We start from the raw sequence: 227,988 nt of genomic DNA, 5'->3' as shown, positions 1-227,988 counted from the left end.
ATGATACGAGCAATCGTGTCATCAGCGGGAATGCCGTTTACGAATAGGTTGTTGTTTTTAAACCAATCATGATGCCCAAGAATGTATTCGCGAATATCAAACCAGCCTTTAGCGCCTGCGATAACGGCACATAGCGAACCAAACAGTACCTCAAAAAGGCAATAGGTCACTTTAGCCCCTTGACGCTGGTCTGTTATTGTTTGGAAATTCTCTTTGAAGTGGTCAATATGCATGGTGTGCTCCCGAAAAAAGGGAGTATAAGATCATAGCGAGATGTTAACGTCAAATAGTGCGTCAAATTGTTCAAAAAACATTCACGATCTCGCCCTGATCATTATCGATCGATATTTCAGCTGTGTAAGAGGCATCACCATTTTGTTTCAACGAAGAAATACTTAAATAAGCGACTTCGTTTCCATTGGGAATATAAGTAAAATGATATTTAAGCCCATTAACTGGCTTAATTTTATCTTCACGATATGTCTCAAGTTGAGAACCATTTTTATCAAACAAGTTTGCCGTTGGATAAAAATGATTGTTACTCGATATGATAGTGACACTTAACCTATCATCTGGTTGGATTTCCTCAGTTGGCAGCGTTATTTTAAATACATCTGTATCACCAGCATTAGGCAAAGCGCCAAAAATACGAAAAGGGAAATGTCCCGCTACGTCATCAGCGGTTTCAACAAGGTTATTTTGCTCACTTTCTTGCAGTGTGAAAAATTCACTTTTACTCGCATCGAACGGATAATCGTCCTGCTCATCTGGCACGCCATCGCCGTCTTCATCCTTGTTTTCCCAGGTACCAGCTTGCTGCCCTGTTGTTTTAGCTTCGGTTTTAGCTATGCTTTTAGCTGCTATGTCAGGGCTATAACTGGCAAGACTCATACTGGTAACCATGAAAACTACCAGCTTAAAAAGTGTTTGGTTCATTTCTTACATCCTTATAAAACATCGACCGTTGTCCATTATTTTCGTATATTCACTTATCAAAAAAATGATTCCACTAACAACAATAGCATATATCAGTAATCATGGATTGCGATGTTATTATGTACCCATTTTAGAGGAGCTTCTTTAGCGGCAAAAGCACTATGACACATGACAACGCCAAGGCTTGGAATAAGCACTATTGTCAATTTCAAGACTATGTTGTTCAATGTTTACATCCTTATAAAACCGTAAATTAATCCATTATTCTGTCGATACTTATTTGTGCAGAACCAAATAAGCTTATTACATAAAACCTTGCTATAAATTGAATGGTGACACCACTAACACCATCAGACTAGTTAATGCTAGATGTGCTAGCACAGGAAAAATTAATACTACAACATGTAACTGATACTTCATGGTCCAGCTTCGTTGAACCAATTTCACTGGGTAATTAAAATAAACCAACAAGTAAAAAATATTCTTTAATGGATAATGAAACACATCCAAATTTAATACCTTACCCGAGACTAAGTGAATATTAACTTGATACACGGTACGAATAGAATGGCCGCCATTGGTTTGAACGTTATAAATCACTTCAACCTGTTTTATTTCATTTTTGGATAATTCTAATTGTCCATCAGGCTCATTAACCAAAATGTTAACTGGTAATGACACTCTTGTGGCACTTATATGACAACATAAAGGAGCCTCTATTTTATATTGACGTTTAATTAAAAAATAACGTAATAGCAAACTTCCAGGCACCAAACACACATTAATAATGACAATAATTAATGGGATCTGCGGAAATGTTGGATATAGCGATATCGCGCTAGGTGTAACAAAAGGCAGTAACCCCATCAGCAGTAAGCCACTAGACAATACTAACTGTGTTCTCACTTTTAATGGATAAAAGAATGAGATCATTTTGAGCGTAATATTACTCGCTGAGTTAAGTTGTTTTATGCCTTTAAAGTAAGTTGAACCAAACCAAGTTTCATCATCGACTGTAAGCTTTTCTTGCATATAGAACCCTAAAAAGCAGCACCATAATTAGGTGCTGCTTTATCAATTTTGTGGTGATGATTACAAATAAAGACTTATTTATAATAAATTAAGCATATACCAATGTTCATCGACTTTAGCAAAACGGCAATAGCCAGCAGCTTCTGCGTCGGTATTACCCTCGGGGTGAGTAGAGTCGAAAGTATAGCCAATCCACACTTCTTCATCATAGCCCTTAGATTTAGCACTTGAACTAACATCGTGAACCTTTGAGTTTTTTGCATCCACATAGTAGCTATCAAAGGCATTGTTTAATCTAAAATTATTAATCCCCAAATATCTCTTTTTAAAATACTCGTCATGTCTCGCTTTCAGATGTTGTACTACTTGTGCATCAGTCGCTGGATTAGGGAAAAATAAAGCTTTAAACAACTCAACATCTTGATTAATAATCACTTCAGCAGCTTTTATGCAGTTTTCTTTAGGAATCGACACATCGACGGTATCGGGTAGAGGCGGGTACTTATCTAAGTCCCACGCTTGACAAGGTGTTGCAACGACCAAAGCGGCTAAAAACATTCTTCCTAACATAAACCTTCCTTTTTTTGCTACGCGCAAACAAATTTAACATTATTATATATTAAAGCCCCCCGAAGGGCGCCAGTTTGTTAATTAGAATAATTTTGGCCATGTTAATTAGTAAAAACTACAAAACCGAACAACATCCTTAACAACCAGTACTTTATACTTTTAATTTTAATTTTAATTTTAAAAATATATGAAAGCCCGCTATCTTGCTGATAATGCTATATAGCCTGTAGATTTGATTAAAGCGCTCGGTTAAGTGGCCATCAATATCAAGGTTGAGACTCTAAAAAGTCAACATGACCATCTTGATTATTATCGCTACTGCCTTCAATCAAATCTGCAATGCCGTCGCCGTCAGAGTCGAGATCAAGCCAATTGGGTTGATTATCATTATCTTGATCTACCGTTGAATTGAACATTCCAAAAATAAATTCGAGTCCATCAAGTATCTTGTCTTGATCCATATCGTTTTCAAGTAAATCGGAACCTAATGCACGCTCTTTCATGTCATCGAATGAATCAACGTCAGTGTCATTAAAAAATACTATTTCGTAGGAGAGATCTGCTGCACCAGCAAAATTTTCATCGATTAAACTCAGTTGATAAGTGCCTGCATCATAAATAGGAAAGTTAACAACATACACATTCGGTTTAGTGTATTTATATAAAAATATTGCATCAATCACTAATCCGTCGGCATTCGATACATAAACTTGGGGTTTAAATCTCGCAGATGAGGTTTTGAAAACCGCTGTGTATTGTTTAAGCTCAGTTGTCACAAACTTAAACAGATCACCTTTGTCTATTTCAGAGCTTATAACACCTTGTACTCTAACGCCTTGATCAATTTCTATTCGCGTAGCAATACCAGGGTAATCGTTCGGTTCCTGTTCGATGAATAGTGGATATCTACTCTTACTCGCGTCAAATGGATAATCATCCTGCTCATCTGGCACCCTATCGCCATCTTCATCCTTGTTTGCCCAGGTACCAATAAATTCACCTAGATCGGTTACAGCGACTTTATTCGGTGAAACAACTGCGGCTATAGAATCTGTTGCTGTTGTAGGAGTTTCCGCTTGCTGCATACCCGCAGCTAAATCACGATTACAACCACTCGTTCCTACGCTAGCAGTTAATAAAATGGCTAACCAAAGTGCATTATGTTTCATTACCTATATCCCTATATAAATCCATTTATGCGGGCAAAAGCATTAGCGTCACTTACCTGCTGAATATTAAAAACCTATCAATTTATATGTATGACTATGCTAATTTTATCTAGCACCAATATCGTCTAAGCTTACCGGATAATTAAACTTAATAAATAAGTAAAGCAAACTTGAATATGGGAAAACCCAGCTATTAAGGATGTAAACTTGGCCATCGGTTAACTTAATTTCAATAGAGTCGATCTGATTCTGTCGAAATGAGTAGTCATTTATCGCTGAGTAATATTGATACCATTTAACGTCTATTTGGCTTATTTGACTACTAGATAATGTAATTGGATTTAAAAATGGCGGTGTATCCCCCAATGTTTTTTGAACACTAAATTGACGAATGAATGGGGGTAATACTAACTGGTCAACAGATATCCCTATATGACTATTACGAAGACGTTCTGATGACCTAACCCCGTTGTTATTGAGTGAAAATTTAACTCTTAATTTATAATATATTCCGAGGCAGAACAATGTCACTAAAGGTACACTTAGGCTGTAAAATGGTTCACGATTCATTTTAAAAAAACGTGGAAAATTGTCCACCAAAGCACCATTAGTGGACACTAGCATAGCGAAAGAAATCAATAATAATATCAATAGCAGCGTAGCTAATCTAACCTCATCTTTTAATGGTAACCGCTTTAGCCCCCACGTTATTGGTAATTGCACAATTTTACTTTTACTAATACCATTATATTTCTTTCTAATATGACCCACAAACCAACGTTTATCTGTGAGCAAATAATATAAATCGTTCAAAATCACATTTTCCTATTTTAGTTTATGTCAATATAAATGTCGTTGCTATGTAATTGCAAATACTCAACATGAATAAACCCCGACGTAGAGTTTTCTGGAATTGTGATAATAGCTTCATTATCTACAACTGAATCAGGTGATATGATCACAGTCCCCAAATGCACAGTCATATTTTGTTGAAAACCACGTCCTTTTAACGTTATAACACCAGGGTCACCGCATGAGTGTTTGATTTTTAAACAGATCTTCGCAACAATTTCAATTTTACACGCTACCAACTCATTTTGGGGCAAATTTTTTTTAGTCATGCTAGCTTGAAAATGGATAAAATCTTATTATCAATAGCACTCTACTTCTTTAAAAAATAACCCTGAAATATTATTATTTTTAACTATAGAATATAAGCTGTTTTCTGCATCTGTAGTGTAATAAAAAACACCTGTTTCGCGCACTCTAAATAGGTTCGGATTAGTTATACCACTCTTGTTAAATACCATACGCTTAAACTTACGAATCCTATCAGGTCGACCATTACGCATATTTCTTTCACTAAGTTCTTCATTCAAAGCGTTATCAAACCCTAGCACATTAAATGCAAACCATTTTTCGCCGTCCTTATTACATTCTAGAAGCTCAATATTGTCTCCAAAATCATTTTGGAATAAATGCGAATACATTGGGGAAACAACAAAGGTAGAAGCACCTAAGCCAGCTATACCTGGTACTTTAAGTTTCTGTTTGTTCGAAGGATCCACTTGCCAAACCACATCGAGTAATCCCCAAGATTCTTTCATTGGAGTATTACCGTTGAATGAAAGCAATTTATTTTCAGTCAATTGTAAAACATGCTCAAATGCGGATTCACTCAGAAGCATAAATTCATCAGGGTCAAGATATACGCTAAACACCTTATTAAATTTTGAAGTCATTATCTATTATTACCCCAGGGCAAGATCAGTATTAGGGAAATTAAGAGGTAAAACAGCTAAACCGACCATCAAAATAAGCAGTAACAACGAAACACCTAAAGACAGAGGGTAACCTATATTAGCGACATATAAACTTACATCACTCTGCGCGCTAAAGTTGCGCATCCCTTTTATGTGCAAGTTATAAAACCAAGATTTATCATCTAACGCTATTGTTTTGGCCATACTTCCTACTAAGCATTTGTTTTTAAATTTATTTCTTGATTACTTTTACTACAACACTGCCATTTTTATAATGTATATTTTTATACCAAATAACGAATATACAGCGAGTACAAGCCAAAGCCGGTCATGCCTAGTAGTGCGACAACTATTGGTATGAGTATGTAAAATCGCCACACCGCAGCTATTTTCGGAATTTGCGTCAACGTTGCACGATACCCGAGTTGGCACAGTGCAATAACAAATTTATTACTATCAAATGTTTGCCCTGCTAACGTAATGCTTTCACCGTTACTCACATCGATGTTTACTCTAAATACAAAAGGTCGCCTATATTGCCTCCGGGTACTGTCACCATCGCCAGCTTTATACCAATTCCACTCAATATTGATTGATTTAATTGCTGACTTTTCTATCTGTCTAACTTGCTTGTCCTCAAAATACACTCTTGGAATAACAAGTGAATTTTCGCTGATAACAATCTCATTGGGAGATGATATACCCTGTGTATAATGCCTATCGCAAATGAGCTTTCGCCTTACAGCAGATACCACTACCCCAAATAGTGCAACCACGATGGCCGCTACGATATTTTGGCTGGAATAAAGAATAAACAGGGCAGCCATAAAACTGATATAACTTGAAGCCCAGACTTGATGAAAGTATTGCTTAGGTAAAGGCAGCATAAACAGTGTGACGGGGTATTGTAATTTTATCGGGTCGTTAAATAACTTAATCCCAATAAAGGCTTTTACGGTATCTTGGTCGAGCGGAACTGAACTAAAGGTTGGCCAATCTTTACGGCTAACGCTATCAAATTGACCTACAACATTAATCCCCTGCGACATTAACTCTTTTCGACATTGTTGCACCAATGCGGGCAACATATGTTGCTTCACTTTTAACGATATTGATATCGGTTCAGGTAATTGAGCTTGTTCACTCTCTTTAACATGCAAAATCACTTTATAAGTATTATGTACTTCTTTTAACTCAATATTTTTTATTATTGAGTAATCAACATCTTGTTGTTGAAGGGAATAAATGGATTTCCCGCCTAACTTGAAACCATGGAACTGTGTTAATACCTTACGTGAGGCATCAAAACACCATCGACATTGATAACTAAAAGCTATCAAAATCAAAAACATACTGAGCATTAAACGCCCGACAGTTTCAGCCGAAAAAGAAAAAACACTTACCGCTAACACCACATAAACTAGATTAAAGCATATAAAAATCCACTTTATTTTTTCAACGGCTGACACTATTGAAAATGATGACGCGGTAATCAATAACGTCCCTGTTAACTTGTTAAACATCCTATTCCTTAATCGACTTCACTTTTTCATTTTGCTGAAGAGCTTATTAATATTCTTAATGTTAACGAGCTCGTAGCTTCCAATGATTACCTTCTAAGCGGGTAAATGTACAACCTGAGTTGCCATGGCCTTTGCCATTATTGTATGAATATATGTAATCGACACCAGCAAAATTTTGGTCTTCTAAGTTCACTATGACAATGCTTTCCAATGTATAAGCCTCTTCACCGACTTCTCGCTCATACTTCTTTACGTAAGTAGAGAAACCTTTAGCTAAATGAGGGTGCTCATGCAATGACGGATCGATAAAGGTTTTGAACAACTCAATATCGTTGGTTTTTAGTATTTCCCTGTAAATCTTACATTTATCAAGAAAAATATTATCAGTATTACTATTCGCAACAAAATTATAATTACTATCGTCTGCATATGATTCATATGACAAGCTAACAAGCAAAGCCAATATTAGCGATTTAACTACAATGTTCATGATTATTCTTCCTTGATTAACAAGCACCTAATGACAAACCAAGAACATCACTTATCATTACTATTTAGACAGTAAGTAATCATGAGTAATGTGGATATGGTTACCATTTATTATACATTTACTATGATCTAACTGTTTAATCTTATTACGATCAGATAACATTGTTCAACCACTGGTCGGTGGATTATCTTTGGTTGTACCTCATTAATCTCAACAATTTACATATCATTTTATGTTCATATTAGCGATTTATTCTGTTCTACATCCATCCACATACACAACAGGGAGTTAAAATGTTAAAACCCGCACTTATATCATTGGCAATCATCATGGCGATGATGCCAGCAATGAATGCTTTTTCTGCGACAACACAAGAATTATTTTCTGAGCCCAAAGAGGTAAAAGATACAAAGAGTGAACTTAGACACTTCACACCGGTGCAATTGATCACGGCAATCGACGATCAAAATATTCAATCGAAAGAAGTGAAAGGTAAACTGATTAAAACCAACTATGAGCTACCGCCGTCTTATACGCCGGCTCATTTAATCAATAACTACAAAAAACAGCTTAACGCGCTCAATGCTGAGATTATTTTTGAATGTGAGCAAGCCACTTGCGGTCATGAACGTAAACTATCTTCATTTATATCGCCTTTGACAAATATTTCCAGTAGTTCTCCATCACTAATAACAGCACATATTACCCTGCCTAAAAAACAAGTTTACATATCGATATATGCGGCTGGCTGGCAGAATGCGACCAATGTAGAATTGGATATTATAGAAATCATCGATGAACCATTAGATTTGGTGACGACAAATCAAGATTATTTATCTCAGGCTGTGAGTGAAATAACGGTTAAAGACAATAGCGATAAAGATACTAAAAGCTCAGTTGATCACCCGATGCTAAGCAGAGTCCCAGGAGCTTACATACAGGAATATTTCACTCATGGCTTTAACCAAACCTTAGTACTTGCTGGAGATAACTACAAAACGTTGGAACTGGAAGGGAAAGTTACCGATATTGTATACATATTGCCACGTACTTACTCAGAATTTGAGATTGATGTAAACTACAATAACGCATTAACCAAACTTGGTTTTACTGAAGTTTATACCTGTTTAGGGAAAGCATGCGGAGACGAAGATACATTAGAAACTAAGATAGCATTACATTCAGCAATTGGTCGCGAAGAAAACCAATTTTATAGACTCTATAAGCTAGAAAGAGCTGAAGGTGACGTTTACGCTATGGTATACGTCATTGGGTTTTCAGGGCGATTATCTGCTGAAATCCGAATCATTGAAGAAACCACATTAAATAATAATCGAGTCGGAATTGATTTGCAGGGCTTAACCGACGAGATTGCTAAAAGCGGCCATGTGGCACTAGACGGTTTACTGTTTAAGTATGATAGCGATGAACTACTGCCTGAGGCTTATCCGATTGTAGAAGTGGTCGCTCAATACCTTCAAACGCACCCTAAACAGCTTTTTTATGTGGTAGGACATTCAGACGACCAAGGTTCGCAAGCTTATAACCAAACCTTGTCAGAAAAACGTGCGACTGCAATTAAAACCCGTTTGATTAAACAGTTCTCTATTTCTGCACAACAAGTTGAAGCCAAAGGGGTTGGTGAGTACTCGCCTATTGCCAATAACCTTGATGAAGCGGGCCAGAAACAAAACCGCCGGGTTGAACTGGTCATTCGTTCAGACAGTAAGTAATCATTCACAACATAAGCTATTTGGTGAGTCATTGGTTATACCATTTACGCTTATGATGCAAAAACAAAAGGTAGCCTAGGCTACCTTTTTATTTCTATTCCTATTTTAGGGCCTGGGCTTTTAGTGGGAGTAATGGCCATGAGGAGCACAATAAACTTATTGCGGAGTTAACAATACCCGCTACTTAAGCATCAGTTGAGTCAATAACTGTGCTTGAGAGAGTAGCTCAACGTTATCATGATGCTGCCCGTTTACCGTTAATTTAACTTGTGGATTATCTAAAAATTCACGTGCATCTTCGGCGCTGTAAATTGTCGGGGTGATGATTTCGTAGCGCTGGTTTTTAGCCACATTTAACGTGAGATAAAGTGGCTTTGAGCGAACCCAATAACCTGAGTCATCCGCATTGTCTTGAAACAAATCACGGTAATTTATCTCTACCAACTGTTGGCCGCGCTTAAGGCCGATGGTGCTGTCAAAGCTTACATTTTCGCCGTTAACGGTTTCTACAATGAGCGAGTCTGGCACGGTTAAACTTGATGCCTGTACCTGAAATCCAAATAATAAACTCAAGCTGATAATAGCGGGGGTGACGATAGACTTAACTGCGCTCGTCTTGGTTGATAATAATTTCATGGGGTTGTCCTTTTAAAGTATTGCTTGGCCATCAAGCAAGTTATATTGATTTAAAAGACCCCAGCGTTAGCGATTTTCTTACAGATTTTATCACCGCCTGTGTTTGTTGATTGTGAGTATTACGTTTATCTCACTGTATTAATTATTCAAACCGCCATAAAAAATAATATCAAAATAAAATACCTATGCGTTATCTCACATTAATCAAAACAATATCCGCCATTGTTTCGCCATCTATAATATTGCGTGCTAGCGTGTAGATTAACGACAAAGAATGCTGCCTTTATAACGATAAATTTAATGTCTTATTTCATGTTAAAAATCAATTTACGACTAAACTCAATAGATAGTGTTAAGTGTGCAAACAGCGATGTCGCCAATATGATGATAAAGGGCAACATATTGATACGATAACGATAACCCTGTTTGACCGCCCAAGTATTAGCGATGTAAAGCGAAATGGATGACACTCCCTTTTACTTGCGGGGTATAAATGGATAGTTTTTTTAGCTTATTGAATAACGCAGTCTTATTGTTAGCACTCGTCGTGATCTTCGACGCGGTTAGATTACAAAACATTGCTTCCATCCGCTACAAGTCAATATTGAGCGGTATTTTTATTGGCGTCATCGCCATAAGCGTTATGAGTAATCCTTGGGAGCTGCGCCCAGGGGTATTTTTTGATGCACGCTGGATACTGCTCAGTTTAAGCGGTTTGTTTTTTGGTTTTATTCCTACATTTGTCGCAGTATTGCTCGCTACAAGCTTCAGAGTTTACCTGGGTGGTGATGGCGTTTACATTGGTAGTTTGATCATTTTCACCAGTGCGCTAGTGGGGTTAAGTTGGCGATATTGGTTAAAAAAATCCCACAATCACCTTAACTGGAAAAATATTCTCGCGATGAGCTTCATCGTTGAACTTGTGGTGATTGCTTGTTTGCTATTGATGCCCATTGACGATAGATACAAGATTCTTTCGACCATTAGCCTAACATTGCTTTCGGTCTTTACCGCTCTCTCATTTTTATTAGGGTTGTTGCTTAAACATCGCATTGACAGCAAAAAACTCGCACAAGAGTTATTGCGCCATCAACAGTTACTCGAAACCGAAAAAAACCTCCTGCAAAATATTATTGATGGCATACCCGATCTCATTTTTTATAAATCGACTGACGGTAAATATTTAGGCTGTAATAAAGCCTTTGCCAACGAAATGACCCTGACATTAGATCAAATCAAGGGCCGCACCGACCATGAATTTTTTAGCGCGCAACAAGCCAACAAGTTTATTCACGATGACACTCAAGCATTAACTCAAAGAGCGACCATGGTTTGCGAAGACAAGATTGTCGCAGCCAATGGTATTGAACACATTTACCGCACTCAAAAGACACCATTTACCAATGTCGATGGTGATATTTTAGGGATTGTTGGAGTAAGCCAAGATGTAGCAGAAAAAAGACACATTGAGGAACAACTACAGCGCAGTGAGTCCACTTACCATAATATTATTAGCACCGCCCAGGATGGTTTTGTTATTGCGTCACTAGACGGCAGTATTATTGAAGTGAATCAAAGCTTTGCCAATATGACGGGTTACACTACGGATGAGTTAATTAGCCTGTCAGTTAATCAAATTGAAACCGATGATAAACGCCAATTTTCAACGCGTAACCTTGACCGGGCAAAACGCGAGCAGCGTTTTCATTACACGTCATTACACAAACATAAACAAGGTCACCTTTACCATGTAGAAGTGACGGTCAGTTATTGGGACGGTGATAACGGCATGTTTTTTTGCTTTGTTAAAGATATTTCAGAGCGCATTGAGGCAGAAAAGAAACTCTTGCTCAGTGAATCGAAGTTTAGACACATCTTTGAACGGATCCCTGCTATATCGGTTCAAGGATATAACAAAAATCGTGAGGTAATTTTCTGGAATCAAGCCAGTGAAAACCTTTACGGTTACAGCAAAGAACAAGCTCTGGGAAGTAAACTTGAAGACCTTATTATTCCTGCACCGTATCGCCAACATGTTATCGACAATGTAAATACCTGGATAACCGAGGGCTTACCCATTCCGGCAGAAGAGTTAGTACTCATGCGTTCTGACGGCAGTAATGTGCAGGTGTATTCGTCTCATGCATTAATTAACAACACAGAAAATGAAATTGAAATGTACTGTATCGACATCGATTTAAGTGCCCAGAAAAAAGCTGAAGCTCAAGCATTAACATTGTCACAAGCTATTGAGCAAAGTCCAATATCGATGGTGTTAACCGATACCAATAGCAAAATAGAATACGTAAACAGCGCTTTTGAAAAAATATCAGGATATTGTGCCGACGAAGTGATTGGTCAACAAACCAGTATCTTAAAGTCGGGGTTAACCCCAAGATCACAGTACAAAGAGTTATGGGAGGTTATTGTTACTGGAAAATCGTGGCAAGGCGAACTGCAAAATAGAAAGAAAAACGGGGAGATATTTTGGGAACAAGCTCATATTGCTCCAATTTTTGATATTAATGGTGTAATAAAACATTATTTAGCATTAAAACAAGATGTTACACATTATAAACAGCAAGAAGAAAAAATCCTTCATCAAGCGCATTACGATAGTTTAACTGGATTGCCTAATCGTTTACTGTCACTTGATAGGCTAGCACAAATGATTAAAGAAGCTCACCGAGCGAAAACACAAGTGGCAATACTCTTTTTAGATTTAGACGACTTTAAAAAAGTGAATGATACTTTAGGGCACTCTGTTGGCGACGATCTCTTGGTGTTAGCCGCAACTCGGCTGCAAGACACGATCCGAGAAAACGATGTAGTGGGCCGTTTAGGCGGTGATGAATTTATCATTATTTTAAATAACATTAATGATCAGCTTAATGTTGAAGTGACAGCCAATAAGTTACTACAACAATTTGACACGCCTTTTAAGCTTGAAAATCGTGAATTGGTATCAACGATTAGTATTGGTATTGCGCTTTACCCTAATGACAGCTTGGACGCTAAAGAGTTACTGAGGCAAGCCGACTCTGCGATGTATCATTCTAAAGATCTGGGCCGCAATACTTATACCTTTTTTACTCAACAAATGAATCAGGACATGCATCGCCGACTAAGGGTAGAAGAGCAACTTCGTGGCGCCTTAAAAAACCATGAGCTGTCGGTACACTTCCAACCCTTAGTGGAGATTAAAACCCGTAAAATCATTGGTGCTGAAGCGTTACTACGCTGGCATAACCCAGAGCTTGGCCATGTCACTCCCGATGAGTTTATTCCTATCGCGGAGCAAACAGGGTTAATTGTCCCTATTGGCCAATACGTTTTAGAAACCGCTTTTGCTGCGGCTTATCATTGGCAAACTTACTTTAATCGCCAATTTAAAATTGCCATTAATGTGTCACCAAAGCAATTTAGAGAACACAAATTTGTCGATTTGCTTAAAGCCTTATTAGCCCAATATGACATTCAACCTAACAGCGTTGAGTTAGAAATCACCGAAGGGGTATTACTCAGTGGCGATCAGATTATTGATAATAATTTATCTGCCATAAGCGATATTGGTGTCAGTATCTCTATGGATGATTTTGGTACAGGCTACTCATCATTAAGTTATTTACGCAGCTATCCATTTGATACATTAAAAGTGGATAAGAGCTTTATTAATGACATTACCGTCGATCCAGGTGATTTAGAATTGGTGGGTGCGGCAATCGCAATGGGCCATGGACTTAATTTATGTGTGGTGGCTGAAGGCATTGAAACTGAGGAGCAATATCAATTACTCAATGCATTGAAATGCGATTATGGTCAGGGCTATTTATTCAGTAAGCCTTTACCACAAGCTGAATTTGAAGCTCTACTCGAAACACAAGCAAGTATGCAATCCCTTTAAACTCTGTTTTGACGGCGATGTTAAACACAATAACATTGCCATAAAAAATGCCCGTGGTATTAAATGGATTACCATTAATACCACAGGCATTTTTATTTGCTTACTGCCAGATAGCTAAGCGTTTTTCACTTTCCAATTCACAGTTTGGCCAGCAAAAAATGGCACAATAGGGTTACCGTTTGGCAAAATAATTTCTTCAGGTACTGTCCACTCTTGTTTCACTAATGTCACAGTGCCTGTGTTGCGCGGTAAACCATAAAAGTCAGCCCCATGGAAACTGGCAAAGCCTTCGAGTTTATCGAGTGCATTCAAGTTATCAAACACTTGAGCATATAACTCTAACGCGCTCCAGGCACTGTAACAGCCAGCACACCCACACGCGGACTCTTTACGGTGTTTTTCATGCGGGGCAGAATCTGTGCCCAAAAAGAACTTACTTGAACCAGTCGCCACAACAGCTTGCAGTGCTTGTTGGTGGATATTGCGCTTTAATACTGGCAAACAAAAGTTATGTGGACGCACACCGCCGACTAATAAATCATTACGATTTAGCAATAAATGTTGCGGTGTAATGGTGGCGGCTACATTAGCTGATGCGCCCGCAACAAACTCGGCAGCTTCTTTGGTGGTGATATGTTCAAACACCACTTTAAGCTGAGGAATGGCTTCAACAATGCGTGATAAATAGCGGTCAATAAACAGCTTTTCGCGATCAAAAATATCGATATGTGACTCGGTCACTTCACCGTGCACTAACAACAACATACCTTGCTCTGCCATCACCTCAAATATTGGAAATAGCGCATCTAAGGCTTTTACCGCTGTATCAGAGTTAGTGGTCGCGCCTGCAGGGTATAACTTAGCTGCAACCACACCAGCAGCTTTAGCGTCGATAATATCTTGGGCGCTGGTGTTGTTGGTTAAAAATAGCGTCATCAGCGGCTCAAAGTCACTGCCTTGTGGGCGCGCAGCTAAAATACGTTCACGATAAGCCACAATCATGTCGGCATTAGTCACTGGCGGCACTAAGTTGGGCATTACAATCGCACGTTTAAATAATCTTGCTGTAGCGGGTACGGTTTCACGCAGCATGTCGCCATCACGAAAATGAAGGTGCCAATCGTCTGGCGTCGTTAGGGTTATTTGCGTCATGTGAGTTCCTTTGGGCTACAGCATTAAATGCGGCTATTGTGCCTTAAACCAACTATTTTTAATAGGTTAACCACGGTGTGATTCACCGAATAGTGAATCTGAAATCGCTAACAAAAACGAATAATAACCATCGTCAACATAGCGGCTTAGCACACAATAAACTGCAGTAACATCTCTATAATCCCAGCTCAATTCGCTAAAGCTCAGCACAATTAAGTATTGTCGTATTATTGCTAGAACATGTGTCATTGCTTTAGGCTATTGAGCCAAGTATCGCAGCACCAAACCTTGCTGGGCATTGAGCCATTCTACAGATAAAATACCCGCTTAGGATTACGCTTACGAGTGTTGCAATCCCCCTTATGTATCGCGGCAATATCGTATATAGACAAAATATGCCCTAGTTCAAAGTTCTGCTTGTGTATCGCTAATCGATACTCAACAACGCTTGCAAGTCTTCATCAAACCCAGTATAAATAGCATATGCCAATAACGAGGTGCATTATGGCAAGACCCAAAATACCCAGAACAATATGCGGCCAAGCTGCCAATATTTGTTTCAAGCCTAATGGTATTCCAATGACACAGTTGGAACAGGTACCTCTGGCTGAGGATGAAATGGAAGCATTACGCTTAGTTGATTTGCTCGGTATGCAGCAGCAAGAGGCGGCTAAATCAATGGCAGTCTCTCGCCAAACACTGGCCAATTTAGTGAAAGCAGCAAGGTTCAAGGTGGTTGATAGTTTAATTAATGGTAAAGCATTGATGACAAAAAACATCAGCTAAATCAGCAGTAAAGTAAACACGGTTCGGCGTGAATAGGTAGGGCTAATGCAAGCAGTATTAAAAGACTCAGGCCTCAAAGTAACCAGCCAAAGATGTAAACTACTCGAATTTATCAACCAGGTTGATGAGCAGCATTCATACCATACCGCATTAATAAGTGACCGCTCAGAATGCATCCAGCGGTTTTTGATTAAGGCGTCGCTATGTAGTAATGGTTGTTCCCTTTCAAATAGCGAGAACGCAGAGCAAAAGCGGCTGGGGCATTCCTTTCAGGCGAGTTTTAAAAGGGCTTACACTGCGTTGCATGACTTCGAAAGAGAACAACTATTCATTCAGTCATTCGCCTTGTTTAAGCCCTTTTAAATTCTCGCTGAGAGATCATTTACTAACGCGGTATGGTATTAACCGTTGAAAGCATCTTTCAACGCATTAATGCACAAGGCGAGAGCATTGGGTTAACCAGTGTTTACCGGATGATGTCTGATTTTGAGCAAGCAGGACTTGTGACTCGTCGTTTGCTTGAATCTGAAAAAACGATTTACGAGCTCAGCAATAAACCACGCCATGATCATTTAATTTGCCTCACTTGCGGCAAGGTCATTGATTTTGTCGACCCGTTAATTGAACTGCGTTTAAGCTTAGCGGCTGAGCATCATGGTATGAGCATTCATCACCACAGCCTCAATATGTATGGCCAGTGCTTCGAGTGTCAAAAAGCACATCAAAACGAATCGATTACCTAGAACCTATTCCGTAAACCTATTGCACATCTACAAATAGGTTTAATGACTTAACTTTATTGGAGATAAGCATGACTAAGATTGTCATAATTGGTGGTGTTGCCGGCGGCGCATCGGCAGCCGCAAGAGCAAGACGAGTATCTGAAACTGCTGAAATCATTATGTTAGAAAGAGGCGAGTTTGTGTCGTTTGCCAATTGCGGCCTGCCTTACCATATTAGTGGCGAGATAGAATCAAGAGATGCGTTATTACTGCAAACACCCGAAAGCTTTAAATCACGTTTTAATGTTGAGGTGCGAGTATTAAACGAAGTGATCGCGATCGATCGCCAGGCTAAACAACTGACCATACGCAATCTTGTAAACAATGAAACCTACCTAGAATCTTATGATAAATTATTACTAAGCCCTGGCGCTTCACCGATTAAACCGCCACTGCCAGGCATTGATAGCCACTTTGTGCATAGCCTGCGTAATATTCCCGATATGGATAAGGTTCTCGCCACCTTAATGTTACACAAGCCAAAACATGCCACGGTTGTGGGTGGTGGATTTATTGGTTTAGAAATGGTCGAAGCGTTGCGTCATTTAGGCTTAGAGGTCAGTTTGCTTGAGCTTGCCGACCAGGTTATGGGGCCTGTTGATCTTGAAATGGCCAATATGCTGCACCAAAAACTGGTTGATAATGATGTTGATTTACGTTTAAAAACCGGATTGGCCGCCGTAACTGAATGCCCTATTCCACTAGCAGACGCAGACAACACCGATGATTACGATAAACCTGCATCGCCACACTTTCATTTGCAATTAACGCTGAGTGATAACACAACATTAGCCACCGATTTAGTGATTTTGGCCATTGGTGTCAAACCAGAAACAAGTTTGGCATCGGCATGCGGCCTTTCGCTGGGTAAGCTTGGCGGTATTGAGGTTGATGATGAAATGCGCACCTCAGATGCTGATATTTATGCCGTAGGCGATGCCATAGAAACTGCTGATTTTGTCACTGGAAACCCAACATTAATCCCACTTGCTGGCCCCGCTAACCGACAAGGGCGTTTGGCGGCCGATAACATGTTAGGTGCAAATATAAAGTATCGCGCCACTCAAGGCACTGCGATTTGTAAGCTATTTGATATGGCCATTGCATCTACCGGTCTCAACGAAAAAAGCTTACGCAAACAAGCGATTCCATTTGAGAAAATTTATGTGCATACCGCCAGCCACGCAAGTTATTACCCAGGCGCACATCCTATTACGCTAAAGCTATTATTTAGCTCAGACAGTGGCGCTATTTTAGGCGCTCAAGCGGCAGGACTTGATGGTGTCGATAAGCGGATTGACGTATTAGCCGTGGCACAACGTGCTGGCATGACGGTATACGACCTGGCCGACCTTGAGCTCACCTACGCACCACCATTTGGCTCGGCGCGCGATGTGGTAAACCAAGCAGGTATGGTGGCCGCTAACGTATTATTAGGTGATGAGCAGATTTGCCACTCGCACGATATAAGCGAAGCTAACGCCGGGCAAGTCATTGTCGATGTGCGTAACCCAGGCGAGCTTACCACTGCGGGTGCTATTGATGGCGCGATTAATATGCCATTGCCACAGCTGCGTGACCGACTCAACGAGCTCCCTAAAGACAAAGAGTTACTGGTATTATGCCAGGTTGGTTTACGTGGACATGTTGCTTATCGCATGCTCACTCAACACGGCTTTAAGGTGCGTAACCTCACTGGCGGTTACAAAACCTTCCAAATGGTCAACGCCCGTTTTTAATTAAAGGGTTAGCGAGATCCACTAAAACAAAAAACCAGCCCGCAGGCTGGTTTTGTTTTTTTAATCGGCGATAAACTCAATTCATCAACGATTAGCGCTAACTCAACGAAGAGCCAACAAGGCGATTACGCTTGTGGGCGCATCGCTGGGAATAAAATCACGTCACGAATCGTATGAGTGTTAGTGAATAACATCACTAAACGGTCGATACCGATACCCTGGCCTGCTGTTGGCGGTAAGCCGTGCTCAAGTGCAGTAATGTAGTCTGCATCGTAGAACATCGCTTCGTCATCGCCAGCATCTTTAGCATCAACTTGTGCTTTGAAGCGGTTGTCTTGATCTTCTGCATCGTTAAGCTCGCTAAAGCCGTTAGCCACTTCACGACCACCGATAAAGAACTCAAAACGGTCGGTAATGAAATCATTGTTGTCGTTACGACGTGCTAGAGGCGAAATATCAGCTGGGTAACCGGTAATGAACGTAGGTTGCATTAACTTAGGTTCTGCTGTTTCACCAAAGATTTCTTCTAGTAGCTGACCACAAGTCCAGAATTTTTCTAACTTGATGCCCAGGCTCTTGGCTAAATCACGCATAAACTCTACGTCTTTAACTTGCTCGTAGGTCATTGCCTGAATTGTCGCGTTATCTGGATTGTACTTTTGAATCGCTTCTAACATGCTTAAACGAGCATAAGCGCCACCAAACTCAACGGTCTCTTCACCATAAGGCATGCTAGTGCTGCCCAATAATTCTTGAGCAATTGAGCCTAGCATTTCTTCGGTTAAGTCCATCAAGTCTTTGTAATCAGCATAAGCCATATAGAATTCCATCATGGTGAATTCTGGGTTATGACGTGGCGACAAACCTTCGTTACGGAAGTTACGGTTAATTTCGAACACACGCTCAAAACCACCGACAACTAAACGCTTAAGGTATAGCTCTGGCGCGATACGTAAGTACATTGCCATGTCTAATGCGTTGTGATGCGTGACAAATGGACGTGCAGACGCACCACCAGGAATAACGTGCATCATTGGGGTTTCAACTTCCATGAACTCTTTTTTGACCATAAAGTTACGGATGGCAGCAACCACTTTAGAGCGCATGATAAAGGCATTACGTGAGTCTTCGTTAACGATCAAATCAACGTAACGCTGACGATAACGGGTTTCTTGGTCGGTTAAACCGTGAAATTTTTCAGGCAATGGACGCAGCGCTTTAGTCAGTAACTGGTACTCTTCCATGTTGACGTACAAGTCGCCTTTGCCAGATAAGTGCAGCTGACCTTTAACACCAATGATGTCACCAATATCTAAACCTTGATAACGTTCTTTTAAGTCGCCTTGTACTGGCTTTCCAGCATACGCTTGAATACGACCAGACACGTCTTGAATCACTAAAAATGGACCACGCTTAGCCATAATACGACCAGCAATGCTAGTTTGAAAACCTAACGTTTCAAGGTCTTCTTTAGTTTGCTCACCATATTGCGCCTGTAATTCAGCCGCTTTATGGCTACGTTGCCATGTATTAGGATGAGCATTTGCGGGGCAGCTAGTACGGATGTGATCGAGTTTAGCGCGACGCTCTGCAATCAGTTTGTTTTCATCTTGTACGTGTTCGGTCATGTTATATTCTCGCGTTTGCTCGCCACACTTTGATACATGGCGAAAAAAGTTAATTTGATTAAACTAAAGTCCTGATTTTAGGCTGGCTTCAATAAACTTATCTAAATCACCATCCAACACAGATTGAGTATTGCGGTTCTCAACCCCTGTACGTAAATCTTTAATTCGTGCATCGTCTAATACGTATGAACGGATTTGACTGCCCCAGCCGATGTCTGATTTAGCATCTTCAGCAGCTTGCTTGTCGGCATTTTGTTTATGCATTTCTAACTCGTACAACTTCGCTTTTAATTGCTTATAGGCTGAGTCACGGTTTTTGTGTTGCGAACGATCGTTTTGACATTGCACAACGGTATTGGTTGGCAAGTGAGTAATACGTACCGCAGAATCCGTTTTGTTAACGTGCTGACCACCCGCACCAGAGGCTCGGTAAGTATCAATACGCAGTTCAGATGGATTAATCTCGATTTCAATGTCATCGTCAATTTCTGGGTAAACAAACACCGAGCAGAAAGACGTATGACGCTTGCCAGATGAGTCAAATGGCGACTTACGCACTAAACGATGCACGCCCGTTTCGGTGCGCATCCAACCAAAAGCATATTCGCCGTTAAATTTAATGGTTGCGCCTTTAATACCCGCAACATCACCGTCGGTGACTTCCATTAATTCTGGACTGTAGCCGTGGGCTTCGCCCCAACGCAAATACATGCGTAATACCATGTTGGCCCAATCTTGCGCCTCAGTACCGCCCGAACCAGATTGAATATCCAGGTAACAATTCGATGCGTCACTTTTACCCGAAAACATTCGGCGGAATTCTAAGTCGGCCAAACGGGTGTCTAAAATGTTAAGTTCAGCCGCGGCATCGTTAAACGTCTCTTCGTCATCTTCTTCGATGGCTAATTCAAGCAATCCTTCGATGTCTTCAAGACCTGCGTCCATATCATTAATGGTTTTAACAACCGCTTCTAATGCCGCGCGCTCTTTACCCAGCGCTTGCGCACGTTCAGGTACGTTCCACACTTCTGAACTTTCCAGTTCACGACTGACTTCTTCTAAACGCTCACTTTTAGCAGCGTAGTCAAAGATACCCCCGAAGTAACTCAGTACGTTCAGCGAGCTCTTTGATTTTGAATTTTACCGGATTAACTTCAAACATGAATATTCAACTTAAATTAGCAGTTAACAAAAGGTGCAACGGCGCATTTTACCCCATGACACGCGCTAAACCTAGACCGAAAGGTCGATTATTAACAAACTAATGGCGAATATATTTCACGACAACGGCCGTTCACTTCATAAGCGTTTAGCCATAAAAAAATGAACCCACTTCGGGTTCATTTTCTGTCGCGTTAATCGTGAAACTGTGCGGCGAGTTACACCTTAAATTGCCCCACTAACTTCGCAAGAGTTTGGCCCTCGTTGGCCACATCTTTACTCAAGCCAGATGCATCCTGGCTGGCAGCCAATAGTGAGTTAACAATTTCTTGCACCGAGTTAACATTGCGATGGATCTCTTCAGTCACAGAGCTTTGCTCAGTCGCAGCGGTCGCAATTTGGGTACTCATGTCACTAATACTGGTCACTGAGGATGTAACCGCGCCTAGGCTTTCTGAGATTGCCCGAGATGACTCTACCGAGCTTAAGCAACTCGTTTGGCTTTCTTGCATGGTGTTTACTGCTTTAGCCACTAACTTATGCAATTGCGATAGCATGTCGTTAATTTCTACAGTGCTACTTTGGGTTCGGCTGGCGAGATTTCTGACTTCATCGGCTACAACCGCAAAACCACGCCCTTGTTCACCGGCACGTGCTGCTTCAATGGCTGCGTTTAACGCCAGTAAGTTAGTCTGCTCTGCAATACCACCAATCACGCTCAATACAGAGTTAATTTTTTGCGATTGCTCACTTAACGATTTCACATCTGCTGCTGCGTTATCGATTTGCTTCATTAAATTAGACACTTCCGTTAACGAAGTATCGACACACTCTTGTGCTTTCGTCACGTTGCCAGATGCGGTATGCGTTGCGTCTGCAACCATGCTGGTATTGTGCGCCACATCATTTGCCGTTGCAGACATCTCAGTAATGGCCGTCACGATTTGATCTATTTCATTATTGTGGCTATAGAGCTGCTCGGTCATTGAAACCGTTTGACCACTAATGCTTTGCGCGCCATGTTTAACTCTGTCTGTCGCACTCGCTACATCACCGATAATCGTTTGCAGCTTATCGACAAATAAATTAAACGCACTGCCTAATTGGCCAATTTCATCTTCGCTCGTCACATCTAAACGTTTGGTTAAGTCACCGTCACCTTTGGCAATATCGTTTAGTGAGTTGGCCATATTCTGGATAGGAACAACCAGCTTATGAGCCATCCACACCACCACAAATGCCGTAATACCGGTTAATCCCAACGCCATTAACAAAAACATGACAGTTTTATTATTCATTCGCTCAGTTTTTTCATCACGAAATTTCGCAATAGCTTGATCAATATCATCAATATATGCACCAGTACCTAACATCCAGTTGGTATTAGGCACCATTACAGCGTAACCGAGCTTTTCAATTAATTGTTCCGTACCAGGCTTTTTATAAAAATAAGAAAAGATACCATCACCAGATTTAGCTGAATTTAATAACCCGACGATAACTTTGGTACCATTAGGGTCAGCCATATCGATTTTGTTTTGCCCTTCTAGCTCAGGCATCGTCGCATGGAAGATGTTTACCCCCGCTGTGTCATAGATGTAAAAATATCCTGCGCTGCCGAAGCGTAAATCACGTAAGGCCTGTTTTACATCACCGCTGCTGCCTAGCGATAGCTGATAGTCCACAACACCACGAGCAATCTCAGTGGCTTCAGCCAGTTGGTTTTTTCTCTCTGAAACTAACTCGCCCCTAAATTGGGCAATATCATTTTCTAACGAAGTCCCCTCGTTAACATAAAACAGACTCAATAAAACGGCTAAAATTAATGATAATGGAATTAGAGATAATCCCAAAAGCTTATTGCGGAGGGAGGATTTCAGCATAGTTGGCAGCCTTTTTGTTGTAATAATCTATTAAGTATAGATGTTTACAGCATGTAGCCAAACTTTGCACACAAATAAAGTGAAACATGTCGCAAAAATAAACAAGATGGAAGTTGAACTTAGATTAGCGTCAATAACGCGCCTATTGCAGCAAAGCCCACAACAAGCCAAACAATGCCAGGCTTGAATACTTTTAAAAGACTAAATCCAATGATGACCAATACCATATCGAGCGGCATGATCACAGCGCTGGTAAATACCGGTTGATACAGTGCCGCTAGCAGTAAACCGACAACCGCTGCATTAACACCTGCTAATGCGCCTGCAATATTGGGGCGCTGACTAATGCTATGCCAGCTTTTCAATCCGACTAACATCAGTAAAAAACCCGGTAAAAATATCGCTAAAGTGGCGACTATGGCGCCTAAAATAGGAGACTCTAACCATAAATCGGCCCCTAAAAAGGTGGCAAGGGTAAACATAGGCCCAGGGATGGCTTGCGCAAGTGCATAGCCGGTTAAAAAGCGGTCGGGAGTAATGTAGTCACCCACACTGGCCTCAAGTAATGGCAGCACCACATGGCCGCCACCAAACACTAAACTTCCGACTTGAAAAAACTGCGCAAAAACTTGCCCTAAACTGTCATCATTCCCCATAAAATACAGTGAGCTGGCTAAACACAAAATAAACAACGCTAGCCAACGATAATCAAGTTCGATAGGGGGATTTTCGGGGGTAATATTTTCACCACGAGTCAGTAATACCACGCCAAGAATGGCGGCAATCACTAACACCGCTATTTGCATTAACATTGATGGCATTAAAATAATGGCCGCCGCGGTGACGGCCATTAATACTTTGGCGGTTTTACGCTGACAAAATTGGCTAAACATGGACAATGTCGCATCGGCAACGACCACGACGGCTAACAGTTTTAATCCGTGGATCATGCCCTGCACTGCACTGATTTCTAGCCACTGCGCACTGGTTACCGCAAACAAAAACAACAATAGAAATGACGGTAACGTAAAGCCTAAAAATGCCGCGAGCCCACCAAGTAAACCCCCTTTGTGGTAACCAATGGCAAAACCAACCTGACTAGAACCCGGACCTGGCATAAATTGGCTTAAGGCAACAAAACTGGCGTATTGCTTACCATCAAGCCATTGTAAGTCATCAACAAATGCTTTTCTAAAATAACCAATATGAGCCGCTGGGCCGCCAAAACTGATTAAGCCTAATGCTAAAAAACGACTAAATATTTGCCACATCGCCCAGTTCCTCTTTGTGTGAAGTCATCATTTTATGACATAAAAATGACAATTTCATGACCACACTACTGTTAACTTACTGTTTTTCTAACATGACTAACACTTCAAAATGGTCAGTATGCGGAAACATATCAAACAACTGCACCTTGGTAATCTGGTAGCCCTCAATATTGGCTAAATCTGCCACTAAGGAGTTGGGATTACAGCTTGAGTACACTATCGCTTTAGGGGCAAAAAGACTTAATGAACGACACAATGCTTCGCCTAAACCACGTCTTGGAGGATTGACGATAATTAAATCAGGCTTGTCTTGAGTTGCTTGCCCTTGAGCAAACTGTGTTGAGTCAAGCGCACTGAAATCAACATTTGTTAACCCCAATTTTTCAGCAGACATTTTGGCGCACTCAATCGCTTCAGCTTCAATTTCAATACCCGTTAAACGAATATGTTTGTCGGCACAATGCAGGCCAAAGCCCCCTACGCCACAGAATAGATCCCAAATATAACTCGGGTTGAACTCTGCAACCCACTCGCGGGCAGTTTGATATAACTTGGCCGCCACATCTGGGTTGGTTTGAAAAAAGCTTTTAGGCCGAATAAACAACGGCACATGATTAAATTGCTCTTCTAAACGAGTGGCCTCGGTTAAAAAGATTTCTTGCTCGCCCTCTAATATCGCCATGTGCACAGGTTGAATATTCACTGACACTAACGCGATCGCTGGAAACTCGTGTAATAGTTGCGGTAACTCACGTTCAATTCGGGTAATGGCTTGCTCACTGCGCAGCACAAAGCGCAACATAAACTGGCCCTGTATTTGGCTACGAGTCAGTAAGATGTACTTCAGTTCACCTTTGGCTTTATCCACTCGGTAAGGCGGTAACCCTGCCTGTTGCACAAAACGTTGTAATCGATGCAGAAGAATTTGCATGTCTTGCGGATACAAGCTGCAATCACATAAACTAACCGCCTCACCTTGTGGGTTCACCAAGCCTAAAATAGGTTGATGCGCAGCGCCTAACACCACCATTTTAGCCTTGTTACGAAAACCAGACTCGGCGCTTAATACCGGAGCTAACCATTTTGCTACGCTGAGATCGCTAAATAATTCAATAAGCTGCTGTTGTTTTTTGTCTATTTGTTGTGGCATAGGCTGCAAAATGTTACGGCATGATAAACAATCACCGCGCTGAAAATAATCACATTTCACAGCTTGTTGCCTCACCTGAATTCAGCATGGCAAATGCCTGATCGCATAATTGTTTAAGTTGAGCGAGATCCTCAAGCGTTCCGCCCACTTTGCAGCGCATTTGTTCTGGAACCGATAACGCTTGTTGATGTAGCTGCCGCCCTGCTTCGGTGACATGCAAAACACGCACTCGTTCATCTAATTCACTGCGGCCACGGCTAACTAACTCCTTAGCCTCAAGGCGTTTAAGTAACGGTGTTAATGTACCAGAATCGAGATGCAGCTTTTCACCTAGAGTTTTCACGCTAATGCCTGGTTCTTTCCACAACACCATCATCACCAAATATTGCGGGTATGTTAGCGACAATCCGTCTAACAGTGGTCGGTATGCGCGGACCATCGCATTGGTAGCACTGTATAATGAAAAACACACTTGGTTTTCAAGTGCTAAAGGATTAACCGCTTGCTCGGGGGCATTTTTAATAGACATAGGCTTTACTCAGCTCACCAATAATATTCAAATCTGTATCCAGACAGATCCAACACGGAATTTCATCAAAATTTAATTATATCACACATTAATTGCGCGCAATGTATTAACACATCACGAGAAATAAAATGATTTATCGCTCAAGTTTTACACTGTTAAGCCGATAGCGATAAACACAAGTCAAAACTGAGGACAACGCATGCCAATCAGTGTGAATGCACCATCATCAATGCCTACAACGATTGATTCTGGTAACAGTTTGAAAGTCGCTGTAATGGCGAAAGATCAGCAAGAAGCAGAAGGCCAAATGGCACTGCAGTTGATTGAAGCCGCCGCGCCACCACAACCTGTGGGTAATAGCGGTCATAATATTAATACTACGGCATAGAGACATGATGCTTAAAAAACCTAGCAATTTACGCTAGGTTTTTCTTTTTCAAGGCCACTAATATTTAATAGCGTAACCATTTTAATGCGTCATGTTGGTCTTCAAAATACTTCATTTCACCTGACATAAACCAACTGCCCATTTTAGTGGCCCAGTCTAGCCAGGTCTTATTACCCCATATGGCAACGCGTTCAAATTCAGACTCATGCTTTAACCCCAGCTGTAAGTCATCCCAGGCAGCACGCAAATCCCAACCTTCAAGCTCTGTCGCATCGAGTAATAAGCTAATTTTAGGTTGATCAACCTGGCTTAACGCACCTTCAAGCATTGGCGTAATCACCAGATAATCTTCATGGGTTAACGTTCCGACGGCTTTTAACGTCACAAAGAAAACATTCTCAATACGATTAATACCAATCGATAAACCGTGTCTTTTAATACTCATACCCCACTCCTTAGTGATATAAAAAAACGAGACTCATGTTTATATTTTAACCAACCAAGTCAACTGGAGTGTGCCTTAGTGCACAAATTTGAGTTAAGTATTCTATCTTGTGCCCAAACAACCTGAAGATGCTCGATTTCAGCAAGAATTTACACGCGTTTAGTCAAGGCATTGATTGCGGGTAATGGTTGCTCCCTTTCCAAAATCAGCTAAATTAACAAATGCCGCAGTATCAACGCGTGTAAAACTTGCCCTGTGGGAGTTTCACCGTGTTCCCCTGATGATTAAATCAAGAGCGTTGTTGTGCTAATTTATAAGGTATCCGCATTAACGCGCCTAGCGTTGAAAACACGGTGAAACTCTGAATCACGTCTCTTCAAGTTGATTGGGTATAAACCTGCCGGCCAACCTCTTTAGGCAGCAGTGAAAAAATGGCCGCTGCAAACATCGTCATGATGCCTACGGTGACGAAGGTTAATTGAAATGCACTTAACACCTCTGCCTGACTGCCGCTATTGACACCCGCACTAAAGCCACCCAACAATGCACCTGCACAGGCCACGCCTAGACTTAATGCTAGCTGAGCAACCACAGACAATAGACTGTTACCGCTACTGGCACTCTCGTCATCTAAATCAATCAGCGTCACGGTATTCATGGCCGTAAATTGCAATGAATTAATTGCCCCTAGAACCGCCAACATGCACAACATAAACCAGTATGGTGTTTGTTCGCTGACTAATCCCATACTGGCCAACATCAACCCCAGAGCCAAAGTATTCCCGGTTAATACCATACGAAAACCAAAGCGTTCGATGATTGGACGAGCCAACCACTTAGCGAGCATTGCAGCTGCGGCCAACGGTAACATGCTCATCCCCGCTTGAGAGGGAGAATAGCCTAATGCGATTTGTAATAATAACGGCACTAAAAATGGCAAAGCACCGCTCCCCAAACGGGCAAAAAGGTTACCAAAAATACCAATGGAAAAAGTGTTAGTTTTGAATAATGAGGGTGAAAATAGTGGCTTTGCAATGCGGCCCGCTCGTAACCAATACGCTATCAAGCATGCCATGCCTGCAAATAACAGCAACATGACTCGTAAGTGGGGTAAATGCAGTTCGCCCAATCCTTCCATCGCAATGGTAATCAACAACATTGAACTACCAAACAACAAAAAACCTACGCTATCAAAGCGTGTTTTTTGTTTGCCACGTAAGTCGGGAATAAACTTGAGCGCGGCATAACAACCAATGAGCCCTACTGGTAGGTTAATTAAAAAAATCCAATGCCAGGTTAAATATTGCACCATCCAGCCGCCCATTGCTGGGCCTATTAATGGACCGAGTAATCCTGGGATAGTAATAAACCCCATAATCCGTACCAACTCTGATCGCGGATAAGCCCTCAGTATCACCAATCGCCCGACAGGAAACATCAATGCGCCACCGAGCCCTTGCACCACCCGCGCGCCTATCAACATATCAAGTGAATTTGATAAGGCACAAAGTAACGATCCGAAACTAAACAATACAATCGCGCTGAAAAAGATCTTTTTGGTGCCAAAGCGATCGGCTATCCAGCCTGATGCCGGGATCAATAACGCGACGGTAAGCATGTAGGCAATAATAACGCCTTGCATGCGCAGTGGATCTTCATTTAAGTCGTTGGCCATTCCAGGCAAGGCGGTGTTTAAAATGGTGCCATCTAACGATTGCATAAAAAATGCAATCGCCACCACCCAAGGCAAGGCTCGAGCGGTCTTATTATCAAGAATTTGGCTTTTGATCATCATCCCTCTTTATACCATTTCCCGTTAGTAAGTGATCTCTCAGCGAGAATTTAAAAGGGAACAACCATTACTACATAGCGACGCCTTAATCAAAAACCGCTGGACGCATTCTGAGTGGTCACTTATTAATGCGGAATGGTATTACCACATGAGCGTGGCCACACCAAGCAGTGCAAACAATACGGCACAACCTCGGTGGATAAGGGTCATGGGTAACTTGTTCGCACTAAAATGCCCCGCTAACACCACGGGCACATTGGCGATAAGCATGCCTAATGTGGTGCCGATAACTACCCAAGTTAATGATTGATATTTAGCGGCTAACACCACGGTAGCAATTTGTGTTTTATCACCTATTTCGGCAATAAAGAACAAAATAAACGTCGCGCCAAAAGCCCCGAGTTTATAAAAACGATTATCATCATCGTCGATTTTATCTGGAATGAATACCCATAATGCAATGGCAAAAAAGCTCGCGGCAATAAGATAACGTGACCATTGAGGATCAAGCCAGCCTATCGCCCATTGCCCTAAATACGCAGCTATAAAATGATTAATTAAGGTGGCGAATAAAATCGCACTGATGATCGCCGTTTTATTGCTAAAACGAATCGCTAATAACAAAGCCAATAATTGAGTTTTATCGCCGATTTCAGCAATTGCAACAGAAAAGGTTGAAGTGAGGAACGCGTCCAATGTGATTATCCTAGGGGTAAATGACAACTAAGCACAAGACTCCGCATACCCCTTGATGCAGTGATTGTGCTTAGGTCTCGCTGGGTAAACATCAGTGATTAACTGCATATTACTGTCTGCACCATGGCATGAGGCCAAATATGTTGATACAGACACCTTGCGTGCTTAACAGCATTGCAAGATTAGCTACTCCCCTAAAACTAGCCGCATTATAACGATTAATTTTATTTATTCAATCAACTGTTTTTACATTGTAAACGTGACTTAATATCATAGCGAACACACTGTAGCGCTGTAATGCTACACTATTGCAAAAATGACGTGTAAAGTAGTTTGGCTTAATGTTATGTAATTGTTTATAAACACGGCTGTTGGCCTTTAACTGCCGAAGATCCTTGCCTGCTCAGTCACCCTTCTGCTAATGTCCGACACAAATAAAATAATAATTAAACAGGACGTTTGCTGTGAATTTGAAAACCTTAGGTTCTATTTCTATCGTTGCCGGAACTGCGATTGGCGGTGGAATGCTCGCCTTACCATTAGCCACCGCGGCATTAGGCATTATCCCTGCGTTAATCTTATTGGTCATCATCTGGGCTATTTCAGCTTATACCTCTTTACTGATGCTAGAAATCAATTTGCGCAGTGGTGTCGGCGATAACGTCCATGCCATCACAGGTAAAACCCTTGGTAATGCAGGCCAACTTATTCAAGGCGGCTCATTTCTCAGTTTATTATTCGCCTTAACCATGGTGTATCTAATGGGAGGCTCATCACTATTAGAAACCCGCTTACAACCCATCGGCATTACCATGAGCAATCAAATTGCAGTAATATTATTCACCGTCTTTTTTGGCGGAATTATTGCCATCGGCGTAAAGTGGATTGATAAAATATCGCGGATATTATTTACTGCGATGGTGTTGTTATTAGTTGTCGTTGTGAGCTTCTTGCTACCCGACGTGAGCTTAATGAGTGCATTAAATAACTACTCCACAACCGTAGCCTCTGGCGATGCACTGCAGCAACTTTGGTTAGCCGCTATTCCAGTGGTGTTTACCTCTTTTGGTTTCCATGTGTGTATTGCGACGATTGTGCGCTACCTAGATGGTGATGCTGTATCGCTGAGAAAAGTGTTATTGATTGGCTCAACCATCCCCTTAGTTTGCTACATTTTATGGCTACTGGTCACACTAGGGTCGTTAGGTGGCGAAGCCGTACATAGCTTTGGCGGTTCACTGCCTAAACTGGTGTCTGCACTACAAGGCCTGGTTCAATCGAGCATCATTAGCCAGGCTATTGATCTGTTTGCCAACCTTGCATTAATTACCTCGTTTTTAGGGGTCACCATGAGCTTATTTGATTATGTTGCTGAACTGACGCGCGCTAAAAATGACGTTGCTGGGCGCGCTAAAACATGGCTAATCACTTTTGTCCCGCCACTGCTTTGTGCACTGTATTACCCTGACGGCTTTTTTCAAGTTCTTGGGTTTGCAGCAATACCATTGGTGGTGATGATCATCTTTTTACCGATTGCGATGGCATTAAAACAGCGCGCTCAACTGTTGGGTGGCTATCAGGTTGCTGGTGGTAACGTTGCATTATTATTAGCGGGATTAATCGGCTTACTTATTGTGTTTGCCCAGCTCATGGTTGCACTCGCTTAAGCAGGAGTGTTAATCATTTGTAAGCGAGTTTTTCAGACGCTATCATGAACGTGAATCTTTTGTTAAAGTCAGGCCTAGCCTGACTTTTTTGTTTTGTGGGCAACTAATTAAATTACCGAAAATGGAATAATTATAATGAAAAAATGGTTATTAACCGCCGCCATCGCCGCCAGTTTTGGCGCTGCAGCAGATGAAGGGATGTGGCAACCACATCAATTACCTGCAATGGCTGACGAACTGAAAGCAAAAGGCTTAGAGATAAGCGCTGATTCAATTTCAAAATTAACTGAGTTCCCAATGAACGCAGTGATCAGCCTAGGCGGTTGTACCGCATCATTTGTATCGCCAAAAGGCTTAGTTGTCACTAACCATCACTGCGCTTATGGTTCTATTCAGTACAACTCAACCCCAGAAAAGAACCTACTTAAAGACGGCTTTTTAGCCAAAACGTACGCCGAAGAATTGCCAGCTACACCTGGCTCACGCATTTTTGTTACCGAAGACGTCACCAATGTGACAGACAAAGTGACTGCGGGCCAAATGGATAAAATTGGCAATGAATTCTATAAAGGCATTGAGCTTCAACAAAAAACCTTAGTGGCTGAGTGTGAGCAACAAGACGGTTATCGCTGCCAGGTGTATAGCTTTCACGGCGGTTTAGAATATTATCTTGTTAAGCAGCTCGAAATTCGCGATGTACGCTTAGCTTATAACCCTGCTGCAAGCGTGGGTAAATACGGCGGCGATATCGACAACTGGATGTGGCCACGCCATACCGGTGACTTCTCATTTTACCGTGCTTATGTATCAAAAGATGGCAAGCCAGCTGACTTCAGTAAAGACAACGTTCCTTATGAGCCAAAAAGCTTTTTAAAAGTCTCCGCTAAAGGCGTGAGTGATGGCGACTTTGTCATGGTTGCCGGTTACCCTGGACGCACTAACCGTTACCGCACTGCCGATGAAGTCAGCAATCAATTTGGCTGGGCTTATCCTGAAGGGAAAGTCTTGCAAGAGCGCATGATTGATATCATTAAAGAAACGGCTCCAGAGGGCAGCGACGAGCGCATTAAATACGAAAGCTTAATCGCTGGTCTTGCCAACTATGCTAAAAACTTTACCTCGATGATTGAGTTTTATGGCAAATCAACCATGTTGGCCGAACGTGAAAAAGTAGAAACCGATTTAGCAAACTGGATTGGTAAAGATAAAAAGCGTCAACAGCAGTATGGCAAAACCTTAGCAAACCTAGAAAAACTGGTTGCTAAAAGCAAACAAAACCAAGAGCGTGACATATTACTGGGCTATATCGGTTACACCACTATGGTGACCACTGCACGCAGTTTATATCGTTTAGCAAATGAAAAAACCTTAGCGGATATGGCGCGTGAACCCGGTTATCAAGACCGCGACATGACCAACTTTACCTCAAGCATGGAGCGAATCGACCGTCGTTATGCTGCCAGTGTTGATAAAGCGTTACTCGCTGACTTACTGACACGCTATGCAACATTGCCTGCCAAGCAACGCATGGCATCATTAGACAAGGCATTTGGCATTACGAATAAGTTTGATGCTAACGCCTTAGCGAAAACCCTCGACAACATGTACTCAAAAACCACGCTAGATGATCAAGGCACCCGTTTAGCCTGGATGAATAAATCGGTTGCTGACTTTAAAGCGTCAAACGATCCTTTTATTCAATTTGCAGTACAAACCTATGACGCAGACATGGCACTAGAAAAAGCCAAAAAGCAATTAGAAGGCGAACTCATGAAAGTGCGCCCACAGTACATGGATGCCATCATTGCTTACAACCGCGAGTTAGGTAAACCAGTATATGCTGATGCAAACTCAAGCTTACGTGTCACTGTAGGTAATGTTAAAGGTTACTCGCCACAAGATGGCTTAATGGCCGAACCCTTTACTCGCCTAGAAGGACTTTTAGCCAAAGATACTGGGGTTGACCCATTTGATGCACCGGCTAAACAGCTTGAACTGATTAAGCAAAAGCAATACGGCGATTACTACGTTAAAGCCATTGATTCAGTACCGGTAAACTTTTTATCGACCTTAGACACCACCGGCGGCAACTCAGGTTCGCCAACGTTAAATGGTCGTGCTGAATTAGTCGGTTTATTGTTTGATGGCGTATATGAAAGCATTATTGGCGATTGGGGCTACGATGCTCAAAGCAATCGCTCAATTCAAGTGGATAGCCGCTATATGCTATGGGTGATGAAGTATTTAGACAATGCTGACAACCTACTAGCTGAAATGGATATCGCTAAATAGTCTCCGCTTTAACTCAGTGACGTTAACTCACTGAGTTGCGTTAAGCTTAATAACTCTGCGGCCGAAACTGGCCGCATTGTTTTTTCTGGCAGACAGCCTAACTCCACGTCCATCAACTTTGTTCTGAGTAAATCAATCACCTTATAACCCAGCGCCTGGCACATGCGGCGAATTTGGCGGTTTAAGCCTTGGGTTAACACAATCTCAAAAGTGTCACCCTCATCAAAACCACTCAATGAACGTATACAGCATGGCCGAGTTTGCGCACCTTGATAAGTCACACCTTGCGCCATTTGCGTTAAAAACGCAGGTGTTAGGGGTTTATCGACCTGCACAACATAAGTTTTGGTGTGGTAAAAATCAGGGTGCATTAGCGCTTGTGTTAACTCGCCGTCATTGGTGAGTAACAACAAACCGCGAGAGTCTTTATCTAAGCGGCCCGCAGGATATAATCTTGGGGTTTGCGGCAACAAATGAATCAAACTGCTTGGGTCGCTTATCAATAACCGACAATCGATACCAATGGGTTTATGGTATAGCCAATATTGCTTATCTTGCGGGGCCAAAACAGCAACACCATCAACACAGATATCGAGGTTTTGCAGGCTATCAACCCGCTCGGTATGGGTGGCTAATTGTTGGTTAATCGTGACTCTTCCGCTGTCAATTAATCGCGATGCTTGGCGGCGTGACGCGACACCACATAACGCTAAATAATGACTAATGCGAACCAAAGACATGATCTATAGCGACCTTTAAATTAAAAACTAATAGTTTTCGAGCCACTTATAGGCCACTTGTTGCTGCACTTTAATGGTTTTCATCATGCTGAAACTCAAGCAGACACACCATAAAATATTCGCTTGCGTCAATGACCACATCGCTAACGACACCACACAAAACTGCGGTAAATAGTTTGAGCAGGGAGGAAAATCTAGTTGATTAAAATCAAGTAACACGATCAATATGGTGCTACAGATTAAGGCGATAATTGTCAGTGATAACATGCGTTTATTCATGGTGCTACCGGGTTTAAAATAATCCAATACACACACGCAATGCAGCACAATTGAACTGACTAAATACAGGGTCGATACTTTACGGTGAGTGTCTAAAAAGTTTACTGGAAACACCCCCATCAAAATAATGCTGATGCCAACAACGCAACCCACCATGGCCAGGTAACGACTTAGCCCATCTTGGTAGGTATAAAACACAGCCACCATGGCTAACAAGAAGCAAGAACCGCCGGCCAATAAAGATAAATTGAACACCACGGCTAATGGCGAATTCATGTAGTCGCCTAAGGTGTCTGGGCGGATTAATAGCATATCGAGACTGACACTACCGACTTCGGCCAGCAATGCACTGCCAACACCGAATGAACAGATCATCGCAGTGGCCAAAGACATAAACACAATCACTAGGTGTAAGTCATAATTTCGAGTTTTAGATATCACCAGTGAATCTTTATGCTAAAAAAAGGGAGGCAAATATTAACCTGTTAGCGGCTAAATTTAAAGCAAATAACAACATGCCCAGCGGTTTAGGGCTGGGCATGTTGGTCATCATCGTACAATGGGTGTTCTTTGGCTTATTAAGCTCGCTTACGCAAAATAACAATAGCGACTGCCGTTACGGCTAATACCATGCAATACCAGGCATTTGATACTGCAGTTAATGGGCTAATAGTAAACACTGAGGCGATTAACAATGCTTGCGCGCCATGAGGGATTAACCCTTGAATGATACAGGCAAAGATATCGAGAATACTGGCGGCGCGTTTTGGGCTAACACCGTGTTTCTCAGCCAGCTCTTTAGCAATATCACCAGTAACCACAATCGATACCGTATTGTTAGCAACGCAGGTATTCGTTGCGGCAACAATAGCCGCCATGCCGAGCTCGGCAGCGCGGGTTGATGCCCCGCCGTTGGCTTTAGAAAATCGGCTGATTAGCTTTTCAACGAGCTGACTGACAAAAGTTAACCCACCTTGTTGCTGCATTAACGCCGCTAAACCACCCACCAACATAGACAGGATAAAAATCTCCTGCATATTCGTAAATCCAGTGTAAATATCATTACCCATTTGGATCACGGTATATTCCGAGGTAAATATCCCTGCTGCGCCCGCCAGTACAATACCTAAAGACAACACCACAAAGACGTTAAGTCCTACTACTGCTAGTACCAAAATGGTCAAGTATGGGATAACTTTTAAAATATCGATATCTTGTGTCGCAATATCGGCCTGGCCTTGGCCAGCGAGTGCAAATAGCACCAACGTGATGATTGACGCAGGTATCGAAAACACTAGGTTTTCACGAAACTTGTCTTTCATTTCACAACCTTGCGTGCGGGTAGCCGCAATGGTGGTATCTGAAATAATCGATAAATTGTCGCCAAATAATGCGCCAGACATCACTGCACCCGCCATTAATGCGTAATCAATTTGTGCCTGGTCTGCAACGCCTAACGCCACTGGCGCTACAGCTGCAATGGTGCCCATAGAAGTACCCATCGACGTGGCAATAAACGCCGCAATCACAAAGAAACCCGGCAACAGTAAATTAGACGGAATAAACGATAACCCTAACGCAACCGTCGCATCGACGCCGCCTGTCGCTTTAGCAACGGCAGCAAAGGCACCTGCAAGCAAATAAATTAAACACATGGCGATAATATTGCTGTGGCCAATACCTTCAATGAAGGTTTCAATGGCTTGGTTGATGTGTTGCTTGGATAAAATAACGGCCAACACTATCGCAGGTAAAATCGCAACAACGCTCGGTAATTGATAAAACGCATAATCAACACCTTGGCTTTGAAAATATAAGCCAGCGCCAATAAATAAACCCAAAAACACAAATAAGGGCAGTAAGGCCACAAACGACGCTGGGCTATTAAGTGCTGTCGTAGGTGATGGAGTTGGTTTGGTCAAAGTAGTCTCTCTTTATCTTAACGATTAGGGGTTGTCGGATGAGAAAAGCGAGTACGACACAATCTCGGTCATCGGTGATTATCTAGCATGCATAACTCAACACTAAATACTGCAGTCGCATCTTAACAAGTTGAGCCAAGAATAAGAGAACTAAACAACCATGTCAATCCGGACGTCTAGACTTCTTTGCTTCCGTAGTGGAATTTGTGCTAAAACCTGATAACTGCTACAAACATTTTACATAAACATAATCAATTTATCGATTTAGTGCTATTTTTCTACCAAAAAATTGATTTGTGTTACGACTAACCTAATGCCGATTTGCTAACCTGACAAGTGTTCATCACCATACTAATAAGGTGAAGTTATGGAACGTAAACCAGACAGAATGACAGCGATGAGGCTGATCATCACTCAAGTCAAAGTTAGCTTCCCGTTAGATCAAGCTGATATTTTCAGCTGTGGACCAAGCAATACTTGCGTAGGTTGCCCTAAAAAATTATTGGATTTAGTCGACGCTGAAATCAATTACTGGGAAGCCGCCATGGCCCAAGGCGTTATACCCTCATTGGGTGATATCAGCCGCTTTGCTAAAATGTGCACTAACGTTAGCCGTGGTTTAAAACGTAATAATACCATTCCGCATTAATAAAAAAGCCCACTTTGCAGTGGGCTAATAAGACAAACGCTTTTACTCACGATTGCCGTACAATCTCGTAATGCTTACTCGTCAGCATCACCTAACGACAATAACGTCGCATTACCACCAATAGCGGTAATGTTATTGGTGCGGGTCTTTTCGGTCACAAAACGGGTTAAGTAGTGTGGGCCACCGGCTTTAGGGCCTGTGCCAGACAAACCTTGACCGCCAAAGGGTTGCACGCCAACCACAGCGCCAATTTGGTTACGGTTAATGTACACGTTACCTACATTGACTTTATCTGCTAAAGACAGCGCATGGCCTTCATTACGACTGTGGATCCCAAACGTTAAACCAAAACCTGTACTGTTGATTTCATCAATCACTTTAGCAAGATCGGCTGCCTTGTAACGAATGACATGCAAAATGGGTCCAAAGTGTTCTTTTTCAAGTAACTTAATTGAGTTAATTTCAACTGCTGTAGGTGATACAAAGTGACCGTTTTCTGTCCCAGCTGGCAGCTCAAGTTTATTGATCAATTTGCCCACCTGGATAATATGATCAATGTGGGCATTCAAGTTCGCTTTAGCAGTAGCATCAATCACAGGGCCCACATCCGTTTTCACTGAACTTGGGTTACCAATCACTAACTGCTCCATGGCACCCTTCATCACTTCAATGACGCGGTCGGCAATATCTTCTTGTAAAAACAATACACGTAACGCCGAACAACGCTGGCCAGCACTGGTAAATGATGACGAAACCACATCATTTACCACTTGCTCAGGCTGTGAAGTTGAGTCAACCACCATGGCATTTTGGCCGCCAGTTTCAGCAATTAATGGAATAATTGCACCATCTCGGTTTGCCAATGTACGGTTAATTAATTTAGCTGTACCGGTAGAACCTGTAAAACACACACCGCCAATACGTTCATCAGCAGTAATTGCCGACCCCACCACAGCACCGGTACCCGGTAGGAACTGCAATACATCTGTTGGGATACCCGCTTGATGTGCTAACTGAACCGCACGGAAACCCACTAAACAAGTTTGTTCTGCAGGTTTAGCAATAACGGTATTACCCGCGGCTAGCGCTGCAGAAACTTGACCTAAGAAAATCGCTAATGGGAAGTTCCATGGGCTGATACAGACAAAAATGCCGCGTCCCTGTAGAAACAGTTCGTTTAACTCGCCTGTTGGACCCGGAAGCAATTCAGGCTTAGCCATCATCTTCTTCGCTTGTACGGCATAGTAACGACAAAAATCGACAGCTTCACGGACTTCATCAATACCGTCTTGAATGCTCTTACCTGCTTCACGGGTACACAGAGCAATCAATTCTTCGCGGTTTTCTTCCAATAAGTCAGCTAACTTTTGCAAAGCGTTAGCACGTGTTTCAACCGGTGTACGTGCCCAACCTGCAAAGGCTGCATCGGCACCCGCAACGGCTTGTTCAATGGCATTGGCATCAGCAAAGGCCACTGTACCCACGGTTAAAGAAGTATCATAAGGGCTAACAACGGTTTGAACTTCACCCGCTAAGGTTTTACCGTTTACCAATGGACCCGCAGTCCATTGAGTATCACTGTATTTATCCAGTGCAGCAAAAAATGGCTCTGACTCAGAAATAATGTTCATGTTTAATCCTTTAGAGTTCTTACGTTCTGCACCGAAAATATCAGCTGGTTGAACAATTTTATGGTTAGCGAGCGACTTATAGCCCAATAGTGTCACCAATGGATGAACAACTAAGGTGTCGATTGGCGTATTTGGGTCAACTAATTTGTGAACAAATGAGGTATTGGCACCGTTTTCAAGCAGGCGACGCACAAGGTACGGCAGCAAATCTTTATGAGCGCCAATGGGCGCATAAATACGTACCGCTTTAGCACCGCTTTCTGCAAGCATGGTGTCGTAAAGCTCTTGACCCATACCGTGTAAACGTTGGAATTCATATAAACGATCACCCGCCATGGCATCAATACAGGCTACAGTCTGCGCATTATGAGTCGCAAACTGTGGGTAAATAGCACCACGAGTGGCGTCTGATAATAAATAACGGGCGCAGGCTAAATACGAAACGTCGGTGCCAGCCTTACGGGTGTAAAGTGGATAGCCTGACTCACCTGCTTGTTGTGCCCATTTAAGCTCACTGTCCCAATATGCCCCTTTAACTAAACGCAGCGGAATTTCATCGCCTTGGTCTTTTGCAAGACGCGTTAACCAACAAAGCGTTGGCAAACAACGTTTAGAATAAGCCTGAACAACAATCCCTAATAAACCCCAGCCTTTAGCTGCTTCAGACTGATAGAGTTGTTTGAATAATGTTAATGATAATTCGAGGCGATCAACTTCTTCTGCATCGATAGATATACCAATGTTAAGTTCACGTGCTTGCACGATTAACGTGATAACAGTGTCGTATAATTCGCTTAATACGCGGTCTTCATTCGCAACTTCATAGCGCGGATGTAACGCTGACAATTTGATAGAAATTGTCGGTCGTGGTGAGTCAGATTCGTTGTATTGCTGAGCGCCTAAATCGCGAATTGCATTACTGTAATCGGTAAAGTATTTTTGTGCATCGTTGGCTGTGAGCGCCGCTTCACCGAGCATGTCGTAGCTGTGTGTGTAGCCTAATTTGCGTTTAGCTTCGCTGTTTTTAAGTGCTTCTTTAACATCACGGCCTAATACAAATTGCTTACCCATGATTTTCATCGCTGCAAGCATTGCTTGGCGGATCATTGGCTCACCGACACGGTTTACTAGGCGCTTTAACAAATGACTTGGCGAACCATCAATATTACGGTCTAACTTTACAATGCGACCCGTTAACATTAAGCCCCAAGTTGACGCGTTAACCAGCACAGAGCCACTTTTATTTAAGTGTTCATCCCATTTTGCACCAGACAATTTATCTTCAATTAATGCATCTGCAGTCGCGGCGTCAGGAATACGCAATAACGCTTCTGCTAAACACATTAAGATAATGCCTTCTTGAGTCTCTAGGCTGTATTGTTGCAAAAACGCATCAATACCAACCATGAGGCCTTTTTTCTCAAACTGACGCACTTTGCTCACGAGCTCATGGGCACGACGAGTTACTTGTTCAATGTCTTGTTCAGACGAAGGTACAAGTTTAATTAATTCAGACAGGTATTGCTCTTCATCGACTATGTAATTGTTGGTCACTGCAGTAAACAGTTCATCAAGGGTGGCATTGTCGTAGCGGCCGTCTAGTACTTCACTCGCTTTGAACATAGTATTCGCTTCCATCTAGTCAGGTTAAGGATGGTTATTATGGTTGTTGAATGGACACTGTATTCACGAATATTTTATTTTGTATACAATGTACGATCTGATTTTCGGCGATTATACATTCAAAATGTGAACTTGGACACTATAGTTGAAACCTTGATGTTGAATGTTTGATTAACACTATTGAATTAATCAAAAATTTAAGGGTGAACAACTCAACATGCGGAAATCAATAAATATAATTATCTGATTAATAACGCTTTTAACAGTAAATACTAAAATAGGGATAGATGAATTAATTTCATCAAAAAATGCCAAAAAAAAAGGCCAACGTTTTAATTGTTGGCCTTTAAAGTCGAGGTTATCGCAATAAACGGTTTACTCACCGTTATTTGAATTTACATCCAGCGGTTTTTCTGACGACGTTGTGGACGAGGTAAGTAAACCAAAATAATACCGATTAATGCGCCTAGGCCACCAATTAATCCGCCTTGCTGCCATAACTCATAGCGTTGATCATCAGCCACTTGTGCAATGTTAGATTGGGCTTCATCACGCTGCTTAATCGCCAATGCTAATGAGGCGGTCAACTCAGCAACTTTTTCATTGGCTAGATTCAAGTACTCTTCGGTATTGTCTGTGCTCAACGACTCTTTATTCAGTTGCTCGTTTGCTTGCCTTAATTGCGCTTCCATATCTGGAAAACGTACGCGATAGCTCGGCTTGTCGGTAACTAAACTGGCTAATACCCAACCTTCACGACCTTTATGATCGATAATTTGAGTAAAGTCGCCTTCGGTATTATCTAATAACGTGACAGGCTGACCGGCTTCTACGCTACCAATAATTCGGAACTCCTTTCCTGGCCCACCATGAAGATAGGTAAATACATCATCAGAGATATAATCTGGTTCAGCTGGCGCAGCAAAAACACCACTTGGCGCAAGCACTAAAATAAAGATTGAAAGCAGTCTTAACACGAGTAATTATCCAAACGTTGTAAACTTGTTGTCATGCTATTTATTAAATGCCCTGAATGCAAGAAGGAAGTCATATGACTTCCTTCTTAAATGCATTTAAACATTCATATTTTTACAAATATGCGCGGTTCGATAGTTAAATTAACTAAAGATACCTTTGATAATGTAAAAGAACACTATCGATAATGCTGCGCCAGCAGGTAAGGTTACCACCCAAGACACCACAATATTACGCACAACACCGATGTTAATCGCCGCGATACCACGGGCCATTCCCACACCTAATACCGCACCTACTAAGGTTTGAGTCGTAGAGATAGGTAAACCAGTGCCAGAAGCGAGTACCACGGTTGATGCAGCTGCAAGTTCAGCAGCAAAACCACGACTTGGCGTTAAGTGAGTAATGTTTTTACCGATGGTTTGCATTACGCGCTGACCAAAAATAGCCAAACCTAATACAATGCCCACAGCGCCTAATGGTAAAATCCACCAGTTTAAGACAGCTTTAGAGCCAATCACGCCACCGCTTTCAACAATAGACACAACCGCAGCTAATGGACCAATCGCGTTTGCAACGTCGTTTGAACCATGGGCAAACGCCATACAACACGCAGTAACAACCATTAAGATGGCAAATACTTTTTCTACGTTACCGTATTGGGTTTTAATATCCGCTTTTTCGCTCATCTTCAAACGGCCAATAGCCACTTTACCAATCAGTCCCACAACCACGGCTACCACTAACGCTAACAAATATGCTTCAACGGTAGAAAAATGCAAACCAACGTGTTTTAGGCCTTTGGTAATAGTCACAAGTGACATCACAAAACCAGCAATCGCCATGTAAAAAGGCACATAACGTTTAGCACTGCTTAATGGGTCGTCTGTGTTGAAAATCAGTTTTTGCACGCTTTGGAAAATGATAAATGCAATAAAGCCTGAAATTGCAGGCGTCACCACCCATGAACCAACGATCCCGCCTACTGCGCCCCATGAAACAGAATCAATGTTCACACCGACTGCAGCAAAACCAACAATAGCACCGATAATAGAGTGCGTTGTTGATACCGGCCAGCCTAATGCAGAAGCAACAACTAACCAGATGCCTGCTGCAAGTAATGAACCTATCATACCGTAGACTAACAACTCAGGCGTTTCAGTGAAGAAACTCGCGTCAATAATCCCTTTACGGATAGTACTGGTTACTTCTCCGCCTGCTAAGAAAGCACCGGCGAATTCGAAAATCATTGCAATAATGATGGCTTGTTTAATAGTAATGGCATTAGAACCTACAGAGGTTCCCATGGCATTGGCTACGTCGTTTGCGCCAATACCCCATGCCATCAAAAATCCAAATGTTGCCGCAAGCATAATAAGCATTGGGCCATTGGTGACTAATACATCAACCATGTTGTTTCCTTGATAACCTTGTGATTAATTACGAGCTAACATTAGCTCTAGGCGGGAACCGACACGCTCAGCAATATCTGCTAAACCTCCAACCCATTCGATAATTTTATACATGAACATCACATCAATTGGATTCAAACCATCTTCTAATGCGTATAACTGACGACGCACTTGAATTTGTAAATCATCAGAATCTTCTTCGATAATATCGAGTTCATTGATCATTTTGGCAACCAACTCAACTTCACGACCACGGAAACCGGTTTCGAGTAAATCGTCGAGCTCGTTAATAGCTTGCTTAGCTAAAGACACGGCATCTAAACAACGTTTAAGATAGGCACCGAAAGCAGCTTGGACAGGCTGAGGAAGGACTAATTGACGGCCGATTACACGACCAGAGATATCTTTTGCCGTATTTGCAATCTTGTCTTGTTGAGTTAATAACTCAAGCAAGTCAGTTCGCTCAACTGGCATAAACAATCCACCGGGTAAAGTCAGGCGGATCTCACGCTTAAGTGAATCAGCATCTTTTTCCAACAAACTAATCTGTTTGCGGATCTTTATCGCTTCATCCCAGTCGCCTGAAATGGTTGCATCAAAGAATGGAACAAGAAGTATTGCACACTCATTTACTTTGTCGATATGCAGTTCTAAAGGCTTAAGAGGTGATTTTGCAAACACACCTAAAATAGAGTTTACTGGCATTGCCGTTTACCTATTTAATTAATTCCAGTTTGGAAAAAGCGGGCGCATGTTAACCTAAGCGTCCGCATAATGAAACTGTGTTTTTTAATTTTGTAACACACAGGTTCTCAGTTATCGTTGCTCATTATATATGATGCGAGCATGGCTATCCTAAGATATTTTTATTACAGCAATATGACATTATGAACATATTATGACGCATTAATGAACATTTGATTACAGTTGGGGCAAAAAGTAAATGGACGCAGAAATAGAGTTGAAACTCTTCATTCAACAACAAGACCATGATTTATTAATAAAAATATTGAATGAGCTCCCTAATTCATCACCCCAAGGGACAAAAAAACTGTCTAATGGATATTTTGATACAACTGACTTACAACTGCGTCGTTGGGATATGGGGTTACGTGTAAGAGGCTTTGATGATCAACTCGAACAGACCATAAAAACAGCAGGCAGTGTTGTTGGTGGCATCCATTCACGTCCAGAATATAATGTCAGCATTGTTCAAAAAGTGCCGGACCTGTCACTTTTCCCGAATAAAATTTGGCCAGACAAACAAAATATAGCCGTTATCAATGCTGCGCTTGAATGTATCTTTGAAACCAACTTTAACCGCCAAACATGGCATATCAATGTTGATGACAGTATTGTTGAAGTGGCTTTAGATATCGGCGAGATTATTGCCAACGGTAAGATTGAACCCATTTGCGAACTTGAGTTTGAATTACTCTCAGGGCATGCTTCGGCGTTGTTACCTCTCGCCATTGCAGTTGCCCAATCAGTGCCGCTTCGTTTGGGCAAAGCCAGTAAAGCGCAGCGCGGTTATCAACTCGCCGGAAAATCTAAACCAGTCGCGACAACGCCTTTAGACGCTATGCAACCTTTCTCTCACGACAACGCACACTCAATCCAAACCCTGGCAATGGGATTAGAGCGCTGGCAATTAATTGAACAACGCTTAGCGGTCACCTCAACAGAACAACAAACACTATTGTGGGTACAGTTAACTGAATGTATTGAGCTTCTAAAACATACTGTGTCATTGGATACAGAGGAAACTCATCCGCTACACACATTATTTAATCATATCCTTGAGACACTACCACGGGTTACGCCACCAAATAATAGCCCCACCAATGCAGTGCCGAGCGAGCAACTTGCACGGTTGTGGCGTCTGCCGCAATACGGCCAATTACAGCTCGCATTAGTCAATCGGTTAATCAGTGCAGCAAAGTAAATAGTCTCCGCAATCGGGCACAAAAAAACAGGAAGGCAAACCTTCCTGTTTTTATTTAGTAGAATAACGCCGATAATAATGACGTTACATTGATTTAATTACTGAGCTAAAGCCTGTTTAACGCGTAATCCATAATCCACGTCGGCTTTGGTGAAATGCTCTACCATGGTTTGTTGAACCGCTAACGTTGTTTGACGTAAGGTACCTGCAATAGTGTCAACTAAACGCACTTTCTCTTCTTCGCTAAATAGTCGGTACAAGTTTCCCGCCTGGGTAAAATCGTCTTGGTTGTAACGGCTATAACGAGCCGCTTCCCCGTCTAAACGTAATGGTGGTTCCGCAAAATCAGTCACTTCAGTTAATGGTGCTTGAGTATTAGGACCATAATTCACACTCGCATCACCGCCAGTTTGACTGCCTTGATATGGACACTGTGTCCCTGCCATTGCGCCAGCACGTTGATGATGATTTGCCTTAGCTGCATGTGGGCAGTTAACCGGTAGCTGGTTGTAGTTAGTACCAATACGGTATCGCTGTGCGTCGGCATACGAAAACAGTCTCGCCTGCAACATTTTGTCTGGCGATGCACCAACACCCGGCACTAAATTGCTTGGTGCTAATGCCACTTGTTCTACTTCAGCAAAGTAGTTTTGTGGTAATCGGTTTAACTCAAGTACACCCACTTCGATTAACGGATAATCGCTGTGCGGCCATACTTTGGTTAAGTCGAATGGGTTAATGGCATAGGTGTTTGCATCTGCCTCGGGCATAATTTGCACATTCACCGTCCAACGTGGGAAGTTAGCATCATTAATGGCTACCATCATGTCGCGCTGTGAAGAGTCAGGATCAATGCCTTTTAATATATCGGCTTGTTCGCCTGTTAAATTCACTACACCTTGCTGCGACTTAAAGTGAAACTTAACCCAAAAACGTTCCCCTTTGGCATTCCAGAACGAAAATGTATGCGACCCATAACCGTGCATTTGACGATAGTTAGCCGGAATACCACGGTCTGACATCAAAATAGTCACTTGATGCATCGCCTCAGGATTAAGTGCCCAAAAGTCCCACATGGCTTGTGGATCTTTTAAATTAGTTTGTGGGTGGCGTTTTTGAGTATGAATAAAATCAGGAAACTTAATGCCATCACGAATAAAAAATGTTGGGGTGTTATTACCCACAATATCGTGATTACCACGTGCGGTATAAAAACGAAGACCAAACCCACGTGGGTCGCGTTCTGCATCAGCAGAGCCCATTTCGCCGCCAACAGTTGAGAAGCGCATAAAGGTTTCGGTCTGCTTACCGACACCGTTGAAATGATCGGCAATGGTAAATTCGCTTAAATCTTTAGTTAACGTAAATGTGCCGTAAACACCCGTACCTTTTGCATGCACAACACGCTCTGGAATACGTTCGCGGTTAAAGTGGGCAAGCTTTTCAATTAAATGCCAATCTTGTAAAAGTAGCGGCCCACGCTCACCTGCCGACAAAGAGTTTTGATCGTCTGCTACTGGAGCACCATTTTGGCTTGTTAAATAGTTACCTTGATTCATGTCTTGCTCCTATGCCTGGTCTGTTAACCATTGCTCAATTAAGTCGTAAACTGTTGCCATGATGATTTTCCTCACTCAACTCATCATTCGATGGAGTGATAATAGAACTTGTTCGCAATTAATTAAAACGATTAAAATAGATAACCACAATCGCCAAAGCAGTTTAGTGTTTTGTAATGATATTGGAAAAATCGATTAAGAAGTGACAATCCGTACATTGTGGGCAATAAAAAAAGCCAAAATCTGCATTTTGGCTTTATTGAACGAACGTGTTGTAAAAGGTGACTTATTTATCGCTCGTTGGGGCAGGTTCACGATATAACTTAACGAGGTAATAAATATCAATCAGTACAATAAAAAAATTGACCAGTGCCACGGGAATCGCGTCAATCGCTAAACCATAAGCGACAAACAAAACGGCACCAACCAAATTCCACCAGCGTAACTTTTTGATGTCAGACATCATCAGCGAAATAGCGACCACGACAGAAGCCAAGTAACCTACCCATTCCCAGATATTAATACTGTCCATGGATTCTCCTTATGAAAGAGGTGATTATCACGCTATCGCACCATTAACCCCAGTTAATAGCGCTATATTCGTGACGACTAATCAAGTAAAGCATCTTGTAGGAATATTATAATACCTATAAGGCTAAAACTTTGATCTACCGTTGATTTAGCTAAAATATAATGTCGTTTATCGCTCAACAACAGCTGCAGTCATCCGTGAAATACAACATAACTCGCCAGCACTGTTACGAATTAAGATTTCCCAAACTGAGCTGCGCTTGCCTAAATGAACCGGCTTAGCGGTGGCTGTCAGCTCGCCATTGCGTGAAGCTTTTAAATGGTTAGCATTAATTTCCTGGCCGACACAATAATAACGCGTAAAGTCGACCACAAAGTTTGCCGCATAACTGGCTACGGTTTCAGCTAATGCGACATTTGCGCCACCGTGCACAATCCCCAGCGGGTTATGCACCGATGGATTTGCCGGCATCGTCGCCACCATATAGTCATCACCAATTTCAGTGATTTTAATGCCTAATGTTTGCATTAATGTACCTTTACCCTGCATCCCAGCATCTAAGCGAGCGCAATCTTCAAGGGTAACGTTGCTAAACCAAATACTCATAATTACAGTCCATTTTTATTGTTATCGATTCAGTCGACTTCAAGAGTCTACTTTTTCATTTCAGTTTTATCATTGTGCTTTTCTCTGTTTACTCTGACACTTGAGTATAAATAATTCAAAGAAAAACACCCAAAATACAAAAAAGGAGCCGAAGCTCCTTATACCAATTCCATGCCAGTCAATGTGACAATATTATCTAACTCACTAATTAACTCACTAACTCACTCACTAACTCACTCACTAACTCACTAACTCACAATGACTTTGATAGGTTTGCGCCCATCGCAGTAATTCGACACGATTACGCGACTCTGTCTTCCTAAAAATAGATGACACATGCGCCTTTACCGTATGTTCGCTTATGCATAACCGCTGAGCGATTTCTTTATTACGCGCACCACTTGAAACCAGCTGGATGATCGTCCGCTCACGATTAGTGAGTCGTTGCATCATGGCTTCGGTTTCTTCTGGCAATTCGGTATTGGTGTCGAGTTGCTTTACAAGACGTCTGAATATTTTACTAATCAGTGGTCTGTCGTACCACAATTCATCAGACACCATTTTTCTGAGGCCAGTTAACATCAAGTCCATACGCTGATCGCTATACAATAACCCGCGTACGCCCAGTAATAATGCAGACTCTTGGTCTAATGACCCGCGTTCGACTTGGTATAATGCAACAGGAACATGATTAACTAAACGCGACGCAAGTAAAGGAATACCTTTTGCGTCTAGTGCTGCACCTTTTTGTGAAATGAGATAAAAGTTATTGGCATTTTTATCAAGTTCAAGCTCGGCCGCATGCTTGACAATACGGGTTTTCAAGCCGATTGATTCAGCTAAAATAGCCAAATGACATGGTGCTGCGATTTGATGTAAAAACACCAACTCATCGATATTAGAACTCATCACTCTTCTCCCTGAAAAGCTAATTTTGCTCATTGATACATGAGCACATCCTAAGCGCCATTCTATACGTAAAAGAAACGCATTGACTAGCATTAAGACTTAGGAAAGCAAACAATCTGTTTTACATTTAATACTTTAGAGCAATAGCACTAAAGTCATCATCACAACAGTTTAGTGACCTCTAGCAACTCTATACGCTTGGTTAGGTTGGCAATACAGGCAGAAGCTCAATGGCTAAGCCTCTTGTTTTATACACTAATAATAGCTAATTTTTGTTAGTACAAAGGACTATTATGTCAATCTAAAGTATTAATAGTTCGTTAGACTGACATTCGTTACCGTTTTACACTACCAAAAGCTAACAATAGCAGCGGTTATGTCGTAATAACATCAACCGCCTTGCGACAGTTCACTCAATTGACGGGCTGGCTTTGCGCCATAATGTGCCTTATTTGTTTATTGTGCACTGGCGTCAACACTAACAAAGCAACAATGCCACCGATTAAGGCTAAAAACATATCGGACTGGGTGTCCCACACATAACCTTGAGTACCTAAAAACGCCTCGGCATTTTCGCCTGTTGCCGCGGCAACCCACCATTCAATCAGTTCATAAAAAGCCGAAAATGCCAGTACGAAACACACCGCTAAAAATTGGCACCAGGCACCAATTTGCATCACTTGCTTACGAATAAATATCTCACGCGCCAAAATCACCGGAATAAAGCCTTGGGCAAAGTGCCCCACTTTATCGTAGTTGTTACGCTCGCTCCCCATGACCTGCGCTAGCCAGTCAAACCAAGGGACTTCTGCATAAGTGAACCTTGCGCCAACCAGTAATACGCAACAATGAACTAAAATAAGCCCATAAGCTAAAGACGTTAGCGGAAAACGTTTACGACTAAAAAAGAGTATAGGTAAGGCAATTAAGGCGGGGATGGCTTCTAGCCACCATGTAAACATATCTTTGGGGTCGCTCACCGACCACAACAATACCAACAGGTAAATCGCTATCCATATTACGCGCATTTTCATCCTAATTTCCTCATCTGCGATATTGTTCTAAATTTAAAATATTACTTTAGCCATCTAGCCCTCCACAAGCCATAAAAAAAGTGCTACTTTGGGATGGCGTTGGAAGTCCGCATTTATATCACAACTATAAGTACATGCATTAACACTAATAGTCTATGTATTAGCATAAGCACCATTTAATGATGAGAGGGTACCCATATCATGGCGAAACACTCGCTTGACAAGGATAAAATTAAAATCCTGCTGTTGGAAGGCGTCCACCAAACTGCGGTTGATGTACTGGAACGTGCAGGTTATACCAATATTGAATATCACAAAGCCTCACTCGGCGAAGAGGCGTTACTCGCCTCCATTAAAGATGCTCACTTTGTTGGATTACGTTCGCGCACTCAACTCACTGCAGAAGTGTTACACCATGCAGAAAAGCTAGTCGCTGTTGGCTGTTTTTGTATCGGCACTAACCAGGTTGACTTATCTACCGCTGAACAACTGGGTATCCCGGTTTTCAACGCACCGTTTTCCAATACGCGTAGCGTAGCCGAATTAGTCATTGGCGAAATTATTATGCTAATGCGTGGCATTCCACAACGTAATGCAATTTCACACCGTGGTGGTTGGTTAAAGAGCGCCAACGGCAGTGTTGAAGTACGCGGTAAAACCTTAGGTGTGATTGGTTACGGTCATATTGGTACGCAGCTGGGCATTTTGGCTGAAACCTTAGGCATGAGAGTGATTTTCTTTGATATCGAAGATAAATTGCCACTGGGTAACGCGTCACAAATTCATTCAATGGACGAATTACTCGCCCAAGCCGATGTTGTGAGCTTACACGTACCTGAAACGCCTCAAACCAAGAATATGTTTGCTAAAGCTGAGTTTGCCAAAATGCGTCAAGGCAGCTTCTTTATCAACGCCTCTCGCGGCACTGTGGTAGAAATTGACGATCTCGCGCAAGCGTTAACTTCAGAGTATTTAGCCGGTGCAGCGATTGACGTATTCCCTGTTGAACCAAAATCAAATGACGATGAATTTGTGTCGCCATTACGTGGTTTAGACAATGTGTTACTGACACCGCACATTGGTGGTAGTACTGCTGAAGCACAAGAAAACATTGGTATTGAAGTCGCGGGTAAGTTAGTTAAATACTCAGATAACGGTTCGACCTTGTCTGCAGTTAACTTCCCTGAAGTGTCTCTTGCACAGCACCGTGGTACCTCGCGCTTATTGCATATTCACCAAAACCGTCCTGGCGTGTTGATTAAAATCAACCAGGCGTTTTCTGAAAAAGGCATCAACATTGCTGCTCAGTACTTACAAACCACCGCTGAAATAGGTTACGTGGTTATGGAAGTCGACTCAGATCAAGCTGAAGAAGCCTTAGTTGAACTTAAATCAATTGAAGGCACGATTCGTGCTCGCGTATTGTTTTAATCAACTCATAACTCATTCGTGAATGGCTAACTGCTCATAAAAGCTACCTTGCCCACAAGGTAGCTTTTTTTTATTAGCTTTAAACCTCTGCCCTCTGTTGAGTATGATATTAATCCGTTACACTTCAACACATATCGTCTTATTCTTTCGTTAGGGATCGTTATGACCATTTCAGCAAGCCAACCCGATTGGGATTTCATTGCCACCTCTCCAGCATTAATGTTATCGCGTTTGTCTCACATGGGATTAATCGAAGTCACCGGAGAACAAGGTCGCAGCTTTATTCATGGCCAGGTGACAACCGACATTACTTCGTTAACCGCTGATCAATGGAAATGGGGCGCTCACTGCGATCCTAAAGGTAAAATGTTAGCCAGTTTCCGTACATTTGCCATTGCAGACAGCTTGTTTATGTTAATGCCGACATCGACTCTTGAACTTGATTTACCGCAACTCAAAAAATACGCGGTATTCAGTAAAGCTGAGCTCGCCGATGTCAGCAACCAATATCAAATGATTGGCGTGGCAGGCAGCGAAGCACAGGCATTTATAACGCAACAATTTGGCGATATCACAGCTGCTTTAACCATAGTAGACGGCGGTGCGGTACTGCGTGATGGCGAGCGTTTCATTGTGATTATTACTGATGAAAAAGCGCCTGCGTTAATCAATGCATCACAACAAACATTAGTGGATGCTAGCGCGTGGCAGGCATTAGAAATCAAAGCAGGTTACCCTAATATTGATGCAAGCCATTCAGGCCAATACGTTGCACAAATGTGTAACTTACAAGCCATTGATGGCATCAGCTTTAACAAAGGCTGTTACATGGGCCAAGAAACCATCGCCAGAATGAAATATCGCGGTGGCAACAAACGCGCTCTGTACATATTGTCAGGCACCACCAGCCAAACCATTAATACTGACACCCAATTAGAAATCGCCTTAGAAGATGGTTTCCGCCGTGGGGGCAATATTATTGAGTGTGTTCAACAAGGCGATAAAGTCCTTCTTACTGCCGTATTGCCCAACGATACCGAAAATAATGCGCAGCTGCGTATCGCTGACGATGAAAGCTCGCAATTGACCATTATTGAATTACCTTATTCATTAGTCGATGCTTAATTAAATCAGAGAGTTAATTATTAAAGCGAACCCTAGGTTCGCTTTTTTATTTTTGAACACTCACGCAATATTTGACGTATATTGTTGTTATTATGATTACGTTAACAAGCTGTCACTATGGCGATGTTAATGTGACAGTTTGATTTAACTCATTCGTTATGGAGCGACTATGACCAGCATTGTCACCTTAGACAACATCAGCAAAGGATTTCGCGATGGTGAGTCATTCCATTGTGTGTTGCAGCAGGTCAGCTTAACATTAGAGCAAGGGCAAACGATTGCCCTCACTGGCCCAAGTGGCAGTGGTAAAAGCACGTTATTGAACATTATTGGTGGCTTTGAAACTATCGATAGCGGCTACATGCTCATTAGTCAAAACAACAGTATGTGCTCGGTAAACCAATGGCAAGACAAGCAATGGAGCCAATACCGACGTCAATCTCTTGGGGTGATATTTCAGCAATTTAACTTACTTACGCCTCTTAATGTTCGCGACAACATTCAATTTTCATTAGCATTAAATCAATTAAGTTGGAGCCCATGGTGTGATGAATTATGTCATCAACTGGGACTCACACCACTGTTAGACCGTAGTGTAGAAAACCTCTCTGGTGGACAACAACAACGAGTCGCTATTGCACGTGCTTTAGCCCATAAACCGCAACTAATCTTAGCCGACGAACCCACCGGCAACCTTGACCAACACGCGGGCATGCAGGTTATGCAATTACTCACCGATCTCGCACAACAGGCTAATTGCTGTATTTTAATGGTCACTCACAGTGAAGAATGTGCACAATTTATGCAGCATCGCTGGCACGTTGAAAACCAGCAAATTGTCGTCAACCCTATCGATAATAAGCTGCAGGGGTAAGCCCATGACGTCCCAGTCGTCTGCCACCAGCCGTTTAATATTATGCCTACGCTTGTTTGCTAGCCATTATCGCCATGCGCCATTACAAGCCAGCGCGATTTTACTCGGCATTATGTTGGCAGTGACATTATTGATTGGAGTATACGCCACCAACGAAAATGCCAAGCAAAGTTATGGCAATGTGTCAGAACTGCTTAGCAAACAAGCCCGTTTATCCATTAGCCACCTCACAGAAGATAGCATTGATGAATCGATTTATTTTACGCTAGCCAATGCTGGCTTTGACACGATTGCAAGTATTGAAGGCATTGCAACAGATGAGCAAGGCAGATTATGGCGAGTCAATAGTAGCGATATTATTGCCGCAATAAGCAGCGGTATAGCCCAAGATGAGCAAGCAAACACATCAGTGGCCTCAGCTAATATTCCCCTTGCCGAATTATTGTCGGGCCAAGCTAAAGTGTTAATGTCTGCCAGCCAGCGCGATCGCATCAGCAAGGTGACCAATCAATCGCAAAGCATTACGCTAAATAATATGCCTTTAGACATCATTACGATTGATGATCAGTGGGGATTAGGCTCTGCCCTACTCGCCGATATTTCACTCGCGCAACCATTGCTCAATATGCAAGGAAAGCTGAGTTATATTGCCGTATTTAGCGCCGATAAAACAGAAACCGACAACCAGCTTATCGCCCGCCTCAATCAAACACTGACTCAAGCAGGATTCGACACCACTACACTGCACTTTTCAACCAAAACCAGCGAAGGTGAATCACTCAACGCTTTAACGGCAAGTTTTCATTTAAACCTTGATGCCATGAGCATGCTCGCGTTTGTTGTCGGTTTATTTATTGCCTATAACGGCGTGCGTTACAGTTTAATGAAACGTCAAAAATTGTTAGTGCAAATTATGCAACAAGGACTCGATCGCCGCAGCGTGATGCTAGCCCTAAGTATTGAAATTATTACCTTGGTTTTTATTGGCTGTGTATTAGGCTTTATTGTAGGTTTGCAACTGTCACAATGGTTGCAGCCTATGGTAGCGCTTACGTTAGAGCAGTTATACGGCGCAAAATTATTACCCGGTAATTGGCAGTGGCAGTGGTTTGCCCAAGCACTTATTCTGACGTTATCAGCTGCGTTTGCAGCCTGCGTTCCAATGCTCATCAGCTTGATAAATACACCGCTTGCGCAAGGAGCGCAAAAACAACCGCAAAATAAACAATTTAATATCATCCACCGACGCCAGTTTATCATCGCGGTTTTGTTGTTATTGCTGTGTACCGTGGCTTTCGCCTTTACTGAACAATATCGTCATAGTTTGGTGCTATTAGGTATGTTGGTGGTGGCCATTCCATTGCTGCTGCCGCAATGCCTACATTGGGTAGTGAATTTACTCACGCCAGCCATGCCTAAAGGTTTATGGCAATATGTGATTGCCGAAACCAAAGAGATTATCGCACCGCTTGCCCTCGCCATGATGGCCATTTTACTGGCGTTGTGTGCCAATATCGCCATGAATACTTTAGTGGGTAGCTTTGAAATCACCTTAAAAAAATGGCTCGATGCACGTCTGCATGCTGATTTGTATATTCGGCCTAATCCGAATCAAATCGATACATTGATTTTACTATTAGCTAACGATCCAAAGGTTGATGCGGTATATGAGCAATGGACCGTTGACAGCAATCTAAATCGTGCTGAAACACCGCAAACACTCATCCCTATTAACCTGGTGAGTCGCGACCATATATCGTTAACTGACACCACAGTATTCAAGACAACCGCTGATGACTTTTGGCCGACGTTTACTGCAGGTCATAGCATTATGATAAGTGAGCCCTTATCGATAAAATATCATCTCGACATTGGCGATAAGGTTCAACTATCGCAATTACAGCAACATACATTAACCATAGGCGCGATTTATTACGATTATGGTAATCCTAAAGGTGAGGTCATTATTAGCCAGCCATTATGGCAACAATCACCTTTGCCGGCTAAGCCCATCAGTTTGGCTGTCACTTACCAAGGTGAACTCACCACATTGCAAAATAGCATTAGCCAAAAACTTAACTTATCGTCTGCTTATATGTACAGCCAGCAACGAATTAAAACCGAAGCCATTACCATATTTAACAAAACCTTCTCGATTACTGTCGTGCTCAATAGTTTAACGTTACTGGTTGCCGCGATTGGTTTATTCAGTGCCTGCGTAATGCTCACCCAAGCCAGACAAGCACCGCTAGCACGCTTGTATGCACTCGGTGTTAGTCGTAACCAGTTGCGGATTATGGTAATAGTACAAATGCTGTTTATCGTATTGTTAACCTGTTTAGTTGCCTTGCCAACAGGCGCATTGTTGGGCTATCTGCTGATCCATAAAGTGACTTTACAAGCTTTTGGCTGGAGTATCGCAATGGTTTGGGACTGGGCAGCCTATGTGCAAGTTGTCGTCATTGCGGTAGTGAGCTGCTTATTGGCAGTAAGCTTACCTTTATACTGGCAAACCCGAAAACCTCTGATTTCAAGCTTGCAACAGGAAGCGCTATGATCTCTGTTACTGATAACAAAATACGCAGCTTAAGTTTGGCCGCGATAGGTTTGAGCACAATTGGCTTGTCGCTATTGTTATCAGCTTGCGCGCCTGAGCAAGACACAAACCACAAAGCCACCACTATTAGCACCATGTCAGCACAGTCATCTACGGGCTACAAAGAGGTTGTTCAAGGTAAAAGCTTACAGTTTCCGCAGGACCATTCTGCCCACAACGACTTTAAAATTGAATGGTGGTATTTAACAGCCAATTTAACGACAGCGAAAGGTGAAGATGTTGGGGTGCAATGGACTCAATTTCGGATTGGTATGACGCCATCATCAAATAAAGCAGAAAATAGTCACGACTGGAAGACGAATCAACTCTATATGGCGCATGCTGCGATAACCTCTAAAGATGAGCACCTTATTGCCGAAAAGTGGTCTCGGGGACATCCAAAATTAGCCAGTGTTAACCCGTCGCCCTTTGAAGTTCATCTGCAAAATTGGCAATGGTTAAGCCAATCTGATGATTTGTTCCCAGCTCAGCTAACGGTAAACAACGATACCTTTAACTATCAACTGCAACTGAGTAGTCAACAGCCATTACAATTACAGGGCGATAATGGCTATAGCAGTAAAAGTGCCGACCAAGCTGTAGCATCTTATTACTACAGCCAACCTTTTATTGACGTGACCGGTGAGATTACACGCCACGGTGTCACCGAAAAAGTTAGCGGTAAAGCATGGTTAGATCGTGAATGGAGCTCGCAATTTCTCACTAAAGCTCAACAAGGGTGGGACTGGTTTTCGTTGCGACTCAATGACGACTCAACCTTAATGGCATTTAGATTGCGCGGCGAAACAGAACAAGACCATTTCTTCAGCGCCAGGCGTATGTATGCCGATGGTAGCGGCCGAAATATTAATAGTCGCGACAACCCAAATGATATTGATATGCAACCAACACAGTGGCAACAAACAGCCCTGGGTAACCACCCTATTGCTTGGCGGATCCGAATTAACAGTGAGGCAATAGATGTAACCACTCAAGCCGTCAATCCCAATAGCGACATGCAGGTATCAACCTCTTATTGGGAAGGACCCATTAATATTCAAGGGAGTCATCAAGGCCAAGGCTACATGGAGCTTACAGGGTATCGTTAACTGCTTCACTAACAAGCCTACCTATAAAGAGCTCTTCACCTGCCATTCCAGGATACTTAAGTGTCCACATAACCCGCACTGAAAAGATAACCTGCATTTCAATCAAAGCTAAAACCTACATCTCAGATAACACAAGCTTTACAAGCAATTGCTAAAACAGGATCTGCCTAATTATTAAAATGAGATTTACATCACACGAAAAAATGTGACCTTGAACAACTATTAACCACTATACCCATTCAGAGGTATACCCATACCAATAGTAAGGTCTAGACTTATTTTCATCACGTCACCTCCAATGACTATCACGCACCAAGAACAACATTCTAAGAGTGAGGAACACCATGAGCATAAGCCGTCGCGAGTTTTTAAAAGCCAACGCCGCTGCCGCAGCAGCGTCGGCTGTGGGTATCGCTATTCCAATTAATATGGTTCACGCCGCAGAAGGCAAAACTGACATTACATGGGATAAAGCCCCGTGCCGTTTCTGTGGTGTTGGCTGTAGCGTATTGGTTGGAACTAAAAATGGCAAAGTGATTGCCACTAAAGGCGATCCAGAAAGCCCAGTCAATAAAGGCCTAAATTGTATTAAAGGCTACTTTTTATCAAAAATCATGTACGGCAAAGACCGCCTTACCTCGCCATTACTCAGAATGAAAGATGGCAAATATGATAAAGAAGGCGACTTTACCCCTGTCAGCTGGGATGTCGCATTCGACACCATGGCTGAAAAATGGAAAGCCAGTATTGCTAAAAAAGGCCCAACCTCTGTTGGGATGTTTGGTTCTGGTCAATGGACAATTTGGGAAGGTTACGCTGCGTCTAAACTTCACAAAGCAGGTTTCTTAACTAACAACATCGACCCTAATGCGCGTCACTGTATGGCATCTGCTGTAGGTGGCTTTATGCGTACTTTCGGTATCGATGAGCCTATGGGCTGTTATGACGATATTGAAGCTGGCGACAACTTTGTGCTTTGGGGCGCTAACATGGCAGAAATGCACCCTATTTTATGGGCTCGCTTAACTGACCGTCGCTTAAGCCATAAAGATGCAAAAGTGCATGTGTTATCGACCTACGAAAATCGCAGCTTCGATTTAGCCGACAACCCAATGATTTTTAAACCACAAACTGACCTTGTGATTTTAAACTTTATTGCTAATTACATTATTCAAAACAATGCAGTGAACAAAGACTTTGTGAGTAAACACACTAACTTTGCCCTTGGTGTCACCGACATTGGTTATGGTTTACGCCCTGAACACCCATTAGAAAAAAATGCGAAAAACCCAGGTGATGGTGGTGCAAAACCGATTAGTTTTGAAGAGTATGCCAAATTTGTCAGTACTTATACTGTTGAATATGCATCAGAAATGAGTGGTGTTCCGGTTGAAAACCTTATCACTATGGCCAAAGCCTATGCCGACCCGAAACAAAAAGTCATGAGTTTGTGGACCATGGGTATCAACCAACATACTCGTGGTGTATGGGCAAATAACATGCTGTACAACATCCACTTATTGACCGGAAAAATTGCCACGCCTGGCAACAGTCCATTCTCGCTTACTGGCCAACCATCTGCTTGTGGCACCGCGCGTGAAGTAGGAACATTCTCTCACCGTTTACCTGCCGATATGGTAGTTAATAACGACAAACACCGTGAAATCACTGAAAAGCTGTGGAAAGTACCTGCTGGCACTATTCCAGCAAAACCTGGGTATCACGCGGTATTGCAAAGCAGAATGTTGAAAGATGGCAAATTGAATTGTTACTGGAACATGTGTACCAACAACATGCAAGCCGGTCCTAATATCAACGATGAGATTTACCCAGGTTTCCGTAACCCAGAAAACTTTATTGTTGTGTCTGACCCATACCCAACCGTTACCGCAATGGCAGCTGATTTAATTTTACCTACCGCGATGTGGGTTGAAAAAGAAGGCGCATATGGTAATGCTGAACGCCGCACCCATTTTTGGCATCAACAAGTTAAGCCACCAGAAGGCGCGACTTCAGATTTATGGCAGTTAGTTGAATTCTCAAAACGCTTTAAAGTGTCAGAAGTATGGCCTGCAGAGTTAATAGCCAAGCAACCAGATGTGGCCGATAAAACCTTATTCGACATATTGTTTGCTAACGGTGAAATCAACAAATTCCCGAAAGAGCAATGCAAAGGTGCCTATAACGATGAAAGTGAGCACTTTGGCTTCTATCTACAAAAAGGGATTTTCGAAGAATACGCCCAGTTTGGTCGCGGCCATGCTCACGATTTAGACGCCTTTGACAACTACCATGAAAACCGTGGTAAGCGCTGGCCCGTCATTGATGGTAAAGAAACCTTACGTCGCTTTGTTGAAGGTAGCGATCCGTATGTTAAAGCAGGCGAAGGCTTCAACTTTTATGGTAAACCAGACGGAAGAGCGGTTATTTTTGCTCTGCCGTATGAGCCAGCAGCAGAAGAGCCAAACAAAGAATATGACCTATGGATGTCAACGGGTCGAGTACTTGAACATTGGCACACAGGCTCAATGACCGCTCGTGTACCTGAATTACAACGCGCATATTCTGATGCTCAAATCTTTATGCACCCAGAAGACGCTAAAGTACGTGGTTTGCAACGCGGTGACGAAGTTGTCGTGGCGTCACCTCGCGGCGAAGTCAAAACGCGTGTTGAAACCAAAGGCCGTAATAAACCACCTAGAGGCGTCGTCTTTATGCCGTTTTTCGATGCGCGCCAATTAGTTAACAAGCTATTACTTGATGCGACCGATCCGCTGTCAAAAGAGACAGATTTCAAGAAGTGTCCTGTAAAAGTCATGAAAGCTTAATCAATATTCTAGTGCATAAACGGAAAGTAATGTTATGAGCAAAGCCAATAGCAAATTAGCAAGCGTCAACGGTGTTAACCGCAGACAATTTCTTGCCACAACGGCAAAAGCCAGTTGTGTAATGGGCATGGTCGGTTTGGGATTAACTACGGTTGCTACCCAGTCCCGACAACTTGACCCATTTGCTATTCGCCCGCCAGGCGCATTGGCAGAAGACGACTTTCTATCAGCATGTGTCCGCTGCGGCCTGTGTGTAGAGGCTTGCCCCTACGACACCCTTAAACTGGCTCGCTGGTTTGAAGGCGCGGCAACGGGTACACCGTTCTTTACTGCGCGTGACATTGCCTGCGAAATGTGTGATGACATTCCATGTGTTAAAGCCTGCCCAAGTGGGTCGCTTGATCACAAGCTGGAAAATATCGACGACGCAAAAATGGGCATAGCAGTACTGATAGATGAGAAAAACTGTCTTAACTATAGAGGTTTACGCTGTGATGTTTGTTACCGGGTTTGCCCGCTAATCGATAAAGCCATCACATTAGAACTGCAACGTAATGAAAAAAGCGGCCACCATGCCATGTTTTTACCCACCATAAACCCAGATTTATGTACGGGATGTGGTAAATGCGAACATGCATGCGTGACAGAACTCGCAGTGATAAAAGTATTACCAAGCCATATCGCAATGGGCAAATCGGCAGCTCATGACACTTATCAACACACCGAAGAAACCACACTTGAGATGTTAAATAAGGGGTTGTCACTATGAGCAGCAAACATAGCTCAACCTCTAAATCAGCTACACGCTTTGCGAGTGCTGCGGTTGAAGAATTAGGATGGTGGCGATCACATCGTTTTCTTATTCTTCGCAGATTGTCGCAATTAAGCGTATTGAGCTTATTTGCCATTGGCCCTTTTTTGGGACTGTGGCTTTTTAAGGGAAACCTCTCAAGCAGTTTATTTCTGGACACTGTCCCATTAAGTGATCCCTTAGCCACATTGCAAGTGCTTATGAGTGGCCATTGGCCTGAATTAAGCTTATTACTAGGAGCCATCATCGTTGTTGGCATCTACGCTCTATTAGGCGGAAGAGTATTTTGTAGTTGGGTATGTCCAGTGAATATCATCACCGATTTGGCAAGTTGGGTTAGGCGAACATTATCATTGCCTCGCACCAGCGAAATACCGCAAAACCTGCGCTATTACATGCTAACACTTGTGTTGATATTGCCTATTTTCACCGGTTTTACTGTGTGGGAATGGTTAAACCCAGTACCTATTGTCTACCGCGCGCTATTATTTGGTGCAAGTAGTGGATTGTGGATATTGGTCGTGATTTTTTTGCTCGACACCTTTGTGGTTGAACGAGCTTGGTGTAGCCACTTGTGTCCCACTGGGGCGTTATTTTCACTAATAGGTAAAGTGAGTCCAGTAAAAATTGCCGCTGTGCGTGCCGAGGCATGCAACAACTGTATGGATTGTTTTACTGTTTGCCCTGAGCGTCAGGTATTAAAACCTGTCCTCAAAAAAGGCAGCACCCAAGCGCTTATACTCGACAGTGACTGTACCTTGTGTGGCCGTTGTATTGATGTTTGTGCACCGCGCGTATTCCAATATGAAAACCGATTTAATTCAAAATATTCGAACAGAATTCCTCTTAAGGTGGAGAGCCCGTTATGAAAAAATTAATCACTTTAGCTGCGATAATGCTAGCGATTAGCGCTTACTCAGGTCAACAAGCACATGCTAATCCTGAGCCAGTAAAATTGTCATCACTCGCAGGTGAGTCACAAATTACCGATGTACGTCCCGCAGATGATATGCCTGTTTATCCAAATCGTGGTAAGTCGATTGAACGTACTTTTGTGCATCAACCGCCGATTATTCCGCATAAAGCGACCTACTCAATCAGCACTGATAAAAATGGTTGTTTAAGCTGCCACAGTTGGGATAAAGCGAAGCGTATGAAGGCGACACCCGTTGATACATCGCACGTACTGGACGACAAAGGCACCGTAAAAGGCATGTACTATTTTTGCGATCAGTGCCATGTACCACAAGCTGAAAATAAACAACAACTGGTCGAAAACACCTTTAATTAGTCAACTTCCCTCCCCCCCCGATGATGACGTGTGCCGCTTGCATTGCAAGCGGCTTTTTTATTGTTATGATTTATTTAACAATACCCATAAAAAACCCAGCTTATGCTGGGTTAATGGTTTGCGGTGCTTGTTGTGCGGCTTGTGAATTGGGCTCTGCTGCCGTTTGTGATGCATTTGAAGATTGCACTTCATTCACTTCTGGCATTGCTGCTTGCCACAATGCGCCAACCCATAAACTCGAAATTGATTTCATGACTGTTACTCCGTTGTGTTAACAAGTTCAAAGTAATCGTTTACGGTTTATCAGTAAAATGAATAATCACCTTAACCTAGATTCCATTTAAGCATGAATATACCAATCAAGACCTTACGCTGTTTTCTCACGATAGTAGAAACCGAAAACTTCACCAGAGCAGCGCAACAATGTTTTATGACTCAACCCACATTGAGCAAAGTGGTGCAGCGCTTAGAAGATAGCCTCGGTGAACAATTGCTTATTCGTAATAATCAAAAGGTAGAGTTAACCCCCGCCGGGCGTCTATTTGCTCAAAGTGCACAAGAGATATTAGGCCATTGGCATCGCTTACAAGAGGATATGAGTAATTTACGCGGCCTTAAATCGGGACAATTGCGACTAGGGGTTTGCCCTATGATGAGCAGTCTAATTATTGGATTATTAACCCGTTATCGCCAACAATACCCTGGTATAGAATTACAGATGTACGAATATGGCGGTTTTGGCTGTGAGCAAGCCTTAATCAACAATAGCCTTGATATCGCCTTCACTGCACTTCCTACAACCCACAAAACTGAGTTGTCGAGCCAACTACTGACGAAGTACCCTTTACTTGCCTGCCTTCCGGTAGGGCATCCATTAGCCGATAAAGCAGAAATTAAGTGGCACGACTTTGCGTCATATCCATTTATTTTATACAACGAAGATTTCTCGTTAGCCAAATTAATTAATCGCCTCAGCCGCAAAGCTGGTGTGCAACTCAATATCGCTTTTAGGAGTGGTCAATGGGATTTTATCGCCGCAATGGTTGAGGCCAATATGGGTGTAGCGATATTACCCGAACCGATTTGTCAGCGCTTAACGGCCAGTCAATTAGTGTTCAAACCAATGCAACCTGCAATGACTTGGGATCTCGCCTTAATATGGCGTCAAAACCTTCCGCTTACACCACCTGCTCAAGCGTTACTATCGCTCAGTACACCAAATACAGCTAACCCTGAAAATCCTTTGCTATGAAGCGCTAAATCGCAGGCATAAAAAAACCGCTGCCTAAGCAACGGTTTTTATCAGCGAGAAGTTAAGAATTACTTCTTAGCTTCAGCAGCCTTACGCTCTTTAACTTGAGCAACTACTTTTTCAGATACGCTGTTAGGACATTGTGCGTAGTGAGCGAATTCCATAGAGAATTGGCCACGACCTGAAGTCATAGTACGTAGTGAACCGATGTAACCGAACATTTCTGATAACGGTACGTCAGCTTTAATACGAACACCAGTCATACCCGCGTTTTGATCTTTGATCATACCGCGACGACGGTTAAGGTCACCAATTACGTCACCAACGTTGTCATCTGGGCTGAACACGTCAACGTTCATGATAGGCTCAAGAAGTTGTGGTTTAGCTTTAGCGATAGATTGACGGAACGCGCCTTTAGCAGCGATTTCGAACGCGATTGCTGAAGAGTCAACTGCGTGGAATGCACCATCAGTTAATTCAAATTCAACGTCTAACACTGGGAAGCCAGCGATAGTACCGGTGTTCATCATGCTACCAAAACCTTTCTGAACCGCAGGCCAGAATTCTTTTGGAACGTTACCACCAACAACAGAAGACTTAAACACAAAACCTGTGTTTGCAGCACCTGGACGGATTTTATAGTCGATCTTACCGAACTGACCTGAACCACCAGACTGTTTCTTATGCGTGTAGCTATCTTCAACTTCTGCTGTGATAGTTTCACGGTAAGCAACTTGTGGCTCACCAACGATTAGTTCAACACCGTAAGTACGCTTAAGGATGTCTACTTTAATGTCTAAGTGAAGTTCACCCATACCTTTAAGGATGGTTTCACCAGAATCGATGTCTGTTTCAACACGGAAAGATGGATCTTCTGCAATCATTTTACCGATAGCGATACCCATTTTCTCACTGCCGCCTTTATCTTTTGGCGCTACAGAGATAGAAATTACTGGCTCAGGGAATACCATGGCTTCTAGAGTACATGGGTGCTTAGGATCACAAAGAGTGTGACCAGTTTGCACGTTCTTCATACCAACGATAGCGATAATATCACCAGCCTGAGCTGATTCAATTTCGATACGTTCGTTAGCATACATTTCAACCATACGGCCGATACGCTCTGTTTTACCAGTGAATGAGTTAAGGATGGTGTCACCCTTCTTCAAACGGCCTGAGTAAACACGTACGAATGTTAATGCACCAAAACGGTCATCCATAATCTTGAATGCTAATGCTTTAAACGGAGCATCTACATCAACGATTGCGAACTCGCCATTTTCGTTACCTTCTTCGTCAGTTAGCGGTTGTGGATCAACTTCAACTGGATCAGGTAAGTAATCAACAACGGCATCAAGCAATAACTGCATACCTTTGTTTTTGAATGCGCTACCACAATATGTTGGGAACACAGCCATTGTACGAGTACCAGCACGGATACAACGCTTAACATCTTCAATAGATGGTTGAACGCCTTCCATGTAAGCTTCTAATAGGTCATCGTCTTGCTCAAGAGCAGTTTCGATTAGCATTTCACGGTATTCTTCAACGATGTCAACCATGTCAGCTGGCACGTCTTTAATTTCGAAGTTTTCTGGTAAACCAGAATCATCCCAAATGTGCGCTTTACGAGTTAGTAGGTCAACAACACCACAGAACTCGTCTTCGATACCGATTGGTAGAACCATAACCAATGGGTTAGCCGCTAAAACGTCTTTAGTTTGCTTAACAACACGTAAGAAGTCAGCACCCATACGGTCTAACTTGTTTACGAAGATGATACGCGAAACTTCTGAATCGTTAGCATAACGCCAGTTGGTTTCAGATTGTGGCTCAACGCCGCCTGAACCACAGAATACGCCGATACCGCCGTCAAGCACTTTAAGCGAACGATATACTTCTACTGTGAAGTCAACGTGGCCTGGGGTGTCGATAACGTTAAAACGGTGATCTTTCCAGAAACAGCTTACTGCTGCAGACTGAATGGTAATACCGCGCTCAGCTTCCTGTTCCATGAAGTCTGTGGTTGATTCACCATCATGTACTTCACCGATCTTGTGGATCTTACCGGTTAGCTTAAGGATACGCTCGGTGGTCGTGGTTTTACCCGCGTCAACGTGAGCGAAGATACCAATGTTTCTGTATTTGGATAATTCGGTCATGATTCAACTTTAATGATTAGTTTAAGAAGTAGACGGAGCATGCGAAAAAGAACCGACACACCGCACATCAGGTTATTAAGGCGCATATTGTAAATTGGAACCTTGCTGGGCGCAAATGGCTGGTGCAATATTTATTTGTTTTTAGTTAAAAAAACCCTAAAAAATACAAGTTATTTTCTATAAAACAATAGATTAAAAAATAATAGATTATTTTTTAATCTATTGAAGATTTAACCTAAAAAAACCGAAATAAACCATTATCAATGAAAAATGACTTCAATAAGCTCATTTTACGTAAATGAGCACTCATATATGGTCTACAAAGAACAGTGATTCATATGCTCGATGCTAATGAATGACTTGCTGATATTGAGAATTTACCGGCTTAAATAATTGGCCATGTAATATCTAACTTTTATTGCGAGAATTAATCTGCATTCATCAATGTCAAAATGCGATGATATCGCTATTTGGCTTAATCGGCTTAGCACCGAATAACCCAGTAATAATTAACATAAAACCGAAATCCCCCCTTCACCAAGTCTCAACCAACACAACGGCGACTCAATATCGTGTCATGGTCGCGAAATGATATTAACGATGTGACAACGTTCGGCACTGTTATTTTATGCTGAAGTATCTCGTATTCATTGTTTGCCTTACTCAATAGATAACATTGCATTTTAAGTCACTATTTTATGTGCAACAATTTTTATGTACAACAATATCTTATGCACAACAATATTGATTGCGCCCAGATTGCTTAGCTTTGTACAGGGCCATATCGGCACGTTCGAAACAGGCTTGAATCGCCTCATGTTCATTTAATTGCGCCACACCAAAACTGCAAGTCACTTTGATTTTTTGATGAAATGAAAATTCACTTAACTCTTTGGTTATCCGTTGACAAAGTTCAGCCGCACCTTGCAAATCGATATGCTTGCATACAATCACAAACTCTTCGCCTCCCCAGCGTGCAACGACATCACCGTCGCGTACCGATACTTGCAACACTTGAGCAACCTGTACTAATACCTTATCGCCCATTGCATGGCCATGCATGTCATTAATCGCTTTAAAAAAATCGATATCGATTATAATAAGACTCACACCATCACTGCCATATTCACGCTCATCATTCAAAAAGGTTTGGTTGAAATAATGGCGGTTGTACAATTTAGTTAATGGATCGTGTTGCGCTAAAAAATCTAAATCGCTGTTTTTTCTTTCTAATTCATGCTGTAGCTTTTGTAACTCGTTGTTGTTTGCTGTGAGATGCAAGTTGTACTTAGTGACACTAATAGTGCGATAAAGTAAAAAGAGGATAAACAGCCCCAAGACACCCAACACTTGAAAAACCAAGCTGTAGTCGATGTCTTCCACCACGGTAATGTTATGCCATTTCTTATAAATTGAAATGTGGTCAGCATGAGTAATCTTGGCTAAGCCAGTGTTGATTTTATCAAGTAAAGCACGTTTAGAATGAATCACGCCTAAACGCAATTCATCTTTCGGGCCGCCCCAACCGGCTATTTTTAATGAGGAAAGCCCTTGTTGCTGGATATAGGCATTAACTGAAAACATCGAGCCAACAAACACATCCACTTCACCTTGAGCCACTTTATCTAAGCCTTCACGTTCATTGCTGGTTAACACTGTATTAATTTTGGGATAAAACTGTTGGATGTATTCAACAAGGCGGTAATCTTTTGGGATAGCGAGGGTACGTTGACCGATATGTTCAAAACCTTGCAGAAATGGCTGAGTTTTGAGTGACACTAGTACATTAGGGGATTTAAAAAAGATGTCGCTGAATAGCAGGTATTGGTCGCGTTTGGGAGTTTGATTCAACATAGGGGTGAGTTCACATTGCCCTTGCTGAAGTAACTCCAAGCTCTGTCGCCATGATGATGTCGGCACTAGTACAAAACTGAGTTCGGTATAGTCTGTCAATAATTGAAGGTAATCGGATGATATTCCGGTATGACGCCCATCGATAATGGCCTCGTAAGGTAACCAATCAGGGTCAACACAATAACGGACCACATAGTCATCTGTCGCGGTAGCCGAGTTAGCCGCTTCTGTATACGCCAAGGCGGGTGATGCCACACCAAGAGCAACAAACACGCTTGTTATTAACGCACCAAGTAATACCAGCCCCTTATGATTTAACACTACTCACATCCAATGACATTTCAACAATTAATTTATATTGTTAGAAGTGTAGTATAAACAAATAAAAGCATGACAAAAAAATACCCGCCAAGTGGCGGGTATGTTATTCAACGTTCAAACGTTTGATTTATGCCTCTACAGGCGATATCACAAACAATAAGTCACCTTGCGAGACTTGTTGACCGTTGCTATTGAGAATACGCTCAATACGATATTTTTGATCTTCAGGATACAGCACACCTGTTTGACGGTTAAAGCCGGCTAACGTGACCTGAGAGAACATCTTCATCGCTTCCATTAACGCTAAATTTTGCTCAACCGTGACAATGTCACCTTCTTTAACAAAGTCAGCTTCACCTGGCGCTGGAGAGGTATAGAAAATACCTGCACCTTGTGCCAAGACTTTAAGCTCATTACTTTCGCCAACACGTAAAGACTCAGTATCGACTGGCATGGCTTCAGCAGCGGCTTCCATTTCAGCAATCAATGCTGGAATGTCTAACTCAGCCATTAAACGTGGCAAGTAGTTAGTGTCATATACGCCTTCGTTGAAAGTAGGATCTTTAAGGATCAACTTCAACAACGGTATGTTAGTCGCAATACCTTTAATGACTACACTGTCTAAGTAAGCGTACATTTTAGTCACGACATCGGCGCGATCTTTACCACGAATAATGATTTGGGCAATTAAGCTGTCGTAATATGGCGACACCTCTTTACCGGCTTCAGCAATCGAGATAATTTCTACGTCGTCACGTTGTGGAATAACGCACTCAGTGATTTTACCTGGGTTAGGGATCAACTGCAGAATACCGTGGCTATCTAACGCCGCTTTTTCTGCTGTGACACGCACTTCCATAGCATAACCTTGATCAACAGGCTCTAGCTTCTCAATTGAACGACCGGCAGCGATATCAAACTGTGCACTCACAATGTCGATACCAGAGGTGGCTTCTGTTACTGGATGCTCAACCTGCAGACGTGTGTTCATTTCCATGAAGTACACTTCATTTGCATCAAGGTTATAAATAAACTCAACAGTACCCGCGCCCATGTAATCAGTCGCATCACCTAACGCACGAGTGTATTCCATCACGCGTTGTTTCAGCTCTTCAGGTAACATTGTAGAACCTGATTCTTCAATCACTTTCTGGTTGTTACGCTGTACTGAACAATCACGAATACCCAACACTTTGGTGTTACCAAACTTGTCACGCAATAACTGCACTTCAATGTGGCGCAATGAGGTAACGTATTTCTCTAAATACAAGTCGCCATTACCAAATGCTGCTGCTGCTTCGGTTGCGGTTTTTTGGAATAAGCCAATCATGTCTTCAGAGCGTTTAACAACCTGAATACCTTTACCGCCACCACCTTGTACCGCTTTAAGCAGCACAGGATAACCAATTTCAGACGCCACGTTTACCGCTTGCTCTGCATTGCTCAAAATACCGTGACTACCAGGAACAACCGGTACATTGTGTGCTTGCGATGTATGAATAGCATTAGACTTGTTACCCATTGTCGTCATTGAATGCACGCTAGGACCAACAAAGTTAACGCCGTTATTCACACATAAAGCAGCAAACTGCGGGCTTTCTGATAAGAAACCAATACCTGGGTGCAATGCGTCTACATCTTCATACTCAGCGACTTTTAATACTGAATAAGCATTAAGGTAACTTTCGTCTGATGTGTTACCACCAATACAAACCAGTTTATCGTTTTCTTTCAGCATATCTGCTGGTACGGAAGTCATGTCAGGATCTGACGCAACTAACACCACATTAATATTGTTATCATGTGCTTTACGGATTAGTTTCACCGCAGTACAACCACGCGCATGCACCAAGACTTTAGTGATAGGCTTCATTAAGGCACGCGGATCGTCTTGCACAATCTCTTCTTCTACTTCAGCCACTTCTGGCACTAGTGAAGATAAGGCTTTACTGATCACGTCTTCAATTTTAGCCGTTGGCAAAGGCATTAACGGATCAATACCTGATAACTGTGCATCTAATGTTTCGCAGAATGGGTTATGCACCAATCCAGTCATCGCACCGGGTACTTTAGACAAGTAGTTAGATAGCGTTGCTGTTGACGGTAAATAAGCCGGCACAACCATTTGACCTGCAAACGGCATGTTAGTACCAGACAGGTAATAGGTTTGCACTAATGGGTGAGTCACAAAACTCGCCTGTGCGCCACCGGTACAGTCGCCAAAACCAAACATTAATACTGGCAACTCATTATCACGAATAAAACGCGTAATACGGTCGTTAACCACAGCCATTGAGAATAGCGCCGCTGCACCTTCTTTAGTCTGCATACCGCCAGAACTGATAAAACAAATTACCGGTAATTTACGCTTAGCACATTCGATTAATAGCGCGCTGAACTTCTCAGCACTGGCCATATCAAATGCACCCGCTTGGAATGCCGTATTTGATACAGCAACACCTACACGTAATTTAGTGCCATTGTTATTAAAGTCAGCTAAACCGGTAATCAGACCGCAAGGGCGGATCTTTTTATCAATCGCATCTTCAATCGATAAACGGAAACCGGGGAAGTTAAGCAAGTTAGCTGACATTTTGTCGGCATCAACTTCATCAAACTTAGTAAAGAACTGTTTGATGACATTTTCCCAGGCCATCTTGCCTTGTTTTTTCTCTTCGCGAAGCACTTTTTGGATCAGTAAGTCTTGGTAACCCATGGTTAAGCGGTTCCAGAAATCCTTACGACGACCAATACGCACAGGGTTAATTGTGCCGGTGTATTTGTCGTGATCTTCTTCACTGTCGAAATACTCAGGTAATAAGCGTTCGAAAAAGTAAGTCAAAATAACGAATAATGAATCGTTTAACTGCGGGAAACCCACGCTCTTCCACTGCTCTACCCGCGTTAATAACTCAGCACGGTTAGATTGATCCATAAAGTATTTAAGCCACTTATAGAACTTGTTCTTATCATTGGCCTTGTCGTTAGTTGATAGCGCATTGTCGATAGACTTATGTAACAGCTTATCTACAGATTCGCGTGACAAACTTTTAGACATCATCGCTTCTTTAGAAATCGACGCTAAGCTACCCACTACGTTGTCATATAACGCGTTAAAAATAAGCACGTTATGACATTGCCAAATAAAGTCTTCACGCAGCTCATCGTTAACCACGATATCCAGTACCGTCAGTTGATTTAGCTCAGGCCATGGCGCTTGAGTAGCCGACTTTGGTAAAGACTCTAAATGCTTAATTAAACCATTAAAGTTATTGGCGGCATTGCTCTTCCAGCGGTGATATAAAGACCAACCGATGTTAAATAACAATGCTTTACGTGCTTTTTTGTAGTTCTCTTTTGGTTCACCCAAAATAAAGCGCGTAATCATGTTACGTTCAGTTGAGATCTCACCACGTTTGGTACTAAAAGTAGACCAAAGCTTATTAAGCTCTTCGTCGTAAACCAGTTTGTCTGGATTGGTTAACCAGGCTTGGAATACGCGCTCTTGTTCTTGCTTAATACGCGCTAACAAGTCACCTTCTGGCACGCTTACTTTCGATAAACGACCATACTGATCTTGAGAAATCGATTGAATACGACTGCGCAACGTCAGGTAACGCAAATAACGATATGCACTACCAAAAATGTTGTGGTACATGGTCGGGTCACTTGCAACCGACAAACCGGTATTATTTTCTAACGTCAGTAGATTTTTAGACGGCGTTAAGAAACGCTGTAAGCTACGGTCGTAATGCTCTTTTAAATCGGTAGAGTCGCGAACAAAATTGATTGCTGCACGTTCAACTGCTTCAATTGAGCTAATAATGGCACGGCGTAAATTATGCTGGCGCTCGTCTTTATCAGATGGAGAAAAGTCAACAATGCCGTCAATACAACCAGAGGTATATAACTCTTCTGGCGATACACCCACAGACTTGGCACACTCTTGCCACGACAAGTTGTATTTACGCGCAATGCTTTGTAAGCCTTGCGGCTGAATCGTGTTGAAAATACCATCGCGAACCGACAATAAGATGTTAGCGGCGGCTAATGGAATCGCACCACCAGAATAACCCGCACCAATCACAATACCGACAGTAGGGACATCAACATTAGTACTTTCGGCAATCGCTTTAGAAATCGAATGCGCCTGGTTTTGGCTGTTAGCGACTTCACCCGCATCCGCACCCGGTGTATCAATTAAGTACACGATAGGCATCGACAACTGGGCAAAGTGACGGATCGCTTTACACGCGGCTAGGTGATGTTCAGGCATCCACGCGCCATTGGCAGTTGTACGCTCTTGAGCGATAAAACCGATTCGGCGAGTACGAGTACCAAAATTAAGTTCCACTTCTGCACGGTAAAACGGACCTGCATGACTTTCAGCAATAATTTTGCCTTTTAAGTCAGCGATCATCCGCTTCGCGCCAGGGCGGTTTTTATCCAGTGTTGGTTGGATGACTTTCGTCACGTAACCATCAACATCTAAAGACGCTAAGCTTTTTAAATTAGCTTGAATCGCGTCTTCATTTAATAGTCCTTTCACTTCTTCAGATAAACTCTGCTTGTTATGAGCAGGAAATAATGAAAAATCTTTAGCCAAGTGTTCAGCTTGTAAGAAAAGTGGGTCAGCCGATAGTGCTTGAGTCTTGTTAGCGGGCTGCTTTTTGCTGGTCATCCTTAGATCCTCTGCTTATATAGCCTCTGAAATTTTTTATAGCTCGTAAATATAACTTTGTTAGTAGGTAAATTACCATATAAACTACCTTGGACGCTTTGTTCCATAAATGAGACAGTGAGAGTAAAATGCCCGATTTGAACGGTATGATGCTGTTTGCAGCGGTGGTAAGAGCCAAAGGCTTCTCCCAAGCAGCACGAGACATCGGACAACCTAAATCAACAATAAGTCGTAAAGTTGCCCAATTAGAGGAGCAACTTGGGGTGCGTTTATTACAACGCGACACCCGAAATTTAAGCCTGACTCAAGTTGGCGCACTATTTTTTCAGCATTGTGATTCCATTAGTCACGAGATTGAAGCTGCCAAAGCGATTATTGAGAATACTCATAATGATATTTCAGGGTCATTACGCATTGCTATTCCTGTGTCATTCTCACAAGATGTTATTGGCCATTTATGCTCAAGCTTTATGCGACTTTATCCCAACATTGAACTCGATATTCAGTTTACCGATAGCGATGTCGGTTTAGTGGGTGAAGGTTATGACATTGCAATTAAATATGGTCCATTGCAGTCATCCGATTTAGTTGCCAGATTATTGTTTGAACGCCAACCTATTCTTGTTGCCAGTCCTGGCTATATTAAAAAACATAACAGCCCGGCTACGCCGCAAGAACTTGCCCAACATAATGGCATATTACTTGGCACGACATTATCAGCTCCCATTTGGCCATTGGGCAAAGGCAACCGAAAAATGATGGCCACGTTTAAACGTAAAGTACGGGTAAACAGTGCCAGTATGGTAAAACGATTAGCACTTGATGATTATGGCATCGCGATGTTATCGAACACCAGCTGCAAGCAAGAATTAGCCTCTGGTAGCCTAGTGCCTATTTTGCAAGACTGGCCAATGGAGTCATTTAAAGTCTACGGGGTATATTCAAGTCGACGCCAGCTCGCCAGTAACATTAGTGCCTTTTTAGACTTTTTCACTAAACGTTACACCAGCCAGGAATCGTTACACTCTATGATGGGATAATGATGATGGGATAAGTAAGACATCAATAATCTATACCTTCATGCAGCTTGAATCATAACGATATCAAACTGCATCAGGGTATAAACTAGAAACGGTAAGGAAAGCGTAAACTAATTTGATAATCGGGTGAGTCTTCCGTTAGCCCTGCACCGATAGATGTCACCATCGACAAATTAGGCGATAACGCTAAGGTTGCTCCGATGCCTAAACTGGCCGTGTTAGTGTCAGTTCTCGGTATTTTCTCCCATTCACCACCTTCAGGTCTTTGCTTGGTTTTACTGTAAAAACGTTGATTAAAGCTCATGCTTAAACTCATTCTTTCAGATACTGCAAATGCTAACCCTAAGCTGTAATCAAGGTAATTGCCTAAATCAATTTCCCCAAGGCTTTTGCCTGCTGCACCAGATAAATCATCAAACTCCTCTTTGAAACTGGCACCATAATTTAAATTAAAAAATACAATAGCTGGATCAAAGGTTTTAGCTAGACTAAACCCTGTCGACACGCTCCATACACCAGAGCCCGATGCCATTTCGGTAGGATAAGTTAAATTACCAGAATCTGAGGTTTCCAACGCTATACCAAAAGGATCTTTTCCTGTCGGAGCGCGTACCCTAAAGTTCCATACCCAATCCGGCCAATCATAAGATTCTGTATTAAGACGATAATAAACAGCACCGCTAACATCACCAATTTGGCCACCACTAATTTTTGCAGTTTCATAGCGTTGACTAGAATTCCCTTCACCCACTGAATCATATTGACTCCAGCGATATAGGTACGGCAACCCTATCTCGAACTGCCATTCATCATTTAACGTATAACGCGTAGTAAGATCAAATTGAGTAGTATTAGTACGAATACGATCCAAATTTAAATTACCCAAAAATATTGCGTCAAGAGCTAAAAAACCTCTAAGAATGAGATCTTTTCGGCTGTAATAACTGTAGGTAAATGAAGGTTCAATAGTAAACTTACGGGTAAATACGTTATGCGCTTCTTGCAGTACGTCATCTGTACTTCTTGCCCTATCAGGTGCTTTTTTTCGATCAGAGACATGACTTGAAGTTTCGGCTTGCTGAGAGGATTCTGTTCGTGGTCTTTGTGCTACTTGCGACTCCGCTGGCGGAGTGGTTTGCGGAGTTGCAGATGCGACCTCTGTTGTGGTGGTTTGCCTTATTAATGCCTCTTGTTTGAGTACCTGCTGCGCCATCTGATTAATCGTTTGTTGCTGTAACTTAATTTGCTGGTTTAATTGAATCAACTTCTGTTTAAGTTCAGCAATATCTTGCTCAGATAAAGTCGATAAAGAGGCGGGTTGAGAATGAGTGTCTGCAGCATACGCAGGCATTGCCAGCAAACTTGGCAATATAACTGCGGCTGCTGAGGTCCATTTCTTATTCATAAACACATCCTTGGCTTGTACAGAATGAATTAAAAACCTAATGAGGTTAAATCACTGATTTGCCTACCAAGTATATTTGACTGTATTGGTCCAACAGGCATACCGTCATATCTTATTGTAGACTGGTTTATCACTCCTTGATTGAGTCCATCAATAAAAATACTCTGTACTAATTGACCATTGCCATCTTGATAGTTAATCCCTTGACTCACATTGCTAGTGCCCAGTGCAATTTGGTAACCCACAGTATTAGCATTCGCCGAAAAAGTAGTGTCACCACTTTGACTGACCAAGGTCGTACCAACAGCTATATTAATACCTTGCAATAATGGCGCTAATCGCCCCTGAGCCATATCGAGCTCATTTACAGCCAGGTTTTCACTTCCCGCTATTTGAATCCGTTGCTGTAAACCAGCAGATTGTCCTAACGAATCTAACTGGAATCCATTTTGACTATCAACGGCGTTGGGGTCACTAATCGTAATATTTATCGAAGGTTGATTATCGACTTGGCTGAGTTCTATTTGCATTCCCACTTGTTGCTGAACGCCATTATCTTGAATAAATTGAGTTTGCATTTGTAGGCCAAAGTAATAATCTTGACCATTATTGGTGTACTTACCCTTCATTGAGTCTAGTTCAAAGTCTGTTAACACTTGGCTGTGTGTAAATACTGACAGTGAAGGTTGGCTCGCTATTACGGGAGTCGCAATAGCCAGTAAAAGCATCATGCCTAATTTCATACCTTCCTCCTTAAAGCATGTCTGAATATGAAAAACCAAATTCGAGCAATTCGGCATCTGTCATCGGCGATAATGGATCAAGTGTGTTAAGCGTTAATTTAGCCCTTGGATGTAATAAAGGGTTATCGCGCTGATAATCTTGACCTATCACCACAAACACTACGCCATTCCATTTTTGATTAAACTCATCCATGCTCATAATCCTATTACCGAGCGCGGGATCGCCTAAATACACTTCACCTTCGTCATGACGACGAAAAACCACAAAGTGACTATAGCCACCATCATTAAGCAGGACGATAGCTGGAATTTTTAATAACGACATCTCCGCTTCACCTACTTTATAGCCTCGACCTCTTAACCCTTGAGATTTCAAGTAACGCTTCATATTTAGCAATGAAAACCCCTGCTCTTTAACCAAACCTAAGTCGGCGTGTTCTAACATGCCAATAAGCACTTTTTGCTCATTAATCTCATGGCGGTCATAGGCAAACTTTAACAAGCTGGCTAAACTCGCTGCACCACAAGAAAAGTCAGTTTTTTGCTCGATAACATGCTCAAACTTGCGTTCTCGAATACTTTGTATCGGTTTAGAATAGGTTCCCATTCCAGGCACAACCCCTGTAAGAGGAATATTGGCTGCAAAGCTGCTAGAAGGGATAATAAAATTGACCACGACCGATAAGATAATCATTATTGAAGTTGTGTTACTCATAATATGAATCAGGGGGTTGCCCCCCAGCCTTATTCATAACGTTTGATTAATAAGCTATTCACCAGAAATAAGATCAGGTGTTGCATTCATGGTCGCTAATGAAAGGTTATTTGACTGCAAATTACCCGTACCACTTGCCAAGTTAACACCAATGTTACCCGACGCCCCCTGGAAAGCAGTGCCTGCTAACATAGAGGAATTGTTGGTTTTTTGAGTCACGGTTTGCACAAAGTATGGTAATACACCACTCACAGTACCATTCAGACTTAAATCACCTTCTTCATTAAAGGTCATGACCTCAGCGCCAGAAGGATTCTGGGTATCAAAATCGATATGACCTCGAACCACACCATCGCCACTATTATGCTCGCCATCCCCCTCTAGGATAACCTCGGGATAATAAGCTTCAGCCAGATATGACGCACCGTCATATGTACCTTCAGCATTTAAAGCAAAGTTGACCTGGGCATATTCTATTGAGTCTTGCACCACACTGATATTATCTGAATAATTATGGCCGGTTTGCTGTAAATTCGACACACTCGCTTCACCTAATGCGCCACTGTAAGTCGATGCAGCCATGTTGTTGGCTTGTAGATTATTATTACCCGCAGCCACGTTAACGCCAATATTACCTGTCGCATTCATAAATGAAGCGCCGTCGATGGTCGATGTATTGGTTGAAGCGTCATTCCATACAGTATTAAACCCTCCCACCTGTGTGCTGAAAATTTCAGCATCACCAGAACCAAATGCAAAACCGGCATCAATTGCTGCGAGAGCGGCAGAATTTGATTGCGCATTAAACTCACCGGCAGCCTGGTTAACACCAATATTACCGCTTGAATTTTCAAACGCGTTACCCGTAATCTGAGCCTCATTATCATGGTAGGAATTCACAACCATGTTAGCACTGGACTCTTGAACATTTTCAACGACTGCCATACCAAGCCCGTCGGCAAAAATGTTTCCTTCTATGGTCACGGCACCTTCGTAGCTTAAGTTTTTGGTCACTTTTACTTTTTTATCTAATTCAACACTACTGTCTGTCTCTGTCATTCCATTTGCATATGCAGAACCACTCATTATTGCTGCAATACTTAGCACTAGAGTTAGTTTTTTCATCTTCCTTTCCTCCGATCGATGATAATTAATTCCCGCTTGGTAACTGCAACGAGAACTGGTTAATGGCAATATTTTTATCGCCAGAAATCTGATTAACTTGCATCACACCTTGGGCATCCAGAAAGCTGTCTGGAGCAATTTCGGCTTGATAATGTGATAATTGATAAGTTGAAGGGGCAAATTGGCTCGACACCTGGGTTAATGCTGAGTCACTTAATCCCTGGCCCATGATGGTTTCGAGTGTTGAATCCATCGCAACACTGCCGATATTGGCTTGCATGTTGAGCTCACCACTCACTTGATTAACACTGGCTAACCCCTGAAATAGCGCAAAGGCTTGGCTGTCTATTACCGTTGTAAATTGTTTATTCACATCAGATACCGATTCTGATTGCGGCAATATATGATAATTAATCGTTTTAATAGCAGTGCTGTATCCCACTGCATGGCTATTAGACTGAATATTAAAGTCGCCTGCGGCCTGATTAATACTCGCACGTCCTGCACCTTGCAATACATGTGAACCAATAACACTCGAATCATCAGCTTGAGATTGTGCAGCCAGCAATAACATGCTTAATTGCATTCCTCGCTTTAATGACAGTTGCAAATGCTTGCAATGTACTTTGCTAATGATATCCATAAGATGTTCCTTCCATACTTGATACAAGGATATAGCAACCCTTGTGCCAATATAAAAAAGGCATATATTTCAATTTGATAGGTTTTCAACGTTCAAAGGGAAGTCTTAACAATGAGATGATATAAATCTAGGTGATTGAATTAACTGTAGAATTTATTTTAAGCCTATTTCTCAACAATAAGACTCAAAAAGTAAAATAAGGAATAAGCAGCAAAATAGGCTTAAGTAAGTTGTAACCCGTGTTTATCCATTAATCGATAGAAAGTAGCTCGAGAAATATCCAAATAGCTTGCAGCTAACTCAACTTGGCCATCAGCAATCAAGATTGCCTGCTGCAATGCTTGCTTTTCAGCAGTGTCTTTTAAGGTTTTAAGTGACAAGGCAATATGCCGTTTTTTATCCATACTGGCTAATTCTAGGTTTTGCGCGCTTATTTGCTGCGTGTCGCTCAATACTACCGCTCGGCGCACACGATTAATTAATTCGCGGACATTCCCTGGCCATGGATAATTTAATAACGCATGGCTAGCTGATTGCGATAATGGCTTTGTTGCCAGGCCATATTCATTTGAATAAGCACGGACAAAACGGTTTGCAAGTCCAATAATATCATCGCGTCGATCTTTTAATCTTGGCGTCTCGATAGTAATCCCATTTAAACGATAATAAAGATCTAACCTAAATTGGCCTTGATCAATGGCATTTTCTAAATCGACGTGGGTTGCCGCTAAAATACGCACATCGCTAGACTGAGGAGTACCACCGCCAACCGTGTCGAAAAGTCCTTCTTGTAAAAAACGCAGTAAATTAACTTGCAACTCGGCAGGTAAATCACCAATCTCATCAAGAAACAATGTGCCACCATCCGCAAGCGCAATTTTACCTTTTCGGCTACTCGTTGCACCTGTAAACGCGCCTTTCTCGTGCCCAAATAATTCCGATTGAACCAAGCCTGCAGCCATAGCGCCACAATTTACGGTAATAAATGGCCCGTCTTTTCTCGTTGATTGTTGATGTAATGTCGTGGCGACCAATTCTTTACCGGTGCCAGACTCACCCCGGATCAGTACCGGGATATCAGTAGGCGCTACACGCTCGACCTGCCTAAATAATTGCTGCATCACAGCAGATTGAATAACGGGTTGCTCAGGATCGTTACACGGAAGATCGGGCTCAGCTGACTGGTGTTGCTGCTTTAATTTAGATAACCCAATACCGTGCCCCAAACACTTTGCTAATCTTTCTGGATCAATAGGGCTGGTACAAAAGTCCCATGCAAATTGGGCTATAAACGTAGTGATTTCGGAGTTATCAAGCTGAGGTTTATCAATGAGTACAATGATGTGAACTCTCGGGTCGAGTTCCCTCACCAAGTAGTTAACTTCATTGATGATACTGCCTTTACGAAGATCGATTAAGCAAAGCGCACAGTCGGTAGGTATTTGTTGTTTGTCGTATGAATTAATGTAGTGAAGCTTAAAATGCAGTCGAGAAAGTACGTCATTTAGCTCATTACACTGAAATCCTGCCAATAGTAATGGTTCCATGTTGATATCCTTTCGAAACAGTGAGCACACCAATAACTAATCGGAGATTAGTTTGTGCATCTTATATATAGATATAACCAACTATGTGACGTCCATATATGCAGAAAAGCGACGCTACACATCTATGCAAAGCGTCCCCCAAAAGAATACCTTTTCAATTGAGTATCATGACACATTTACGACTCTGTCATTAAGCTTGGCTTTCTCCCCAGAGCGACCAAACAATGAATATACGACTAAGCCTTTATTTCAGCTATATCTTGTTATTGCCTTAGTATGGTTCACTTACGCAATGTTTGTCGTAAATATCAGCCTTAAGAATAAAGTGTTTGTAAAATTTAACGGCCAAAAAACTTATGCAATTTAAGTCAGCAACTTAAAAGGTTCATATAATCAGCGTTTGTCTCTTGTGCACTATTAAATCAACATTATATCTGTGTTATAACTGTCAATTAGACCTCGTTTTTGACTTTATATCGTTAAACACAACCCAAATAAGGGCACGCTCGCCCTTAAGGAACCGTGATGATTAATCGCAACGCTTTGCTCATGTTAAGTTCAGTGGCATTTCTCACTTTATCTCATACCGCCATTGCTGGCCAACTGCCAAAAAACATTGAAGATATGCGGGTATCAAAAGCCGGTCAAACTTTGCCGCAAGTGGTAAACCGCTACCAAGCCATTAACGAGACCCTTGAGGTCAAATTACAGCAAGCAAACGACGAGCTATCTGTCACAGAAATGGCCGCTCAACAAGGCCATCGATTATGGCAGCAAGCTGTGCGCGACGTGCAATCAGGCCATAATGACGATCGCTCTTTATACTGGAGCCGCTTAGGTATGCGCAACACGCTTAAGCAAGATAGGGCTGGGTTTAATATTGCTGATTGGCAGCGCGAAATACTAGTCAACGCGGTTGAAAAGTCATCGCGTGGATTTAGTGATATAGAATTCGATCCTAACACTCACATTAATATTTTGGTTACAGGGTTCGATCCGTTTTTTCTAGACCGCAATATTGGTCAAAGTAATCCATCAGGATTAGCGGCACTGGCCTTAGACGGTTATCGTTTTAACGTTAATGGCAAAATGGCACAAATAGAAACAGTGATGATCCCCGTTAGATTCGGCGATTTTGACAACGGGATTATTGAGTCATTACTGACCCCGTTTTACCGTAACAATAGTTTAGATATGTTATTTACCATTAGTATGGGCCGCGACAATTTTGACATTGAACGTTTTCCTGGGCGTAACCGTAGTGCTGATGCCCCCGATAATCTAAACGTGTTAACTGGCGCCAGTCATCGTAACCCTAAAGCGCCACTTTTTAATGGCGGCACTTCAAACGATGGTAAATTAAATGGCCCAGAATTTGTGCAATTTTCATTGCCGGTTGAACTCATGCAAGCAGTTAAAGGCCGCTGGTCAGTAAACGATAATCACCAAATCAGAACGATGTCTCGAGGTCAATTTTCAGCAAAGTCATTAACAGAATTACAAAATGAAATTTCGGTAGAAGGTTCTGGCGGTGGATATTTGTCGAATGAAATCTCGTACCGCAGTATTTTATTGCGTGATCAATTTAACTTGAACTTACCTGTGGGTCACATTCATACTCCACGAGTTAAGGGCTATGATGCTCAAGTTGAAGCAGACATTGTTGAGCAAATCAAAGCAATGATCGCTGCAGCGGCAACGTCTTTATAACAATAACCGCTAATGGCTAATGGCTAATGGCTAATGAATGACAGCTTGGTAGCTGGAATCGAAAACAGCTCAAGCTTAGAAATGAGAACATGCTTAAAAATATATTTAATCTTGCTTTACGAGCTCGAACCACTCTGGATAAAGCAAGCGCATCGGCGAGCGCCAATATGGCCTCAAATCAGCGCAACGCAGACTTAACAGCTAGCCATGCTAAGTCTGCGTTACAGTTGCAAATATTAGCCAAGGTTGAAAGCGATTATCAACATGCTGAACATCACTTTAATCGAGTATTTCCACGCCCTATCGTGCAATTTACCTTACGCGGAAAAAGTGCGGGTACCGCCCACTTACAAACAAACCGATTACGCTTTAACCCAGTGTTATTGGCAGAAAATCCACAGGTTTTTTTAAGCGAAGTCGTGCCGCACGAAATAAGCCACTTATTGTGTTATCAACTTTTTGGCCGAGTAAAACCCCATGGCAAAGAATGGCAAAGCATAATGACGGCCACCTTTAGCGTGGCACCAAAAACCACCCATCAATTGAATGTCCAATCGGTGAATGGGCAGCAGTTTGACTATTTTTGTGGTTGTGGCAACACCACATTATCTATAAGACGCCATAATCGAGTGGTCCGTGGTCAAACACAGTATCGCTGTCGTCGCTGCAAGCAAACCCTTCAACCTATCTGACATAACTTAGCGTCATAACCCCATAAAATATTATCAATTGCGTCATGGCAGCCTATGCCTTACCATCTGCGCAAAATGACGGATTAACTCCGCAAATATTGTATTTTTAGTTTACTTTTTAGGGTTTATTTTGCGCTTATCTTATTATCACTCTTGGTTTTTCGGGGTGTCGCTTTTATGCGGCATTTTTTCAACAACTGTCAATGCCGCTGAACATCCTAGTAGCTTTAGACAAGCTAAAACAATTGCCAAAAAAATCTATCAACAACTGCCTCTCAGTACCTTTTATTGCGGTTGCGACATCGCCATTAGTGGCAAGCTTTGGCAAGCCGATCACCCTAGCTGTGGCTATCAAGTTCGCAAACAAATCATCCGCGCAAACCGAATTGAATGGGAACATGTGGTCCCAGCATGGGAATTTGGCCACCAGCTACAATGCTGGCAAGATGGTGGTCGTAAAAATTGCGGCAAAAACAATGAACAATTTAAAAAAATGGAAGCCGATTTACACAACCTTGTACCAGCCATTGGTGAAGTAAACGGTGACCGCAGTAATTATCGTTTCAGTGATTGGAATGGAAAACCGGATCAATATGGCCAATGTGCCATGATTGTCGACTTTAAAGGTCGTAAAGTACAACCACCAGCACGAGCACGCGGCCCAATTGCACGCACTTATCTTTACATGCAGCAAACCTATGGTTTGCAAATCAGTAGCAGTCAGAAAAAATTGTTTAACGCATGGGACAAAATGCAGCCAGTTTCGGCAACAGAATGCCAACGTGATAGCTTAATCGCTGCTCGCCAAGGTAATCATAATGATTTTGTATTCAAACAATGCCAAAATAACGGCTTGATCCGTTAATTGAATACCCAGCTATTATTTGAGTCACTAATTATATAAGGTCGCCACTGATGAGAGTTCCACGCATTTACCAGTCCATAGACAATCTACAGCAAGGGCAAACCGTTCAATTAGATGATGACGGTGTCGCTCATATTGGTCGTGTATTACGCATGGGAAATGGTGATAACATCAGTTTATTTAACGGCGACGGTAATGACTATTTAGCTGAAATTACTGATGTCAGTAAGAAATCGATTACTGTTACGGTCTTAAGTTGTGAGGCAAATAATAGTGAGTCGCCACTTGATTTACATTTAGGCCAAGTGATTTCTCGCGGCGATCGTATGGAATTTACCGTGCAAAAATCGGTAGAGCTTGGCGTGACCACGATTACACCTCTATTTTCAGATCGCTGTGGGGTCAAACTCAACGGTGAACGTTTAGATAAAAAGCTGCAACAGTGGCAAAAAATTGTCATCAGTGCCTGTGAACAATCTGGCCGAAGTGTGGTACCTATTGTGCGCCCGGCGATGACATTAGCTCAATGGTGTGAAGAACATACCAGTGCGGTAAAACTCAATTTACATCCTAGAGCATCTCACGGTATAAATGGCTTGCAATTAAATGCTGATAATCACAAAGTTAGACTGTTAATTGGCCCTGAAGGTGGGTTGTCAGATGAAGAAATCGCCATGACAGAAACTCATCATTTTACTGATATTTTGCTTGGCCCGAGAGTGCTTCGCACCGAAACGGCATCACTAACAGCAATTACCGCACTACAAGTTAAATTTGGCGATATTGGCTAGTACTCAGTCGATATTATCTCCCCATATAGTAAGGAAATATCCATGATTAAGCTCGGCATTGTAATGGACCCAATCAGCGACATTAACATCAAAAAAGACTCAAGTTTTGCGATGTTGTTAGCCGCACAGTCACGTGGTTATCAATTGTTTTATATGGAAATGCACGATTTGGCGATGGTCAATGGCAAAGCCATGGCAAACATGCGTCCATTATCGGTTAAGCAAGATGCAAATGACTGGTTTACATTAGGTGACGCGGTAGACACACCACTCGCTGACCTTGATGTGGTGTTAATGCGTAAAGACCCACCGTTTGATACCGAATTTATCTACGCCACTTATATGCTAGAGCGCGCAGAAGAAGAAGGCGTATTAATCGTTAACAAGCCACAAAGTTTACGCGACGCAAACGAAAAACTGTTCACGGCATGGTTTTCTGAATTCACCCCAGAAACCATCGTTACCCGCGATGCTAAACGTATCCGTGCGTTTCATCAGCTCAAGCAAGACATTATCCTTAAGCCATTAGACGGCATGGGTGGTACGTCTATTTTCCGCGTGAAAAAAGACGATCCTAACGTTGGGGTTATTATTGAAACCTTAACCAGCTATGGTCAGCAATACGCCATGGCGCAAGCCTTTATTCCAGAAATCACTCAAGGCGACAAACGCATTTTAGTGGTTGACGGCGAGCCAGTACCATTCGCGTTAGCCCGCATTCCGATGAAAGGCGAAACCCGTGGTAACTTAGCGGCTGGTGGCAGTGGTGTTGCACAACCGTTATCTGAAAGCGACTGGAAAATTGCCCGCGCAATTGGGCCTGAACTGAAAAAACGCGGCCTAATTTTTGTTGGTTTAGACGTCATTGGCGACAAACTCACAGAAATTAACGTGACCAGCCCAACGTGCATAAAAGAAATTGAAGCCGCCTTTGATGTCGATATTACTGGCATGTTAATGGATGCCATTGAAGCGCGTATTAACTCTTAACCCATTAGGACTCATCATGGATTTTTTAGCGACATGTAAACGCTCAATAAGCTGCTTATTGTTAATACCTTACCTTTGTGCGCCAAACGTAATGGCTAACGATGAAATGATAAGTCCTGTGGCGGTTTCGGGATCAGCAAATAGCAACGTACCAACAGCAGGACCCTCTAGACCTAAAAACATCATCATCATGATTGGTGATGGTATGGGCCCTGCTTACACCACAGCTTATCGTTATTATAACGATAACCCAGAAACAGAAGAGATCGAACAGACCGTGTTTGATCGCCTGCTCGTGGGCATGTCGAGCACCTACCCTGCCTCTGTCAGTGGTTACGTTACCGACTCAGCTGCCTCGGCAACTGCATTGGCAACCGGTTTTAAAAGCTACAATGGGGCGATTAGCGTCGATGTTGAAAAACGTCCACTTACGACGTTAATGGAAAAAGCCAAAACCCTTGGCTTAGCTACTGGCGTGGCGGTGACCTCACAAGTTAACCACGCAACGCCGGCTGCATTTTTGGCTCATAACGAAAGTCGCAGTAACTACATCGACATAGCACAAGCCTACCTGGACACAGACGCTGACGTGATTTTAGGCGGTGGCCAACAGTATTTTCCACCCTCATTATTAGCGCAATTCACTGCCAAAGGTTACCAACATCTGAACGAGTTTTCACAACTCGACGCTGTAACATCACCCAAAGTGTTAGGATTATTTGCAGATGTGCAATTACCTTGGGCGATTAACGACAAACAGGGCCATAAACTCAGTAAAATGACCCAAAAAGCCATCGACTTGTTATCACAAAACCAACAAGGGTTTGTGTTATTAGTTGAAGGCAGCTTAATTGATTGGGCTGGCCACAGTAACGACATTGCAACCGCAATGGGTGAAATGGACGAGTTTGCCGCGGCAATCGAAGTGGTTGAGCAGTTTGTGCGTGAAAATAAAGACACACTAGTGGTTATTACAGCCGACCATAATACCGGTGGCCTATCTGTCGGGGCAAATGACAAATACGAATGGAATCCAGCTGTGCTGCATAACGTTCAAGCTAGCCCAGATGATATTGCGACTCGTGCTATCGCCGATGAACAATGGCAAGCCGTTATTGCCACCTTGATTGGTTTTACACCTTCGGACACTGAATACACCGCCCTAGAAAATGCACGCATGCAAGGCAACGAACCTCTGACAATTGCATTGCGTAAGTTAATCGATGTGCGTTCAAACACAGGCTGGACAAGCGGCGGGCATACCGCCGTTGACGTACAAGTATTTTCGGCAGGCCCTGGCGCAAGACTTTTTGGTGGCCACCAAGACAATATCGACATTGCCAATAAAGTGTTTAGTTTGCTACCCGAGTCAGCAGCGAAACCATAATCGTTCGAAACGGCCTTTTGCGACACAAGCAAAGGGCTGTTAATCATTTAATCTTTACCATGAGTAATTCAAGTGCTAACAAATCCGTCTCAAGCATTAATCCGCAACAGTGAACTATTTCAGCAACATAAAGTATTAATACTCAATTATGAAGCTGATACTTTTGCGAGCCAATGCCTAGAGTCTGCAAGCCATGTCACCGCATTAGCATTCGATTTTAACCACCACCAAACACTGTTACCTTACGCCAACAGTACACTAGAATGTTATTTTGGCCATCAACTCCCTGATGCCCTAACAACAGAAAAGTACGATAGCGTTATTATCTATTTTCCTAAAGCCAAGCCATTAATGGGTTACTTGTTGCAACTCGCAGCTCAACACTTAGCCATAGACGGTTTATTGGTGATTGTGGGCGAAAACAAAGGGGGAATTAAATCTATCGCTAAATTAACCCCTGAATACTTCTCCACCCCAATAAAGCAAGATAATGCGCGTCATTGCTTGCTCTACACCTGTTATTTAACCCAAATGTCACCGCCACTCTCAATGACTGATTGGGTTAGCCAATACGCCCTTGATACGCCGCAAGGGCAACTGCAAATTTGCAATCTTGTGGGGGTATTTAGTGAAAAACGACTTGATCAAGGCACCGAGTTATTACTGTCGCATTTGCCCGACGCTCTACAAGGTAGAGTATTAGACTTTGGCTGTGGTGCCGGGGTGATAAGCGCGGCATTACTCAAAGTAAATCCACTGTTAAACATTGAATGTATTGATATCAATGCCATGGCACTCGAGTCTTGCCGGCTCACTCTTGCGGCAAACAATATGCAGGCGAATGTGTATCCGTCTGATGGATTTAATCAAATCAATGGCCAGTTTAATGGCATCATCTCTAACCCACCATTTCATGATGGGTTAACCAGCACGACTGACATCGCCACGCAATTTGTTAAACATAGCGCAAGCAGCTTAGCGCCTAAAGGTGTTTGGCAAATAGTGGCTAATCGACACTTGCCATATTCAGACACTATCGCTACCTATTTTGGCAGTGTGAATGTATTAGCAGAAAATAATAAGTACAAACTGTATTTTCATCAGCGTTAATGCAGGTTTACTGCTGGAAATGGACTTCAATATCAGCTAAATTGATTCAAAGGCAAAATGGCGCACACTTTTAGGTCATTTTCACTGTTAATCTATTGCCTTCGTTTTAAACCATAATAAAAATAAAAACAAAACAAAGGATGTTATGTTAGAGCCCTCAGTCATAGCGCTAAGCGCAGATAAATCAAAAGCAGAACTCCGCGTAGTTCCCAATACTCATGGCCCGTTGTCGGCAGAAGACATTCATACTTTACTCACCCAGCCCAGCTTTGCCATGTTGTTTCCTATTGAACCTGCAATTATTAAAGCCATAACCGAAGTCAACGCGTTATGTGGTCAAAAACCGGGTGATCATGAATTATTTTTTGCGATTGCCGAGCGTAAAGACGGGTCCGTCAACATCACCGTTAGTGACGATAAAATGCATGCCAGCATGAAAATCACCTCGGCATGGGGCGGTAAAGACATGACCCTGCCAGACATCCTCAATATGCTCAAAAGCCAAAAAATCAAAATGGGCTTAAGCAAGCCGAAAATCATGGCATTAATGCAGCGCTTATCGATTTTGCCTCCTGGCGAAAGTTGTGAAGGAGTCATTGCTTGTGGAAAAGCAGCCATAAATGGTGAAAATGCGGTTATCACCAGAAAGGTGGCGTTAGCGCGTGAGCGCTTGTTGCAACCACAAGAGCGTGAAGACGGCTCAGTCGATATGCGCAATTTAGGTGCATTAATCACCGTGAAACCCAATGACCTGTTAATGGTAAAAGTTCCTGCAACAATTGGCACGCCGGGTTTTAACGTTCACGGAGATATACTGCAGCAAATTCCTGGTAAAGATAAACCCATGGAACCTGGTACCGGCACCAGCTTGCACCCGAAAGATCCTAATAAGCTCATTGCAACCTTGTCAGGCCAACCCGTTGAAAACCGCAAAGGCATGCAAGTAGACGACATGCTGCAAATTAAAGATGTAGACGTACGCTATGGGCACGTCAATTTTAAAGGCAGTATTCTCATTACCGGCGATGTACATGAAGGCATGGAAGTCAAAGCCAGTGGCGATGTGACTGTTATGGGGTTTGTTGATTCAGCCAGTATTGAAGCTCACGGCGATGTGATTATCAGCAAAGGTGTCATAGGTCGTTTAATTAAAGACCAAGAGCTCAGCACTAGCATAAAAGCAAGCGGACAAATTTGCGCTCAATTTGTGCAATACTCGCGACTTGAAGCCCAAGGCAATATTTTAATTACCAAACAATTACTTCATAGCAATACTACCTCTGGCGATAGCATTACGGTGAGCGATGCCCAGTCAAGACGAGGTGACCTCATTGGAGGTATCGCAACTGCAGCAAAAGGCATTAGAGCCATTGCTTTTGGCGCAACGGCTGGCACCAAAACAGAAATCTATTGCGCTATGAACCAAGGTGAATTAAAACAACAACTTAAAGATTTAGATGATAGCATTAAAGGCATGGTAGTCGCGGGATTAGAACTCGAAGCTCGATTGCGTAAATTGCCTCCTAAAACTGAATGGCAAAGCGATGCTGGCATGATTGAACAAGTTAAAATGATGCTCGATCAAAAAAATCAGATGGCAGCTGAGCGAATTAAAGAAGAAGTGGAGTTCACTCAACATCAGAACGAAGTTGAGGGCTATTTTGATCATTACTTTATCAAAGCTGAAAAGCACATTTTTACTAACGTCGAAATCCACATCGGTAATGCATTTAATCGCACTCAACGCGAGCATGGCCCATGTATTGTCAAAAACGTGAATCAAGAAGTGTCCTACGATTACAGTAACCGCTAACCTGAACAACACTCAATAATGAGACCGCCACATTATGCAACAAATACATTGGCCAGCATTTTTAAAGTTTGATCAAGATGATGAGCTAATGTATCTAGCAAATCATCAAGATTGGTTAAGTTTTATTTGCGCCAATCAATATACTGTTTGCGTACAAGACACATTAATTGACAGTAGCGGTGACGTTTATCTTATCGCAAAGCCACAACCTGAACACACCTCAGTCGACACGAGTGTGGCACAACTGCCACACCTCGTAAAACAACCTCTCCCCATTAGCGTGTTACAAATGCTGCCTTTGGTGCGCCAATTCGGTCAGTTTCAAGGACACTGTTGCAGTGCAAAAATCGTTTTCACCACAATTGAACAAGGTATTGCCACTGTTGCTGAATTAGAACAGCTTTATTAGCCAATAAAATCACCTTGCCCATTGAGCATCAAACAGCGCTCTGGCAAAATGCCCGCATACTCACCGTCTATAAGCTCTGAGAATCCTTAATGGAATTACTTAATATTGAATGTCTTGGTAAACGCTTACGCCTAGAAGGCTCTATTGCAGGCTGGCAGCAGTTATATTGGGATAATCAACTGGTATCACAAAAGTCAGCGAGCGCGAGCGATCAAGCTTTTCACATTCACTCGTTTGAACTTGCTCAACAACATACTGTACCGCTTAATGAAGACGATATTATTGATGCGCCAACAAGCGTCACATCGCAAACAAAAGCAATTCAGGTTCGATTAGAGATTGATGTTAACTGGCAACCCTTTCAGCTCGACTATTGCTTACTGGTTGATGAAGAACAAATCACTCAAGGCAAGCGCAGCGTCAGTGACATTGAAAAACAAACGCCCGAAGTTCCGGTCGCTAAAACGCAAAAGCTCAGTGTAGTCGGCTTAGCATCTTTGGGATTCAAACTCCTCAAAAGTGCTAAAGTGATTAAAGTGTTGTTTGCTGGTGCCAGTGTGGCAGCTTACTCTTGGTTATTCTCACTAGAATTTGCATTGGCACTTATCGGCTGTTTAGTGTTTCATGAATATGGCCATATTAGGGCCATGAAACACTTTGGCATGAAAACAAAAGGCATTTACCTTATTCCGTTTGTCGGCGGATTGGCCTTAAGCGATGAGCGTATTAATACTCGTTGGCAAGATGTGTATATCTCGATTATGGGGCCGACTTTTGGACTGATTTTATCCGTCATTAGTTTAGGCCTGTACTGGATCACCGGTAATGTGTTTTTTGCCGGACTGGCCAGTTTTAACGCATTGCTGAACTTATTTAACTTATTGCCGATTTTGCCACTCGATGGCGGTCATATTTTAAAGAGTATTAGCTTTTCAATGAACAGCCTGGTTGGCCTAATAGCCTGTATTTTAGGCGCCGCTGTAGGGGTTTTTATCAGCTATAGCCTAGGCCTTGCTCTATTAGGTTTTTTACTGCTGATTGGTAGTGTTGAAATTGTATTTGAATGGCGTGGCAGGCATCAAAGCCATCTGCTGCCGCTCGACCGTTACGGACAAATATTCTCAACAGTGTGGTATCTGTTAACGGTAGCAAGCTTGGTTGGTATCATTTGGTATTTTGCAAGTTCTGGTGACGACATGCTGTCTATTCCACTGCAAATCCTTGGCAGTTAATCTCAAGGCCTCTCGTGCATCTTCATTCCGTCACAGACAAAAACGCCTGCAAAATGCAGGCGTTTTTATTATTTTCGTTTATAACCTAAACACATTGGTCATCACTTTATACAACTCAGTGCCTTGATGCACAGATGCAGAAGCAAAATGCAAAATGGGCACACAATCCATTGGCAAACTAATCACTTGATGCGCGTCATCGGTGCCATACAAATCCATACGCAATATATTCACTAATGGCTGTCCTGCATCGAGCGGTTGGCCTACCACAGCGCAATATTCAATTAATCCCGCTTTAGGCGCATGAAACTTTTTATAGTCTTTTAAGTAGCAGCCAAAGCGCGCCATTTGAGCTGGCTCGATTTTTTCACGGATCACCCCTCGATGACTTAAATACGCCAAAATACCTTTAGCGTCTTCCAATGCATCAGCTAAATCAATACGCTCCTGGCTAGCCAATTCTAGCGTAAACGCTGACACGGGTACCGTAAAGTCACGCCCTTGTTGAGCGGCAAAATCGGTTAACTGCCACCAAGGACAGAATGCCGCTTCATCCATCGCGCCACCAAAACTATTGGGAATAACCAAGGTGTAGGGAATAGAGAAAAAACGTGCAGCATCAATGTCATATTCAGGACAATATAAATGCTTACAAGACTTAGGCCCAGTATGTAAGTCCAGCACAATGTCAGCCTGATGTGCCATAGATTGTAAGCTTACGGCTAGCCTATGGCCTGTCGTTATGCCAAAAGGCTGGTTAAGCCTTGCTTGACACGACTCAACTAACATCACTCGATAGGCATCGAATAACGCGGCATTACTCAAGTGTTGATGCTTTGCATACCAGGTAGTTAAATCGACTTTATGGTCAAAATATTCCCGATTCCAATTAACCCCAGTAATGGGGTCGAACCGGCCTAAAGTAAACTCACCACTTTTTTGATTTATGCCCAGCGGATTAGCCAGAGGTGCCAGCTTGATATCCCCTAGTACGTCATAGTCTTCAAGTAAGGTCATCAGCTGATAAATCACTGCATTACCTTGCACTTCAGCGCCGTGAACATTGGCCTGAATGTAAACACTCGGCGCAGACGCTTTAGCACCCATAAAATCATAAAGCGGTATGGTGAGCGCTTGCCCTGTGGCAAGCTCCCCAACTTGTATATTCGACTGTATTACCTTACTCATCAATTACGACTCAAACAGATTTTGATGTAAAGCATTAACCACTTGCGCCGCTTCAGATTCAGATACCAATACACATAAATTATGTGGGCTCGCACCTTGGCAAATCATCCGCACATTGTGGTTTTCAAGCACTTTAAAGACGCGACTGCAAATACCTGCGGTAGAGGCAATGCGATTACCAATAATGGCAATAAGCGCTAAATTATCCTCAACACGGACACGACAATGCTGCGATAGCTCTTGCAGTAATGGCTCGCTCAATAAGCCTTGGCCACTCGAGTCTGAACCGGTTTTATCCAGCGTTAACGACACGTTCACTTCTGAGGTTGTAATTAAATCTACCGAGATTTTATGACGTGCAAGTGTTGCAAAGGTTTCCGCTAAAAACCCCTGTGCGTGGAGCATTTGCAGGCTATGAAGGTTTAATAGCGTTTGGTCGCGACGTAATGCCACCGCGCGAAAAACGGGCGTGTCTTCAACTTGATGACGGATCCATGTCCCGCCCATTTCAGGCGCTTTGCTGGAACCTACAAACACCTGAATCTTTTGTCTTACCGCGGGTAAAATGGTCGCTGGGTGCAATACTTTAGCGCCAAAAGTTGCCATTTCAGCCGCTTCATTAAAGCTGATCTCTGGAATGGGGCGTGCATTAGGTGCCAACCTTGGGTCGGTAGTATAAATACCGGCAACGTCAGTCCAAATCTCTACCGCTGTGGCACTTAATGCTTCAGCAAGTAACGCTGCAGAATAGTCACTACCACCACGGCCTAAAGTGGTTGTGCGCCCATCTTGATCTGCACCAATAAACCCTTGAGTGACTATCACATAATTCGCCAGCAACGGCTTTAACAAGTCACCAGATAACGAGGCTATGGCTTCAATATGAGGTTCTGCACGGCCAAAATGGCTGTCGGTGCGAAGCACCTGGCGCACATCAAAATAATCCGATGCGGTGCCCTTTTCACGAATTACCGCAGAAAACAAAATCGATGAACATTGCTCACCAGTAGAGAGCAATTCGTCCATAATCGCCTTACTGCGATCGAGTTCTAACGACTCACTTAATACCGACATGCGGCTCAGAATTTTATCGATGCTCGCGGCCACATCTTGCGGGCGCCCTAACTCATCTAAAATGGCATATTGAATTTGTGCAATTTGCTTTAACAACGCTAAGCGGCGCTCGTCATTCACATTTGCTTGAGTTAACTCGACCAGTAAATTGGTTACGCCACTTGACGCACTGACCACCACTAAACGGGTGGCAGGATTGGCTAACACAATGTCAGCACAACGACTCATCGATGCATAATCAGCAACAGAGGTACCGCCAAATTTGGCGACGACTAATTCTGGACGAATATCTTGAGAAACAGTGCTCATACGAATGCCTCCGCGGTTGGCGAAAGACGACAAAATAAGAAGTAATTGACTAACATGATATACACTCCGAACACACTACGTTCGAAGAGCCTGGTGCTAAGATAACGCACCCTTAAAGAAGGGAAACAGCAATCATCACCAGAAGCTCTCCACCAAAAAACAGGTGACAATCGTTAGGATTCAGCCTATACGACCGATATCAATGTGTGCCACACAATTTGATACCTCGGCGCTAATCTCCATCATAAGTTGTCATCGGATTGGCATCCTCAAACTTACTACCTAGTTAACGCTCCTCTTCTGTGCCTCCCGAAGGAGGGACTTGAAAAATAGCAACAAACCCACTAACAAGTCAATCAACAATCGTTGTAAAAATACGCTATTTTTATTTTATTCATCTTTGTGGCAAAGATGACGCTCAAGGATACTTATTTTCGCAATCTCAAAAACATCATTTTAGATTGTTCATAATGATGAAAAATAGCCATTTTCATGGACCAAACAACCTTTAAAGGCAAAATAAAGAGACAATTAAACTTTATTGTCTTAAATAAAGATCTAAAAAATCAAGTGATGCACAGTTTTATACTCTTAACAGCTAAACACTACAGGTGCGAACTAATATCAGGCAACTCATTTACTAAGCGTAAACGCTGATTAAAAGCTCCCATATCGACTTCTGGCATCAGCGGATCAATGCAGGCAATAAGTGATAATAATCCTTGATTAACATAATAAATGGCATGTTGATTAAATTCTCTACCCAATTCAAGCGCCTGTTCTTTATCAATAAAAATAGCCCAACTTTTTTCCATATGCGACAAATCAGGTGCTGCACCAATGAGTGCTCGGTATGGACTGTTGTATTGTTGAATTTTGGATTGGAGCTGACGATCTAGTAAACGATTTTGGCTCGGGGAGAGTAATAAGCCACTGGGGTTGTGGGCGGTAATAATAGCAAACGGGAAATCATGAGAAAGGCGTTGAGTGAACAAAAAATGTGTACTTTGATAGTGATGCCACAGTGTATCTATAACATTTTCCATAATATTAATTCGTCAATTAAACCAAAATCAGTTTAGCAAAGCCTTATGAATTCTTAAAGGTTTGTGATGTCAGTCACAAGTATAATATTTATTTATCCTTAAATATTATGGCATTAACAACATTAATCTTTCATATACTTGACTGTTATATTAATTTTTTAACATTTAATTTGTTAACAAATGCCTAAAACGAGTACAATAACGTCACCTACTAGTAAAGCACTGTAGTGAAACCAATAACATCGCTTGCTAAATGTATCGAGGGCTGGCGTTTAAAACGCATTTATTGGTAATTAATCACAATTTTGTGTGCTTAGTTTACACCCAAACGTTTTATGTTCTACATTTGATAAAGCAAAGGGATAAACAGTAATACGTATAAATAAGTTTGCAACATATGGAACTATCTCTATAAATCGTATTCATAGTAGTAAGCCTTTTGGCAAGTTTTTTACTTATTATGCAGCTGCATATTGCATTGCGTAATGAGCGTTAATATACGCAAGACAACTCAGTAACCATACATAGCGTTACATCTTACGAGTTTATAAGAGTGTTTTATTCAGGGCAGACATAGATAAACACCAAAAAAATACTGGAGTATCAGCGTTAATTAATGCGCGATTACAACTTACTAGCCTATCGCTAGAGTCGAATTTTATAAAATTAGGTAAATATCATGCAAAACCCACACATTCTGATTGTTGAAGACGAAGCAGTAACCCGTAATACATTACGCAGTATTTTTGAAGCTGAAGGCTATGTCGTTACCGAAGCTAACGACGGCGCAGAAATGCACAAAGCCATGCAAGACAATAAAATTAACCTAGTGGTTATGGACATTAACTTGCCAGGTAAAAACGGATTATTACTTGCTCGCGAATTACGTGAAATTAATAACATCGGTCTTATTTTCTTAACCGGTCGTGATAACGAAGTTGATAAAATCCTTGGTCTTGAAATTGGTGCCGATGACTACATCACTAAGCCTTTCAACCCACGTGAATTAACGATTCGTGCTCGTAACCTATTAACTCGCGTTAATAGTGCTGCTGCAGAAACTGAAGAAAAAGGTTCTGTTGAATATTACCGTTTCAACGGCTGGAGCTTAGAAATTAACAGCCGTTCTTTAGTGAATCCACAAGGTGAGTCTTATAAGCTACCACGCAGCGAATTCCGTGCGATGCTTCACTTTGTTGAAAACCCAGGTAAGATTTTAACGCGTGCTGATTTATTATTAAAAATGACTGGCCGCGAATTAAAGCCGCATGACCGCACTGTTGACGTGACAATCCGTCGTATCCGTAAGCACTTTGAAAGCTTAGCCGATACGCCAGAAATCATCGCGACTATTCACGGTGAAGGCTATCGTTTTTGTGGTGACTTAGAAGGCTAATCCTTTAAGGTTACCCAATAAAAAACCAGGTGATTAACCTGGTTTTTTTATGCCCGCTTTTAGCGATAAACTCACGAAATATGTTATTTCAATTGCTGGTCTAAAAATGCAGCTAACGATTTATATAAGTGATTACGCACTTTCTCACCACGCATGGAATGCTTAGACCCTGGGTAATCCATCATCTGGAATAATTTACCTTCATCTTGCAATGCTTTGTATACTCGCGTGCTGTTTTCAAACAATACGTTATCATCCGCCATGCCGTGATACATCAACAGGCCTGACTGATAATTTTTGACGTATGGCAAAATACTGCTGGCATCATAACCTTGTTTATTGGTTTCAGGATCCCCCATATAACGCTCGGTATAATGGGTATCGTATAAACGCCAATCAGTTACAGGAGCCCCTGAAATGGCTGCTTTAAAATAATCTGGCGCCTTAAATTGGCTCATTAATGCCATATAGCCGCCGTAACTGTGACCATAAATTGCCACATTTTCGCCATCAATAAATGGCAGGCTACGTAAGTAATCCACACCCACTTTTTGATCGTTTACCTCGGCATCCCCCATATTTTGATAAATCACATACTCAAACTCAGTGCCACGATGGGCCGAGCCACGGTTATCTAATTGGAATACGGCATAACCTTGCTGTAATAAGTACTGGGTAAAATAATCCGCCTCACTCCAGCTGTTCACCACCAACTGTGCGTGCGGTCCACCATAAACACGTACTACAACTGGATACTTTTTATTAGCATCAAACGGTACAGGTTTAAATAAACGGTACATTAATGGCTGACCATCTTCTGCCTTTAATTGGCCAAACTCAGGCATTTGCCATAAGCCAGCCAAATCATATAAAGGATGATTTTGATTAATCTCGTTTTGCTCAACCCAGGCTAATAATTTACCCGAATCATTGTGTAAGCTGATCTGTGGTGGTTGCTGGAGGCTATTAAAGTAATCTAAATAAACCGGACTCTTATCGGCAAATACCGCAGCATGTATTCCAGCCGTTTGGCTAATTCGCTCGATTGAATCAGCGCCCTTTTGCAAATTAACCCGGTATAAGTGACGCTCGACAACACTGTCTTTACGACCACTAAAATACACCCAACCACTGGCTTCATCGACAAACTCAAGTGCATCAACGGCCCAGTCACCTTGGGTTAATTGCTTAAGCAGCTTACCTTGTAAGTCGAACAAATACAGATGATTAAACCCATCTCGCTCTGATCCCCAAATAAATGCAGACTGCTGCTTTAAAAAGTGCAGGTCATTATTCAGATTTACCCAGGCTTTACTGCGCTCTTCAATCACGGTGTTAGCCTGGTCAGGTTGACTTAATGCAGCAATGCGTAAGTCTAGTGTTTGTTGATCACGACTTTGCCACTGAAAAGACACATGCTTGCTATCGGGTAGCCATTCAACACGCGGTAAATACATGTCTTTTTGCTTGCCTATATCAATCCAGTTGATGCTCTTATCCTGTAAAGTCACCACACCAAGGGCAATTTCAACGTTCGCTTTGCCTGCATAAGGATAGCGTTGCTCAGTTAATTTAATGCCGTCGGCATATATTTCATTACGGGTGACTAACTCAACACCGGATTCATCAATGCGCGTAAACGCGATTGCGGACTCATCGGGTGCCCACCAATAACCTGTCATGCGGTCCATTTCTTCCTGGGCGACAAACTCAGCCATGGCATTTTTGATCGCACCTTTGCCATCGGTGGTTAATGCGACGACTTTTTGAGTGTCTAGCGCTAACACATAAAGGTTTTGATCGCGTACAAACGACACATAACGACCTTTAGGCGACAAGCGCGCATCTGTTGCAAAGCCATCACCGGTGTTTAGCTCTATGACTTTATTGCTAGCGACATCATATAAATACAATTGCCCAGCAGCTGGAATTAAAATACTTTGGCTGTTTTCAGACCAAAAGTATTCCATGATCCCTTCACCATAAATACGCTGACGTTCACGGCGGGCTTTTTCTTCATCAGACAGTTCGCCACCCGCTAATTGATCGGCATTGATCAATATGCTGCGCTGGCCTGTCGCAATGTTCATTTGCCATAAGTCGTAAAAATGTTGGTTATCGGCACGACTCGATAAATAGGTCACTCGCTTACCATCAGGTGACAAAGCAAGTCCGCGCGGACTCGATCCAGCCAAAGCTGGTGAGGCATGGATACGTTCTATGGTCAGTGGCGTGTTATTGCCTTTTATTGCGGTTAACGGTGCGGTAGTTAATGGGATCATTGTACTGCCTTGCGCTGCTTGAGAAATTTGACTCGTAAAGAGTAATGGTGCGGCAGTCATTGCCACTAAAGCATGCTGCTTCCATGTTGTTGTCATTATTATTAATCCTTGGGGGCAATCAATCAGCCAACATTCTGCCTGAAATTACTGTAAAACTAAAACCTCAGATAACAATCGCTGAAATTAGCGTCATTGTGGGGTATGATTTGCTCATAAGAATTAAATTTAAAACATAGACCTTAACCTCGCAAAATCTCATAGGAAAAATAATGCAGACTTTGGCCCAAACCCTCAGCGCTCAAGCGGTAAATGCATCTTTAACGCAATTACTATTTACCTTAGCGGAAACCTCAATCGCCATTAGCGGTGCAGTTCGTCACGGCGCGTTAGCGGGTGTACTAGGCGCAACAGAACAAGAAAATGTTCAAGGTGAAACCCAGAAAAAACTGGATGTCATCACTAACGACATGCTTAAAGATGCCTTAAAGGCTGACACAACAGTGCGCGGCATTGCCTCTGAAGAAGAAGATTATGTTGTAGAAGCTAACGCTCAAGGTGAATACCTAGTGAGTTTTGATCCATTAGATGGCTCATCAAATATCGACATTAATTCACTTGTTGGCACTATTTTCTCTGTGTTACCTGCACCCGCTGGTGAGTTTAGCGAACAAAGCTTTTTACAAGCTGGGCGCAAACAAGTTGCAGCAGGTTACGTGCTTTACGGCCCATCAACGATGATGGCGTTAACCACAGGCCAAGGCACGCAGTTTTATACCTTAGATCCAGACAGCCAAACATTTTTATTGACTGACGACAATGTACAAATCACGCCAGATACGGCTGAGTTTGCCATTAATATGTCAAACCAGCGTTTTTGGGAAGCACCAATGCAAACCTACATTGCCGACTTGTTGCTTGGAAAAATCGGTCCTCGAGAGCAATCTTTTAACATGCGTTGGATTGCCGCTATGGTGGGTGACGTGCATCGAGTTTTGTGTCGTGGCGGTATTTTTACCTATCCAACAGACAACAAAAACCCAGCTAAACCATTCAAGTTACGCCTAATGTACGAAGCCAACCCAATGGCATTACTTGTTGAGCAAGCTGGCGGTAAAGCCTCAACAGGTTACGAGACTATTTTGGATATTCAACCAACTGAAATTCATCAACGTGTTGCGGTGATTTTAGGTAGCGCGAATGAAGTCGATACCTGCTTGAGCTATCATGGTATTGATTACAGTGAAGAGCCATCAATTGACTAACTAATCAGTCTTCAAAAAACCGCCAAAAGGCGGTTTTTTGTTTTTACGCTGTATTTAAATAAAGTATTCGACACGCCTTTCAACACAAAACCTCCTAAGCCATAACAACACAAAAGATAAAAACAGGTTTTCTTTACAATAACTTAATTAACCACTAAGTTAATCATTCGATATTGATAAAGGACTATCGCAATGCCACAGGCACCGACCTCAAATACATATAAATACTTTAGTGCCGTCATAATTTTGCTGCTGATTGGTATTGGTGCTTATGTTTACTTGTCCAACATAAAGCCTAAGCCACTGGCATCTGGTACGGTATTGGTTCTTCCGGTCAAGATTGTTACCCCACCCACAGATGGCGATACTCAATGGAATGCCTATGCCGCTATGGATGTGCTTATTCACCAGCTAACACTCGGTGTGAGCTACCCTTTATTGCAAACTGAAGATGTCATTAATATCACTTCGCGGCTCGCTCAAACCGATAACGTTAGCCCTTCTGACATTAACAAAATCATGGCGATATCGGGTGCGGTATTAGTCATCGAATCCAGTGTGAGTATGCTCAACAATCAGTACCAGCTCAGTTACACATTACATAGCCAAAGCCAAAGCCAAAGTGACAGCACCAGTATTAGCACTGACAGCATCAATCAAGCATTGGCGTCAGCAGCGAAAGCTATCACTCATCAACTAAACCCTAAACACAAACAGTCAGTTAACGACTACCACTCTCAATTGCATTCTACACAATTAGTGCAGGCCATAACATTGAGCCAACAAGGTGATTTACTCGGTGCCGAGCAGCTTTTATCTGAGGTCATTCAAGACGCACCTAATAACTTGCTTGCAAGCCGCCTCTTAGGCAATATCCAATTACAACAGCAACAATTTGAACAGCTCAACAGCACATTAACAGCTGCAATGGGTATTGCTGAGCATCAGAACGAATACCGAGAATTAGCCCAACTAAGATTATTATTAGCCCAAAGTTACATCGAAACGAACAAAATTGAGCAAGCTTTAGGGGTGCTCAACCTCGCCAAAACCAATGCTGCTAAAGTTAAAGATTGGCTCACATTAGGTTATATTTATCACTTAGCGGGTACTATCAATCAACGAATTGGGCGTAATAACGACGCCAGAGAGCAGTTTAAAAAAGCCATTGAGTATCATCAAATGATGGGTTATCCAATAGGTCAAAGCCAGGCTCTTAACGATTTAGCTGAGCTTGAGGTCGTCGAATTTAACTACCCGCAGGCTTACCGATTAATTAATCGATCATATGAATTAGTCGCCCATCGTGGCTTAGATGATTTAGAAAATACCACATTCAAAATTATGTCTAATATTGAAAACAAAATGCAGCATAGATAATACTTCTATAGTCATAACAAAAACGGCCTGCAATGCAGGCCGTTTATGTATGACTCACTCGCTAAACTTATTCTTTCGCTACGACGACGCTGTCTTGACTCACTTGGTACTTCTTTTCTGTCTGATCGACAATGGTGAGAACAGCGGTGTCGCCCACGACGTTACATGATGTCAGTACCATATCAATAATACGGTCAAGGGCGGCCACAATCACAAACGCTTCAACCGGTAAGCCCATTTGATAAATCAACACACCAATCATCACCATGCCACCGCCAGGTACGCCACCAGCGCCAACAGAAAGCAAAAATACGCTAAATAATAGCGAAGGGATTTGGTCGTTACTGATTGGCATACCAAACGCATTGGCGACAAAGAAAATGGCGATAGTAATATAAATTGATACCCCACCCATGTTCATTGTTGCCCCTAACGGCACACCAAATCCCGCCACAGCCTGACTTACGCCAAGTTTGTCGGTTAAGGTGCGCATCGTTACCGGAATGGTGGCATTAGAGCTTGCTGTTGAAAGCGAAAACAGGATTTGCTCTTGGGTTTTATCACGGAACGTTTTCGCCGACACAGGCGTAAATACGCTTACAGCAATAGGGTATACGATGAAAATCCAAATCAGTAATAGCGCTAAAATCAATACTAGGTATTCAACCACACTGACAAAAATTTCAGGTTCTAAGGTAGCGCCTAGTTTAAACATCAAGGCGAATACACCGTATGGCGCAAGACTCATCACCAATCCAATTAAGCGCATCATGATTTTATTGGCGGTTTGAAAGCCTTTTACTGCGCCGGCGACTGATGTGCCCATTGATTTCATTACACCGCCCATTAGCAGCGCCATAAAAATTACTTGCAACATGTTGCCAGAGGTAAACGCTGAAAAAGGATTGTTAGGCACAATGCTCACAATAAGTGACATTAAATCAGGCAGTTCTGTTGCGGTAATATCGACCGAGCCGCTGCTAGACATATCAACGCCCTTGCCTGGCTCAAATATCATTGCCACTGTAAATGCCGCAAGAATCGCGACAACGGTGTTAATAATGTAAAAACCAAAGGTTTTGCCACCTAAACGGCCAAAACTTTTTAAATCTTGTAACTCACACACGCCGCAAACAATACTCACAAACACTAAAGGTACAACTAACATCATGATCATATTAACGAACATGGTGCCGATACCACTTGCCAATGTAACAAGTGTCCCACCAAAAAAGGCGTTGTCGGCGAGTGCAAATTGCACAATACTGCCGAGAAGCACGCCAAAAAATAGACCAATAAAGATCCGTGCTGAAAGTGATTTTGTCATGTACTAATTTCCCATTCGAAATGGCAACTTCTGTTGCTGATTATTGTTATACCAATCCTGGTGCTTATTCTTTTCGAGCGCTGAAATACTGAGACATCGCGCAATATATTTCAATCACCTTATCAACAAAAGTGACCACTTAATGAGCGCTTAACTGCTTATAAATATAAAAGACAACAATAACAATCGATTACATAATAAATAATGAGTTGCTAATGGTGTAACCAGTGAGGATACAAGAAAGAAAACCGTATCAAATAATCATTGTGAACATATTTCGTACAATACAAGAGCACTCTGTACAAAAATCATTGAGCATTTTTGTCCGATAGGAGGTTAAGACATTAGATATTATGAATGGATTTTTAGTAAGCTCAGCGGCAATGACTTTGCCAACATATGCTGTTGTTTCATGCTGACACGGTTACGGCTCAACCACTGGATTAATGATACCCATTGAGGTGTGAATACCACTGAAGCTACAGTACCTTGCGACAAAATATTGTTTAAATAAGCCGATTGTTTATGCTGCTTATCAAAATCACTGACTGAGTTAATTTGGCTGATAGCGAGCAGTTTATCGGGTGCCTCAAGCACCCATTGCGGCACGATCATGCTGTGGCAATGTTCGAGGGTATTGGCAATCATCAACCCTGCGGGATCAAGGTCAGTAAAAGCTATTACATCCAACTTCAGTGCGGCGATCAAATGTAAAAAATGCTTACGACCAGCAGGAGAATAATCGTGGCTGCCACGATACAACACCATGCAATTGTCGACTATTGGCTGTAGCTCGGATGTGAATGAATAAGCAAATAGATTATCAAAACTGTCGAGATTTTCGACCACAATGAGCTGGGTAATCTTAAGTTGCTGACACAGTGCAACTGCGGCGTCGACCTTTAATCGCAATGAGCTACCTAATACCGTCAACACCTCGACGACAGAGCCTACTGCGGATGTAGAGAACAGAGATTGAACGATGTTAGGCGCGAGTTTGATTAACACATAATCGGCATCTGGACTGATATTAGCGTATTTTTCATTAGCACTGAGCTGCGACATTTGCTGTCGCGGCACGTCAAAATCGAGTGCGAGAATATCTAAGCCTGAGTTATTCTGCGCCATTTCACGCAGTAAACCATAATCTTTATGGGTTAAATACAGGTATTTTTCAGCACCATCGGGCTCGCCTATTTGCCATAACTGATAAAGCTTTTTCCAACCAGCATTAAATGTTACGCGCGGTAAAAGTTGTTTTGCCGCGCGGGCTATTAACTGTAATTGACTCTGGCTTAGGCTAGCCATAACTCAACATCATGAATGATAAAATTACCGTTATACACTGGATCGGGTTTACCTATCGGTTCTAACTCAAAGTAATTTTTATGTTCATCGGCCAAGCCTTCATAACCACCAATCACTTGATAAAGCCAACTTTCAGCATCCCAGGTTAATTGCTTTTCGGTTAAATAACTCAATGCAGATTGACGTAAACCTGAATCGATAACCTCACAGAAATATTCATCCACGGCAATTTTGAGTGGATTTTCTGGGATATCAAAATCTTCACTGTCGCCCATTTCAAAGGTGACATTTTGCTCACGTGCAATGTGCGGTAATGCATCACGGCTAATGGCTTTAACTTGCGCGACTAAACTCATTAACTCCAGCTCATGATGTGGATTACTCACATCGACACTGGCTGGTGCTAATAGAGCCTGGGCACAGTTAAATAAATTCGGAATCGCTTTATGGCCAACATGGTTATCGACTTGATAGTCTGGGTGCATGTCGGTGTGCAGCAACCAGCCTTTGAGCAACCGAGTACGCCCTTGGATTTGTCTAAAGCGACCGAGTAATTCATACAATCTGCCCTGAACAATACTCAGCTCTTGAGTACACTGGCTTAGGGTTTCTTGCAAGCTGGTCATTAATAAACGGCGCAACTCACGGATGTCACCGGCAATTTCACCCAGCTCACTAAACTGGAACATTTCAAGGCCATTAAGCAAGTCAGACACCTGGCTTTGCGCCAGTTCGTTTTCACGAATTTTGGCACTTATGGTGCCGACATAACCAAACTCGTTGTTAATGCGTCCCCACAACACCCTAATCGAATAGCGTAAGCTGTCGGTAAAGCTGTAAACGTGTTCGTTTAAGTCGGCTAAATAGGCTTCTGCAGCGCTGTAATCAACATTGTGGCGCGCTTCTTTATAATGGTCGGCCAGGGTTTTAATGGTCGCTAAAGATGAGCCAACGTTAGAGTCAATTTGGCGGTTACGCTCATCGCTTAAGGCTTCTTCAAGCAATGCCCGCACTGAGCGCTTTAAGCGCAGCTCTTGGTCTGGCTCTGGGCGCCACAAAATGCCGCTTTTTTTGAGTTTTTCAATCACGCCAGCATCATGGGCTGTGTCGTTAACCGAGCCGGCTAAATACGCATCCATGATCACATCGGCATGCCGCCCGAGTTGTTTGAGCAGCTTTACCCCAGCTTGGTGTAAGTTGCTGCTCATATTAACTCCCTTTGGGTCGCGGTTTCAGCTTGCGCCTCAAGGCTTAACCCCTCAGTTTCGTCAATAAAGCGGATCACTTCGTATAAGTAATCAAGCTTACCAGTGGCAATATAAATCTGTTTCTCGCTATTGGGTTTTGCTAGGTAACCCAATTCGACTAAGCGCTTAAACACTAACTTAATTTGGCCGTCGACATTACTGCTGCTAGAGCCAAATAAGCGATACTGGCTGAGCTTTGTTAGTTGCTCTCTAAAGGCTGGAGTGTCTTCTATTCGTGCTTGTAAGTCGGTTAATCGTATCGGTGCACCTTCACTTAATGGTGCATCCTGGCCGCTCGCTTCTTGTACTAACACGAGCCATTCCACCAGCGGAATTAACGCCGCGCAAATATCTTTAAACTGCGATGAAATCACTTTACGCTCAGCATCGCCAAGTTGTAGATACCCACAAAAGAACACTTCACCTTCACCAGCGCTGGCTAGGGTGCGGTTAATTTGATTTAAGTACGTTTCTATCCGCTCGCGGGTGCTGTTGTTTTTTAGCGCGCGCCAGCCATCTTCGTTAGTCACTCGGCAAATAAACTCGCCACGCAATAACTGTTCGATTAACGCACTGGTTCCCACTAAGGTTGTTTCATTTGAGTCAGACATTAACTGTGCTCCTTAGCAGTTTCAGTATTTCGTTGTGATAATCGCTCTGCTAGCGGGTTAGTTTTAGGTTTAACCACCTGCAGTTTTTTGGTTTGTTTGTTAATAATGTAGCGGTTAGCAAATAAGTTAAGCACTTCAGATTCTGGATTTGGGAACGCCCCTAACACGCTAATGTTATTGTTTTCACAGGCGTCAAAAATCTTCTTCACGTTGGTGTGATGCAAGGTGCCGAGCTCATCAATAGGCCAATGAATGGTTACATTGGCTTTACCGCGTAATAAACGGGTAAATGCCAGCAAGAATTTACATAAAATCAGGTATGCCATACCATGGCTAGATGATTCATTTAACTGGCGGTCGGTACGGATAATCAGATCGCTATTGCCTTCTTTTAAGCGCAATTCAATCTCCAGTAACTTAGCAATGCCACCGGTTAGTGCGGCGCGGCCAATAATGTCTAGGGCGCGGCGCATTGAGTTAGTGTAATGTTCGTCTGGTAGCTGGCTAAAACCGTCGGCTTTCCAGGCTTTAAAGGCTTTTACAAACACTTCAAGTTCAGGCCAGAACTCGAGTTCACTGATGCGTGAGCGAATCCGTACAGCCGATTCCGATACACCATCGAGGAATAACTCTTCACCCACTTCACGGGTAATGCGGGCACTTTGGCTGGCAATTCGGCGGTCGATGTCGGTTAATACGTCGTAAAATGCGGTTAAATCGATACCAAAAATACGCCCTTGCTCGCGAATCGCCATTAACGATTGCGGCACCATCACATTGAGCAACTGCTCTAGCTGTGGCACTAATTTACGGTAATCGAGTAGGCGAATACCTTTGTCATTAACAAAGCTAGACTCGTCACGCGCGCGCTCCCAGAACTCGGCCAAACTTGAGCCCGATTTGCTGGCAATCACAGAGTCAAAGTGCTCAACATATTGCTTTACTGAGCCCATTAAATAATCACGCTTTAGCAATAAATCTTCGCCTTGGCGTAAACGCTCACCAATGCTACCCATGGCTTCGTCGTTATTGGCCGGCAACTTCAATTCTGCCAACTTACGCATTACTGCGCGCAGTTTAGTGAGGTTTTCAGATGCTTCAACCTGAGCGGCATCACAGGCTTTACGTTCGGTTTCTAAGCTGTTGCGTCGTTGCTTAATTTCCGCGGTTTTAGCCGTTAATTGTTGCTCAAGCTCGAGCGCGGCACGTTTCACATCGGCGAGCTGTGCTTGCAGCTTTGGCTTACGCACTAACCAGGTATGTTGGTACCAATCATCATAACGTAACACGTCACTACGACGTTGTTCTGCCTGGCTTATTTGCGCTTCAAGCTCACGAATTTGCTTTTTAAGCGCTAAAATAGTGCCTTCGTCGACACCGCGAGATTTCAGCTCATTTTTGTACCAGGTTTCACAGGCTTTTTGCTCTGTTTTGGCATTAGCGCGACGCTGCTCAATATTGGCTTTAATTTGCCCAAGTTGATTGTCGATAGCGCCTACGACTTCTTGCCAGTAAGCATTTTTGTCCATGCGAGCTTCAAGTGCCTGATCTTTTTGCTCGGCTAACCATTCAAGATGTTGGTTATGCAACTGCTTTAACTCATTATCAAGTTGCACCAAACGCTTACCTGATTCGGTTTTGCGATCGGCGACGGCTTGATTGATCTTTTGTTGCTCGCTGCGCTTTTCATCAAAGAGTCGGCGTAAATCTTCACGGCTATTTTTATAGGCGGTACGGGCAAATGTCAACTCACGGGTAATGGCATCCAGTGCGCTGTTCATCACCACTAGCTGATCTTCAGCTTCAGCATGTATTTCTTGGGCGCTTTGCAGGGCTTCTTCGGCTTTAGCAAAACGGATACGCAAATCTTGCTCTGTTGCGGCGTATTCAGGCACGTCAATGGCGTTAAGATCTAGGTGGACGCCAAATAAACTGTCGCTATTGTCTTTGGTTAAACTTGGGTGTAAATCACTGCGATGCAATAACTCTGGCGCGATCACTTTACCAAATGATTGCTCCCAACCTTGGGCTTCTTTGCGTAAAAACTCCAACAGCGTATGCGACTGTGGGAACAGCATGTGATGCAATTCTTCTTTGGCATTTTCGCGCTCGCTCACCCGAATATTGGCAATGCGCAGCGCTTCGTTGGCTTGGTCACGTTTGGCTCGCTGCTTACGCTCCTCGGTAGTTAAACGCTCAACCTTGGCATTACAGGTTTCTTGCTCTTCATCGGCGAGGCTGATGCGTTCATCAAATATAGCCAAACGCATTTTTTCATCTTCGGTGTACGTCACGCCATCCACTTGATGCTTAAGCTCAGCGGCTTGCAATTTAAGTTGATACTCGTGCTCACTAAATTTGGCTTTACCGGCGTCAGTTTGCTCACGCCATTGTTGCTCAAGTTTGCCTAAATCGTCATTGGCCAGCTCACGCTGTTTATCACGCGCTTCACGTTGAGTGTCTTGTTCGGTGTGTAACGACTCCAGTTCACGGTGAAGCTGCTCGGCAATTTTACTGCGACGCGCATTAAAAGCCGCTTCAATGTCTTGGTGTTTTTCAGTTTGTAATTTGTGGCGCTCGTTAAGATTTTCAACGTCGCTACGCCAATTAGGCAGATTGTCTAAATCTGCTTTAGCCTGCTCAATGTCGGCATCTAAAAAAGCGGCATGCTGATCTTCAATCGCATCTAACTCATATTCAAATTTGCCGACATCGCCTTTTGCAGCCGACAACTCTTGGTTGAGCTCATCACGGACATCTTTCCACTCATCGTCGAGTAAACGCAGTTTAAGATTGAGTTCTTTACCTAAGGTTTGATTACGGTCTTGACGCTCGGCTTCTAGAGTTTCATCACCACGGTAGCCGCGAGATAAGCTGGCTAAACGCAATTCAGCGCTCAGTAATTGGTTAAACTCTTGTTCAAGTTTGTCGTATTCTGGGCGGATTTGCTCAAAACCTTGTACGAGCTGACTCTCACGGATCCAGGTTTCAACGCGCTGAGGATTTAGGCGTGAAGTGGGTGGATTGACTCCATCTTCTTCTAAAATGGCGGCGATCATTGATTTGACCGTTTCCATTTTACCTTCTTTTGAATGCACGGCTTTAGCCAGTTTTTCAATATGGCGTAGGCTGTGTTCGCCATCGCATAGCGAGAACTGACGCGCATAAGTACGTAACTCGTTTCGGTTACTGCCCGTATTGAGTAAACTGCGATCGTTTTGAATAATGGCGCGGAATTCACGAGTATTGAGTAAGTTAGTGTGCGCGATGCCTTCACGTTTAACTTCACGACCAAGCTCGGCCATCGAATGGCAAATGATGGTGTCGCCATTGCGGGATTTAATGTAATCCTCAAGTTCAAAACCACGTGCAATAAAGCGGTAATTCACCCCTTTACCGTCGCCAGCTGACGCTAATACTGCTTGATACAGTAAGCCGTCATCTTTTTGGTATTCATAAATAATGTAGCTAGAATCGTGCGGTAAATACCAACGTTCAAAACTGTCACGGGTTGACGGCACTACGCGACTTGGGTATTCACCATAAAACACTGGCACTAGGCGCTGTAGAGTCGTTTTACCAGACGCGTTGGTACCACAAATGTTGGTATGGCCTTTTAATAGCAATTCGACCACACCTGGCAGGTGAGTATTAATTAATACGATTCTAATCAAGCTTGGCATGATAATCCTTTTCCAAACAGCTCACATTACAGTGAAAAATAAGCAAAATAACGCTGAATAACTAACATCAATTCATTCAAGACGATTAAAGTAAATCAAACATCGTCTTGAGGCAATTTTTGCCGTGATAATACGCTATTTCAGAAAAAAGTGACGCTTACATTAGCGCAATTACACACAATTGCTGTGATAGTGCTCAATTAGAGGCTTGCATAACACAAATAAAAACGCAGAGCGTTTGCTCTGCGTTGATGTTGCTGCTTACTTTGCGATGATTAATGAATAGCTGACCTTTACAACTTACATTTATAATTTAAATTGCGATGTCGCGTTATTAAGCTCGTTAGCAAATCCGTCTAGCCCTTGAGAAATGCCCTGCACTTCTGCCAAGATCCCTAAGGTTTGTTCAAATGAGGCATTCATTTCAACCACATTGTTTGCCACTTGCGCGGCCACAAGGGACTGCTGCTCTGTTGCAGAGGCAATATGCGTATTCATGCTGTTGATGCTGACAATTTTAGACTGAATGGAACTCAGCGCTTCACCGGTATCTTTAGCAAAACGTTCATTCTCAGACGACTTAGTGATGGCCACATTCATGGTACTCACAGACGACTCTGCCGCGACTTTGAGTTTATCTAACACTCCGCGGATTTCTTTGGTGGCATCTGCGGTTTTAGATGCCAACGCGCGCACTTCATCGGCTACAACAGCAAAACCACGACCGTGTTCACCTGCACGTGCCGCTTCAATAGCAGCGTTTAACGCCAATAAGTTAGTTTGCTCTGCAATAGAAGTAATCACATTTAAGATAGACCCGACACTTTCAGTGTCTTTTGCTAACTCATTGATTGAATTAGATGCCAACTCAATGCCTGAGTTTAACTCTTGAGAAATTCTCACGGTACGCTGCACAACAGCCAAACCTTCTGTTGCTTCTTGTTCTGCAACTTGAGCGGCTTCTGCGGCTTGCTGGGCACTGTGAGAAATATCATTGACCGAATGGCGCATCTCTTCCATCGACATGTGAACCGTTTTAGCATCCTGACTTTGTTTTTTAGTCGCCTTAGTCGCAACTGTCATGCGCTCCTTTAGTGATGAGGCACTGTCTAACAGTGGGCTGGTGACATTAACAACGCGCTCAATCGATTCGGCCAGTAAACGTAAAAAACGATTAAAATTACTCGACACTTGACCCAGTTCATCGGTACCCGCAACGCTTAATTGGTGACGTAAATTACCTTTGCCGTCGGCCAGTTCACCTAATGATTTAGCCACATCACCAGCAGAGCCACTAATGGCTTTAGCGATTGAATTTGTTGCTAAGGCCATTAACACCAGTAAGGCAAGACCAATGCTTAAAGTAAGGTACAAACTTTGTTCAGAGCGATCGCTGGCTTCTTTTATGGTCAAACTAAACTCATCAACTTTGTCGGCTTTGTAAGTATTGATACCCTTAGTTAACGATTCAAACACTTTGGCTTTTTTCTGACTGATTTGCCCGACGTCGGCCATATCGATGGTGCCTTCAAGCATGCCTTGGGCTAAAGACAACGTCATGTTGTTGTATTCATTTAACTGTTGAGATAATTGTCCCAACATCACCGACGCTTGTGTGTCGGTAGCAGACAAATTAGTCAGGTTATCTTTAAGAGATGTAAAGGTTTTATTGGCGTTTTCGAGTAGGTCTTCATCAGCAAAAGACACCGCCTGCGTGTATAACTCATCTAAACGCTGCACATAAATCACGTTTTGATTTGCCAGCTCCACTCGCTGCGCGACTTTGGTTTCCATGAACGACAAGGTGTCACGATTTTTGTTAATCGCAACCGTACTGATCGCCAGGTTGACAGCAAAAATAATCACTGACAAAACAAATATCAGCCCTACTTTTTTAAAAATTGACATGTTACTAAACCAACTCATATTTCGCCCCCAAAGCGTTCTTCAATATACGGAAATTAGACTTGACGCTGCCAATTAAACAACGCCAATAGCACTATTGCGAAGAGTGTCACCGGGTTTAATCCCTGACGAGATATCGTGCACATCGGACAATGCGCAACGGTATTTATAAGCTTAACTATAGCAATACTTTTTATGGTTATTAATTTACCAATAATGAAATTGATTATTACTTCAAAATCAGACTTGTCACTCAGTATCGGCCTAGCTTGAATATACTTGAAGTTTATCTAATGCAGTTATCTTTTTTGCTTGTTTTTTATCCAAAACAATGGCTATGGTGTCCGTGATATCGATAAGTATCATCAATGGTACAAACAAAAAGAGCCAGCTAAGCTGACTCTTTTTTATACTGTAAAGGAAACGTATTGATTACGCTGCTTTTACTTCTGTTTCTTCTGAGTGTCTGATTAAGTAATCAAACGCGCCAAGAGATGCTGTTGCGCCGCTGCCCATCGCAATAATGATTTGCTTAAAGGGGGTATTGGTTACATCACCTGCAGCAAATACACCCGGGATTGAAGTTTGGCCACGCTCATCAACAATAATTTCGCCGCGAGGTGTCATATCGACCACACCTTTTAACCACTCTGTGTTTGGCACCAAGCCAATTTGCACAAAGATACCTGCTAATGTAACGGTATTGCTCTCACCTGTTGCTCGATCTGTGTAGATCAAACTGGTTACGCGGGTACCATCGCCTTTGACTTCTGTGGTTTGAGCTTGAGTAATAATGGTGATATTGCCCATAGATTTAGCTTTACGCTGCAGCACTTCATCGGCACGTAACTTACTGTCAAACTCAAGTACGGTAACATGCTCAACAATATTGGCTAAATCGATAGCGGCTTCAATGCCTGAGTTACCGCCGCCGATAACCGCGACACGTTTGCCTTTAAATAATGGGCCGTCACAATGCGGGCAATACGCTACGCCTTTACCGCGATACTCTTGCTCACCAGGGACGTTCATTTCTCTCCAACGTGCACCTGTGGCTAATATTATCGTTTTACTGCTTAAGGTAGCGCCGCTTTCTAACGTGACATCAAACAGGCCGCTTTTGGCTAGGCTCAATGCGCGCTGGTTTTGCATAATATCGACGTCATAATCTTTAACGTGGGCTTCTAAATTGGCAACCAATTTAGGGCCTTCTGTTTTAGACACAGAAATAAAGTTTTCAATACCAACCGTTTCAGCCACTTGGCCGCCAAACTTATCGGCAACAATACCGGTGATTAAGCCTTTACGAGCAGAGTATATAGCTGCTGCAGCGCCTGCTGGGCCGCCACCAATCACTAACATATCAAAAACTGATTTTTGGTTTAACTGCTCAGCTTGTCTGCCTGCAGCATTTTTATCTAACTTATTCAGTACTTCAACAACGCTAATGGCGCCCACAGAGAAGGCTTCGCCGTTTAAAAATACTGATGGCACTGACATGATATTGCGGTCTGTCACTTCTTCTTGGAAAAGCGCACCGTCAATCATCACGTTGGTAATATTTGGGTTAATCGCCGCCATCATGTTCAATGCCTGAATCACTTCAGGACAAGTTTGGCAACTTAACGAAATATAGGTTTCAAAATGAAATTCACCGGGTAGCTGACGGATTTGTTCAATGATATCCGCATCCAATTTAATCGGATGTCCGCCGCTGTGTAATAGCGCTAACACCAGTGAGGTAAATTCATGACCCATTGGTAAACCAGCAAAGCTAATGTTGCTTGCGTTTTGTGGGTTAATCACACTCATGCTTGGTGTGCGCTTACCTTGCTGATACGTCACTGAGACTAAATCAGATGAATCGACAATATCTTTGGCTAGGCTGGTTAATTCTTTGCCTTTGTTTGAGTCATCTGCAGATACGACAAGTTCAACTGGGCGCTTGAGGTTTTGCAGATAGGTTTTCAGTTGATTTTTTACATTCGCATCTAACATAACAACTCCTAAAAATGGGGAAAGTTCGAAAAAGTGGAGAGTGTTAGTCGGCGCCGGGGGAGCACCGACCAACTGGAGATGATATTACTAACCTAAGGGTGAACTTAGCAGTTAGATTTTACCGACTAGGTCAATTGAAGGTGCTAATGTTTCTTCACCTGGCTGCCATTTAGCTGGACATACTTCACCATCGTGAGTTGCTACATATTGTGCAGCTTGAATTTTACGAACGAGTTCAGATGCGCTACGGCCAATACCTAGGTCATGAATTTCAGCTACTTTAACTTGGCCTTCTGGGTTGATAACAAAAGTACCACGAAGTGCTAAACCGTCTTCTTCAATCATCACACCAAAGTTGCGAGTAATTGTGCCCGTTGGGTCACCAATCATTGGGTAGGTAATTTTACCGATAGTGTCTGAACTTGAATGCCACGCTTTGTGAGTAAAGTGAGTGTCAGTTGATACTGAGTAAACTTCTACGCCCATAGCTTGTAACTTTTCGTAATGGTCAGCCATGTCGCCTAACTCTGTAGGACATACGAACGTGAAGTCGGCTGGGTAGAAAAAGACTACAGACCACTTACCTAATAAGTCTTGCTCGGTCACTTCAACGAATGCACCATTATGAAACGCAGTTGCTTTGAATGGCTTGATTGTGCTGTTGATGATAGATTGTGTCATGTCATGCTCCATTGGAATTAAGATTTACGTTAACCCGATACCTTATGGTGTCGGAGATGATGAACATGTGCTCGTCATCTGATGTGAATCATAATAGCGATGGAGATGAATTAAGTATAACGGATAAAAGCTATCGCCTTAATCGGTTTTTTATATTGAACCTTTTTCTTCATCGGTAAAAACGAATGCATAATTATCATTTACGATGATGCACCTAAGCATTAGATTAATTCGTTAAGACTATTCCCAGGCACCAAACCGGGTTAATACCCGACTGATATTAGTATCAAGCTTTTGCGATAAGTTTTGTAATGCTTGCTTATTGTTAGCCATGCCAAAGTGATTACTGCCATTAGTCGCATAAACAACCCAGTTACCACCGCCGGTTAAGCAGGCATAAACGTGAGTGAAATGGTGATAAAGCGTGTCGCGTAACTGAGTGTCGCGGCTGTGCTCTTTCCAACAATTAAGCACTAAAAAACCATCGGCTTTTAACAACTGCTTAGTTTGGCCAATAAACACATCTGTTAACTGCTGCTTATCTACGCCTTTATTACTGTATATATCGGCAAAAATCACATCGACTTTTTTATGTTCGGCTTGCGCTAAAAAGAGATTTGCGTCTTGATGGATCAACGTAAGCTTTTTACTCAACGGTAACTGAAAAAAGCGTTTTGCCACATCAATGACTCGCTCGCGTAATTCGACAGCGGTAATTTTAATCGCCGCGTCGACATGGCGAAGCGAGTGCACGAGAGCTCCGCCGCCTAAACCTAAAATAATCACACTTTTGGGCTGAGTAAATAACAATACCGACAACATGGCTTGCACATAAGTGTGTTGTGGTACATGAGGCTCCGCTTTGTCCATTTTGCTTTGCTCGTCATTATCGCCAAATGATAGCACTCTATAATCACCATCATCGAGCACACAAAAATCACCAAAACTATCACTGTCGACATGCAATACTTTATACTCGGACATACTTCACTCTGCGGGGGAGGTTTGGCTTTATGTTCAGCCAACAACAAAACCGTATTGTACCCCAACTATGGGGCGCTAGTCCGAGCCCATTGTGGTTTTAATGCCAAACGACGTGATTTAGATTGTTGTATTAATCAAACAGGAAACCACCATGTTTAACCAGTTGTTGATGTGTATTTTATATCTGGCAATATTCTTTTTTGCTCAACGCCAGGTCAGTAAATGGATCAGGCTTCAAGCCGATAAAAAACAAGTCAATGAAGTGCGAAGTCGCTTAGTGACTCGGTTAATTTCTTATTTTATGTTTTTCGTTACAGTGTCATTCATGACGGTATCGCTAGGTTTGGGCTATCAAGACGTATCACTGTTTGTGTCGTCGGCTTTTGCGGTATTAGGTGTGGCGTTATTTGCACAATGGTCGATTCTTAGCAACATCACTGCCGGCGTGTTGATATTTTTTGCCTTTCCGTATCGTATTGGCGATCGCATTCGAATTGTTGAAAAAGATGAAGATATGTCGGGTGTGATAGTTGAAATATCACTGTTTCACATTCTGATTAAGCGCGAGTCGGGTGATGTGATGACTTACCCAAACAGTCTATTGCTGCAAAAAGGCGTGGTTAAGCTCACAAATGAACAATCTGCGAAAAAAACGTCACCAACAAGACGGGTAATCCCAAAGCGTAAATAACCCATCGCAGTAGGTTGACCGGCATAAATGATAAAAGGCGCTAATGCGCCTTTTAATGATACCCGTTAAGCCTATTAATTCAGTACGCGATGAAAAAATGCCACGGCTTGCAAGTACATTTGTAACGCTAATGCGGCATCGTAACGCTCGCCTTCATCACGCATAAAGGCATGTTGGGCATTCACCTCTAGCCAGGTAAAGTTTGCATTTACCTGTTCAAGCTTTTGGTAAATAAGCTTTCGCCCTTCTTTACTCACATGCGGGTCTTGCTTACCAAACACCATCACTAACTCGCCTTTTATATCACCAGTGCGACTCAGTGAGTCATTACCTTCTTGGCAAGGTAATGTGTTTGAATGAATGTCGGTTGGGTATAAACAAAATGCACCACTAATATCAGGATTAAGTGCGGTGCGGTAAGCTAAGTGACCACCAATACACACACCCATCGCGCCAACTTTATCGCTGCAAAATGACTGTGCCCGAGCAAAATCAACTAAGGCACAGGTGTCGCTGTCATGATGCTCTAATGGTTTGGCCCATTTGTCTGCATTGCCTTTATCTTTACCCGCTTCATCATAAGCCAATACTGTGCCAATTGGATTTAACTCATGAAACACTTCTGGTACTAAAACAACAAAGCCATGACCTGCAAGCATCGCTGCTGAGCGTGCAATAGGCGCAGTTTGTTGGAATATTTCTGAGTAAAAAATTATCGTTGCGAATTGACCTTTGATATCGGGACGATACAAGGTGGTACGCATTACGCCTGTCGGCGTTGCAATGTCGTGTACTTCAGTTTTTGTAATCATATTCTTCCATTGTGACTTATCAAAAAGCGGCTTGCCGTTACTGACTTCGTTTTTTTAAAACAACTCGTTGCCACACACCTTACCTGACATCAGTTTAGTCACGTTAGTCAGTGTAGTAGAAGCGATAGCATTCAGTGCTTCGTCGGTTAAAAAAGCTTGGTGGCCGGTAAAAATAACATTGTGACAGGCAGATAAACGACGGAAGACATCATCCTGAATAATCTCACTTGATTTATCTTCGAAGAAAAGCCCTTTTTCATTTTCATAAACATCAAGCCCGAGCGAGCCTATATGACCGTGTTTAAGCGCTTCCATCGCATCGAATGCATTGAGTAAGCCACCACGACTGGTGTTAATGACCATAACACCAGGTTTCATTTTATTAAACGTGGTTTGATTCAGTAAGTGATGATTATCTTTTGTCAGTGGGCAATGCAAACTAATGATGTCGCATTGAGGGTATAGTGTGTCTAAATCGACATACTCAATCCCAAGGTCAATGACGGCTTGATTTGGATAAGGATCGTATGCAATGACCTTACAGCCAAAACCGAGTAGGATTTTAATGGTCGCCACGCCAATTTTACCGGTGCCAATGACCCCAACCGTTTTGCCAAACATGTTAAAGCCCACTAAACCCGATAAGGCAAAATTAGCGTCTCGCGTACGTTGATAAGCTTTATGAATTTTGCGATTTAAGGTCAACATTAATGCCACTGAATGCTCTGCAACTGACTCCGGGGAATAAGCTGGCACATTAACAACTTGCATACCTAAACGCTCAGCGGCAATTAAATCGACATTGTTAAACCCCGCGCAGCGCATGGCAATAATTTTTGTTCCGCCTTTGGCTAATTCCACTAACACTTCTTCACATAGCGAGTCATTAACGAATGCACAGACTACTTCGTAACCTTCGGCCAACTTGACGTTTTGCATGCAAAGTCGGTAATCAAAGTATTCGATATCAACATTAAACTGCTTATTAGTACGATTAAAATGAACAATGTCGTAAGGCTTCGCGCTAAAAAATCCAATTCTCATAAGTATCCAAATTTACCGATCGTCGATGGCATAATTAAGCCTGAAGCTTAATCAAGATAGACGTTAATTGTATGTGAATTCAGGAGTGTTGTCGCCAATATCACATTGGATAAACACCAAATTGTGATCAAACTGACATTGAGACGTTATCGAGTATTGTCTCAACATTATGCGGCTATTTGGCCTGTGCCAAACCAATAGAAACGATTAATTAATCAAAGATACCATTACAAGTAAACTGCAAAACTGGCGCGTGCATCACTGTTTATATTAGCGCAGCTTGTTATTATTGAAGTATTTTAAACCATGAAAATAACCTATGAAAAACAATAACAATACGCCCGTCTCTGAAGGACGATTTTGGATTGAACGGATCAGTAAAACAACGCTCAGAGCTATCCACATTGTGGGTGTCGTCGGCAGTGGCGGTGGCATCATGTTTGATCTGGATTTATCACTGTGGTTTAACTATTGGCTCGCCGCTATTTGTTCAGGGGTGTTGCTAATGAGTTGGGAAATTATTCGCGACTGGCGTTGGCTTATCCAGCTAAAGGGCATATTAACCTTATTAAAAATCATCTTGTTAGGTTTCTTTATTCAAATAAGTCAGTGCAAATCTGAATTAGTCATCTTTATTATTCTATTATCTGTTATTGTATCTCACGGTCCTGCTGGGTTACGTCATTACTCAATTGTGCACCGCAAAGTGATTCAAAGTCGTAAAGAAATTAAAGGCTAACTAAAGGACACAGGATGTTTCCATATCCAGAGCAATATCGCGTCGCCCTTCCACCTATGACCACTGGATTTATGGTTATTTGGGCTATATTAAGCCACGCGATTTTTACCGATGCGAGCCCTTTTGCCTTATATCCCCTGTTTTTACTCTTCCCTGTTGCCATCGGCGCACATTTATACCTCATTTTATTGTCAAAAGGCATGCAACGCCTTGACCAATGCTTTTACGCATTAGTGCATATCCCACTGGCGTTTGTCGTATGGACATTCACCATAATGCACGTTAACGGCCACGCCTTTTCTTAGGCACTTTTTATGGTTAAGCAATACTTGCGTATCTTGAGGTCAAACGGTATCGTTGCCGCGAATTGACTGGCGAGCGCCATAATAACTGACTTTATTTATGACTCACCACCCACTGCGCATTGACGAGACCCATCATGGCTGACTTTATTTATAACCCGCCCACCACGCCTTGGCTAAACATACTTCATGAAGATAAAGACATTATCGTCATCGATAAACCGTCTGGGTTGTTGTCGGTACCGGGTAGAGAAGCGATTTATCATGACAGTGTTTATTCTCGCGTGTTAGCGGCGCACCCTAACGCACAAATTGTCCATCGTCTCGACATGGCCACATCCGGAATCATTGTTGTTGCGCTTCGTCGCAGTGCAGAACGCGAACTTAAAAGACAATTCCGGGATCGTGAAACTGCTAAAACCTATTATGCACGGGTGGCAGGCCATGTAAGCAAAAGCGTCACTCAAGTTGATTTGCCGTTGATTTGTGATTGGCCAAATCGTCCTAAACAAAAAGTGGACCATAAGGTTGGTAAACCCTCTACTACTCTCGTTGAAGTCGTCAGTTATGCCGCTAAATCTACATTAGTGAAATTGACCCCTATTACCGGCCGTTCACACCAATTACGGGTTCATATGATGGCATTAGGTCACCCTATACTGGGAGATGGCTTTTATGCTGACGCACTCGCTAAAAGCCTGTCACCAAGATTACTGCTTCATGCAGCGGCATTAACCATTACCCATCCGTATACCGAGCAGCAAATACATTTCGAATCGCCAGCCGAATTTATCGATCCCACAGCAGCTCAGTAGTCTAACAACATCAAAATTAAACATTGTTAATATCACTACTAATTTTACTGGCTATTATGCAATGAAAGACGTAGATTTATGGCCAATTAATGGTGTAGCAGGCTCAATACTGTGGATAGCTCATTTCAACGCGACGATTTAGATAACCAGATCCTTACGGCACTGATGGACGATGCACGTACGCCATTTGCTGAACTGGCAAAGCGCTTTAGTGTGAGCGCTGGCACTATCCATGTCCGTGTTGAAAAAATGAAACAAGCTGGCATTATTACCGGTGCACAAATTACCGTTAACCCAAAAGCACTTGGCTATGATGTGTGCTGTTTTATTGGTATTAATTTAAAAAGTGCTGGTGACTACCCTGCCGCCATAGCAAAACTCAATGCATTAGAAGAAGTAGTAGAAGCCTATTACACCACCGGAAATTACTCAGTTTTTGTCAAGGTCATGTGCCAATCTATCGACGGGTTACAGCATGTACTGATTAATCGCATCCAATCGATTGATGAGATCCAATCAACCGAAACACTGATTAGCCTCCAAAACCCTATCATTAGAGCGGTTAAACCTTAACCAGCCCTCACTCCACCTCAATCTTTTACAACATGCCTGCCGTTAACATTTAATTACCTTTTTATTAAGTTATAGTGTGACTTTTGTTAATTAAGTGTGCTACAAATGCTGCTGATGCATCAAAGAGTGCAGCACATAAACATTAAGCATTATCCATTACATTACTTAATAATCATCGTGTTACCGCGATACCCACTCATTGAGTGATGTTTAATAACAAGGAAGAAGTTGTGAAGACTAAACTAGCCCTAGCCATCTCGGCCGCACTTATATCTGGCGCTTGCTTTGCAGAGCCTGCTAATAAATACAACACTACTAACCAATCTCTCGATGAATATGCCGGTTTAAAAGCCACTAAATCAGAAAAGCAATCAACCGTATCGGCTTGGATGATCAAACTGAACACTCAGTCAGTATCAGAGCAATCTCGTTTATCAAAAGTTTCATCAACACAAGCATTTGCATCTGTTCAAGAGTCTCAATCACGTGTACTAAGCGTCATTAACAGTTTAGATGCTGACATTGAAGTGGTTGGCCAAACATCAAAACTGGTTAATTCCATTTTAGTTAAAGCAGATAAAAAGCAATTATTATCCTTATTAAAAAATTCAGACGTCGCTGATATTCTGCCTATCTATGATTACGAGTTACATGTAGCTGATAGTGCTGATTATATTGGCGCTACCGCAGTAATCGAAGCGGGTATTGCTTCAGGTAAAGGTCAAAAAGTTGCAGTTTTAGATACTGGCGTAGATTATACTCATGCAGCATTGGGCGGCACAGGTGTTATTGCCGACTATGAAGCAGCTGTAGCCGCAAAAGCTGAAATGCCAAACTGGCCACAAGGTAAAGTCGCTGGCGGTTATGACTTTGTCAATAATGATCCAAACCCAATTGATGTCAGTACCAACCACGGTACTCATGTAAGCCACTCTGTTGTTGGAGTTGCACCAGATGTAGAATTATACGTTTACTCAGTGTGTGATTCAGGTTGCTCGGGTCTTGCTCAGCTTTACGCGTTAGAAGCTGCCATGGATCCAAATGGTGATGGTGACATTTCTGACCGTGTTAATACCGTCAATATGTCATTAGGTGGCGACTTTGGTGATTCTAAAGAAGGTGCGGTTCAAGAACTGATTGATGAAATGGTTGAGCTTGGCGTTAACCTTGTTATTTCAGCAGGTAACGACGGTGCGACCCCATTTGTAGTTGGCGGACCTAGTACCTCTGCGAATGCGTTATCTGTTGGAGCAATGACTCACCCAACAACACCTGTTGGCAAAATTACAGCTTCAGCTGCAGGTTTAGAACTAACTGCGGTTGCCGCAGGTTTTAACACCACTAACACCTATTCGTTTGATAGCTCTACATCAACATTGGTTGTGCCTACGACTAATACAAATGGTTGTGTGGCTTTTGCCGATGATATAGATTTTACAGGTCAAATCCCTATTATTGACCGTGGAGCTTGTAACTTCACAACAAAAGTACTTAACGCTCAAACTAAAGGCGCTGCATTTGTCATCATTGCAAATAATGCTGGTGCAGCTTCAGTAATGGGTGGTTCTGATCCTCTTGTGACGATTCCATCTGTGATGATTTCTCAAGAAGAAGGTGTTGCACTAAAAGCTGAAATCGCAAAAGGTGCTGTTACATTCTCTATTGCATCTGTTGAAGTGACAACTGCTGGTGCTATAGCTGACTTCACATCACGTGGTCCTTCAATTGCTGGCACATTAAAGCCTGAAATTACTGCGCCAGGTACCTCAATCATGACCGCTCACCCAGGTTTAGGTGACGGGTTATCTCCAATCAGCGGTACATCATTCTCTAGCCCGATTACGGCTGGTGCTATGAGTATTGTTAAAGAGGCATTGCCAAATCGTAGTGCGCTTGAAATCAAAGCTACTATGATGAACGCGGCAAACTTGAATGTGACTGTTGAGCCTTTAGGGTTAAACCCAGATGCTGAATTAGCCCCAATCAGTTATATCGGTGCTGGTCTGGTTGACATTGAAAAATCAATCAACTTACCCGTCGTTGCATACGACAAAGACACAATGCAGGCAGCTTTAGCGTTTGGTCTTGTTTCATTAAGTGAAACAACATCAATGACAAAAACCATTTCTGTGAAAAACTTCTCGGCTGAAGCTAAAACATACACGTTAATGGCAGAGCAACGCTTCCAGAATGACATAGATTCAGAGGCTGTATCTTTTGATATGCCTGCAAGCATCAAAATTCCTGCTGGCCAAACCAAAACATTTGACGTAACAGTAACAATCGATCCAACTAAGTTACCAGAATGGACATTAACATCATCATATGAACTTGATGGCGAAGCAGAAGATGCTTCAACTGCATTGACCTTGTCTGAGTACGATGGTGCAATTAAGTTTATGGATGGCGATGAGCAAGCGTTACACGTCGTTTATCACATTTTGCCTAAAGCAGCTGCCGCTGCGTCAGTTTCAACTGAAGTGACAGCTGACGGTATTGTAAGAACACTGACTAACGTGGGTGCTACTTCTATAACAGATCCATTCAGTGCTCCGTTAACGGCAACTAGCCCTAAGAATATGGCAATTCGCCATGACTTAATTAATGCGTCTAGTGAGCTTTCTGGTAGTGCATCGTGTGATGAAGAGATCGCAATATGGAACACCTTCCAAATGCGCGACCCTATGGTGCATGGCCTTGTAGCAAGTTATAACGTTGACTACGACTTAGACAACGATGGTACATGGGATTACACTGCAACAACAGTAAACCTTCAATGGTTTAATGATGCATACCCTCGCTCACTATATGGATTCGTTGTACCTTTCGGCTCGGGTAACGGTACGTTAGAACCTGCATATCATGTTACAGGCAATAACTTCCTAACCACTATGGTGTGTTTTGAAGATGTTGGATTAACTGCTGCAGATTTAGGTAACAAGGTTAAAGTTCGTTTCCGTGTCGAAGAAGCTGATTATGCACCAACGCCTACAGGTTTAGGTGATGAAGCAGAAGGGACACTAACCTTAGATGCACCTGATGCTTATGCGGGTATTGTCGACGCTGAAGGCGAAGCTGTTACCGAACTAAAACCTGGCGAAAGCGCAATGCTAGTTACCGAAGTGGGCAGCAATTCACTAGGCTACATGCTACTTTCTGATAATGGTTCTATGTCAGTAGTAGCAAACACTACAGATGAAGGTAACGTCGCTCCAACTGTTGAAGACTTGATGCTGACTGTCGATAAAAGCGCTGCACCAGGAACTGTTCTAGGTCAAATCGTGGCAACCGATCCAGACATGTTAACAAGCCCAGTCTCTGAGTTTATCGTGGTTAGCTCTAATTCAAGCATGTTAGCAATTAATGCCAAAGGTGAAGTTAGCCTAAGTGACATGGCTGTCATTGATCAAACCAGTGAAACCATGGAAGCTCAAGTTGTTGTACTAGATACTATGGGTAATCGTTCAGAACCAGCAACTGTTTCAGTAACGATAAACAACACCATGCCAATAGTCGCGCCGACCAACGTATCTGGCGAGGAAGGTAGTACCATTACTGTTAAAGCAAACGGTACTGACGCTGATGGAGATACCCTAACATACAATTGGGTTCAAACTAGCGGCACCGCTGTTACTTTTGAAAATGGTGGTTCTGAAATTAGCTTTACAGCACCTGCAGGATACAACATTATCAAGTTCTCAGTGACTGCTTCTGATACCCGTTTAGAGAGTGAAAAAGGCTCAATGATCGTAACGGTAACAGAAAAAGAAAAAGAGAAATCTTCTGGTGGTTCTATGGGCTGGTTAACAGCACTATTACTACCATTAGCTGCATTACGTCGTCGTAAGCACTAATCATCAGTAATACATAATTTGGATTTTCCAAATTAACTTAAAAACCAGCTGCATTTGTAGCTGGTTTTTTTATGCATCAAATTCGAAGAATCAATATTTTATCAACCAAAAAACCATCTGCATAATTAGGGTTTGAAGATTAATCAACTTGAGGACGATTTCGAACTAAAAATCTACCTAAACATCTGTAATTTAGCAAATAACAATCATTGTGTACTTATAATGATGACCACAAAACGTTTTAAAAGTCTGGGCATTGAGTATCAATGAGTTACTCTTTTTACCATCACGAAAAAATGTATTAGAAGAACACAACAATCACAACCCAACAGGCCCCAGTACAGATATTAAATTAACACTGTAAAATGGATAATTAAGTAATAAAAGTTATAATATTTTTGAGGCAACTAACGAGATTTGTCACTTATGAATAGCATGCCCCCAATATCATCTCATTTATATACTGATGCACTTGAAAGTGTTCAGTATAAGAATGGTAAACCACTTTTGATATTTGACTCTCAGATGCCCTTTACCTTAACAAAGTTTGAGTTGATGAATGAGTCCGGTTATGCAACTTATCCTCACCACCATGATTTCTACGAAATACTTTATATCACCGAGGGGGAAGGGGAACACATTATAGACTTTGAGTCTTATCCTATTCATCACTCATCTTTCTATTTCCTCTCCAAAGGACAGGTTCATTTTTGGCAACTCTCCAAACCATTAAAAGGATATGCACTACTGATCCCTGAAGAGTTTTTAGCATTCCCGAACTCAAATATTATCCGTGCCCATGACTTTGCTTTCTTCCACAATGTAGCAAGTGACCCCTGCCTTTCTGTTATTGGAGAAAACCAGACTAAACTGATAACTATGCTGGAAGGAATAGAAGAAGAGCTCCATGTGGAGGTGAATTCCAGCCTGTCAATCGTCCGCGCTTACCTTCACATATTACTTATGAAGCTTCATCGATTGTACTGTACTGAACATATGGGTAAACACTTAGAGGATAGATCACCATTATTGCGTCAATTTGAACAACTGGTATCAGAACACTATATCACTGAACATTCGGTCAAGGACTATGCACAAAGAATAGGAGTGAGTCCGAATCACCTTATTGATACTGTTAAAGCCGGTACCGGATACGCTCCGGGACAGATAATCCGTAATAAAATTATTTTAGAAGCTAAACGACTATTGAGCCACAGTGATCTATCGGCTGCAGAAGTTGGTTATCGTTTGAACTTTGAAGATTCTTCATACTTTGGCCGTTTTTTTAAACGTGAAACGGACATGAGCCCAACGGTTTTTCGAAAACGAATACGGGAGAAATTCAACATTTCTTCAGCATCACTCACTAGAACCGAAAAAAGTGCCAGAATAACCGAATAGAGTCACTTCACCGATCCCGCTAAACATCCGAATATATACCTCAGACGTTATCAATACTCGTTTCTAAAATTCGTTATATATGAGGTATCAACAATGAAAACCCAATTAAGCACACTCGCAACCTTAATCGCAATATTGACTTCTGGTTACGCAGTTTCTGCGCCAAACGACGAGAGACAAACCGAAAAAATATATCAAGTCGAAACCAGACTAGATAATTATACGCGTCCGACAACCTTTACCCCAGTTAAAGCGGTGGCTGAAAATGGTGCTATTTCAGAAAACATTATTACTTCGACTCAAAACATCTTGAATCCTAAAGCGCCTTTTCTTAAAAAAGGCATGGTAAAGATTGAAGGCGAAGATGAGTTTAGTGCATGGAAGTTTGTTAGTGACGAAGGTGGCTCTGGCCATGATCAAACTGCACCAAACCCACTCACATATTATGCGGTTGGTTCGGCCTCAAGCTTGCTAACTCAGCTTGAGAGAGCGATTCAGGTACTAGACCTCGACGTTGAAGATGTAAAAGTAGAATCAAAAATATTCTTCAGATGGCAGGATACAATGACAAGCACTTGGTCTGGTCATACAGACAAAGTGATTTCAAACATTCTAATCACAAGCGATGAGTCTCCGGACAAGATCAAAGAGCTAAAACAAATGGCACTGAACGCCTGGGCAGTGGGCGAAGGCTTAGCCAATAAAACCGTCATTGATTCTGACATAATAGTCAATGCTGATGATTGGGCGGGCCTCAAACCTAGTCATGGTAAGGTTGAAACTCCGGTTTCTCTGGATAATGGCTTTCCGATTACAAATGTCACTGCAGATCTCACATTTCAGACAATGGAAGTAGAACAAGATCTTGCATTGGATATGCACCACCTTCCAAATCCGTTGGTGTTCCCTGAGATTGCAATTGCAGAATCAGCCCATGATACCGACAGGCCATATATGCATAGGGTTAGAGCAAAATCTTTAACTGAAAACTATGCAACATGGGATCTTTACTCCGATGACAGCCGTGGCTACGAAGGTAAAGATAAAGCACCTACATCACGGGACTACTTTACGATCGGTACTTCTTTCTGCCTAATGAGCCAACTTACAGCGAACAAAATGTACTTCCAGAAACAAGGAGTGAACATCAAGGACTTCCGAGTTGAGCACCAGTTTAACTTCCAGCAAGAAAACTTTATGACACCAGCAATGACCGGCACACTTGATAGCGTGATAACCAGGATCGTTGTACAAAGCGAATCTGCTACTGAAGAAGCCATAAAATACGCCAAGCAATCACTACGAACCTGCTTTGCTGGTGAAGGGATCCAGAATGCTACTGAAATGGAAAATAATATTTATTTAAACGGTAAGCTTTTGAAGTGAGCTTTCTGGCTGTGATTAATTCTTTATTGTGGTTATCAGTACAGGATTATTTTATTTTCTCGCGACTGAAAATAACAAACTTTTATATTTACCATTGATTTATAAGCATAAAAAAGCCCCGTTCAATTAAGAACAGGGCTTTCAAATAATGGTACCTGAGGTCGGACTCGAACCGACACGCCGTGAAGCAGGGGATTTTGAATAAAGAGTGTCATAAATATCTCTCTTAATGGAATTTTTTGTTATTACTTTTTAACAACTTACGGTACATTAAAAGTCAGTTAAATAACTTTGCAAATTCTTTGCAAAAAACATCAGACATTTCTTATGAGCAAACAGATCGAAAGGCACGACATTTCCGACGAATTATACATCTATAAACAAGACAACAGTAAGCGTTGGTATGCCCGTATTAAGATCGGTAATAAGTGGTACTCCAAAGCTACCAAACAAAAGGAGAAAGAGAAAGCCATAGCAATGGCATATCGACTCCAAATTGAATTCGAAGTTATGGCTAGTAGTAACAAACTTGCTGTATCTAAACGCTTTAGCGACGTTGCTGAGCAAGCCATAAATACCATACAAGTTTCAATTGATGTAAACAACGTAAAAGGGCGAAGTGAAAATGAGGTTGAAAATAAGGAACGAAGCCGAGATAAATACATAACCTATATCCAGATTTTAAGAAAATACCATATCCCGTTTTTTAACCGCACTTACATTACTTCAATTGATAGCGATAAATTGAACGAATTTAATCAATGGCGTGAGCAGCAGCTTGGCCGTCAACCCGCTAAATCTACGTTAATGAATCATAATGCTGCCATGCAATTGGTTTTTAGAGAAGCGATTCAGCGGAAGTGGATGCTACCTGTTCAAGTACCTTCACTTTCAGCTAAGGGGGTAGGACCACAACGACGCTCGCATTTATCCCCTGATGAATATGAAAAAGTTTTTGATGCAGTTATACAGTTAGAACAAAACAGTATTAAGGATAAAACCCGCCAAATACGTGAGCTGCTACTCGACTACATGGAGTTTGCTGTTTATACAGGCATTAGACCCGGTACTGAAATGGAAGGCCTTACTTGGGGCGACATACATATTGATACCAATGCTCACAACATCATTTTCTATATCACCGTAAGAAAAGGTAAAACCATCAAGCATACGGGTACCAGAGAAGTTGTTTGTCGTGATGAAATCTTTTCGAGTATTCAGACGTTGAGAGAGCGCTTTCCCAATAGGAAGCCTACTGACAAGCTGTTTCGCTTACTTGATGGTACTCAAACCAAAGCACTCACCAAGACCTTTGATACAGCATTAACAAAAGCCAAATTAAAAGAATCACCACATGGCGTTAGAACGCTTTATTCATTACGCCATACTTATATCACTTGGCAACTATTGGCTGGAGTAAGCATGGAAGTATTGGCTAAACAATGTGGAACAAGCATTGCCATGATTGAACAGCATTACAGTCATGTTACCCCGAAGATGTACAGTAAAGAGCTATCGGGTGTTGACCTAGGCAAAACAAAGACCAAAGTAAAAGACAAAAAAACATCTGGTAGTAAGCAAAATGAAGCGAGGCTTTCTGAATTGTTTAAAGAATGGCAAGCCAGCTACAAGCAGCGTGGCTGTATTTAGACTCATCGGGAGACTTCTGATGTTTGTATCACAATGATAAGATGTGTAATAAATTCAGGAGTTAAAAATGGCACTATATAAAAGCGAGTTTGGTGAAAACTTTAACTTGGGCTTTAACATTGAAGACTTTCCGTGGCTAACTGATAAGAGCTGGCACAACGACATGAGCCCTAGCTTCTACTTTAAAGTGGGTATTCAACATTTAGTACTATGGGTGGACTTCGAGGCTCCTGATGACAGAGATGAATCAAAAGAGCGTTACCTTGTCATGACAGCTATAAACGAAGGCACCGATAATGAACCAGAAATTTTCACTGGTGAAGATAGTGAAGTAGTGTTTACAACAGAAAGCCCCTCTGAGCTAACTGCGTATCTAAAAAAACTAGCCTCTGCACACTAACATATAAGGTAAAACCATGAGTAACTCACCAAGTATTACTGTACCTTTTGAAGAAGAATACCAAGGCTTTGAAATTTATGTTGAAGAAAATCCAGACCATTATAACGAAGGCTATAGCTGGTCTATAAGCAAGGATGATGAATGTATCGATGAAGATATAGAGTTTGATATCCAGATGGCTATTGATGCAGCGCGTAAGGCTGTAGATAAATATGAGAGCAAATCAAGCTGATTGACTGGAATTCTGATTTCCCAGCTCAATATGTAACCTACGAATAAACTCTTCTGAAGTCAGGCCCAACGCATCAATCAATCCTTCTAGAGAATCAAGGGTTATGTTACGAACTGACCGCTCAACGCCTGAGATATAGGTTCGATCTATACCAGATTTTCTAGCCAGCTGCTCTTGACTAACTCCAACTTCATTTCTTAATTTTTTCAGTGTTAAAGCAACTGCATATTTAAGTTTCACGATTTTTCCCAACTGAAATAATGATATTAAGTATGACTCATAGTTACTTTAGTATCTATGGACTATGAGTCACACTTTATAAGCCTCATCACTACACAATAAAACCGATTTCTAATATTTTGCTCATAGGCCTACATATTTTTCTTCAGCAAATCAGCCACACCACGAAATACTGGTACAACTACAGAATTACCAAATTGCTTATACGCCGAAGTGTCTGCACACACAATTCTGAAGTCAGCATCAGCTTCACTTCTGTCTTGTTTTGGCTTTTCAAAACCCATTAAACGCGCGCACTCACGAGGCATTAAACGGCGGGGAGTGCGGTACAGGGAATCGAACTCTTCAGCATAGCGACCGTGCTTGTCGTCATATATCTTCTCTCCTTGTTTAATCACCTCATTTAAAATTTTCTCAGTGGGTTCTGGATTACCTTTCTTCCATTTATTCGCATACTCTAAAGCAAATTGCTCTCTATCTTGGTTTTTGCGAATAGCGAACTCTTTTTTACACTCAAGATATTCATCCGTTAAGTCACTTTGGTTTATAAGAATTTCTGAACCATCTTTGTAATAGCGAGCAGACAGAGTTCGAGTTACAACTTTTTCATTTCTAGGGTTAACTAACCCAAAACCGAAACCATTTCCCTTGCTCTGATGCTTGAGAGCATAGTGATATAGATAGCTCCATAAGTTGGGTGTAAGCGTATATTTATCTTGCTGAGCTTTATCTAGTGGAAGAAGAATGTCACCAAGTGAATAGCAGCTCTTGGGTTTAGCGATATCTTTCAAACTTAATCTAGCGAGTTCAGGTTTAACAGCTAGTACATCCTTTCTCACACCAACTAAAACTATACGTTCTCGATGTTGAGGCGTAAATAAAGCGCCATCAATGATTGTCGGTTCAGGCTTACGCTTACGTACAATCTTAATTGCTTCTTCAATATCGTCGTGCTGATTACTTATATCAGCAATCCAGTAACCAGCCCTATCTAACGCTCGAATGATCGTTGCAAACGTGTTTCCTTTGTCGTGACTTTTAAGATTTTTTACGTTCTCAAGCACGAAGTACTTGGGTTGTCTTACAGTAAGTATCTGCTCAACATCAAAAAATAGCGTTCCTTGAGTATCACAATCAAAACCATGGGCGCGGCCAAGTGAGTTTTTCTTAGAAACCCCTGCTAGAGAGAATGGCTGACAAGGGAATCCGGCTAGTAATACATCATGCTCTGGAATGTGTGACAGGATACTTTGCTTTCTTTCACTCTCACTTGCTGTGTCATCATCACTTCTTGTTACTTTTGTAATATCCATAAATGATTTATTTTTATGCGGGTTATCTTCCTCACTATTTAAGAAGTAAGTTAATTCGCTGTCATCCACATAGTGGTTTGCAAGGTATGTTCTGCGGGCATTGGCATCATACTCACTAGTAAACAAGCACTTACCACCAACCGCTTCAAAGCCTTTTCTTATTCCACCAATACCTGCGAATAAGTCGATAAATGTAAAATCAGGATTATCCCAATGAGCAGGTTTGCGAGGGAGTAATTTGTCTCTAAGGAGCGCAATAGCTCTTTCATGAAAAATGATTGGATTCTTTTCTGCTGAAGCTTTCCACTTATTAAGCTTCTCTCTACTCACCGATGCAAAATCGCCGCCTAGCGACTGAAAATGAATAGCGAGATTTTTCTGATCATAAATCTCGATTAGTAGTTTAAGTAGCTTATCGCTTTCTTTTCTATTCGTGTCGATTCTCTGCTTGTCTAACTCATCGCCGATAAGTATTTCGCTATACAACATAATTAATTCTTCTGGGGATTATGAGTAAATTGTATCACACAAAATTCCCAGAAAGTTAATCTGCATTATAAATAAGTAACCAGTTCTAAGATTTTTTTAAATCGAGTACTCGTAGCGAATGATATAACTGATGAATATCTTTCCATTTTACCCTAAATTGGCTTCGCTTCTTCGGCTTCCATTTTCCTTTATCTAACTTCATGTTGATGCCTGGATCATAGTAGATAGCACAGCTATGAAGCGATTTGAGTAAGTGTTCTAAGGATGTGCCCTGCCCCAATTTCACTTGAGGGCCATATAGGTAGTGTGGAAGTTCATTATCCTTATTGGCGGTATAGGCTACGTAGCAGGTGTTTGAGTGCTTTCTCTTCCAGTGATCAATAACTTTATCGAAGCTCCACCCCGCAGCTAAGTTTCCTGCTCTATCTCTCAGCATTAAGCCGCCAGAAGGGTCTGTTATCTTCCCTGACTTAGCATCATAGCCTTCCATTTTCATGGTTAGATATGTTTTACTATTTTCTTTATTTACATCGTGACGGCTTGCAAAGTCTAAGCGATCTTCTTGCTTTTTAGTTGCGTAGCAATCTAAAAACGTTTTTAATCCATCTTCGATATAGATACCGGTATTCGGTTCTGGTGTCATTAATGTCACCACAGAACCAGAATGCGACTTTAATTCCCAATCCATAAAATCAGGGTCAGAGAATCCATTCGGTGTAATATCAAACTGAGCTTCTAGTGTATAACCAGCACCGTTTTGAGCCTTGTATGGTATTTTAGTACCGTCAGATTGTAATCGGCATGACTCAATTGGACCACCTTCATAGATCGCTCGCAGTTTATCTAATAGCTTCTCTTCGCTTGTTTTCCCAACGGTTATCGATTCATATAAAACTGAAGCGACTAGCTTTGCTTTGTTCTCAGTAACAAGCTGCTTTAACTCCAATGCAAGTTCATCTTCCCACGAAGTGCAATACGCCCAAATGGTTGTTTTATTTACGCCTAATACGAGATATCGATGGCTATCAATTCTTATGGCTCGTTCAGATTTCGTGGGAGGTTGCATCAAATGGCGTGGTGTTATGGCTAACTTTCTATTAGTAGCAGCTAAAAAGCCAGACATACGAATTTCTGGGTATTTTGGGTATAAAATGATTTGGCACTTTGGCGCTCGGTCAGTATTCCCATCTTCATCTATCCAATAAAAATCCAATGGCGCCTTAAAGATAGGGCCTTTTGTACTAATACCCTGAGCATAAATCTCACCAGAAGGAATTGAGCGAATCACATCAAATTCCGAGCCTAAATAGATCTGTTGCTTAGTGTTATCATTGTTAGCTAACGGCTTAAAAAATATTCGTGAAGCTCCAAGCTTACGCATCTGTTCTGAAATAGCTTTAAAACTAGTCATCATCCCTCTAAGAGCTCACAGATTGAGCGGTTTAGTTATATCAAAAATAACAAGAACACACTAAGTTGTTCATTGGTAATGATAGTAACTTCAAACGCTATAAAATCCGAAAGGAAACTGCACTTTAATGTTTATTAAAGTGCACTTTTAGCGTGTTTTAGCGCTTACTTTACGTGTTCTGCGCGTAATCGTGATAAACAGACACAAAATACAGTTTATGCACACATAACTGCATAAACAGTCACATTTCATCAATTTACAGCTACAAAGCATAAATCTGAGAAGAGTCTGCATAAGCATAGTGATTCAATCAAATTTTGAAGAATGCTACAGCGATAATGAGCAAAGGTTCTCTCTATGTGCAAGTGCACAATTCAATAGCAAGCATGCTCGAGATCAAGAACTAGCTAAGCGGCTAGTATCTTAATTGGGATATCAGGATTATTGAACAACAGATTCTCTAGCTGGTTAGGGTCAGACTGAAACCAATAACGGATATCGCTAGCACCTATAAGCAGCGGCATTCTGTGATGGTAAAGTCGGCATTCATCAGTAGGTGCTGTAGTTAGGGTTACTAACTGCATAGCATCGTCACAGAGATAAAGAATACCTGCCATATACAGTGGTTCATTATCTTCATAACTAAATAGGTACTTTTGCTTCTTAGAGCCTCCTTCATCACGCCATTCAAACCAACCAGAGCAAGGCACTAAACATCTATTATGAGCAAAGGCTGAGGCAAAGGTTTTCTTGCTAGCCACAGTCTCGGCTTGGGCATTAATCAGCATCCTCTTAGACCATGCAGGCTGTATGCCCCAAGAAGCGTCTTGTTGATAAAGCCTTTCATTATGCATCACTAAGGTCGCGACCTGCTCAGTTGGTCGTAAATCAAGATTCAGCTGTGCACGAAAATCAATGCCTAATCTTTTTGATACCCTTTGACTAAGCATTTCATTGATGTTGAGTCTTCCACACATAAGTATTACTCACAGTAAGGCGTTTTGTTTGCCGGCCAGTAACCTTTACCAAATAATAGCAGGTTGCCATAAGTTTAAACTGGCCTAAATTCAAATCTGAAGCGACTCGTTTTTGGACAAAAGCAAGTTACGAAGTTCCGACAACGCTAAATTTTCAGATAGATTTTTCTATGTGAAAAATATCTGTTTACTACACATCTATGGCCAATTTTACTAAGCCACTACAACCTGTTACTCCATTAACTTGTTGAAAGTCTTATTAGGCGGGATATGACAACATGACAATTATCATATATTAAGTGTATAACATTGCTGTTCCAACCAACGACCAAACGCTGTTATATCAGCCCTGTTAGAATTTAACTCACTATAGACAAAGTAAAAGTTATCACCAGTTTTCAATTCATGCATAGGAATTCTGACAAAATTCTGTTTATGAGATTGATCTACCGTCATATAGTTATTAATAAGCGTAATACCTAAATTGTAACGTGCCGCTTCTGCCGCGAGTAGCACATGGCTAAATTGATTAACTTTTAGATCACTAGGTAGCTCAAACCCACCGGCTTTACACCATCGTAACCAATCATCGGCGATGTTTTGATTTGTGTCAGAATATCGCACAGACAATATCGGATGTTGCCACAATGCCTCAGGGAGTGGCTTATCTCTTATTTTTTCCCAAAGCTTTTGACCGCAAACAGGAAATAACTTTTCAGTAAATAACAATTTACTTACAAAGTGACGTTTTGGTGGATTTACGGTAATAAAACAATCTGCGAATTGGTCATTAAAATCCGGCTGATCTGTGACCATATCTAACGTTATTTCTATCTCTGGATACTGTTTACGGAAATCTTCTAATCGAGGGATTAACCAATTGACGGCTACTGAACTATAAAGTGCTAAACGAATATACCCAGGTTTACCGTGTCGAATAATCTGACTGGCATTAGACAGAATAGCTAGTGATTGACTGACTTCTGTGAAGTAACGCTCTCCAACTTCTGTTAATGAAAATGTCCGGCCTTGCCTGTAAAACATAGCTTCACCAAGATACTCCTCAAGCATTCGTACTTGATGACTCACCGCACTTTGAGTCACATTAAGACTTTCTGCTGCTTTTGAAAAACTTTTAAGCCTGGCAACTGACTCAAAACATTGTACAGCGCGCAATGGTGGCAACTTCATTATTACCTCAGCTAATACTAAGCAATTTTATATCATTATACGTCATAGAATTATATGAATATACTCCCTACTTAAGCACCTGATTTGCGTAATGGTATTTAATTTTTTACATTTTTAGAATAAGTCGAGGGAAAAAATGCCGAAGATGAGTGTTGGATTTGCAATGGTTTTATTGATTTTAGGAAATATTGTCGCCGTCATTTCGGATGCTTTAATAAAAAGCCTGCCGACTGGGGCTGCAGTGTATCAATTTGTTCTATTTAGACAATTAACAGCAGTATTGATGCTTTTGCCATTTTGCTTATTCAATACAAAAATCAAATTATTTAGTCATTTAAAATGGCACTTTGTACGTGGCCATGTTTGGTTATTTGGTGCCATATTCATGGTATTGTCTCTTCAAGCTCTACCTCTGGCAACTGTTAATGCTATTTTTTATACTGCCCCATTACTTATGTTACCGTTGGGTTTTTTATTTTATAAAGACACGTTAACCACCCCAACTATAACCGTATCGATTGTGGGTTTTGTCGGTATTCTCGTCGTTGTACAACCGACACAAATTAGTTTGGCGGCTGTATCTGCACTTATAGTCGCGGTAACAATGGCTACAAATAATCTCTTGGTTCGTAAACTTCCTCAGCACCACACTGTCGCTCAGACTTTATTCTTGACCAATCTAATGGGAATACCTTTTGCCTTTAGTTTAGCAATTTGGGAACACCAACCTTTGGATTGGTACCCGCTATTCACAGCGGCAAGCTCAAATTTATTCATTTTGATTTATGCAGGTATATGCGTCTTGGTATACCGAACAGTTGAAGCACATAAAATTTCTAGCGCTGAATATACTGGCTTATTAGGTGCCGTAATAGTGGGCATCATGTGGTTTGATGAAGTTCCTGATTTGAGTTTTGTGATAGGTTCAGCGTTAATCATCTTACCTTTAGTTTGGTTAGCGACACTTGAATCTGTTAAGTATAAGAAGGAGGTTTGAATAAAGTAATCAAATTATTTCAAATTAAACGTCAAAACAGGCCTTAAAAACACATCAGATTGATGTGTAATGTTAAAAATAAGTGAAGATAATTATGACTGATACTAAATTAGTGTTTAAAGATTACTGTGATTTATGTTTTGAAGAGTGCATTGCATTATTTGATAAAAATTGTCCCGAATTTTTCGCAAATAATGAAAGACAGGATTATGTTGAGTTCCTCGAAAAGCAGGGAAAAACTTATAAAGTTGGACAAATTGAAAGTGAAATCGTGGCCGTTTTTGGCTTGAATATCGACGAAAAAAATAACAGAGCAAATATTACATGGATCATGACTTGCCCATCAGTGCATGGCAAAGGTCTTGGTACTCAAATGATATCTTATGCTAAAAATATCGCCGTTGATTGTAAGGTTACCCACATAGACATCGCAACCAGTCATCTTTCAGCTGCATTTTTTGAAAAATTTGGTGCAAAAAAGACGACTGAAATTAAAGATGGCTGGGGACCTAATATGCACAGAGTTGATATGGTGCTACCACTGCTCTAATGTCTAGTTATAAGATGACAGATGTATGATAGCAATATTGGTCAAACGATAAAGACTCGGTAAACAACAATGCCGAGTGTATTAAGCCCATTGATGTCTTTGCTGTATTTATCGGTGAAGCAGAGAGATAACGACTCAGGCTATTCTATGAAGGTGATATTATATTTTTGAGGGTAAATGCAATCGGTTAAACCGTGAAATATATCCATTTCAAACACACTTTGGGGCATAACCTTGTTAGCACTTAATGTGCGGCACACTAAGCCATTTAGTTGTGTATTGCGGTGTCAGTAAATCCCTTCGCATTGCCCATTTATGCTCTATACCTTGTGCAGCGAGAAACACAGTATCACTGCCATAACGTTGATTGATGTGATCTAGTGCAAGCATTAATGCTGGCTTAGCTGTCGGGGGATTAAACAAATCAAGTTGGCTGTTCTGTTCGCTAGCTAAATCGATTAGGCCAATTCCTATCTTGTAATAGCGAACACCATCACGAAATAGCTTGGGCGCAGCTTCACTCATAGCTTTGGTTAGCTCGACGGTGCAGTTAGTAGGGCAAGGAAAATGCACTATAGCTTTGTAACTAACAGGACGTTCATCAAAGGGTGAGTTGCTAGCAAAAAGTAGCATGGTCTTGCAGCTTGAGCCTTGCTTACGCGCTTTACTTGCTGCAATACCGACATGCTTGCTCAAAGCTTGTAATAATGAGTCAAAGTCGGTGATCCGCTCCCCTACACTCCGCGTTGAGAAAATTTGCTTTTTATCAGCCCTCGCCTCATCCCACACTTTACACACTTGTCCGTTAAGTTCACGAACTGTACGTTCGACTTCAATACTGAATTGTTTTCGGGCTAGCCCAGGAGGTATACATGCTAGTTGATAAGCAGTATGGATATTCATTAATGCTAGCTTCTTACTAATCCTTCGCCCAATACCCCATACGTCTCCAACAACAAGTTGCTTTAGGATAGCGACACGTTCTTGGTCCGTATTAATCACACAAACGCCATGATAGCCCTTAACCTTCTTAGCGGCATGGTTAGCAATTTTAGCTAATGTCAGTGTTTCACCGATCCCAACACAAACAGCTAAACGCGTCTCTTTCCATACTGCACGGCGAATTAACTGACCTTGAGTGTTAAGACACTTGATAGCGGGATAGCAGTTTTTAAACGAGAGAAAGCTCTCATCTATACTGTAAATATGTTGCTCTGGTGCAAAACGGCCAATGATATTCATCATTTTGGTAGATAAGTCAGCATACAACTCATAGTTCGAAGAACAGACAATAACACCTCGTTGGGCGCAAAGTTCTTTAACTTTAAAATAAGGCAAAAACTTCTGAATACCCACTTCTTTGGCCTGTCTATTGGCAGCAACTATACAACCGTCATTGTTACTCAACACAATGATTGGCGCGGTAAGCCAATCAGGACGAAATACCTGTTCTGCACTGCAATAAAAGCTATTAGCGTCGACTAAGGCAAACATCTAATGCTCACACAATAATGGACTTTGACGGTGGCAACGAATAGAGCGAGTCACTACACCTTCAATACTAAACTCATCATGTTCATGAATGGTTACTGGCTGGAATTGGTGATTTGAAGAAAGTAGTAGACGGCGTTGAGAATCAAGGATTTTGCAAACAAACTCACCGTTAAAGTTGGCGACTATAACATCCCCGTTTCGCGCTGTTTCATGGCGATCAACAATGAGCACATCACCATCAAAGATACCAACGTCCTGCATTGAATCGCCTTGAGCGAGTCCTATGAAGGTTGCGCTAGGATGCTCGATAAGGAGATCATCTAAGCTCAGACTTAACTGACTGTATTCTGCGGCTGGACTTTCAAAGCCTGTTATTCCTGCATGGGCAGGTATGGGGATCACACGCATAAACAAAACCACTGTATTTACATACAGCAATTCTAGCGATGGACTACAAAGAAGCAAGCATAACTTGGATAAAAAATCCGAGCTGATAAAAAATAGTAATCAGGAAGTACATATATCAGTTATTTCCTACTATATCGCTATTCAATGAGCCAACAGCAATTTGTTTACCTAAATCAAATCCAATCACTATCTCACAGATGCTAGGGTCTAACTCAAGTTGCTGGCATACAAAATTAGCCTCAAGGACTTTTTTAAATGGTTTTGCTTGGTCTGGTGAGCGGTGCCATGCTTTTAGCAAACGCTCAGAGGAAATGTCGAATTTAGCTAGAAACTCATTAGTATCACAGCGGTAAATCAAATAGGCAAAAAATGGGATATGGTCTTCCACGCCCAAGTTATGTCGAATAGTCTCAATATTTGGTTCATCGATAAACGTCTCTATCAATAATAAAACACACTAATATGAAAACATTAGTGTGTTACGAATAATATCGCAAGCATTGAAAATGTCTAAAGATCACATTTACGCTTCTAAAATAAGCTTCTTTAAACGGATTAAAGCAGCAACTTGTAATGACTTTAGCTGCTTATCGTTAACTTCTAGGGTTCGATTATCAAGCAAAAGTCGACTTATTTTCCAACGTTTTCTATTAATCTTATGATACCAGTAGCTAAAACCATATTTCTCAACCCTATCGCGTTGTGTTGCGTTTAAGAACATCAATATCATTGGATTGTAAAAAACAGTGCTTTTAAGAAAATAAGGAGCCTTTTCAAGTTGACCAAGGCAAATAGGTTTTTTTGAATCCGCAAACTTAAATACACGTTCCAAACGACTAATAGGTACGTAACGCTTCTTAGCTGTGTCATAAACAAGCAAATCAACATTAAAAGGGCCTAAATCTAGATATTTCCTTAACTTGTCGTACACATAGGATCTATTAGATTTTGGACTGCCAAAATTCCCCATTCCTAAACGTGACTTTTTAGCTTCCTCATTCAAATAATAACTTCTTAGCTTGACATTCGTACGTTCGACTAACAAATAAGGTAACGGCACGCCAATTAGATCCATAGCGATATCAAGGCGCGTTACATTAGCCACCTCCATAGTTTGCTGTGCATCATCACCTAATAACGACTTAAACCACTCGAAAAAGGCGGTAATTTCGGCAGGACTATGCCTTGCGGGATTTAATGATATTTTGACTAAACGCTGTTTCGGGCGCTCCTCTCTAACCTCTGGATGTATTCCCCAATAGACAATAATCTTTGAAGACATTGGATTTTCGAACATTGCGAAGCGTTGATACACGTCTTTGTAATTCTTTAGAACTTTAGTGGTGCCCGTTTTATACAGCTTAAAATGCTCCGTAGGCACAGATTTCATAGCCATAGATAGCGAAGAAACCACTGATTCTGGCACGTCTATAGTTAAGTACAGCATATCGACAAAGGGTATCACGCCGGATTCGAGCGGATTCATGAATATTGCGCTTAAGTAACGGCCAAGTTCTAATAGCTTAAAATGATTTAACCGCTCATTACTCGGCTTATCTTTAAACCAAGCTTTGAGCCGTGTTTTAAATACTTTAGAAGAAGAATTAGATAGATTGGCAAGATCACATAACTGGTTATTTGCTTGGGTATAAGCATTTACACCTGCTACGTAGGTTTTGCCAGAATGCACACGAATTATATTAGGAATAGTAGAGTTATTAGGCTTAGACATAGTAAGATCTCTGTTACTGTTCTATTACTACATACTTGTTAGCTATATAATAAGATATATACTACATATACATAATAATACTGTTGTATTATAGAGCGCACATCAATATCGCATATAAACATGATGTGCACTTGTATTATCTAAATGGTAAAGCTTATAAATTCAGTTGTCTCAACTTGAGACAACTTTTGATTCTTGCAAAGACAATATCTGCTCGACACACTCATTAAGCGCCATTAATTCAATGGGATGTAGCTTAACAATAATATTAATAGCTTCTCCTAGCCTAGCGGTGTACACACCACCGTAAGTTTTATATATAATATCAGCCATTACTGATTGAATAATACAATCAAGTTCTGAGTCGTCTTTTGCATCATCGGATTCATCATCGGATTCATCATCGGATTCATCATCGGATTCATCATCGGATTCATCATCGGATTCATCATCGGATTCATCATCGGATTCATCATCGGATTCATCATCGAATTCATCATCGAATTCATCATCGAATTCATCATCGAATTCATTATCGGATTCATCATCGAATTCATCATCGAATTCATTATCGAATTCATCATCGAATTCATTATCGGATTCATCTTTTTCGTCTCCGAAAGGTAAATAATCCTTATCAGGTTCAATAGAACAATCCTCCCCAAATTTATTTTCAAAACTCTGAATAGATTGTGGTTTTAAATGTGTAGGTACTTTTATATCACTTTTATGAGTTTCATTATCTGCAAGACAATTAAACCTTCCATAATAAAAAATTTGTTGTTCTACAATTTTAGCCGTCATAGGCTTATCTAGTTTACAATTTAACTCAAACCAGAAACATTTGAGTTGGTACAAACCTTGAGTAACTAAAACACGATTAAGCTTCTGGCAAATATTGGAATTGATTTTTGGAGAACACCAGTCATAACTACCATATATAGAGTAATTAATATTGATTTCGACAATCACTCGATAAACCGTTGCACGTGAGATAGTTAAATGGTTCCCCACAAATTCATTTATTGATTTACAGTTATAGGGAGGATATTTATACATTTCATGGATGTATATTAGAAATAGCCAATACTTAAATTCTGCAAATGTATTGGAAAGGTTTACAATTGTGTCATTTACCTCTTCCTGAGTTGGCTTATACTTCGGGTTACCAAGCCCGATAGACTCTTGTTCACCAGTAATAATTTCAGGAATATGGCTTTCATCAACTTTAGGAGCACTTGTTCCATCACTTAAATCTTGTACCCTTTCACTTGCAACCTGATTGACGTCCAGCAAAATGCTCTTATTAACTTGTTCCATTTGATGATCCTCAGTTCAATTGTTTATACCAAATCTTCGATGAAGATTTAAATTCACTCTCCACAAGAATCAATAATAAGGATTATAAATAGGTTGTATCCCCTCTGAACTAATGTATTTTTTTCTGATCAGAAGTAATGAAATAAAAGTTGGAATACATTTGAAAAAACAAAAAAACACTATATTTCATCAAGTTAAGCATTAGTGATTCTATTGCTGACATCAGATAAAAAAAACTAATACACTATAGCTTGATAGATTCGGCTAAAAATTGGATGGAATTGAGATGGAGTGCAGACTATATTGGATGGACACTTTGCTTTAACCATTATTTTTTCTATTTAAAAATGTTATAAAAAGCAAAAGCGGAATAGAAATACTCTTAAGAATCAAATGGATAAATAGATGGAAGATATTTATAAAGCTCAAGGTAATGTTGGAACGGAAAACAATCCCATCTTATTGGAAAAACGCTTATCAGACCGCAAGCTACTTAAAGAACACATGCCATCTGTTGAATCAGCAGATTTAGCTAGGTACGCCAAAGTAAGCACAAAACATGCTCAACATGTTATGAACTTGATATCAACACCGACATTGAGTATTGACGAGCTAAAAGTAGCCTTGTTCCTGTTCGAAGAATTGGTACATCAAGATGATTGGATTGAACAACAAGTTTTCTCTATAAAAACAAATCAATTTAAGACCGACAATTTCGGAAGTAATGGTGGAATATATTTTAGCCAATCAAGCTCTGGCCTGCATCCACAACTATTTAAAAAACCCAAAAACAGTCTTTTGCAACTAATCAACAAAAAAAATATAAGCCTTGAAAAAAACTGTGATTTATTGAAAATCCTAACTAAGTTACATGACTTCGCTTTATTAACGTTAACTCAAGTAAATATTGATTTTTGCCTTAATAAAAGTCTGCCCACCCCAAATATCTTCACAACTGAATATGTTCATATAGTTTTGAATATTGGAGTTGTTAACTCTAAATTAAACTTAAAATGGGGAAAGCAAAAAAGAACTACACGTAAAGATAAAGAAGCACAAAACTCCACTCCGAGATTGAGTGACAAAAGTGAAGTCTCTTTACTAGTTAAACAATTAAAAATGATAAATAAAAAATAGCTTACTCCCCTTAACCGTGTCAAAAACAGCTGCTGAAATTGAGTCCATAAAGTGATACTATGAACGTGTTTCTTGTATCACTTTTCCCTTCTAGCTCAACCCTCTAAATACAATTCAACTAATACACTTACTGGAGTTTTCAATGACTACAGCGACCCCGTTCGCGCTGTATTTGAGCCGTCTGTCTTCTAATAGTCAGCGCTCTATCAGCTCACAAATGCGCAGTATTGCACGATTAATGCAATGGCAAGAAGACTGTCTCAACGACAAGCTATGCCAGATTGACTATCAACAAGCATTACAGATACGCGCTGTGATGACACATGCAAAATGGTCTGCTCGTTCGATTAACCGCGCCATGATTGCAATAAAGAATATCGTAAAAGTAGCAGCCTTGATGAATCAAGCAGAGTTATCGCAAGTTGCTAACTTGGAGACAATTAATCAGGTCAAACATGGACAGCATCAAGGTACACCATTAAGCACTGAACAAGTAACGGCTGTACTTACCTACTTTAAAGAAAAGAAAGGCGCATTCGCTGCCCGTAATCTGGTGATATTCAGCCTGTTCTTAGGTACTGGACTTCGCCGCAGTGAACTATCAGCGTTAATGCTGCACGACTATGATGCAAACCTCCACTCTTTGACAGTAGTTGCGGGTAAAGGTAATAAAAGCCGCACCTTGTTTTTACCCAATTGGGTAGAGCAAAACCTTGTTACATGGCTCAAGGTACGCAGTCGTCAGCAAGGTTATTTACTGTGTAAGTCATCCCTTACTGGCAAGCTTAAATTAACTAAGCCAACCACACCAACGTCTCTATATCGATTAGTCAAAGAGACCTTGTATGAATTGGGCGTGGATAATGTTTCACCCCATGATTTACGTCGCACCTTTATCACTCGTTTACTTGAGCAAAATGTAGACATCAATACCGTGAGGCAAATGGCAGGCCATGCGGATATCAGCACCACTACGATTTACGATAAACGTGACCATGAGTTTATGAAGCAGGCCGCTGAGATTCTTGATTACACGCCACCTGCGAAAGCCCATAGACGGGGGCGCAAGTAACCGATGATAAACATAAAGACACCTCTACAACGAGCAAAGCATTGTGATTACCTCGCCACCCAGTTTGCTGAAACATTGTTATTGTCAGCGGTAGACTATGGCTTCGAATCTATCCCTTCTTACATCATCAATGGGTTAGTTGGGATTAAGCTTCAACAGGGTATTCAATACGATATTGACAGTACGATAGCGTTATTCCCGTTAACGGATAACCATCCAACAATTGCCGATACCGTGCAACATAATGCTGTATTTCTATGCGAGTTATTTAAGCTTGAGCCAGCGATGGTCACAATCATGAAACTGATTATTGTGATGAATGCCAACTCAGGTTTAAGGGAGTTACTTACCCAGCTATCGGTTCATGACTCTTCTATCCTTATCCATCAGCTAGAACAAGATACGGGGTTAGACGATGATGGTATTTATGAACAACTGCAATACTTGGTTCATAACAACTTTGTTGACCACGCTAATTTTCATGTTCCAGACCTATTAAGAATACCTAAGCCATTTCGTGCATTCTTAGTAAGCCAAAAGCTAGATAGTCGCGAAACGTTTCTTAAACCCATCCTCAAGTACAGCCCTAAAGCCCAGTTCACACTCAAGCAGTTTGAGCATGTGAATGCCGACTTAGTCTATCGCTACCTCAAGGCTGCAAACGCTAAACGCCTTAAAGGTGTTAACATTTTACTCTATGGGGATGCGGGTACGGGTAAAACAGAACTATCACGTACCTTGGCACAAAAACTTGGCCGCAACCTTATAGAGGTACAAAGTGTCCAGTTTGAAAATGGTAAAGCGACTGCTGATTTCATTAATACAGAACCGACCAGACAACGCCTTACCTACCTCACGCTATTGCAAAACCTGATTGGTGATTCAACTGAAAACCTACTATTGGTCGATGAATGTGAAAGCATATTTAAACATGCCGATGAGCAATATTCTAAAGAAAGCCTGATGCGCTTAATGGAGAATAATCCTGTACCTGCAATATGGATAACTAACCATGTGTCATCGCTTGAGCCTAGTTACATTAGGCGGTTCAAGCTGGTGATGGAAATCCCAGTACCAGATGAAGCGTTTAGCTATGCCATGAGTAAGGCCATGCTGAAAGCGCTTAAGGTATCCAATGAATTTAGAATGATGTTAGCGACTAAATCGAATGCCGTCCCTGCATACATTGCTAATGCAGCGCATGTCGCCAGCACTTTGACGTTAACGGGGGAGGAAGCAGAAGAAGTGGTACTTGAAGTCATCGATGCCACCCTTGATGCGTGTGGAGAAGACTCTGTTCCAGCGAAATATGAAGGGCAACTCACCTTTAACCCAAGCTGCTTAAACCTTAAAGCCATAGACGGGCAAGATGCACAGACCATTATCAGTGACATCGACACCGCTATCGCTAACAGCTTACCTGTTAGGGTATTACTCAATGGCCCCCCAGGTACAGGTAAAACAGGTTGGGTGCATCACTTGGCTGAAACACACGGAATGGAAGTCATGCACATCAAATGCTCGGACGTGCTCAGTAAGTATGTGGGTGAAAGCGAGCAGAACATCGCAGCGCTCTTTAGGGAAGCGCATAAAGCTAAGAAGCTGATGCTCTTTGATGAAGTTGATAGTCTACTGAGTAAGCGTCAGAACGCGCACTCGCAGCACGACGTTCAGCTCGTCAACGAACTCTTGTCGCAGCTTGAGTGCAATACACAACCTGTGTTTGCAGCGACAAATGCACTTGATGCGATTGATAGCGCAGTAATGCGAAGGTTTGATTTCAAACTAACATGTGACTATCTAACCGAATCTCAACGCCACATCTTATATAAGCAGGTGCTAGGCCTTAGTCAGCTCACCAAAGTAGAAATGAGCCAGCTTAAACCCTTACAACAACTCACACCCGGTGACTTCGCAATCTTAGCAAGGCGCATATTATTTCAACCCAACCATAACCACAGAACAACGGCCATCGCATTACTGGAAACAGAAAGTAGCCGTAAACAAGTCACTCGCAGTATTGGCTTTATCAACTAACACCCAACAACACATTCCACTAAACCGTTAAAAGGAACATCCCATGACAACATTATTGAGTTCGCTCAAGGTTATTGCTCGCCCTGAAATTGCCGTTAAGCCGCCTATCGTAGCCAAAAGAACTCGCTTGGTTGATAAACTTAAGCAGCAACTTGAAATGGCAGAATGCTTCATCCAAGGAACAATATTTGAAGCTTACCGCGAAAAAAGCATGAAAGACCCTGAAACGGGAGAGCGGAAGAAAGTGCGTCGTCGTATCAATGTTCGCCCTTGGTACTACGACAATGAAGGCCATTATTATCTAGAAGTGCGTGTTGGTATTAGGCCGATAGAATTCGTTAAAGACAAACCCGCTATTGATGTCGGTGATAAAGCCAAGCTACCAGAAACCATCCAACTCATTATTGATGCTGTAGATAACGGTGAATTAGACGACCTCTTACTCAAAAGTGCCAAATTTCCAACCAAAAAGAATAAGGCGAGTCAGGAACCCAAAGCCGAACCCCCCACTAAATCTACTAAGTAACAATCTAATCAGTAGGGGGGATAACCGTCCCCCATTAAATAAGCGCACGAAGAAACCACGAAGGATGCTAAATGAACACCATCACTAAAGTAATGGCATTGCCAATATCCAATAGATTGATAATGGCATTAACGCCTTTTATCGCTGAACAAACTAGTAATGCGATTACGATTAACTTTCGAGATCCTGATTACAGCCCTCAACGTGGTGGCTACCACCCTGTAGAAATACGACTAGAGAAACAAGGTGAACAATGGCATTTATGTTATATCACTGACTTTTGTTATGTCGGCCAAGGAGGCCACTGGGAATTGGTTAAAGAGGTGGACTTTGATTTAAGCAGCGGCCTCTTTCAAAGTATCAATGGTGCCTTTTCTATTGAGGTCGCGACAGAGTTCTACCCGATTTGGGAGCAAAACTTCCTTTGTTATTGGTTGGAGTTTGATGTATTTGAAGTGGTTGTTACCACGGATTAACCACCAAGTATTGGAAAGTGAGTTAAAGAAGCGTGTTGGTGTTAAATTTAAGTCATAAAAAAGCCCCGTTCGGTTAAGAACAGGGCTTTCAAATAATGGTACCTGAGGTCGGACTCGAACCGACACGTCTCGCGACAGGGGATTTTGAATCCCCCATGTATACCAATTTCATCACTCAGGCAAAGACTTAGAAGCTATTTTAGCTTTGCAAAGTAATCTAATTTAGACCAAATTACTTTGCAAAACTGAACAACTTAATTATGTGTTTTTAACCCTGTTCGAAACCATTTTACTTGAACAGGCACATATTTGTAACTTTAAAAAACTTTGCAAATCTTTACATGGCTTTTGAACGTTAATTATTGACACATTAACTTTCTATTTCAACAGCTTAATCGATATTTAAAAGTAGACGCAGCGAATTTTGAATCCCCCATGTATACCAATTTCATCACTCAGGCAAAGTCTTGTGAGCTTTATAAGCTGTGCAAAATCATCTAAATAAATATCTTTGCAGAACTTACGACATCACTAATCAAAATTCAATTGTTATTGTCACAATTGAGTGTTGGCGATTATACCTTTGCTTCTGACAATGGCAAGCCCTTTGATGATTCTTTTATGTAAAAATCAACTGATTGCTCAAAAGTCATTCGCATCACCTATTCTATATTCTATGGTTGTTTTTGTGAGCTATTTAGCAAAATTAACGAAATGCTAATACTGAGGAGACGAAGGTTGATCGAGATCATTATTGTTATCACTTTTTAACTTTATGATAAACATGATTTCACATTCAGAGGATAAGAGTCATGGCATTTTGGTTAGATTTAATGTTTGGAAACGCAATAGGATTACTTTCTATGATTGTCATTTTTTGCACATTCGGAATCATGTCTTATCTAATGTGGATGTTTGTTGTGAAGTCTGCTCCAGTTAAGTAAGTCGCTTAATCGGCTAAGTTATTTTACTGCTAATATTTTACTGCTAATTGTTCAACACTTCCTTGCGAATGATATAATTAGGGGGCTTTATAGCCCCCATTTTTTTATTGCTGTGTGCTTTATGCTGCATGCTTTCTTGCTTGCACAAGACCATTCACAAATTGCGGCCTCGTTTTAATAAGATAACTCATCTCTTCTGCACTGGGTTCTCCAGCAGGTAAACGCAATACATCACGATTGAGATAAACGCGTGCCTGCATCGAAATTTTATAATCTGCTGTCGGCCCCTGAATTGCGTAATGACGCTCATTACCGAGTGTTTCCAGAATATTCGTATTGACTAAATTTCTCACTGCTAGCTCATTTTGCGGCAGCGTCAGAATAGTCTGCCCTTGCAAGAAAAACTCTCGCAATAAGGCTCTTTCAGCTGGGTCTAATAATTTAACCTTAGCTTCAATCGTTTCAACTGTGCGTTTCTGGCGTAAATTAACAATGGCCTCATCTACCACAAAAGCAAATAATTGACTGAGAAAATAGGCAACACCTATGATTAAACCTAAGCCAATAAACTGACCATAATCACTCACAATATTTGCTAAAGCGAGACTCGCCAAAATATCTTTGGGGGCAAAAAGCAAAGCTGCACAGGTTACGACTCCCCATGCCATTACACTGACGAACACACGCTTGCCGTTTAGTAAATTCATCGAACCGATTTTCATTTTCATCATAGCCTACTCGCAGTGTCAGATTTTTGAACTTAACCCAAATAAAGCAAAATTAGTGCCAAGAGATTCAAACGGGCACACCAACACTTAAATCACTGATAAGTATAAATAATAAACCTCATTGAACTTCAATATAAGTCGATATTAGAATGCTAATAGAGCCAAATAACCCACGATTTTCAAATATCGATGCAGTTATACCAATCCGCATTAATAAGTGAACACTCAGAATGCGTCCAGCGGTTTTTGATTAAGGTGTCGCTAGTAGCCATGGTTGTTCCCTTTCAAATAGCGAGATCACAGAGCAAAAGGGGCTGAAGGCTCGACAAGGCAGATACCAATAAGTCATGGTGTATCACATAGAGCGTATTAGTATAAAAGACGGTGAAGAGGACAATTAACGTGATGTGAACTCAATATGGGGGCGGTTAGCTACAACCGCCAATATTAGGCTAATAGACGAAGGGTCAATCTTGTCAGAGAAGTTATGCATAGCCTTGGCAATGATATTCAAAGGCTATGTATTCTGGGCAATGCTAGGCGTTGTAAGCCGATGGCTTACTTTGCTGCTAATTTAGTTAATACTCGGCTCACGGCCACAAAAGCAAAGGTGCCAGTAACCATAGTGATTGCGCCAAATCCCGATGCACAGTCCATACGCATGCTACCTTCTGCTGTTGCTTTGGTATTGCATACGCTGCCATCGGCTTGTGGGTAGACTAAATGCTGAGTGGAAAAAACCGCATCAACGGCAAATCGACGTTGCACGTTTTTGCTAAAATTATATTCTTTACGCAATATATTACGCACCTTAGCCAATAAAGGGTCTTGTACTGTTTTGGCTAAATCGGTCACTTGAATTAACGTCGGATCAGTCTGGCCACCCGCGCCACCAATCGTCACTAACGGGATTTTATTACGCTTACACCAGGCGATTAAGCCTGCTTTTTGTTTAACCGCATCGATGCAATCAACCACATAATCAATCGTACCGCCTCGCGATGCCGGAACAAAGTATTCGCCTAAGTTATCTAACGTCACAAAGTCTTCGACTTCATTAACAATACACTCTGGATTGATCTCGTTAATCCGTTTTGCCATTACCTCAACTTTCGACTGACCAATAGTAGAAGTTAACGCATGAATTTGGCGATTAGTGTTTGTCACACAAATATCATCTAAATCGATGAGGGTGATTTGCCCTATACCACTGCGCGCTAGCGCTTCGGCGACCCACGTCCCTACTCCGCCAATCCCGACAACCACCACATGGGCTTGTGAGAAAGTCGTCAATGCCGCTTGACCGTATAAACGCCCCACGCCAGCAAAACGATGAGTATAAGATTCAGACAACATGGATTACGCCTCGATTAACGACCAATTTCGCTGGCGATTCTAGCTGATTTCACGCTAAAGCTAAATGTTTGTTGCAGATAAACGAGTAACTGACGGAGTCGCACTACTTTGATGCCGCTACTTTTTATAGCAGTCACTTGATTTGATTAATTATCAGCCTTACTAGACTAAGGTCTAGTGATCCAAGTCGTTAATATATTCAACAATTAAATTAACATACGCTAAACTACTGGATTATCGCTTTTGTTGTTGTGCGCTAGCCTATTTGTTAATAAATAGGAACATCCCAAAAGAGGTATATCTGCACTGAAATGTGACAAAATTTGATAAATCATCGCCATTGTCACAGTTTTCTGCACAAATTTTTAGGTAGGGCCAGTTTATTTGATCTAGCCCACACTATGACGATGCTAAATCTGTAAAAATCTGCACCAGATTGTTACAGGATAGTATCTGCAACAGACTTCACTAACTAAAACCATGAAAAATGGAATATAGAACATAACGTTCTAGGGAGCATGAAAGATGAAAAAGACCTTAATCTCTGCATCGGTAGCATCTGTACTTACACTCGTTTCTTTTGCTACGCTTGCTGAAGGCCCAAGTTTCTATGGTCGTTTAGATTTAGCTGTAACTAATTCTGATAACGGCTCTACTACGCAAAATGGTAAAGAAGGTACTGTATTAGAAAATAACTTTTCTAACTTAGGCGTTAAAGGTAGCGAGAAAATCAGCGACGGTGTTGAGCTTCTATACCAAATGGAATTCCAAGTAGAAAACACCACTCAAACTTTAGATAAAGCTGAAGAAGATAAATACAAAAATGAAGTCACATTTAAATCACGTAACACTTTCCTTGGTTTAAAAACCAATGCTGGTACCGTACTTGTTGGTCGTAATGACACAGTATTCAAACAGTCTGAAGGTGGCGTCGATTTATTCGGTAACTTCAACGCTGATATCGACCGCTTAATTGGCGGCCAGGATCGTAAAGCAGACGGTATTTGGTACTACTCACCTGTTTTAGGTGGTTTAGTAACATTAAATGCAACGTATTTAATGGAAGACAACTACACAGATGCTGACGGCAAAGATTCGTACGAAGACCAATACGCGTTAAGCGCAACGATTGGTGATAAAGGCCTTAAAGCGCAAAATTACTATGTAGCGGCTGCTTATAATACGATTGGTGGCATTGATGCATACCGCGGTGTGGCACAAGTAAAATTAGGTGACTTCAAACTAGGTGGTTTATACCAAAACACTGAAAGCCAAACTTCTGATCAAGAAGGTGATTCTTTCTTCGTTAACGTATCTTATGACTTAAACGGCGTAAACTTAAAAGCTGAATACGGTCAAGACGACGCTGGTTTTGGTAAATATTATAAATCAATCAAAGATGTTAATGGTAATGCCGCTACTGGTCTTGATGTTGACGTAACCAATATTACTATTGGTGCTGACTACCGCGTTTCTAAGTCAACGCTGGTTTATGGCCATTATGCAATGTATGAAGGCGACCATAAAGTGGGTACTGCAACTGTAGATTTAGAAGATGATAACGTCTTCACTGTTGGTGCACGTTACGACTTCTAATCATCTTGATGCCAGCATAAGCTAGGCAACTTTAATGATAAAAAATGCCAGTCTAATGAGACTGGCATTTTTATGTAAGCACCGTTTTAGTGTACTTATAAAACAAATCACAACGACGGCTTAAGCGCCTTACGCTATCACTTGATTAAATACTTCCACATGATGCGACTCAACAAGCTCTGGCATCACATTGTGAAAGTAGTGCTCAATGGCATCTTTAGCACAATGCTTGTCAAACGCAGCCCGATCGACAAATTTTTCAACAAATGCCACTTTACGATCATCTTCAATACTGACATTTAATTCATAGCGAATACAACCCAGTTCACGACGAGTGTCAGGCACTAAACTCGCTAATGCTGCCAATAATGCATCACGCTTACCTTCTTTAGCTACAAACTGCGCAACACAAACAATTTGTTGAGTATTGATTGAATAATCAGACATTTATATTCCTTAACATTTATGAATAAGTAAGCAGCATATCAAGATGTGGTATTCCGTCTTCAAGATACACTTCAGAATTAACAACAAAACCAAGCTGTTGATAAAAATGACGTAAATAATCTTGAGCACCAATTTGAATATGATCATCTGGCCAGCGTTGTTTTGCAATGGCTATTGCACGCTGCATTAATTGATTGGCTACGCCTTGACCTCGCGCTGATTTAGCCACAGCCACACGGCCGATACTGGCTTGAGGGTAACTGACATTTGGTGCAAGTATACGACTGTAAGCTACAATTTCTTGCTGACTATTAATGCCGAGTAAATGCCTTGCATGCGCATCGTTGTCTTTTCCATCTAATTCAGGATAAGGACAATTTTGCTCCACAACAAACACATCAACACGCAGTTGTAACACGCCATAAAGCTGCTCTAAAGACAATTCAGTAAAGCCCACATCTAACCAAGTTAACGACATTTTTCACCTTAATCGGTTGTACTTGTTCCCTTTTAAATAGCGAGAACGCAGAGCAAAATCTGCTGGGGTATTCCTTTAAACTCTCGCTGAGTCATCACTTATTAACGCGCAATGGTATAAGATAATACTATCATGATTAATGCACTTCATTCGGCTGATCTGAGCCACTTTTTTCGAGCGGTTTTCGAATCAGTAACACCGCGATGACCGCGATAAAAAGCAAACAAGACATAATAAAAAATACGTCGTTATAAGCTTGAACATATGCCTGTTGCGTCATACTTTTAGCCAGTAAAGCATAAGCTTGAGCATTGGCACTCACAACATCAGAACCAGCACTTTGCAATATCAAAGTGGTGTCATTAATGTACTGGTATGCTTGTGCACTCACCGCCGGCAATGTTTCTTTAATATGAGCTAAATGCATACGAGACAAGTTATCACTTAGCGTTGCTACTAGCGCAATACCAAAGGCGCCACCGAGATTGCGCATCACATTCAATACCGTCGATGCAGAGGCATTTTCATGTGCTTTAAGATGCATCGTCGCTAAAATACCAATAGGCACTAAAATAAACGGTTGCCCTAACGCCCTGACGATTTGTGCTGTAATCATTTGATCGCCAGCATAATCAATTGTCATATGGCTGTTCATATAATAACTGATTGAGAATAGTGCAAAACCAATGGCAGCTAAGTAGCGAGGATCAAAACGTTGCATCAATTTAGGCACTAGCGGTAACACTAATAATTGCGGAAAGCCCATCCACATGATCACTTCACCAATTTCGAGCGGCGTGTAATCATGAATTTGCGACAGATATAACGGGATTAAATAAATGGCACCAAATAATGCCATGCCCAATAAAAAGTACGCCACGGTAGACAAGGCAAAGTCGCGTTGTCCGAGCAACCTGATATTGACCAAAGGTTGGGGTTTGCGTAATTGGATCCAAATAAACAAACCAATATTGATCACAGCAATGATTGCGAGGTTACGAATAAGATCAGAACCAAACCAATCTTTACGATTCCCCTCTTCTAACACAACCTCTAAGCAGCCCATTCCCAGTGCCATTGTAATAATTCCGGAGTAATCTGCATTTTTGAGTTTGTCCCAAATAATGGGTTTACGCTCCAACCCATACGCCAGCATCACCATCACTAATATGCCCGGCGGCACGTTAATATAAAACAGATAATGCCAACTAAACTGCTCAGTTAACCAACCGCCTAGTGTTGGGCCAATGGACGGAGCAAAAGTCGCCGTAACGCCAAACAACGCCATGCCCATGGCGCGTTTACTGTCAGGTAAAAACTCAAGAATAAGCCGAAACGCTAATGGAATAAGCGCGCCACCAAAAAAACCCTGTAATGCACGAAAGGCTATCATCGACTCAAGGTTCCAAGACATTGAGCACAATATTGAGGCGACAATAAAAGCCGCGGTGGTCCACAATAAATAACGTCTGGTCGATAAACCCGTGCTGAGCCAGCCAGACAAAGGAATAGCGATCATTTCGGCAACTAAATACGCGGTCGCGATCCAACTACCTTCTTCTAGCGTTGCGCCTAAGCTGCCTTGAATTTCTTTCATTGATGCATTGGTGATTTGAATATCCAAAATCGCCATAAATGCGCCAATAAGCCCACCTGCTACCGCAATCCATGAGCGATAACTGCCACGTTGATACCCTGTCGGTTTATCACTAGGGACTTGATTAGCATCTAACTCTGCCACTGACTGGCTCATATTAACGCCCTGCAGTGACAGCGGCCGAATCATTAAAGTTCGCTTTAGCGGTGGCATGTGCTTGAGTTGCACTCTCGGTGTCAACCTTAACGACTGCACTCAGTCCAGGTAAAATACGAGTTCGGACTATCGCCGCATTTTCGTTATCAATACGGATCCGCACCGGAATACGCTGCACAATTTTAGTAAAATTACCGGTAGCATTTTCAGCCGGCAACAAACTAAATTTAGAACCAGAAGCAGGCGCTAAGCTGTCGATAAAGCCATTAAATTCTTCATCTGGATAGGCATCGAGTGTAACTTTAACAGCCTGACCAGGTTGCATATGTTCGATTTGAGTTTCTTTAAAATTGGCCGTTATCCATACCTGTGAATCGGGCACTAAGCTAAACAATGCTTGCCCAGGTTGCACGTACTGCCCCACTAAAGCACCACGCTTACCAATAATGCCTGAAAATGGCGCAGTAATTTTGGTATCAGCTAATTGAATATTGGCCAATTCAACACTCGCTTGAGCCTGATCTACGTCAGCTTGAGCTTGCAATAACTGGGCATTAAACACTGACAATTCACGCTGCTTTGCCACTAATGCCGCTTGCGCCTCATCAACGTGTGCCGATGCCGAATCAAAACTGGCCTGGAGCTGATCAACATCGTTTTGCGAACTGTAATTGCTCACCTTCAGTTTTTGCGATCGTGCTAACTGCTGCTTGGCAATTAACTGATCCGACTGCGATGCAACCACAGCCGCTTTGGCTTGATTGATCAAGGCTTGTTGTAAATCCACTTTCGCCGCCAACGTCTGTAAATTGGCTTGCGAACTGGCTAACACAGCCTGACTTTGAGCGACACGCGCCACAAACTGACTGTCTTCTAATTGTGCAAGTACATCGCCTTGATTTACATGTTGATTATCGCTAACCGCCGATTGCACAATATAACCAGGTACTTTGACACTGATACTTGAAATATCGGTCTCCACGTAGGCGTTATCGGTCGACTCAATAAACCGCACTTGTAACCACCAATAAACGCTTGCGATAACGACCGCCAGAATAAGACTTGGCACTATGATAAAACGTTTATTTATAGACATGTTGAACTCCTAATTTATTACCTTCTAGTTTACTACTGTTTCGTGTAGTTTATTAGATAGCTAAAATTCAACCCACTGTTCCACAGGTGTAACAATATGGATCTCAATCGCGTTCAGATTTTCTCGCAAGTGGTAGAGCAAGGCAGTTTTACCGGTGCAGCTAAAGCCCTTGGGATCACTAAAGCGACAGTCAGCCGTAAGGTTGCCGAGTTAGAAGCTGATGTAGGGGTACAGCTCTTATTTCGCACCACTCGGGCATTAAAGCTCACCGAGGCGGGTTCAAGTTATTACCATCGCATTAATAAAATTTTGCAAGATTTACAAAGTGCAGAAGACTTACTAAGTGCTAGCCAACAAGACATTAAAGGCAACTTAAAAATCATAAGCCCTATAGAATTAGGGCAATTATTTTTGGGCCGTATTTTCGCGCGCTTTCTTGCTGCTTACCCAAACATCACTATCGATGCAGAATTGACTAACCGTAAAGTGGATGTGATTGAAGAAGGAGTTGATTTTTTATTCCAAATAACAGAGGTTCATGACCCAAAATTACAAAGCTACTCACTGGTGACTGCCAGTAGGCAACTGATGGCCAGCCCCGACTACCTTAAACGTCATGGCACGCCAAAAGTCCCACAAGATTTAATGGATCACACTGCGATAAAATTACAATCGGCGCACATCAATGGTGGTTGGCGTATATTTGATGGTAAGCAGTGGGTTGATCTTGATCCACCAGCACAACTGAAAGTGAATAATGTCACTTTTGCACGAGAAGCGGCCATCGAAGGGCTTGGCATCACAGCGGTGCCCGTCATTATTGCCCAAGAAGCGATTACAAGTCAGCGACTTACTCCGATTTTAGAAGACTTTCCAATGGCACAAACTAAAGTGACGTTAAGTTTCCCTCAACGGGTATATATGCCACGTAAATACCTTGTTTTTATCGAATTTCTTTATGCTGCACTCATTGAAAATTGGGGCGATAATGTATTAGAGATCCCCGACTTTATTCATGTGAAGTCACGTTAATACCTCATTGTATTGCGGGCATATCTTTATACTTTTGTCGTCTAGCCCTAGCGCTAAATAATCTATCGATGTTATAGATATTTTTGCTCAACTTGGTGCTAGTATCGGTTTAAGCTTTTAGCCAACAGGATGCTTATCTCAACGCTATATTCGCATTACTTATACTTGATATTGTGATTCATATATTGTTTAAAATTTTTACAGAGTGATCAAAGCCCTGAGCCATACACGGAGTAAATAACATGAGCAAAGAACGTAATAATTCAAAAGAGTCAAAGAAACAACCCTTGCTATCGTTAAAAGAAAAACGTGCAGCAAAAGATGCGAAAAAAGCCCCAAGCTCTTCAGTCATCAAAGGCAAATAGCCTCGCCTGTTGTAAGATAAAAAAATACCGAGCCATGAGCTCGGTATTTTTTTTAGGTGTAAAGACTATTTATAACTGGTTTTTTATCCACTTAGCACTATGGTTGACCCATTCGGCTAACTTATTACGAACAACAACTTTTCTCTTTTTTGCCTTTTGGGATCTTATCCCACAGCACTTTAGCCATTAATATCGCTAACACAATCCCAGATACCGCCACCACACCTTGTGGTAATAACGCATGTTCTTCACCTATCTGTGGCATCACCTCAAAACCAAAGGTATCCACTAAATAATTAACCAACACGCCAAATGCTAACGCCACACCGATAACGCCGCCTAGGTAGCCATATAATGCACGTTTGCCTAACTCTTTAGTGACAACACCGAGTGTTGCGATATTAGTTGCTGGACCTGCCATCATAAACACCAATACCGCACCAGGAGATACACCCGCTAACAGTAATCCAGCCGCAATCGGTGTTGAAGCCGTAGCGCAGATATACATAGGGATAGACACTAACACCATGACTAACATGGCCAAAATGCCGTCGCCCCACTTCACTAAAAAGTCGGCAGGTACGTAAGTTTGTACTAACGCAGCAAAAAACAATCCGACCAACAACCACAAGGTAGTGTCTCTCACTAAATCAGTCGCGGCGTAATGCAAGCCCGATAATACTCGGCTAAATACACTGTTTTGTTTAAGCTCGGTTGCCATGTCCTGAGTTGATGCACAGCAGCTGGCTTCTTCACTGCTCACTGCGACATCTTGGCTCGCTGAAGCTGACTTGGGCGCACAACAACTGCTTGCTACTTCAACTTTCGGCTCAGCTTGACTACTGCAACAACTGGATTTAACCGCCACGGCTTTAGGCTCTACAGCGATAGGAGCCATTGCGTTAGGACTCATAGCTTCAGAGTTTGCGCCGCAACATGACTGTGATGATGCTGATTGTGATGATTGTGATGATTGAGGCTTTGATGATTGAGACTGTGCAGCATTTGCATCAACTACCTGAGTCTCAACCGCCTGAGATGATTTGTCCGCCTTACTCACACAACAACTACTTTGCTTTGGCGCTTGTTCAGCACTCAACACTTTGGCTAAAGCCATAGGGCTTAATACCGACTCAGCTTTAACGGCGGTCATTTTAACCCCTGCATGCTGCACAGTATCAGCATTGCTTTCGTGGGTAATTGAAGCCGCTTGAGAAGAACTTGATATATTGGCCTTCTTACTTGCACAACAAGACGACTCCACTTTTGCTGCAGGCTTGTTGCCTGACTCAGCTTTAGCCGATGAAGGCACTCCATCATCGTCATCGCGGCCCACCAACAGCCCCGCCACAATCGCACTAGTAATAGCTGCAATGGGACGCACTATGGCCATAAATGGCCCGAGTAACACGTAAGATACGGTAATTGAGTCGACACCGGTTTCTGGTGTTGACACTAAAAATGACGTGGTAGCTGCTTTTGAAGCTCCGGCGCGACGTAAACCAACCGCAGCAGGAATAACCCCACAAGAACACAAAGGTAATGGCGCACCTAATAATGCCGCCTTAAATACTGTTTTAATCCCATGGCCACCGAGTTGCTTTTGCATCCACGCCATAGGCACAAACACTTTTAGCAAACCCGCTAACACTAACCCCAACAATAGCCATGGGGCGGACTCTAAAAATAAATGAATAAAATTGGTCAATAACATACTTAGTCCTTATGACCTGAATGAGCAAAATGATGCTGTTCTTTTTTGGCAATAATATGTTGGTCAGACGATTCTAACGCTTCGAGTATCGAGCAATGCTCCGCGCTATCTGGGCCGCCGCAACAGGTGTTCGATAAACTCTTTAACGACGTTGCAAAATGTTGTAACTCCGCTAACTTAGCTTCAACCTGCTCAAGCTTAGTGTCAACCAAACCTTTGACCTCAGCACAGGCTCGATTAGATTTATCCACTTCTATAGACAATAAATCGGCAATGTCATTAAGCGAAAAACCCACCGCTTTGGCGCGAAGAATAAACTTTAATCTGTCAGAATCGTCATGGTTATATAATCTGTAGCCTGAATCAGAGCGGCTCGAAGGAGACAGCAGCCCGTGTTTTTCGTAAAACCGTAAAGTGTCAGCCTTGATGTCGTACAAGGCAGAAAGTTCGCCTATTCGGTACATGATTAAACCTCAACTCAGAAAGTGTATTCAGCTAAAAAGTCTCTGAAATTAGCTTAAGTATAAACCTTGGAGTTTAATCCAAGGTCAAGGGTTTATTATGGATTATTTTTGATTATTTTTGATTATCTTTGTTCTTATTTCAATATTGTGAAATCACACAGAAAAAACACCCAATACATACACTTTGCGATAAAATACGCCCGCCTAATCGTAAGACAGTATCTAGTGGTGTTATCGCAACATCATGAGGGACTTTGGTAAAGCAGACTTGAAGCAATTCTGCTTTACGAAAGATCCTTAAAATCAAACTAGTGGACCCTGTACCTACATGAATAATGTCAGACCAATTCGTCGCGCGCTATTAAGCGTATCAGATAAAACTGGAATCCTTGAGTTTGCACAAGCGCTGCATGCACAAGGTGTTGAACTCTTATCTACGGGCGGTACTGCAAAGCTACTTGCAGACAACAACATCCCGGTAATTGAAGTTTCTGACTACACAGGTCACCCAGAAATTATGGATGGTCGTGTTAAAACGCTGCATCCAAAAATTCACGGCGGTATTTTAGCCCGTCGCGGCATTGACGAAGTGGTAATGGAACAAAACGCCATTAACCCTATCGATTTAGTGGCTGTTAACTTATACCCATTTGCTGAAACTGTGGCTAAGCCAGGTTGTACCTTAGCCGACGCTGTTGAGAACATCGACATTGGCGGCCCAACCATGGTGCGCTCAACCGCCAAAAACCACAAAGACACCACCATTGTGGTTAACGCAAAAGACTACGGTCGCGTGATTGCTGAGATGCAAGCCAACAATGGCAGCACTACGCTAGAAACTCGTTTTGACCTTGCCATTGCCGCATTTGAGCACACCGCTGCTTACGACGGAATGATCGCCAACTACTTCGGTACTATGGTGCCAGCACACAGTAACGACGAATGTCATGACGATTCAACGTTCCCGCGTACTTTCAACAGTCAGTTTGTCAAAAAACAAGACTTACGTTACGGTGAAAACAGCCACCAAAAAGCGGCATTTTATGTCGATACGCAAATTGATGAAGCTTCAGTGGCCAGCGCGATTCAGCTTCAAGGTAAGGCTTTGTCTTACAACAATATCGCCGACACTGACTCAGCGCTAGAATGCGTTAAAGAGTTTGAAGGCCCTGCATGCGTTATCGTTAAACACGCTAATCCTTGCGGTGTGGCACTAGGCGCTAACTTATTAGAAGCCTATGACCGCGCTTTTAAAACCGACCCAACATCAGCATTTGGCGGCATTATTGCCTTTAACCAGGAGTTAGACGCGCAAACGGCGCAAGCTATTGTTGACCGTCAGTTTGTTGAAGTGATTATTGCCCCTAAAGTCAGTCAGGCTGCCCGCGACATCGTTGCTGCTAAAGTGAATGTGCGTTTACTTGAATGTGGTGAGTGGAACACTCAAACCACAACACTTGATTACAAGCGCGTGAATGGTGGCTTGTTAGTGCAAGATCGCGATCAAGGCATGGTGAATTTAGAAGACGTTAAAGTGGTGTCTAAGCGTCAACCAACTGCTGATGAATTAAAAGACTTAATGTTCTGCTGGAAAGTGGCCAAGTTTGTTAAATCTAACGCCATTGTTTACGCCAAAGATGGCATGACAATCGGTGTCGGTGCGGGTCAAATGAGCCGTGTATATTCCGCTAAAATCGCGGGAATAAAAGCAGCCGATGAAGGTTTAGTGGTTGAAAACTCAGTGATGGCATCTGACGCTTTCTTCCCATTCCGCGACGGTATTGACGCCGCTGCAGCTGCAGGTATTAGTTGTATCATCCAACCGGGTGGTTCTATTCGCGATGAAGAAATCATCGCCGCGGCAGATGAGCACGGTATGGCCATGGTATTTACTGGCATGCGTCACTTCCGCCACTAAGCAACGCTAATATCAAATATGGGTATCGCTTATGACTCATGTTTTTGCTAAATGCTTTTGCAAAAATAGATAACAAGCGATACTTTTTAAATTTTGTTTAAACGAATTAGAGCATAGCTATTTTTTCTAGTTCAATGAAAGCACGCGCAGCTTATAAGCATAAGTGAGCATGCTTGAAGCAGAAATAGAGAACATAGCGCAGCTATAAAAGGATTGAAGATGCAGGTACTTATAATTGGTGGTGGCGGTCGTGAACATGCTTTAGCCTGGAAAGCGGCTCAGTCAGCAAAAGTAACAAAAGTGTTTGTCGCCCCCGGTAATGCTGGTACGTCTTTAGAACCTAAGTTAGAAAACGTCGCTATTGATGTTGAACAAATTGACGCACTTGTCGCCTTTGCCAAAGATAACGCCATCGAAATTACCATCGTCGGCCCAGAAGTGCCATTATCACTAGGCGTAGTTGATGCTTTTAATGCTGCAGGCTTGGCGATTTTTGGCCCTACAAAAGGCGCAGCACAGCTTGAATCGTCAAAAGCGTTCACTAAAGACTTTTTAGCCCGTCACAACATTCCAACGGCTGACTACTCAAACTTCACAGAGATTGCGCCAGCTAAAGTTTATGCAGCAACATTGACCGCAAAAACAGGTTTCCCTGTCGTGATTAAAGCCGACGGTTTAGCCGCGGGGAAAGGCGTGATTATCGCAGCCACTCAAGTTGAAGCCGATGCTGCCATTGACGACATGCTTGCAGGTAATAAGTTTGGTGATGCCGGTTCACGCGTGGTGATTGAAGAGTTTTTAAAAGGCGAAGAAGCCAGCTTTATCGTGATGGTAGACGGCAAAAACATTCTCGCAATGGCCACTAGCCAAGACCATAAAGCACGTGACAACGGCGATTACGGCCCTAACACTGGCGGCATGGGTGCATACTCTCCTGCACCGGTTGTGACTCAAGCCGTACACGACTGGACAATTGCCAATGTTATCCGCCCAACCGTTGATGGCATGGCGGCAGAAGGTAATGTTTACACAGGCTTTTTATATGCTGGCCTAATGATTGCGCCAGATGGCAGCGCTAAAGTGCTTGAATACAACTGCCGCTTTGGCGACCCAGAAACGCAGCCGATTATGATGCGTTTACAGTCTGACATCGTTGAGCTTTGCCTAGCAGCCACTCGTGGTGAATTGAACAAAGTCACCGCAGAGTTCGACTCTCGCGCAGCAGTCGGTGTGGTGATGGCCGCTGGCGGTTATCCAGACGCTTACAATAAAGGCGATGTGATTAACGGCTTAACGCTTGGCGATGTACACGGCAAAGTGTTCCATGCCGGCACCGAGATGAAAGACGGCCATGTGGTGACTAACGGCGGCCGTGTATTATGCGCTACCGCCTTAGGTAACACGGTAACCGAAGCCCAACAGGCCGCTTACGGTTTAGTGGATGCCATCCATTGGGATGACGTTTATTTCCGTACCGATATTGCTTACCGCGCCATTGCACGTGAGCAAGCTAAAGCGTAAATCATTCGCTTATCTTGTTAGCATAAAACACTCCCTGAGATGGTAACATCGCAGGGATTTTTATTTTTATAGCCATAAATTTTCTTTCATATCATGTGAGTAAAATAAGCACTCAATCCATTTAATGATTAAGCTTAATGCCTCTGCCAAGACTGATCCCCAAGATTAGTATTTTAATTACCGCAAAAGATTAACTTCTATTCACTTTGCTTATAAACCCTGTTTTATGTGATCTAGATCACTAAGATCGTGTTGTATGAGGTGCATTCTAATATAAAGCGAATTGGTTAAGCGGTTATCTATCCGATGACTAAACGCGAGTAACTTTATTAATAATGCTTGGAGTACACAATGTCATATTCTATCGAAGACCTTATCTACAAAGGGGAAAAATCAGGCGTACATGGCTGGAATACATTAGCAGGGGCCACTTTTTATTGGCATCCAGATTGGTTACATATTGCCGAAGATATGACTGGCCACAGTGCCATGACTAATATCAGCCCAGCGAAAGGTAAAGCCAACAAAGCGGATGCTGAAAGTGCCATCGTTAACCACCTTAATCACCCCAAGTAACTACTCATATCGAGCACTCATATCGCGCACTCATTTAGCTCATCCGACTGAGTAAAGTGAGATATTCTAGCAAGGGTATCACTGGTCCCACCATATACCCTTAGCGGATATTTATGCGATCTAACAGTCAATATCAGCATATTTAACCAAGCTAAGTAACTAAGCAAGCACAACACCCCACCGCCTCACTTAATGCTGTTCACTCAAATCATTGGTTCGCGATAACAATATTCGACTTATTGGCCTTTTTTTGTCAGGATGTGGCCTGTTACAAATTCGTTACCAAGTTATTAATAAAGCATTAAACCAGCTCACTCGAATGAGATATTGGTCAAAATAATAATTATAAAGGAAATCGTATGTCTCAAGCTGAGCCTTCAAAACCGTCGCCATCGAACCATAAACAGCCCACGTTACTCGATGCGCTTATTCCCGTATTTGCACTCATTATTATGCTGGGTGCTGCGGTATATTTATTTTCATCCGACAGCTCATCTGGCGCCAACCAAATCGCATTAGTGTTAGCCGCATGTATAGCAATGATCATTGGTTATAAGAATGGCTACAGCTGGAACCAAATGGAGCGCGGAATTGTTAAAAGTATCGGGGTTGCCACAGGCGCGCTATTAATTTTGTTCAGCGTGGGCTCACTCATTGGTGCCTGGATTTTAGCAGGCACTGTGCCAACGATGATTTACTATGGCATGCAAATCCTTAATCCCGATTATTTCTATGCCGCTTGTTGTCTATTGTGCGCAGTAGTGGCGTTAAGTATCGGCAGCTCCTGGACGGTTGCAGGTACCCTCGGGATCGCGTTAGTGGGAATATCATCTGCCATGGGTTTAGATGTGAACATTACTGCCGGTGCTATTATCAGTGGTGCTTATTTTGGCGATAAAATGTCACCTATGTCTGACACCACCAACTTGGCGCCAGCAGTGGCTGGTACCGATATTTTCAGCCATATTCGCCACATGACCTGGACCACAGTACCGAGCATTATTATTGCCCTTATCGGCTTTACCTTTTTAGGCTTAACCGCTGATGCTACCCCGATTGAAAACCAACTTACCGACACTCTGGCGCTATTAGATAAAACCTACAGCCCTGGGCTGCATTTGCTCATTCCATTATTAGTGGTGTTGTATTTAGCTAACCGCAGAATGCCTGCATTTCCCACGGTAATATTAGGCACATTAGCCGGCGCTGCATGTGCGGCACTGTTTCAATTTGATAACGTTATCGCTTTTGTGCACGACGATACTTTGCTGCCAATCGTGGCGTTAGTTAAAGGCTTATGGATTGCCATGTTTGACGGTTATGTGGCCAACACGGGTGATGAAGTATTAGACAGCTTATTAAGCCGAGGCGGCATGAGCAGCATGGTCACCACTGTGTGGTTAATTTTGTGCGCCATGGCATTTGGCGGCGTGATGGAAGTCACCGGTTTACTTAACCGTATTTTAGAAAGTATTCTGACCGTAGTGACCGGCACCACCAGCCTCATCATTACCACCATTGGGGTGTGTATTGGCGCTAACATCATTACCGCCGACCAATATATTGCTATTGTACTGCCTGGACGAATGTTGAAGGTTGAATACACTCGCCGTAAATTAGCCGCGGTTAATTTGAGTCGCTCATTAGAAGACTCTGCAACAGTCACCAGCCCATTAGTACCCTGGAACACCTGTGGCGCTTTTATGGCTAGTACCTTAGGCGTAGCAACCATTGCCTACCTGCCCTATGCCTTCTTTAACTTGGTGTGTCCATTTGTAAGTGCCACTTATGCTTATTTTAATTTCAAAATCGAGCCATTAGACGAAACTAAAATCAGCACTGGCGAAGTCGTCGGATAACTAAGACGTCGCCTATTAACCTAGAAATGGCCGATTAACCAAAGCGGTCTTTTAACCAACCATAATGATAATAACCCCATTGCCCAAGGCGTCTTGCTTGGGTAAAGGGGAATGATGGTAACGGTTGTTGATATAAAGGCAGGTTAGGCAACGTTTCACCGGCAATACTTTGTGCTAATCGATACGCCGCTTGACTGCTAAACGACACGCCCGCACCGCAATATCCTAAGCTGTAACCTACGCCACCTTTACTATAGACATGAGGCATATCGTCCATCGCTGCGGCAATCCAGCCGGTCCAGTTATAAGCTATCGCTTTGCTTGATAAGCTCGGAAAACATTTATTAAGTGCCATTTTTAAGCGCTCGCCATACACAGGGTTTGCCGCATCTTTGCCCCACACCGCACCACGGCCACCAAACAGTAAGCGGTTGTCTGGCAGTAAGCGGTAATAATATTTTAAAATACGCGTGTCCATAGTGACTTGATGCGTATGCAAACCAGCCTGTGTCAGCTCTTGAGGGGTGAGTGGCTCGGTGACAATCACATTGCTTAATATCGGTAAAAACTTGTCATCTATTCGCTGATTAAAGCGCTTTGGCGTGTAAGCATTGCCCGCCATAATCACCTTATTGGCAATCAACTCACCGTTGGCGGTGATTAAACGATGCTTACCGCCCTCTTCAATCCAATCTAATACGCAAGATTGCTCAGAAATAGTCACGCCTTGGGCTTGTACCATGTCCTTATAACCGAGTAATAATTTAAGCGGATTAAGACCAAAACCGTCTTTTAAGCGTAAAGCGCCATAGGCTTGATGATGGTCTAAATACTGGGTTCTAAAATCGTGGCTAGTGATAAACTCAGCGCCGCTATCTTGGCTATCTGTTAGGTGTTGTTGGATATACTGAGCCGCATTTTGTAATGTGACCAGTGCTTTGGGATTATGGGCCACTTTTAAATAACCGGCTTCTTGCGGCTCACAGGCAATATTGTGTTGTTTAATTAAGCCATCGACGCGCGCGACAGCCTGGGTAAACTCATCATAAATGCCTTTGGTGGTGGCTAAGTCCCAGCGTTTAGTCATGGCGGCATACCCTAACCGGCCTGAGCCTTTTAACACAAACCCAGCATTACGAGCACTCGCACCAAAGCCAATTTGGTTAGCCTCCAACACATGGCAGTCAATATTGAATTCGGTTGCTAAGTAATATGCTGTTAGCAAGCCAGTGTAACCGCCGCCAATAATAGCCACATCGGTTTGTTGGCGGCCAGATAATGCAGCAATGGGGTCGCCTAATGCTTGGGTCGTCGCCCAATAGCTGGGCGCAAAAGGTTGGTTGTTAGGATAAGAGTTAACCAATGGATCGTACATATTGCGCTTCTTCTTATTATATTAAAATGAGTAAACCCGACTAAAAAACTAACAGCATTTCACAGGCGACACAGTGGCAGTCGTGATCGCAAATAACGCACATATACTCTTCGCCCATATAACGTTGATGCCAGCGCTGAGGATGTTCGGCAATTAACTGCCCGCCCGCTTTCGTAAAATAGCGCACTGCTGCATTATTGGGGCTTTGTTGCCACAAATGACTCACTCCCGCTTTAGCACCTTGGGCAATCACTGCCGTTTTAGACGCTGCTAATAACTGTCCGCCAAGACCTTGGCCACGGGCCGATTCTGCAATAGTGTTCGATTTGAAATAACACACATCCTCAAATGCAACGCCCCACTTATCTACCGTGCACCACTGATCTTGCGGCCACTGCCCTGCGGCATACGTTAACCGAAAACCAATTAGCTGATCGTTTTCAATTGCGACAAAATTGGCGTTAATACTGTGTTTAATGCCTTTGTGATAAATCGCCGTGAGTTCAGCTATGTCCATATAACCACTGCCGTGAACAATTTCGCCTAGGGCTATCACTGCATCAAAGTCAGCGTGGGTCAGTTCTCTAATCATAATCTTATATTCTTGTCTGTTTCAGCACACTTTAGCACACGCCAATATAGCCAGCTACGATGTTAAACTTTTGTGATAATTTGGCAATAACCTGGTGAAACTCCTGCCGCATACTGGATGCAATTAAACAAAAGGAGCTCGGTTATGAAACGTACATTAGTGACTGCAAGTCTTATGGCTGCTGGATTATTTAGTCTTCCAACTTTGGCAGCGGATATTGAAGTTAGCGTGACCAATTTAACTCACGGAAATCACTTCACCCCTCTTTTGATCGCTGCTCACGACGCTGACAGTCATCTGTTTCAAGTAGGTACCGAAGCCTCTGCAGCATTGCAGAAAATGGCTGAAGGTGGTGACATTGCCGATTTAGATGCTGCTGTTACCGGTAATGCGGGAGTCACATCAGCCAACCCAGCAATGGGATTACTGGCCGCCGGTGCAAGCGTGAGCGAAGTGATGCTGGATACTGGCGATAATACCCATTTATCGATTGTTGCGATGGTGTTACCTACTAACGATGCTTTTGTTGGACTAGATGGTTGGGAAATACCAACAGAAGCGGGCACTTATACAATGTACGTAAATGCTTATGATGCTGGCACCGAAGCCAATGATGAAATCATTAATGGTGGCGGCATGTCAGGCGTACCGGGCATCCCTGCAGCTCCTGGTGGTGACGGCGGAGCCAATGGTACGGGTGTAATGGACAATTCTGAAAACAGTAATGTACATACCCATCCAGGCGTTTTAGGTGACATGGACCCTGCTGGTGGCATGAGTGACCTAGACAGCCGCGTACATCGCTGGTTGAACCCTGTAGCCAAAGTTGTGGTGACAGTAAAATAAGGAGGTAGCCCATGAAACTCACTGACTTTACATTAAAGCCCAGTTTACTCGCCATGCTGGCAGCGGCCACCCTATTAACCGCGTGTGGTAATGACGACAACAATACCGTTGACGAGACTCCGCCAGCCCCTGTGATGCAAACTTTCACGGTGACAGTGACTAACTTAACCGCTAATCAACCCATGTCACCGGTAATTTTAGCCGCTCATGCTAGCGATGCGATGTTATGGAACGCCGGTGAAATGGCCAGCGAAGCGATAGAGAAAATGGCTGAAGGTGGTGATACTGCCGATATAGCCGCGCTAGGCGTGATCAATAGCAGCGTTAACGGCACAGGCCTACTAATGCCTGGTATGTCAGAAACCCTAACCTTGACCTTAGATGAAGCCGATGTGGCGAGTATTAGCTTAGCGACCATGCTGGTTAACACCAATGATGCCTTTACTGGTATTAACAGTTACGCCATTGCCGGTATGCAAATCGATGCAACAACCGCGATGAAGTTTATGGCTTATGATGCAGGCACTGAAGCCAACAGCGAAGCCAAAGGCACTATGCCAGGACCCGCTGATGGCGGCGAAGGCTTTAATGCAGCGCGTGATGATGTCGACTTTGTCCATATTCATCCAGGTGTTATTTCAATGTACGACGGCTTAGCCGATTCGGTACTGGATGCATCACATCGTTTTGATAACCCCGTGTTAGCCGTCACTATTATGCGGACTGAATAAGCTTAATCGTTCGTGTCGACTGAATAAATGTTAACCCGGTTGAAATTTATTCTCCTCAAAGCAGGTCTAAGTATTGATACAATTACTGGATTTGCTTTGAGGAAGTCACCATGAATGGAACCGCTAAACATAATTGCCATGTTTGTCCGCAACATATTTTGCTAGTCGAAGACGAACAAGACCTGGCTAAATTAATCATACTTAACCTCAAAGCACTCAACTACAGCGTCGATCACGCCACCACCTTGAAGCAAGCCATGCACATTATCGAGCATAAAAAGCTCGACCTCATATTAATGGACCGCATGCTCCCCGATGGTGATGGCATAATGTTGTGTGAGCAATTACGCCAAGCCGGTAAGGAAGTGCCGCTGATGCTATTAACCGCAAAAGACTCAGAAGCAGATGTGGTATTAGGCCTTGAGGCCGGAGCCGATGATTATCTGGTGAAGCCTTTCAGCGTATTAGAACTGCGCGCCCGTGTAAAAGCCTTATTAAGACGCGGTAAAGCGCAACAAGAGCAAACCCAACAAATTGAATTTAATAGCGTTACCATTAACTCCAGCACCCGCGAAGTCACAGCATTTAACAAAGCGCTCACCCTCACCGCCCGCGAGTTTGATTTACTGCTATTTTTAGCCAAACATCCGCTACAAGTTTTCAGCCGTATGCAATTACTCGAAGCCGTGTGGGGTTACAACTATGACGGTTACGAGCACACTGTTAATAGTCATATCAATCGATTACGCAATAAATTGTCGCAGTGTTCACCCGAACATAACTTAGTGAAAACCGTATGGGGCGTAGGCTATAAATTTTCACCACCAGAGGTGCAAACCCACTAATGAATCGCCTATTTAACCGACTATTTCTAACTGCTACACTCATTGCATTATTGTTATTTGTCGCCTTATGGCAATGGTTGCAACTCAACCACGAGTTTAGCCGCAACCAAATACAACAATCACTGCATCGAGAATTGGCTGAACACATGGCCCACATCAATCCTTTGCTGTCGCAAGGCATCACCTCTGATGCAGCGCTTAAAGAAGCCTTTCATGACTTTATGCTGTTAGGCCCAAGTTTTGAAATTTACACGCTAGATCCAAATGGCCAAGTGATTGCTTATGATGCCAAAGACGAAAAAATTAAAACTCACCGTGTTGATACCACTATCATTCAGCAGTTTTTAGCCGGCGAAAACCTGCCTGTGCTTGGCACCGATCCGCGCAGTGAAGACACCCAAAAGATATTTTCGGTGAGTAAATTGATTAACGCAGACGGACTTCACAGCGGCTATTTGTACGTGATTATTGGTGGCGAAGATTACGACAGCTGGCAAGCACTGATTAATGCCGAAAACCAGCCAAAAATATGGGGCGCCACTATCGGATTTTGGATACTGTTTGCTCTCGTGTTGTTTGTCATATTATTACGCTACTTTACCCGCCCAATTCAAAAATTAGCCCAGGACTTAACCGAGCTAAAAGATAACCCTATGTCAGACAATCTGATGCTACCGCAGCGTTATCGCGGCAGTTTAGAGATAAGCCAGCTCAGTTATCATATCAATCATTTACTGCAAGAAATCCAACTGCAACAACAGCAGGTTAAACGCCAACAACAAGCTAAACATGACTTTTTATTGCACCTGTCGCATGACTTAAAAACCCCGCTTACTGCACTGTTAGGCTATATCGACACCTGGCTTATTTTGCCTGAAAATGAGCGCGACGAGGCCTTAATTCAATATGCGGCCAACTCTGGCCAAACCTTACAACAGTTATTGGCACAGCTATTAGAATTAGCCGCATTAGAGAATGGTCAAATCGATGCGCAATTACAACAAGTCAACTTAAGTGAATTGCTTAGCGAGATTGAACAAACTTTTACTCCACGGGCTAAAAAACTCGGGGTTCAGCTGGATTTTGACATCAACCATACAAGCCAAATTTATACCGACCCCACGTTAATGCGCCGCATACTCAATAACTTAGTCGACAACGCGCTGCGCTACACTCCTGCCGGCGGCAAGATTCAAATCATCAATGTACTCCACAATAACCTGCAATGGTTAACCGTGCGCGACACCGGCGCAGGCATGCACAAACATGAAGTCGACGCCCTCAAACAATTGTCGATGACCACGCTGTCATTTGAGCCTAATCAAAGCCTGCCACAACTCGGCGTCGGACTCGCCATCGTCAGGCAGTTATTGGGGTTATTAAAGTGCAAAATTGAAATAGACAGCCAACCAGGGGTAGGAAGTGAGTTTAAGATAGAGTTGGTGACTAAAAGCTCAGGGCAAGATCGCGAACGTTTTCTGAACAATTTTCTTGATGGTTGACGATGGGCTTTCTCTGTGATTTTATACTCTTTTTTTGGAGGGTATCCCCTTTTATTTAGAAGCTTTTACCACTCATTTCGGCGCATTAGCCGACCAACGTCAATCGGCCAAAGTTATACCAATCATTTGCTTGATGTGCTTTTTGTCACACTCTGCGGTGTCATTGCCGGTGCCGAAGGTTGGGCCGATATTCATGAGTATGTCGATGGTCATCATGAATGGTTTAAGAAACAAGGCTTTCTGATTGATGGCGTACCTGTGGACGATAACATCACCCGCATTATTTCCCGCATCGACCCGGAGTAATTTGGTGAATGCTTTATCGGTTGGATGCGCAGCCTGCATGAGATGAGCGACGGCGAGGTCATTGCGATTGATGGCAAAACCTTGCGAGGTTCTTACTCCCGAGAGGATCGCCAAGCCACCATCCATATGGTTAATGCGTTTGTTTGTGCTAATCAACTGGTCTTGGGGCCGCTCAAGACTGCCGATAAATCCAATGTAATTAATGCAATACCTGAATTAATTGCTTTGTTGGATCAAGGGCGCATTGGTTTCAATTGACGCAATGGGTTGCCAAACCGAAATTGCCCGGACCATAGTCGACATGCAAGGGGACTATCTTCTTGCCCTTAAAGGCAATCAAGGCAGTCTGCATGATGCCGTAAAGGCTGCCTTTGAAGAGATAAGGCAGGCGACACTGGGCCCATTTCAGCTGGAAAGAAATCGAGGCCGCATCGAAGGAAGGGCATACTATACGCTGCCAGCTGAGAAAATTTCAGCTAATTTTCCCCAATGGCCAGCGCTCACAACATTAGGTATGTCATCGTCTTTCAGACAGATGTCTGACAAGGAGCCTGAGCCTGACGAATCCCCACAAAAGAATTAATAGAAATAATGAGATAGGTTAAAAATTAAGGAACATTCATGGCATTTGGTGATCAAATTTATCGCCAAACAAAAATTACCACGAGTAAATGCCATGAATGCAAAACAAGTTTTATCAAAATGCCTCTCACTTGTCACCCCGTTAATGCACAAAACTCGCCGACAAAGTCTGTTCTCTGCAATTGAAAGCTCAATGAATGGTGGAGCATTATCAATCACTGGACTTGGTCGTGATCTTGAAAGTAAAACCAAGGAAAAACATAAGATTAAGCGGGTTGATAGGCTTTGCAGTAATCCTCATCTTCATCGTAATATAGGGTTCATTTATACCCGTATGACCTGCTTGCTCATCGGGAAAATGAAGCAACCCATCATTCATATCGATTGGTCGGATCTTGATGATCGTAAGCAGCATTTTCTCATTCGAGCATCTTTGGCGGCTCAAGGACGCTCATTGACACTTTATGAGGAAATACATCCACTAGACAAAAAAGAGAAGCCTAAAACTCATCTACTCTTTCTAACCAAACTGAAGGCGATGCTACCTAGTGACTGCAAGCCTGTCATCGTGACTGATGCTGGATTTCGAATTCCGTGGTTTAAACAAATACTTTCACTTGATTGGGATTATGTCGGGCGATTCAGAAACAGAACTCACTGTAAAAAGCATATTGGGGATGATTGGTTTCCAGTTAAAAATTTGTATGCTCAAGCAAACTCAAATGCCAAAAATCTCGGCATATATTCCTTAGGCGAGCAAACAGCTTTTAAATCTCGCTTAGTGATTTTTAAACGCAACGCTAAAGGGCGAAAAGACAAAGTGGCTACAGGTGATAAAGCTAGACGGAGTAAACAGTCACGAACAAGTGCCGATCGAGAAAAAGAGCCGTGGTTACTAGCAACATCGCTATGCAGTAGAAGAGATGCGGCTAAAAGAGTCGTTAAAATTTATGCGACGAGGATGCAGATAGAAGAGAGTTTTAGAGATGTTAAAACAGGGTTAAAAATGAATGATAGTGGCTCAAGGATTATGCATAAGCTCAGTGTATTGCTACTCATCGCCTGCTTATCTCAATTTATGCTATACCTGCTAGGATTGGCAGTTAAATCTGCTGATAAGCATAGACAATACCAAGCGAATTCAATCAAGCATCGTAATGTTTTATCAAATCAATTTATAGGGTTAAGGGCCTACAAAGATAAGTCTTTGAGACTACTGAAGTCACATTGGTTAGCAGGAATTAAGACGCTACAATCGTTAATCAAGGATCCACAAGCATGCTATTAAATTCGTGGGGATCCCTCAGAGCCTGAGCTCACTTATCGTTACTACATCAGTTCCAAAACGCTCAGCGAACAGCAGCTGGCAAGCGCAATTCGCAGCCACTGGGTAATTGAAAACCAGTATTGTGGCTTAATGAATCTGCACACCGATATGAGGTAAACTCCTCATTAATATAATACGGTGTATAAAGTAATGAAATCTCAACCAACTTATTCAACAGAATTTAAAATAGACGCTGCTAATCTCGTGATTAAGCAAGGCTACTCAACAAAAGAAGCTTGTGAGGCCACAGGTGTTGGCCCGACAGCAATTAGGCGTTGGGTGACTCAACTGAGGCAAGAATTTGAAGGCATTACACCATCCGCAAATGCCATCACCCCAGAACAGCAGCGTATCCAAGAACTTGAAGCCAAAATTAAGAAGATTGAATGGGAGAAAGATATCCTAAAAAAGGCTACCGCTCTCTTAATGCAAGACAGCATTCCCAAGAAGCAAAAGTGAGCCTGGATGAAAACCAGTTACTTGGGGGCCTTGTTACGAGCGGGATTGAAGGACATGTTCATAAAGTGAACATACATGCGGTTACCCTTATCAACAATGTCGCTCGCACCAATTAACAAACCCGCTACAATATATACTGTTTAGTAATGAGAATTTAAAATTTTAATTACACTTGGGTCTAGGATGATCCAGATATTTATTAAGGGATAGAAAAATGAATTTCAATAATATTTTTTTACAATCAATATTGTCAATACCATTTTTGTTATGTATGTCAAATGCCTTCGCAGCATTACCTGATGTAGTTGTTTGTAATGACTGTACCACTCAAGGTTTTAAAATTGCTGCAGAATCACCTGTAAAAAAAGACGGCATTGCGTATAGCATCGTTGTTGATGTCAAGAATGAAGTATCAAAGAAATTTAAAGTTATTAGAGGTGAGGACCGTTATGGGGAACCAAAAATTTCTGCAATGGAGGTCACTGCAACTGCCAATGAAAAACATGATATTGCATTGATATATGAGTACAGGAAGGAATTAGTAAATATTTTAAAAATGGCATCAAGTATGCCCATGCTGGATCCACTTAATGGAACAAAGTCAATTGCTTTGACACCCTCTACAACATCACCTAGTCATTATGTGTATGTAGGAAGTTTGAATGTAGTTGGAAATCCTTTTCAATTTGTGACTACTAGTGCAATTAGGAATGATACTTATGCATATTATATTGCTGGCAATACAGGGAAGTTGACTGAAATTGTTTCAAATACCTTTAACACATTGGTGATACCAAACATTAAAGACTTGGATGTTTATATCGAAATAAATTTCTTTTCTGATGCACTTGGTGAAGTTCCTGCTGGGAAAGCTAAAACTACATTGGATTTTGTAAATGATAAACTTATAGTTTTATCTGCAGTAGATGCAGACAATAATGACATTCCTTCAACATTAAAGGATGTTGATGGACAAACATTTAGATTTGGCAGTGATGGTGGTAAAAATAATTTTGAGTTATATGTCAATCAAATCTCGAATATTGCTGGTGGCTCTATGACTTGTGCAGTAACGTCTGTAAGTCAAAGTGGTACCTCTTTCTATTATACATACCAATGTAAATAATCGTTGGGTTCCCTCTGCAGGCTAGGGCGGGATTCTACTTTGCTCATAACTTGGGATAATCATTCAACAAAGAGTAAAATGTTTTTAGCCGAACCCTACGGGCTAATGCCGATCGCTTAAGCGACTTGAACGATCTTTTCTAGGCTTCATAATTGGTCTTAGATTTATTTCTGAGGCCGATTTTTTTATGCCTGAATTTTCTCTAGAGTTACAAGCGACTGCTGAATTTCATTTTCCTGAGTCAATCGACTCATTTCGCAAAAATACCCCTATCGAATAGTTCGTCTGCGGTTATCAACTGACCAGGGCGAGCACACCAACCGTAAAAAGCTGACTTACTGACCTTCATCACGCGACACAATATGCACACCGGATAATGCGCCGCTTGCGTCTTTATGAAACAAAATTTTATTTCATTTCTTTCACGAAGAAGGCACTGGCCTTTTTTAAATCTCTTTCTCCATACGTAATTCTTTATTTTCTTTGCGTAGGCATTTTAACTCTTCTCGCTCATCTTCGACAAGTACTTTACCTTGAATTTGCTGTTCATGAAGCTCTTTCCAGCGGTAGAGCATATTGGCGGCTATATCCAATGATTTAGCGGCTTCAGGAACGGAATAGCCTTGCTCTAACACTAGAGCAACAGCCTCTTCTTTAAATTCCTTTGGTACTGCTTATAACTACGTTTTTGTGTCATGTTCACACCTTAATATTTGACGGTTAATTATCTCTTGTTAAAGTGTCCGGTGCCATTTAACCAGAACAAACTATTTACACCATAACCCACAAGGTAAAATGGGCTTTAAAATGCTACGGTCTCAATGGTTAAGCAGTGAGACGTAAGCCAAACTATTGCTAGCTAAACGTCCCTCAGTAATCCTTAGCTAAACCAGATTACTTCTTAGTCTGACAACTTGATATACCAAAAGGCACGTAAGCAGGACACCATCCAATTGCGGCGGTAAGGAGTGGAATACCCCCCACGGCTCCCCACCAAGACTGATAGTAAACGCCAACTGCAATAATACATGCTCCGAGTATTACCCTAATGATTTTATCTGTTTTACCTATATTACATTTCATATCAACCTCCATTTCACAGTTCATGATTGTTACTAAAAATAATCCACGTAATTAACTGCCTTATTTCAACCACTCAGTTTCAATAATTCCTTGTTAATAATTCTTTATTGATAAACCCTTGTTAATAAGAAAGATTCATACTGCAATGTTAACCATGTCATTCATTTATCTCGATAACGGATTTGGTCATCGACTAATGGCTTTAAGTGCCTCAAGTAGATATTTTGGATTGTGGGTCGATTCGTACATTGGATGTACTTCCATGACGGTATCAAACAAGCCATAAACTGCCATTTGAGCAGTTCTTACTGAATATTCAACGGTAAACACACAATCTTTAGGGGCTTGAGCAAATTGACCTAAAAAGGCAAAATTTGTCGAACCTTTGGGTATCACATCGGGTCTATCACCAATATTGTTAGGCATAAACAGACTATCAACAAACGGCATTGCAACAGGAATACAATTTACCTTCCCGGCTTTTGTCACTGGTTTCATCAAATCTTGAATGTTCAAATGATAATAAAGCTCTTCTAATATTTCAGCGCCGCTACACTCAGCCATTGGCTTATCGATGTAATTACCTTTTTTATTTGGATAGAGCCCATATCCCCAAAAAATCTTCACATCTTTAGGCTGATTTGGGAAGTGAGGTTGGCAAGCTATCACAATTGACATCAACCAGTTCGAATCGGTCATAGTGACCAGTCCTCCAGTTCCATCTACATTGCCTGAGAAATTTTCCATGTAATCGAGAAAGGTGCTGTTTTTCATTGTTGCTGTAAATGAGTACCATTTTTGCAAAAAAATATTGTCGCAAAACGGGCTTGGATGACTAAATGAAGGATCTTTTTCGGCGATTTTTTTCCATAACATCCAAGATCCTGAGTCTGCTACACCTTTCAGTTTTGCGGGAGTATCCCAACTGCCATTATCGGTACTTTCAGTTATTGACCCATTGGTGAAAAATACAAAATCATTTTCCCCAAGTACAATGTCAGTGTTGTCTTTAAAATGGATCCCAGTAGCCGTTTTTTGCTCTGCAGAGAAATTGAAATTAATATCGACGACTTCTTTGCCCATTTCAAGTTTCACCCCTTTTGATTCGAGGTATGTTTTCATCGGCCTGACAACTGAATCATATTGATTATATTTGGTCCGCATCACCCCACCCAAACGCGGTAAACCATCCACAAGGTGCATGAAGCGTTTCATATACCGTCTCATAATCGCAAGACTGCTCCATTTTTGAAATGCAAACATAGAAGACCAGATTAGCCAAAATTTAGTCTCAAAAAAGCTTTGATCAAACCAATCTTCTATCCGTTTATCACTTAATGATTTTTCTGACACATAGGTTAGCTTAATAAAATCCATTTGTTGCTCAAAAGACAATCCATATGATGACACATCTAATTTTTTGCCTTTTTTTAACAAACGGGCTTGCCCATTTGACACAAATCGTTGATTAAACTCATATGATTCATCTCTTACTGAGATATTTGGATCTTCCAATGAAGGAATGTGCGAAAGCAATTCCCAATAACACTCATAGTGGATTTCGTGCATTCTGCCACCGCGAACAACATAACCATGTTCAGGATCGCCAGCGCCATCGGTAGCACCACCAGCAATGAAGTCTTTTTCTATAATATGAATATTCTTGCCAGCAACACCGGCATCTTTTTGTAGATATACCGCACTCGCGAGTCCCGCTATTCCACTACCAATAATGTACACTTTTGCATCTTTTTGGTTTTGCCAATTGTGCTTGTTCATGTCTTTACCCCCTTTCTGAATACTTCTTTGAAAACAGCCTCAATATTCACGTTGAGTGATTTCTTCTGGTGGGAGATTGGCGGGATATCAAGGTCAATTTAAGTCGTTGGTAGGCAGCTATTTAAGCTACACGTACCGAATATTCCAACGGCGCTTCAAATCCTACTACCAACTATCAGCGATTCTCTGGTTAATAAACATAATGTCTTCCTGCTTAGTTAACCTTATGCCTTTATGATTAAAAAAACAGCAAAAAAATACGCTTTGAACAATTAATTTATCATTCGATATTGAGTCGTGGTTTTTAGACTCAATAAATGCAATAAAAAGGCATAATATCAATCAGGTAGAAGATGAATTGGCTGATGTAGAACCGTGAATGGTATTCTGCTTTGAATGGTATACCAGTTTGAGAGGTGAGACCTTGAAAATAGATATGGCCGAAGAGAATACCCCATACCGATAAACTATTCGGCTAATCTAAATGCTAAAACAAAAAAACGAACCCGAAGGCTCGCTTTGTTTAGTAAATACCGCTTATTACTTGTGGTATTTAGCTGATAACTCATGCACTGAATTGATAAATGCACCGGCATGTTCAGGATCAACATGTTGATGAATACCGTGGCCTAAGTTAAATACATGGCCGGTACCTTCACCGTAGCTTGCAAGAATTTGGTCAACTTCTTGATGAATACGCTCAGGCGATGCATACAACATTGATGGGTCCATGTTGCCTTGTAATGCCACTTTATGACCTACACGACGACGAGCATCACCAATATCAACAGTCCAATCTAAACCAAGTGCATCACAACCGGTTTCAGCCATAGACTCTAACCATAATCCGCCACCTTTAGTGAACAAGGTCACTGGCACTTTACGGCCATCGGCAAAACGGGTTAAACCATCAACAATTTTTTGCATATAACGTAATGAGAATTCGCGGTAAGCGTGATGCGATAATGCACCGCCCCACGAGTCGAAAATCATTAACGATTGTGCGCCGTTAGCCACCTGAGCGTTAAGGTATAACACAACTGAGTCGGCCAACTTGTCTAGTAACATGTGAAGTGCTGCAGGTTCTGCATATGCCATACGTTTGATTTTTTCAAACGTTTTGCTTGAACCGCCTTCAACCATATAAGTGGCTAATGTCCAAGGTGAACCTGAGAAGCCAATTAACGGTACTGCGCCATTAAGTTCACGACGAATGGTGCTCACAGCACGCATTACGTAACCTAATTCGTCTTCAGGATCTGGGATGCAAAGCTTTTTGATGGCGTCTATCGTATCTGTTGGACGTTGAAAACGTGGACCTTCGCCCTCTTCAAAATACAATCCAAGACCCATCGCATCGGGTACCGTCAAAATATCTGAGAATAAAATCGCAGCATCTAAATCATAACGACGTAACGGTTGTAACGTTACTTCACAAGCCAATTCAGCATTGCGGCACAAAGACATAAAGTCGCCTGCCTGCGCTCGAGTGGCTTTGTATTCTGGTAAATAACGGCCTGCTTGGCGCATCATCCATACAGGAGTGACATCAACTGGCTGCTTTAGCAACGCACGTAAATAACGATCATTCTTTAATTCTGCCATGTGGGCTTTCTTCCTAGACTGTTATGATTTCTGCTGGGCGTTAGTTTAGCACTTACGCGATTAATGTAACCACCCATGCAAGAGATATGTGAGCTATTCCTAAATCTGATGACTATTTTTTTAACATATTCACTTCCCTGCTCACAAAACACACAATACTGACGCGTAAATCGCAAATTATTGGATTAAACGTTGCGCCACAGTGAGTCGTTTGGTATAAAAAGTGTGCGCTAGCAAGAACAATCAAGAAGCCCGATAAATCGAGCCTTTGAAAACTTCGTTACCCCGTGATGGCTTACCATCACGGGGTTTTTTATTCTCTATCCTCCCCCGCCCTCTATATTCACCACCTCTAGCTGGTTGGTCCTGAAAATATAAATAAAACAGTTGATCACAATACACTTTGTCCAATACATTAGGTGTTATATAAAGGTTGCTGATTAGAGAAAACACATGCTAACAAAATTAGAAAAAGCAGAAAAACGCTGGGGCGGCGCCAACAAATTAATCGATCAGTGGCTTAATCACCGCAGAAAATTATTGATCCAGTATTTTATTGTTGCAGGTCTCGCACCCTATTCTCGGACAGAAAAGTCGCTACCAAGCCTTGAACAAGTTAAAGACTTTTGCGATCAGTTAGTCGACTATGTGTCTGAAGGCCACTTTGAGGTTTACAACAACGTAGTAAAAGCTTGTGAGAAATTTGGCGAGTCAAGCACAGATACAGCTAAAGGTTTATTGCCGCTAATTAGTGACAGTACCGATACAGCCTTGGACTTTAACGATAAATACACCGAAGCCGCCGACGAAAACATCTTGTATCAGTTAGACACCGATCTATCGAAATTGGCTCAAGCCCTGGAATCACGTTTCGAGTTAGAAGATCAGCTATTAGAAGTGCTACACAACCGCCACTCGTAATCAACATGACGCAGCCGCCTTATTTAGCCTAGATAAAAAGTGCTAATATTCACATTTTTTTGCTCTCTGTCGAGAAGAGTCTATTGTTTTTTATGCCAGTTTTCGGGCAATTCAACTTGCGACCACAAGTTTTGGCAGAGTATTTCAGGCTGATGCCAATCGCCCTTTTTTAACCAATCAACTAACGCGTTACCCACTTGCGGATACGCAATGGGCTTAGGCGACGACGATTTAAGCCAGCGCTTTAATATTACAGAATCTAAACTGTCCATACTCTCGGCAGCGGCCAATAATTGCAATGCTGCGACATTAGCGAGTTGCTCAAATTGGCCCATCAATGGTTTAACCAGCAGCTTTTTGCCTAACGTCATCGCCTCACTGGCGAGTTCAAAGCCTGCATTACCTATCACACTACCACATTGCGACATATGCTGTTTAAAGCCTTCACGGTTAAAACCATGCCAATGAATATGCGCCCCAATACCTTTTAGCGGTTTAGTGCTGTGATAAACAAAAAATTGATACTGGTCAAACGGTGCTAAAAACTCGGCAATCAGGTCGGGATCCTCAAACGGTAAATACACTAATATTTGGTGGCTATGATCGCCACAACTCGCAGACACCTCAACAAAAGGCGGTAATATAGGAAAGCCAAAATGATGCCAATGACAGCCAAGTGAAATATCCACTGGCGCAAAACGGTTTAGGAGCAGTTCATTAAACCAATTTGTGCCTTGCTTCGGTACATCGTACTGCAATGCAGCTTGATGACTAATGGCAATCGACGGCACATTTTGCTGACGTGCAGCCCAAGCAGTAACAGGTTCAAAGTCATTTAATACCAGGTCATAACCCGTTAACTCTAATTGCTTAATTTCAGAAAAAATATTAGTCACTAGATTTTGCTTGGCGGTTTTAGACACATTAACCCGACCATTTTCAGTCATGAATGTCATGCCGTTACGTGTTTGGTAATCGCCAAAACATTGCATATCAAAGTACTGCTCAGACGGGCGACCTGAAAATAAAAAATCGACATCAATATTATGTTGGCTAAGGGCTTTAGCCATCACTCGCGCACGACTAATATGACCATTCCCCGTGCCTTGAACCCCGTACAAAATTTTCATATCGCCTTAATATCCTCTGTGGTTGAGTGAATAGGTACTGTAAAACAGCACTTAATATCCATATTCAGTTACAACATTAATTGCTCAACCAGCATCACCGAGCCCATTCCTAACCCTGCACCAGCAATAATATCTAAGGGATAATGCACGCCAAGGCCAATTCGTGATGCCCCCACAAAACACGCCCAAGCAAAGGCAATAGGAGCTAGCGATGGAAAAATCACATTCACCACACTCGCGAACAGAAATGCTCCCGCTGTGTGCCCAGACGGTAAGCTGAATTTGTCTGACGGTTCAAAACATGAGTTAAAATTGGCCAATGCATGACAGGGACGATGACGTCGAATGCTATTTTTTAGCAATAAATACAGCGGAAATTCGACAATAAAACTGCCGAGCACTAAATTGAAAAATGGTTGACCATGAGGATGAAAAAATAATAATGCGACAGAACAGTAAACATAGTACTGACCATCGCCAGTTGCCGACACCCGCTTAGCCGCCTGGCTTAATTGATTGTCTCGACTAAATTGCACTATCCAATAAAACCAATATTTATCTAACTCACTGATACTTATCTTCATGCTTGACTCCATGCCAAACGCTGGGACATCTTCAACCCGAGCAAGGTTATTTATTTGTTAATAAGTCAAATAATAAAGAGCCGCAATGAATGCGAGGTGACAGTTAGCCTAAAGTTTTATGACAGTGATTTATGACAGTGGAATAGTGAACGGTAAACCGTGATCCATATTAACAATGGCTTTGAATGAGGTGATTAAAACAAAAAACCTCTCAAACAGAAGCTTGAGAGGTTTTATTATCGACTTAGTCTGACTTAGTTAGTGCGACTTAAGTGAGTGCGACTCACTTCGCTAAACAGCAATCTAGGCAGTTTGAGTTTGCAACTGCTTATTACGGTAAATTTTAGCTAAGTGATAAATGTTAATACAGGCAACGAAGGCATTCATGCCCGCCACTGGCCACGCTTCGATTGAATACCCGTAAGCAACAAAGAAAGAACAACCAAGAAAATTTAAACATCTTAAAAAGACGATGTCTTTCATCATCAAAGAAATCGCAACCATCACTGATGCTGCATACCCTAAGACTTCAATCAAATCGATATTTTCCATAAGAACCTCAATTTCAGGCTCTCTGCCTTCCGTAAGCGTAACGGGGGATCCGTGCCCCTAAAGCTAGCAAAAAATTTAAACTAACATTAATAATCTACGTAATATGCTAACAAAATGTTGAGCAGAAATGTAATTAAAAAACGTATTAGGATGACCTAAATCAACATATATCGACTAATTGGTTCAAATTGAAAGAAAATTACTTCCAAAATTGATCCTTGTTCTGTATTTAGGTTAATCAGCTCATTTCAAGCATTTACACAAAATGTTGATTTACAACAATCACGTGATTGATAAGGCTTTTATTTTCGTAAAAAGCTCATATAATTCATTTATCTTTGCTTGACCCAGCAATTCCCCTTGCTGCCTAACAGGAGTTAAATATGGAATACAACACCTCAGAACTTTGCGACATGTATATTGATGTAGTTGATGTCGTAGAACCAATGTTCAGTAACTACGGTGGTTGCAGCTCTTTCGGTGGCTCAATCAGTACCATTAAGTGTTTTGAAGATAACGGCCTGATTGCTGACGCTTTAGAAGAAGATGGCGAAGGCAAAGTACTGTTAGTTGACGGCGGCGGATCATTAAGACGTGCACTGCTAGACGGTAGAATTGCTGAGCTTGCTGTAGCAAACAACTGGGAAGGCATTATTATTTATGGTTCTGTGCGCGATGTTGACGCACTTGAAGAACTTGATATTGGTATTCAAGCCATTGCCTCTATTCCTGTTGGCGCAGAAGGTAACGGTGTAGGTGAAGTTGAAATTCCGGTTAACTTTGGCGGAGTGACGTTCTTACCTGGTGACCATATCTATGCTGATAATACTGGCGTGATTTTATCTCCAGAACCATTAGATATTGAATAATACCTAACGACTATCAAGTCGTTGCTAAACACTTTGTTTTAGCTGGCCGACAACTACTTTAAAAACCAGCTATGCTGGTTTTTTTATGCCGATTTCAGGACTATTTTACAGTGAGGCACATTATGTTTACTGCATTTACTGAACAACATTGTCAGGAATTGCTCAATACCAGAGCCAATGAGACTAAATTAGGTCAACAAGTTTTACTGGCTAACGCGGATCTATCGCTTGAGCAAAATGCACAATATGCTGCGTCGCACGGCGCCCGCTTTGCCATTCTTGCAATAGCCGAAGATGTTGGTCCTCGGGCTAATCTAGGCCGAGGTGGCGCAAACGATGCTTTTAATGCGAGTGTCAGCCAATTTGTTAATCTGCAATCTAATCGGTTTTTAGACGGAAATGAATGCGTCATCCTCGGGCAGATTAGCCTCGTCTCTTCACCAGAATCAACAGCGAGTATTGATGAGCTTCGCCAAGCAACGGCAGAGCTAGACCAATTAGTCATCGAAGCAACAACCCATATATTGCAAGCCGGATTAGAACCCATAGTGATTGGCGGCGGTCACAACAATGCATATGGTTTATTAATGGCCACCAAAGCCTATAAAGGCTTACCGGTTGCTGCGGTAAATCTAGACCCCCACAGTGATTTCAGACCGCGAGAAGGACGCCATAGCGGTAACGGCTTTAGTTATGCTGCCGCAAGTGGCGCGCTAGACCACTATCATATTTTAGGGTTACATGAACTGAAAAACACCGAAGCAACCCTTGAACAATTAAGTCTTTTTGGTGCCACATGGCATAGTTTTCAACAAATTTGGGTGCGCCGAGAGCTGCCACTTGAAACAGCGTTAAAACACATTGCCAAAGGGTTAAATCAAACCCAATTGCCGGTAGCATTAGAACTCGATGTTGACGCGATTGCCAATATGCCTAGCAGCGCCGCCACATTTGCCGGCATTCCGCTACTCGATGCCTGCCATTATGTCCACTATATCGCCAAACATTGCCCATGCAGTTATGTGCATTTTGCTGAAGCTGCACCAGCATGCCATCACTCGGGGCAAATCGCGGGTTATCGAGATGTTGGCCAAGGCCTTAGTGAGTTAATTTACGCTTATATTCAAGGGCGACTAGCGCGCTTGAATTAGAATCCCCTGAAGCTATTCATTAAAGGCTAATTTTATGCTCTAATGCAGGGCAATTTTTTAGCCTTTGATAGCGACGTTAATCAGGGTTAATCGACGCGAGAGCATTGCGGCGTGTTAAGATGATGTGAACCACTGAACGTGTATGCATGACAACTAATTGATTGTTGTCACACTCTAGCACTACAGTGTTTCAGCAATCATTCGCAATGACTTACACTCGCTATTACTTACACTCGCAATGAATAATCGCACATTATAGGAATATACCGATGTCTGAGGGCGAACCAAAGAACACTCATTTTGGATATAAAACCGTCGAAGCGGATAAAAAGGCTGATTTAGTCGCGGATGTGTTTCACTCTGTCGCGGCTAAATACGACATTATGAATGACGTGATGTCTTTTGGTATTCACCGCTTTTGGAAGCGTCACACGATTGAAACGGCAGCAGCGCGCCCAGGAATGAAGGTATTAGATCTCGCTGGTGGTACTGGTGATTTAACCGCTAAATTTTCGAATCTAGTCGGCGATCGCGGCCAGGTGGTACTGGCTGATATTAACGATTCGATGCTTAAAGTGGGCCGTACTAAACTGCGCGATAAAGGCATAGTGAATAACGTCAGTTATGTGCAAGCCAATGCTGAAGCATTGCCGTTTCCAGATAACCACTTCGACATTATTACCATTGCCTTTGGTTTGCGTAATGTCACCGATAAAGACGCTGCTTTGCGTTCAATGCACCGAGTGTTAAAGCCAGGTGGCAAACTGTTAGTGCTTGAATTTTCAACGCCTAAGCATGAATTAATGCGTAAAGTTTACGACATGTATAGCTTTAAAGTGTTACCTAAAATGGGCGCATTAATCACCAAAGATGCCGACAGCTATGAATACCTAGCAGAGTCAATTCGCATGCATCCAGATCAAGAAACCTTAAAGCAAATGATGGTTGATGCTGGATTTGAACAAGTTGACTACACCAACATGACCGATGGTGTTGTGGCATTGCACAAAGGTTATAAGTTCTAATGGTACCCAATCAGTTTGCTTTGTTAGTGTGCGCGGCTATCGAAACCGGTTTTAATCGATTACCGCCAAACGCTAAAGATGATTATGCCCGGCAGAAATCATTGCATGGCAAGGTGATTTGTATTCAGTTAAGCCAGTTAAGCTGGCCTATTTACCTCATCTTTGCCAAGCAAATTCAGGTCATGAGTTATTACGAAGGTGATGTCGCGGTGACCGTTAATGCCGATGCATCAACTCTTTACCAATTAACCGAAGGGGCCAATTTAACTGAGTTGATTAAACAAGATAAGCTCAGCCTCGACGGTGATATCCAGCTTTTGCAAACCCTTAGCCACTACTTACACAATATTCATTTCGATTTTGCTGAACCTTTGTCACGCTATATTGGTGATGCTCCAACTCATAAGTTAGTCACTGGCATAAAGCAATTCGGTCAAGAGATGAAGCAAGTCATTCACAAAACTCGCTCGCATATCAGCCAATTGACAACAGAAGAGTATCGCCTAGCACCACATAAAATTGAGATGCTGCATTTTCGTGATAATCTCGAAGAGCTGGTGAGCCAAACTGAACGTATCGAAGCTAAAATAGCCAAATTAAGAGAGCAAATAATTCAATGACATTTGCAAGTATTAGGCGTGGTTACCATGTCATTAAAACCATATTGCATTATGGCTTAGATGACCTCATTCCTCGACACAAAAAGCCTTGGTATTTTTCCATTTTACGTAACGGCTTATTTTGGGTGCGTAACAAACACAAAACCAAGTCCCCTGCCGAACGTTTAAAATTAGCCATGCAAGAGTTAGGTCCGGTTTATATCAAGCTGGGACAAATGCTATCGACTCGTCGAGATTTACTCGACGATGAATGGGCTTATCAACTCGCCATGCTACAAGACAGAGTGCCGCCGTTTGATTCGGCCTTGGCTCGAGAGGCAATAGAAGCTGAGCTTGGCGCACCTATCGACACCTATTTTGATGATTTTGATGATACCCCGTTAGCATCAGCGTCTATCTCGCAAGTGCACACCGCCATTTTAAAATCTAACGGTAAAGACGTGGTACTCAAGGTACTGCGCCCTAATGTGGAGCAGCAAATCTTAGCGGATTTGCAATTGATGACTCAAACCGCCAATCTGCTTGAGGCAATACTCGGTGAAGGCAATCGCCTTCGCCCTGCTGAAGTGATTGAAGATTACCAAACCACGATTTTAGGCGAGCTCAACCTTAAACTTGAAGCCCTTAATGCGATAAAACTGCGTAATAACTTCATCGATTCGAATGCGCTTTATGTGCCTTTTGTTTACGAAGAACACAGCTACGAGCGCTTAATGGTCATGGAGCGGATTTACGGTATTCCAGTATCCGACACCGAAGCGCTGCGAGCTCAAGGCACTAATTTTAAATTATTGGCAGAACGTGGTGTAGAGCTGTTTTTCACCCAAGTATTTCGCGATAACTTTTTCCATGCCGACATGCACCCTGGTAACATTTTTATCAGCCGTGAACACCCTGACGACCCATTTTATATCGGCTTAGACTGCGGAATTATGGGCACGCTAACGGAAGTCGATAAACGCTATCTTGCGGAGAATTTTTTAGCCTTTTTCAATCGTGACTATCATCGCATCGCACAGCTGTATATTGAGTCTGGCTGGGTATCTGAACACACCGATATCATTGCCTTTGAACAGGCCGTAAAAGTAGTGTGTGAGCCGATGTTTAATAAGCCATTAGACGAGATTTCATTTGGCCATGTATTGCTGGAACTGTTTCGCACCGCACGCCATTTTGACATCGTAGTGCAACCACAACTGGTATTACTGGAAAAAACCCTTCTTTACATCGAAGGGTTAGGTCGTCAGTTATACCCGCAACTCGACTTATGGCAAACAGCCAAACCGTTTCTTGAAAATTGGATGTCTGAACAAGTTGGCCCTAAAGCCATGTTCAACAAAGTAAAGTCTAATGCGCCATTTTGGGCAGACAAATTACCTGAGTTCCCAGAGCTGATTTACGACAACTTAAAACTGGGACGAAAACTACTCGGCACCCAGCAACAGATGTTAGATAAGTATCTGCGCTATCAACAAAAATCCCACAAGAGTAATTACCTGCTGATCACATCTGCAATATTGTTGATCTGTGGCACAATTTTATTATCTCAAAACGCTACACTATGGCCTGCATACACCTGCATTGGTGTCGGTGTATTGATTTGGGCAGTTGGATGGCGATCTAGGCCAAAGAATCGTAAATTTTAGCTAGCACTAATTTATTAGACAGTCATAATACTTAAAGAATTGGATGGTATTGTGTACTCCTAAGATAACGTTTTACAAAAACCATTTTTTATTTAAAGAGGATAATCTTCATGGGCGGCATCAGTATTTGGCAGCTTCTAATCGTTGCGTTAATTGTCATTTTATTATTTGGTACTAAAAAATTACGCTCATTGGGCGGTGATTTAGGTGGAGCAGTTAAAGGCTTTAAAAATGCCATGTCTCCAGAAGACGAAAAGAAATCGATAGAAGACAAAGATCTCGAAACAGACCAGACAGCAGCGACTTCGCAACAGGCCGCTGAAAAGCAACCTGAATCTAAAGATAAACAGGCGTAATTTATTATGTTTGACGGTATCGGCTTTATGGAGCTGCTGCTGATTGGTGTTTTGGGGCTTGTGGTACTCGGCCCCGAAAGACTACCGGTTGCGGTACGTTCAGTGACAGGTTGGATCCGCGCCCTAAAGCGTATGGCTAACTCTGTTAAAGATGAACTCGAACAAGAACTAAAAATTGAGCAACTACACTCTGACTTAAAAAAAGCAGAGAGCAAAGGCTTAGCCAATTTATCGCCTGAATTAAAAGAGTCGATAGAACAGTTAAAACAAGCTGCAGAATCAGTCAATAGACCTTACAAGGTCGAAGATGTTTCACCTGTTGCATCGACCACCGAAACACCAGCGGCATCGAACACAACAACGGAAAAAGCAGCCGAAAAAACATCCGAAAACAGTTCACTTCCTAAATCAAACGGATAATTCATGTCACAACAGCAACCGCTTATCAGCCATTTGCTTGAATTACGCAACAAATTGCTCAAAGCCATTGGCAGTGTGTTACTCGTATTCATTACGATTGTGTATTGGGCAAATGATATTTATCACTATATCGCACTACCGTTAATGCGCTCACTGCCTGAAACGGGCAGCATGATTGCAACAGACGTAGCGGCACCGTTTTTTGCGCCTTTTAAACTGACATTAGTACTCGCATTTTTTATTGCGATTCCTTATGTGCTTTATCAAATTTGGTCATTTGTAGCACCGGGATTATATAAGCATGAAAAGCGTTTAGTGATTCCACTACTGACGAGTAGCACCTTGCTATTTTATTTGGGTATCGCATTTGCTTATTACATTGTGTTTCCGGTTGTATTTGGTTTCTTCACCAGTGTTGCTCCTGAAGGTGTGCAAGTCGCAACGGATATCAGCAGTTACTTAAGCTTTATTCTGAAGTTATTTTTTGCCTTTGGTTTAGCCTTTGAAATTCCAGTGGCCGTAGTTCTATTATGTTGGGCTGGCGTCACGACACCAGATGAACTGCGTCAAAAACGTCCTTATATTGTGGTAGGTGCGTTTGTGATTGGTATGTTGTTAACACCACCCGATATTATTTCTCAGACTATGCTAGCGATACCAATGCTGTTATTGTTTGAAGGTGGCTTGATTGCTGCACGTTTTTACAGTAAAAAAGAAGAAGATGACGTGCCAGAGAACGAGCACGCTGATAGCTAAATAAAAATGGCCTTAATTGGCCATTTTTTTGCTAGACAAATAATAAGGAAGCAACAATGCGTTTATGTTTAATTGCCACTGGTATCTTATTGATGTCAGTTAATGCACAAGCCAATACTCAACTCGTCGATCAACTGTCGGTTTGTGCTGTCAAATCCAATAATGCTGAACGCTTAAGTTGTTATGACCAACTCGCGGCCAATGTAAAACCAATCACCCAACGCCAAATAACGCCAACAGCGGTTGAAGCAACAGAAATAGTCCAAGCACCTGTTGTAACTAAAACAACTCCAGCGTCACCCATTACAACAATCAAAGTGGAACAAGAACTTAGAGTAGAAGATTTTGGTTTACATAAAAGAGTTATTGAAGATGAAGTTGATCGCCTTTATTTTATTGCTTCTGAAGTAAATAAAGGACCTTTTAACAAGTTAATAATTACCTTTGATAACGGGCAGATTTGGAAACAAACAAGCGCTGAACGCTTTAAAGTTAAAAAGGGTGCTAAATTATTTATTGAAAAGGGTGCGTTAAACTCATTTTTAATGGGCAGTGATGATCGAAATGCCACGACCCGAGTTAAACGACTAAAATAGCCCAGGCTATTCACTTCCTATGACTCAATATATCGACATCGCGGTTAACCTGCTCAGCGAAAGGTTAAAACACGACATTGACTCGATCATTAATGATGCGGCGAAACACCATGTTTCGCCGTTAATTGTTATTGGTAGCGATTTAGATGAAAGCGCTGAAGCCTGCGTCGTCAGTCAACAATACCCACAGCAACTGTTCAGCACTGCGGGTGTGCACCCCCATCAAGCCTCGAGTTGGGATCATCTAAGCCACAATAAACTTAAACAGTTGGCCTTGAGCCCAAGAGTTGTCGCCATTGGCGAATGTGGCCTTGACTATAACCGTGACTTTTCGCCGAGACAGGCCCAAAGACAAGCATTTTCCGCGCAGTTAGCTTTGGCCTGCGAGCTTAATATGCCGGTATTAATGCACTGCCGCGATGCTCATCAAGACTTTATTGCCATTGTAAATGAATATAGAAGCGCCTTACCTAAAGGCTTACTTCATTGTTTTACAGGCACTCAAGATGAACTAGAAGCTTGTTTAGCCGCCGATTTATACATTGGTATAACGGGGTGGATATGTGATGAGCGCCGTGGACAAGAGCTCGCACAGTTAGTGCCGCTTATCCCTAATAACCGCATTATGGCTGAAACTGACAGTCCATATTTATTACCTCGCAGCATGCGGCCTAAGCCCAAATCTAGCAAAAACTTACCGCAATATTTACCCTATATCGTTCAAGTTATGGCACAATTCCGCCAGCAACCTGAAACTGAACTGGCGCAATATTGCTTTCAAAACAGCTGTGATTTTTTTGGGTTACCTATTACTCAGCATAGGATTGAGGAATGATGAACATTCTTAACCTTGCGGGTTTACCATCAAAACTAACATACTGTTTCAGTCTGTTTTTAGGGCTCTGCTTGCTCCTTGTAAGCCAACTCAGTTGGGCCAATACCTTACAAACTGTTCCACTCCGGCTAACCTCAGATTCTATTACTAAAATTGATTTACAAGATTGGATTTACATCAATAAAAGTAAAAATATCAGTCAATTGACCAAGCTGTTAGAGCAACCTGAAAGTACATGGAAGAAATTTGAAGAGGATCAGCCGCAGCGTATTGGCGTAGAAAATTATTGGGTCACATTCAGCATATACAACCCAGACGATTACCTCTCACGAATAATAGCGCTAGATAACCCACTCCTTGACAGCGTGGTCATATACCACTTTATTAACGGTGAGCTTGTTAGTGCACAACAAATGGGTGACTCATTACCGTTTAAACAGCGACCCCTTTTGAGTAATATTTTTTTATATCCTATCGAATTACAGCCCGGTGATACTCACAAGTTTTATATCAAAATTGACAGCCTTGGCAGCATTAGCTTGCCGCTTGTTTTATGGTCGTCGAACGACTTAACTCAATTAACAGAAACCAAAAATTTATATATTGGCCTGCAAATAGGCCTGCTAATCGCCATTAGCTTATTTAGTTTGTTTATTGCAATAGCCTCTAACTCATACAGTTATAGCTACTACTGCGGTTATGTTGTTGGACTCACCATACTCACAGCAAGTATATACGGCGTGTCATTTCGCTATTTATGGCCGCAATGGCCCATTATGCAGCAGTACATATTTACCATTATCATCCCGCTAACGTTGGGATTCTCATTAATGTTTACTGAAAAAGCATTACAGCTCAAATATCACAACTTAAAGATGCTGCGGATTTGCCGGGTCATGGCTGTTATCTCGTTTTCTTTAGCGGTAATAATGCCCTTTATTAATTACAGCTCGGCACTTTATATTATGGTGTTTGTTGTATTAACTGTGAGCACCATTCTCGTTACATTCTCACTCATTCAAGCTTTTGTAGGCCAACGTAATGCCACTTTATATGCTTTAGGCCGTCTGGCTTTATTAATAGGCTGCATTCTTACTGGACTGTTATATGTTGGTATGATCAAACTGGATATCGCGCCGCAAATACCCACCATGATAGGCCTGATGTTTGAGGTCTTCACTATGGCTGCGGTACTCGCATTACGTTACAGCGATGAACGCAAAGCTAAGTTTAAAATTCAGCAACAAACACTCGAACAAGCACAACGGATCAGAGAAGTCCGTGAAGAAGCATTGCAGGCGGAAGCGGAGAACAGTGAAAAACTTGAACAGATGGTTCAAGAACGCACTCTAGAATTAGAGGTTACCTTGCGTGAACTGCATGAAGTGAATCAAAAACTGACTGAGCAAAACACCATCGACAGTCTCACCGGTGTAAAAAATCGTAGTGCATTTGATCGCCGCTTAATCGCAGAAGGCCGTATTAGCCGTAGACAACAAACCCCGATGGCATTATTAATGATTGATATCGATAAATTTAAAAATATTAACGATCAATATGGTCATCTTACAGGTGACTACTCAATCAAAATGATAGCCCACACACTGACTGAATTTTTAAAACGGCCAACCGATCTCGTATCACGTTTTGGCGGTGAAGAGTTTGCTATCATTCTACCTAGCACTGATAGCGAAGGAGCCCTATTAGTTGCCGAGCAAATTCGCCAAGCAATCAGTGAACAAGACATTACTCATAACGGTCAACATATCCCATTAACCGTCAGTATTGGTGTTAGTGCAGATATCATCGACAGTGATGAGCATCCAATGTTATTACTTGAACAAGCAGATAAAGCACTGTATCAAGCTAAACGCAGTGGCAGAAATAAAGTGTGCTATTACGCACTCGAAGCAGACCAGATTTAACCCAGGAGTCGAAATTGAATATTATTACTAGTGCCTTCCCACAGCGCAGAATGCGCCGCATGCGTAAACATGACTTTAGTCGTCGTTTGATGTCTGAAAACACCCTAACGGTCAATGATCTGATATACCCGATGTTTGTACTAGAAGGGTTTCAGCGCTCAGAAAAAGTCGCCTCTATGCCAGGTGTTGAGCGCTACTCGATTGATTTATTATTAAAAGAAGCCGCTGAATTAGTTGAGTTAGGGATTCCACTCATTGCTTTATTTCCCGTAACGCCAGTGGACAAGAAAAGCTTATTAGCCGAAGAGTCATACAATCCAGATGGCTTAGTTCAACGTGCCGTTCGCGAACTAAAACAAGCTTTCCCACAGCTAGGGATTATGACTGACGTCGCGTTAGACCCATTCACCACCCATGGCCAAGATGGCATTATTGATGATACCGGTTATATCCTTAACGACATCACCACGGAAATATTAGTTAAGCAAGCCTTATCTCACGCAGAAGCTGGCGCCGACATTGTTGCACCATCAGATATGATGGACGGCCGTATTGGTGCTATCCGCCAAGCATTAGAAGAAAAGGGGTTTGTGAACACCCAAATCATGGCTTATTCAGCTAAATACTCTTCAAGCTACTACGGACCTTTCCGTGATGCAGTCGGCTCTGCAGGCAACTTAAAGGGTGGCAATAAACATAGCTATCAAATGGACCCTGCCAATAGTGATGAAGCATTGCATGAAGTCGCTCTAGATATCCAAGAAGGGGCTGACATGGTAATGGTAAAGCCTGGCATGCCTTATTTAGACATTGTACGCCGTGTCAAAACAGAACTTGCTGTGCCAACATTTGCTTATCAAGTCAGTGGTGAATATGCCATGCACATGGCAGCAATCCAAAACGGTTGGTTAGCAGAAAAAGCCATTGTAATGGAGTCACTACTTTGCTTTAAACGTGCAGGTGCCGACGGTATTTTAACTTACTTTGCTAAACGTGCAGCGCAATGGCTAAAAGAACACAATTAGTATCAATTGTTCAATTTAGTTGCAATTATTAAAAATAAAGCCAATCACCTTATGATTGGCTTTATTTTTTAGTGATCTACTTAGCATCAAAACCATCTTAGACTTAACAGATCCTTATTAGCATGATTGAATACACACAAGCATATTTCTAAGTATTCCCTTCTTAAGCGAGACATTATCATGCACAATAACGTTAAAACATTATTGGCCACTACCGCACTCTTTTTCAGTGTTCAAATGTTACCAATGACCGTATCGGCTAATTCTGGATGCGGATTTGAAGAAGAGCAGCAAGGCTTTATTGCGACATGCAGCGAGGAGAAACAAGAAGTGATTTTAACCGGCGTAATTGAACCACAAACGCTCACCAGCACATTACCAGGCTACGCTGATGGCTTTGCTAATTATCAAGTTGATGCGCAAGCTGTTGCTGTACTTAGCTCGATTGATGTACCCACCCAAATTGTGGTTATTATCGGCACTTGGTGTCCTGACTGTCACCGTGAAACGCCGCATTTTATGCGAGTACTTGAAGCCGCTGGTAATCCTAATATTCAAGTGGAATACATTGGCGTTGACCGCGCTAAACAAGACCCTGAAGGATTAGCCGCTAAGTATGCATTTAGCCGTATCCCTACCTTTATTGTTAAGCAGCAAGGTAATGAATTAGGCCGTATTGTTGAGCGTCCAAAAGCCACTTTAGAGGCTGATCTTGTCGAGATCCTAAAGTAATCTCAATTCAATTTGTTTAATGATGATCTTAATGATGTAAACATTTAAATAAAAAAATAGGTCGCCTAGGCGACCTATTTTTATGCGGTATATACAAAAGCTTATTTGCTAAGCATTGGCAATGCGATCGGCCAAAAGTTGTAATACACCTTCACGTAACGCGCCGCCAGCAAGGTATAAGCTTTCAATCGATAAGCATTCGAATAAGGCGATAAGAATCGCTACACCAGCCGCAAAAGTCGGTGCCTGCTCAGCAGTTAATCCCGTAATACCACTCAAGCTTGCATCCTGTTGTGACAAAATATCATCACGAAAGCCGTTTAAAATATCGACAGTGATAATTTCAGCGCATTGTCGATGTTGTAACACCGACACCACAGATTGCACCGCACCAGATGCACCAAGAACATTCTGCCAACCAAGGGTTAATAGTTGTTCTCGATATTCGGCTAACATCGTGCCGACATATTCAATCGCTTGAGTAAAATCAATATGTTGTAAAGGATACTGAGTAAAAAAACGTTGATTAAACAACACGCACCCCATGGGCACACTGGTTTTAAACAGAACGTTACAGCCATCACCAATAATAAACTCTGTGCTAGCTCCGCCAATATCAATCACTAAGCGACGACCGTCACCTTGTGTCGTAGCGACCATGCCTTGATAGATCAATTCAGCTTCTCGCAAGCCTGAAATCACTTCAATTTCATGCTGTAAAATCGGCAATGCGCGTCGATGAAACTCATCGGCGTTACTGATCACCCGCAATGTTGCAGTTGCAAATACCGCAACATTTTCAGTCGCAATATGGTGCTGTTTAAGCATTGAGGCAAACATAGACAAACAATCTAAACCACGCAAAATAACGTCTTCAGACAATATGCCATCGTCGCCTATGCCTTCTGCAAGGCGGACTTTACGTTTATATTTAGCGATAACAGTAGGTTTATTACCTACTGTATTAGCCACCAACATATTAAAACTGTTCGAGCCTAATGTTATCGCCGCATAAGGTTGAGATACGTTTGACAATGGCATTGACTATGGTCTGCGAGTCCTAGGACGTGGCGGACGGCTAGCGCCACCGCTACGATGTGCGCCTTTGCTTGCACCACCATCACGGGTACGTGATGTAGGATGTTTGCGATGGATACGCACTGGCGCAGGAATATCATCCAGTAATCCATCTTGATCGTAGTTTGACACCGGAATTGAATGGTTTATATAAGTTTCAATAGCGGGTAAGTTTAGCGCGTATTCTTCACACGCAAAACTGATTGACACGCCGGTTTTACCCGCGCGGCCAGTACGGCCAATACGATGCACATAATCTTCACAATCATCAGGTAGATCATAGTTATACACGTGTGACACATCAGAGATATGCAATCCGCGAGCAGCAACATCTGTTGCGACTAAAATATCTAAATCACCAGTAGTAAATTGCTCAAGAATACGAATTCGTTTCTTTTGCGGTACATCGCCAGTTAACAAACCGACACGGTGACCATCACCTTCTAAATAAGACCATAGCTTTTCACAGCTGTGTTTCGTGTTCGAAAACACGATAGCTTTGTCTGGCCAGTCTTCTTCAATTAGGCTTAATAGTAAGCGCATTTTGTCTTCCATCGACGGGTAGAAAATTTCCTCTTTAATATTCTTAGAGGTTTTTTCTAACGGTTCGATTTCAACTTTTTCCGGATCGTTCATGTGATCATAAGCTAATTCCTGCACTTTCATTGACAAAGTGGCAGAAAACAACATATTTAATCGTGACTGAGCATCAGGCATTCTGCGGAATAAAAAGCGAATGTCTTTAATAAAGCCTAAGTCGAACATGCGGTCAGCTTCATCAAGCACAACCGCTTGAATGTGATTTAAACTGATCACACCTTGACGAACATAATCAATAATACGCCCGGTGGTGCCGATTAAAATATCAACACCTTTGTCTAGCACTTCTCGCTGTGTTTCGTAGCTTTCACCACCGTAAACAATACCGACTTTAAGGCCTGTATGTTTAGCAAGTAAATTAGCATCTTTGGCGATTTGTATTGCCAACTCACGGGTTGGCGCCATGATAATAGCGCGTGGTTCGGTTGCTTTGCGGCCCTCTGGCGCTGCAACGGTAAGCAAATGGTTAAACGTGGCAACTAAAAACGCCATGGTTTTACCGGTACCGGTTTGGGCTTGTCCGGCGATGTCTTTTGCTTTCAGTAAAATCGGTAAAGATAACGCCTGAATTGGCGTGCAAAACTCAAACCCGTTTTCATTTAATGCCGCGAGTACTTCGGGCTTTAAAAGGAAGTCGGCGAATTTTTGGGTCGATAAATGTGTTTGGCTCATAGCACAAGCATACCTGTAGGGGTTGCAAAAAAAGATTCGATCGTTTGAAATAGCTACATTATTAAAACGGTCTCTTGAAAAGCTATTTAACAGACCCAATATACATGGTAAGCCATTAATAAACTAGCAATGGAACCAAATCTGGAGAACAACATGAGCGATAAAATTGTATACCTAAGCGATGACAGCTTTGAAAACGACGTACTAAAGTCTGAAACACCGATTTTAGTAGACTTCTGGGCTGAGTGGTGTGGTCCTTGTAAAATGATTGCCCCAATCTTAAACGACGTTGCTGAAGAGTATGCTGGCAAGTTGGTTGTGGCTAAATTAAACGTTGACCAAAATAACGTTTCACCAGCGAAGTACGGCGTACGTGGTATTCCTACATTGCTTATGTTTAAAGGCGGAGAATTAGTAGCAACTAAGGTTGGCGCGCTTTCTAAGACACAATTAAAAGAGTTTATTGACGCTCAAATCTAAGCATCAAGTAAGCTAAAAATGTTAAACGGCACAACTTTTAAACAATTTGTGCCGTTTTTAGATCAAATTAGACCTAAATTTCTGGACGCCCCATCTATAAAGTGCTAATTTATTCATCAGATTTTTTTCAATTAACTTCTTCTCGTTTATCAATCATAAAATTTCTTTTCAACCTTACTGATTGATTGCGGTAAGCTTCGTCGCGCAATACAAGACTCCCATACATGAATTTAACAGAATTAAAAGACACGCCCATTTCGGATCTAGTTTCGCTTGCTGAAAGCATGAAGCTGGAAAACATGGCTCGTACTCGTAAGCAAGATATCATCTTCTCAATTTTGAAAGCTCACGCTAAAAGCGGAGAAGACATCTTCGGTGGCGGTGTATTAGAAATCCTCCAAGACGGATTTGGATTTTTAAGAAGTTCAGATGGCTCATACCTTGCGGGTCCTGACGATATTTATGTTTCTCCAAGTCAAATTCGTCGCTTTAACATGCGTACTGGAGACAGTATTTTTGGCAAAATCAGACCGCCTAAAGAAGGCGAAAGATACTTTGCACTGTTAAAAGTCAGTGAAGTTAACTTTGATAAGCCAGAAAGCTCTCGTAATAAAATCCTGTTTGAAAACTTAACGCCATTACATGCCGAAGAACGTCTTCGTATGGAACGCGGTAACGGTTCAACAGAAGACATTACCTCTCGTATACTTGATCTGTGTTCTCCTATCGGTAAAGGTCAGCGTGGTTTGATTGTTGCTCCGCCTAAAGCGGGTAAAACATTATTACTGCAAAGCATTGCCCAAAGTATTACTTACAACAACCCAGATGTGGTGTTGATGGTATTGCTTATCGATGAGCGTCCTGAAGAAGTAACCGAAATGCAGCGCATGGTTAAAGGTGAAGTTATTGCTTCTACCTTTGATGAACCAGCAAGCCGTCACGTTCAAGTTGCTGAGATGGTTATCGAAAAAGCTAAACGCTTAGTTGAGCACAAAAAAGACGTAGTGATTTTGCTAGACTCTATCACTCGTTTGGCACGTGCATACAACACCGTAATCCCATCGTCGGGTAAAGTATTAACCGGTGGTGTTGATGCTAACGCCCTGCACCGTCCGAAGCGTTTCTTTGGTGCTGCACGTAACATTGAACACGGTGGCAGCTTAACCATTATCGCTACCGCGTTAGTTGATACTGGCTCGAAAATGGATGAAGTGATTTACGAAGAATTTAAAGGTACTGGTAACCAAGAGTTACACCTTTCTCGTAAAGCTGCTGAAAAGCGTGTATTCCCAGCGATTGATTTTAACCGCTCTGGAACTCGTCGTGAAGAGAAGCTGACAACAACTGAAGAACTTCAGAAAATGTGGATTTTACGTAAAATCCTCCATCCAATGGATGAAGTTTCTGCAATGGAATTCTTAATTGATAAATTGGCTATGACCAAAACCAATGAAGAATTCTTTACTGCGATGAAGCGCACCAAGTAATATTAACTTGTACGCAAAACAATCGTAAAAAAATGCCGCTAAATTAGCGGCATTTTTTTGTGCTTTTTATGGTAATACCAATGCGCATTAATAAGTGGCGACTCAGATCATTTATTAACGTGCAATGGTATAAAACACCGTTAGCTAAAAGCAATAATTTATTATTCAGCGAACGCTAATATTGAATCTATTCATCTTCATCAACAGTGTCGGCATGGCTATTAGCATCAAACTGTTCAACATTGGCAAATTGCTCAAACCAAAATGCCGAGCTGACCATTTTATATTGGCGCGATAAACCTTCACTTGCTACAAGCTCAAGTTTCCATAAAATCCCTTCTGACTCAGGAAAATGTGTGCCTTTAATTTGATCTTCGTACAAACGGTGCATTAAGGCATCAGGACTTAAGCCTGCAGATAATAGTCGCACCATTGCGGCATGCAACGATTCATCGAACAGGGTTAAATCATCGGCATCTTTAGCGGTAATGTTAACGCTAAACTCAACCCCTGTAGGCTGGGCAAACACACCATTAAAGGCTTCACGCAATAAGGCGTAAGCACTGAAAAAGCGTTCATGGAACAGACAATCAGAATACTCTTCCCACATTCTGTCGCCAACCATGTCATTTGCAAGTTGGTCTATTTTGCCTTCGGTAACGTCGTCAATAAACAAATGACTCAACACAATCTTCGCAGCTTCGACGTCGCCCAAGTCATTAAGCGACATCATGCACATTTCTCGCAACTCAGCAGAATCCATGCCTTCTAAGCCATCATCAAGGCCCATTAATGCCATAAGATGTAAATAATCATCATTTGACCAGGCGTTAGGGATTTTACTAATTTTATGAAATGAACCGATTTGAACAGTAAACTGAGCTTGCATTGTTAAACTCCTTTTTTATCGCTATATGTCGCGAATCATTGCAGATTAGAATCTACAAGCCAACAATACTGTATAACGCCCTAAAATGAAAATAGCCGCTTACTGAATTTACAAACTCAGTAAACGGCTATTTTATTGGTCATAAAAAATATTAGCCTGGATTAATATCCATTAATTCTATTATAAATTAGTCACGCTGATGGTCATTTTTCGGCGAAGGTAAGCAATTTGCTGCATATGAGGTAAATCTTTAGGGCAAGCATCTTGGCAGCCCAGTAACGTCATACAACCAAACACGCCGTCTTGATTACCAATCACATGATAAAAATCTTCACTACTGCGACTGTCACGGCTGTCTAACTCAAAACGGGCTATTTTCATCAACCCTACAGCACCCACAAACGTATCACGCATTTGCTTAGTTGCACACGCCGACACACACACACCGCATTCAACGCAGCGCTCAAGCTCATAAAGCTTCGCGGCTTCTTCTGGCGCCATAGGCGCTTCAATGCGATGAATGTCCATGTCGGTATCGCTTGGCTGTAACCATAACTGTAAACGTTCTGCTAATTCACGCATAAACTTACCGGTATTAACCGATAAGTCGCCAATTAGCTCAAACCCAGGTAATGGCATTAACCGAATTTCTGCAGTAGGGAAATTGGCTGTCAGCGTGCGACAAGCCAACGTTGGCTTACCATTAATGACCATGGCGCAACTACCACAAATACCCGCACGACAAACAAAATCAAATTGCAGCGATGGGTCTTGCTTATCGCGTAATTGATTTAATGCAATAAAGACTGTCATGCCAGGGGTTTCGGTAATGACATAACGGACCATTTGCGGTTTATCGTTAGGGTCTTGCGGATCGTAACGAAAAATCGAAAACGTCAATTCACGGGCTTGGCTCATTTGGCTTGATCTCCTTTTACATCAACGTTATCAAACAGCCTTTGATTAGCAGGCATAAATTGCTCGGGAAGTTCATATGACATCAACGCCGCTTGTTTTGCATGGCGATCGTGTGACTCAGTAAGCCCTGCCAGTATTTGTTCAATTTGTTGTTGGCGCTTTTGGGTATCTGGGTGAGCAATGGCGTTATTGGTACCGTAGCCTCGGTAGCCTGGTGGTAACTCCATGCTCATGACATCGATTGCTTCATAAGTGAGTGTCGGCGTTAATGCTGCATCATCTGGCCAAGAGCTCAAGGTTCTATTAAGCCAGTCTTTATCATTTCGCTCAGGAAAATCTTCGCGTGAATGCGCGCCACGGCTTTCTGTACGGGCATTAGCACCACTCGCTACGGTTAAGGCAACTTTGAGCATTCTCTTTACTCTTAATGCATCAACTAGTTCGGGGTTTGCATGACGTTTCTTACACGTTAAGCCAATATTTCGTGAGCGCAGCAATAATTCGCTAAGCTCTTTTACCGCTTGCTCCAGCTGGGTGCCATTGCGGAAGATCCCCACATAATCCATCATTATCTTTTGCATTTGTTGCTTCAAAGTAATGGCTTTTTCAGTGCCATTACCGTCAATTAACTGGTTTATTTCTGCCTCAATTTGTTGGCCAAAACCTTCAATTAATTGAGTATCAATACTCAAAGTAGTTTGTTCACAAAAGTCAGCAACATATTGACCAATGATCATCCCGCCAACCACGGCCTCGGCTAAAGAATTACCGCCTAAGCGATTAAAGCCGTGCATATCCCAACACGCGGCCTCACCGACACTAAAGAGTCCTGCTAACTGCGGGCTTTCGCCATTATGCTTAGTGCGGATCCCGCCCATAGAGTAATGCTGTGTGGGCCTCACAGGGATCCAATCTGTTACCGGGTCAATGCCTAAAAAGTGCTGACAAATCTCTTTGACTTCACGCAAATTGGTATCAATGTGCTTTTGCCCTAACAAAGTAATATCGAGCCATAAATGCGGACCGTAAGGACTATTCACGCCTTTGCCTTTGCGCATGTGTTCAGTCATACGTCGTGAGACTACGTCGCGTGATGCCAACTCTTTTTTATCGGGCTCGTAGTCAGGCATAAAGCGGTGGCCGTCTTTATCACGCAATACTCCCCCATCACCTCGACATCCTTCTGTGGTTAAAATCCCTACTGGGACAATAGCTGTTGGGTGAAACTGTACCGCTTCCATATTGCCTAATGTGGCCACGCCCGTTTCCAGCGCCAATGCTTGGCCAATCCCTTCGCAAATAATGGCATTGGTCGACACTTCATAAATGCGACCATATCCCCCTGTCGCCATGGTTGTCGACTTAGCCACATATGCACGTATTTCACCGGTAATTAAACAGCGAGCAATCACACCATGACAACGCTTACCATCATGGATAATTTTCAGGGCTTCCATACGTTCATGGACCGGAATGCCCATAGAAATAGCGCGATTATCGACGGCATATAATAATGAATGCCCTGTGCCATCGGCTGTGTAGCACGTTCGCCACTTTTGAGTACCGCCAAAATCACGGGCATTAATTAACCCGTGAGCCTCTTTTGCCTCGGTTAAGGTGACTTTTTGTGCGTTAACAATGACCTCACGATCACCTTCGGTGACACGGCTCCATGGTACGCCCCAATGCGCTAACTCGCGTACGGCTTTAGGCGCGCAATGCGTAAACATTCTTGCCACCTGTTGGTCGCAGCCCCAGTCAGAGCCTTTTACTGTGTCTTGAAAATGCACATCTTCATTGTCGCCCATACCGCTAACGGTATTAGCTAAACTGGCTTGCATACCACCTTGAGCCGCCACTGAGTGAGAGCGTTTAGCTGGAATAAGTGATAATACAATAGTGTCGAGACCACGTTCTTTAGACGCTATAGCAACCCTAAGGCCTGCAAGTCCTGCCCCAACCACTAAGGAATCGGTATATATAATTTTCACAACATATCCTTATTACAAACCAGGTACAAAAGGCACCACAGGTAAGCTCAATGAGCGACCAATAATGATATATGCCACTAAACTTGCTACGCCCAGCACCATTAAATACGCCAAAAGCACTTTCGCTAACTTTAATAACGCAAAGCGTTGGGTTGTTAATCCCCATTTAATCGAAACGCGATATAAACCAAAAATGGCATGGACGGTAACAGCGGGTAATAGCAGTACATATAACATCCACACATTTTGATGCACGACGCGTTCAGCCGATAAGTGTGGGCCAATTTCAGGATTCGTCATCATGGCAAAAAGGTGAACTGGCACTAGGAAAAACAGTAAAAAACCACTGACCATTTGCCAAAACCAAATCTTAGTATCTTCATGAGGTAGAAACTGCATCTGTTGGCGCAGGGCTCGCCACTGGCCAATTTGTGTAGGAAAGCGCCGTAAAGCAAATACTGCATGAACAATCACAATCAGCAGCATAAATACGGAAAATATTTGTGTCAGGATAGGAAATCCATGGCCAGTTTCGCTGAAAATACCGCCTTCAAGAAACTGTGCGACCTGATAAAATGCCTCCTTGCCGAATAAAATACTCGATTCAAAGTGCAGATGCATAATTAAAAAAAGCCCTAGCAATACGCCAGTCGCACTTTGTAATCTATCTGCCCTAGCAGCCCAAATAGGATGACTAAATCCTTTTACATTAGTGCTACTCAAGACAGCTTTTGCTGGCAAAGGGTTCGCGGCCATAAATTATTACATCCTGTGCTGACACAATGAGAGACATTGACCATAGCAAGAGTTCGGCAACAACTGCACTGAGCACAAAACAATCCGTGACTGCGCTCACCTATATTTACTGGTTTGTTAGAAGCCGATCACATATACCCAATCAACTTGAAGATGCAAGTTTCAAAGCTTCAGCGTGGTTTTAATACTAGGCGCGGTAATGTAGACACCTTATAAATTAGCGTAACAACGCCCTTAATTTCAAAATCAGAGGTACACGGTGAAACTCCCACAGAGCAAGTTTTACAAATAAGCACGATAAAGTGTCGACGAAAACGCACAAATGTAGGCGGTTTGGGTATAATGGCGCCCAACAATACTTGTATTAATTTTATCGATTAGGAACATTCCATGGCTTGGATCCAATTGCGCATTCACACCCATCGCGACCATGCAGACATGCTTGGTGACTTATTAATGGATCACGGTTCAGTTTCCATTACTTATGAAGATGGCCAAGACGAGCCTATTTTTGAGCCTAAATTGGGTGAAACTCCGTTATGGCAGGACACCATCTTAATCGCTTTGTTTGATGCAGAAACAGATTTAGCACCGACTATCGAATTTTTAGAAACGATGCCATTTTTAGGTAAAGGATTTACACATAAAATTGAGCAAGTTGAAGAAAAAGACTGGGTACGTGAATGGATGGACAGCTTCCACCCTATTAAATTTGGCCAACGCTTGTGGATATGCCCAAGCTGGCGTGAAATCCCAGATCCAACAGCCGTTAACGTTATTCTTGATCCCGGTCTTGCCTTTGGTACGGGTACCCACCCAACTACTGCGTTATGTTTAGAGTGGTTAGACAGTCTCGACTTAACCAACAAAGAAGTGATCGATTTTGGTTGTGGTTCAGGTATTTTAGCTATTGCGGCCATCAAACTGGGGGCTAAAAAAGTGACCGGTGTTGATATTGACTACCAAGCCATTGATGCCTCAACCGCAAATGCTGAACGAAACGACGTTGTCGATCAATTAGCGTTATATTTACCAGAAGATCAACCTAAAAACCTGCAAGCCGATGTACTGGTCGCCAACATTTTAGCGGGTCCATTAAAAGAGCTCGCACCGCTGATAGCCGAAAAAGTCAAAACCGGTGGTAAACTGGCGTTATCGGGTTTATTACAAGAACAAGCGCAAGATGTATCAGACTTTTACAGCCAATGGTTTGATATGGATCCAGCTTGCCATAAAGAAGACTGGAGTCGACTCAGCGGTATACGTAAATAATACCTAACTCGCCTCAACATTAAGCTAACAGTGGGTTGTTTTATCACCAAAATAACCCACTGAATATTTTTTTACAGCTTATTAACAACCCTCAAAACTCCCTGCGTCAATAAAAAAGTTGACCTACAGCTCGCACCAGCCCTCAAACACCATGTAAAAATGCCAATTATTAGTCAAAGATGTGACAGCCAATAAAAGTCAAGCAAAAAAGTTGCATTTAGGTCATTTATTGACCTTTTCATGACCGTCAAAAAGGGCTACTATAGCGCCCCTTTGAAGAGCAAGGTGAAGTTCGCAATGCAAATTGGCCCGTATCAACTGTCTAATCAGCTGATTGTGGCACCAATGGCAGGTGTCACCGATCAGGCCTTTCGAAATCTCTGTTTACGCTACGGCGCAGCCTTAGCGGTATCAGAAATGCTTTCATCAAATCCTGAAGTTTGGGACAGCGATAAAAGCCGCCAGCGCATGATGCATTCTGGTGAAGAAGGTGTTCGCTCCGTACAAATAGCAGGTGCAGATCCTGAGTTAATGGCCAATGCCGCACGGTTCAACGTTGAACAAGGCGCGCACATCATTGACATCAATATGGGCTGCCCCGCCAAGAAAGTGAATAAAAAGTTTGCTGGCTCAGCACTCATGCAAAGCCCCGATTTAGTAAAAGAGATTTTACAAGCCGTGGTATCTGCTGTTGATGTGCCAGTAACGTTAAAGATTCGAACAGGTTGGGAACCTGAACATCGTAATGGTGTTGAAATAGCCAAGATTGCCGAGCAAAGTGGCATTGTTTCGTTAGCTGTTCATGGCCGCACAAGACAATGCATGTACAAAGGTTTTGCCGAGTACGACACGATTAAAGCAATCAAACAGAATGTCTCAATTCCTGTTGTCGCCAATGGGGACATCGACACTCCGGAAAAAGCCAAGTTTGTGCTTGACTACACCGGCGCCGATGCCCTGATGATAGGAAGAGGTGCACAAGGAAGGCCCTGGATTTTTAAAGAAATCCTACATTATCTGGAAACAGGTAAAAAGTTAGCGCCAATTAAGGCGGACGAGCAACGCGCAGTGATGCTTGAACACCTTAACAAACTTTACGACTTATATGGCGAATACAAAGGTGTCCGATTTGCTAGAAAGCACGTCGGGTGGTACCTAAACCATGAGGAACAGCGCCAATTTCGTGCTGACTTCAATCGGCTTGAAACCGCTGCCCAGCAACATTCCCTAGTGGAATGTTATTTTGATGAATTAGTTTAGAATTTAATAAAGAGCAGAATAGAATGTTTGATCAGACAACTAACACAGAAGTTCACCAGCTTACCGTAGGCAAAATCGAAACAGCAAACGGCACTATCAAGCCGCAGTTATTACGTGACGCAGTTAAACGTGCCGTAACTAACTTCTTCTCTCAGTTAGACGGTCAGGAAGCTTCTGAAGTATATGAAATGGTATTGAGCGAAGTTGAAGCTCCTTTACTAGACATCATTATGCAACACACTCGTGGCAACCAAACGCGCGCTGCTAATATGTTAGGTATCAACCGTGGTACTTTACGTAAGAAATTAAAGAAATACGGCATGAACTAAGACTTAACGTCTAAGTGATTGTAATGAAACGGGCTTATCAGCAATGATAAGCCCGTTTTGTTTTTAATTATCTACACAATCAAAATTTTTAATAATCAATTAATTTACAATAACTTAAGGTTAAATTTTGTGATTAATTTCATTTATTTTCAATTTTTTTAGAAATAAATGGAATAGAATCTGTCGTTGTCTCGTTATCACTGTGTCAATCACGACAACAACGAGGGAACTACAATGAACACATTATTCAAACCTACTTTAATCGCACTAGCCTGTTTTTCAACAATGGCCATGAGTGCTGAAATGTCAGTTTCAACCTCAACGTCTGCACAAGCTGATGTGCAATTTAGCCAAGGTCAATTAACACAATTAAGTGCTAGCGCTAATCTTCAAAATAGTAATCAAGCTGCAGCATCTAATGATACCGCAACCTCAGATACCGCCAGTGAAAGCACCACAGATATGGGCGCAGAGCAAACCGCGGCTAATGACACTGACACAGCAGAAACGAGCGAAACCAATGACGCTGACTCAATGACGGCTGAATCATCAACATCAGCTAACGGCGAATTAACACTCTCCATACCGACGGAAACGCTAATGGCAGTCAATTCATCAATCAACTCAACCGTTGACACCACAATCGCTAATGTCGATTCGGTATCTCAAATTGCCAGTTCACAACTTAGCGGCTTAACTAACGGCGCGGTGACACTTGCTACTGAGCTTAGCGGTAAAACTTCGGCTACAGCAGAAATGGCAGCGACACAAACGTTAGCATCTGCGTCTAGCGCGATTGCCACAACGGCTGATACATCGGCTGAATTGAGCGCCAGCTCAGTAAACAGTGCACTAACAACGGCTAACTCAACTGAGCTGGCGCTAGATAACGCAGTTAATGGCGCCACAGAGTTAACAACTACAGCAGCCACTAACAGTGCTGCACAGCTGCAAAACAGCATGACAGCCAATACGCTTGAGACCACCAGCAACGCCGTGTCAGCATCAACGACTGCAGCAGTGTCACAAGCCACCTCTGCCGCCGTCAATGCCAGTGCCTTAACCGCTGTTCAGCAGCAATTACAGGCAAGTGCGAGTGAGTTAGTTCAACAAAATGCACGTGAACAAGTGACCCAAGCAGTGAGTCAAACCGTAAGTGCTGAAGTGAATAATACAATCCAAAATACAATTCGATTAACCAGCGGTTTATAAGCGCTTAATCCTACCTCGTTTATGCCGGCAATATTGCCGGCTTATCTTCTCTGTTGACTTTAGGATCTCACATCATGGCCTTATTCAATCGTAACACTGCGCTTTCAACGGCTATCGTACTAACCAGTGCAAGCCCATTATTATGGGTAAACGTATGGGCAAACGACAATGTCGATGCCTGGTCATTTAGTGGTAAAGCCAAAGCGGGAATGGAATATCAGTCTAACGTTAACATTAGTGAGCTTGAGCAGGCGAGTGGCGAGTCAGACACCGCAGTCGTGCTTGATGCTCAACTCGACTTAGGTTGGCAAGTGAGTGACAACTTACGCATAGACAGTGGTTACAGTATCAATGATAAAAGCTATCAAACTGCCAGCGATTATGATTCACGCCTGCAATTAGCGTTTGCCGATATGAGCTACTCATTGACCTCAACCACTATAGGAGCCAATGTTTATCATGCCCAGGCTGATTTAGATGGCAGCGACTTTTTAAGCTTAAATCAATTCAGCATCTACACCATGCACAGCTTATCTGACAGCTGGTTTTTACGTCCAAGCATAATGCATGCAGACAAGCAGTTTGATCAAATTGAAGCACGAGATGCAAAAAGCTATACGGCAACGCTGGACTCATTTTGGTTTTTTAACCAAGGACAGCACTTTATTTCAGTGGGTGCGACCTATGAAGATGAAGAGACCAATGCCACTGAGTTTAGTTACACCGCGATGGGATTAAATGCCCGCATATCTAATCAGTTTTCGTTATGGCAAATACAACAAAAAATCCAGTTTGGCGCTAAACTGAGCCAACGAGATTATCAAACTCAAGATGATGGCAGCCGCCGAGATGATGTACAGCAGCAGTATGATGCCAAATGGGAAGTGAATTTGGGTCAACATTGGGCTGTGCTAACCTCTATCGAATATGGTGATTTTCAATCTACCTTAAGCACAGCAGATTACGATGAAACCCGAGCAGGATTAATGTTACAAGCCAGCTTTTAAAGGGCGAGTTAATAAACCATAACCATATTGATTGTCTTTTCCTGGCTCACCTAAATCTTGCGCTTGTTGTTGTAACTGCTGCACAACCTGCGCCAGAGTTAATTCTGGCGCCAAAGCCAATAAACACGCTACTTTTGCACTCACTACAGGTGTTGCCATAGACGTACCGCTTTCGCGCCCAACACTGCCATCGGCGCGAGTGGTCAATACCTTAACCCCTGTGGCCGCAAAGTCGATGTACTCACCTTGATTAGCCCAGCGATATAAACGGTTTGAATCATCAACCGCGGTAACGGCGATAACCCCATCATACGCGGCGGGATACAAAGGCGCAGCCGCTGGACCACCGTTTCCCGCTGCAGCGACCAAAATAATCTCCTTCCCGACTAATCGAGTGACCACTTCGCTTAATACTGGGTTATCTGGCCCAGTTAGGCTCATATTAACCACCCGATTATTTTGCGCGACCAACCAATTTAACGCCTGCAGAATACTCTCGAGTGTGGCGCCTTGCTGATATTCATTTTGCGCATAAAAAGCGCCTGCACTGTACAAAGTGAGTGATGGCAATAATGGGCTCAACCCATCGTTTATACCAGCCAAAACACCTGCTACGGCTGTGCCATGGCTGTATGAAGTGGCGATATCGGCAGGTAAAAAGTGTTGTTGAATTAAGGCAAAACGCTCAGTCAGATTCGGCCAGGCGCTGTGTTTGGGGTTAATAGCAGTATCGATCATACCCAACGAAATAGGTAATTCGCACATGGCTGCAGGCATGTTGTTATCTGCTGCTTCTATCGCGGCTTGTGGGACCGCAATTGACACTTCAATAGCCTGAGTTTGTGGCTGGTAAATAAAGTTACGGCTTAAATATGGCGCGAGCAACCCAGGTAATTGTTGGCGCAACATGTGTTTATTGTCTAACGACTCAGGTACTTTAAGCTTAATCAGTTGTAAATCGAGACTGTCTAGGCTTTTACGGGTTTGTACGTACTGACTTAGCGCTGGCACAACCTCGAGCACTTGCTGCCATTGATTTTCTGATAACAGTAACAACCATTCACGCTCAACCGCGCGTTGCCCAAGTTCAACTTCAACCTCATTCCACACTAGCTGTTTACGGGTATCTAATATGGGTAGCACGCTAGGTAATTGCAGTAGCGGGTCTAATAGCTGGGCTTTAATCGCGAGTGTTTTTTGCAATTGCTGCTCAATTAAGCGTTGTTGTTTTAATTCTTGTAGGCGCTCAGCATTACGATTTACGCTGCGATCAAGGTGATCCACAATGGTGTCAGGTAACTGAGTAATAGGTAATAGCTGGGCTGTAGCCACCCAAGGCACAAAGGCTAAGACTAATAATGTCAGTTTATATTTTTTCATTACTCTCATTGATTTACCTGGCTTGGCGTATAGTGTGTAACATTAAAACGTCTGACAACAATAAAAAATTCCCTCTCCACTGGAATAAATAATCTATTGACTCGTTATCCCTATAAGTACCACGTTAAGGCTAACTTAAAACATGAAGACAGAATTAACCACATTGCTGCCAGCATTAAGACGCTTTGCCTACTCATTAACCGGGTCAATGCCCGATGCCGATGACTTAGTGCAAAATACGCTACTGCGGATCCTTAAGTCGCCCCCGCCAGAAGATGTACCACTGGTAAAATGGGCCTTTAAAATATGCCGCAATCAATGGATTGATGACTATCGTTCCCAAAAAGTTCGCACATTGGCCACTGCCAAGCCAGAATTACAAGCTGAAAACTACAGCGACGGCGAAGCCGATATCATTAACGACATTACCCTGGGTGAAGTTAATCAGGCCATGAACAGCTTATCGGATGAACAACGTGAAGTGCTATCGTTAATTGCGGTACAAGGCATGAGTTACAGCGAAGCGGCAGATATTTTAGCCATTCCAACCGGTACCATTATGAGCCGCCTCGCCAGAGCAAGGGCCAATATGGTGAGCTTTTTTAAACAACCCAACGGGAGCATGGCATGAACCTAAGCGATGAAACCTTATCAGCTTTTTTAGATGCCGAATTACCTGAGCATGAAATGGAACAGGTTAGAATGGCACTTGTCGATAATGAAGCAATTGCAGAGCGACTTGCCGAACTGGCAATGGTTGATGCTATGGTGCAAGAGCATTATCAGGCCATTGACCAACAGCCTATTCCGACAGCGGCTCAAGCATTACTCGCCGCTGCAGAGCCTGATGCTACCCATCCTGTGATAGACAACTCTGTGGCAGGCAATCAAGTGACAGACAACGTACTCGAGTTTCCTTGGTGGCGTAAAGCGCAACAACACGTTCAACAATATGCTGCTGCCGTTGCCGTAATAGCCCTTATTGCAGGGTATGGCGTCTATCAAATCGACTCACCAAACCAAACTGACTTTGCCGCTCAAAATAGCTCATTATTACCTGACGACATTAGCGAGCCACTTAACCACCTGCCAAGTGGTATTGAAACCATGCTCGATGACGACAGTGTTATGACCATTCAGCTCAGTTTTTACAACCTACAAGGTCAATTGTGCCGCCAATATGCTGTGCAAGATCATGCCCAACAAAGCAGTACGATAGCTTGTGAGCAACAGGGGCAATGGCAACAAATAGCCAGTGTAGAAGATAAAGTCAATCTTGATCATCAGGCCCAATATCAAACTGCAAGCGGTGGTTCGGCACTTGATGAACTGCTAGATCAACTTATTGTCGATGCGCCACTCACGCTGGTTCAAGAGCAACAAGCACTGAACCAATTAGCCAGAGGGCAGTAAAAATGTACACTGCGGTTAAATTACTTAGCGGCTTACTTGGTTCGCTACTCATCCTTGTAGTGCTCAGTGGTTGTGGCAGCACAACCGCTGCACCGCAATATAAACAAGCAGAAGGTTATCGTTACCTTGAACGCAAAATTACCGATAATTACTACCTGCTCAGCGTCACCAGCAACCACAAAGCAGATTTACTGGTTTATGCACAAACTCACGCGTCCACACTAACCGAGCAACTTGGCTTTGATTGGTATATTATTGTCGAAAAAAATGGTCCAGATAATAAAAAACCGCCATATATACAGACAATTGAAATACGCATGGGCAAAGGCATTATGCCTTAATTTAACACTCAATAACCTACTGCACTCGTCACATATCAACACAGGACCGACTTCATGCCACTCTTACCTAAACCTCATTATCTACATTCTAAACCGGTTATTAAGCGTTTGTATTTGGCGAGCCTGTGGTCAGTCGTTATGGTATCTGCGCCGATCTACGCTGCTCAAATAACGCCTTTACCCCAAGCCGTGAGTAATAACGCAGTCGCCATGGTGCATGTTAATAAACAAACGTATTTACTGAGCTTTATGGGTCTAGGAAAAGATAAAGATTATCAAGATGTACATAATCTCGCCTGGGCATTAGCCATCGATAATACCAATCCTCAGTGGCAATCGATAAAAGCAGTGCCGCATGTGGCGCCGCTTTCTGGTCGCTTAGCGGCTATTGCAGTGGGTATAAAAGAGCATGCATATGTATTTGGCGGTTATACTGTTGCAGAAAATCATGATGAAATAAGCACTGTAGACAACTATCAATACTCCATCAGTACCAACAGCTATCAGCGTATTGCTGACATGCCTGTGGCTGTAGATGACACCACTGCCGCCACATACCAGCAACGCTATATTTATCTGTTTGGCGGCTGGCACAACGACGGTAACGTCAATTTAGTCCAAGTGTATGACACCCAAACCAACATGTGGGCACAAGCCAGCCCAATCCCTGCACCTGCGGTATTTGGCCAAGCGGTAGGCATAGTCGGTAATCAGTTAGTGCTGTGTGATGGGGTCAAAGTGCAGCCTAATATCAATGCACGTCGTAGCTACCAGGCATCACCAGTGTGTTTATTTGGGGAGATCAGCCCTGAAAATCACTTACGCATTGATTGGCAATTATTGCCGCACTACTCATCAGTTGCGAAGCAAACCGAAACCCAATCACATGCGCCAACAGCACATTACCGAATGGCAGCAACTGGTATTATGACGCCAAAAGGCGGTCAAATCGTCTTTTTAGGGGGCAGTGATAACCCGTACAATTATTCAGGTATTGGTTATAACGGTCAGCCGAGTGAACCCAGTGATGAACAATATCGTTTTGACCTCGTCAGTAAGCAATGGCTAACGCCACAAGCCTTATCGCAACCGAGTATGGATCATCGCGGGTTACTCTGTTGGCAAAATACTTTGCTGCGGGTTGGCGGTATGCTTGCAAAGCAAAATGTGAGTAACCACGTATTAACAACCACACTCAATGCCAATGAAACCTGCGCTGTCGATTAATAACGTGCTTATGTGAGTTAGCTAACAACTTTGACTTTAACATTTGAGAACCTCTAAAGATGCACATAATATACATGTAACTTATGTGCACCTTTGGAAAAACGATGTTAACTGAACACGCGTCACCCGCATTACAGCAGTTATCGCTAATCGATTTAATTGATCATATTGAAGCGACTCATCATCAGTACATCCGCGACACGGCGCCACTATTAGCCGAATATACTGAAAAAATGGTTAGAGCACATGGGGATGATCACAGCGAAATCAAACCATTGGCACAAGCTGTTAACGCACTTATTGCCGAATTAATGCCACACTTAATGAAAGAAGAACGCATTTTATTTCCAGCCATAAAATCACTCAGCTTAGGCGAACCTGCTCATGGCTGTTTTGGTCACATTAGCAATCCCATTAATATGATGCTGCATGAGCACGATAATGCCGACCAGATATTACATACCATCAGAAGTCTAACGAATAATTACACGCCACCTGCCGGTGCATGTCATACGTGGCAAACCTGTTATCGCACATTGGCAGAGTTTGATGCCGATTTACAAAATCATATTGATGTTGAGAATACGCTGCTTTTCCCAAAAGCACTGGCTATATAATCTTGTGCCATTAATCAAAGTAGACAATGAGGTCACTGTTGTGGCCTAGTGTGGCTTAACAAATCTACTCATCGTATTTTTTATCCGCTTTATACCGAGCCCCAACGGTATATTTTAAGAAGTAACTCCGTGCTCTCCCTTGCGGATTTACTTCCTTTTTTTAGCGAAACTTCTTAAAGTAATATTATTAACACGTAGTATCGCAACAAGGGAGTCATTATGTCGCCTCACCATTACCCAACATTTGCCTTAGACGATATTGCCAACTTACAAGAGTCTGCGCAGGTAGAATTTAAATTAGCCGGCGGCCGTGATGGCAACGGTAAACTGCCCGAAGGCATGTGGGAAAGCTACAGTGCTTTTGCTAACACGTTGGGCGGGGAGATCATTTTAGGCGTGAAAGAACAACAAGGGCAATTTACTATCGAAGGGATAGTGAATCCTATGCCAATGTTGAGTGAAATTTGGACCATTCTAAATGACCCTAAAAAAATCAGTCACAACATTTTAGCGCCAACCGATGTGCAAATAATCGAAATTTTGGCAAAAAAACTCATCCGTATTCACGTGCCGAGTGTTGATGTAAAACTCAGACCCATTTATATTGGCACAGACCCTTACAGCGGCACGTATTTCCGCGTAGGCGATGCCGATATGCATGCCAGCCGTGAGCAAGTTGAACAAATGAGTCTCAAAGCAGAAATCACCTTAAGCCAACGAACCACAAATAATCACAAATAATCACAAAGCATTAGACAAATAAATCACTCATTACGACATCGCTTTGACGCTCTAATGATCGTAAATCAAGGTTATTTAATCAGCAAACTAAAGTCATTCAAGCAGTAAATTAGAGTAATTCAAGCAGTAAATCTAATTGATTAATTTCAACATGCGGTAACACCGTTTGCGCTTTTTTGTGCCGTTGTTGCATACATGGGTTAAGCCAAACACTCTGACACCCTGCCATTTTAGCCCCTGCAACATCCGACGATGGATGATCGCCTATATGCAGCAATTGTGCAGGTGTAATCGCAAGCTGCTTGCAAGCTAACGTAAACATATCACTGTGCGGTTTCATTTTAATGCCGTTGCCTGGGTGCAGTACAAATTGCATCACATCATGTAAGCCAATGCGCTTGGCATCTACATTGCCATTGGTGATCCCAATTAACGGATAGTGTTGCCCGAGTTTTTGCAACACGGCCAACACCTCAGGCGCGATAGTAAAGTCACTGCGATGATGATGAAAACAATCCATGCCCACTTGTGCACCCTGACTGGCGTCTATTTCAGAGTAACCAAAATGCAATAAACCCTGATGCAACATGGCATAACGCGCGGTACTGGTGTCGTGCGCAAGTTCGGGTTTTAAGTTAAATAAATGGTGCTTAAGCTGTTGCCACTGGTTGCTGTTCCACGCCGTTGTAGCCGGATAACGGCGATTGATCAATTCAAATAATTGTTCACTCGCATGGACAACATAAGGAAGATTATTATAAAGGGTGTCATCTAAATCGAAACTAATGGCTTTAAAAGGGTGTAGGCGTTGATACTGAGTAATAGAAGCGGTTGGTTGTTGATATGTCATTATTTTCCCCTATCTTTTTTCGCTCTTGGATGCGCGCCGTCATACACTTTAGCAAGGTGTTGAAAGTCTAAACTGGTATAAATTTGTGTGGTCGACAAGTTTGCGTGACCCAACAACTCTTGTACTGCGCGTAAATCTTGACTTGATTCAAGCATATGGGTTGCAAACGAATGACGCAACTTATGCGGATGAACTTTTACTGACATGGCCTGCTCTTGGCCCCATTTAGCCATACGCGCTTGAATGCTTCGATGCGATAAACGTTTCCCTTGGCTGCTCACAAATAAAGCATCACCAGCCTCTGCAAGAGGTAATTGTTCACGGCATCCAAGCCACGTTTGTATCGCTAATAGCGCAACTTGGCCAATGGGCACAACGCGCTGCTTGCTGCCTTTACCCGTCACTTTAACTTCACTTTGATCAAACTTAATGTCTGCACAATCTAGGCTCGCGAGCTCCGCTAAACGTAAACCGCTTGAATAAAACAACTCCATCATGGCTTTGTCGCGCAGGCTCAAAGGGTCGGTGCCATCAATTGACAACAAATGACTCACCGCATCAACATCCATATTTTTGGGCAAGGGTTTGTTTTGCTTAGGAGCGCTAAGCGTATGGGCAGGATTAACCTTTACCGCACCTTCGTGGAGTAAAAAGTCGAAAAACTGTTTAAGTGCAGACAAACACAAAGACAAAGAGCGCGGACTTAGCCCTTTACGATGTAAGCCTGCGATAACAGATTGCAGCTGCTCTCGAGTTACGCTAATCAAGGCGGCATCTTCGCCCAATTGAGTGGCGACACGGCGTAATTCAAATAAATAATTACGCACTGTGTATGCCGATAACTGCCGCTCAGAAGTCAAATATTGGCTAAATACCGCCTGCCAGTCGGTTTGCTTCATGGCGCGAGTCCTCAATTATAATTGCGGTAATATATGGTCTAACAGATGGCATAGCTGGCTAAATAACAATGAGTCCATGTCTGGATGGAAATGAGTCGGGTCTTTGCTGGCAATGGCAAAAATCACCTGGCCGTTGTTATCAGACAACTTAGTTAAGGCCACAGAGCCAACTTCACGGCCAAATAAGCGCGATGATTCAGACTGAGTTAAGCGGCCAAAATAATAACCACTTTGCAAACGATGACGCCAAATATTGGCTAATTCGCTATCAATATCATGCACCGTAATCAACCTGACATGACTAAAGTCAAACTCACCTTTTAAGCCTTCAGACAAAGCTTGTCGCAGCTCGCCTAAGTCTTTACTTGCCAGTAACTTAAAGGATAACTCATTATTAAAATTGAATATTTTTTCATTGTGAGTGGCAATTTTCATCAACGACGTAATTTCTTCTTCTAGCTCGCTCACGCGTTGACGCAGTAATTCTTGACGGCGCTCAACCAACGACACCGCGCCGCGCTCTGCATGCGGCACACGCATCGCGATAAGCAGTTCAGGATAGCGATTAAAAAAGTCAGGATTATCTAATAAATACTCGCGGATTAGCACTTCATCAAAAGGAAGTTCCTGTATGTTACTGAGCATTTCTGCACCTAAATCATGGCCGAGAGTATTAATGTCTTTCGCGTTGGCACTGCTCACGCTGTCGACATGGATGTCATCTTTAGTTACTGCTTCTGAGGTAATGTCACTCATAGTTGAATATGCCCATCGTATACGTGTTCAGCGGGGCCAGTCATCCATAATGGTTTGCCCTCGCCTTCCCAATTTATCACTAAACTGCCGCCCGGTAGGTCTACCCTAACTTGCTTATCGAGTTTATCTTGTAATTGCCCAATCGCTGCCGCTGCACAGGCACCGGTTCCGCAGGCTAACGTTTCTGCTGCACCACGCTCATACACGCGTAATTTGATATGGCTAGGCGTTACTATTTGCATAAAGCCCACATTGACGCCTTTTGGAAAACGTTCATGGCGGGTCAAGCTGCGACCAATTTCGTCAACATTGACCGCGTCGACATCTTCCACTTCAATGACACAATGAGGATTACCCATTGAAATTGCACCACATAAGTACGTTTGCATTGGCGTTTGCAACAAATAGGTTTTTTCACTTCTTTTGGCTTTAAAGGGTATTTGGCTTGGCTCAGTGACGGGCACGCCCATATTGACGGTGATATGGCCATCTCGTTCAATACGTAAGGTAATTTTGCCCGAACTGGTGCTCACGCGAATTTTATTCTTTTGGGTCAAGCCTTTGTTTCGCACAAACCGAGCAAAGCAGCGGGCACCGTTACCACACTGCTCAACTTCGCTGCCGTCGGCATTAAAAATACGATAATGAAAATCGAGATCCGGATCATAAGGCGGCTCAACCAATAACAATTGATCAAAACCAATCCCAAAATTACGATCGGCAAGACGTCGAATTTGCTCAGGCGAAAAAAACACGTTCTGTGTTACGCCATCAACGACCATAAAATCGTTACCTAGCCCATGCATTTTGGTGAAATGGATCACGAAAGTTTCCTTATAAAACGTTATACCGACAACAAGTGAATTTACGGAAGTAGGTGTTCGCCTTGCCAAAGTTGCTCTAAGGTTTCACGCTGACGCACCACCACATCTTTAGCGCCATCAACCATAATTTCGGCCACTCGTGGGCGTGAATTATAATTAGATGACATCGCAAAGCCATAAGCCCCACTTGAACGGACGGCTAATAAATCACCCGCTTTTACCGCTAACTGCCTGTCTTTACCTAAAAAATCACCGGTTTCACATACTGGCCCTACAATATCATAAGCAAACTTGTCTGCATCTGTTTGTTGTACGGGAATAATATTTTGCCAAGCACTGTAAAGTGATGGGCGAATAAGATCGTTCATGGCGCCATCAACAATTGCAAAACGTTTGTCGCTGTTTTCTTTCAAATACAGCACTTGAGTAACAAAAATACCTGCGTTAGCAGCAATGGCACGTCCAGGCTCAAAAATTAACTTCAACGAACGACCGTCTAAACGTTCAAGCAAAGCCGCAGCATAAGCGTCTGGATGTGGAGGCGTTTCGCTGTTATAAGTCACACCTAAGCCGCCACCAACGTCGAAGTGTTCAATTACAATACCTTGACTCGCTAAACGATCGATTAACGCCAGCATGCGGTCCATCGCATCTAAAAACGGCTTAATTTCGGTTAGCTGAGAACCAATATGGCAATCGACCCCTTTTACCTGCAAGTGCGCGAGTGACGCTGCACGGGCAAACACGGTTTCGGCTTCTTCCATCGCGATACCGAATTTGTTTTCTTTAAGACCTGTTGAAATGTAAGGATGCGTGCCAGCATCAACGTCTGGGTTAATCCGCAGCGACACTGGCGCGACTTTACCTAAACGCTCAGCGACGGCATTAAGCTGTTCAAGCTCCGCGCTAGACTCAACGTTAAAACAATAAATGCCCAATTGCAGCGCTTGCTCCATTTCGGCAACGGTTTTACCCACACCAGAAAACACCACTTTTTTAGGATCGCCGCCAGCTTGCAATACGCGAGACAGCTCACCACCAGACACAATATCAAAACCACTGCCTAAACGAGCCAGCACATTTAATACTGCTAAATTTGAATTAGCCTTTACTGCGTAGCAAATAAGATGAGGATGATCGGCTACTGCATTGTTAAATGCATGCCAATGGCGCTCTAACGTGGCGCGAGAATAAATATATAACGGGGTGCCATGTTTCTTTGCTAGCTGTGCTACATCGCATTCTTCGGCGAATAAAGCATCATTTTGATATGAAAAGTAATCCAAAATGCAGGTCCTTATAAAAGCTATTCTTGTTGTGAGATTGAGGGTTGTTGTTCAGTCGTTTCTGCTTTATCAGGCACATTGGTGCTTACGGATTGCGAAGCAACTTTGTTGGCCACAGGTTCCGGTGTTTTGTATAAAACCCCTTTTTGACCACATGCGGTTACGAATAGGCTAGCAAGCATAATAAATAAAAGCAGTCTCATTTTTCTCAACATCTGTGCATCTAGTGAATAATGGTCTTATAATCGCATTCATAACGCAGAAAGCAAAGGACAGAAATGCATGACTATGACAGATACTGAGTTTCATCGATTAGCAGATGAAATGTTTGGCGAGATTGACAACGCAGTCGAACGAGCAATTGACGACCAAGATGCCGATGTCGATATTGATGCGAGCGGTAACGTGTTACAACTGGCATTTGAAGATGGCTCACAGATAGTGATCAACAAACAAGAGCCGCTTCATGAGATTTGGATTGCGACAAAGTTTGGCGGTTTCCACTTCAATTACACTGATGGTAAATGGCTAGACACTCGTAACGGCCTAGAGTTTATGCCCTTTGTGATTGATGCCATCAAAAAGCAAAGCGGTATTGAGTTAGATATTAAGCCTTAAAAATCCAATAAATGGGCTTAGCACTTACACTGAGCCCATATATTTTTCATCAGCATCAGCAACGTTAATCACACCTAAAAAGCTGAGCCCATTTCGTCATCAGACAATCCAAACGGTAATACCTGCAACACACCTTCTATGCGAGTCAGTTTAAAAAACTGCGGCATATTAAATACCGGTAAACGCTGTTTTTTCTCGTTAAACACATATAAGTGACTTTCTTTACCGACAAACTCTTTCATGCTTGTATGCGGATATTGCAGTTGTGTTAGTTGGTTATTCTCATCAACGATAAACACATCGAGTATGTCATTACGTTCACGCAAAAAATATTGCTTAGCGCCTGTGGCAACAAACTGTTGAATAATCGAAGGTACGCTGGCGTAAGGGTCATCGATGAGCTCAGGCCTCGCCAAGACCAAGTTTTCAACCAGATCTTTTTTTACTGCAGTATCAATTTTACGATACATCATGCCCAATGAATTAAAGTACATCCCATATCTGTGTTCACCAATGGTGATTTGGTGCATTAACGTGCTTGTTTGGCTCACCTTTTTCATCAAGCCATAGCAACGTAACAACAAGACTTTAAGCTGGTTAAATATTGGCTGCTTTAGTTTTGCAGAGCAACTTATTACAGACAAATCGACTTTATCATCTGAGCGTTTTAGGCCTAAAAACACAAACGAGATAGCTTCCAATAATGCAGTATCGCCATTAAAACGGTGACTTTGCCACTCTCCCCAACTGTTTAAACACACCACAGCAACAGAAGACAGCATGTTGATTTTATTACGCCCAAATGACAAGACATTCAAGTCGATGTAATCGAACATCAATTCTTGTCCCTGCCATTTTACGGTTGGGTCATCATCAACATTCACCACGAATATAATTTTTTGATAAAACCATGGCTCACATAAATGCCGCTTAGACACCATAGGCACATTATTCAGCATCGGAATTAATTTATGACTCAAATATGCCAATTTGTCAGCACGGTGAGAACCTCTGCCGACTTGAGCCCATTGGGTATCTAGCGTGGCAAGCCCGTTCAAAACAGACCAAGCTACAAGGCTACAAACATTGTCAGCTTCATGGATCACTTGGTTAGCATTGGTACCAACAAAAGACGCTCGAGCATCCGTTAACGACTCTAAACTTTGGGTTTGAGCTTGACGATATAAGTAAAAACGCGAGGCGGCATCACAATAACGTACCACCAACACCTTCTCAGCAGTCGATAAGCTCCATAACCGATTAAGCGGCTGTAAAATATGGTCATCATCACTAAACGATGAGTGCAACTTACGCGCAAGTAAACCCAGTTCTTCAACCCGCATACGGTCGCTTAAGGCTTGCTTAGAGGCAAACTGCAACAGGTTTTTATAACTCGTTAATAATAATTCGCTTAATTGCTGGTTAAACCATTTTAATTGCCCTGAATGCCAATAAGGGCTGCTATCTAACGTGGCGATAAGGCCTGGACTCCAACCCCACTGGCTGACTAAATGACGCATTTTATTAATGCGCCAATCACGCTCTTCTGAGATGGGTTGCTGTGACAGCATGACCCCAGATTTAAGGTAAAAACACCGCCTAACAATCTCTAAACGATTGTCGTCCTCTTGAGTCAGTAAATAACGTTCAATGCGATAATAGAGCAATAAGTAAGCATCGTTATCGCAGCTAAAGTTTTGCTGCTCGCACAACTGCCAAAGTTGTTGAGTAATGAGCGTGGTGTTGGGATATTCCGACGCGTAGGTTTCTAATAACAAAACCTTTAATAATGCTTTGTGTGGTTTATTTAAGCCTTTATATAACTGCCATAATGATGCACCAAAATATTCTGCTGCAGGGAGAGAGTTAATATCACCTAAATAAAGTAAATGCGGATATTGCTCGGTTATTTGTTGGGTGGCGCTTGGCCACCACGCAACGGTTTTACCTGCTAAACAAATATGTGAACGATAAAACTCTTCTAGCAATAACCAATGCTGGCTGGTGCCACTGTGCTCCAAACCTAATGATTGGCTACTTTCAAATGCACTAGAGTCACGAAATTGCATCGGATGAACAAGGTAAAAATTGACCTCAAAATCAAAACCAGCAAACCAGTCTGTCAGCAATTTATTTTTATCATTAAGCAGAGCGAGTTCAGCATGTGTAAGATGACTTTTATGCACCAGCCACACATCAATATCACTCTTGGGGTTTTGGCCAAAACTAGCCGTACTGCCCATGGCGTAAACACCTTCAAAAGCAGTTGAGTGCGCCTCAATAACAGCAGGAACGTCCAATGACATTGCATGACAAGCTTCAATAGCGTGATCTGGTAATGAGAAAAAATCGATACCGCAAGGTGTTTTAGGGTTAAGTATGCCAGGCAAATCAGGATGATTAACTTGCAACATCAATGGAATGAGATGAAATAATGCTTGTTGCATTTGAGGCAGCACACTGAGCACTCGAGCCACTCGAATACGATTTAATTGCTGTGCTAATTCCTGTTGATGACATGCTGTGACGATAGTCAAAGCTTACTTCCTTATAACTGTACGTTAAATGTATACATTGCGAGTTAACAATTTTAATTTTGATAATTCGAATTTATCACTAACTACAGTAGATTGAACATCACAATTTTACCAAAACTGTGATCGTTGTAGCGTTAAGTGTCAGTTTGTCTCACATTAAATGCATGTAAACAAGGTAAATAAGCGCTACAGACTTCAAACAATTAGCATCGATTTGTTACATCAAAGCGTGGGCAATGATAGCATTAGCTTAACTAAGGCTATCTGACTTGGATTTACTACTATGTCTGAAAATGTAATTCGTATTGCAACACGTAAAAGTCCACTGGCTATGTGGCAAGCAGAATTTGTGCAAGCTGAGCTAGAACGTATTCACCCTGGTTTGCGGGTTGAGCTGCTACCTATGAGCACAAAAGGCGATGTTATTTTAGATACGCCATTGGCTAAAGTGGGTGGCAAAGGCTTGTTTGTTAAAGAGCTTGAAGTCGCTATGCTAGAAAACCGTGCCGATATTGCGGTGCATTCTATGAAAGACGTGCCGGTAGACTTCCCAGACGGTTTGGGTTTACAAGTGATTTGTGAACGTGAAGACCCTCGCGATGCATTTGTTTCAAATAGCTACAAAACAATCAGCGAATTACCACAAGGCGCTGTAGTCGGAACATCAAGCTTACGTCGTCAATGTCAAATTCGTGCTGCACGCCCAGACTTAGTTATTAAAGACTTGCGTGGCAATGTAGGTACGCGCTTAGCCAAACTCGACAGTGGCGATTATGATGCCATTATTCTTGCTGCGGCTGGGCTTATTCGTTTAAAACTTAATGACCGTATTGCGAGCTTTATTTCTGCTGAAGAATCATTACCAGCAAATGGCCAAGGTGCAGTCGGTATTGAATGTCGTACTGATGATGCACGTGTTAAGGCGCTATTAGCCCCACTTGAACACTTAGAAACTCGCTACCGAGTGCTTGCCGAGCGCGCGATGAATACCCGCTTAGAAGGCGGATGCCAGGTACCTATTGGCGCTTTTGCTGAAATTGAAGGTGACAAGTTAACCCTACGCGGATTAGTGGGTAACCCTGATGGCAGCCAAATTATTACGGGCACTGTGTCGGGTCTTAAAACTGATGCGGTCAGTTTGGGCCAAGCTTTGGCAGATGACTTATTAAGTCGCGGCGCTAAAACTATTTTAGATGCTGTTTATGCCAGCTAATTTTTGCTCATCAAGATAACAGACGATGAAAGTCTTGCTAACGCGCCCAATCGGGCGCAATCAAGCAATGGAGGAGCAACTCTCGCTTAGCGGTGTTGCTTACTTTGTTACTCCCCTTTTAGCGGTTGTCGAAACCACCGAGCAACTCGACTCCTCAAGCTTAAAACATACCGACAACTTACTGTTTATTAGTACCAATGCAGTCGATTTTGCCGCACAAAAACTACAACAACAATTTCCACATCACTGCCGTTACTTTGCTGTAGGTCAAGCGACCGCAGACAGCCTTGCGCAGTTTAACATTCATGCCTATACCTCACCCGATACAAGCCAAGACAGCGAAGGATTATTGTCTTTACCGCAACTGCAAAATGTCGAAAATCAAACCTTCGTTATTGTACGTGGCGTCGGTGGCCGAGAGGAATTGGCCGAGCAACTAACCGCACGCGGTGCCCAAGTTGACTACTGGCAAGTATATCAACGCATCACACCCGCGCTTAATGGACGTGACATTTGCCAGCAATGGAAATCATTTGGTATTGATACCATTGTGGTCACTAGCGGTGAAATATTATCCAACTTAGTCGACCTTGTACCAAAAGAATCATTTGCATGGCTACGCGCATGTCATATCATAGTCCCTAGTAATCGTGTCGAAATGCAAGCAAAAGCAATGGGATTAAGCCATATTACCAATGCAAATGGAGCAAATACTCAAGCAACACTTACGAGCTTGGGCTTAAATTTGTTATGATATTGTTATGTAGCATCGACATGCATTAATTAATATTGCTTTTATTGGTTGTATTTTTGCTTTCAAGGACTGTTCATGGAAAACAATAAAAAAGATCCAAATTCGCCAGCAAACCAGGACGAGAAAGTCATTTCTCCAACATCAAGCCCTGTTGAAAAGCCGGCTGTAGCCAAAAAAGGCAATACCCCCAATCCATCGTCAACTGACAAAAAAAACAAAAACGCTCAGAATAACGATACCCAAATGAACAATCAACGCCGTAAAACCAAAGCCAGCTCTTGGTGGATAAGGCTTGGCGTATTATTGAGTTTAATTATTGGCATTGCAGCTATCGCTGCTTGTTATTGGATTTATCTGCAACTCGATAAACAAGACAGTGGTCAAGTTCAGTTAGGGCAAACGATTACTGCACAAGCTAAACAAAATCAATCATTAAAGTATGAAGTACAGCAAGTTGAGATGACAAGCAACAAACGCTTCTCGACATTAGAGCAACAACAACTTAATGACACTAAAGCTTATGCAAAGCTTGCTGAACTTCAGCAATCAAATAAATTATTACAAGAGCGAGTAGCAATTATCGCCCAGCGAAGCCCTAATCATTGGATGGCCTCTGAAGCTGAATACCTAGTGCGCATGGCCGGCAGAAAATTGTGGTTAGAAAACGATCCGCAAACCGCTATGGCCCTATTACAGTCTGCAGATGAACGTATTAGTGCCATGAAAGACCCAGCGTTAACGGTCTTACGTAAAGCCCTTGCCGATGACATTAACAAAGTAAAATCATTAAAAACCACCGACATTACCAATACTATTTTCGAATTAGACACTGTGATTAATGGCTTAACCTTACTGCCGTTAAACCGAGTTAATGAGAACTTCCAAGAAAACTCAGAGACTCCGCCAATGACAGATTCAATAGACGATTGGCAACAAAACCTTGCGCGCACTTGGCATGATTTAACGGACGGCTTTGTCACTATCCGCAAACGAACCACAGATTTAGAGCCACTTTTATCCCCTGAACAACAGTGGTATTTAGTGGAAAACATCCGTAATAAATTACTTCAAGCACAACTGTCTTTATACCGATTTGACCACGTTAATTATCAGCAATCTATTGCATTAGCTGACAAATGGTTACAGCAATATTTTGATTTAACAGATGCAAAAACCAAGGAAACAGTTGAAGCATTAGATAAGCTTGCAAGAGTAAAGGTTGAGAAAATCACCCTGAACAAGTTCCAGGCATCACCGTTACTTCAACAGCTAGTTACCTATGGTGAAATCATGCCAGTGGAGGAACTTGCACAATGATTAAAACCTTAGTGTATGTGTTGCTTATCTTAATCGGATTATGTGTCAGTCCGCTCATTATTGGCCAAAGCGGTTATGTCTATATTGCGATTGGCGAATATCAAATTGAAACCAGTTTAGTTGCCGCTGTTGTGGGGTTAATTTTCTTTTATTTTGCACTGCAATTAGTGGAATGGTTATTAGTATTACTGCTTAATATTATTTTAAGCAGTCGTTACCTACCCGCTAAATGGCGACAAAAAACGGCTAAAAAACAGACCCTTATTGGCGCTTTAGCTATCGCAGAAGAAGATTGGCCAGCAGCAGAAACTGCTATGGCCAAAGGTGCCCAGCAAGGTGAAATACCATTATTAAACTTGTTTGCTGCCGCTCGAGCGGCGCACTATCAAGGTAAAACCACAGCGCGCGACCACTACTTAACTCAAGCAGAGAAAAATCCTATTGCCAAAACGGCGGTAGAGACCTCTCGTGCACGCTATTTTATTAAGCAAGGTGAGCTAGTTAAGGCCAGAGCTATAGTTGATAGGCTCAGCCCAACCAGCAAAAGTAGCGCCCCAGTTTTAAGGCTAGCAGTCGATTTGTATCAACAACAACAAGACTGGCAAGCACTTAAACTACTGCTCCCTATTGTGGCGAAACGTAAAATACTGAACGATAGCGAGCAACTAGGATTAGCGACACAAACCAATGCAATTTTATTAACCAATGCAGCCCAAGAGTCTGAGGCTGAATTGGAAAAATGCTGGCACTGGTTAAGTAAATCTGAGCGCAAACAGGATGAATTGATAGTGGCTTATGCTCATGGTTTAAATCTATTTAAACACCAAGATAAAGCCTTAAAACTACTTAGCAAACAACTTAAAGCTCAGCCCACCTCACTCTTATTTAACGCCTTGCCAGATTTAGTCAGCGCAGATGATAGCGAAATACGTAAGTTGCTCGAGCGTCTTGAAAGCACTCATGAGAATGATGCCGACTATCAAACGTGCTTAGCAAAACTGGCCATGCAACAGCGTGATGCTAAACAAGCCAAAATCCATTGGCAAAACGTATGCAGAATTGCACCGTCACATCAAGCCTGGTTAGCACTAGCACAAATCCAAGAGCAATTAGGCGAAAACACTCCTGCAGCACAAAGCTACCGTAAAGCAGCAATCTCTATGTAATGCTTTAGTATGAATTTACTTCGAGATAGTTATCAAACCCGCTACCTTGCGGGTTTTTTATTCAGAAAATTTCATGTGTGCCGATAAGACGTTTACCGTGTAAAAGCATTAACCCCTGATAAACTCTACAATATTAATCATTACAAATATCTATTTAATAAACTAATAATCAACTAGTTACGCAATCATACCGTGACGTCAAAAAATTGACCACATACCTAATTCATGGTAGAATTGTTAGATTACGGTTAAATTATTTTTAATTTAAAATTCATAATACTTTGACCAAGATCACGCATACTTACGTATTAATTACCTGAATATCAAAGCTGTTGGGAGCTTCAAATGGAATCGATTAAAACATCACAAAACGGGATACTTTCTGCCTCTGAAGGCAAAGTAGTCATGACCATCAATAACCAAACAACTGAGCTTCAGTTAGGCCAAATTGTGCCAACCGGAGCGACTGTGACTAGTGACGAAAGCATAAACTTCGTCATTACTTTTGATGATGGCACTATTTTCAATAGTGAAGATATGCCTACAGATGAAACGATTACCAATGCTCTTAACGCAGAGGATCAGGTTTTAGATCAAACAGCTTTAGATGAAATTGAAGCGCTACAAGATCTTATCGCTTCAGGCGAAGATCCAACAACAGAACTACCTGAAACCGCTGCTGGCGCCCCAACTGCCAACCAGGGTGATTTTGGCTATGTTGCAGTATCACGTGATGGAAGCGAAACACTTGCTGACAATGGTTATGATACAACTGGACAAGCGGCTGCCCCAACAGCTGTAATTCAGGAAGAAGGTGTAGGCGAAAACGATTCCCCATCAATTTTAGTCAACGATGCAATAACGGTTGGCGAAGACCAAATTGCTTCAGGTAATGTATTAAGTAATGACACTGATGCTGATTCAGCATTGAGCGTAGTGAGCTTCGAAGTTAACGGCGAAATCTATCCAGCAGGCACTGAAGTCACCCTCGAAAATGGTGTGCTCGTGTTAAATGCTGATGGTTCTTATACTTTCACGCCAAATGAAAACTGGAACGGCACTGTTCCTGTGATCACTTACACCACCAACACAGGTATTACCGCGACATTAACCATTGAAGTCACGCCGCTTGATGATGCGTCCGTATTAGTTAATGACAGCAATACCATTGTTGAAGATACCGTTGCCACCGGTAACGTGTTAGATAACGACAGCGATGTCGATTCAGATTTAAGTGTTGTGAGCTTCGAAGTTAACGGCCAAAGCTATGATGCTGGCACCGAAGTTACCCTAGAAAATGGCGTGATCGTGTTAAACGCTGACGGTTCATACACCTTCACACCAAATGAAAACTGGAACGGCAGCGTACCAGTGATCACTTACACCACCAATACTGGTATCACTGCTACGTTAACCATTGAAGTCACGCCGCTTGATGATGCGTCGATATTAGTGAATGACAGCAATACCATTGTTGAAGATACCGTTGCCACCGGTAACGTGTTAGATAACGACAGCGATGTCGATTCAGATTTAAGTGTCGTAAGCTTTGAAGTTAACGGCCAAAGCTATGATGCTGGCACCGAAGTTACCTTAGAAAATGGCGTGATCGTGTTAAATACTGATGGTTCTTATACTTTCACTCCAAATGAAAACTGGAACGGCACTGTTCCTGTGATCACTTACACCACCAACACTGGTATTACTGCGACATTAACCATTGAAGTGACGCCAGTTGATGATGCGTCGATATTAGTAAATGACAGCAATACCATTGTTGAAGATACCGTTGCCACCGGTAACGTGTTAGATAACGACAGCGATGTCGATTCAGATTTAAGTGTTGTGAGCTTCGAAGTTAACGGCCAAAGCTATGATGCTGGCACCGAAGTTACCCTAGAAAATGGCGTGATCGTGTTAAACGCTGACGGTTCATACACCTTCACACCAAATGAAAACTGGAACGGCAGCGTACCAGTGATCACTTACACCACCAATACTGGTATCACCGCGACGTTAACCATTGAAGTCACGCCGCTTGATGATGCGTCGATATTAGTGAATGACAGCAATACCATTGTTGAAGATACCGTTGCCACCGGTAACGTGTTAGATAACGACAGCGATGTCGATTCAGATTTAAGTGTCGTAAGCTTTGAAGTTAACGGCCAAAGCTATGATGCTGGCACCGAAGTTACCTTAGAAAATGGCGTGATCGTGTTAAATACTGATGGTTCTTATACTTTCACTCCAAATGAAAACTGGAACGGCACTGTTCCTGTGATCACTTACACCACCAACACTGGTATTACTGCGACATTAACCATTGAAGTGACGCCGCTTGATGATGCGTCAGTATTAGTTAATGACAGCAATACCATTGTTGAAGATACCGTTGCCACCGGTAACGTGTTAGATAACGACAGCGATGTCGATTCAGATTTAAGTGTCGTAAGCTTCGAAGTTAACGGCCAAAGCTATGATGCTGGCACCGAAGTCACCTTAGAAAATGGCGTGATCGTGTTAAACGCTGACGGTTCATACACCTTCACACCAAATGAAAACTGGAACGGCAGCGTACCAGTGATCACTTACACCACCAATACCGGTATTACCGCGACATTAACGATTGAAGTCACGCCCCTTGATGATGCATCAGTGTTAGTTAATGACAGCAATACCATTGTTGAAGATACCGTTGCCACCGGTAACGTGTTAGATAACGACAGCGATGTCGATTCAGATTTAAGTGTCGTGAGCTTCGAAGTTAACGGCCAAAGCTATGATGCTGGCACCGAAGTCACCCTAGAAAATGGCGTGATCGTGTTAAACGCTGACGGTTCATACACCTTCACACCAAATGAAAACTGGAACGGCAGCGTACCGGTGATCACTTACACCACAAATACCGGTATTACCGCGACATTAACAATTGAAGTCACGCCAGTTGCTGACGGCGCTCCTACCGTTATTATTAATACAGATACTAATGATGATGGTTTTATTAGTAATGAAGAACTCAATGGCGCGACAGAAATAAACGTTACTATCGGCTTGGACAACACCGGTGCTCAAGCCGGTGATACCCTTATTGTCAATGGCATTGAAATTGTATTAACACAAGAAGATATTGATACTGGGAGTGTAAATCTCGATTTACCTGCACCTGGTGAAGGTGAAGAAATTGAAGTTGTTGCTGTAATCGTTGATTCTACTGGTAATACATCACCTGAAGGAAGCGACTCTGCAATTTTAGATACCACGCCACCAGTTATTACCGTTGATGCACCAGCTCTCACAACTGACACAACACCAACTATTACTGGTACGACTGACGCACCTGTTGGCAGTACTGTTACGTTAATTATTACGGATAGTGAAGGTAACGAACAAACGATAACAACAACGGTTCAGCCAGATGGAACCTACGAGGTTGACGTAAGAGATCCGCTAGCTGAAGGCGACTATACAGTCGTTGCTGAAGTTACAGATCCTGCTGGTAATTCTGCCACTGATACTGATGATGGAATTGTTGACATAACGTCACCAGCACCGCTTGTAGAATTCAGCGGCATGGGCACTGATGGTATCTTTAACAGCGATGAAATTGGTACTGACGGCACTGTGACCGCAACCGTGACCTTAGCGACCGGCACCCAAGTGGGCGACACCTTGATTGTCACCGACGGCAACGGCACCGAATTGTTTAACGGCCCTGTTACCCAGGACATGCTGGATAACGGCTTTGATGTTGAAGTCCCTGTCACTGCAGGCGCAACGGATGTTGATGTCACCGCGCAAGTGATTGATATCGCCGGTAACCCATCTGCAACCGCAACCGACACACAACCTGTTGATGCCACCATGGCGCCTGCACCGACTGTAGAATTCAGCGGCATGGGCACTGATGGTATCTTTAACAGCGATGAGATTGGTACTGACGGCACCGTCACCGCAACCGTCACCTTAGCGACCAGCACGCAAGTGGGCGACACCTTGATTGTCACCGACGGCAACGGTACTGAATTGTTTAACGGCCCTGTTACCCAGGACATGCTCGACAACGGCTTTGATGTTGAAGTCCCTGTGACCGCAGGCGCAACCGATGTTGATGTCACCGCGCAAGTGATTGATATCGCCGGTAACCCATCTGCAACCGCAACCGACACACAACCTGTTGATGCCACTATGGCACCTGCACCGACTGTAGAATTCAGCGGCATGGGCAGTGATGGCGTGTTCAACAGCGATGAAATTGGTACTGACGGCACCGTCACCGCAACCGTGACCTTAGCGACCGGCACCCAAGTAGGCGACACCTTGATTGTCACCGACGGCAACGGCACTGAATTGTTTAACGGCCCTGTTACTCAGGACATGCTCGACAACGGCTTTGATGTTGAAGTCCCTGTCACTGCAGGCGCAACCGATGTTGATGTCACCGCACAGGTGATTGATATCGCCGGTAACCCATCTGCAACCGCAACCGACACACAACCTGTTGATGCCACCATGG

The 227,988-nt window shown here is 42.4% G+C and carries 199 protein-coding genes, 1 tRNA gene, 2 pseudogenes and 1 riboswitch; of the genes and pseudogenes, 102 read left to right on the top strand and 100 right to left on the bottom strand.

Translation table 11 applies throughout. The annotated features are described in order from the left end of the window. The 10 genes from AC19MX_RS11065 to AC19MX_RS11020 all read right to left on the bottom strand — a co-directional run. A partial coding sequence (locus AC19MX_RS11065) for a transposase family protein (RefSeq protein ID WP_498298045.1) occupies window positions 1-233 on the bottom strand: 233 nt, incomplete at its 3' end. Window positions 234-303: 70 nt separating this feature from the next. After that, window positions 304-936: a hypothetical protein gene (locus AC19MX_RS11060; protein ID WP_498298043.1), complete on the bottom strand. Its 633-nt coding sequence runs from the start codon at window positions 934-936 to the stop codon at window positions 304-306. Between the two features lie 318 nt (window positions 937-1,254). Beyond that, a complete protein-coding gene (locus AC19MX_RS11055; RefSeq protein WP_498298042.1) occupies window positions 1,255-1,968 on the bottom strand; it encodes a hypothetical protein in 714 nt (237 codons plus the stop codon). Between the two features lie 78 nt (window positions 1,969-2,046). Further along, window positions 2,047-2,538, bottom strand: coding sequence for a hypothetical protein (locus AC19MX_RS11050; protein WP_248983568.1), 492 nt, complete (start codon window positions 2,536-2,538; stop codon window positions 2,047-2,049). A gap of 266 nt (window positions 2,539-2,804) precedes the next feature. Next, window positions 2,805-3,707 (bottom strand): hypothetical protein, encoded by a 903-nt coding sequence (locus AC19MX_RS11045; RefSeq protein WP_498298041.1) that lies wholly within the window; start codon window positions 3,705-3,707, stop codon window positions 2,805-2,807. Window positions 3,708-3,812: 105 nt separating this feature from the next. After that, on the bottom strand, window positions 3,813-4,520 hold the full coding sequence (locus tag AC19MX_RS11040; RefSeq protein ID WP_498298039.1) for a hypothetical protein: 708 nt from the start codon (window positions 4,518-4,520) through the stop codon (window positions 3,813-3,815). A gap of 338 nt (window positions 4,521-4,858) precedes the next feature. Continuing rightward, window positions 4,859-5,449 carry a hypothetical protein gene (locus AC19MX_RS11035; RefSeq protein ID WP_498298038.1) on the bottom strand — a complete coding sequence of 197 codons (591 nt, stop codon included), beginning with the start codon at window positions 5,447-5,449 and terminating at the stop codon, window positions 4,859-4,861. A gap of 9 nt (window positions 5,450-5,458) precedes the next feature. Next, a complete protein-coding gene (locus AC19MX_RS11030) occupies window positions 5,459-5,674 on the bottom strand; it encodes a hypothetical protein (protein WP_498298036.1) in 216 nt (71 codons plus the stop codon). An 80-nt stretch (window positions 5,675-5,754) separates the two neighbouring features. Continuing rightward, on the bottom strand, window positions 5,755-6,993 hold the full coding sequence (locus tag AC19MX_RS11025) for a hypothetical protein (protein ID WP_498298035.1): 1,239 nt from the start codon (window positions 6,991-6,993) through the stop codon (window positions 5,755-5,757). A gap of 61 nt (window positions 6,994-7,054) precedes the next feature. After that, the gene (locus tag AC19MX_RS11020; RefSeq protein ID WP_124729716.1) at window positions 7,055-7,483 is read right to left on the bottom strand and encodes a hypothetical protein; all 429 of its coding nucleotides are present in this window, start codon (window positions 7,481-7,483) and stop codon (window positions 7,055-7,057) included. Between the two features lie 293 nt (window positions 7,484-7,776). On the opposite strand from AC19MX_RS11020, the gene AC19MX_RS11015 reads away from it, so the two are divergent. Then, a complete protein-coding gene (locus AC19MX_RS11015; protein ID WP_498298033.1) occupies window positions 7,777-9,216 on the top strand; it encodes an OmpA family protein in 1,440 nt (479 codons plus the stop codon). Between the two features lie 180 nt (window positions 9,217-9,396). Here AC19MX_RS11015 and AC19MX_RS11010 read toward each other — a convergent pair whose 3' ends face one another. After that, window positions 9,397-9,852 carry a DUF2057 family protein gene (locus AC19MX_RS11010; protein ID WP_498298032.1) on the bottom strand — a complete coding sequence of 152 codons (456 nt, stop codon included), beginning with the start codon at window positions 9,850-9,852 and terminating at the stop codon, window positions 9,397-9,399. 493 nt (window positions 9,853-10,345) lie between these two features. On the opposite strand from AC19MX_RS11010, the gene AC19MX_RS11005 reads away from it, so the two are divergent. After that, entirely contained in the window at window positions 10,346-13,756 is a 3,411-nt protein-coding gene (locus tag AC19MX_RS11005; protein ID WP_498298031.1) for an EAL domain-containing protein, read from the top strand. Between the two features lie 114 nt (window positions 13,757-13,870). Here AC19MX_RS11005 and pyrC read toward each other — a convergent pair whose 3' ends face one another. Beyond that, on the bottom strand, window positions 13,871-14,908 hold the full coding sequence (gene pyrC / locus AC19MX_RS11000; RefSeq protein ID WP_498298030.1) for a dihydroorotase: 1,038 nt from the start codon (window positions 14,906-14,908) through the stop codon (window positions 13,871-13,873). Between the two features lie 504 nt (window positions 14,909-15,412). On the opposite strand from pyrC, the gene AC19MX_RS10995 reads away from it, so the two are divergent. The 4 genes from AC19MX_RS10995 to AC19MX_RS10980 all read left to right on the top strand — a co-directional run bounded on the left by AC19MX_RS10995 (window position 15,413) and on the right by AC19MX_RS10980 (window position 18,215). Next, window positions 15,413-15,694, top strand: coding sequence for a DUF134 domain-containing protein (locus AC19MX_RS10995; protein WP_432403000.1), 282 nt, complete (start codon window positions 15,413-15,415; stop codon window positions 15,692-15,694). 45 nt (window positions 15,695-15,739) lie between these two features. After that, window positions 15,740-16,057, top strand: a complete 318-nt coding sequence (locus AC19MX_RS10990; RefSeq protein ID WP_498298055.1) for a hypothetical protein — start codon at window positions 15,740-15,742, stop codon at window positions 16,055-16,057. Window positions 16,058-16,089: 32 nt separating this feature from the next. Then, window positions 16,090-16,437, top strand: coding sequence for a Fur family transcriptional regulator (locus tag AC19MX_RS10985; protein ID WP_498298029.1), 348 nt, complete (start codon window positions 16,090-16,092; stop codon window positions 16,435-16,437). A gap of 68 nt (window positions 16,438-16,505) precedes the next feature. Beyond that, a complete protein-coding gene (locus AC19MX_RS10980) occupies window positions 16,506-18,215 on the top strand; it encodes an FAD-dependent oxidoreductase (protein ID WP_498298027.1) in 1,710 nt (569 codons plus the stop codon). Window positions 18,216-18,340: 125 nt separating this feature from the next. Here the strand turns inward: AC19MX_RS10980 and lysS are convergent, their stop codons facing one another. From lysS to ohrR, 6 genes are all read right to left on the bottom strand, one after another. Beyond that, window positions 18,341-19,843, bottom strand: a complete 1,503-nt coding sequence (lysS, locus tag AC19MX_RS10975) for a lysine--tRNA ligase (RefSeq protein ID WP_432402994.1) — start codon at window positions 19,841-19,843, stop codon at window positions 18,341-18,343. Between the two features lie 63 nt (window positions 19,844-19,906). After that, window positions 19,907-21,005 (bottom strand): peptide chain release factor 2 gene (gene prfB, locus AC19MX_RS10970; RefSeq protein ID WP_432402992.1). Its coding sequence is split into 2 segments (ribosomal slippage): window positions 19,907-20,929 and window positions 20,931-21,005, totalling 1,098 coding nucleotides; the frame shifts between segments, so codons are not numbered across the junction. 217 nt (window positions 21,006-21,222) lie between these two features. Further along, complete coding sequence (locus AC19MX_RS10965; protein ID WP_498298025.1) at window positions 21,223-22,887, bottom strand: methyl-accepting chemotaxis protein; 1,665 nt, start codon at window positions 22,885-22,887, stop codon at window positions 21,223-21,225. A 119-nt stretch (window positions 22,888-23,006) separates the two neighbouring features. Then, window positions 23,007-24,158: a chromate efflux transporter gene (chrA, locus tag AC19MX_RS10960; protein WP_498298024.1), complete on the bottom strand. Its 1,152-nt coding sequence runs from the start codon at window positions 24,156-24,158 to the stop codon at window positions 23,007-23,009. A gap of 76 nt (window positions 24,159-24,234) precedes the next feature. Continuing rightward, on the bottom strand, window positions 24,235-25,368 hold the full coding sequence (rlmC, locus tag AC19MX_RS10955) for a 23S rRNA (uracil(747)-C(5))-methyltransferase RlmC (protein ID WP_498298023.1): 1,134 nt from the start codon (window positions 25,366-25,368) through the stop codon (window positions 24,235-24,237). Continuing rightward, the gene (gene ohrR, locus AC19MX_RS10950) at window positions 25,358-25,837 is read right to left on the bottom strand and encodes a transcriptional regulator OhrR (protein WP_498298021.1); all 480 of its coding nucleotides are present in this window, start codon (window positions 25,835-25,837) and stop codon (window positions 25,358-25,360) included. The genes rlmC and ohrR overlap by 11 nt, the downstream gene beginning before the upstream one ends. A 199-nt stretch (window positions 25,838-26,036) precedes the next feature. On the opposite strand from ohrR, the gene AC19MX_RS10945 reads away from it, so the two are divergent. Beyond that, complete coding sequence (locus AC19MX_RS10945) at window positions 26,037-26,225, top strand: cytoplasmic protein (protein ID WP_432402982.1); 189 nt, start codon at window positions 26,037-26,039, stop codon at window positions 26,223-26,225. Window positions 26,226-26,289: 64 nt separating this feature from the next. On the opposite strand, the gene AC19MX_RS10940 is transcribed toward AC19MX_RS10945, so the two are convergent. The 3 genes from AC19MX_RS10940 to AC19MX_RS10930 form a co-directional block, all read right to left on the bottom strand. Beyond that, on the bottom strand, window positions 26,290-26,670 hold the full coding sequence (locus AC19MX_RS10940; protein ID WP_498298019.1) for a SpoIIAA family protein: 381 nt from the start codon (window positions 26,668-26,670) through the stop codon (window positions 26,290-26,292). 376 nt (window positions 26,671-27,046) lie between these two features. Next, entirely contained in the window at window positions 27,047-28,465 is a 1,419-nt protein-coding gene (gene mdtD, locus AC19MX_RS10935) for a multidrug transporter subunit MdtD (RefSeq protein WP_498298017.1), read from the bottom strand. A 138-nt stretch (window positions 28,466-28,603) separates the two neighbouring features. Then, window positions 28,604-29,158 (bottom strand): TMEM165/GDT1 family protein, encoded by a 555-nt coding sequence (locus AC19MX_RS10930; protein ID WP_498298016.1) that lies wholly within the window; start codon window positions 29,156-29,158, stop codon window positions 28,604-28,606. A gap of 464 nt (window positions 29,159-29,622) precedes the next feature. Between AC19MX_RS10930 and AC19MX_RS10925 the strand changes: the two genes are divergently transcribed. Continuing rightward, the gene (locus tag AC19MX_RS10925) at window positions 29,623-30,825 is read left to right on the top strand and encodes an aromatic amino acid transport family protein (protein ID WP_498298014.1); all 1,203 of its coding nucleotides are present in this window, start codon (window positions 29,623-29,625) and stop codon (window positions 30,823-30,825) included. A gap of 135 nt (window positions 30,826-30,960) precedes the next feature. Further along, window positions 30,961-33,117: a S46 family peptidase gene (locus tag AC19MX_RS10920; protein ID WP_498298013.1), complete on the top strand. Its 2,157-nt coding sequence runs from the start codon at window positions 30,961-30,963 to the stop codon at window positions 33,115-33,117. Between the two features lie 8 nt (window positions 33,118-33,125). Here the strand turns inward: AC19MX_RS10920 and AC19MX_RS10915 are convergent, their stop codons facing one another. From AC19MX_RS10915 to AC19MX_RS10905, 3 genes are all read right to left on the bottom strand, one after another. Beyond that, the gene (locus AC19MX_RS10915) at window positions 33,126-33,857 is read right to left on the bottom strand and encodes a 23S rRNA pseudouridine(2604) synthase RluF (protein ID WP_498298011.1); all 732 of its coding nucleotides are present in this window, start codon (window positions 33,855-33,857) and stop codon (window positions 33,126-33,128) included. 27 nt (window positions 33,858-33,884) lie between these two features. Further along, window positions 33,885-34,577 carry a DUF998 domain-containing protein gene (locus tag AC19MX_RS10910; RefSeq protein WP_498298009.1) on the bottom strand — a complete coding sequence of 231 codons (693 nt, stop codon included), beginning with the start codon at window positions 34,575-34,577 and terminating at the stop codon, window positions 33,885-33,887. 137 nt (window positions 34,578-34,714) lie between these two features. Then, window positions 34,715-36,058, bottom strand: a complete 1,344-nt coding sequence (locus AC19MX_RS10905; RefSeq protein ID WP_498298007.1) for a Na+/H+ antiporter NhaC family protein — start codon at window positions 36,056-36,058, stop codon at window positions 34,715-34,717. Window positions 36,059-36,425: 367 nt separating this feature from the next. Here AC19MX_RS10905 and AC19MX_RS10900 point away from each other — a divergent pair, with 367 nt between their 5' ends. Next, window positions 36,426-36,707 carry a hypothetical protein gene (locus AC19MX_RS10900; protein WP_432402964.1) on the top strand — a complete coding sequence of 94 codons (282 nt, stop codon included), beginning with the start codon at window positions 36,426-36,428 and terminating at the stop codon, window positions 36,705-36,707. Between the two features lie 74 nt (window positions 36,708-36,781). On the opposite strand, the gene putA is transcribed toward AC19MX_RS10900, so the two are convergent. From putA to AC19MX_RS10880, 4 genes are all read right to left on the bottom strand, one after another. After that, entirely contained in the window at window positions 36,782-39,976 is a 3,195-nt protein-coding gene (putA, locus tag AC19MX_RS10895; protein ID WP_498298005.1) for a bifunctional proline dehydrogenase/L-glutamate gamma-semialdehyde dehydrogenase PutA, read from the bottom strand. A gap of 380 nt (window positions 39,977-40,356) precedes the next feature. Then, the gene (locus tag AC19MX_RS10890) at window positions 40,357-40,938 is read right to left on the bottom strand and encodes a TIGR04211 family SH3 domain-containing protein (RefSeq protein ID WP_498298003.1); all 582 of its coding nucleotides are present in this window, start codon (window positions 40,936-40,938) and stop codon (window positions 40,357-40,359) included. Window positions 40,939-41,079: 141 nt separating this feature from the next. Next, on the bottom strand, window positions 41,080-42,348 hold the full coding sequence (locus AC19MX_RS10885) for an inorganic phosphate transporter (protein WP_432402957.1): 1,269 nt from the start codon (window positions 42,346-42,348) through the stop codon (window positions 41,080-41,082). Window positions 42,349-42,372: 24 nt separating this feature from the next. After that, window positions 42,373-43,053: a TIGR00153 family protein gene (locus AC19MX_RS10880; RefSeq protein WP_432402955.1), complete on the bottom strand. Its 681-nt coding sequence runs from the start codon at window positions 43,051-43,053 to the stop codon at window positions 42,373-42,375. A gap of 238 nt (window positions 43,054-43,291) precedes the next feature. On the opposite strand from AC19MX_RS10880, the gene AC19MX_RS10875 reads away from it, so the two are divergent. After that, window positions 43,292-44,293 (top strand): CYTH domain-containing protein, encoded by a 1,002-nt coding sequence (locus AC19MX_RS10875; RefSeq protein ID WP_498298001.1) that lies wholly within the window; start codon window positions 43,292-43,294, stop codon window positions 44,291-44,293. Window positions 44,294-44,391: 98 nt separating this feature from the next. Here AC19MX_RS10875 and katB read toward each other — a convergent pair whose 3' ends face one another. The 5 genes from katB to AC19MX_RS10850 form a co-directional block, all read right to left on the bottom strand. Further along, entirely contained in the window at window positions 44,392-45,852 is a 1,461-nt protein-coding gene (gene katB / locus AC19MX_RS10870; RefSeq protein ID WP_498297999.1) for a catalase KatB, read from the bottom strand. Between the two features lie 286 nt (window positions 45,853-46,138). Next, a complete protein-coding gene (locus AC19MX_RS10865) occupies window positions 46,139-46,384 on the bottom strand; it encodes a YgjV family protein (RefSeq protein WP_498297997.1) in 246 nt (81 codons plus the stop codon). 168 nt (window positions 46,385-46,552) lie between these two features. After that, a complete protein-coding gene (locus AC19MX_RS10860) occupies window positions 46,553-46,990 on the bottom strand; it encodes a PaaI family thioesterase (RefSeq protein ID WP_188957193.1) in 438 nt (145 codons plus the stop codon). Window positions 46,991-47,230: 240 nt separating this feature from the next. Further along, on the bottom strand, window positions 47,231-47,899 hold the full coding sequence (locus AC19MX_RS10855) for a helix-turn-helix transcriptional regulator (RefSeq protein ID WP_432402947.1): 669 nt from the start codon (window positions 47,897-47,899) through the stop codon (window positions 47,231-47,233). A 413-nt stretch (window positions 47,900-48,312) separates the two neighbouring features. After that, the gene (locus tag AC19MX_RS10850) at window positions 48,313-48,933 is read right to left on the bottom strand and encodes a DUF2238 domain-containing protein (RefSeq protein WP_498297995.1); all 621 of its coding nucleotides are present in this window, start codon (window positions 48,931-48,933) and stop codon (window positions 48,313-48,315) included. A 201-nt stretch (window positions 48,934-49,134) separates the two neighbouring features. Between AC19MX_RS10850 and serA the strand changes: the two genes are divergently transcribed. The 9 genes from serA to AC19MX_RS10805 all read left to right on the top strand — a co-directional run bounded on the left by serA (window position 49,135) and on the right by AC19MX_RS10805 (window position 60,998). After that, on the top strand, window positions 49,135-50,364 hold the full coding sequence (gene serA / locus AC19MX_RS10845; RefSeq protein WP_432402943.1) for a phosphoglycerate dehydrogenase: 1,230 nt from the start codon (window positions 49,135-49,137) through the stop codon (window positions 50,362-50,364). Between the two features lie 162 nt (window positions 50,365-50,526). After that, window positions 50,527-51,489, top strand: a complete 963-nt coding sequence (ygfZ, locus tag AC19MX_RS10840; protein WP_432402941.1) for a tRNA-modifying protein YgfZ — start codon at window positions 50,527-50,529, stop codon at window positions 51,487-51,489. Between the two features lie 169 nt (window positions 51,490-51,658). Next, a complete protein-coding gene (locus AC19MX_RS10835) occupies window positions 51,659-52,363 on the top strand; it encodes an ABC transporter ATP-binding protein (RefSeq protein ID WP_498297993.1) in 705 nt (234 codons plus the stop codon). 4 nt (window positions 52,364-52,367) lie between these two features. Further along, window positions 52,368-54,920, top strand: a complete 2,553-nt coding sequence (locus AC19MX_RS10830; protein WP_498297991.1) for an ABC transporter permease — start codon at window positions 52,368-52,370, stop codon at window positions 54,918-54,920. Next, window positions 54,917-56,068: a lipocalin-like domain-containing protein gene (locus tag AC19MX_RS10825; RefSeq protein ID WP_498297989.1), complete on the top strand. Its 1,152-nt coding sequence runs from the start codon at window positions 54,917-54,919 to the stop codon at window positions 56,066-56,068. Before AC19MX_RS10830 ends, AC19MX_RS10825 begins: the two co-directional genes overlap by 4 nt. Before the next feature lie 344 nt (window positions 56,069-56,412). Further along, a complete protein-coding gene (gene napA / locus AC19MX_RS10820) occupies window positions 56,413-58,896 on the top strand; it encodes a nitrate reductase catalytic subunit NapA (RefSeq protein WP_432402933.1) in 2,484 nt (827 codons plus the stop codon). Window positions 58,897-58,930: 34 nt separating this feature from the next. After that, window positions 58,931-59,665 (top strand): ferredoxin-type protein NapG, encoded by a 735-nt coding sequence (napG, locus tag AC19MX_RS10815; RefSeq protein WP_432402931.1) that lies wholly within the window; start codon window positions 58,931-58,933, stop codon window positions 59,663-59,665. Further along, window positions 59,662-60,576 (top strand): quinol dehydrogenase ferredoxin subunit NapH, encoded by a 915-nt coding sequence (napH, locus tag AC19MX_RS10810; protein WP_498297987.1) that lies wholly within the window; start codon window positions 59,662-59,664, stop codon window positions 60,574-60,576. The genes napG and napH overlap by 4 nt, the downstream gene beginning before the upstream one ends. Next, window positions 60,573-60,998: a nitrate reductase cytochrome c-type subunit gene (locus tag AC19MX_RS10805; RefSeq protein ID WP_498297985.1), complete on the top strand. Its 426-nt coding sequence runs from the start codon at window positions 60,573-60,575 to the stop codon at window positions 60,996-60,998. The genes napH and AC19MX_RS10805 overlap by 4 nt, the downstream gene beginning before the upstream one ends. A gap of 100 nt (window positions 60,999-61,098) precedes the next feature. On the opposite strand, the gene AC19MX_RS10800 is transcribed toward AC19MX_RS10805, so the two are convergent. After that, window positions 61,099-61,251 (bottom strand): hypothetical protein, encoded by a 153-nt coding sequence (locus tag AC19MX_RS10800; RefSeq protein WP_432402925.1) that lies wholly within the window; start codon window positions 61,249-61,251, stop codon window positions 61,099-61,101. A gap of 93 nt (window positions 61,252-61,344) precedes the next feature. On the opposite strand from AC19MX_RS10800, the gene AC19MX_RS10795 reads away from it, so the two are divergent. After that, complete coding sequence (locus AC19MX_RS10795) at window positions 61,345-62,250, top strand: LysR family transcriptional regulator (protein WP_498297983.1); 906 nt, start codon at window positions 61,345-61,347, stop codon at window positions 62,248-62,250. A gap of 68 nt (window positions 62,251-62,318) precedes the next feature. Here the strand turns inward: AC19MX_RS10795 and fusA are convergent, their stop codons facing one another. The 3 genes from fusA to AC19MX_RS10780 all read right to left on the bottom strand — a co-directional run bounded on the left by fusA (window position 62,319) and on the right by AC19MX_RS10780 (window position 71,268). Further along, window positions 62,319-64,412 (bottom strand): elongation factor G, encoded by a 2,094-nt coding sequence (fusA, locus tag AC19MX_RS10790; RefSeq protein WP_498297982.1) that lies wholly within the window; start codon window positions 64,410-64,412, stop codon window positions 62,319-62,321. A 729-nt stretch (window positions 64,413-65,141) separates the two neighbouring features. Beyond that, on the bottom strand, window positions 65,142-66,587 hold the full coding sequence (locus AC19MX_RS10785) for a diguanylate cyclase (protein ID WP_498297980.1): 1,446 nt from the start codon (window positions 66,585-66,587) through the stop codon (window positions 65,142-65,144). Between the two features lie 127 nt (window positions 66,588-66,714). Further along, entirely contained in the window at window positions 66,715-71,268 is a 4,554-nt protein-coding gene (locus AC19MX_RS10780; protein ID WP_498297978.1) for an ATP-binding protein, read from the bottom strand. Window positions 71,269-71,396: 128 nt separating this feature from the next. On the opposite strand from AC19MX_RS10780, the gene AC19MX_RS10775 reads away from it, so the two are divergent. Beyond that, complete coding sequence (locus AC19MX_RS10775; protein WP_498297976.1) at window positions 71,397-72,308, top strand: LysR family transcriptional regulator; 912 nt, start codon at window positions 71,397-71,399, stop codon at window positions 72,306-72,308. An 85-nt stretch (window positions 72,309-72,393) separates the two neighbouring features. Here AC19MX_RS10775 and AC19MX_RS10770 read toward each other — a convergent pair whose 3' ends face one another. The 6 genes from AC19MX_RS10770 to AC19MX_RS10745 all read right to left on the bottom strand — a co-directional run bounded on the left by AC19MX_RS10770 (window position 72,394) and on the right by AC19MX_RS10745 (window position 78,486). Continuing rightward, window positions 72,394-73,713: a transporter gene (locus tag AC19MX_RS10770; RefSeq protein ID WP_498297975.1), complete on the bottom strand. Its 1,320-nt coding sequence runs from the start codon at window positions 73,711-73,713 to the stop codon at window positions 72,394-72,396. Window positions 73,714-73,742: 29 nt separating this feature from the next. Next, window positions 73,743-74,456, bottom strand: a complete 714-nt coding sequence (locus AC19MX_RS10765) for a hypothetical protein (protein WP_498297973.1) — start codon at window positions 74,454-74,456, stop codon at window positions 73,743-73,745. A gap of 10 nt (window positions 74,457-74,466) precedes the next feature. Then, window positions 74,467-75,171: a C39 family peptidase gene (locus AC19MX_RS10760; protein ID WP_498297971.1), complete on the bottom strand. Its 705-nt coding sequence runs from the start codon at window positions 75,169-75,171 to the stop codon at window positions 74,467-74,469. 54 nt (window positions 75,172-75,225) lie between these two features. After that, window positions 75,226-76,296 carry a FapB/FapC family functional amyloid domain-containing protein gene (locus tag AC19MX_RS10755; protein ID WP_498297969.1) on the bottom strand — a complete coding sequence of 357 codons (1,071 nt, stop codon included), beginning with the start codon at window positions 76,294-76,296 and terminating at the stop codon, window positions 75,226-75,228. A gap of 25 nt (window positions 76,297-76,321) precedes the next feature. Further along, window positions 76,322-76,939, bottom strand: a complete 618-nt coding sequence (locus AC19MX_RS10750; RefSeq protein ID WP_498297967.1) for a FapB/FapC family functional amyloid domain-containing protein — start codon at window positions 76,937-76,939, stop codon at window positions 76,322-76,324. A gap of 221 nt (window positions 76,940-77,160) precedes the next feature. Further along, window positions 77,161-78,486, bottom strand: coding sequence for a sigma-54 dependent transcriptional regulator (locus AC19MX_RS10745; RefSeq protein WP_498297965.1), 1,326 nt, complete (start codon window positions 78,484-78,486; stop codon window positions 77,161-77,163). A gap of 525 nt (window positions 78,487-79,011) precedes the next feature. Here AC19MX_RS10745 and AC19MX_RS10740 point away from each other — a divergent pair. The 10 genes from AC19MX_RS10740 to AC19MX_RS10695 all read left to right on the top strand — a co-directional run bounded on the left by AC19MX_RS10740 (window position 79,012) and on the right by AC19MX_RS10695 (window position 89,485). Continuing rightward, entirely contained in the window at window positions 79,012-80,196 is a 1,185-nt protein-coding gene (locus AC19MX_RS10740; protein WP_498297963.1) for a PA0049 C-terminal domain-containing protein, read from the top strand. A 167-nt stretch (window positions 80,197-80,363) separates the two neighbouring features. Continuing rightward, entirely contained in the window at window positions 80,364-80,888 is a 525-nt protein-coding gene (locus AC19MX_RS10735; protein ID WP_498298053.1) for a SprT family zinc-dependent metalloprotease, read from the top strand. Between the two features lie 166 nt (window positions 80,889-81,054). Then, window positions 81,055-81,753: an endonuclease gene (locus AC19MX_RS10730; RefSeq protein WP_498297961.1), complete on the top strand. Its 699-nt coding sequence runs from the start codon at window positions 81,055-81,057 to the stop codon at window positions 81,751-81,753. 50 nt (window positions 81,754-81,803) lie between these two features. Further along, complete coding sequence (gene rsmE / locus AC19MX_RS10725; protein WP_498297959.1) at window positions 81,804-82,544, top strand: 16S rRNA (uracil(1498)-N(3))-methyltransferase; 741 nt, start codon at window positions 81,804-81,806, stop codon at window positions 82,542-82,544. Window positions 82,545-82,586: 42 nt separating this feature from the next. Then, window positions 82,587-83,534 (top strand): glutathione synthase, encoded by a 948-nt coding sequence (gshB, locus tag AC19MX_RS10720; protein WP_432402907.1) that lies wholly within the window; start codon window positions 82,587-82,589, stop codon window positions 83,532-83,534. Window positions 83,535-83,640: 106 nt separating this feature from the next. Next, window positions 83,641-84,921: an alkaline phosphatase gene (locus AC19MX_RS10715; RefSeq protein ID WP_432403039.1), complete on the top strand. Its 1,281-nt coding sequence runs from the start codon at window positions 83,641-83,643 to the stop codon at window positions 84,919-84,921. 72 nt (window positions 84,922-84,993) lie between these two features. Continuing rightward, complete coding sequence (locus AC19MX_RS10710) at window positions 84,994-86,031, top strand: methyltransferase (protein WP_498297957.1); 1,038 nt, start codon at window positions 84,994-84,996, stop codon at window positions 86,029-86,031. 145 nt (window positions 86,032-86,176) lie between these two features. Further along, the gene (locus AC19MX_RS10705) at window positions 86,177-87,844 is read left to right on the top strand and encodes a flagellar assembly protein A (RefSeq protein WP_432402903.1); all 1,668 of its coding nucleotides are present in this window, start codon (window positions 86,177-86,179) and stop codon (window positions 87,842-87,844) included. A 34-nt stretch (window positions 87,845-87,878) separates the two neighbouring features. Next, the gene (locus tag AC19MX_RS10700) at window positions 87,879-88,253 is read left to right on the top strand and encodes a DUF4144 family protein (protein ID WP_432402901.1); all 375 of its coding nucleotides are present in this window, start codon (window positions 87,879-87,881) and stop codon (window positions 88,251-88,253) included. Window positions 88,254-88,342: 89 nt separating this feature from the next. After that, window positions 88,343-89,485 carry a site-2 protease family protein gene (locus tag AC19MX_RS10695; RefSeq protein ID WP_432402899.1) on the top strand — a complete coding sequence of 381 codons (1,143 nt, stop codon included), beginning with the start codon at window positions 88,343-88,345 and terminating at the stop codon, window positions 89,483-89,485. Window positions 89,486-89,563: 78 nt separating this feature from the next. Here the strand turns inward: AC19MX_RS10695 and AC19MX_RS10690 are convergent, their stop codons facing one another. The 3 genes from AC19MX_RS10690 to AC19MX_RS10680 all read right to left on the bottom strand — a co-directional run bounded on the left by AC19MX_RS10690 (window position 89,564) and on the right by AC19MX_RS10680 (window position 93,102). Beyond that, window positions 89,564-90,673, bottom strand: coding sequence for a succinylglutamate desuccinylase/aspartoacylase family protein (locus tag AC19MX_RS10690; RefSeq protein ID WP_498297955.1), 1,110 nt, complete (start codon window positions 90,671-90,673; stop codon window positions 89,564-89,566). A 3-nt stretch (window positions 90,674-90,676) separates the two neighbouring features. After that, entirely contained in the window at window positions 90,677-92,056 is a 1,380-nt protein-coding gene (gene lysC / locus AC19MX_RS10685; protein WP_498297954.1) for a lysine-sensitive aspartokinase 3, read from the bottom strand. 134 nt (window positions 92,057-92,190) lie between these two features. Further along, window positions 92,191-92,364: riboswitch (Lysine riboswitch) on the bottom strand. Window positions 92,365-92,661: 297 nt separating this feature from the next. Continuing rightward, window positions 92,662-93,102 carry a DUF3293 domain-containing protein gene (locus AC19MX_RS10680; RefSeq protein WP_432402893.1) on the bottom strand — a complete coding sequence of 147 codons (441 nt, stop codon included), beginning with the start codon at window positions 93,100-93,102 and terminating at the stop codon, window positions 92,662-92,664. Window positions 93,103-93,781: 679 nt separating this feature from the next. On the opposite strand from AC19MX_RS10680, the gene arcA reads away from it, so the two are divergent. After that, a complete protein-coding gene (gene arcA, locus AC19MX_RS10675; protein WP_432402891.1) occupies window positions 93,782-94,498 on the top strand; it encodes a two-component system response regulator ArcA in 717 nt (238 codons plus the stop codon). An 83-nt stretch (window positions 94,499-94,581) separates the two neighbouring features. Here the strand turns inward: arcA and AC19MX_RS10670 are convergent, their stop codons facing one another. Then, window positions 94,582-96,876 carry a S9 family peptidase gene (locus AC19MX_RS10670; RefSeq protein WP_498297952.1) on the bottom strand — a complete coding sequence of 765 codons (2,295 nt, stop codon included), beginning with the start codon at window positions 96,874-96,876 and terminating at the stop codon, window positions 94,582-94,584. 173 nt (window positions 96,877-97,049) lie between these two features. Between AC19MX_RS10670 and AC19MX_RS10665 the strand changes: the two genes are divergently transcribed. Both AC19MX_RS10665 and AC19MX_RS10660 read left to right on the top strand, forming a co-directional pair. Next, window positions 97,050-98,042, top strand: a complete 993-nt coding sequence (locus AC19MX_RS10665; protein WP_498297951.1) for a class 1 fructose-bisphosphatase — start codon at window positions 97,050-97,052, stop codon at window positions 98,040-98,042. A 192-nt stretch (window positions 98,043-98,234) separates the two neighbouring features. Then, window positions 98,235-99,422, top strand: coding sequence for a hypothetical protein (locus AC19MX_RS10660; RefSeq protein WP_498297949.1), 1,188 nt, complete (start codon window positions 98,235-98,237; stop codon window positions 99,420-99,422). 67 nt (window positions 99,423-99,489) lie between these two features. Here the strand turns inward: AC19MX_RS10660 and AC19MX_RS10655 are convergent, their stop codons facing one another. From AC19MX_RS10655 to AC19MX_RS10615, 9 genes are all read right to left on the bottom strand, one after another. Beyond that, window positions 99,490-100,749, bottom strand: coding sequence for a dicarboxylate/amino acid:cation symporter (locus AC19MX_RS10655; RefSeq protein ID WP_498297947.1), 1,260 nt, complete (start codon window positions 100,747-100,749; stop codon window positions 99,490-99,492). Between the two features lie 351 nt (window positions 100,750-101,100). Then, window positions 101,101-102,057 carry a DUF7281 domain-containing protein gene (locus tag AC19MX_RS10650; RefSeq protein WP_498297945.1) on the bottom strand — a complete coding sequence of 319 codons (957 nt, stop codon included), beginning with the start codon at window positions 102,055-102,057 and terminating at the stop codon, window positions 101,101-101,103. Continuing rightward, window positions 102,045-103,265, bottom strand: a complete 1,221-nt coding sequence (locus AC19MX_RS10645; RefSeq protein WP_432402879.1) for a phosphoenolpyruvate carboxylase — start codon at window positions 103,263-103,265, stop codon at window positions 102,045-102,047. The genes AC19MX_RS10650 and AC19MX_RS10645 overlap by 13 nt, the downstream gene beginning before the upstream one ends. Next, a complete protein-coding gene (locus tag AC19MX_RS10640) occupies window positions 103,262-103,915 on the bottom strand; it encodes a condensin complex protein MksE (RefSeq protein WP_432402877.1) in 654 nt (217 codons plus the stop codon). The genes AC19MX_RS10645 and AC19MX_RS10640 overlap by 4 nt, the downstream gene beginning before the upstream one ends. Then, on the bottom strand, window positions 103,915-107,598 hold the full coding sequence (locus AC19MX_RS10635) for an ATP-binding protein (protein WP_498297943.1): 3,684 nt from the start codon (window positions 107,596-107,598) through the stop codon (window positions 103,915-103,917). The genes AC19MX_RS10640 and AC19MX_RS10635 overlap by 1 nt, the downstream gene beginning before the upstream one ends. Before the next feature lie 306 nt (window positions 107,599-107,904). Further along, the gene (locus tag AC19MX_RS10630) at window positions 107,905-109,506 is read right to left on the bottom strand and encodes a methyl-accepting chemotaxis protein (RefSeq protein ID WP_498297941.1); all 1,602 of its coding nucleotides are present in this window, start codon (window positions 109,504-109,506) and stop codon (window positions 107,905-107,907) included. A 429-nt stretch (window positions 109,507-109,935) separates the two neighbouring features. Further along, the gene (gene ahpF, locus AC19MX_RS10625; protein WP_498297940.1) at window positions 109,936-111,501 is read right to left on the bottom strand and encodes an alkyl hydroperoxide reductase subunit F; all 1,566 of its coding nucleotides are present in this window, start codon (window positions 111,499-111,501) and stop codon (window positions 109,936-109,938) included. Between the two features lie 111 nt (window positions 111,502-111,612). After that, window positions 111,613-112,182, bottom strand: a complete 570-nt coding sequence (ahpC, locus tag AC19MX_RS10620; RefSeq protein WP_432402868.1) for an alkyl hydroperoxide reductase subunit C — start codon at window positions 112,180-112,182, stop codon at window positions 111,613-111,615. Window positions 112,183-112,422: 240 nt separating this feature from the next. Then, window positions 112,423-113,166 carry a spermidine synthase gene (locus AC19MX_RS10615; protein ID WP_432402866.1) on the bottom strand — a complete coding sequence of 248 codons (744 nt, stop codon included), beginning with the start codon at window positions 113,164-113,166 and terminating at the stop codon, window positions 112,423-112,425. A 151-nt stretch (window positions 113,167-113,317) separates the two neighbouring features. Between AC19MX_RS10615 and AC19MX_RS10610 the strand changes: the two genes are divergently transcribed. Further along, window positions 113,318-113,857, top strand: a complete 540-nt coding sequence (locus tag AC19MX_RS10610; protein WP_498297938.1) for a mechanosensitive ion channel domain-containing protein — start codon at window positions 113,318-113,320, stop codon at window positions 113,855-113,857. 74 nt (window positions 113,858-113,931) lie between these two features. Here the strand turns inward: AC19MX_RS10610 and AC19MX_RS10605 are convergent, their stop codons facing one another. Continuing rightward, window positions 113,932-114,669, bottom strand: a complete 738-nt coding sequence (locus AC19MX_RS10605) for a dienelactone hydrolase family protein (protein ID WP_432402862.1) — start codon at window positions 114,667-114,669, stop codon at window positions 113,932-113,934. A gap of 54 nt (window positions 114,670-114,723) precedes the next feature. Next, the gene (locus AC19MX_RS10600) at window positions 114,724-115,713 is read right to left on the bottom strand and encodes a 2-hydroxyacid dehydrogenase (protein WP_498297937.1); all 990 of its coding nucleotides are present in this window, start codon (window positions 115,711-115,713) and stop codon (window positions 114,724-114,726) included. Window positions 115,714-116,032: 319 nt separating this feature from the next. On the opposite strand from AC19MX_RS10600, the gene AC19MX_RS10595 reads away from it, so the two are divergent. From AC19MX_RS10595 to AC19MX_RS10550, 10 genes are all read left to right on the top strand, one after another. Next, the gene (locus AC19MX_RS10595) at window positions 116,033-116,452 is read left to right on the top strand and encodes a hypothetical protein (protein ID WP_432402858.1); all 420 of its coding nucleotides are present in this window, start codon (window positions 116,033-116,035) and stop codon (window positions 116,450-116,452) included. Between the two features lie 14 nt (window positions 116,453-116,466). Beyond that, window positions 116,467-116,757, top strand: a complete 291-nt coding sequence (locus AC19MX_RS10590) for a hypothetical protein (RefSeq protein WP_432402856.1) — start codon at window positions 116,467-116,469, stop codon at window positions 116,755-116,757. Window positions 116,758-116,891: 134 nt separating this feature from the next. Next, window positions 116,892-117,569 (top strand): bifunctional tRNA pseudouridine(32) synthase/23S rRNA pseudouridine(746) synthase RluA, encoded by a 678-nt coding sequence (gene rluA, locus AC19MX_RS10585; RefSeq protein ID WP_498297935.1) that lies wholly within the window; start codon window positions 116,892-116,894, stop codon window positions 117,567-117,569. 111 nt (window positions 117,570-117,680) lie between these two features. Continuing rightward, window positions 117,681-118,142, top strand: a complete 462-nt coding sequence (asnC, locus tag AC19MX_RS10580) for a transcriptional regulator AsnC (protein WP_498297934.1) — start codon at window positions 117,681-117,683, stop codon at window positions 118,140-118,142. A 230-nt stretch (window positions 118,143-118,372) separates the two neighbouring features. Continuing rightward, window positions 118,373-121,996: a S8 family serine peptidase gene (locus AC19MX_RS10575; RefSeq protein ID WP_498297932.1), complete on the top strand. Its 3,624-nt coding sequence runs from the start codon at window positions 118,373-118,375 to the stop codon at window positions 121,994-121,996. Window positions 121,997-122,422: 426 nt separating this feature from the next. Then, window positions 122,423-123,397, top strand: a complete 975-nt coding sequence (locus tag AC19MX_RS10570) for a helix-turn-helix domain-containing protein (protein WP_498297930.1) — start codon at window positions 122,423-122,425, stop codon at window positions 123,395-123,397. A 93-nt stretch (window positions 123,398-123,490) separates the two neighbouring features. Continuing rightward, window positions 123,491-124,783, top strand: coding sequence for a hypothetical protein (locus AC19MX_RS10565; protein ID WP_498297928.1), 1,293 nt, complete (start codon window positions 123,491-123,493; stop codon window positions 124,781-124,783). A 327-nt stretch (window positions 124,784-125,110) separates the two neighbouring features. Further along, window positions 125,111-126,433, top strand: coding sequence for a tyrosine-type recombinase/integrase (locus tag AC19MX_RS10560; protein ID WP_498297926.1), 1,323 nt, complete (start codon window positions 125,111-125,113; stop codon window positions 126,431-126,433). Window positions 126,434-126,500: 67 nt separating this feature from the next. Next, a complete protein-coding gene (locus AC19MX_RS10555; RefSeq protein WP_498297924.1) occupies window positions 126,501-126,833 on the top strand; it encodes a hypothetical protein in 333 nt (110 codons plus the stop codon). Between the two features lie 16 nt (window positions 126,834-126,849). Next, window positions 126,850-127,065, top strand: a complete 216-nt coding sequence (locus tag AC19MX_RS10550) for a hypothetical protein (RefSeq protein ID WP_498297922.1) — start codon at window positions 126,850-126,852, stop codon at window positions 127,063-127,065. Here AC19MX_RS10550 and AC19MX_RS10545 read toward each other — a convergent pair. The 5 genes from AC19MX_RS10545 to AC19MX_RS10525 all read right to left on the bottom strand — a co-directional run bounded on the left by AC19MX_RS10545 (window position 127,057) and on the right by AC19MX_RS10525 (window position 132,686). Beyond that, window positions 127,057-127,305, bottom strand: a complete 249-nt coding sequence (locus AC19MX_RS10545) for a helix-turn-helix domain-containing protein (RefSeq protein ID WP_498297920.1) — start codon at window positions 127,303-127,305, stop codon at window positions 127,057-127,059. The genes AC19MX_RS10550 and AC19MX_RS10545 overlap by 9 nt on opposite strands. Before the next feature lie 131 nt (window positions 127,306-127,436). After that, window positions 127,437-129,107 carry a DNA (cytosine-5-)-methyltransferase gene (dcm, locus tag AC19MX_RS10540; RefSeq protein WP_498297918.1) on the bottom strand — a complete coding sequence of 557 codons (1,671 nt, stop codon included), beginning with the start codon at window positions 129,105-129,107 and terminating at the stop codon, window positions 127,437-127,439. An 85-nt stretch (window positions 129,108-129,192) separates the two neighbouring features. Continuing rightward, a complete protein-coding gene (locus AC19MX_RS10535) occupies window positions 129,193-130,521 on the bottom strand; it encodes an MvaI/BcnI family restriction endonuclease (RefSeq protein WP_498297916.1) in 1,329 nt (442 codons plus the stop codon). A gap of 404 nt (window positions 130,522-130,925) precedes the next feature. Beyond that, the gene (locus AC19MX_RS10530) at window positions 130,926-131,495 is read right to left on the bottom strand and encodes an SOS response-associated peptidase (protein WP_498297914.1); all 570 of its coding nucleotides are present in this window, start codon (window positions 131,493-131,495) and stop codon (window positions 130,926-130,928) included. Window positions 131,496-131,783: 288 nt separating this feature from the next. Further along, window positions 131,784-132,686 (bottom strand): LysR substrate-binding domain-containing protein, encoded by a 903-nt coding sequence (locus AC19MX_RS10525; protein ID WP_498297912.1) that lies wholly within the window; start codon window positions 132,684-132,686, stop codon window positions 131,784-131,786. A 136-nt stretch (window positions 132,687-132,822) separates the two neighbouring features. Here AC19MX_RS10525 and AC19MX_RS10520 point away from each other — a divergent pair, with 136 nt between their 5' ends. Then, window positions 132,823-133,683, top strand: coding sequence for a DMT family transporter (locus AC19MX_RS10520; RefSeq protein WP_498297911.1), 861 nt, complete (start codon window positions 132,823-132,825; stop codon window positions 133,681-133,683). A gap of 94 nt (window positions 133,684-133,777) precedes the next feature. Continuing rightward, window positions 133,778-134,233, top strand: a complete 456-nt coding sequence (locus AC19MX_RS10515; RefSeq protein WP_498297909.1) for a GNAT family N-acetyltransferase — start codon at window positions 133,778-133,780, stop codon at window positions 134,231-134,233. Window positions 134,234-134,470: 237 nt separating this feature from the next. Here the strand turns inward: AC19MX_RS10515 and AC19MX_RS10510 are convergent, their stop codons facing one another. From AC19MX_RS10510 to AC19MX_RS10490, 5 genes are all read right to left on the bottom strand, one after another. Then, window positions 134,471-135,727, bottom strand: coding sequence for a Y-family DNA polymerase (locus AC19MX_RS10510; protein ID WP_498297908.1), 1,257 nt, complete (start codon window positions 135,725-135,727; stop codon window positions 134,471-134,473). Next, window positions 135,728-136,135, bottom strand: a complete 408-nt coding sequence (locus AC19MX_RS10505; RefSeq protein WP_273059908.1) for a LexA family protein — start codon at window positions 136,133-136,135, stop codon at window positions 135,728-135,730. 115 nt (window positions 136,136-136,250) lie between these two features. Next, window positions 136,251-136,580 (bottom strand): hypothetical protein, encoded by a 330-nt coding sequence (locus AC19MX_RS10500; protein WP_498297906.1) that lies wholly within the window; start codon window positions 136,578-136,580, stop codon window positions 136,251-136,253. A 78-nt stretch (window positions 136,581-136,658) separates the two neighbouring features. Next, entirely contained in the window at window positions 136,659-137,867 is a 1,209-nt protein-coding gene (locus AC19MX_RS10495; protein ID WP_498297904.1) for a hypothetical protein, read from the bottom strand. Between the two features lie 171 nt (window positions 137,868-138,038). Then, window positions 138,039-139,187, bottom strand: a complete 1,149-nt coding sequence (locus AC19MX_RS10490; RefSeq protein ID WP_498297902.1) for a hypothetical protein — start codon at window positions 139,185-139,187, stop codon at window positions 138,039-138,041. Between the two features lie 405 nt (window positions 139,188-139,592). Here AC19MX_RS10490 and AC19MX_RS10485 point away from each other — a divergent pair, with 405 nt between their 5' ends. The 5 genes from AC19MX_RS10485 to AC19MX_RS10465 all read left to right on the top strand — a co-directional run bounded on the left by AC19MX_RS10485 (window position 139,593) and on the right by AC19MX_RS10465 (window position 144,435). After that, window positions 139,593-140,324 carry a hypothetical protein gene (locus AC19MX_RS10485; RefSeq protein WP_498297900.1) on the top strand — a complete coding sequence of 244 codons (732 nt, stop codon included), beginning with the start codon at window positions 139,593-139,595 and terminating at the stop codon, window positions 140,322-140,324. Between the two features lie 142 nt (window positions 140,325-140,466). Beyond that, entirely contained in the window at window positions 140,467-141,396 is a 930-nt protein-coding gene (locus tag AC19MX_RS10480) for a tyrosine-type recombinase/integrase (RefSeq protein ID WP_498297899.1), read from the top strand. Between the two features lie 3 nt (window positions 141,397-141,399). Further along, complete coding sequence (locus AC19MX_RS10475) at window positions 141,400-143,433, top strand: AAA family ATPase (protein ID WP_498297897.1); 2,034 nt, start codon at window positions 141,400-141,402, stop codon at window positions 143,431-143,433. 43 nt (window positions 143,434-143,476) lie between these two features. Continuing rightward, complete coding sequence (locus AC19MX_RS10470; protein ID WP_498297895.1) at window positions 143,477-143,959, top strand: hypothetical protein; 483 nt, start codon at window positions 143,477-143,479, stop codon at window positions 143,957-143,959. Between the two features lie 71 nt (window positions 143,960-144,030). Further along, complete coding sequence (locus AC19MX_RS10465) at window positions 144,031-144,435, top strand: DUF2787 family protein (protein ID WP_498297893.1); 405 nt, start codon at window positions 144,031-144,033, stop codon at window positions 144,433-144,435. Between the two features lie 96 nt (window positions 144,436-144,531). On the opposite strand, the gene AC19MX_RS10460 is transcribed toward AC19MX_RS10465, so the two are convergent. After that, a tRNA-Leu gene (locus AC19MX_RS10460) sits at window positions 144,532-144,616 on the bottom strand. Window positions 144,617-145,247: 631 nt separating this feature from the next. Between AC19MX_RS10460 and AC19MX_RS10455 the strand changes: the two genes are divergently transcribed. Continuing rightward, a complete protein-coding gene (locus tag AC19MX_RS10455; protein ID WP_188957269.1) occupies window positions 145,248-145,379 on the top strand; it encodes a DUF3149 domain-containing protein in 132 nt (43 codons plus the stop codon). A 119-nt stretch (window positions 145,380-145,498) separates the two neighbouring features. On the opposite strand, the gene AC19MX_RS10450 is transcribed toward AC19MX_RS10455, so the two are convergent. Next, window positions 145,499-146,110, bottom strand: a complete 612-nt coding sequence (locus AC19MX_RS10450; protein ID WP_432402846.1) for a superinfection exclusion B family protein — start codon at window positions 146,108-146,110, stop codon at window positions 145,499-145,501. A 555-nt stretch (window positions 146,111-146,665) separates the two neighbouring features. Then, complete coding sequence (gene tcdA, locus AC19MX_RS10445; protein ID WP_432404713.1) at window positions 146,666-147,463, bottom strand: tRNA cyclic N6-threonylcarbamoyladenosine(37) synthase TcdA; 798 nt, start codon at window positions 147,461-147,463, stop codon at window positions 146,666-146,668. A gap of 525 nt (window positions 147,464-147,988) precedes the next feature. Between tcdA and AC19MX_RS10440 the strand changes: the two genes are divergently transcribed. Beyond that, complete coding sequence (locus tag AC19MX_RS10440) at window positions 147,989-149,059, top strand: porin (protein WP_498297892.1); 1,071 nt, start codon at window positions 147,989-147,991, stop codon at window positions 149,057-149,059. A gap of 129 nt (window positions 149,060-149,188) precedes the next feature. Here AC19MX_RS10440 and AC19MX_RS10435 read toward each other — a convergent pair whose 3' ends face one another. The 4 genes from AC19MX_RS10435 to AC19MX_RS10420 all read right to left on the bottom strand — a co-directional run bounded on the left by AC19MX_RS10435 (window position 149,189) and on the right by AC19MX_RS10420 (window position 152,833). After that, entirely contained in the window at window positions 149,189-149,506 is a 318-nt protein-coding gene (locus AC19MX_RS10435; protein WP_432404707.1) for a putative quinol monooxygenase, read from the bottom strand. Window positions 149,507-149,522: 16 nt separating this feature from the next. Beyond that, window positions 149,523-149,984: a GNAT family N-acetyltransferase gene (locus tag AC19MX_RS10430; protein ID WP_498297890.1), complete on the bottom strand. Its 462-nt coding sequence runs from the start codon at window positions 149,982-149,984 to the stop codon at window positions 149,523-149,525. 136 nt (window positions 149,985-150,120) lie between these two features. Next, window positions 150,121-151,737 (bottom strand): DHA2 family efflux MFS transporter permease subunit, encoded by a 1,617-nt coding sequence (locus AC19MX_RS10425; RefSeq protein WP_498297889.1) that lies wholly within the window; start codon window positions 151,735-151,737, stop codon window positions 150,121-150,123. A gap of 1 nt (window position 151,738) precedes the next feature. Further along, entirely contained in the window at window positions 151,739-152,833 is a 1,095-nt protein-coding gene (locus tag AC19MX_RS10420) for an HlyD family secretion protein (RefSeq protein WP_498297888.1), read from the bottom strand. 96 nt (window positions 152,834-152,929) lie between these two features. Between AC19MX_RS10420 and AC19MX_RS10415 the strand changes: the two genes are divergently transcribed. Together AC19MX_RS10415 and AC19MX_RS10410 are read left to right on the top strand one after the other, a co-directional pair. Then, a complete protein-coding gene (locus AC19MX_RS10415; RefSeq protein ID WP_432404695.1) occupies window positions 152,930-153,865 on the top strand; it encodes a LysR family transcriptional regulator in 936 nt (311 codons plus the stop codon). Window positions 153,866-154,107: 242 nt separating this feature from the next. Continuing rightward, the gene (locus AC19MX_RS10410; RefSeq protein WP_432404692.1) at window positions 154,108-154,230 is read left to right on the top strand and encodes a hypothetical protein; all 123 of its coding nucleotides are present in this window, start codon (window positions 154,108-154,110) and stop codon (window positions 154,228-154,230) included. Window positions 154,231-154,354: 124 nt separating this feature from the next. On the opposite strand, the gene AC19MX_RS10405 is transcribed toward AC19MX_RS10410, so the two are convergent. Further along, window positions 154,355-155,944 carry an SO_0444 family Cu/Zn efflux transporter gene (locus tag AC19MX_RS10405; protein ID WP_498297887.1) on the bottom strand — a complete coding sequence of 530 codons (1,590 nt, stop codon included), beginning with the start codon at window positions 155,942-155,944 and terminating at the stop codon, window positions 154,355-154,357. A 2-nt stretch (window positions 155,945-155,946) separates the two neighbouring features. Continuing rightward, complete coding sequence (gene zntR, locus AC19MX_RS10400) at window positions 155,947-156,408, bottom strand: Zn(2+)-responsive transcriptional regulator (protein ID WP_432404685.1); 462 nt, start codon at window positions 156,406-156,408, stop codon at window positions 155,947-155,949. Window positions 156,409-156,736: 328 nt separating this feature from the next. On the opposite strand from zntR, the gene purH reads away from it, so the two are divergent. The 4 genes from purH (at window position 156,737) to nhaC (ending at window position 162,282) form a co-directional block, all read left to right on the top strand. Then, complete coding sequence (gene purH, locus AC19MX_RS10395; protein WP_498297886.1) at window positions 156,737-158,326, top strand: bifunctional phosphoribosylaminoimidazolecarboxamide formyltransferase/IMP cyclohydrolase; 1,590 nt, start codon at window positions 156,737-156,739, stop codon at window positions 158,324-158,326. A 219-nt stretch (window positions 158,327-158,545) separates the two neighbouring features. Then, entirely contained in the window at window positions 158,546-159,847 is a 1,302-nt protein-coding gene (gene purD, locus AC19MX_RS10390) for a phosphoribosylamine--glycine ligase (protein ID WP_498297885.1), read from the top strand. A gap of 351 nt (window positions 159,848-160,198) precedes the next feature. Continuing rightward, window positions 160,199-160,423: a hypothetical protein gene (locus tag AC19MX_RS10385; RefSeq protein WP_160056116.1), complete on the top strand. Its 225-nt coding sequence runs from the start codon at window positions 160,199-160,201 to the stop codon at window positions 160,421-160,423. Between the two features lie 359 nt (window positions 160,424-160,782). Further along, window positions 160,783-162,282: a Na+/H+ antiporter NhaC gene (gene nhaC, locus AC19MX_RS10380; RefSeq protein WP_498297883.1), complete on the top strand. Its 1,500-nt coding sequence runs from the start codon at window positions 160,783-160,785 to the stop codon at window positions 162,280-162,282. A 34-nt stretch (window positions 162,283-162,316) separates the two neighbouring features. Here nhaC and AC19MX_RS10375 read toward each other — a convergent pair whose 3' ends face one another. Beyond that, window positions 162,317-163,657: an NAD(P)/FAD-dependent oxidoreductase gene (locus tag AC19MX_RS10375; protein ID WP_498297882.1), complete on the bottom strand. Its 1,341-nt coding sequence runs from the start codon at window positions 163,655-163,657 to the stop codon at window positions 162,317-162,319. Window positions 163,658-163,697: 40 nt separating this feature from the next. After that, window positions 163,698-164,249: a GNAT family N-acetyltransferase gene (locus AC19MX_RS10370; protein ID WP_498297880.1), complete on the bottom strand. Its 552-nt coding sequence runs from the start codon at window positions 164,247-164,249 to the stop codon at window positions 163,698-163,700. A 144-nt stretch (window positions 164,250-164,393) separates the two neighbouring features. Between AC19MX_RS10370 and AC19MX_RS10365 the strand changes: the two genes are divergently transcribed. The 8 genes and pseudogenes from AC19MX_RS10365 to AC19MX_RS10330 all read left to right on the top strand — a co-directional run bounded on the left by AC19MX_RS10365 (window position 164,394) and on the right by AC19MX_RS10330 (window position 171,973). Then, window positions 164,394-165,095 (top strand): spondin domain-containing protein, encoded by a 702-nt coding sequence (locus tag AC19MX_RS10365; RefSeq protein ID WP_432404662.1) that lies wholly within the window; start codon window positions 164,394-164,396, stop codon window positions 165,093-165,095. Between the two features lie 11 nt (window positions 165,096-165,106). Next, window positions 165,107-165,826 (top strand): spondin domain-containing protein, encoded by a 720-nt coding sequence (locus tag AC19MX_RS10360; protein WP_498297878.1) that lies wholly within the window; start codon window positions 165,107-165,109, stop codon window positions 165,824-165,826. A 110-nt stretch (window positions 165,827-165,936) separates the two neighbouring features. Continuing rightward, a complete protein-coding gene (locus AC19MX_RS10355) occupies window positions 165,937-166,671 on the top strand; it encodes a response regulator transcription factor (RefSeq protein WP_498297876.1) in 735 nt (244 codons plus the stop codon). Beyond that, on the top strand, window positions 166,671-168,173 hold the full coding sequence (locus tag AC19MX_RS10350; protein WP_498297874.1) for a sensor histidine kinase: 1,503 nt from the start codon (window positions 166,671-166,673) through the stop codon (window positions 168,171-168,173). Before AC19MX_RS10355 ends, AC19MX_RS10350 begins: the two co-directional genes overlap by 1 nt. Before the next feature lie 43 nt (window positions 168,174-168,216). Beyond that, window positions 168,217-169,035, top strand: a pseudogene (locus AC19MX_RS10345) (ISAs1 family transposase); the annotation flags it as partial. A 120-nt stretch (window positions 169,036-169,155) separates the two neighbouring features. Next, window positions 169,156-170,349 (top strand): IS4 family transposase, encoded by a 1,194-nt coding sequence (locus AC19MX_RS10340; RefSeq protein WP_498298051.1) that lies wholly within the window; start codon window positions 169,156-169,158, stop codon window positions 170,347-170,349. A 189-nt stretch (window positions 170,350-170,538) separates the two neighbouring features. Continuing rightward, window positions 170,539-170,847 (top strand): transposase, encoded by a 309-nt coding sequence (locus AC19MX_RS10335; protein WP_498297872.1) that lies wholly within the window; start codon window positions 170,539-170,541, stop codon window positions 170,845-170,847. Between the two features lie 214 nt (window positions 170,848-171,061). After that, window positions 171,062-171,973 (top strand): hypothetical protein, encoded by a 912-nt coding sequence (locus tag AC19MX_RS10330; RefSeq protein WP_498297870.1) that lies wholly within the window; start codon window positions 171,062-171,064, stop codon window positions 171,971-171,973. Window positions 171,974-172,419: 446 nt separating this feature from the next. Here the strand turns inward: AC19MX_RS10330 and AC19MX_RS10325 are convergent. The 4 genes and pseudogenes from AC19MX_RS10325 to hemE all read right to left on the bottom strand — a co-directional run. Further along, window positions 172,420-172,629, bottom strand: a pseudogene (locus AC19MX_RS10325) (transposase); the annotation flags it as partial. Between the two features lie 238 nt (window positions 172,630-172,867). Then, window positions 172,868-173,056 carry a YgaP family membrane protein gene (locus AC19MX_RS10320; protein ID WP_498297868.1) on the bottom strand — a complete coding sequence of 63 codons (189 nt, stop codon included), beginning with the start codon at window positions 173,054-173,056 and terminating at the stop codon, window positions 172,868-172,870. A 186-nt stretch (window positions 173,057-173,242) separates the two neighbouring features. Continuing rightward, a complete protein-coding gene (locus AC19MX_RS10315; RefSeq protein WP_498297867.1) occupies window positions 173,243-174,835 on the bottom strand; it encodes an oleate hydratase in 1,593 nt (530 codons plus the stop codon). 540 nt (window positions 174,836-175,375) lie between these two features. Then, complete coding sequence (gene hemE / locus AC19MX_RS10310; RefSeq protein WP_498297865.1) at window positions 175,376-176,440, bottom strand: uroporphyrinogen decarboxylase; 1,065 nt, start codon at window positions 176,438-176,440, stop codon at window positions 175,376-175,378. 453 nt (window positions 176,441-176,893) lie between these two features. Between hemE and rsd the strand changes: the two genes are divergently transcribed. Further along, window positions 176,894-177,361: a sigma D regulator gene (gene rsd, locus AC19MX_RS10305; protein WP_432404639.1), complete on the top strand. Its 468-nt coding sequence runs from the start codon at window positions 176,894-176,896 to the stop codon at window positions 177,359-177,361. Between the two features lie 80 nt (window positions 177,362-177,441). Here rsd and AC19MX_RS10300 read toward each other — a convergent pair whose 3' ends face one another. The 3 genes from AC19MX_RS10300 to AC19MX_RS10290 all read right to left on the bottom strand — a co-directional run bounded on the left by AC19MX_RS10300 (window position 177,442) and on the right by AC19MX_RS10290 (window position 179,627). Continuing rightward, a complete protein-coding gene (locus AC19MX_RS10300; RefSeq protein WP_498297864.1) occupies window positions 177,442-178,491 on the bottom strand; it encodes an MJ1255/VC2487 family glycosyltransferase in 1,050 nt (349 codons plus the stop codon). 68 nt (window positions 178,492-178,559) lie between these two features. Further along, on the bottom strand, window positions 178,560-179,075 hold the full coding sequence (locus tag AC19MX_RS10295) for a phosphatase PAP2 family protein (RefSeq protein WP_498297862.1): 516 nt from the start codon (window positions 179,073-179,075) through the stop codon (window positions 178,560-178,562). Between the two features lie 303 nt (window positions 179,076-179,378). Beyond that, window positions 179,379-179,627, bottom strand: coding sequence for a YgjV family protein (locus tag AC19MX_RS10290; protein ID WP_432404630.1), 249 nt, complete (start codon window positions 179,625-179,627; stop codon window positions 179,379-179,381). Between the two features lie 383 nt (window positions 179,628-180,010). Here AC19MX_RS10290 and rraA point away from each other — a divergent pair, with 383 nt between their 5' ends. From rraA to AC19MX_RS10225, 13 genes are all read left to right on the top strand, one after another. Continuing rightward, complete coding sequence (gene rraA / locus AC19MX_RS10285) at window positions 180,011-180,496, top strand: ribonuclease E activity regulator RraA (protein WP_188957327.1); 486 nt, start codon at window positions 180,011-180,013, stop codon at window positions 180,494-180,496. A gap of 122 nt (window positions 180,497-180,618) precedes the next feature. Continuing rightward, window positions 180,619-181,647: a formimidoylglutamase gene (locus AC19MX_RS10280; protein WP_498297860.1), complete on the top strand. Its 1,029-nt coding sequence runs from the start codon at window positions 180,619-180,621 to the stop codon at window positions 181,645-181,647. Window positions 181,648-181,916: 269 nt separating this feature from the next. Beyond that, on the top strand, window positions 181,917-182,672 hold the full coding sequence (gene ubiE / locus AC19MX_RS10275) for a bifunctional demethylmenaquinone methyltransferase/2-methoxy-6-polyprenyl-1,4-benzoquinol methylase UbiE (RefSeq protein WP_432404623.1): 756 nt from the start codon (window positions 181,917-181,919) through the stop codon (window positions 182,670-182,672). Next, window positions 182,672-183,292 carry a ubiquinone biosynthesis accessory factor UbiJ gene (locus tag AC19MX_RS10270; protein WP_498297858.1) on the top strand — a complete coding sequence of 207 codons (621 nt, stop codon included), beginning with the start codon at window positions 182,672-182,674 and terminating at the stop codon, window positions 183,290-183,292. The genes ubiE and AC19MX_RS10270 overlap by 1 nt, the downstream gene beginning before the upstream one ends. Then, window positions 183,289-184,938, top strand: coding sequence for a ubiquinone biosynthesis regulatory protein kinase UbiB (ubiB, locus tag AC19MX_RS10265; RefSeq protein ID WP_432404615.1), 1,650 nt, complete (start codon window positions 183,289-183,291; stop codon window positions 184,936-184,938). Before AC19MX_RS10270 ends, ubiB begins: the two co-directional genes overlap by 4 nt. A 110-nt stretch (window positions 184,939-185,048) precedes the next feature. Next, on the top strand, window positions 185,049-185,294 hold the full coding sequence (tatA, locus tag AC19MX_RS10260) for a Sec-independent protein translocase subunit TatA (protein WP_432404611.1): 246 nt from the start codon (window positions 185,049-185,051) through the stop codon (window positions 185,292-185,294). A gap of 6 nt (window positions 185,295-185,300) precedes the next feature. Further along, complete coding sequence (tatB, locus tag AC19MX_RS10255) at window positions 185,301-185,714, top strand: Sec-independent protein translocase protein TatB (protein ID WP_432404608.1); 414 nt, start codon at window positions 185,301-185,303, stop codon at window positions 185,712-185,714. Window positions 185,715-185,717: 3 nt separating this feature from the next. Then, entirely contained in the window at window positions 185,718-186,470 is a 753-nt protein-coding gene (gene tatC, locus AC19MX_RS10250; RefSeq protein WP_432404603.1) for a twin-arginine translocase subunit TatC, read from the top strand. A gap of 56 nt (window positions 186,471-186,526) precedes the next feature. Next, a complete protein-coding gene (locus tag AC19MX_RS10245) occupies window positions 186,527-187,066 on the top strand; it encodes a hypothetical protein (protein ID WP_498297855.1) in 540 nt (179 codons plus the stop codon). Between the two features lie 19 nt (window positions 187,067-187,085). Beyond that, on the top strand, window positions 187,086-187,901 hold the full coding sequence (locus tag AC19MX_RS10240; protein WP_498297853.1) for a TatD family hydrolase: 816 nt from the start codon (window positions 187,086-187,088) through the stop codon (window positions 187,899-187,901). Continuing rightward, the gene (locus tag AC19MX_RS10235) at window positions 187,901-189,826 is read left to right on the top strand and encodes a sensor domain-containing diguanylate cyclase (RefSeq protein ID WP_498298049.1); all 1,926 of its coding nucleotides are present in this window, start codon (window positions 187,901-187,903) and stop codon (window positions 189,824-189,826) included. Before AC19MX_RS10240 ends, AC19MX_RS10235 begins: the two co-directional genes overlap by 1 nt. Before the next feature lie 14 nt (window positions 189,827-189,840). Continuing rightward, window positions 189,841-190,851 (top strand): porphobilinogen synthase, encoded by a 1,011-nt coding sequence (gene hemB, locus AC19MX_RS10230; protein ID WP_432404594.1) that lies wholly within the window; start codon window positions 189,841-189,843, stop codon window positions 190,849-190,851. A gap of 180 nt (window positions 190,852-191,031) precedes the next feature. Then, window positions 191,032-191,583: a thioredoxin family protein gene (locus AC19MX_RS10225; protein WP_498297851.1), complete on the top strand. Its 552-nt coding sequence runs from the start codon at window positions 191,032-191,034 to the stop codon at window positions 191,581-191,583. 108 nt (window positions 191,584-191,691) lie between these two features. Here AC19MX_RS10225 and AC19MX_RS10220 read toward each other — a convergent pair whose 3' ends face one another. Together AC19MX_RS10220 and rhlB are read right to left on the bottom strand one after the other, a co-directional pair. Continuing rightward, entirely contained in the window at window positions 191,692-192,624 is a 933-nt protein-coding gene (locus tag AC19MX_RS10220) for a Ppx/GppA phosphatase family protein (RefSeq protein ID WP_498297849.1), read from the bottom strand. 3 nt (window positions 192,625-192,627) lie between these two features. Further along, on the bottom strand, window positions 192,628-193,932 hold the full coding sequence (rhlB, locus tag AC19MX_RS10215) for an ATP-dependent RNA helicase RhlB (RefSeq protein WP_498297847.1): 1,305 nt from the start codon (window positions 193,930-193,932) through the stop codon (window positions 192,628-192,630). Between the two features lie 153 nt (window positions 193,933-194,085). Here rhlB and trxA point away from each other — a divergent pair, with 153 nt between their 5' ends. Then, window positions 194,086-194,412, top strand: coding sequence for a thioredoxin TrxA (trxA, locus tag AC19MX_RS10210; protein WP_432404582.1), 327 nt, complete (start codon window positions 194,086-194,088; stop codon window positions 194,410-194,412). Between the two features lie 224 nt (window positions 194,413-194,636). Further along, window positions 194,637-195,899 carry a transcription termination factor Rho gene (gene rho / locus AC19MX_RS10205; RefSeq protein WP_498297845.1) on the top strand — a complete coding sequence of 421 codons (1,263 nt, stop codon included), beginning with the start codon at window positions 194,637-194,639 and terminating at the stop codon, window positions 195,897-195,899. A gap of 187 nt (window positions 195,900-196,086) precedes the next feature. Here rho and AC19MX_RS10200 read toward each other — a convergent pair whose 3' ends face one another. From AC19MX_RS10200 to AC19MX_RS10185, 4 genes are all read right to left on the bottom strand, one after another. Further along, complete coding sequence (locus AC19MX_RS10200; protein ID WP_498297843.1) at window positions 196,087-196,788, bottom strand: hypothetical protein; 702 nt, start codon at window positions 196,786-196,788, stop codon at window positions 196,087-196,089. Between the two features lie 180 nt (window positions 196,789-196,968). Then, window positions 196,969-197,706, bottom strand: coding sequence for a fumarate reductase iron-sulfur subunit (locus tag AC19MX_RS10195; RefSeq protein ID WP_498297841.1), 738 nt, complete (start codon window positions 197,704-197,706; stop codon window positions 196,969-196,971). Further along, complete coding sequence (locus tag AC19MX_RS10190; protein WP_498297839.1) at window positions 197,703-199,697, bottom strand: fumarate reductase flavoprotein subunit; 1,995 nt, start codon at window positions 199,695-199,697, stop codon at window positions 197,703-197,705. Before AC19MX_RS10190 ends, AC19MX_RS10195 begins: the two co-directional genes overlap by 4 nt. 12 nt (window positions 199,698-199,709) lie before the next feature. After that, on the bottom strand, window positions 199,710-200,453 hold the full coding sequence (locus AC19MX_RS10185) for a fumarate reductase cytochrome b subunit (protein WP_498297837.1): 744 nt from the start codon (window positions 200,451-200,453) through the stop codon (window positions 199,710-199,712). Window positions 200,454-200,843: 390 nt separating this feature from the next. On the opposite strand from AC19MX_RS10185, the gene prmA reads away from it, so the two are divergent. The 5 genes from prmA to AC19MX_RS10160 all read left to right on the top strand — a co-directional run bounded on the left by prmA (window position 200,844) and on the right by AC19MX_RS10160 (window position 205,533). Continuing rightward, complete coding sequence (gene prmA / locus AC19MX_RS10180) at window positions 200,844-201,725, top strand: 50S ribosomal protein L11 methyltransferase (protein ID WP_498297835.1); 882 nt, start codon at window positions 200,844-200,846, stop codon at window positions 201,723-201,725. A 297-nt stretch (window positions 201,726-202,022) separates the two neighbouring features. Further along, window positions 202,023-202,985 carry a tRNA dihydrouridine synthase DusB gene (gene dusB, locus AC19MX_RS10175; RefSeq protein ID WP_432404719.1) on the top strand — a complete coding sequence of 321 codons (963 nt, stop codon included), beginning with the start codon at window positions 202,023-202,025 and terminating at the stop codon, window positions 202,983-202,985. A 23-nt stretch (window positions 202,986-203,008) separates the two neighbouring features. After that, window positions 203,009-203,314 carry a DNA-binding transcriptional regulator Fis gene (gene fis / locus AC19MX_RS10170; protein WP_011494902.1) on the top strand — a complete coding sequence of 102 codons (306 nt, stop codon included), beginning with the start codon at window positions 203,009-203,011 and terminating at the stop codon, window positions 203,312-203,314. A gap of 234 nt (window positions 203,315-203,548) precedes the next feature. Continuing rightward, window positions 203,549-204,526: a hypothetical protein gene (locus AC19MX_RS10165; protein WP_498297833.1), complete on the top strand. Its 978-nt coding sequence runs from the start codon at window positions 203,549-203,551 to the stop codon at window positions 204,524-204,526. 74 nt (window positions 204,527-204,600) lie between these two features. Further along, the gene (locus tag AC19MX_RS10160) at window positions 204,601-205,533 is read left to right on the top strand and encodes a surface lipoprotein assembly modifier (RefSeq protein WP_498297831.1); all 933 of its coding nucleotides are present in this window, start codon (window positions 204,601-204,603) and stop codon (window positions 205,531-205,533) included. Here AC19MX_RS10160 and AC19MX_RS10155 read toward each other — a convergent pair. Continuing rightward, window positions 205,516-206,913 (bottom strand): S8 family serine peptidase, encoded by a 1,398-nt coding sequence (locus tag AC19MX_RS10155; protein WP_498297829.1) that lies wholly within the window; start codon window positions 206,911-206,913, stop codon window positions 205,516-205,518. The two genes, AC19MX_RS10160 and AC19MX_RS10155, sit on opposite strands and share 18 nt — an antisense overlap. Window positions 206,914-207,055: 142 nt before the next feature. On the opposite strand from AC19MX_RS10155, the gene AC19MX_RS10150 reads away from it, so the two are divergent. The 6 genes from AC19MX_RS10150 to AC19MX_RS10125 all read left to right on the top strand — a co-directional run bounded on the left by AC19MX_RS10150 (window position 207,056) and on the right by AC19MX_RS10125 (window position 211,252). After that, window positions 207,056-207,544, top strand: a complete 489-nt coding sequence (locus AC19MX_RS10150) for an RNA polymerase sigma factor (RefSeq protein ID WP_188957373.1) — start codon at window positions 207,056-207,058, stop codon at window positions 207,542-207,544. Next, a complete protein-coding gene (locus tag AC19MX_RS10145; RefSeq protein WP_498297827.1) occupies window positions 207,541-208,326 on the top strand; it encodes an anti-sigma factor family protein in 786 nt (261 codons plus the stop codon). The genes AC19MX_RS10150 and AC19MX_RS10145 overlap by 4 nt, the downstream gene beginning before the upstream one ends. Window positions 208,327-208,328: 2 nt before the next feature. Continuing rightward, window positions 208,329-208,667, top strand: a complete 339-nt coding sequence (locus AC19MX_RS10140) for a hypothetical protein (RefSeq protein WP_498297825.1) — start codon at window positions 208,329-208,331, stop codon at window positions 208,665-208,667. A 54-nt stretch (window positions 208,668-208,721) separates the two neighbouring features. Continuing rightward, window positions 208,722-209,894 carry a Kelch repeat-containing protein gene (locus AC19MX_RS10135; protein WP_498297823.1) on the top strand — a complete coding sequence of 391 codons (1,173 nt, stop codon included), beginning with the start codon at window positions 208,722-208,724 and terminating at the stop codon, window positions 209,892-209,894. Window positions 209,895-209,998: 104 nt separating this feature from the next. Further along, entirely contained in the window at window positions 209,999-210,511 is a 513-nt protein-coding gene (locus tag AC19MX_RS10130; RefSeq protein ID WP_498297821.1) for a hemerythrin domain-containing protein, read from the top strand. A gap of 219 nt (window positions 210,512-210,730) precedes the next feature. Beyond that, complete coding sequence (locus AC19MX_RS10125; protein WP_498297819.1) at window positions 210,731-211,252, top strand: AlbA family DNA-binding domain-containing protein; 522 nt, start codon at window positions 210,731-210,733, stop codon at window positions 211,250-211,252. A 109-nt stretch (window positions 211,253-211,361) separates the two neighbouring features. Here the strand turns inward: AC19MX_RS10125 and AC19MX_RS10120 are convergent, their stop codons facing one another. The 6 genes from AC19MX_RS10120 to AC19MX_RS10095 form a co-directional block, all read right to left on the bottom strand. Further along, a complete protein-coding gene (locus AC19MX_RS10120; RefSeq protein WP_498297817.1) occupies window positions 211,362-212,102 on the bottom strand; it encodes an HAD-IA family hydrolase in 741 nt (246 codons plus the stop codon). Then, window positions 212,102-213,001: a tyrosine recombinase XerC gene (gene xerC / locus AC19MX_RS10115; RefSeq protein ID WP_432404521.1), complete on the bottom strand. Its 900-nt coding sequence runs from the start codon at window positions 212,999-213,001 to the stop codon at window positions 212,102-212,104. Before xerC ends, AC19MX_RS10120 begins: the two co-directional genes overlap by 1 nt. 15 nt (window positions 213,002-213,016) lie before the next feature. Beyond that, window positions 213,017-213,646: a DUF484 family protein gene (locus AC19MX_RS10110; RefSeq protein WP_498298048.1), complete on the bottom strand. Its 630-nt coding sequence runs from the start codon at window positions 213,644-213,646 to the stop codon at window positions 213,017-213,019. A gap of 107 nt (window positions 213,647-213,753) precedes the next feature. Further along, window positions 213,754-214,581: a diaminopimelate epimerase gene (dapF, locus tag AC19MX_RS10105; RefSeq protein ID WP_432404518.1), complete on the bottom strand. Its 828-nt coding sequence runs from the start codon at window positions 214,579-214,581 to the stop codon at window positions 213,754-213,756. A 41-nt stretch (window positions 214,582-214,622) separates the two neighbouring features. Beyond that, entirely contained in the window at window positions 214,623-215,867 is a 1,245-nt protein-coding gene (gene lysA / locus AC19MX_RS10100) for a diaminopimelate decarboxylase (RefSeq protein WP_498297815.1), read from the bottom strand. A 20-nt stretch (window positions 215,868-215,887) separates the two neighbouring features. Further along, on the bottom strand, window positions 215,888-216,049 hold the full coding sequence (locus AC19MX_RS10095; protein WP_498298046.1) for a lipoprotein: 162 nt from the start codon (window positions 216,047-216,049) through the stop codon (window positions 215,888-215,890). A gap of 100 nt (window positions 216,050-216,149) precedes the next feature. On the opposite strand from AC19MX_RS10095, the gene cyaY reads away from it, so the two are divergent. Then, a complete protein-coding gene (gene cyaY / locus AC19MX_RS10090; protein WP_498297813.1) occupies window positions 216,150-216,485 on the top strand; it encodes an iron donor protein CyaY in 336 nt (111 codons plus the stop codon). Window positions 216,486-216,559: 74 nt separating this feature from the next. On the opposite strand, the gene AC19MX_RS10085 is transcribed toward cyaY, so the two are convergent. Beyond that, window positions 216,560-219,022, bottom strand: coding sequence for a class I adenylate cyclase (locus tag AC19MX_RS10085; protein WP_498297811.1), 2,463 nt, complete (start codon window positions 219,020-219,022; stop codon window positions 216,560-216,562). Window positions 219,023-219,305: 283 nt separating this feature from the next. Between AC19MX_RS10085 and hemC the strand changes: the two genes are divergently transcribed. The 5 genes from hemC to AC19MX_RS10060 all read left to right on the top strand — a co-directional run. Continuing rightward, a complete protein-coding gene (gene hemC / locus AC19MX_RS10080; RefSeq protein ID WP_432404502.1) occupies window positions 219,306-220,235 on the top strand; it encodes a hydroxymethylbilane synthase in 930 nt (309 codons plus the stop codon). Window positions 220,236-220,260: 25 nt separating this feature from the next. Beyond that, window positions 220,261-220,989, top strand: coding sequence for a uroporphyrinogen-III synthase (locus AC19MX_RS10075; protein ID WP_498297809.1), 729 nt, complete (start codon window positions 220,261-220,263; stop codon window positions 220,987-220,989). Between the two features lie 75 nt (window positions 220,990-221,064). Next, window positions 221,065-222,306, top strand: a complete 1,242-nt coding sequence (locus AC19MX_RS10070) for a uroporphyrinogen-III C-methyltransferase (RefSeq protein WP_498297807.1) — start codon at window positions 221,065-221,067, stop codon at window positions 222,304-222,306. After that, window positions 222,303-223,472, top strand: coding sequence for a heme biosynthesis HemY N-terminal domain-containing protein (locus tag AC19MX_RS10065; RefSeq protein ID WP_498297805.1), 1,170 nt, complete (start codon window positions 222,303-222,305; stop codon window positions 223,470-223,472). The genes AC19MX_RS10070 and AC19MX_RS10065 overlap by 4 nt, the downstream gene beginning before the upstream one ends. Window positions 223,473-223,817: 345 nt before the next feature. Next, window positions 223,818-227,988 (top strand): beta strand repeat-containing protein (locus AC19MX_RS10060; protein ID WP_498297803.1); only part of this gene is annotated, 4,171 nt, incomplete at its 3' end.

Source organism: Shewanella sp. MF05956, from assembly GCF_059758055.1.
The sequence above is the reverse complement of the archived record's forward strand: the minus strand, read 5'-3'. Positions and strand labels throughout refer to the sequence as shown.

What these genes read in the sequence shown, in the direction of transcription:
- AC19MX_RS11060 (WP_498298043.1), bottom strand. Translation starts at nt 936, where the DNA reads ATGAACCAAACACTTTTTAAGCTGGTAGTTTTCATGGTTACCAGTATG.
- AC19MX_RS11055 (WP_498298042.1), bottom strand. Translation starts at nt 1,968, where the DNA reads ATGCAAGAAAAGCTTACAGTCGATGATGAAACTTGGTTTGGTTCAACT.
- AC19MX_RS11050 (WP_248983568.1), bottom strand. Translation starts at nt 2,538, where the DNA reads ATGTTAGGAAGAATGTTTTTAGCCGCTTTGGTCGTTGCAACACCTTGT.
- AC19MX_RS11045 (WP_498298041.1), bottom strand. Translation starts at nt 3,707, where the DNA reads ATGAAACATAATGCACTTTGGTTAGCCATTTTATTAACTGCTAGCGTA.
- AC19MX_RS11035 (WP_498298038.1), bottom strand. Translation starts at nt 5,449, where the DNA reads ATGACTTCAAAATTTAATAAGGTGTTTAGCGTATATCTTGACCCTGAT.
- AC19MX_RS11030 (WP_498298036.1), bottom strand. Translation starts at nt 5,674, where the DNA reads ATGGCCAAAACAATAGCGTTAGATGATAAATCTTGGTTTTATAACTTG.
- AC19MX_RS11025 (WP_498298035.1), bottom strand. Translation starts at nt 6,993, where the DNA reads ATGTTTAACAAGTTAACAGGGACGTTATTGATTACCGCGTCATCATTT.
- AC19MX_RS11020 (WP_124729716.1), bottom strand. Translation starts at nt 7,483, where the DNA reads ATGAACATTGTAGTTAAATCGCTAATATTGGCTTTGCTTGTTAGCTTG.
- AC19MX_RS11015 (WP_498298033.1), top strand. Translation starts at nt 7,777, where the DNA reads ATGTTAAAACCCGCACTTATATCATTGGCAATCATCATGGCGATGATG.
- AC19MX_RS11010 (WP_498298032.1), bottom strand. Translation starts at nt 9,852, where the DNA reads ATGAAATTATTATCAACCAAGACGAGCGCAGTTAAGTCTATCGTCACC.
- AC19MX_RS11005 (WP_498298031.1), top strand. Translation starts at nt 10,346, where the DNA reads ATGGATAGTTTTTTTAGCTTATTGAATAACGCAGTCTTATTGTTAGCA.
- pyrC (WP_498298030.1), bottom strand. Translation starts at nt 14,908, where the DNA reads ATGACGCAAATAACCCTAACGACGCCAGACGATTGGCACCTTCATTTT.
- AC19MX_RS10995 (WP_432403000.1), top strand. Translation starts at nt 15,413, where the DNA reads ATGGCAAGACCCAAAATACCCAGAACAATATGCGGCCAAGCTGCCAAT.
- AC19MX_RS10990 (WP_498298055.1), top strand. Translation starts at nt 15,740, where the DNA reads ATGCAAGCAGTATTAAAAGACTCAGGCCTCAAAGTAACCAGCCAAAGA.
- AC19MX_RS10985 (WP_498298029.1), top strand. Translation starts at nt 16,090, where the DNA reads ATGGTATTAACCGTTGAAAGCATCTTTCAACGCATTAATGCACAAGGC.
- AC19MX_RS10980 (WP_498298027.1), top strand. Translation starts at nt 16,506, where the DNA reads ATGACTAAGATTGTCATAATTGGTGGTGTTGCCGGCGGCGCATCGGCA.
- lysS (WP_432402994.1), bottom strand. Translation starts at nt 19,843, where the DNA reads ATGACCGAACACGTACAAGATGAAAACAAACTGATTGCAGAGCGTCGC.
- AC19MX_RS10965 (WP_498298025.1), bottom strand. Translation starts at nt 22,887, where the DNA reads ATGCTGAAATCCTCCCTCCGCAATAAGCTTTTGGGATTATCTCTAATT.
- chrA (WP_498298024.1), bottom strand. Translation starts at nt 24,158, where the DNA reads ATGTGGCAAATATTTAGTCGTTTTTTAGCATTAGGCTTAATCAGTTTT.
- ohrR (WP_498298021.1), bottom strand. Translation starts at nt 25,837, where the DNA reads ATGTCTATTAAAAATGCCCCCGAGCAAGCGGTTAATCCTTTAGCACTT.
- AC19MX_RS10945 (WP_432402982.1), top strand. Translation starts at nt 26,037, where the DNA reads ATGCCAATCAGTGTGAATGCACCATCATCAATGCCTACAACGATTGAT.
- AC19MX_RS10940 (WP_498298019.1), bottom strand. Translation starts at nt 26,670, where the DNA reads ATGAGTATTAAAAGACACGGTTTATCGATTGGTATTAATCGTATTGAG.
- mdtD (WP_498298017.1), bottom strand. Translation starts at nt 28,465, where the DNA reads ATGATGATCAAAAGCCAAATTCTTGATAATAAGACCGCTCGAGCCTTG.
- AC19MX_RS10920 (WP_498298013.1), top strand. Translation starts at nt 30,961, where the DNA reads ATGAAAAAATGGTTATTAACCGCCGCCATCGCCGCCAGTTTTGGCGCT.
- AC19MX_RS10915 (WP_498298011.1), bottom strand. Translation starts at nt 33,857, where the DNA reads ATGTCTTTGGTTCGCATTAGTCATTATTTAGCGTTATGTGGTGTCGCG.
- AC19MX_RS10900 (WP_432402964.1), top strand. Translation starts at nt 36,426, where the DNA reads ATGGAACGTAAACCAGACAGAATGACAGCGATGAGGCTGATCATCACT.
- putA (WP_498298005.1), bottom strand. Translation starts at nt 39,976, where the DNA reads ATGGAAGCGAATACTATGTTCAAAGCGAGTGAAGTACTAGACGGCCGC.
- AC19MX_RS10885 (WP_432402957.1), bottom strand. Translation starts at nt 42,348, where the DNA reads ATGGTTGATGTATTAGTCACCAATGGCCCAATGCTTATTATGCTTGCG.
- AC19MX_RS10880 (WP_432402955.1), bottom strand. Translation starts at nt 43,053, where the DNA reads ATGCCAGTAAACTCTATTTTAGGTGTGTTTGCAAAATCACCTCTTAAG.
- AC19MX_RS10875 (WP_498298001.1), top strand. Translation starts at nt 43,292, where the DNA reads ATGGACGCAGAAATAGAGTTGAAACTCTTCATTCAACAACAAGACCAT.
- katB (WP_498297999.1), bottom strand. Translation starts at nt 45,852, where the DNA reads ATGAATCAAGGTAACTATTTAACAAGCCAAAATGGTGCTCCAGTAGCA.
- AC19MX_RS10865 (WP_498297997.1), bottom strand. Translation starts at nt 46,384, where the DNA reads ATGGACAGTATTAATATCTGGGAATGGGTAGGTTACTTGGCTTCTGTC.
- AC19MX_RS10860 (WP_188957193.1), bottom strand. Translation starts at nt 46,990, where the DNA reads ATGAGTATTTGGTTTAGCAACGTTACCCTTGAAGATTGCGCTCGCTTA.
- AC19MX_RS10855 (WP_432402947.1), bottom strand. Translation starts at nt 47,899, where the DNA reads ATGAGTTCTAATATCGATGAGTTGGTGTTTTTACATCAAATCGCAGCA.
- AC19MX_RS10850 (WP_498297995.1), bottom strand. Translation starts at nt 48,933, where the DNA reads ATGAAAATGCGCGTAATATGGATAGCGATTTACCTGTTGGTATTGTTG.
- serA (WP_432402943.1), top strand. Translation starts at nt 49,135, where the DNA reads ATGGCGAAACACTCGCTTGACAAGGATAAAATTAAAATCCTGCTGTTG.
- ygfZ (WP_432402941.1), top strand. Translation starts at nt 50,527, where the DNA reads ATGACCATTTCAGCAAGCCAACCCGATTGGGATTTCATTGCCACCTCT.
- AC19MX_RS10835 (WP_498297993.1), top strand. Translation starts at nt 51,659, where the DNA reads ATGACCAGCATTGTCACCTTAGACAACATCAGCAAAGGATTTCGCGAT.
- AC19MX_RS10830 (WP_498297991.1), top strand. Translation starts at nt 52,368, where the DNA reads ATGACGTCCCAGTCGTCTGCCACCAGCCGTTTAATATTATGCCTACGC.
- AC19MX_RS10825 (WP_498297989.1), top strand. Translation starts at nt 54,917, where the DNA reads ATGATCTCTGTTACTGATAACAAAATACGCAGCTTAAGTTTGGCCGCG.
- napA (WP_432402933.1), top strand. Translation starts at nt 56,413, where the DNA reads ATGAGCATAAGCCGTCGCGAGTTTTTAAAAGCCAACGCCGCTGCCGCA.
- napG (WP_432402931.1), top strand. Translation starts at nt 58,931, where the DNA reads ATGAGCAAAGCCAATAGCAAATTAGCAAGCGTCAACGGTGTTAACCGC.
- napH (WP_498297987.1), top strand. Translation starts at nt 59,662, where the DNA reads ATGAGCAGCAAACATAGCTCAACCTCTAAATCAGCTACACGCTTTGCG.
- AC19MX_RS10805 (WP_498297985.1), top strand. Translation starts at nt 60,573, where the DNA reads ATGAAAAAATTAATCACTTTAGCTGCGATAATGCTAGCGATTAGCGCT.
- AC19MX_RS10800 (WP_432402925.1), bottom strand. Translation starts at nt 61,251, where the DNA reads ATGAAATCAATTTCGAGTTTATGGGTTGGCGCATTGTGGCAAGCAGCA.
- AC19MX_RS10795 (WP_498297983.1), top strand. Translation starts at nt 61,345, where the DNA reads ATGAATATACCAATCAAGACCTTACGCTGTTTTCTCACGATAGTAGAA.
- fusA (WP_498297982.1), bottom strand. Translation starts at nt 64,412, where the DNA reads ATGACCGAATTATCCAAATACAGAAACATTGGTATCTTCGCTCACGTT.
- AC19MX_RS10780 (WP_498297978.1), bottom strand. Translation starts at nt 71,268, where the DNA reads ATGACCAGCAAAAAGCAGCCCGCTAACAAGACTCAAGCACTATCGGCT.
- AC19MX_RS10775 (WP_498297976.1), top strand. Translation starts at nt 71,397, where the DNA reads ATGCCCGATTTGAACGGTATGATGCTGTTTGCAGCGGTGGTAAGAGCC.
- AC19MX_RS10770 (WP_498297975.1), bottom strand. Translation starts at nt 73,713, where the DNA reads ATGAATAAGAAATGGACCTCAGCAGCCGCAGTTATATTGCCAAGTTTG.
- AC19MX_RS10765 (WP_498297973.1), bottom strand. Translation starts at nt 74,456, where the DNA reads ATGAAATTAGGCATGATGCTTTTACTGGCTATTGCGACTCCCGTAATA.
- AC19MX_RS10760 (WP_498297971.1), bottom strand. Translation starts at nt 75,171, where the DNA reads ATGAGTAACACAACTTCAATAATGATTATCTTATCGGTCGTGGTCAAT.
- AC19MX_RS10755 (WP_498297969.1), bottom strand. Translation starts at nt 76,296, where the DNA reads ATGAAAAAACTAACTCTAGTGCTAAGTATTGCAGCAATAATGAGTGGT.
- AC19MX_RS10750 (WP_498297967.1), bottom strand. Translation starts at nt 76,939, where the DNA reads ATGGATATCATTAGCAAAGTACATTGCAAGCATTTGCAACTGTCATTA.
- AC19MX_RS10745 (WP_498297965.1), bottom strand. Translation starts at nt 78,486, where the DNA reads ATGGAACCATTACTATTGGCAGGATTTCAGTGTAATGAGCTAAATGAC.
- AC19MX_RS10740 (WP_498297963.1), top strand. Translation starts at nt 79,012, where the DNA reads ATGATTAATCGCAACGCTTTGCTCATGTTAAGTTCAGTGGCATTTCTC.
- AC19MX_RS10735 (WP_498298053.1), top strand. Translation starts at nt 80,364, where the DNA reads ATGGCCTCAAATCAGCGCAACGCAGACTTAACAGCTAGCCATGCTAAG.
- rsmE (WP_498297959.1), top strand. Translation starts at nt 81,804, where the DNA reads ATGAGAGTTCCACGCATTTACCAGTCCATAGACAATCTACAGCAAGGG.
- gshB (WP_432402907.1), top strand. Translation starts at nt 82,587, where the DNA reads ATGATTAAGCTCGGCATTGTAATGGACCCAATCAGCGACATTAACATC.
- AC19MX_RS10715 (WP_432403039.1), top strand. Translation starts at nt 83,641, where the DNA reads ATGATAAGTCCTGTGGCGGTTTCGGGATCAGCAAATAGCAACGTACCA.
- AC19MX_RS10705 (WP_432402903.1), top strand. Translation starts at nt 86,177, where the DNA reads ATGTTAGAGCCCTCAGTCATAGCGCTAAGCGCAGATAAATCAAAAGCA.
- AC19MX_RS10700 (WP_432402901.1), top strand. Translation starts at nt 87,879, where the DNA reads ATGCAACAAATACATTGGCCAGCATTTTTAAAGTTTGATCAAGATGAT.
- AC19MX_RS10695 (WP_432402899.1), top strand. Translation starts at nt 88,343, where the DNA reads ATGGAATTACTTAATATTGAATGTCTTGGTAAACGCTTACGCCTAGAA.
- AC19MX_RS10690 (WP_498297955.1), bottom strand. Translation starts at nt 90,673, where the DNA reads ATGAGTAAGGTAATACAGTCGAATATACAAGTTGGGGAGCTTGCCACA.
- lysC (WP_498297954.1), bottom strand. Translation starts at nt 92,056, where the DNA reads ATGAGCACTGTTTCTCAAGATATTCGTCCAGAATTAGTCGTCGCCAAA.
- AC19MX_RS10680 (WP_432402893.1), bottom strand. Translation starts at nt 93,102, where the DNA reads ATGGAAAATGTTATAGATACACTGTGGCATCACTATCAAAGTACACAT.
- arcA (WP_432402891.1), top strand. Translation starts at nt 93,782, where the DNA reads ATGCAAAACCCACACATTCTGATTGTTGAAGACGAAGCAGTAACCCGT.
- AC19MX_RS10670 (WP_498297952.1), bottom strand. Translation starts at nt 96,876, where the DNA reads ATGACAACAACATGGAAGCAGCATGCTTTAGTGGCAATGACTGCCGCA.
- AC19MX_RS10665 (WP_498297951.1), top strand. Translation starts at nt 97,050, where the DNA reads ATGCAGACTTTGGCCCAAACCCTCAGCGCTCAAGCGGTAAATGCATCT.
- AC19MX_RS10660 (WP_498297949.1), top strand. Translation starts at nt 98,235, where the DNA reads ATGCCACAGGCACCGACCTCAAATACATATAAATACTTTAGTGCCGTC.
- AC19MX_RS10655 (WP_498297947.1), bottom strand. Translation starts at nt 100,749, where the DNA reads ATGACAAAATCACTTTCAGCACGGATCTTTATTGGTCTATTTTTTGGC.
- AC19MX_RS10650 (WP_498297945.1), bottom strand. Translation starts at nt 102,057, where the DNA reads ATGGCTAGCCTAAGCCAGAGTCAATTACAGTTAATAGCCCGCGCGGCA.
- AC19MX_RS10645 (WP_432402879.1), bottom strand. Translation starts at nt 103,265, where the DNA reads ATGAGCAGCAACTTACACCAAGCTGGGGTAAAGCTGCTCAAACAACTC.
- AC19MX_RS10640 (WP_432402877.1), bottom strand. Translation starts at nt 103,915, where the DNA reads ATGTCTGACTCAAATGAAACAACCTTAGTGGGAACCAGTGCGTTAATC.
- AC19MX_RS10635 (WP_498297943.1), bottom strand. Translation starts at nt 107,598, where the DNA reads ATGCCAAGCTTGATTAGAATCGTATTAATTAATACTCACCTGCCAGGT.
- AC19MX_RS10630 (WP_498297941.1), bottom strand. Translation starts at nt 109,506, where the DNA reads ATGTCAATTTTTAAAAAAGTAGGGCTGATATTTGTTTTGTCAGTGATT.
- ahpF (WP_498297940.1), bottom strand. Translation starts at nt 111,501, where the DNA reads ATGTTAGATGCGAATGTAAAAAATCAACTGAAAACCTATCTGCAAAAC.
- ahpC (WP_432402868.1), bottom strand. Translation starts at nt 112,182, where the DNA reads ATGACACAATCTATCATCAACAGCACAATCAAGCCATTCAAAGCAACT.
- AC19MX_RS10615 (WP_432402866.1), bottom strand. Translation starts at nt 113,166, where the DNA reads ATGTCCGAGTATAAAGTATTGCATGTCGACAGTGATAGTTTTGGTGAT.
- AC19MX_RS10610 (WP_498297938.1), top strand. Translation starts at nt 113,318, where the DNA reads ATGTTTAACCAGTTGTTGATGTGTATTTTATATCTGGCAATATTCTTT.
- AC19MX_RS10605 (WP_432402862.1), bottom strand. Translation starts at nt 114,669, where the DNA reads ATGATTACAAAAACTGAAGTACACGACATTGCAACGCCGACAGGCGTA.
- AC19MX_RS10600 (WP_498297937.1), bottom strand. Translation starts at nt 115,713, where the DNA reads ATGAGAATTGGATTTTTTAGCGCGAAGCCTTACGACATTGTTCATTTT.
- AC19MX_RS10595 (WP_432402858.1), top strand. Translation starts at nt 116,033, where the DNA reads ATGAAAAACAATAACAATACGCCCGTCTCTGAAGGACGATTTTGGATT.
- AC19MX_RS10590 (WP_432402856.1), top strand. Translation starts at nt 116,467, where the DNA reads ATGTTTCCATATCCAGAGCAATATCGCGTCGCCCTTCCACCTATGACC.
- rluA (WP_498297935.1), top strand. Translation starts at nt 116,892, where the DNA reads ATGGCTGACTTTATTTATAACCCGCCCACCACGCCTTGGCTAAACATA.
- AC19MX_RS10570 (WP_498297930.1), top strand. Translation starts at nt 122,423, where the DNA reads ATGAATAGCATGCCCCCAATATCATCTCATTTATATACTGATGCACTT.
- AC19MX_RS10565 (WP_498297928.1), top strand. Translation starts at nt 123,491, where the DNA reads ATGAAAACCCAATTAAGCACACTCGCAACCTTAATCGCAATATTGACT.
- AC19MX_RS10560 (WP_498297926.1), top strand. Translation starts at nt 125,111, where the DNA reads ATGAGCAAACAGATCGAAAGGCACGACATTTCCGACGAATTATACATC.
- AC19MX_RS10555 (WP_498297924.1), top strand. Translation starts at nt 126,501, where the DNA reads ATGGCACTATATAAAAGCGAGTTTGGTGAAAACTTTAACTTGGGCTTT.
- AC19MX_RS10550 (WP_498297922.1), top strand. Translation starts at nt 126,850, where the DNA reads ATGAGTAACTCACCAAGTATTACTGTACCTTTTGAAGAAGAATACCAA.
- dcm (WP_498297918.1), bottom strand. Translation starts at nt 129,107, where the DNA reads ATGTTGTATAGCGAAATACTTATCGGCGATGAGTTAGACAAGCAGAGA.
- AC19MX_RS10535 (WP_498297916.1), bottom strand. Translation starts at nt 130,521, where the DNA reads ATGATGACTAGTTTTAAAGCTATTTCAGAACAGATGCGTAAGCTTGGA.
- AC19MX_RS10530 (WP_498297914.1), bottom strand. Translation starts at nt 131,495, where the DNA reads ATGTGTGGAAGACTCAACATCAATGAAATGCTTAGTCAAAGGGTATCA.
- AC19MX_RS10525 (WP_498297912.1), bottom strand. Translation starts at nt 132,686, where the DNA reads ATGAAGTTGCCACCATTGCGCGCTGTACAATGTTTTGAGTCAGTTGCC.
- AC19MX_RS10520 (WP_498297911.1), top strand. Translation starts at nt 132,823, where the DNA reads ATGCCGAAGATGAGTGTTGGATTTGCAATGGTTTTATTGATTTTAGGA.
- AC19MX_RS10515 (WP_498297909.1), top strand. Translation starts at nt 133,778, where the DNA reads ATGACTGATACTAAATTAGTGTTTAAAGATTACTGTGATTTATGTTTT.
- AC19MX_RS10510 (WP_498297908.1), bottom strand. Translation starts at nt 135,727, where the DNA reads ATGTTTGCCTTAGTCGACGCTAATAGCTTTTATTGCAGTGCAGAACAG.
- AC19MX_RS10505 (WP_273059908.1), bottom strand. Translation starts at nt 136,135, where the DNA reads ATGCGTGTGATCCCCATACCTGCCCATGCAGGAATAACAGGCTTTGAA.
- AC19MX_RS10495 (WP_498297904.1), bottom strand. Translation starts at nt 137,867, where the DNA reads ATGTCTAAGCCTAATAACTCTACTATTCCTAATATAATTCGTGTGCAT.
- AC19MX_RS10490 (WP_498297902.1), bottom strand. Translation starts at nt 139,187, where the DNA reads ATGGAACAAGTTAATAAGAGCATTTTGCTGGACGTCAATCAGGTTGCA.
- AC19MX_RS10485 (WP_498297900.1), top strand. Translation starts at nt 139,593, where the DNA reads ATGGAAGATATTTATAAAGCTCAAGGTAATGTTGGAACGGAAAACAAT.
- AC19MX_RS10480 (WP_498297899.1), top strand. Translation starts at nt 140,467, where the DNA reads ATGACTACAGCGACCCCGTTCGCGCTGTATTTGAGCCGTCTGTCTTCT.
- AC19MX_RS10475 (WP_498297897.1), top strand. Translation starts at nt 141,400, where the DNA reads ATGATAAACATAAAGACACCTCTACAACGAGCAAAGCATTGTGATTAC.
- AC19MX_RS10470 (WP_498297895.1), top strand. Translation starts at nt 143,477, where the DNA reads ATGACAACATTATTGAGTTCGCTCAAGGTTATTGCTCGCCCTGAAATT.
- AC19MX_RS10465 (WP_498297893.1), top strand. Translation starts at nt 144,031, where the DNA reads ATGAACACCATCACTAAAGTAATGGCATTGCCAATATCCAATAGATTG.
- AC19MX_RS10455 (WP_188957269.1), top strand. Translation starts at nt 145,248, where the DNA reads ATGGCATTTTGGTTAGATTTAATGTTTGGAAACGCAATAGGATTACTT.
- AC19MX_RS10450 (WP_432402846.1), bottom strand. Translation starts at nt 146,110, where the DNA reads ATGATGAAAATGAAAATCGGTTCGATGAATTTACTAAACGGCAAGCGT.
- tcdA (WP_432404713.1), bottom strand. Translation starts at nt 147,463, where the DNA reads ATGTTGTCTGAATCTTATACTCATCGTTTTGCTGGCGTGGGGCGTTTA.
- AC19MX_RS10440 (WP_498297892.1), top strand. Translation starts at nt 147,989, where the DNA reads ATGAAAAAGACCTTAATCTCTGCATCGGTAGCATCTGTACTTACACTC.
- AC19MX_RS10435 (WP_432404707.1), bottom strand. Translation starts at nt 149,506, where the DNA reads ATGTCTGATTATTCAATCAATACTCAACAAATTGTTTGTGTTGCGCAG.
- AC19MX_RS10430 (WP_498297890.1), bottom strand. Translation starts at nt 149,984, where the DNA reads ATGTCGTTAACTTGGTTAGATGTGGGCTTTACTGAATTGTCTTTAGAG.
- AC19MX_RS10425 (WP_498297889.1), bottom strand. Translation starts at nt 151,737, where the DNA reads ATGAGCCAGTCAGTGGCAGAGTTAGATGCTAATCAAGTCCCTAGTGAT.
- AC19MX_RS10420 (WP_498297888.1), bottom strand. Translation starts at nt 152,833, where the DNA reads ATGTCTATAAATAAACGTTTTATCATAGTGCCAAGTCTTATTCTGGCG.
- AC19MX_RS10415 (WP_432404695.1), top strand. Translation starts at nt 152,930, where the DNA reads ATGGATCTCAATCGCGTTCAGATTTTCTCGCAAGTGGTAGAGCAAGGC.
- AC19MX_RS10410 (WP_432404692.1), top strand. Translation starts at nt 154,108, where the DNA reads ATGAGCAAAGAACGTAATAATTCAAAAGAGTCAAAGAAACAACCCTTG.
- AC19MX_RS10405 (WP_498297887.1), bottom strand. Translation starts at nt 155,944, where the DNA reads ATGTTATTGACCAATTTTATTCATTTATTTTTAGAGTCCGCCCCATGG.
- zntR (WP_432404685.1), bottom strand. Translation starts at nt 156,408, where the DNA reads ATGTACCGAATAGGCGAACTTTCTGCCTTGTACGACATCAAGGCTGAC.
- purH (WP_498297886.1), top strand. Translation starts at nt 156,737, where the DNA reads ATGAATAATGTCAGACCAATTCGTCGCGCGCTATTAAGCGTATCAGAT.
- purD (WP_498297885.1), top strand. Translation starts at nt 158,546, where the DNA reads ATGCAGGTACTTATAATTGGTGGTGGCGGTCGTGAACATGCTTTAGCC.
- AC19MX_RS10385 (WP_160056116.1), top strand. Translation starts at nt 160,199, where the DNA reads ATGTCATATTCTATCGAAGACCTTATCTACAAAGGGGAAAAATCAGGC.
- nhaC (WP_498297883.1), top strand. Translation starts at nt 160,783, where the DNA reads ATGTCTCAAGCTGAGCCTTCAAAACCGTCGCCATCGAACCATAAACAG.
- AC19MX_RS10375 (WP_498297882.1), bottom strand. Translation starts at nt 163,657, where the DNA reads ATGTACGATCCATTGGTTAACTCTTATCCTAACAACCAACCTTTTGCG.
- AC19MX_RS10370 (WP_498297880.1), bottom strand. Translation starts at nt 164,249, where the DNA reads ATGATTAGAGAACTGACCCACGCTGACTTTGATGCAGTGATAGCCCTA.
- AC19MX_RS10365 (WP_432404662.1), top strand. Translation starts at nt 164,394, where the DNA reads ATGAAACGTACATTAGTGACTGCAAGTCTTATGGCTGCTGGATTATTT.
- AC19MX_RS10360 (WP_498297878.1), top strand. Translation starts at nt 165,107, where the DNA reads ATGAAACTCACTGACTTTACATTAAAGCCCAGTTTACTCGCCATGCTG.
- AC19MX_RS10355 (WP_498297876.1), top strand. Translation starts at nt 165,937, where the DNA reads ATGAATGGAACCGCTAAACATAATTGCCATGTTTGTCCGCAACATATT.
- AC19MX_RS10350 (WP_498297874.1), top strand. Translation starts at nt 166,671, where the DNA reads ATGAATCGCCTATTTAACCGACTATTTCTAACTGCTACACTCATTGCA.
- AC19MX_RS10340 (WP_498298051.1), top strand. Translation starts at nt 169,156, where the DNA reads ATGAATGCAAAACAAGTTTTATCAAAATGCCTCTCACTTGTCACCCCG.
- AC19MX_RS10335 (WP_498297872.1), top strand. Translation starts at nt 170,539, where the DNA reads ATGAAATCTCAACCAACTTATTCAACAGAATTTAAAATAGACGCTGCT.
- AC19MX_RS10330 (WP_498297870.1), top strand. Translation starts at nt 171,062, where the DNA reads ATGAATTTCAATAATATTTTTTTACAATCAATATTGTCAATACCATTT.
- AC19MX_RS10320 (WP_498297868.1), bottom strand. Translation starts at nt 173,056, where the DNA reads ATGAAATGTAATATAGGTAAAACAGATAAAATCATTAGGGTAATACTC.
- AC19MX_RS10315 (WP_498297867.1), bottom strand. Translation starts at nt 174,835, where the DNA reads ATGAACAAGCACAATTGGCAAAACCAAAAAGATGCAAAAGTGTACATT.
- hemE (WP_498297865.1), bottom strand. Translation starts at nt 176,440, where the DNA reads ATGGCAGAATTAAAGAATGATCGTTATTTACGTGCGTTGCTAAAGCAG.
- rsd (WP_432404639.1), top strand. Translation starts at nt 176,894, where the DNA reads ATGCTAACAAAATTAGAAAAAGCAGAAAAACGCTGGGGCGGCGCCAAC.
- AC19MX_RS10300 (WP_498297864.1), bottom strand. Translation starts at nt 178,491, where the DNA reads ATGAAAATTTTGTACGGGGTTCAAGGCACGGGGAATGGTCATATTAGT.
- AC19MX_RS10295 (WP_498297862.1), bottom strand. Translation starts at nt 179,075, where the DNA reads ATGAAGATAAGTATCAGTGAGTTAGATAAATATTGGTTTTATTGGATA.
- AC19MX_RS10290 (WP_432404630.1), bottom strand. Translation starts at nt 179,627, where the DNA reads ATGGAAAATATCGATTTGATTGAAGTCTTAGGGTATGCAGCATCAGTG.
- rraA (WP_188957327.1), top strand. Translation starts at nt 180,011, where the DNA reads ATGGAATACAACACCTCAGAACTTTGCGACATGTATATTGATGTAGTT.
- AC19MX_RS10280 (WP_498297860.1), top strand. Translation starts at nt 180,619, where the DNA reads ATGTTTACTGCATTTACTGAACAACATTGTCAGGAATTGCTCAATACC.
- ubiE (WP_432404623.1), top strand. Translation starts at nt 181,917, where the DNA reads ATGTCTGAGGGCGAACCAAAGAACACTCATTTTGGATATAAAACCGTC.
- AC19MX_RS10270 (WP_498297858.1), top strand. Translation starts at nt 182,672, where the DNA reads ATGGTACCCAATCAGTTTGCTTTGTTAGTGTGCGCGGCTATCGAAACC.
- ubiB (WP_432404615.1), top strand. Translation starts at nt 183,289, where the DNA reads ATGACATTTGCAAGTATTAGGCGTGGTTACCATGTCATTAAAACCATA.
- tatA (WP_432404611.1), top strand. Translation starts at nt 185,049, where the DNA reads ATGGGCGGCATCAGTATTTGGCAGCTTCTAATCGTTGCGTTAATTGTC.
- tatB (WP_432404608.1), top strand. Translation starts at nt 185,301, where the DNA reads ATGTTTGACGGTATCGGCTTTATGGAGCTGCTGCTGATTGGTGTTTTG.
- tatC (WP_432404603.1), top strand. Translation starts at nt 185,718, where the DNA reads ATGTCACAACAGCAACCGCTTATCAGCCATTTGCTTGAATTACGCAAC.
- AC19MX_RS10245 (WP_498297855.1), top strand. Translation starts at nt 186,527, where the DNA reads ATGCGTTTATGTTTAATTGCCACTGGTATCTTATTGATGTCAGTTAAT.
- AC19MX_RS10240 (WP_498297853.1), top strand. Translation starts at nt 187,086, where the DNA reads ATGACTCAATATATCGACATCGCGGTTAACCTGCTCAGCGAAAGGTTA.
- AC19MX_RS10235 (WP_498298049.1), top strand. Translation starts at nt 187,901, where the DNA reads ATGAACATTCTTAACCTTGCGGGTTTACCATCAAAACTAACATACTGT.
- AC19MX_RS10225 (WP_498297851.1), top strand. Translation starts at nt 191,032, where the DNA reads ATGCACAATAACGTTAAAACATTATTGGCCACTACCGCACTCTTTTTC.
- AC19MX_RS10220 (WP_498297849.1), bottom strand. Translation starts at nt 192,624, where the DNA reads ATGCCATTGTCAAACGTATCTCAACCTTATGCGGCGATAACATTAGGC.
- rhlB (WP_498297847.1), bottom strand. Translation starts at nt 193,932, where the DNA reads ATGAGCCAAACACATTTATCGACCCAAAAATTCGCCGACTTCCTTTTA.
- trxA (WP_432404582.1), top strand. Translation starts at nt 194,086, where the DNA reads ATGAGCGATAAAATTGTATACCTAAGCGATGACAGCTTTGAAAACGAC.
- rho (WP_498297845.1), top strand. Translation starts at nt 194,637, where the DNA reads ATGAATTTAACAGAATTAAAAGACACGCCCATTTCGGATCTAGTTTCG.
- AC19MX_RS10200 (WP_498297843.1), bottom strand. Translation starts at nt 196,788, where the DNA reads ATGCAAGCTCAGTTTACTGTTCAAATCGGTTCATTTCATAAAATTAGT.
- AC19MX_RS10195 (WP_498297841.1), bottom strand. Translation starts at nt 197,706, where the DNA reads ATGAGCCAAGCCCGTGAATTGACGTTTTCGATTTTTCGTTACGATCCG.
- AC19MX_RS10185 (WP_498297837.1), bottom strand. Translation starts at nt 200,453, where the DNA reads ATGGCCGCGAACCCTTTGCCAGCAAAAGCTGTCTTGAGTAGCACTAAT.
- prmA (WP_498297835.1), top strand. Translation starts at nt 200,844, where the DNA reads ATGGCTTGGATCCAATTGCGCATTCACACCCATCGCGACCATGCAGAC.
- dusB (WP_432404719.1), top strand. Translation starts at nt 202,023, where the DNA reads ATGCAAATTGGCCCGTATCAACTGTCTAATCAGCTGATTGTGGCACCA.
- fis (WP_011494902.1), top strand. Translation starts at nt 203,009, where the DNA reads ATGTTTGATCAGACAACTAACACAGAAGTTCACCAGCTTACCGTAGGC.
- AC19MX_RS10165 (WP_498297833.1), top strand. Translation starts at nt 203,549, where the DNA reads ATGAACACATTATTCAAACCTACTTTAATCGCACTAGCCTGTTTTTCA.
- AC19MX_RS10160 (WP_498297831.1), top strand. Translation starts at nt 204,601, where the DNA reads ATGGCCTTATTCAATCGTAACACTGCGCTTTCAACGGCTATCGTACTA.
- AC19MX_RS10155 (WP_498297829.1), bottom strand. Translation starts at nt 206,913, where the DNA reads ATGAAAAAATATAAACTGACATTATTAGTCTTAGCCTTTGTGCCTTGG.
- AC19MX_RS10150 (WP_188957373.1), top strand. Translation starts at nt 207,056, where the DNA reads ATGAAGACAGAATTAACCACATTGCTGCCAGCATTAAGACGCTTTGCC.
- AC19MX_RS10145 (WP_498297827.1), top strand. Translation starts at nt 207,541, where the DNA reads ATGAACCTAAGCGATGAAACCTTATCAGCTTTTTTAGATGCCGAATTA.
- AC19MX_RS10140 (WP_498297825.1), top strand. Translation starts at nt 208,329, where the DNA reads ATGTACACTGCGGTTAAATTACTTAGCGGCTTACTTGGTTCGCTACTC.
- AC19MX_RS10135 (WP_498297823.1), top strand. Translation starts at nt 208,722, where the DNA reads ATGCCACTCTTACCTAAACCTCATTATCTACATTCTAAACCGGTTATT.
- AC19MX_RS10130 (WP_498297821.1), top strand. Translation starts at nt 209,999, where the DNA reads ATGTTAACTGAACACGCGTCACCCGCATTACAGCAGTTATCGCTAATC.
- AC19MX_RS10125 (WP_498297819.1), top strand. Translation starts at nt 210,731, where the DNA reads ATGTCGCCTCACCATTACCCAACATTTGCCTTAGACGATATTGCCAAC.
- AC19MX_RS10120 (WP_498297817.1), bottom strand. Translation starts at nt 212,102, where the DNA reads ATGACATATCAACAACCAACCGCTTCTATTACTCAGTATCAACGCCTA.
- xerC (WP_432404521.1), bottom strand. Translation starts at nt 213,001, where the DNA reads ATGAAGCAAACCGACTGGCAGGCGGTATTTAGCCAATATTTGACTTCT.
- AC19MX_RS10110 (WP_498298048.1), bottom strand. Translation starts at nt 213,646, where the DNA reads ATGCTCAGTAACATACAGGAACTTCCTTTTGATGAAGTGCTAATCCGC.
- AC19MX_RS10095 (WP_498298046.1), bottom strand. Translation starts at nt 216,049, where the DNA reads ATGCTTGCTAGCCTATTCGTAACCGCATGTGGTCAAAAAGGGGTTTTA.
- cyaY (WP_498297813.1), top strand. Translation starts at nt 216,150, where the DNA reads ATGACTATGACAGATACTGAGTTTCATCGATTAGCAGATGAAATGTTT.
- hemC (WP_432404502.1), top strand. Translation starts at nt 219,306, where the DNA reads ATGTCTGAAAATGTAATTCGTATTGCAACACGTAAAAGTCCACTGGCT.
- AC19MX_RS10075 (WP_498297809.1), top strand. Translation starts at nt 220,261, where the DNA reads ATGAAAGTCTTGCTAACGCGCCCAATCGGGCGCAATCAAGCAATGGAG.
- AC19MX_RS10070 (WP_498297807.1), top strand. Translation starts at nt 221,065, where the DNA reads ATGGAAAACAATAAAAAAGATCCAAATTCGCCAGCAAACCAGGACGAG.
- AC19MX_RS10065 (WP_498297805.1), top strand. Translation starts at nt 222,303, where the DNA reads ATGATTAAAACCTTAGTGTATGTGTTGCTTATCTTAATCGGATTATGT.